Annotated in this window: 175 protein-coding genes, 2 tRNA genes, 7 pseudogenes and 2 riboswitches (1 of these 186 cut by a window edge); of the genes and pseudogenes, 74 read left to right on the top strand and 110 right to left on the bottom strand. The window is 70.5% G+C overall.

The features are described from left to right. Positions 1 to 118: 118 nt before the first annotated feature. The 3 genes from ACGFSA_RS09750 to ACGFSA_RS09740 form a co-directional block, all read right to left on the bottom strand. Positions 119 to 415, bottom strand: coding sequence for a hypothetical protein (locus ACGFSA_RS09750; protein WP_393302209.1), 297 nt, complete (start codon positions 413 to 415; stop codon positions 119 to 121). Between the two features lie 133 nt (positions 416 to 548). Next, positions 549 to 2,069, bottom strand: a complete 1,521-nt coding sequence (locus ACGFSA_RS09745) for a PLP-dependent aminotransferase family protein (protein WP_393302206.1) — start codon at positions 2,067 to 2,069, stop codon at positions 549 to 551. A 259-nt stretch (positions 2,070 to 2,328) separates the two neighbouring features. Then, positions 2,329 to 3,432, bottom strand: coding sequence for a ferritin-like domain-containing protein (locus ACGFSA_RS09740; protein ID WP_393302203.1), 1,104 nt, complete (start codon positions 3,430 to 3,432; stop codon positions 2,329 to 2,331). Positions 3,433 to 3,610: 178 nt separating this feature from the next. Between ACGFSA_RS09740 and ACGFSA_RS09735 the strand changes: the two genes are divergently transcribed. The 4 genes from ACGFSA_RS09735 to ACGFSA_RS09720 all read left to right on the top strand — a co-directional run bounded on the left by ACGFSA_RS09735 (position 3,611) and on the right by ACGFSA_RS09720 (position 9,155). After that, a complete protein-coding gene (locus tag ACGFSA_RS09735) occupies positions 3,611 to 4,546 on the top strand; it encodes a diiron oxygenase (protein ID WP_393302200.1) in 936 nt (311 codons plus the stop codon). A 148-nt stretch (positions 4,547 to 4,694) separates the two neighbouring features. Then, the gene (locus tag ACGFSA_RS09730) at positions 4,695 to 4,961 is read left to right on the top strand and encodes a hypothetical protein (protein ID WP_393302197.1); all 267 of its coding nucleotides are present in this window, start codon (positions 4,695 to 4,697) and stop codon (positions 4,959 to 4,961) included. Between the two features lie 100 nt (positions 4,962 to 5,061). Then, positions 5,062 to 7,677, top strand: a complete 2,616-nt coding sequence (locus ACGFSA_RS09725) for a PQQ-binding-like beta-propeller repeat protein (RefSeq protein ID WP_393302194.1) — start codon at positions 5,062 to 5,064, stop codon at positions 7,675 to 7,677. Between the two features lie 206 nt (positions 7,678 to 7,883). Continuing rightward, positions 7,884 to 9,155 carry an NlpC/P60 family protein gene (locus tag ACGFSA_RS09720; RefSeq protein WP_393302192.1) on the top strand — a complete coding sequence of 424 codons (1,272 nt, stop codon included), beginning with the start codon at positions 7,884 to 7,886 and terminating at the stop codon, positions 9,153 to 9,155. Positions 9,156 to 9,488: 333 nt separating this feature from the next. Here ACGFSA_RS09720 and ACGFSA_RS09715 read toward each other — a convergent pair whose 3' ends face one another. The 7 genes from ACGFSA_RS09715 to ACGFSA_RS09685 all read right to left on the bottom strand — a co-directional run bounded on the left by ACGFSA_RS09715 (position 9,489) and on the right by ACGFSA_RS09685 (position 21,181). Next, positions 9,489 to 10,487, bottom strand: a complete 999-nt coding sequence (locus ACGFSA_RS09715) for a helix-turn-helix domain-containing protein (protein ID WP_393302237.1) — start codon at positions 10,485 to 10,487, stop codon at positions 9,489 to 9,491. A gap of 154 nt (positions 10,488 to 10,641) precedes the next feature. Continuing rightward, the gene (locus ACGFSA_RS09710; RefSeq protein WP_393302189.1) at positions 10,642 to 14,463 is read right to left on the bottom strand and encodes a S8 family serine peptidase; all 3,822 of its coding nucleotides are present in this window, start codon (positions 14,461 to 14,463) and stop codon (positions 10,642 to 10,644) included. A 783-nt stretch (positions 14,464 to 15,246) separates the two neighbouring features. Further along, on the bottom strand, positions 15,247 to 16,485 hold the full coding sequence (locus ACGFSA_RS09705) for a styrene monooxygenase/indole monooxygenase family protein (protein WP_393302186.1): 1,239 nt from the start codon (positions 16,483 to 16,485) through the stop codon (positions 15,247 to 15,249). 245 nt (positions 16,486 to 16,730) lie between these two features. After that, positions 16,731 to 17,381 carry an ATP/GTP-binding protein gene (locus ACGFSA_RS09700; RefSeq protein ID WP_393302183.1) on the bottom strand — a complete coding sequence of 217 codons (651 nt, stop codon included), beginning with the start codon at positions 17,379 to 17,381 and terminating at the stop codon, positions 16,731 to 16,733. Further along, positions 17,362 to 17,775 (bottom strand): DUF742 domain-containing protein, encoded by a 414-nt coding sequence (locus tag ACGFSA_RS09695; protein ID WP_393302180.1) that lies wholly within the window; start codon positions 17,773 to 17,775, stop codon positions 17,362 to 17,364. Before ACGFSA_RS09695 ends, ACGFSA_RS09700 begins: the two co-directional genes overlap by 20 nt. Beyond that, entirely contained in the window at positions 17,772 to 18,254 is a 483-nt protein-coding gene (locus ACGFSA_RS09690; protein WP_393302177.1) for a roadblock/LC7 domain-containing protein, read from the bottom strand. Before ACGFSA_RS09690 ends, ACGFSA_RS09695 begins: the two co-directional genes overlap by 4 nt. Further along, positions 18,251 to 21,181 (bottom strand): nitrate- and nitrite sensing domain-containing protein, encoded by a 2,931-nt coding sequence (locus ACGFSA_RS09685; RefSeq protein ID WP_393302234.1) that lies wholly within the window; start codon positions 21,179 to 21,181, stop codon positions 18,251 to 18,253. Before ACGFSA_RS09685 ends, ACGFSA_RS09690 begins: the two co-directional genes overlap by 4 nt. Positions 21,182 to 21,546: 365 nt before the next feature. On the opposite strand from ACGFSA_RS09685, the gene ACGFSA_RS09680 reads away from it, so the two are divergent. Beyond that, positions 21,547 to 22,332 carry a protein phosphatase 2C domain-containing protein gene (locus ACGFSA_RS09680; RefSeq protein WP_393302174.1) on the top strand — a complete coding sequence of 262 codons (786 nt, stop codon included), beginning with the start codon at positions 21,547 to 21,549 and terminating at the stop codon, positions 22,330 to 22,332. A gap of 112 nt (positions 22,333 to 22,444) precedes the next feature. On the opposite strand, the gene ACGFSA_RS09675 is transcribed toward ACGFSA_RS09680, so the two are convergent. Then, the gene (locus ACGFSA_RS09675) at positions 22,445 to 22,942 is read right to left on the bottom strand and encodes a MarR family winged helix-turn-helix transcriptional regulator (protein WP_393302171.1); all 498 of its coding nucleotides are present in this window, start codon (positions 22,940 to 22,942) and stop codon (positions 22,445 to 22,447) included. A 226-nt stretch (positions 22,943 to 23,168) separates the two neighbouring features. On the opposite strand from ACGFSA_RS09675, the gene ACGFSA_RS09670 reads away from it, so the two are divergent. Then, positions 23,169 to 24,020, top strand: a complete 852-nt coding sequence (locus ACGFSA_RS09670) for a lysozyme (RefSeq protein WP_393302168.1) — start codon at positions 23,169 to 23,171, stop codon at positions 24,018 to 24,020. Positions 24,021 to 24,298: 278 nt separating this feature from the next. Here the strand turns inward: ACGFSA_RS09670 and lon are convergent, their stop codons facing one another. After that, on the bottom strand, positions 24,299 to 26,719 hold the full coding sequence (lon, locus tag ACGFSA_RS09665) for an endopeptidase La (protein ID WP_393302165.1): 2,421 nt from the start codon (positions 26,717 to 26,719) through the stop codon (positions 24,299 to 24,301). A gap of 160 nt (positions 26,720 to 26,879) precedes the next feature. Here lon and ACGFSA_RS09660 point away from each other — a divergent pair. From ACGFSA_RS09660 to ACGFSA_RS09640, 5 genes and pseudogenes are all read left to right on the top strand, one after another. Beyond that, positions 26,880 to 27,286: pseudogene (locus tag ACGFSA_RS09660) on the top strand (nucleotidyltransferase); the annotation flags it as partial. Between the two features lie 116 nt (positions 27,287 to 27,402). Then, entirely contained in the window at positions 27,403 to 28,095 is a 693-nt protein-coding gene (locus ACGFSA_RS09655; RefSeq protein ID WP_393302162.1) for a spermidine synthase, read from the top strand. A 236-nt stretch (positions 28,096 to 28,331) separates the two neighbouring features. Continuing rightward, complete coding sequence (locus ACGFSA_RS09650; RefSeq protein ID WP_393302159.1) at positions 28,332 to 29,069, top strand: response regulator transcription factor; 738 nt, start codon at positions 28,332 to 28,334, stop codon at positions 29,067 to 29,069. After that, entirely contained in the window at positions 29,066 to 30,142 is a 1,077-nt protein-coding gene (locus ACGFSA_RS09645; RefSeq protein ID WP_393302156.1) for an ATP-binding protein, read from the top strand. The genes ACGFSA_RS09650 and ACGFSA_RS09645 overlap by 4 nt, the downstream gene beginning before the upstream one ends. A 260-nt stretch (positions 30,143 to 30,402) precedes the next feature. After that, positions 30,403 to 34,224 carry a multifunctional oxoglutarate decarboxylase/oxoglutarate dehydrogenase thiamine pyrophosphate-binding subunit/dihydrolipoyllysine-residue succinyltransferase subunit gene (locus tag ACGFSA_RS09640; RefSeq protein ID WP_393302153.1) on the top strand — a complete coding sequence of 1,274 codons (3,822 nt, stop codon included), beginning with the start codon at positions 30,403 to 30,405 and terminating at the stop codon, positions 34,222 to 34,224. Between the two features lie 105 nt (positions 34,225 to 34,329). Here ACGFSA_RS09640 and ACGFSA_RS09635 read toward each other — a convergent pair whose 3' ends face one another. The 3 genes and pseudogenes from ACGFSA_RS09635 to ACGFSA_RS09625 all read right to left on the bottom strand — a co-directional run bounded on the left by ACGFSA_RS09635 (position 34,330) and on the right by ACGFSA_RS09625 (position 37,133). Further along, positions 34,330 to 36,000, bottom strand: a complete 1,671-nt coding sequence (locus ACGFSA_RS09635; RefSeq protein ID WP_393302231.1) for a tetratricopeptide repeat protein — start codon at positions 35,998 to 36,000, stop codon at positions 34,330 to 34,332. A gap of 39 nt (positions 36,001 to 36,039) precedes the next feature. Further along, positions 36,040 to 36,432: pseudogene (locus ACGFSA_RS09630) on the bottom strand (trypsin-like serine peptidase); the annotation flags it as partial. Between the two features lie 56 nt (positions 36,433 to 36,488). After that, positions 36,489 to 37,133, bottom strand: a complete 645-nt coding sequence (locus tag ACGFSA_RS09625) for a CU044_2847 family protein (RefSeq protein ID WP_393302150.1) — start codon at positions 37,131 to 37,133, stop codon at positions 36,489 to 36,491. Positions 37,134 to 37,327: 194 nt separating this feature from the next. On the opposite strand from ACGFSA_RS09625, the gene ACGFSA_RS09620 reads away from it, so the two are divergent. Continuing rightward, the gene (locus ACGFSA_RS09620; RefSeq protein WP_023586593.1) at positions 37,328 to 37,507 is read left to right on the top strand and encodes a DUF6104 family protein; all 180 of its coding nucleotides are present in this window, start codon (positions 37,328 to 37,330) and stop codon (positions 37,505 to 37,507) included. A gap of 61 nt (positions 37,508 to 37,568) precedes the next feature. On the opposite strand, the gene ACGFSA_RS09615 is transcribed toward ACGFSA_RS09620, so the two are convergent. Continuing rightward, positions 37,569 to 38,390 (bottom strand): hypothetical protein, encoded by an 822-nt coding sequence (locus ACGFSA_RS09615; RefSeq protein WP_393302147.1) that lies wholly within the window; start codon positions 38,388 to 38,390, stop codon positions 37,569 to 37,571. Between the two features lie 153 nt (positions 38,391 to 38,543). On the opposite strand from ACGFSA_RS09615, the gene ACGFSA_RS09610 reads away from it, so the two are divergent. Together ACGFSA_RS09610 and ACGFSA_RS09605 are read left to right on the top strand one after the other, a co-directional pair. Then, on the top strand, positions 38,544 to 39,401 hold the full coding sequence (locus tag ACGFSA_RS09610) for a DUF4097 domain-containing protein (protein WP_393302144.1): 858 nt from the start codon (positions 38,544 to 38,546) through the stop codon (positions 39,399 to 39,401). A 1-nt stretch (position 39,402) separates the two neighbouring features. Next, complete coding sequence (locus ACGFSA_RS09605; protein WP_393302141.1) at positions 39,403 to 40,398, top strand: helix-turn-helix transcriptional regulator; 996 nt, start codon at positions 39,403 to 39,405, stop codon at positions 40,396 to 40,398. A gap of 52 nt (positions 40,399 to 40,450) precedes the next feature. Here ACGFSA_RS09605 and ACGFSA_RS09600 read toward each other — a convergent pair whose 3' ends face one another. The 3 genes from ACGFSA_RS09600 to ACGFSA_RS09590 form a co-directional block, all read right to left on the bottom strand. After that, positions 40,451 to 40,603 carry a hypothetical protein gene (locus tag ACGFSA_RS09600; protein WP_393302138.1) on the bottom strand — a complete coding sequence of 51 codons (153 nt, stop codon included), beginning with the start codon at positions 40,601 to 40,603 and terminating at the stop codon, positions 40,451 to 40,453. A gap of 60 nt (positions 40,604 to 40,663) precedes the next feature. Beyond that, positions 40,664 to 41,629: a zinc-binding dehydrogenase gene (locus ACGFSA_RS09595; protein ID WP_393302135.1), complete on the bottom strand. Its 966-nt coding sequence runs from the start codon at positions 41,627 to 41,629 to the stop codon at positions 40,664 to 40,666. Positions 41,630 to 41,840: 211 nt separating this feature from the next. After that, positions 41,841 to 43,064, bottom strand: coding sequence for an NADP-dependent malic enzyme (locus ACGFSA_RS09590; RefSeq protein WP_393302132.1), 1,224 nt, complete (start codon positions 43,062 to 43,064; stop codon positions 41,841 to 41,843). Positions 43,065 to 43,588: 524 nt separating this feature from the next. Here ACGFSA_RS09590 and ACGFSA_RS09585 point away from each other — a divergent pair. From ACGFSA_RS09585 to ACGFSA_RS09575, 3 genes are read left to right on the top strand one after another with little or no spacing between them, the layout of a single operon-like run. Continuing rightward, positions 43,589 to 44,551, top strand: a complete 963-nt coding sequence (locus ACGFSA_RS09585; RefSeq protein ID WP_393302129.1) for an ABC transporter substrate-binding protein — start codon at positions 43,589 to 43,591, stop codon at positions 44,549 to 44,551. 28 nt (positions 44,552 to 44,579) lie between these two features. Then, entirely contained in the window at positions 44,580 to 45,530 is a 951-nt protein-coding gene (locus ACGFSA_RS09580; RefSeq protein ID WP_393302126.1) for an amino acid ABC transporter permease, read from the top strand. Beyond that, positions 45,527 to 46,288: an amino acid ABC transporter ATP-binding protein gene (locus ACGFSA_RS09575; protein WP_393302123.1), complete on the top strand. Its 762-nt coding sequence runs from the start codon at positions 45,527 to 45,529 to the stop codon at positions 46,286 to 46,288. Before ACGFSA_RS09580 ends, ACGFSA_RS09575 begins: the two co-directional genes overlap by 4 nt. 86 nt (positions 46,289 to 46,374) lie before the next feature. Here the strand turns inward: ACGFSA_RS09575 and ACGFSA_RS09570 are convergent, their stop codons facing one another. From ACGFSA_RS09570 to ACGFSA_RS09560, 3 genes are all read right to left on the bottom strand, one after another. Continuing rightward, a complete protein-coding gene (locus tag ACGFSA_RS09570) occupies positions 46,375 to 47,139 on the bottom strand; it encodes a hypothetical protein (RefSeq protein WP_393302120.1) in 765 nt (254 codons plus the stop codon). Continuing rightward, entirely contained in the window at positions 47,136 to 47,624 is a 489-nt protein-coding gene (locus tag ACGFSA_RS09565) for a SigE family RNA polymerase sigma factor (protein ID WP_393302117.1), read from the bottom strand. Before ACGFSA_RS09565 ends, ACGFSA_RS09570 begins: the two co-directional genes overlap by 4 nt. Before the next feature lie 194 nt (positions 47,625 to 47,818). After that, the gene (locus tag ACGFSA_RS09560; protein WP_393302114.1) at positions 47,819 to 49,492 is read right to left on the bottom strand and encodes a recombinase family protein; all 1,674 of its coding nucleotides are present in this window, start codon (positions 49,490 to 49,492) and stop codon (positions 47,819 to 47,821) included. 176 nt (positions 49,493 to 49,668) lie between these two features. On the opposite strand from ACGFSA_RS09560, the gene ACGFSA_RS09555 reads away from it, so the two are divergent. Beyond that, positions 49,669 to 50,298, top strand: a complete 630-nt coding sequence (locus tag ACGFSA_RS09555; RefSeq protein ID WP_393302111.1) for a CGNR zinc finger domain-containing protein — start codon at positions 49,669 to 49,671, stop codon at positions 50,296 to 50,298. On the opposite strand, the gene sodX is transcribed toward ACGFSA_RS09555, so the two are convergent. Continuing rightward, positions 50,202 to 50,648 carry a nickel-type superoxide dismutase maturation protease gene (gene sodX / locus ACGFSA_RS09550; protein ID WP_393302107.1) on the bottom strand — a complete coding sequence of 149 codons (447 nt, stop codon included), beginning with the start codon at positions 50,646 to 50,648 and terminating at the stop codon, positions 50,202 to 50,204. The two genes, ACGFSA_RS09555 and sodX, sit on opposite strands and share 97 nt — an antisense overlap. A 154-nt stretch (positions 50,649 to 50,802) precedes the next feature. Here sodX and sodN point away from each other — a divergent pair, with 154 nt between their 5' ends. Next, positions 50,803 to 51,198 carry a superoxide dismutase, Ni gene (sodN, locus tag ACGFSA_RS09545; RefSeq protein ID WP_266981604.1) on the top strand — a complete coding sequence of 132 codons (396 nt, stop codon included), beginning with the start codon at positions 50,803 to 50,805 and terminating at the stop codon, positions 51,196 to 51,198. A gap of 417 nt (positions 51,199 to 51,615) precedes the next feature. Here the strand turns inward: sodN and ACGFSA_RS09540 are convergent, their stop codons facing one another. Further along, positions 51,616 to 53,094 carry an MFS transporter gene (locus ACGFSA_RS09540; RefSeq protein WP_393302104.1) on the bottom strand — a complete coding sequence of 493 codons (1,479 nt, stop codon included), beginning with the start codon at positions 53,092 to 53,094 and terminating at the stop codon, positions 51,616 to 51,618. A gap of 100 nt (positions 53,095 to 53,194) precedes the next feature. Between ACGFSA_RS09540 and ACGFSA_RS09535 the strand changes: the two genes are divergently transcribed. Beyond that, a complete protein-coding gene (locus ACGFSA_RS09535; RefSeq protein WP_393302101.1) occupies positions 53,195 to 53,806 on the top strand; it encodes a TetR/AcrR family transcriptional regulator in 612 nt (203 codons plus the stop codon). An 87-nt stretch (positions 53,807 to 53,893) separates the two neighbouring features. Here ACGFSA_RS09535 and ACGFSA_RS09530 read toward each other — a convergent pair whose 3' ends face one another. The 9 genes from ACGFSA_RS09530 to ACGFSA_RS09490 form a co-directional block, all read right to left on the bottom strand. Continuing rightward, complete coding sequence (locus ACGFSA_RS09530) at positions 53,894 to 54,805, bottom strand: NAD(P)H-binding protein (RefSeq protein WP_393302098.1); 912 nt, start codon at positions 54,803 to 54,805, stop codon at positions 53,894 to 53,896. After that, entirely contained in the window at positions 54,802 to 55,164 is a 363-nt protein-coding gene (locus tag ACGFSA_RS09525) for a DUF952 domain-containing protein (RefSeq protein ID WP_393302095.1), read from the bottom strand. Before ACGFSA_RS09525 ends, ACGFSA_RS09530 begins: the two co-directional genes overlap by 4 nt. Before the next feature lie 105 nt (positions 55,165 to 55,269). Next, positions 55,270 to 56,286 carry an NAD-dependent epimerase/dehydratase family protein gene (locus tag ACGFSA_RS09520; RefSeq protein ID WP_393302092.1) on the bottom strand — a complete coding sequence of 339 codons (1,017 nt, stop codon included), beginning with the start codon at positions 56,284 to 56,286 and terminating at the stop codon, positions 55,270 to 55,272. A gap of 163 nt (positions 56,287 to 56,449) precedes the next feature. Next, on the bottom strand, positions 56,450 to 56,809 hold the full coding sequence (locus ACGFSA_RS09515) for a GntR family transcriptional regulator (protein WP_393302089.1): 360 nt from the start codon (positions 56,807 to 56,809) through the stop codon (positions 56,450 to 56,452). A 2-nt stretch (positions 56,810 to 56,811) separates the two neighbouring features. Then, on the bottom strand, positions 56,812 to 57,783 hold the full coding sequence (locus ACGFSA_RS09510; RefSeq protein WP_393302086.1) for a DUF1648 domain-containing protein: 972 nt from the start codon (positions 57,781 to 57,783) through the stop codon (positions 56,812 to 56,814). A gap of 128 nt (positions 57,784 to 57,911) precedes the next feature. Continuing rightward, positions 57,912 to 58,580, bottom strand: a complete 669-nt coding sequence (locus tag ACGFSA_RS09505; protein WP_393302082.1) for a DUF6304 family protein — start codon at positions 58,578 to 58,580, stop codon at positions 57,912 to 57,914. 67 nt (positions 58,581 to 58,647) lie between these two features. Further along, on the bottom strand, positions 58,648 to 59,244 hold the full coding sequence (locus tag ACGFSA_RS09500) for a GNAT family N-acetyltransferase (protein WP_393302079.1): 597 nt from the start codon (positions 59,242 to 59,244) through the stop codon (positions 58,648 to 58,650). Positions 59,245 to 59,369: 125 nt separating this feature from the next. Then, positions 59,370 to 60,413 carry a family 2 encapsulin nanocompartment cargo protein polyprenyl transferase gene (locus tag ACGFSA_RS09495; protein WP_393302076.1) on the bottom strand — a complete coding sequence of 348 codons (1,044 nt, stop codon included), beginning with the start codon at positions 60,411 to 60,413 and terminating at the stop codon, positions 59,370 to 59,372. Positions 60,414 to 60,681: 268 nt separating this feature from the next. After that, on the bottom strand, positions 60,682 to 62,088 hold the full coding sequence (locus ACGFSA_RS09490) for a family 2B encapsulin nanocompartment shell protein (RefSeq protein WP_393302073.1): 1,407 nt from the start codon (positions 62,086 to 62,088) through the stop codon (positions 60,682 to 60,684). Between the two features lie 177 nt (positions 62,089 to 62,265). Between ACGFSA_RS09490 and ACGFSA_RS09485 the strand changes: the two genes are divergently transcribed. From ACGFSA_RS09485 to ACGFSA_RS09470, 4 genes are all read left to right on the top strand, one after another. After that, complete coding sequence (locus ACGFSA_RS09485; RefSeq protein WP_393302071.1) at positions 62,266 to 62,712, top strand: RrF2 family transcriptional regulator; 447 nt, start codon at positions 62,266 to 62,268, stop codon at positions 62,710 to 62,712. A gap of 82 nt (positions 62,713 to 62,794) precedes the next feature. Beyond that, positions 62,795 to 63,991, top strand: a complete 1,197-nt coding sequence (locus tag ACGFSA_RS09480) for a globin domain-containing protein (RefSeq protein ID WP_393302067.1) — start codon at positions 62,795 to 62,797, stop codon at positions 63,989 to 63,991. Between the two features lie 137 nt (positions 63,992 to 64,128). Beyond that, entirely contained in the window at positions 64,129 to 64,365 is a 237-nt protein-coding gene (locus tag ACGFSA_RS09475) for a hypothetical protein (protein ID WP_393302064.1), read from the top strand. A gap of 157 nt (positions 64,366 to 64,522) precedes the next feature. Beyond that, positions 64,523 to 65,440 (top strand): 1-aminocyclopropane-1-carboxylate deaminase/D-cysteine desulfhydrase, encoded by a 918-nt coding sequence (locus ACGFSA_RS09470; RefSeq protein ID WP_393302061.1) that lies wholly within the window; start codon positions 64,523 to 64,525, stop codon positions 65,438 to 65,440. Here the strand turns inward: ACGFSA_RS09470 and ACGFSA_RS09465 are convergent. After that, positions 65,407 to 67,017, bottom strand: a complete 1,611-nt coding sequence (locus tag ACGFSA_RS09465) for a Na+/H+ antiporter (RefSeq protein WP_393302058.1) — start codon at positions 67,015 to 67,017, stop codon at positions 65,407 to 65,409. The genes ACGFSA_RS09470 and ACGFSA_RS09465 overlap by 34 nt on opposite strands. Before the next feature lie 35 nt (positions 67,018 to 67,052). Between ACGFSA_RS09465 and ACGFSA_RS09460 the strand changes: the two genes are divergently transcribed. The 3 genes from ACGFSA_RS09460 to ACGFSA_RS09450 all read left to right on the top strand — a co-directional run bounded on the left by ACGFSA_RS09460 (position 67,053) and on the right by ACGFSA_RS09450 (position 68,923). Then, positions 67,053 to 67,313 (top strand): UBP-type zinc finger domain-containing protein, encoded by a 261-nt coding sequence (locus ACGFSA_RS09460; protein ID WP_366693338.1) that lies wholly within the window; start codon positions 67,053 to 67,055, stop codon positions 67,311 to 67,313. Positions 67,314 to 67,544: 231 nt separating this feature from the next. Further along, a complete protein-coding gene (locus ACGFSA_RS09455; protein ID WP_030915678.1) occupies positions 67,545 to 67,958 on the top strand; it encodes an anti-sigma regulatory factor in 414 nt (137 codons plus the stop codon). Then, positions 67,955 to 68,923 (top strand): RNA polymerase sigma factor SigF, encoded by a 969-nt coding sequence (locus tag ACGFSA_RS09450; RefSeq protein WP_393302054.1) that lies wholly within the window; start codon positions 67,955 to 67,957, stop codon positions 68,921 to 68,923. Before ACGFSA_RS09455 ends, ACGFSA_RS09450 begins: the two co-directional genes overlap by 4 nt. Positions 68,924 to 68,995: 72 nt before the next feature. Here ACGFSA_RS09450 and ACGFSA_RS09445 read toward each other — a convergent pair whose 3' ends face one another. Next, positions 68,996 to 69,373 (bottom strand): hypothetical protein, encoded by a 378-nt coding sequence (locus ACGFSA_RS09445; protein ID WP_393302228.1) that lies wholly within the window; start codon positions 69,371 to 69,373, stop codon positions 68,996 to 68,998. A gap of 225 nt (positions 69,374 to 69,598) precedes the next feature. Here ACGFSA_RS09445 and ACGFSA_RS09440 point away from each other — a divergent pair, with 225 nt between their 5' ends. Both ACGFSA_RS09440 and ACGFSA_RS09435 read left to right on the top strand, forming a co-directional pair. Next, positions 69,599 to 70,567 carry a diacylglycerol/lipid kinase family protein gene (locus ACGFSA_RS09440; protein WP_393302051.1) on the top strand — a complete coding sequence of 323 codons (969 nt, stop codon included), beginning with the start codon at positions 69,599 to 69,601 and terminating at the stop codon, positions 70,565 to 70,567. 321 nt (positions 70,568 to 70,888) lie between these two features. Beyond that, the gene (locus ACGFSA_RS09435; protein ID WP_003953983.1) at positions 70,889 to 71,146 is read left to right on the top strand and encodes a WhiB family transcriptional regulator; all 258 of its coding nucleotides are present in this window, start codon (positions 70,889 to 70,891) and stop codon (positions 71,144 to 71,146) included. Between the two features lie 199 nt (positions 71,147 to 71,345). Here ACGFSA_RS09435 and ACGFSA_RS09430 read toward each other — a convergent pair whose 3' ends face one another. Both ACGFSA_RS09430 and ACGFSA_RS09425 read right to left on the bottom strand, forming a co-directional pair. Continuing rightward, on the bottom strand, positions 71,346 to 72,812 hold the full coding sequence (locus tag ACGFSA_RS09430) for a sensor histidine kinase (protein ID WP_393302225.1): 1,467 nt from the start codon (positions 72,810 to 72,812) through the stop codon (positions 71,346 to 71,348). 351 nt (positions 72,813 to 73,163) lie between these two features. Beyond that, positions 73,164 to 73,406: pseudogene (locus ACGFSA_RS09425) on the bottom strand (glucosamine-6-phosphate deaminase); the annotation flags it as partial. 120 nt (positions 73,407 to 73,526) lie between these two features. Here ACGFSA_RS09425 and nagB point away from each other — a divergent pair. Further along, positions 73,527 to 74,312, top strand: coding sequence for a glucosamine-6-phosphate deaminase (nagB, locus tag ACGFSA_RS09420; RefSeq protein ID WP_393302047.1), 786 nt, complete (start codon positions 73,527 to 73,529; stop codon positions 74,310 to 74,312). A gap of 148 nt (positions 74,313 to 74,460) precedes the next feature. Here the strand turns inward: nagB and ACGFSA_RS09415 are convergent, their stop codons facing one another. The 4 genes from ACGFSA_RS09415 to ACGFSA_RS09400 all read right to left on the bottom strand — a co-directional run bounded on the left by ACGFSA_RS09415 (position 74,461) and on the right by ACGFSA_RS09400 (position 79,189). Further along, positions 74,461 to 76,002 carry a glycoside hydrolase family 3 protein gene (locus ACGFSA_RS09415; protein WP_393302044.1) on the bottom strand — a complete coding sequence of 514 codons (1,542 nt, stop codon included), beginning with the start codon at positions 76,000 to 76,002 and terminating at the stop codon, positions 74,461 to 74,463. A gap of 9 nt (positions 76,003 to 76,011) precedes the next feature. Further along, positions 76,012 to 76,842, bottom strand: coding sequence for a carbohydrate ABC transporter permease (locus ACGFSA_RS09410; RefSeq protein ID WP_393302041.1), 831 nt, complete (start codon positions 76,840 to 76,842; stop codon positions 76,012 to 76,014). Then, on the bottom strand, positions 76,839 to 77,825 hold the full coding sequence (locus ACGFSA_RS09405; RefSeq protein ID WP_393302038.1) for a carbohydrate ABC transporter permease: 987 nt from the start codon (positions 77,823 to 77,825) through the stop codon (positions 76,839 to 76,841). Before ACGFSA_RS09405 ends, ACGFSA_RS09410 begins: the two co-directional genes overlap by 4 nt. Before the next feature lie 83 nt (positions 77,826 to 77,908). After that, positions 77,909 to 79,189 carry an extracellular solute-binding protein gene (locus tag ACGFSA_RS09400; protein ID WP_393302035.1) on the bottom strand — a complete coding sequence of 427 codons (1,281 nt, stop codon included), beginning with the start codon at positions 79,187 to 79,189 and terminating at the stop codon, positions 77,909 to 77,911. Positions 79,190 to 79,494: 305 nt separating this feature from the next. Here ACGFSA_RS09400 and ACGFSA_RS09395 point away from each other — a divergent pair, with 305 nt between their 5' ends. The 6 genes and pseudogenes from ACGFSA_RS09395 (at position 79,495) to ACGFSA_RS09370 (ending at position 86,465) form a co-directional block, all read left to right on the top strand. Continuing rightward, positions 79,495 to 80,265: a GntR family transcriptional regulator gene (locus ACGFSA_RS09395; protein ID WP_393302032.1), complete on the top strand. Its 771-nt coding sequence runs from the start codon at positions 79,495 to 79,497 to the stop codon at positions 80,263 to 80,265. Positions 80,266 to 80,455: 190 nt separating this feature from the next. Then, a complete protein-coding gene (locus ACGFSA_RS09390; RefSeq protein ID WP_393302029.1) occupies positions 80,456 to 80,710 on the top strand; it encodes a DUF3311 domain-containing protein in 255 nt (84 codons plus the stop codon). Beyond that, the gene (gene mctP / locus ACGFSA_RS09385; RefSeq protein ID WP_393302026.1) at positions 80,707 to 82,362 is read left to right on the top strand and encodes a monocarboxylate uptake permease MctP; all 1,656 of its coding nucleotides are present in this window, start codon (positions 80,707 to 80,709) and stop codon (positions 82,360 to 82,362) included. Before ACGFSA_RS09390 ends, mctP begins: the two co-directional genes overlap by 4 nt. A 126-nt stretch (positions 82,363 to 82,488) precedes the next feature. Next, positions 82,489 to 82,734 (top strand): annotated as a pseudogene (locus ACGFSA_RS09380) (GNAT family N-acetyltransferase); the annotation flags it as partial. Positions 82,735 to 82,773: 39 nt separating this feature from the next. Beyond that, a riboswitch (cobalamin riboswitch) is annotated at positions 82,774 to 82,912 on the top strand. 143 nt (positions 82,913 to 83,055) lie between these two features. Next, entirely contained in the window at positions 83,056 to 85,452 is a 2,397-nt protein-coding gene (locus ACGFSA_RS09375; protein WP_393302023.1) for a ribonucleoside-diphosphate reductase subunit alpha, read from the top strand. Next, complete coding sequence (locus ACGFSA_RS09370) at positions 85,452 to 86,465, top strand: ribonucleotide-diphosphate reductase subunit beta (protein ID WP_393302020.1); 1,014 nt, start codon at positions 85,452 to 85,454, stop codon at positions 86,463 to 86,465. The genes ACGFSA_RS09375 and ACGFSA_RS09370 overlap by 1 nt, the downstream gene beginning before the upstream one ends. Here the strand turns inward: ACGFSA_RS09370 and ACGFSA_RS09365 are convergent. The 8 genes and pseudogenes from ACGFSA_RS09365 to ACGFSA_RS09330 all read right to left on the bottom strand — a co-directional run bounded on the left by ACGFSA_RS09365 (position 86,462) and on the right by ACGFSA_RS09330 (position 92,333). Continuing rightward, positions 86,462 to 86,683, bottom strand: a complete 222-nt coding sequence (locus ACGFSA_RS09365) for a hypothetical protein (protein ID WP_393302017.1) — start codon at positions 86,681 to 86,683, stop codon at positions 86,462 to 86,464. The two genes, ACGFSA_RS09370 and ACGFSA_RS09365, sit on opposite strands and share 4 nt — an antisense overlap. Before the next feature lie 105 nt (positions 86,684 to 86,788). Continuing rightward, entirely contained in the window at positions 86,789 to 87,427 is a 639-nt protein-coding gene (def, locus tag ACGFSA_RS09360) for a peptide deformylase (RefSeq protein ID WP_393302014.1), read from the bottom strand. Between the two features lie 124 nt (positions 87,428 to 87,551). Further along, positions 87,552 to 88,544 carry a hypothetical protein gene (locus ACGFSA_RS09355; protein ID WP_366136898.1) on the bottom strand — a complete coding sequence of 331 codons (993 nt, stop codon included), beginning with the start codon at positions 88,542 to 88,544 and terminating at the stop codon, positions 87,552 to 87,554. Between the two features lie 92 nt (positions 88,545 to 88,636). After that, positions 88,637 to 88,837, bottom strand: a pseudogene (locus ACGFSA_RS09350) (metal-dependent phosphohydrolase); the annotation flags it as partial. Between the two features lie 702 nt (positions 88,838 to 89,539). After that, positions 89,540 to 89,851, bottom strand: a complete 312-nt coding sequence (gene rsrA / locus ACGFSA_RS09345; protein WP_366136882.1) for a mycothiol system anti-sigma-R factor — start codon at positions 89,849 to 89,851, stop codon at positions 89,540 to 89,542. Further along, positions 89,848 to 90,504 (bottom strand): sigma-70 family RNA polymerase sigma factor, encoded by a 657-nt coding sequence (locus tag ACGFSA_RS09340; RefSeq protein ID WP_266990480.1) that lies wholly within the window; start codon positions 90,502 to 90,504, stop codon positions 89,848 to 89,850. The genes rsrA and ACGFSA_RS09340 overlap by 4 nt, the downstream gene beginning before the upstream one ends. Before the next feature lie 344 nt (positions 90,505 to 90,848). Continuing rightward, on the bottom strand, positions 90,849 to 91,499 hold the full coding sequence (locus tag ACGFSA_RS09335) for an alpha/beta family hydrolase (RefSeq protein ID WP_393302011.1): 651 nt from the start codon (positions 91,497 to 91,499) through the stop codon (positions 90,849 to 90,851). 18 nt (positions 91,500 to 91,517) lie between these two features. After that, positions 91,518 to 92,333, bottom strand: a complete 816-nt coding sequence (locus tag ACGFSA_RS09330; protein ID WP_393302008.1) for an SOS response-associated peptidase — start codon at positions 92,331 to 92,333, stop codon at positions 91,518 to 91,520. Between the two features lie 52 nt (positions 92,334 to 92,385). On the opposite strand from ACGFSA_RS09330, the gene ACGFSA_RS09325 reads away from it, so the two are divergent. From ACGFSA_RS09325 to ACGFSA_RS09310, 4 genes are all read left to right on the top strand, one after another. Further along, positions 92,386 to 93,099 (top strand): M50 family metallopeptidase, encoded by a 714-nt coding sequence (locus ACGFSA_RS09325; RefSeq protein WP_393302005.1) that lies wholly within the window; start codon positions 92,386 to 92,388, stop codon positions 93,097 to 93,099. A gap of 103 nt (positions 93,100 to 93,202) precedes the next feature. Further along, complete coding sequence (aroA, locus tag ACGFSA_RS09320) at positions 93,203 to 94,519, top strand: 3-phosphoshikimate 1-carboxyvinyltransferase (protein WP_393302002.1); 1,317 nt, start codon at positions 93,203 to 93,205, stop codon at positions 94,517 to 94,519. 3 nt (positions 94,520 to 94,522) lie between these two features. After that, the gene (rsgA, locus tag ACGFSA_RS09315; RefSeq protein ID WP_266981705.1) at positions 94,523 to 95,539 is read left to right on the top strand and encodes a ribosome small subunit-dependent GTPase A; all 1,017 of its coding nucleotides are present in this window, start codon (positions 94,523 to 94,525) and stop codon (positions 95,537 to 95,539) included. 90 nt (positions 95,540 to 95,629) lie between these two features. Continuing rightward, entirely contained in the window at positions 95,630 to 95,953 is a 324-nt protein-coding gene (locus ACGFSA_RS09310; protein ID WP_030915586.1) for a multidrug efflux SMR transporter, read from the top strand. A gap of 208 nt (positions 95,954 to 96,161) precedes the next feature. Here the strand turns inward: ACGFSA_RS09310 and ACGFSA_RS09305 are convergent, their stop codons facing one another. Then, entirely contained in the window at positions 96,162 to 96,770 is a 609-nt protein-coding gene (locus ACGFSA_RS09305) for a TetR/AcrR family transcriptional regulator (RefSeq protein WP_393301998.1), read from the bottom strand. Between the two features lie 122 nt (positions 96,771 to 96,892). On the opposite strand from ACGFSA_RS09305, the gene hisN reads away from it, so the two are divergent. Both hisN and ACGFSA_RS09295 read left to right on the top strand, forming a co-directional pair. After that, on the top strand, positions 96,893 to 97,729 hold the full coding sequence (gene hisN / locus ACGFSA_RS09300) for a histidinol-phosphatase (RefSeq protein WP_366691398.1): 837 nt from the start codon (positions 96,893 to 96,895) through the stop codon (positions 97,727 to 97,729). Between the two features lie 182 nt (positions 97,730 to 97,911). Then, positions 97,912 to 98,313 (top strand): cyclic nucleotide-binding/CBS domain-containing protein, encoded by a 402-nt coding sequence (locus ACGFSA_RS09295; protein ID WP_266981710.1) that lies wholly within the window; start codon positions 97,912 to 97,914, stop codon positions 98,311 to 98,313. A 114-nt stretch (positions 98,314 to 98,427) separates the two neighbouring features. Here ACGFSA_RS09295 and ACGFSA_RS09290 read toward each other — a convergent pair whose 3' ends face one another. Beyond that, on the bottom strand, positions 98,428 to 99,897 hold the full coding sequence (locus ACGFSA_RS09290; protein ID WP_393302221.1) for a catalase: 1,470 nt from the start codon (positions 99,895 to 99,897) through the stop codon (positions 98,428 to 98,430). Positions 99,898 to 100,046: 149 nt separating this feature from the next. Here ACGFSA_RS09290 and ACGFSA_RS09285 point away from each other — a divergent pair, with 149 nt between their 5' ends. After that, positions 100,047 to 100,466: a Fur family transcriptional regulator gene (locus ACGFSA_RS09285; protein ID WP_393301993.1), complete on the top strand. Its 420-nt coding sequence runs from the start codon at positions 100,047 to 100,049 to the stop codon at positions 100,464 to 100,466. A 204-nt stretch (positions 100,467 to 100,670) separates the two neighbouring features. Here the strand turns inward: ACGFSA_RS09285 and ACGFSA_RS09280 are convergent. The 4 genes from ACGFSA_RS09280 to ACGFSA_RS09265 form a co-directional block, all read right to left on the bottom strand. After that, positions 100,671 to 100,744: transfer RNA gene (locus tag ACGFSA_RS09280), tRNA-Met, on the bottom strand. A gap of 272 nt (positions 100,745 to 101,016) precedes the next feature. Beyond that, on the bottom strand, positions 101,017 to 103,098 hold the full coding sequence (locus tag ACGFSA_RS09275) for a sel1 repeat family protein (RefSeq protein ID WP_393301990.1): 2,082 nt from the start codon (positions 103,096 to 103,098) through the stop codon (positions 101,017 to 101,019). Positions 103,099 to 103,310: 212 nt separating this feature from the next. Then, positions 103,311 to 103,384, bottom strand: a tRNA-Met gene (locus ACGFSA_RS09270). Positions 103,385 to 103,438: 54 nt separating this feature from the next. Continuing rightward, entirely contained in the window at positions 103,439 to 106,300 is a 2,862-nt protein-coding gene (locus tag ACGFSA_RS09265) for a UPF0182 family protein (protein ID WP_393302218.1), read from the bottom strand. A gap of 127 nt (positions 106,301 to 106,427) precedes the next feature. Between ACGFSA_RS09265 and ACGFSA_RS09260 the strand changes: the two genes are divergently transcribed. Further along, entirely contained in the window at positions 106,428 to 106,997 is a 570-nt protein-coding gene (locus ACGFSA_RS09260) for a PPA1309 family protein (RefSeq protein ID WP_393301987.1), read from the top strand. A gap of 53 nt (positions 106,998 to 107,050) precedes the next feature. On the opposite strand, the gene ACGFSA_RS09255 is transcribed toward ACGFSA_RS09260, so the two are convergent. The 4 genes from ACGFSA_RS09255 to ACGFSA_RS09240 all read right to left on the bottom strand — a co-directional run bounded on the left by ACGFSA_RS09255 (position 107,051) and on the right by ACGFSA_RS09240 (position 110,346). After that, positions 107,051 to 108,139 (bottom strand): PDZ domain-containing protein, encoded by a 1,089-nt coding sequence (locus ACGFSA_RS09255; RefSeq protein WP_393301984.1) that lies wholly within the window; start codon positions 108,137 to 108,139, stop codon positions 107,051 to 107,053. Between the two features lie 144 nt (positions 108,140 to 108,283). Continuing rightward, positions 108,284 to 108,454, bottom strand: a complete 171-nt coding sequence (locus tag ACGFSA_RS09250) for a hypothetical protein (RefSeq protein ID WP_366136868.1) — start codon at positions 108,452 to 108,454, stop codon at positions 108,284 to 108,286. Positions 108,455 to 108,581: 127 nt separating this feature from the next. Continuing rightward, positions 108,582 to 109,043, bottom strand: a complete 462-nt coding sequence (locus tag ACGFSA_RS09245) for a molybdenum cofactor biosynthesis protein MoaE (protein ID WP_393301980.1) — start codon at positions 109,041 to 109,043, stop codon at positions 108,582 to 108,584. Positions 109,044 to 109,203: 160 nt separating this feature from the next. Continuing rightward, on the bottom strand, positions 109,204 to 110,346 hold the full coding sequence (locus ACGFSA_RS09240) for an SDR family oxidoreductase (RefSeq protein WP_393301977.1): 1,143 nt from the start codon (positions 110,344 to 110,346) through the stop codon (positions 109,204 to 109,206). A 190-nt stretch (positions 110,347 to 110,536) separates the two neighbouring features. Here ACGFSA_RS09240 and ACGFSA_RS09235 point away from each other — a divergent pair, with 190 nt between their 5' ends. Further along, positions 110,537 to 111,979, top strand: coding sequence for a zinc-dependent metalloprotease (locus tag ACGFSA_RS09235; RefSeq protein WP_393301974.1), 1,443 nt, complete (start codon positions 110,537 to 110,539; stop codon positions 111,977 to 111,979). Continuing rightward, complete coding sequence (locus tag ACGFSA_RS09230) at positions 111,976 to 112,524, top strand: NUDIX hydrolase (RefSeq protein ID WP_393301971.1); 549 nt, start codon at positions 111,976 to 111,978, stop codon at positions 112,522 to 112,524. The genes ACGFSA_RS09235 and ACGFSA_RS09230 overlap by 4 nt, the downstream gene beginning before the upstream one ends. Before the next feature lie 85 nt (positions 112,525 to 112,609). Here ACGFSA_RS09230 and ACGFSA_RS09225 read toward each other — a convergent pair whose 3' ends face one another. The 4 genes from ACGFSA_RS09225 to ACGFSA_RS09210 form a co-directional block, all read right to left on the bottom strand. Beyond that, positions 112,610 to 113,365, bottom strand: coding sequence for an AIM24 family protein (locus ACGFSA_RS09225; protein ID WP_393301968.1), 756 nt, complete (start codon positions 113,363 to 113,365; stop codon positions 112,610 to 112,612). A 19-nt stretch (positions 113,366 to 113,384) separates the two neighbouring features. Beyond that, entirely contained in the window at positions 113,385 to 114,065 is a 681-nt protein-coding gene (locus tag ACGFSA_RS09220; RefSeq protein WP_037688983.1) for an AIM24 family protein, read from the bottom strand. An 11-nt stretch (positions 114,066 to 114,076) separates the two neighbouring features. Further along, complete coding sequence (locus ACGFSA_RS09215) at positions 114,077 to 115,681, bottom strand: TerD family protein (protein WP_393301964.1); 1,605 nt, start codon at positions 115,679 to 115,681, stop codon at positions 114,077 to 114,079. Positions 115,682 to 115,788: 107 nt separating this feature from the next. Continuing rightward, positions 115,789 to 116,412, bottom strand: coding sequence for a M48 family metallopeptidase (locus ACGFSA_RS09210; RefSeq protein WP_393301961.1), 624 nt, complete (start codon positions 116,410 to 116,412; stop codon positions 115,789 to 115,791). A gap of 286 nt (positions 116,413 to 116,698) precedes the next feature. Between ACGFSA_RS09210 and ACGFSA_RS09205 the strand changes: the two genes are divergently transcribed. Beyond that, positions 116,699 to 117,844, top strand: coding sequence for a ThiF family adenylyltransferase (locus tag ACGFSA_RS09205; protein ID WP_393301958.1), 1,146 nt, complete (start codon positions 116,699 to 116,701; stop codon positions 117,842 to 117,844). A gap of 41 nt (positions 117,845 to 117,885) precedes the next feature. Continuing rightward, positions 117,886 to 119,346 carry an ABC1 kinase family protein gene (locus tag ACGFSA_RS09200; RefSeq protein ID WP_393301955.1) on the top strand — a complete coding sequence of 487 codons (1,461 nt, stop codon included), beginning with the start codon at positions 117,886 to 117,888 and terminating at the stop codon, positions 119,344 to 119,346. A gap of 73 nt (positions 119,347 to 119,419) precedes the next feature. Here the strand turns inward: ACGFSA_RS09200 and ACGFSA_RS09195 are convergent, their stop codons facing one another. From ACGFSA_RS09195 to ACGFSA_RS09175, 5 genes are all read right to left on the bottom strand, one after another. Next, positions 119,420 to 119,617 carry a hypothetical protein gene (locus ACGFSA_RS09195; protein ID WP_393301953.1) on the bottom strand — a complete coding sequence of 66 codons (198 nt, stop codon included), beginning with the start codon at positions 119,615 to 119,617 and terminating at the stop codon, positions 119,420 to 119,422. Between the two features lie 166 nt (positions 119,618 to 119,783). Further along, positions 119,784 to 120,107, bottom strand: coding sequence for a hypothetical protein (locus ACGFSA_RS09190; RefSeq protein ID WP_266990483.1), 324 nt, complete (start codon positions 120,105 to 120,107; stop codon positions 119,784 to 119,786). Positions 120,108 to 120,139: 32 nt separating this feature from the next. After that, positions 120,140 to 120,508, bottom strand: coding sequence for a WhiB family transcriptional regulator (locus ACGFSA_RS09185; RefSeq protein WP_326738612.1), 369 nt, complete (start codon positions 120,506 to 120,508; stop codon positions 120,140 to 120,142). Between the two features lie 172 nt (positions 120,509 to 120,680). Then, a complete protein-coding gene (locus ACGFSA_RS09180) occupies positions 120,681 to 121,007 on the bottom strand; it encodes a hypothetical protein (RefSeq protein WP_393301950.1) in 327 nt (108 codons plus the stop codon). 164 nt (positions 121,008 to 121,171) lie between these two features. Beyond that, positions 121,172 to 123,418, bottom strand: coding sequence for an ATP-dependent DNA helicase UvrD2 (locus ACGFSA_RS09175; RefSeq protein WP_393301947.1), 2,247 nt, complete (start codon positions 123,416 to 123,418; stop codon positions 121,172 to 121,174). A gap of 132 nt (positions 123,419 to 123,550) precedes the next feature. On the opposite strand from ACGFSA_RS09175, the gene ACGFSA_RS09170 reads away from it, so the two are divergent. After that, complete coding sequence (locus ACGFSA_RS09170) at positions 123,551 to 123,808, top strand: glutaredoxin domain-containing protein (RefSeq protein WP_366693751.1); 258 nt, start codon at positions 123,551 to 123,553, stop codon at positions 123,806 to 123,808. Positions 123,809 to 124,097: 289 nt separating this feature from the next. On the opposite strand, the gene ACGFSA_RS09165 is transcribed toward ACGFSA_RS09170, so the two are convergent. The 4 genes from ACGFSA_RS09165 to ACGFSA_RS09150 all read right to left on the bottom strand — a co-directional run bounded on the left by ACGFSA_RS09165 (position 124,098) and on the right by ACGFSA_RS09150 (position 131,149). After that, a complete protein-coding gene (locus ACGFSA_RS09165; protein ID WP_393301943.1) occupies positions 124,098 to 124,961 on the bottom strand; it encodes a bifunctional 5,10-methylenetetrahydrofolate dehydrogenase/5,10-methenyltetrahydrofolate cyclohydrolase in 864 nt (287 codons plus the stop codon). Between the two features lie 39 nt (positions 124,962 to 125,000). Beyond that, positions 125,001 to 125,098: riboswitch (ZMP/ZTP riboswitch) on the bottom strand. 99 nt (positions 125,099 to 125,197) lie between these two features. Further along, the gene (gene nudC / locus ACGFSA_RS09160) at positions 125,198 to 126,145 is read right to left on the bottom strand and encodes an NAD(+) diphosphatase (RefSeq protein ID WP_393301940.1); all 948 of its coding nucleotides are present in this window, start codon (positions 126,143 to 126,145) and stop codon (positions 125,198 to 125,200) included. A gap of 44 nt (positions 126,146 to 126,189) precedes the next feature. Then, positions 126,190 to 127,584, bottom strand: a complete 1,395-nt coding sequence (locus ACGFSA_RS09155; protein ID WP_393301937.1) for a dipeptidase — start codon at positions 127,582 to 127,584, stop codon at positions 126,190 to 126,192. A gap of 10 nt (positions 127,585 to 127,594) precedes the next feature. Beyond that, entirely contained in the window at positions 127,595 to 131,149 is a 3,555-nt protein-coding gene (locus ACGFSA_RS09150) for an ATP-dependent DNA helicase (RefSeq protein ID WP_393301934.1), read from the bottom strand. 162 nt (positions 131,150 to 131,311) lie between these two features. On the opposite strand from ACGFSA_RS09150, the gene ACGFSA_RS09145 reads away from it, so the two are divergent. Further along, positions 131,312 to 132,220, top strand: a complete 909-nt coding sequence (locus ACGFSA_RS09145) for an SAM-dependent methyltransferase (RefSeq protein WP_393301931.1) — start codon at positions 131,312 to 131,314, stop codon at positions 132,218 to 132,220. Positions 132,221 to 132,352: 132 nt separating this feature from the next. Here ACGFSA_RS09145 and ACGFSA_RS09140 read toward each other — a convergent pair whose 3' ends face one another. Both ACGFSA_RS09140 and ACGFSA_RS09135 read right to left on the bottom strand, forming a co-directional pair. Further along, on the bottom strand, positions 132,353 to 135,754 hold the full coding sequence (locus tag ACGFSA_RS09140; protein WP_393301928.1) for an ATP-dependent helicase: 3,402 nt from the start codon (positions 135,752 to 135,754) through the stop codon (positions 132,353 to 132,355). Between the two features lie 208 nt (positions 135,755 to 135,962). Next, positions 135,963 to 136,415 carry an MGMT family protein gene (locus ACGFSA_RS09135; protein ID WP_393301925.1) on the bottom strand — a complete coding sequence of 151 codons (453 nt, stop codon included), beginning with the start codon at positions 136,413 to 136,415 and terminating at the stop codon, positions 135,963 to 135,965. A gap of 236 nt (positions 136,416 to 136,651) precedes the next feature. Between ACGFSA_RS09135 and ACGFSA_RS09130 the strand changes: the two genes are divergently transcribed. After that, positions 136,652 to 139,399, top strand: coding sequence for a lysylphosphatidylglycerol synthase domain-containing protein (locus ACGFSA_RS09130; RefSeq protein WP_393301922.1), 2,748 nt, complete (start codon positions 136,652 to 136,654; stop codon positions 139,397 to 139,399). Positions 139,400 to 139,517: 118 nt separating this feature from the next. Next, positions 139,518 to 141,128: an alpha/beta hydrolase gene (locus ACGFSA_RS09125; protein ID WP_393301919.1), complete on the top strand. Its 1,611-nt coding sequence runs from the start codon at positions 139,518 to 139,520 to the stop codon at positions 141,126 to 141,128. Between the two features lie 239 nt (positions 141,129 to 141,367). On the opposite strand, the gene moeZ is transcribed toward ACGFSA_RS09125, so the two are convergent. The 12 genes from moeZ to ACGFSA_RS09065 form a co-directional block, all read right to left on the bottom strand. Beyond that, positions 141,368 to 142,546: an adenylyltransferase/sulfurtransferase MoeZ gene (gene moeZ, locus ACGFSA_RS09120; RefSeq protein ID WP_393301916.1), complete on the bottom strand. Its 1,179-nt coding sequence runs from the start codon at positions 142,544 to 142,546 to the stop codon at positions 141,368 to 141,370. 85 nt (positions 142,547 to 142,631) lie between these two features. Next, the gene (locus tag ACGFSA_RS09115) at positions 142,632 to 143,444 is read right to left on the bottom strand and encodes a phage tail protein (protein ID WP_393301913.1); all 813 of its coding nucleotides are present in this window, start codon (positions 143,442 to 143,444) and stop codon (positions 142,632 to 142,634) included. Next, a complete protein-coding gene (locus ACGFSA_RS09110) occupies positions 143,432 to 144,397 on the bottom strand; it encodes an NAD-dependent epimerase/dehydratase family protein (protein WP_393301910.1) in 966 nt (321 codons plus the stop codon). Before ACGFSA_RS09110 ends, ACGFSA_RS09115 begins: the two co-directional genes overlap by 13 nt. A gap of 184 nt (positions 144,398 to 144,581) precedes the next feature. Further along, entirely contained in the window at positions 144,582 to 145,622 is a 1,041-nt protein-coding gene (locus ACGFSA_RS09105; RefSeq protein WP_393302215.1) for a hypothetical protein, read from the bottom strand. A 901-nt stretch (positions 145,623 to 146,523) separates the two neighbouring features. Then, positions 146,524 to 148,269: a DUF3492 domain-containing protein gene (locus tag ACGFSA_RS09100; RefSeq protein ID WP_393301907.1), complete on the bottom strand. Its 1,746-nt coding sequence runs from the start codon at positions 148,267 to 148,269 to the stop codon at positions 146,524 to 146,526. 191 nt (positions 148,270 to 148,460) lie between these two features. Continuing rightward, complete coding sequence (locus ACGFSA_RS09095; protein ID WP_393301904.1) at positions 148,461 to 150,137, bottom strand: dipeptide ABC transporter ATP-binding protein; 1,677 nt, start codon at positions 150,135 to 150,137, stop codon at positions 148,461 to 148,463. Beyond that, positions 150,134 to 151,123, bottom strand: coding sequence for an ABC transporter permease (locus ACGFSA_RS09090; protein ID WP_393301901.1), 990 nt, complete (start codon positions 151,121 to 151,123; stop codon positions 150,134 to 150,136). The genes ACGFSA_RS09095 and ACGFSA_RS09090 overlap by 4 nt, the downstream gene beginning before the upstream one ends. Beyond that, a complete protein-coding gene (locus ACGFSA_RS09085; protein WP_393301898.1) occupies positions 151,120 to 152,106 on the bottom strand; it encodes an ABC transporter permease in 987 nt (328 codons plus the stop codon). Before ACGFSA_RS09085 ends, ACGFSA_RS09090 begins: the two co-directional genes overlap by 4 nt. Positions 152,107 to 152,108: 2 nt before the next feature. Continuing rightward, entirely contained in the window at positions 152,109 to 153,833 is a 1,725-nt protein-coding gene (locus tag ACGFSA_RS09080; protein WP_393301895.1) for an ABC transporter substrate-binding protein, read from the bottom strand. Positions 153,834 to 154,062: 229 nt separating this feature from the next. Further along, positions 154,063 to 154,158, bottom strand: coding sequence for an Ms4533A family Cys-rich leader peptide (locus tag ACGFSA_RS09075; protein WP_358860501.1), 96 nt, complete (start codon positions 154,156 to 154,158; stop codon positions 154,063 to 154,065). 166 nt (positions 154,159 to 154,324) lie between these two features. Next, positions 154,325 to 155,695: a DUF3152 domain-containing protein gene (locus ACGFSA_RS09070; RefSeq protein WP_393301891.1), complete on the bottom strand. Its 1,371-nt coding sequence runs from the start codon at positions 155,693 to 155,695 to the stop codon at positions 154,325 to 154,327. Positions 155,696 to 155,703: 8 nt separating this feature from the next. Continuing rightward, positions 155,704 to 156,672, bottom strand: a complete 969-nt coding sequence (locus tag ACGFSA_RS09065) for an alpha/beta fold hydrolase (protein ID WP_393301888.1) — start codon at positions 156,670 to 156,672, stop codon at positions 155,704 to 155,706. Between the two features lie 110 nt (positions 156,673 to 156,782). On the opposite strand from ACGFSA_RS09065, the gene ACGFSA_RS09060 reads away from it, so the two are divergent. From ACGFSA_RS09060 to ACGFSA_RS09045, 4 genes are all read left to right on the top strand, one after another. Next, complete coding sequence (locus ACGFSA_RS09060; RefSeq protein WP_393301885.1) at positions 156,783 to 156,998, top strand: hypothetical protein; 216 nt, start codon at positions 156,783 to 156,785, stop codon at positions 156,996 to 156,998. 168 nt (positions 156,999 to 157,166) lie between these two features. Then, entirely contained in the window at positions 157,167 to 157,808 is a 642-nt protein-coding gene (locus tag ACGFSA_RS09055; protein ID WP_018105511.1) for a TetR/AcrR family transcriptional regulator, read from the top strand. Positions 157,809 to 157,957: 149 nt separating this feature from the next. Continuing rightward, entirely contained in the window at positions 157,958 to 158,185 is a 228-nt protein-coding gene (locus tag ACGFSA_RS09050) for a DUF3107 domain-containing protein (protein ID WP_277328233.1), read from the top strand. A 235-nt stretch (positions 158,186 to 158,420) separates the two neighbouring features. Then, positions 158,421 to 158,690, top strand: coding sequence for a hypothetical protein (locus ACGFSA_RS09045; protein ID WP_358860506.1), 270 nt, complete (start codon positions 158,421 to 158,423; stop codon positions 158,688 to 158,690). 19 nt (positions 158,691 to 158,709) lie between these two features. Here the strand turns inward: ACGFSA_RS09045 and ACGFSA_RS09040 are convergent, their stop codons facing one another. Then, positions 158,710 to 159,444 (bottom strand): ferritin-like fold-containing protein, encoded by a 735-nt coding sequence (locus tag ACGFSA_RS09040; protein WP_266981799.1) that lies wholly within the window; start codon positions 159,442 to 159,444, stop codon positions 158,710 to 158,712. A 475-nt stretch (positions 159,445 to 159,919) separates the two neighbouring features. Between ACGFSA_RS09040 and ACGFSA_RS09035 the strand changes: the two genes are divergently transcribed. Both ACGFSA_RS09035 and ACGFSA_RS09030 read left to right on the top strand, forming a co-directional pair. Continuing rightward, positions 159,920 to 161,758, top strand: a complete 1,839-nt coding sequence (locus ACGFSA_RS09035) for a DEAD/DEAH box helicase (protein WP_393301880.1) — start codon at positions 159,920 to 159,922, stop codon at positions 161,756 to 161,758. Positions 161,759 to 161,918: 160 nt separating this feature from the next. Then, positions 161,919 to 162,758 carry an alpha/beta fold hydrolase gene (locus ACGFSA_RS09030; protein ID WP_393301877.1) on the top strand — a complete coding sequence of 280 codons (840 nt, stop codon included), beginning with the start codon at positions 161,919 to 161,921 and terminating at the stop codon, positions 162,756 to 162,758. Positions 162,759 to 162,810: 52 nt separating this feature from the next. On the opposite strand, the gene ACGFSA_RS09025 is transcribed toward ACGFSA_RS09030, so the two are convergent. Further along, positions 162,811 to 163,698: an NYN domain-containing protein gene (locus ACGFSA_RS09025; protein ID WP_393301874.1), complete on the bottom strand. Its 888-nt coding sequence runs from the start codon at positions 163,696 to 163,698 to the stop codon at positions 162,811 to 162,813. Positions 163,699 to 163,908: 210 nt separating this feature from the next. Between ACGFSA_RS09025 and ACGFSA_RS09020 the strand changes: the two genes are divergently transcribed. Next, on the top strand, positions 163,909 to 164,061 hold the full coding sequence (locus tag ACGFSA_RS09020; protein ID WP_167747282.1) for a hypothetical protein: 153 nt from the start codon (positions 163,909 to 163,911) through the stop codon (positions 164,059 to 164,061). A 77-nt stretch (positions 164,062 to 164,138) separates the two neighbouring features. Here the strand turns inward: ACGFSA_RS09020 and ACGFSA_RS09015 are convergent, their stop codons facing one another. The 3 genes from ACGFSA_RS09015 to ACGFSA_RS09005 all read right to left on the bottom strand — a co-directional run bounded on the left by ACGFSA_RS09015 (position 164,139) and on the right by ACGFSA_RS09005 (position 166,477). Then, positions 164,139 to 164,744 (bottom strand): MarC family protein, encoded by a 606-nt coding sequence (locus tag ACGFSA_RS09015; RefSeq protein WP_393301871.1) that lies wholly within the window; start codon positions 164,742 to 164,744, stop codon positions 164,139 to 164,141. Between the two features lie 114 nt (positions 164,745 to 164,858). After that, a complete protein-coding gene (locus tag ACGFSA_RS09010; RefSeq protein ID WP_393301868.1) occupies positions 164,859 to 165,725 on the bottom strand; it encodes a PHP domain-containing protein in 867 nt (288 codons plus the stop codon). A 107-nt stretch (positions 165,726 to 165,832) separates the two neighbouring features. Then, positions 165,833 to 166,477 carry a DUF6758 family protein gene (locus ACGFSA_RS09005; protein WP_393301865.1) on the bottom strand — a complete coding sequence of 215 codons (645 nt, stop codon included), beginning with the start codon at positions 166,475 to 166,477 and terminating at the stop codon, positions 165,833 to 165,835. A gap of 157 nt (positions 166,478 to 166,634) precedes the next feature. Between ACGFSA_RS09005 and ACGFSA_RS09000 the strand changes: the two genes are divergently transcribed. Next, positions 166,635 to 167,867 (top strand): MFS transporter, encoded by a 1,233-nt coding sequence (locus ACGFSA_RS09000; RefSeq protein WP_393301862.1) that lies wholly within the window; start codon positions 166,635 to 166,637, stop codon positions 167,865 to 167,867. An 88-nt stretch (positions 167,868 to 167,955) separates the two neighbouring features. Here the strand turns inward: ACGFSA_RS09000 and ACGFSA_RS08995 are convergent, their stop codons facing one another. After that, positions 167,956 to 168,591, bottom strand: a complete 636-nt coding sequence (locus ACGFSA_RS08995) for a suppressor of fused domain protein (protein WP_393301860.1) — start codon at positions 168,589 to 168,591, stop codon at positions 167,956 to 167,958. Positions 168,592 to 169,000: 409 nt separating this feature from the next. On the opposite strand from ACGFSA_RS08995, the gene ACGFSA_RS08990 reads away from it, so the two are divergent. Both ACGFSA_RS08990 and ACGFSA_RS08985 read left to right on the top strand, forming a co-directional pair. Then, positions 169,001 to 170,116: a magnesium and cobalt transport protein CorA gene (locus tag ACGFSA_RS08990; protein WP_393301857.1), complete on the top strand. Its 1,116-nt coding sequence runs from the start codon at positions 169,001 to 169,003 to the stop codon at positions 170,114 to 170,116. Positions 170,117 to 170,129: 13 nt separating this feature from the next. Continuing rightward, complete coding sequence (locus ACGFSA_RS08985) at positions 170,130 to 170,651, top strand: hypothetical protein (RefSeq protein WP_393301854.1); 522 nt, start codon at positions 170,130 to 170,132, stop codon at positions 170,649 to 170,651. 46 nt (positions 170,652 to 170,697) lie between these two features. Here ACGFSA_RS08985 and ACGFSA_RS08980 read toward each other — a convergent pair whose 3' ends face one another. After that, positions 170,698 to 171,462, bottom strand: a complete 765-nt coding sequence (locus ACGFSA_RS08980; protein WP_393301851.1) for a hypothetical protein — start codon at positions 171,460 to 171,462, stop codon at positions 170,698 to 170,700. Positions 171,463 to 171,664: 202 nt separating this feature from the next. Here ACGFSA_RS08980 and ACGFSA_RS08975 point away from each other — a divergent pair, with 202 nt between their 5' ends. The 3 genes from ACGFSA_RS08975 to ACGFSA_RS08965 are packed head-to-tail and all read left to right on the top strand — an operon-like array spanning position 171,665 to position 174,664. Then, positions 171,665 to 172,939 carry a magnesium transporter MgtE N-terminal domain-containing protein gene (locus ACGFSA_RS08975; protein WP_393301848.1) on the top strand — a complete coding sequence of 425 codons (1,275 nt, stop codon included), beginning with the start codon at positions 171,665 to 171,667 and terminating at the stop codon, positions 172,937 to 172,939. Continuing rightward, the gene (locus ACGFSA_RS08970; RefSeq protein WP_393301845.1) at positions 172,929 to 173,486 is read left to right on the top strand and encodes a DUF1003 domain-containing protein; all 558 of its coding nucleotides are present in this window, start codon (positions 172,929 to 172,931) and stop codon (positions 173,484 to 173,486) included. The genes ACGFSA_RS08975 and ACGFSA_RS08970 overlap by 11 nt, the downstream gene beginning before the upstream one ends. A gap of 44 nt (positions 173,487 to 173,530) precedes the next feature. After that, complete coding sequence (locus ACGFSA_RS08965) at positions 173,531 to 174,664, top strand: Mrp/NBP35 family ATP-binding protein (protein WP_393301842.1); 1,134 nt, start codon at positions 173,531 to 173,533, stop codon at positions 174,662 to 174,664. A gap of 163 nt (positions 174,665 to 174,827) precedes the next feature. Here the strand turns inward: ACGFSA_RS08965 and ACGFSA_RS08960 are convergent, their stop codons facing one another. The 5 genes from ACGFSA_RS08960 to sigE form a co-directional block, all read right to left on the bottom strand. Continuing rightward, a complete protein-coding gene (locus ACGFSA_RS08960; RefSeq protein ID WP_393301839.1) occupies positions 174,828 to 175,487 on the bottom strand; it encodes a hypothetical protein in 660 nt (219 codons plus the stop codon). A 119-nt stretch (positions 175,488 to 175,606) separates the two neighbouring features. Beyond that, positions 175,607 to 176,083 (bottom strand): sec-independent translocase, encoded by a 477-nt coding sequence (locus ACGFSA_RS08955; RefSeq protein ID WP_393301837.1) that lies wholly within the window; start codon positions 176,081 to 176,083, stop codon positions 175,607 to 175,609. Positions 176,084 to 176,182: 99 nt separating this feature from the next. Beyond that, a complete protein-coding gene (locus tag ACGFSA_RS08950) occupies positions 176,183 to 177,895 on the bottom strand; it encodes a trypsin-like peptidase domain-containing protein (protein WP_393301834.1) in 1,713 nt (570 codons plus the stop codon). 110 nt (positions 177,896 to 178,005) lie between these two features. Beyond that, complete coding sequence (locus tag ACGFSA_RS08945; protein ID WP_393301831.1) at positions 178,006 to 179,001, bottom strand: zf-HC2 domain-containing protein; 996 nt, start codon at positions 178,999 to 179,001, stop codon at positions 178,006 to 178,008. Then, the gene (sigE, locus tag ACGFSA_RS08940; RefSeq protein WP_393301828.1) at positions 178,998 to 179,759 is read right to left on the bottom strand and encodes an RNA polymerase sigma factor SigE; all 762 of its coding nucleotides are present in this window, start codon (positions 179,757 to 179,759) and stop codon (positions 178,998 to 179,000) included. Before sigE ends, ACGFSA_RS08945 begins: the two co-directional genes overlap by 4 nt. Positions 179,760 to 179,942: 183 nt before the next feature. Between sigE and ACGFSA_RS08935 the strand changes: the two genes are divergently transcribed. Next, positions 179,943 to 180,608 (top strand): O-methyltransferase, encoded by a 666-nt coding sequence (locus ACGFSA_RS08935; protein WP_345510608.1) that lies wholly within the window; start codon positions 179,943 to 179,945, stop codon positions 180,606 to 180,608. Positions 180,609 to 180,779: 171 nt separating this feature from the next. Here the strand turns inward: ACGFSA_RS08935 and ACGFSA_RS08930 are convergent, their stop codons facing one another. Beyond that, positions 180,780 to 180,947 carry a DUF3117 domain-containing protein gene (locus ACGFSA_RS08930; RefSeq protein WP_003966491.1) on the bottom strand — a complete coding sequence of 56 codons (168 nt, stop codon included), beginning with the start codon at positions 180,945 to 180,947 and terminating at the stop codon, positions 180,780 to 180,782. A 312-nt stretch (positions 180,948 to 181,259) separates the two neighbouring features. Between ACGFSA_RS08930 and ACGFSA_RS08925 the strand changes: the two genes are divergently transcribed. Then, positions 181,260 to 182,075, top strand: a complete 816-nt coding sequence (locus tag ACGFSA_RS08925; RefSeq protein WP_393301824.1) for an enoyl-CoA hydratase/isomerase family protein — start codon at positions 181,260 to 181,262, stop codon at positions 182,073 to 182,075. Positions 182,076 to 182,167: 92 nt separating this feature from the next. On the opposite strand, the gene ACGFSA_RS08920 is transcribed toward ACGFSA_RS08925, so the two are convergent. Both ACGFSA_RS08920 and ACGFSA_RS08915 read right to left on the bottom strand, forming a co-directional pair. Further along, a complete protein-coding gene (locus tag ACGFSA_RS08920) occupies positions 182,168 to 182,755 on the bottom strand; it encodes a DNA-3-methyladenine glycosylase I (protein ID WP_393301821.1) in 588 nt (195 codons plus the stop codon). A 161-nt stretch (positions 182,756 to 182,916) separates the two neighbouring features. After that, positions 182,917 to 183,321: pseudogene (locus ACGFSA_RS08915) on the bottom strand (hypothetical protein); the annotation flags it as partial. A gap of 305 nt (positions 183,322 to 183,626) precedes the next feature. On the opposite strand from ACGFSA_RS08915, the gene folP reads away from it, so the two are divergent. After that, positions 183,627 to 184,499: a dihydropteroate synthase gene (folP, locus tag ACGFSA_RS08910; protein ID WP_393301818.1), complete on the top strand. Its 873-nt coding sequence runs from the start codon at positions 183,627 to 183,629 to the stop codon at positions 184,497 to 184,499. 367 nt (positions 184,500 to 184,866) lie between these two features. Here folP and ACGFSA_RS08905 read toward each other — a convergent pair whose 3' ends face one another. Further along, positions 184,867 to 185,625, bottom strand: a complete 759-nt coding sequence (locus ACGFSA_RS08905) for a TIGR00730 family Rossman fold protein (protein ID WP_366689967.1) — start codon at positions 185,623 to 185,625, stop codon at positions 184,867 to 184,869. 93 nt (positions 185,626 to 185,718) lie between these two features. Further along, positions 185,719 to 186,798: a succinyl-diaminopimelate desuccinylase gene (gene dapE / locus ACGFSA_RS08900; protein ID WP_393301815.1), complete on the bottom strand. Its 1,080-nt coding sequence runs from the start codon at positions 186,796 to 186,798 to the stop codon at positions 185,719 to 185,721. A gap of 167 nt (positions 186,799 to 186,965) precedes the next feature. Here dapE and ACGFSA_RS08895 point away from each other — a divergent pair, with 167 nt between their 5' ends. Both ACGFSA_RS08895 and ACGFSA_RS08890 read left to right on the top strand, forming a co-directional pair. Next, a complete protein-coding gene (locus ACGFSA_RS08895) occupies positions 186,966 to 187,928 on the top strand; it encodes a hypothetical protein (RefSeq protein WP_393301812.1) in 963 nt (320 codons plus the stop codon). 341 nt (positions 187,929 to 188,269) lie between these two features. Further along, on the top strand, positions 188,270 to 188,716 hold the full coding sequence (locus ACGFSA_RS08890; RefSeq protein ID WP_393301809.1) for an ATP-binding protein: 447 nt from the start codon (positions 188,270 to 188,272) through the stop codon (positions 188,714 to 188,716). A 70-nt stretch (positions 188,717 to 188,786) separates the two neighbouring features. Here the strand turns inward: ACGFSA_RS08890 and dapC are convergent, their stop codons facing one another. Then, a complete protein-coding gene (dapC, locus tag ACGFSA_RS08885) occupies positions 188,787 to 189,884 on the bottom strand; it encodes a succinyldiaminopimelate transaminase (RefSeq protein ID WP_393301806.1) in 1,098 nt (365 codons plus the stop codon). 150 nt (positions 189,885 to 190,034) lie between these two features. After that, positions 190,035 to 190,355 (bottom strand): ferredoxin, encoded by a 321-nt coding sequence (gene fdxA, locus ACGFSA_RS08880; protein WP_037688837.1) that lies wholly within the window; start codon positions 190,353 to 190,355, stop codon positions 190,035 to 190,037. A gap of 117 nt (positions 190,356 to 190,472) precedes the next feature. Here fdxA and ACGFSA_RS08875 point away from each other — a divergent pair, with 117 nt between their 5' ends. After that, positions 190,473 to 191,474 (top strand): GNAT family N-acetyltransferase, encoded by a 1,002-nt coding sequence (locus tag ACGFSA_RS08875; RefSeq protein ID WP_393301802.1) that lies wholly within the window; start codon positions 190,473 to 190,475, stop codon positions 191,472 to 191,474. 10 nt (positions 191,475 to 191,484) lie between these two features. Continuing rightward, positions 191,485 to 192,321, top strand: a complete 837-nt coding sequence (locus tag ACGFSA_RS08870) for a tetratricopeptide repeat protein (protein WP_393301799.1) — start codon at positions 191,485 to 191,487, stop codon at positions 192,319 to 192,321. A 22-nt stretch (positions 192,322 to 192,343) separates the two neighbouring features. Here the strand turns inward: ACGFSA_RS08870 and ACGFSA_RS08865 are convergent. Beyond that, a pseudogene (locus ACGFSA_RS08865) lies at positions 192,344 to 192,544 on the bottom strand (hypothetical protein); the annotation flags it as partial. Positions 192,545 to 192,549: 5 nt separating this feature from the next. After that, positions 192,550 to 193,314, bottom strand: coding sequence for an aminotransferase class III-fold pyridoxal phosphate-dependent enzyme (locus tag ACGFSA_RS08860; RefSeq protein WP_393301796.1), 765 nt, complete (start codon positions 193,312 to 193,314; stop codon positions 192,550 to 192,552). Positions 193,315 to 194,144: 830 nt separating this feature from the next. Here ACGFSA_RS08860 and ACGFSA_RS08855 point away from each other — a divergent pair. Both ACGFSA_RS08855 and ACGFSA_RS08850 read left to right on the top strand, forming a co-directional pair. After that, positions 194,145 to 195,284 carry a hypothetical protein gene (locus ACGFSA_RS08855; RefSeq protein WP_393301793.1) on the top strand — a complete coding sequence of 380 codons (1,140 nt, stop codon included), beginning with the start codon at positions 194,145 to 194,147 and terminating at the stop codon, positions 195,282 to 195,284. A gap of 151 nt (positions 195,285 to 195,435) precedes the next feature. After that, the gene (locus ACGFSA_RS08850; protein ID WP_393301790.1) at positions 195,436 to 196,185 is read left to right on the top strand and encodes a class F sortase; all 750 of its coding nucleotides are present in this window, start codon (positions 195,436 to 195,438) and stop codon (positions 196,183 to 196,185) included. Between the two features lie 16 nt (positions 196,186 to 196,201). On the opposite strand, the gene ACGFSA_RS08845 is transcribed toward ACGFSA_RS08850, so the two are convergent. The 3 genes in view from ACGFSA_RS08845 to ACGFSA_RS08835 are tightly spaced (at most 22 nt apart) and all read right to left on the bottom strand, a layout consistent with a single transcriptional unit that may run on beyond the window. Then, entirely contained in the window at positions 196,202 to 196,441 is a 240-nt protein-coding gene (locus tag ACGFSA_RS08845) for a GNAT family N-acetyltransferase (protein WP_393301787.1), read from the bottom strand. Positions 196,442 to 196,463: 22 nt separating this feature from the next. After that, positions 196,464 to 197,075 (bottom strand): response regulator transcription factor, encoded by a 612-nt coding sequence (locus ACGFSA_RS08840; RefSeq protein ID WP_393301784.1) that lies wholly within the window; start codon positions 197,073 to 197,075, stop codon positions 196,464 to 196,466. Next, positions 197,072 to 197,078, bottom strand: partial view of a sensor histidine kinase gene (locus ACGFSA_RS08835; protein WP_393301781.1) — the 3' end only. 1,172 nt of this gene lie beyond the right edge of the window; the window shows 7 of its 1,179 coding nt (coding positions 1,173-1,179); its start codon lies beyond the right edge, outside the window — the gene reads right to left on this strand; it ends in the stop codon at positions 197,072 to 197,074. Before ACGFSA_RS08835 ends, ACGFSA_RS08840 begins: the two co-directional genes overlap by 4 nt.

Raw genomic sequence — 197,078 nt, 5'->3', positions numbered from 1 at the left:
TCAGGCTGGACGGATAGCATGGGCCGCTGACGGCCTCGGAGTTTTCGCACTGGCACACACCACGTGATCATTCCGGGGCCGTCGCCATGCCCGGAGGGCAGATCGCGACTGTCACGCTTCACGCATGACCGGCCACCCGACAGGCTCTCAGGCTGCGCTCCTCGCCGTCGAGGACGTGGATGCAGACGCCGGCCAGATCGTGCTCTCGGGCGAAGTCGAGGACGTCGTCGGGGCCGTAGGCGCCGTAGGTGAGGTTGGTGAGCAGGGCGTACGCGTGGCCGAAGAGCCGGACCCGGTCGATCCGGTCGATCAGCACCCGCGCGCGCTCGGTCGTCAGGTCGGGGATCTGTTCGATTTCGGCTGCGGTGAGGTTCGGACTCAGGAGCGCTCGGAACTGCGCATCGAGGTGGGGCATCGTTGTCTCCTTAGAAAGCGGGTCGCGACCGTGCGTCGCCGCCACCCCTGCTTCCTATCAACGCAATGGATAGTGCGTTAGAGCCATTGACAGCCCGGTTCTGCGGACCAATTCGGCGGGCCCACCTCTCGGGCTACGCCTCGGCAGCTCCGCCGGGTTCGAGCCGTTCGAACGCCTCTGCCATCCGCGCCACGGCACGCGCCATGTGCTCCGCTGCGGTGCCGGCGAACCCGATCAGCAGTGCGGGCGGCAGCCGGCGCTGCACGCGATACTCCCCCAGGGGATACGTGAAGACGCCCTGCCGGGCGAGGCCGCGTGCGCAGTCGATGTCGTTGACGGATGCCTCGAGCCACCCCATCACGTGGAGCCCGGCGGCGACCGGCCTCGCCGTCAGCCGGTGCGCAAGCTGCGTGTCGAGCTGTTCGAGCAGGGCGTCCTGGCGGGCGGCGTACAGTCGGCGCGTGCGCCGGAGGTGGGTGTGCAGGTGCCCTTCGGCGAGGAAGTCGGCGAGCGCCGCCTGCATCACGGTCGCGGGGGTGCGACCGATCACCGAGCAGGCCGACGTGAACGGCTCGACGAGGTCGTGGGGCAGCACGACGTAGCCCAGTCGCAGCGACGGCGCCAGCACTTTGCTGAATGTGCCGACGTAGATGACGTGTCGCGCTTGGTCGAGTCCGAACAGCGGGGGCAGCAGCTTGCCGTGATAGCGAAGCTCGCTGTCGCAGTCGTCCTCGACGATCCAACTCCCGTGCGCCTGCGACCACGCGATCCACTCCCCGCGCCGCGCCGGACTCATGACCGTGCCCAGGGGATGCTGCCGGGACGGCGTGAGGTAGGCGAGGCGTGCCAATGGGTCGCCCCCTGCCGCCACCGCGCCTGCGTCGTCGACCGGCACGCCTTGGACGCGGCATCCCTGCGATTGGAACGCGAGCCTTCCGGAGATGTGGCCGGGGTCTTCGACGAGCACCGTGTCGGCGGGGTCGAGCAGCAGCACCGCGAGAACACTGAAGGCCTGTTGGGCACCGGAGGTCACCACGATCTGCTCGGCGCCGCAGCCGAGGCCCCGCACGTCGTTGAGGTAGTCGGCGATCGCCTGACGCAGTGGCTCGTACCCGTGCGGGTCGCCGTACCCGATGGCGGCTGCGTCGGTGCGCGCCGCGTGCCGCACCAGCAGCCGCCGCCACACGGCGGCAGGGAACGCGGATGCCGCGACCTGGCTGGGGACGAACGACTCGGTGTCTTTCGGATCCCACGAGTGCGGCACCTCGCTGAACAGGCTGGCACCGCGTGCCGACGTCGCCGCGCCGCGCTCGGACAGTTGCGGGCGCGCAACAGGCGCCGGTGCCGTCGCGGCCGTCCACAGTGCGTCCACATACGTGCCGTCCCCCTGGCGTGCACGCAGGAACCCCTCGGCCGTGAGCTGCTCGAACGCGGTCACCACGGTCAGCCGCGAGACGCCGAGCTCGGCGACGAGCGTCCGCGTCGAGGGCAATCGGGTTTCCGGCGGCAGGGTGCCGTCGAGGATGAGTCCCCGCAGCTGCCGATACAGCTGCAGGTGCAGCGGCAGGGTGCTACCGCGGTCGAGCTCGACCGCAGCCAGCATCCGGCCCCCGGCACCTTTCATGATGCGCGGGCGCGCCGGTGGGTCTGACATGCCCGCATCCTAGCCAGTACTGCAATGGCACTCCGTTATGCCCTCTGCTCCGGTAGTGACTGATACGGGCCCGGGCCTGGTTTGTTCTTCCGGGCGTCACCGCCGAGGGCATCGCGGCGACGCACACCATGCTGCTGGAGGCTCAGGTGCGGGTGGCGGAGCTGCTGCGCGGCTTCACGGCCGGCCTCTGATCGCCGGTCGTCGAAGACCCTCGCACCGGGCCGTCCGGCATCTTCTAGGAGGGTGCTTCAGTGCCCTCCTAGGCAGCGCCCTCCGCTATCGCCTCCTCGACCTCCGCGACCCGCGCCCGCTCCTCCGCCGCGAACCGGTCCCGGTCCAGCTGCTCGGCTATCTCCTCGTCCTGGGCCATGAGCAGGTCGAGGTTGGAGTCGCCGAGATCGAAGACGCCCATGTCGACGTACGCCTTCTGCAGCCGCTCGCCCCACAGACCGATGTCCTTGACGCACGGGACGATCCGGCTGAACAGCAGCTTGCGGAAGAGCTGCAGGTACTCCGAGTGCTCGGAGAGCTCCTTGGCCTCCTGCTTGCCCATGCCGAAGTTCTCCAGCACCTCGACGCCGCTGAGGCGGTCGCGCATCAGGTAGCAGCCCTCGATGACGAACTCCTCGCGCTCGCGCAGTTCGGCGTCGCTCAGCTGCTTGTAGTAGTCGCGCAGCGCCATCCGGCCGAAGGCGACGTGCCGGGCCTCGTCCTGCATGACGTAGGCGAGGATCTGCTTGGGCAGCGGCTTGTTCGTGGTGTCGCGGATCATGCCGAACGCGGCCAGCGCCAGGCCCTCGATCAGGACCTGCATGCCCAGGTAGGGCATGTCCCAGCGGGAGTCGCGCAGAGTGTCACCGAGCAGGCCCTGGAGGTTGTCGTTGATCGGGTAGAGCATCTGCACCTTCTCGTGCAGGAACCGGCCGTATATCTCCGCGTGCCGGGCCTCGTCCATGGTCTGGGTCGCGGAGTAGAGCTTCGCGTCCAGGTCGGGGACGGACTCGACGATCCGGGCGGCACAGACCATCGCGCCCTGTTCACCGTGGAGAAACTGGCTGAACTGCCACGAGGTGTAGTGCTTGCGCAGCTCGCCCCGGTCCTTCTCGGTCATCTTGGCCCAGTGCGGGGTGCCGTACAGCGTGAGGGCCTCGTCGGGGGTGCCCAGCGGGTCGGCCGGGTCGACCTCCAGGGACCAGTCGATGCGCTTGTTGCCGTCCCACTGCTTGTCCTTGCCCTTCTGGTAGAGGGCGAGAAGGCGTTCACGGCCGTCGTCGTAGTCCCAGTTGAAGCGGGCCGCGCCGGAGGCGGGCACCTGCCACAGGGGCGTGTCGGGGGCGGTGGTGTAGAGGTCGTGTGTCGACACGGACGGCTCCTTCGCCTCGCGTGCTCGGACAAGTTCCGCCGCGGTTGCGTCAGTTGGCAGGTTCACACGTTGCTGGACGCCGGGTCAACAAGTCGTGCGCGAGGGATTGACTGCCTTACTGACAAGCAGTCTCATAAGGAGTGACTCCCGGTAACCCACGTGTGAGGTGCCCTCAGCCATGACGACAGTGACCGAACGCGACGTGCAGCTGCTCCGCGACGCACTCGGCCCGCTACGGGACCGCGAGCAGATCGCCGAGCGCCTCCTGGAGTCCTCGGCCAAGCACTCCTTCGATCCGGACACCGAGCTCGACTGGGATGCGGCGGTCGAGGACGGCAAGTGGTTCTGGCCGCCCGAGCTCGTCTCCCTCTACGACACCCCGCTGTGGCGGAGGATGTCCGAGGAGCAGCGGATGGACCTGGCCCGGCACGAAGCGGCGTCGCTGGCCTCGCTCGGCATCTGGTTCGAGATCATCCTGATGCAGCTGCTGGTCCGGCACATCTACGACAAGCCGGTGACCAGCAATCATGTCCGTTACGCGCTGACCGAGATAGCCGACGAGTGCCGGCACTCGATGATGTTCGGCCGCATGATCCAGTGGGGGCGGGCGCCCAGCTATCCCGTACCGCGCGTCTACCACAACGTGGCTCGGGTGCTGAAGACCGTGTCCACGACGCCCGGTTCGTTCGCCGCGACCCTGCTCGGCGAGGAGATCCTCGACTGGATGCAGCGTCTGACGTTCCCGGACGAGCGCGTCCAGACGCTGGTGCGCGGCGTGACCCGGATCCATGTGGTCGAAGAGGCACGGCACGTCCGCTACGCCCGCGAGGAGCTGCGCCGCCAGATGGTCACGGCACCCCGCTGGGAGCGCGAGCTCACTCGGCTGAGCTGCGGGGAGGCCGCCCGCGTCTTCTCCGTCTGCTTCATCAACCCGCAGGTGTACGAGAACGTCGGTCTGAACCGCCGCGAGGCCGTCGCCCAGGTGAAGGCGAGCGGCCACCGGGCGGAGGTCATGCAGTCGGGTGCCAAGCGGCTGACGGACTTCCTCGACGACATCGGCGTGTTGAACGGGGTGGGGCGCAGGCTGTGGAAGAGCTCGGGTCTGCTGGCCTGAGCGGGCCCCCGGCGGAGGGGACGCCGCAGGGAGTGCCCGGCGGATCACGGCCGGGAACCGCGAGCTGTCCACCTCTGATACGCCAGGCACCGCCTGGGCGCGGGGGAGGCCGTGAGCCCCGGAGCACGCCCTGGGTCAGACTGGGGACGTGAGAAGCGAGAACACTACCTTCAGGGGCGGCCCGCTGGACGGGCGGGTCCTCCCCGTCCTCGTCGGCGCGACCGGCCACCCGCCCAAGTGGTACGAGGTCCCGGTGCCGGACGCCGACGGCGGACCGGCCACCGTGTACGCGTACCGCCGGGTCCCGGCCGGATACTCCAAGCGGCTGGGTGTGCAGCGCGGCTGGGTGTACGAGTACGCCCCCGAGGGCCGCGAGCGCCACACTCTCAAGTGGCCCTGGTCGAAACCGAGCTGACCCGCTGGTCCGGGCGGGGTGCGTCGGCCGCCTCTCGATTGCCGAACCCTCTAGGATCGACGGATCCATGGTCACGAGAACGGTCACAAGGGGGTGCGCCATGGAGGCGCTGCGTCAGGACGATCCACGCCGCCTCGGTCCGTACACCGTCCTGGCACGGTTCCGCGAGACGGCGAGCGCTGTCCAGTACCTCGCGTACGACGCGAGCGCGGCCGACACCACGGACGGCACCGCGGACCGGACCGTCGTGATCACCGCGGCCCGGCCCGAGCTTGCCGCACTGCCCGCCTTCCGCCGCCGCTTCGAGGCGGAGGCGCGCACCGCGGACCGGCTGGCGGGTGGCTGGGTCCAACCGCAGCTCGCCACCCGTACGGACGACGGGGAGCTGTGGACGGCCGTGGCGTACGTACCGGCGCTGACGCTCGCCGAGGCGATCGACGCTACGGGTCTCCTCCCCGAGCGTGCCGTGCGGATACTGGGCGCGGGCATCGCCGAGACGCTCTCCCGGGTGCACGCCACCGGGGCCGTACTGGAGGGGCTCGCCCCGAGGACCGTACTGCTGGCCGGGGACGGGCCGCGGCTCACCGCCTTCGGCCCGCTGGGCGCGGCGGCCGATGCCGAGGCCAGAGCGGGCGGGCAGCTCTCCGTACGGCTCGGATATCTCACCCCGGAGCAGGTCGAGGGCGAGACGGCGGGACCGGCCTCCGACCTCTTCGTGCTCGGCCTGCTGCTGGCGTACGCGGCGACCGGCACGACCCCGTTCGCGGACGGCCCGGCGGCGGAGGCAGCCGAGCGGATCGCGCATGCGGAGCCGGAACTGGGCGCGGTCCCGGAGGACTTGCGCGGGCTGATCGCGCGCTGCCTGGCCAAGGACCCGGCCGAGCGGCCGAGCTCCGGGACGGTGGCGGCGGAACTGGCACTGGAGGGCGCGGCGGGCCTCGCGAGGGGCGGCTGGCTGCCGGAGCAGCTGTCGAAGACGCTTGCGGAACAGGAGTCCCGTGTCAGGGAGCTGGTGTCCGCCGGCGCGCCCGACGAACCGGCGGACAGCCCCGTGGGCGCAGCCCCGAGCGGGTCTCTCACCGAACCTGCCGACGCCACACCCGACAGTCCCGCCACCGGCGCGCCCGGCGACGGCGGCCTCGGAGAGGACATCCGGACCACCCGGATCGGAAGCGTCGGCAGCCCCCGCGCCCCGGAGCCCGACCGGCCGACCACCCAGCTGTCCATCCCGCGTGAACGGACCGGTCCCCCGGACCGGCTGCCCGCCGTCCTGCCGCCCGTCGCACCGCTCGTGCCGCGCCCCCTCCCGGCCCCGGCAGCGGCGATTCCCGCCTCGCCCCCGCCGCCCGTGACGCCCACGCCCCCACCCGCACCCTCCTCCTCGTCCCCCTCCGCCGCCCTCGACCGCCGCACCCTGCTCTTCGGTGCGGTGGCCGGCGCGGCCGGGCTGATCGTCGGCGGTGGGGGTGTGCTCGCCCTCGGGGCCGACGGTTCCGACGCCCCGGACGACGGCAAGCCCGCCCCGTCCCCGAGCGGCCCCACCGTGGCCGGACTGCCGCCGCAGCCGCGCTGGGTGTACAGCCACCCCGAGGCCGAACCCGCGCCGCCCACCGCCGCGCTCTGGCGCAACCGGCTGCTCGTGCTGACCGGCGAGACGCAGGCCTCCGCCGTCGATCTGCGGACCGGCCACCGCCTCTGGGAGTGCCCGGACGCGGCGAAGGGGCAGGCGGCCCTGGCTGCCGGTGACGCGTTCTGCTTCGTCGCCGGGCCGTCCGAGTTCCTCTGGCTGTCGCCGAAGGACGGAACGGTCGCGCACCGGGTGGCGTACGAGAACCAGTTCGAGGGTGCACCGTTCCTGACGGTGTCCGACGTCATCGGCCAGTCCGGTCCGGCGATCTGGTTCACCGGCTCGCACAAGGTCACCGTGAAGGCCAAGAAGCCGAAGAAGGGCAAGAAGCCCGGGAAGGACACGCAGGTCGTCACGTCGTTCCTGTTCGCGTACGACATCGTGCGGCGCAAGGAGCTGTGGCGGACCCCCGTACCCACCGGCCGGGAATCGACGACCCCCGCCTACCAGCTGATCGCCGTCCGCCCCGACGACATCGTCGTACGCCAGAAGAGCGCGACGCTCACCCCCGGCGACGTCAAGGCGGCCAAGGGCAAGGCCGTCTTCCGCGGGTTCGACCGCAGGAGCGGGAAGCTGCTGTGGACCAAGTCGTTCGGCACGGTCATCCCCGACGGCGCAGCCGTCGGGGATGACCGGGGACTGCTCTACGTGGCGGCGGGCGACGCCCTCCAGTCGTTCGAGATGCCCGCGGGCAAACCGAAGTGGACGCTGAACGGCACGCCCGGGTCCGTGTTCGGAACACCGGTCCCGGCCGGGGACCTGCTGCACACCACCAGCCGCGACCAGGAGGTGGGCGCGGTCGAGCGGGAGTCCGGAAAGCTGCGCTGGCGGCGGTCCACCGAGGCGGTGCCCGGCGCATCGGCGCCGGTCGTCACCGTGAGCTCCAGCGGCAGGACCGTGCTGGCGGCCGGGGCCGCGCAGGTCACCGCGTTCGCCGCGGCGGACGGCCGGCGGCTGTGGAAGTTCCAGGACATCGGGGTGCAGGACCCGAAGGGCGCCACGGTCACCGCCCCGTACCGGGTGCTGGCCTTCGAGAAGTCCGCCGTCGTCCAGCGGGAACGGATGTTCTACGCGTTCCCGGTGAAGTGACCTCGGTGGTGTCCGGCGGATCAGGGCCCCGGCCCTGATCCGCCGGGCCCCTTGAGGGTCACCTCGCCGTCCGGGCGAATCCGGGCAAATCCGGGTGCCGCCACGCAGCACGGTTCTTGCATCGCCCGCCCCCGAGTGACCGTATGGACGCGTTGCGCTCACTCATGGGGCAGTCCCGCGATCGCCCCGTCATCGGAGGTGATCCCGTGTCGTCCAGGGTTCTGCGCACCGTCTGCGCGGCGGCACTCGCCGCGGTGGTCGCGGCCTCACCCGCCGTCGCCGCCGACGCGGACCCGAGCAGTCCCGGCCCCTCCGGCCCCTCCCGTGAGCCACGCGCCACGAAGAGCGTCGCCGAGCTGCTGACCGAGCTCAAGAAGCTGTACCAGCAGGCCGAGGAGGCCAGCGAGGCGTACAACGGAACCACGGCGAAGCTGGAGAAGCGGAAGGCGGAGGCGAAGAAGCTGGACACCGCTCTTGCCGTGGCGCGGACCGCGCTGGGCCGCAGCCGCAACGACGCGGGGCGGCTGGCCCGGGAGCAGTACCAGGGACAGTCCGATTTCTCCTCGTACGTCCAGCTGATGCTGTCCCGCGATCCCGAGCACGCCCTGGACCAGGAACACGTCATTCAGCGGGTGGCGGCCGGCCGGGCCGCGACCGTGAAGCGGCTCACCGGCGCCGAGAAGCGCGCCGACGGGCTGGCCTCCGCGTCCCGCAAGGAGCTCGGGAAACAGCGGGTGCTGGCCGCGCGGCAGAAGAAGCAGCGCGACACCGTGCAGTCGCGGCTGACGAAGCTGGAGGCGCTGCTGGCCAAGCTCTCCGCCGAGCAGATCGCCCAGGTGTCCCGGCTGGAGCAGCAGGCCACGGACAAGGCCCAGGGCACGCTGGTCACCTCGGGCGCCCTGTCCTCGGCCCGGCCGCCGTCCCAGGAGGGCGACGAGGCGGTGAAGTACGCGGTCAGGCAGCTCGGCAAGCCGTATGTGTGGGGCGCGGAGGGTCCGGGCTCGTTCGACTGCTCCGGGCTCACCTCGCAGGCCTGGGCGAACGCGGGGCACGCGATTCCGCGGACCTCCCAGGAGCAGTGGAAGCAGCTGCGGAAGGTACCGCTGAACGCGCTGCGCCCGGGTGACCTGGTGATCTACTTCCCGAAGGCCACGCACGTGGCCCTGTACGTCGGCAACGGCCTGGTCGTGCAGGCGCCCCGGCCCGGGTCGCAGGTGAAGGTCTCGCCACTGGCGTCGAATCCGCTGCTGGGCGCCGTGCGTCCGGATCCGGAGAGCCCGTCGCTGAGCACGTACAGCCTCCCGGAGCCGGCCCGGGACACGTCCGGCGGCTCGGACGCGGGGTACGACTCCTCGTCCGCGCCGCGGGACACGTCCGGCGGCTCGGACGCGGGGTACGACTCCTCGTCCGCGCCGCGGGACACGTCCGGCGGCTCGGATGCGGGGTACGACTCCTCGTCCGAGCCGGGCGACGAGTAGCCGCATGCGGTACCCCCCGTACACACGTCAGCCGGGCCGCGCACCGTCGCTCTCCCGACGGGAACCGGCCCGGCCGTCGTGTCTGTCCTGGCGGTACGGCGGTCAGGCCGCCGCCTCCGAGACCTGCGCGAGGTACGCGTTCGTCTTCTCCGGGTCGGGGAATGAGGCACACCCGGCCGCGAGCCCCTGCCTGCGAACCCTCGGCAGACAGCGGGCTCATGACATGCCGTGGACCATCTGCGGGCCGCCGGCCCCGAATCGACCGCCTGTGGCTGCTCCGTGCGCCTGCCTGCCCACCTGCCCGTGTGACGTACGTATGGGCGGGCGCTGCCGTCAGGCCCACCCCCTGCGGGCGGCAATCCAGCCGAGCTGGATGCGGCTTTCCGCGCCCGCCTTGAGCATGAGTTCGCCGATGCGGCGCTGGACGGTGCGGCGGGAGACGCCGAGCTGGCCGGCGGCGGCCTGGTCGGTGAGACCGGCCAGGACCAGGGTCAGCACCCGGGCGTCCATCTCGTCCAGGCCGTCGGGACGCACCTCTGTGACGCCGCCCACCGTGTTGGGGGAGAGCGGGTAGGCACGCTCCCAGGCCAGCTCGAAGTAGGCGATCAGGGTCTCCAGCAGCCCGCAGGCGTGCACCAGGATCGAGGCGGGGGCGGAGCGGCGCCCCGGCAGCAGGGGCACCATGGCCAGCTCCCGGTCGGCGATCATGAATTTCACCGGCACCGATTCCGCGACCCTGACCTGCTGACCGGCCGCGATCGCGCCCAGCACCTCGGCGACCATGCCGGGCTGACCCAGCGCCTCGCGCTGCACAATGGTGCGGTAGAGCACACCGCGACGCACCCCGGCGTGTTCGGCGGTGTTGTGCTCGCGCTGCACGACGGTGGACTCCGGCACCATCATCGCCCGGACCTCGTGCCGCGCGGACTCCTGGAGCTGCATGAAGCGGTGCCGTACCGCGCAGGGGTCGGTGATCACTTCGACGATGCTGCCGCCGGCCGCCGCGTTGCGGTACTCCTCGGCGAGTGCCAGCAGGGCTTCTTCGGCGGCCCGCAGGTCGTCGCGGCGTTGCCGCAGCGTTCCGCCGAGCGCTATGGCCGGGGGCGCGGCGGCGAAGACCGTCGACGCCCCCAGCCAGGCGCCGTCACCCTCGTCGCTCTCGCCGCCGTGGGTGCCGACCACGGCGAGGCCGCGCCGGGCCAGCGCGGTGAGCAGCGGCAGCACCTCGCAGGGCGGGCGGCCGGTCTCGGCCGCCAGCTGGTCGGCGTTGGCGCCGGCACGGGCCACCAGGAGGCGGTAGACCTCCTCCTCGGCCGGGCCGAGCCCGAGCATCGAGAGCACGGAACCTCCTCGTGATCGAGTGGTTCGATCGCATCGATCGAGCGAAGTCCCGATGACCATACGGAGGCTGTCGCTCCGCCAGTCACCCGGGGGTGGGTGACGTGACGGAAGGAGGGCCGACAGCCTCCGTATCGGGCCTTTTCGCCTACTTCAGACCGTAGGCGCGGATCACCTCCTGGCTGACGCGGTTGCCCGCGTCGTCCCAGCCCTCGGCCTTCAGTGAGACGAAGCCCTTGTGCGGGGCGTCGAAGCCGGCCGTCCAGCTACCGGACTCGCCGCTGAGCTCGACCGGCTGCCAGGTGGCGCCGTCGTCGTACGACACCGAGAGCGTGGCGCCCTGGATCTTGCCGGCACCGGCAGCGTTCTCAAGGTGATGCGGGGTCAGGCGCAGCGTCTGCCGGCCGCCCCCGGCGTTGCCCGCGAGATCGGTGGCGACGTCGTAGCCCATCTGCAGCACCGCCATCCGGTCCATCACCTTCGGGTCGGTGACCGGGTCGGACTTGACCTGCCACACCGTGTGGGTGTGCGGGGACAGCCCGTAGGTGGCCGCGTCGCGGTCGGCGGTCATGTCGAAGGTGTAGACCGACGGGGTGGTCGGGGGGTTGATGATGTTGACGGCCGACGAGTTGCTGGTCCTGAGCAGGGTGCCGCCCTGGTACGTCTTCAGGCTCACCTTGGTGTTGTCGAAGCCCTGCTGGATGACGCCGCCGTGGCCGTCACCGTTGTCGGACCAGGGCTGGACGTTGAACGCGATCTGGTTCTTGCCCCGCCACGACCACCAGTAGGTGCCCCCGTTGGCCGGGCGCGTCACCGGCTGGAACCAGTTGCGGACCTGCCTTGAGCCCGGCTTGTACGCGGTGCGCGGCCCCTGCGAGGACAGGATGAGGTTCGGCCCGGTGCCCATGGTCTCCACCCACCGCGTCCCTTCCTGCGCCGAGACGTAGTCGGTGCGGGTGCCGGGCATGTCGATGCGCTGCATGAACCCGGAGCCGAACCTGCGGTACGGGCGGAAGCCGGACCGCCACTCACCGCTGGCCCTGGTGGCGGTGGTGCTGTGGAACCGCATGTCCACCGTGGCCAGTTCGGACGAACGGGGACGGTAGGCCAGCCCGGTGGACGGGATCTGCCCCGGGTGCGGGTCGGACAGGTCGTACATGTACGGGGAGTCCGGCACGCCCTTGACGTCCAGCCGCAGCCGGCCGCGCTTGGCGTCGGCGATCAGCGGAGCCCCGTTCCGGGCGGTCACCGAGTGCACGGGCACGGCGCTGTAGCCGCCGGCGGGGCCGACGGACTCGATCAGCTTGCCCGGCCGGTCGTTGACGACGAGCAGCAGTGCGGCCCCGGCGTCGGCCGCCGCCTGCGCCCGCTGCGCGGCGGTGAGCGCGCCGGAGCGGGTCACCAGCGCGACCTTGCCCTTGACGCCCAGTCCGGCGTACTCGGCGGGGGTGCCGGTGCCGGCGTACACCGCGTCCAGGCGCTCTTTGCCGTCGTACCGCGCGGAATCCTGCTGGCTGATCACCTGGACCGGTCTGCCGTCATCGGTGACGGTGAGCAGCGGCAGGGCCTTGCGCCAGCGGGTCTCGTACTCGAAGGTGCCCTGGGTCACCTTGCGGGTGGGCAGCACGAACATGCTGTCGTACTTGGGGGCCAGCAGGTACTGGACGTCGACGACTCCTATTCCCCACGCGTTCTCCTTCGCGCCGTCCGCGCGGTACCAGTTCATGGACAGCGACCGGTCCTCGGTCCTGCGCGGGACCTCCGCGGTGGCCTCGTGGGTGCGGCTCGCGTCGAGCACGACGTCCCGGTCGCGGTCGAGGACGACTTCCGGGTCGCCCATCAGCGCCATGCCGACCGAGTCGGGGCCGTGGCTGCCGGGCACGTCCTGGTACGTCAGGATGCTGAAGGTGCCTTCGCGCAGCCGCAGGTCCGCCTTGCCGCTGTCGTCGATCACCTGCTTGTACGGGTCCTCGCTGCTGCCGAGGCGGTGCATCATGACCCAGCCCGAGGTCGGTTTGCCGGCACGGTCCTTCAGGCTGATGCTCAGGGTGTGGCGGGCGTCCTCCCGGTACACGCCGAGCCGGGTGCGGGCCAGCGCCGAGCCGGAGGAGTCCTTCGCGGTGATCTGGCCGAGGTAGCGGCGGCCGTCGGCGCCGAGGCTCGGCTTGGCGGTGGCGGTGACGCTCGCGGTGCCGTGCGCGGGCACGGTCACGGTGTCGGCGGAGAGGGTGAACAGACCCTCCGGCGCGGGCTTGCCCTGGTCGGCGCCCGGGTCGGTGTCGTACGGGCCGCCGCCGATGGTGGCTGTCAGGGCCAGGTCCAGCTCCACCGGCTCGTCACTGCTGTTGCGGTAGGTCACCGTGCGGTCCACGGACTGCGCGCCCTCGTGCGGCCAGGCGTCCATGCCGAAGTAGGCCGAACCGGTCGCGGTCACCGTCGCGGCGGTCGCCGCGGCGAGGTCGGCGCGGCCGCTGCCCACTTGGTAAGTGGTGTACGACGACAGTTCCTTGGAGCTGCTCATCAGCGCGTCCTTGAGCTCCCGCGCCTTCCAGTCCGGGTGCTCCTGCGCCAGGATCGCGGCGGCGCCGGCGACATGCGGGGTCGCCATGGAGGTGCCGCTCATCGACGTGTACCAGCCGGTGGCCGCGGTGCCGCCGGCCTTGGCGGCCAGCACGCCCACACCGGGTGCGGCGATGTCCGGCTTGAGGGCGTAGTCGCCGTAGCGCGGGCCCTGGGAGGAGAAGGACGCTCTCTTGTCGGCGGAGTCCACGGCCGCGACGGTCAGCGCCTCGTCGGCGGCGCCGGGGCTGCCGATCGTCGCCTCGGAGCCGGAGTTGCCGGCCGCGATGACGAACAGCGCTCCGCTCTCGTCGGTGAGGCGGTTCACCGCCTGGCTCATCGGGTCGGTGCCGTCGCTCGGGGCGCCGGAGCCGAGGCTCATGCTGACCACCTTGGCGCCGTGGTCGACGGCCCACTCCATGCCGGCGATGATCCAGGACTCGTCGCCGTACCCGCCGTTGGCGAGCACCTTGCCGACCAGCAGGTCCGCTCCGGGCGCCACGCCCTTCTCGGCGCCGTCGGAGGCGGCGCCGCTGCCGCCGACGGTGGAGGACACGTGGGTGCCGTGGCCGTGGCCGTCCTGGACGGCCTCGCCGGGCACGAAACTCTGCGACTCGGAGATCCGCGCGGACAGGTCGGGGTGGTTGAGGTCGGCGCCGGTGTCCAGCACGGCGACCTTGACGCCCTTGCCGTCGTACCCCTTGTCCCAGGCGGCGGGCGCGCCGATCTGGGCGGTGCTGTCCTTGAGGGTGGCCTTGACCCGGCCGTCCAGCCAGATCTTCGAGAGTCCGTCGCTCAGCTTGGGCGCGGCGGAGTTCGCGTCAGCCGCGGACGCGGCGGGGGCGACCGAGGTCCACAGTTCGCGGGCCTGCTTCTTCACCGCCCGGACGGACGTGCTGTTGATGGCCGGCAGCAACCGGACCTTCTTCGTCCCGGCGGGCGGCGCGGTCCGGGCGGACGGCGCCGCCGAGGGACGGTAGCCGAGGATCAGCGGGATGCCGTCGCTGTGCTTGTCGTCGTAGCCCTGCTCGATCAGGTCGGTGACGTTGAACAGCCGCCGGTCCAGCCGGTTCGCGGCCATGTAGGGCAGCGCCTCGTCCGGGAAGACGTACAGGTCGTCACCGATGGTCTCGGTGCGCACGCCTCCGGTGGCGCCGCGCGGGCGTGTCACGTCGACGCTCTGCTTGCCGCCGCCGGCATCGGCGACGCGCACGATGTCACCGGTGAGCAGAGTGACGGTGTGGTCCCCGGTGGTGCCGGCCGCGGAGGGGTGGGTCGCGGCGGCGGCTGACGGGGCGTTCGCCACCGCGGGGCCGGTCGGCCCCGCAAGTGGCGTCAGGACGGCGACGGTGCAGACCGCCGCCGCGAGTGCCCGCCGGCGATGCCGGCGGGGAGGTATGAGAGAAGTCATGCAGGGTTCCTATCGGCCCGGCACCTGCGGGGGGAACAGCAGCCCGGTGGCACCAAAGCGCCACGTCCCACATGTGCCAGCGCGGCCGATGTGCCGCCGGACCACAGCACTTGCCCGGACATCGGTACGCGGCGCCCCTTCCGGGGTGGCCTGATCCGTCGCCCGCCTCGCCTGTGTACGGGCTTCCGGTGGTGCCCAGCGCGAACCGGCCCCTCACCTCGCCGCCCCGCCGCGTCCCGCCCGTTGCGGGCGCCGACCGGACGTACCTGACGACGCGTCATGGTTGCGCACGGACGCATCCCCGTCGCATCGTCGTCACAACCCACGTCGAACAGCGGGGCTGCCAAGCCTCCGCTCGCTGATTCACATCCGGCTCCGGGGCGACCTTCCCGTCAGCGGCCCCTTGGGGCAACCAGCGGTGCCGCGCATTCGCCAACCGGGTGCACACCTCCGAGTCCATCGGCGGCCAAGGCCGGGTTTTCGCCCAGGGGAACGTCATTCACGGGATCGAGACTGCTCTCCTCCGGCACGGCACGGCGTCGGCACGTTGCCGTGGCGGCCCGAAGACGGCTGTGCGCCTGACTGCGCGCGGCCGAGGGGGCCGCGCGGCGCATCGGAAGGTCGCCCGGAGGGACCAACGGCGTTCTCGGCGGCCGGATCGGCAGAAGCACCCTGTCAGCGGTGGTCGGGCAGAGAGCGCCCGTCAATGGCCGGGCCGTCCGTGGGCCGTCCGAGGACGGCCCACAGACACCAACGCTGGCCGCTGCTTAGCAGGTCAGGCGCTTAAACAGCGGCAGATACCTCAGCAAGGTACGCGTTCGTCCGCTCCGGGTCGAAGAAGAAGTTGTCGAAGTCCGCCGGGTTGTTGAACCCGTTGGCGAACCGGTCGGCGACCGGCTGCAGCTGACCGGCGGCGCCGATCAGGTTCAGCACGTGCTCCGGCGGTACGCCGAGCATGGCGTTCGTCCACCTCACGACGTGCTGCGCGGTGTCCCAGTAGCGGTCGAACGTGGACTGCATCCAGTCCGCGTCAAAGGCCTGGTCGCCGTGCTCGGTGATCGACTTCAGGTACGCGTCGGCGCACTTGGAGGCGGAGTTGGAACCCTGGCCGGTGACCGGGTCGTTGGCGACGACGACATCCGCCACGCCGAGCACCAGGCCGCCGCCGGGCAGCCGGCCGATCGGCTTGCGCACGGTCGGGGCGTAACGGCCCGCCAGGGTGCCGTTGGCGTCGGTCAGTTCGACCTTGGTGGCGCGCGCGTACTCCCACGGCGTGAACTGCTTCATGAGCTCCAGCGTCTTCGCCAGGTGCTCAGAGGGGTCCTTGATGCCCTGGAAGACGTCCAGCGGGCCGCCCGGGACGCCCTCCCAGAACAGGATGTCGGCGCGGCCGGACGTGGTCAGGGTCGGCATCACGAAGAGCTCGCCGACACCGGGGACCAGGTTGCAGCGGACCGCGTCGAACTCGGGGTGCTCGGGGCGCGGGCCCATGCCGTGGACGTACGCGACGGCCAGGGCGCGCTGCGGGGCGTCGAACGGCGAACGGGACGCGTCCCGGCCGAACATGGAGACCAGTTCACCCTTGCCCGCGGAGACCATCACCAGGTCGTAGGTGCGGGAGAAGTAGTCGAGGTCGGAGACGGCCGCACCGTGGATGACGAGCTGTCCGCCGCGCTGGGCGAACGTCTCCATCCAGCCGGCCATCTTCACGCGCTGGTCGACGGACTGGGCGAAGCCGTCCAGCTTGCCGACCCAGTCGATGGCGCGCGAGGAGTCGGGGGCGGCGACCGAGACGCCGAGGCCCTCGATACGCGGGGCCTGGGACTCCCAGAAGTTGAGCTTGAGGTCGCGCTCGTGCTGCAGTGCGGTGTCGAACATGCACTGCGTCGACATGACCCGGCCGGACCGGACCTCGTCGGCGGTGCGGTTGGACATCAGGGTGACTTCGTACCCATGGGACTGCAGTCCGAGGGCGAGCTGCAGACCGGACTGGCCGGCTCCGACTATGAGTATCTTCCGCATTGCGGTTCTCCGTTACGTCTACGTGGTACGTGCGCGAGATGTGTCCAGTGCCGTGACCGGCAGTGTGTGCCCCGTGAGGAGCGTCGTCCGGTGCATGCGATCGCAAGGCGGCCGGACGTCCTTGGATGGGGGTCTCCCCTGGAACGAAGCCGAGAGCTTGGGGAAGGAGCTACCAGGGCTTTCGGCCAACGCAGCGAGCGGACGTGCCGGGCGGCGCGACGGGGCGAAGCCCGCCGGGAGTGGCATCAGGCGGGGGTCGCGTCAAGAGCGTGACCCACGAGGGCCAGCAGCGACTCGACGACGGTGATCCTGTGACGCGCGTCCATGATCACAACAGGCACGTCCGGGGGTATGGTCAGGGCCTCCCTGACGTCCTCCGCCTCGTAACCGGGCGTCCCCTCAAAGTGGTTGACGGCCACGATGTACGGCAGTCCGCAGCTCTCGAAGTAGTCGAGCGCGGGGAAGCAGTCGGAGAGCCGCCGGGTGTCGGCGAGCACCACCGCACCGATCGCGCCGCGCACCAGGTCGTCCCACATGAACCAGAAGCGCTGCTGTCCGGGCGTGCCGAACACGTACAGCACGAGGTCGTCGGCGAGCGTGAGACGGCCGAAGTCCATCGCCACGGTCGTGGTGACCTTGTCGGGCGTCGCGGTGAGATCGTCGGTCTCCTCGCTGGCCTGGGTCATCAGTGCTTCGGTCTGCAGCGGGGTTATCTCGGAGACCGATCCCACGAAGGTCGTCTTGCCGACCCCGAACCCGCCGGCGACCACTATCTTCGTGGCGGTGGGGGCCCTGGTGTGATCCAACTGCCAGGCCTGGATCGACTCCTCGGCCTGGTCCTCCGGTCCCGGCTGACGCGGGACGGACAGGAGTGGATCAGAGACGACGGAGTCCATTCAGCACCCTTTCGAGCAGTGCGCGGTCGGGCTGGCCGGTGCCGTGACCGGTCCCGTACACACGGATCTTTCCCTGGTCGGCCAAGTCGCTGAGCAGCACTCGGACCACGCCGAGCGGCATCTTCAACAGGGCCGAGATCTCCGCGACCGTACGCATGCGGCGGCAGATTTCGACAATGGCCTGGAGCTCCGGCATCACCCGCGTGGCGAGGTTGCCGTTGGTGAGCTCGCGGCGCTCCTCGGGCGCTTCCAGCGCGGCCACGAACGTCTCGACGAGAAGGACGTGACCGAAGCGGGTGCGGCCGCGGGTGAGCGAGTACGGGCGGACCCGGGCGGGCCGTCGGTCGGACCCGCGGACCGGGAGCCTGCGGGCGGGTTCAGCGGCGGGCGTCACTGGGCGCTCTCCATCGATTTGCGCAGTTCACTGCGGAGTTCGGGGGTGAGTACGTGTCCGGCACGGCCGACGAAGAGCGCCATGTGGTACGCGATGACGCTCATGTCGCAGTCGGGGGTGGCGTGCACGCCGAGCAGCGAACCGTCACTGATCGACATGACGAAGAGGCTGCCCTCGTCCATGGCGACCATGGTCTGCTTGACGCCGCCGCCGTCCATTAGTTTCGCGGCGCCGATGGTGAGGGAGCCGATGCCGGAGACGATGGTCGCCAGGTCGGCGCTGGAGCCTCGGGGGCCGTCCTGCAGGCCGCCGGTCGCTGCGGCTGTCCGGCGGCCGGGGTCGGAGGAGAGCAGCATCAGTCCGTCGGACGAGACAACGGTGACCGAATGGACCCCTGGCACCTCCTCCACGAGATTGCTCAGCAACCAGTGAAGGTTCCGGGCCTCGGTGCTCAGCCCGAATGTGCTGGGCGCAGTCAACTGCGTGCCTCCTCGACTGTGTCCCCCGTCTCATCGGTTCGACCGCCGAAACGGTCTGCCCGCTCGGTCTGTGCGGTGACGGCACCGTCGGCGATCTCCGCCTCGACGTCGCGGCGGCCGTCCTTCGCCCCTTGGTGGAAACCGCCGAGGCGGCGGCGCAGCTCGTTCTTGTCCAGGCTGCCCTTGCGCTCGGCGGTGGGGGCGTCGGCGGGCCTGACGACCTTGGGGGTGCGCTTGGGAAGGCCCTTGTCGGTGATGCGTTCGGCCTGCGGCTCCGGCTGCCGGGGGCCGGGAAGGGTCTCGGCGGCGGGCGCCGGGGAAGGAGCCGGGGCGGTGAAGGGCTCCGGGGTCTCGTCCGCGGTGCGCTCATGGCGGTCGGGGCCGATGGCGTACGGGTTGGGGGTCACCGGGGTCTCGTGGGCCGGTCCGGCCGACGGGACCGGCTGAGCCACGGGGACATCCCGGAGCTCCGGGAGCCGGACCCGCATCGTGGTCTCGGACTCGGACTCGTCGGGGGCGACCGGCTCGGGTTCCGCCGGAGTGGGCGCTTCCATCGAAGCGGGCGCCACCGTCGGAGCGGGCCCGTCCGCCGGAGCAAGCACCTCCGCCGGGGCGGGCGCCGCCGTCGGAGCGGGTGCCTCCGCCTGGGCCGGGTCCGGTGCCGACTCGCGGATCGCCCGCTCGGCGGCGGCGATCAGCGGGTCGCCGGGCAGCGTGAGCGTCCGGCCCGGCAGGGCATTGGAGTTGGCCTCGGCGACCGATCCGGGCAGGTTCAGCGCGGGCGCGTCCCCGGGCACGGTCACGGGCGGCGGCGTGGCGCCGGGCGGCGCCTTCGGCAGCAGCGACTGCGGCAGCACGACGACCGCCGTCACCCCGCTGCCCTCGTGCTCGCGCAGCTGGACCCGCACCCCGTGGCGCGCCGCGAGCAGCGACGTCACCTGGAGTCCGAGGCCCGCGCCGTCGGCGCTCTGCTCGCCCGCCTCGAACGAGGACGGGTCGGCCAGGCGGGCGTTGAGCTCACCCATCCGTACGGACGACATGCCGATGCCCTCGTCCTGCACGGAGAGCATCACCTCGCCGGTCTCCAGCAGCCAGCCGGAGAGCTCGACATGCGAGTCGGGCGGCGAGAAGGAGGTCGCGTTCTCCAGGAGTTCGGCGACCAGGTGGCTGAGGTCGTCGGCGGCGAAACCGGCGATCTGGGCGTGCGGCGGCAGGGACTGGATGGTGACCCGTTCGTACCGCTCGATCTCACTGACGGACGCACGCAACACATCGACCAGCGGGATCGGGCCGGAGTGCCCGTGGCCGTGCTCGGCGCCCGCGAGGACCAGCATGTTCTCGCTGTGGCGCCGCATGACCGTGGCCATGTGGTCGAGCTTGAAGAGGGTGGCGAGCCGCTCCGGGTCCTGCTCGCGATCCTCCAGGCTCTCGATGACGCCGAGCTGGCGCTCGACGAGGCCGAGGGTGCGCAGCGAGAGGTTGACGAAGGTGTGATGGACCGTGTTCCCCAGCCGCTCCAGCTGGGCGGTCAGATCGGCGGTGCGGACCTGGAGTTCGGCACACTGGAGCGTGAGGGCCTTGCGTCCGGCGATCAGTTCGCCGCGCTCGTTCTCCAGATTCTCGAACCGGCCGTTGAACTCGTGGAGCAGCCCGTGCAGCTTGCCGTGCAGGGCGTTGAGGGATCGAACGACCTGGGCGAACTCGTCGTTGCGGCCGGTGTAGCGGACCGGCTCGGCGGTGGCGGGCTCCGCGGCGAGGCGGGCGGCGCCGATCCGCAGGACGGCGAGCGGCTGGGTCAGCGTACGGGCCACGGCGGTGGAGACGCCGACGGCGACCAGCAGACAGCCGCCGAGGAGCGCGATGCGCAGTTCGAGAGCGGTGACATCGTCGTCGCGCAACTGCTCCAGGCGTCGCACCTGGTCGGTGCCGAGGGCGGACTCGACGCTGCGCATCCGGTCGACGCGGGCGGAGAGTGCCGCCTCGACCTTCTTCCGGTCGGCCTTCTGGTCGGTGTCCGACAGCTCGGGACGGTCGGTGAGGGCGGCGAGGTACTTCTCCGCGCGGTTGACCTCGGGCCCGGTGACAGTGGAGGAGAGCTTCTCGCGGGCGGTGCTGCCCGCGGCCTGGTCGAAGTCGGCGAGCGAGGAGAGCTCGCGGACCCTGGCCTGCTGGGCGGCGGCGCTCAGCGCGTCACGGTTGCGGTCGTCCTCGCTGCTGCCCTCGTCCTGGGTCTGGACGGGCAGCCCGGTGAACGGGTCGGTCTGCGGGAACGTGGCCTCTTTGCGGGGCACGGAGAGCGCGGCGATCAGCAGCCCGCGGGTGGCGGAGGCCTGATCGGCGGCCCGACCGAGGGCGAGGGGCGCACGGGTGGCCTCCGCGGCCCGCGGCGGGGTCTTCTCGGCGAGGTCGTCGGCGAGATCGTGGAGCTTGGCGATGACCTCGGAGTACGCCTCGTGGGCGGCGAGTGCCGAGCCCTTGCCGGTGAGGGCGGTGCGGCGCAGGGAGGGGATCGTGGAGAGATCGCGACGCAGCGCGGCGGGAGCCGTGTCGCGGATCTCGTCGATCTGCTGGTCGACGCGGGCGCTGGGGCCGTCGCTCTTCGCGTCGGACTTCCCGTCCCGGCCACCCGCGATATAGGCGGTGACTTCGTCGCGCTCGTCCGCGAGGGAGTGGGCGAGGGCCACCGCCTGCTGGTTCAGCTGGGCAAGGGTGACCAGCCGCTGGGACTCGGTCAGTTCGGTGGAGGCGCCGAGGGCCGCGGGCGCGCCCGCGGCGATGACGGTGATGCCGACGACCGCGACGCCGGCGACCAGCCGGCTGCGTACGCGGACGGTGCGCCGGGTCGGCTCACTTCCGCTCGGCTCCGGGAGTGTCGCCCCGGCACTGCTTTGCTCGCTGCCCTTGCTCCGAGGCCGCTTCTTCTGCACCGGTGCTCGCAATCTTGACTCGTCCACCCTTGAAGCAGAGGTGACGCACGGTCATATGTGGAAGGACACCCCGACCCTGGTACGGCTTCCGACCATTCCAGTGCTTTTGAGAGGGGGGCGCGCATCAACCGCTCCGCCACCTGAACGAGTGAACATCACTCCAGAGTTGACGAACAAGTCTCCCCCCGGGCGCCGCAGCCCACACCTGGGCCATCGGCTGGAACTTCCGCCCGGGCTTTGGCAGGATGCCCGCCCGCACCCGTCGCGGAGCCACTCCTTCCGCTCAAGCCTCCCCACTGACCTGCTGGTACGGCCCAACGCCACGATCGTGCAGGCCCCGTGAAGGCGTCGTGCAGACTGGCCGTATGCGCATCGAACTCGCCTCGGCCCCCGGTAGCCCCGAGCGCCCCAACGAGGACTGGACAGCCACCGCGCTTCCCGCTTCCGGCGGGGGCGGCACGTTGGTCCTGCTCGACGGAGTCACTCCGCCACGGGGGGACGACGGTTGTGCGCACTCCGTGCCCTGGTTCACCGCGCGGCTGGGCGGATCGCTGGTCGAACTGTCGGGTTCGCGGCGGGATCTGACGCTCACCGAGATCCTCGCCGAGTCCATCCGGCGCACCGCCGACACACATCGCACCCTGTGTGACCTTTCTCACGTACGCACTCCCCAGGCGACCGTCGTCGTGGTGCGCTGGGACGGGGAAGAGATCGAGCACCTGGTGCTCTCCGACTCCGTACTACTGTTCGAGTCGCCGGACGGAACGGTGCGCGCGCTGCTCGACGACCGGCTCGACCGGCTGCCGCCGGGCTCGCTGGCCACCGAGGCGATCGCCGATTCGCAGGTACGCAACAAGGAGGGCGGCTTCTTCACCGCCGCCGCCGACCCCGGGGTGGCGGTCCGCGCCGTGACCGGGCGGACGCCGCTCACCGAGGTGCGGGCGGTGGCCGCGCTGACGGACGGGGCGAGCCGCTGGACGGAGATGTTCCACGAGGGCGACTGGGCGGCCTGCCTCGCGGTGCTCCACAAGGAGGGCACACAGGGGCTGATCGACCGGGTCAGGGCCCTGGAGGACGCGGACACGGAGCGTGCGCATCTGCGGCGCGGCAAGACGCACGACGACGCGACGGCGGTCTACGTGGTGCTGTAGGCCACCCGGGTGCGGGGTCGGCCCGCGCCGGCGGCGTGGGCGGTTTCCGCGGGGCGGGGGCCGGAGGGCACCCGGGGATGCCCGGCCGGCCCGGGGTCGGGCCCGGCCGGCGTCAGTCCTCGGCCCGCGCGTTCAACTGGTGCAGCAGCCGTGCCAATTCCGCCACCTCGGTCCGGTCCCAGTCGGCGAGCTTGCTCACGTACCGGTCGCGGCGCGCGTCGCGGACGCTGCGGAAGCGCGCAAGCCCCTCGTCGGTGAGATGGACGAGGAAGGCCCGCCCGTCGGCCGGATCGGGCTCGCGCGCCACCAGTCCGAGCTCCTCCAGGGCGCGCAGCTGACGGCTCATGGTCGCCTTCCCGACGCCGAAGTACGCGGCGAGATCGGTGGCCCGCTGCTGCCCCACCGACTCCAGCCGTACGAAGAGTCCGTACGCCGCGGCCTCCAGCTCGGGATGGACCTCCCGGGCCATCTCACCGGAACTGGCCCGCGCGCGACGCAGAAAGACAGCCAATTCCCGCTCCAGTGCCAGGAATTCGTGGTCCACACCACTTCCTCCGGTCGCGCCGGGTTCACTACCGCTTTCGCTCCCGTGCACGTCAACACCCCTCATGAGCTTTCCTGCCGCTGAAAATTTCTCTCGCCGCCGGTCATCGCCGCAGCTCCGCCAGTATTTCGCAGGCGTAGACCAACGGCACCGCCCAGGCCCTCTTCCGCGCGCGGGTCTACGTGCGTAGCGTCATTACTGACATGTCCACACCATGACATGTCGCAGGGGGTGCGCCGAGCCGCCCCCCTGGGTCTGCAGATCCCCCCACCGAGGCCTCGGAGGCACGCACATGTCCGTGCACAGATCCGGATCCGGAACGACCCGCCGCTCACGCCTGGCGGCACTGGGAACCCTCCTCGCAGCACTTTCGCTTCTGCTCACCCTGCCCGGCGCGGCCATCGCGGCCGACTCCCCCACGGTCGCCGCCAAGAAGCCCGCGCGCGGGTCGGCCACGATGGGCATGGGCGTCATCGCCCACGACGGCCAGGGCGGCCTGCCGCACGAAACGCTTGTCGCCCAGACGGAAGGCGTGGACGTCAGCAGTCACCAGGGCAACGTCGACTGGGCGACTCTCTGGAACAGCGGCGTCCGGTGGGCCTACACCAAGGCCACCGAAGGCACGTACTACACGAATCCCTACTTCGCGCAGCAGTACAACGGCTCGTACAACGTCGGCATGATCCGCGGTGCGTACCACTTCGCCACCCCGGACACCACGAGCGGCGCCACCCAGGCCAACTACTTCGTGGACCACGGGGGCGGCTGGTCGAGGGACGGCAAGACGCTGCCCGGCGTGCTCGACATCGAGTGGAACCCGTACGGCGCGCAGTGCTACGGCAAGACGCAGGCCGGCATGGTCTCCTGGATCCGCGACTTCGTGAACACGTACAAGGCGCGCACCGGGCGTGACGCGGTCATCTACACCGCGACCAGCTGGTGGACGACCTGCACCGGGAACAACGCGGGCTTCGGCACCACCAACCCGCTGTGGGTGGCCCGTTACGACACCACGGCCGGCACGCTCCCGGCCGGCTGGGGCTACTACACGATCTGGCAGTACACGTCGTCCGGCCCCTACGTCGGCGACCACAACCACTTCAACGGCGCTCTCGACCGCGTACAGGCACTCGCCAACGGCTGAGCCTCCGCTCCCCGGAGCCCCGGTGACGCACCCCGTCACCGGGGCTCCCGCACGCCTCGCGAACCGCCCCTCGCCGACCGGCCGCACCACGGCGTCCACGGGAACGGCGGTCCGGCCTACGAACCGCGGCAGCAGCGTGGCTTTTCCGCGCCCCGCCCGGACGCGGAACAGCACGTTCCCGTATCCGGACAAGCGGAACGGCCCGCACCGCCCTTTCGGGTGGCGCGGGCCGTCCGACCGGCCGCGCACGTCATGCCACGCCCGTCACGCCATGGCGCTCACGCCGCGGCCGGGATCCTCTCCTCCGCCCTGGCCGTGGCCGGGGCGAGGGCGATCTCCAGCACCTGGCGGACATCCGTCACCGGGTGGACCTGCAGCTTCTCCAGGACCTCGGCCGGGACGTCGTCCAGATCGGCCTCGTTCCGCTTGGGGATCACCACGGTGGTGATACCGGCCCGGTGGGCGGCCAGCAACTTCTGCTTCAGCCCGCCGATCGGCAGCACCCGTCCCGTCAGCGACACCTCACCCGTCATCGCCACATCCGTACGGACCAGCCGTCCGGAGAGCAGCGAGGCCAGCGCCGTCGTCATCGTGATACCGGCACTCGGACCGTCCTTGGGCACCGCGCCCGCCGGGAAGTGGATATGCGCTCCCCGGTCCTTGAGGTCGGCGACGGGCAGTTCCAGCTCGGCGCCGTGCGAGCGCAGGAAGCTCAGCGCGATCTGCGCGGACTCCTTCATGACGTCGCCGAGCTGACCGGTGAGGGTCAGTCCGGCCGCGCCGGTCTCCGGGTCGGCCAGCGACGCCTCGACGAACAGCACGTCACCACCGGCCCCGGTCACCGCGAGTCCGGTCGCCACGCCCGGCACCGCGGTGCGGCGCTCGGCCGGGTCCTGGGCGGACTCGGGGACGTGGTGCGGCCGTCCGACGAGACCCCGCAGGTCCTCGTCGGTGACGGTGAACGGGAGATCCCGGTCGCCCAGTTCGTGCTGGGCCGCGACCTTGCGGAGCAGCCGGGCGACGGCCCGCTCCAGGTTGCGTACGCCCGCCTCACGGGTGTACTCGCCGGCCAGCTTGCGCAGGGCTGACTCGTCGAGCGTCACCTCGCCCTTCTCCAGACCGGCCCGCCCCAGCTGGCGCGGGAGCAGGTGGTCACGGGCGATGACGACCTTCTCGTCCTCGGTGTAGCCGTCGAGCCTCACCAGCTCCATACGGTCGAGCAGCGCCTCCGGGATGGCTTCCAGGACATTGGCGGTGGCCAGGAAGACGACGTCGCTGAGGTCGAGTTCGACCTCCAGGTAGTGGTCACGGAAGGTGTGGTTCTGCGCCGGGTCGAGGACTTCGAGGAGCGCCGCGGCCGGGTCGCCGCGGAAGTCGGAGCCGACCTTGTCGATCTCGTCGAGCAGGACGACCGGGTTCATGGAACCGGCCTCCTTGATGGCGCGGACGATGCGTCCGGGGAGCGCACCGACGTACGTACGCCGGTGGCCTCGGATCTCCGCCTCGTCCCGCACACCGCCGAGCGCGACACGGACGAACGTGCGGCCCATGGCGTGCGCGACGCTCTCACCGAGGGACGTCTTGCCGACGCCGGGCGGTCCGACGAGGGCCAGCACCGCACCGCCCCGACGCCCGCCCACGACCCCGAGGCCGCGTTCGGCACGGCGCTTGCGCACCGCGAGGTACTCGGTGATCCGTTCCTTCACGTCCTCCAGGCCCGCGTGCTCGGCGTCGAGGATCTCCTTGGCCGCTCGGATGTCGTACGCGTCCTCGGTCCTTTCGGTCCACGGCAGTTCGAGGACGGTGTCCAGCCAGGTTCGGATCCAGGAGCCCTCGGGGCTCTGGTCGGACGAGCGCTCCAGCTTGCCGACCTCCTTGAGCGCGGCCTCACGGACGCGCTCGGGAAGATCGGCGGACTCGACGCGCGCCCGGTAGTCGTCGGACTCGTCCTCCGCGTCGCCGTTGAGCTCGGACAGCTCCTTGCGTACGGCTTCCAGCTGGCGCCGCAGCAGGAACTCGCGCTGCTGCTTGTCGACGCCCTCCTGGACGTCCTTGGCGATGGACTCGGCGACGTCCTGTTCGGCGAGGTGTTCGCCGAGCCACTGGATGGCGAGTTTCAGCCGGGCGACCGCGTCGGCGGTCTCCAGGAGCTGCACCTTCTGGGTGGTGGTGAGGAACGGTGAGTATCCCGAGTTGTCGGCGAGTGCGGAGATGTCGTCGATCTGCTGGACCCGGTCCACGACCTGCCAGGCGCCGCGCTTCTTCAGCCAGCTGGTGGCGAGGGCCTTGTACTCCTTGACCAGCTCGGCGGCGGCGCCGGGGAGCAGCTCGGGAGCCGAGACGTCCACGCGGGTCCCCTCGACCCAGAGCGCGGCCCCGGGTCCGGTGGTTCCGGCACCGATCCTCACGCGGTCACGGCCGCGGATGAGGGCGCCCGGGTCTCCGTCGGAGAGCCGGCCGACCTGCTCGACGGTGCCGAGTACACCGGTCCCGGTGTAGGTCCCGTCGATCCGCGGCACCAGCAGCACCTCGGGCTTGCCGCCACCCGGACGGGCGGCGGCCTGAGCGGCCTCGACGGCGGCCCGGACATCGGTGTCGGACAGGTCCAGAGGAACCACCATTCCGGGCAGCACCACCTCGTCGTCGAGTGGCAGCACAGGCAAGGTGAGCGGCGTGACCGCGTTGGACTCAGTAGCCATGATCTCCCCTTCGGCACTCAAGTTGAGCTATGCAGACTCAATGCTCCTGAGCGACTGCATGTTCCCGGGGCTGTGTTCGCTCTCAGCGATCTTCTTCCACCCGTCCGTCACCTGCGAAAACCGCTCGCGGCCGCGCCGCACTCCGGGGAAGAGTGCCCGTATGGGTGACACAGAGCTCGACAGAGGCCTCGCCGAGGACGAGACGATCAGACGCGAGGGCTCACTGAGCCGCGTACCGGCAGCGTTGGCCCCCGCGGTCGAGGCGGCCCGCTCCCGGATCACCGATGCGTTCGACGCCACGCGGCTGCACAGCGCCTACCTCTACGGCAGCATTCCTCGGGGCACGGCCATTCCCGGCGTCTCGGACCTGGATCTGCTGCCGGCCCTGCGCGCCGAACCGACCGAGGCCGACCGGGCCGCCGCCCGCTCCGTCGAGGCCGCACTCGACGCCTCGTCCGACCTGATCGACGGGGTCGGCATCCTCCTCTTCGGCACCGGCACCCTGTCAGCGAACTCGAACGCAACGACATGGGCTTCTTCGTCGCCTGCCTCTGCACCCCTCTCCTGTGACCACGCCTTTCGCCTCCCCGCGCCCCGTACGGATCCGGCAATTCGCTGGTCCCGGCCGCGCGGCCGGGCGAGGATGGCAGGGACTCACCCACCCTCTACCGGAGACCGAGGACATGCCCACCGCCGACCGCCGCACCGCCCACAGCCCCGTCACGCTCGACCGCCGCGAAGGGCCGTACGGGGAGGTCGTCCTGCGGGAGCGGGGTGACGACTTCGAGATCATCGCCAACGGCTGCTTCCTGATGGACACCGCGGACGGTCGCTCCGAGCGGCTGCTGATCGACGCGGCGCTTGCCGCGCTGCCCGCCGGGCGGCCGGACCCGGCGGTGCTGATCGGCGGTCTCGGGGTCGGCTTCTCCCTCTCCCACGCGGCGGCCGAGCCGCGCTGGGGGCGGATCGCGGTCGTCGAGCGGGAGCAGGCGATCATCGACTGGCACCGGGGTGGCCCGCTGGCCCGGATCACCGGTGCCGCGCTCGCCGATCCGCGGGCCGAGATCCTGGCGAAGGATCTGATTGCGTACCTCCACACGACTACGGACCGTTACGACGCGCTGTGCCTGGACATCGACAACGGACCGGACTGGACCGTCACCGACGACAACGGCAGCCTGTACTCGCCCGCCGGTCTCGCCGACTGCCGGGAGCGGCTGAATCCGGGCGGAGTACTCGCGGTCTGGTCCGCGCAACCATCCACCCACTTCGAACAGGCCTTGCGGAATGCCGGATTCAGCGGCGTTAGGACGGAAGAGGTGCATGTTGCCCGAGGTGTGCCCGACGTGGTTCATCTCGCACTTCGGACCGCCTGAAGTCCCCCCACCGGGTATGCGTGGCCCCCGGACGCCCGGGGGCCACGCGCCACAAGGCAGACACTCCGCCTTCTCGTCGCGTCCAACCCGTTCCCGTGCCGTTGCACCGTGCGTAGCCGGGGGCCGTCCGGTGGCTTTACGCTGCTGAGCGGCAAACGGGATCACCCACGAAATTCACAAGCGAAGACCGTGCGTCCGGGGGAATGGCCCCCGCGAGAACGGGCAGGGGCGGGGCGATGGAACACACACACACCACCCACAACGGTGTCGCGGCGACCCCGGGCGCGCAGCGCCGGGTGCTGGTGGTCGAGGACGACGCGACGATCGTCGATGCCATCTCCGCCCGCCTGCGGGCCGAGGGCTTCCTGGTGCAGACCGCGCTCGACGGCCCCGCTGCCGTCGACGCGGCCGAGTCCTGGCAGCCCGACCTGATGGTGCTCGACATCATGCTGCCGGGCTTCGACGGCCTGGAGGTGTGCCGTCGGGTGCAGGCCACCCGGCCGGTGCCCGTGCTGATGCTGACCGCCCGGGACGACGAGACCGACATGCTGGTCGGCCTCGGTGTCGGCGCGGACGACTACATGACCAAGCCGTTCTCGATGCGTGAGCTGGCCGCCCGGGTGCATGTCCTGCTGCGCCGGGTGGAGCGTGCCGCACTGGCCGCGGTGACACCGCGCACTGGCATCCTGCGCCTCGGCGAGCTGGAGATCGACCACGCGCAGCGCCGGGTGCGGGTGCGTGCCGAGGACGTCCACCTCACACCGACCGAGTTCGATCTGCTGGTCTGCCTGGCCGGCACACCGCGCGCGGTGCTCTCCCGGGAGCAGTTGCTCGCGGAGGTCTGGGACTGGGCGGACGCCTCCGGCACCCGTACTGTCGACAGCCACATCAAGGCGCTGCGCCGGAAGATCGGTGCGGAGCGGATCCGCACCGTGCACGGTGTCGGTTACGCCCTGGAGACCCCGGCGCCATGACCCGGCCCGGCTCCCGGCTGCGTCCCTTCTCGGTCAAGGCCAAGCTCGGCACGCTCGTCGTGGTCTCGGTGTTCATCACGACCGGGCTTCTGATGGTGGCGGTGCGCACCAGGACCGAGCTGCGGTTCATCACCGTGTTCTCGGTGATCGCGACGCTGCTGATCACGCAGTTCGTGGCGCACGGTCTGACGGCGCCGCTGGACGAGATGACGAAGGTCGCCCGGTCGATCTCGCACGGCGACTACACCAGACGGGTGAGGGGCGCCGACCGGCGTGACGAGCTCGGCGACCTGGCGCAGACGATCAACCTCATGGCGGACGATCTGGAGGCTGTGGACCGGCACCGCAAGGAGCTGGTGGCCAACGTCTCGCACGAGCTGCGTACGCCGATCGCGGCGCTGAGAGCGGTGCTGGAGAACGTCGTGGACGGGGTCTCCGCGGCCGATCCGGAGACGATGCACACGGCGCTCAAACAGACGGAGCGACTCGGCAGGCTGGTGGAGACGCTGCTGGACCTCTCCCGGCTGGACCACGGGGTGGTCACCCTGAAGGCCCGCCGCTTCGAGGTGTGGCCGTATCTCTCGGGCGTGCTGAAGGAAGCGAACCTGGCCTCCTCGCACCGCCGGCTCTCCTCCGGCTCCGGGAACCACAGCCGCAAGGACGTACATCTGCATCTGGATGTGTCGCCGCCCGAGCTGACCACGCATGCGGACGCGGAGCGGCTCCACCAGGTGGTGGCCAATCTGATCGACAACGCTGTCAAGCACAGCCCGCCGCACGGCCGGGTCACGGTGCGGGCGCGGCGCGGCGCGCAGCCGGAGTCGCTGGATCTGGAGGTCCTGGACGAGGGTCCGGGCATCCCCGAGTCCGAGCGGCACCGGGTCTTCGAGCGTTTCAACCGGGGTGAGGTGCCGTCCCCGCACGGTCCGGGCAGCGACGGCGGTACGGGTCTGGGGCTCGCGATCGCCCGCTGGGCGGTGGATCTGCACGGCGGCCGCATCGGAGTGGCTGAATCAGCTCGCGGCTGCCGGATCCAAGTCACTCTTCCGGGGATCCCTCAGCCACGCGGTTGACATAGGGTTCGAACCGGAAGGGCGCGTTCTACGTGTCGTCCCACGAGGGGGATACGGTCCACGTGGCCGTAGCCACGGCCTCGCGTACCCGGACTGAAGCGGAACTATGCTTGTTTCCCGCCATTTCCTGCGTCGAAACCCGCTCTTTGATGTGACTTGCACGACGAAGACCGGCCCGGTCTGCATGGAACGGTCAGGGAGGCGTAGCCTTGATTTCCGCTGTCCATCACCTTGTGAAGCGGAAGAGGGCGGTTGCCGCCGTGTCGTCTCAGTCCCCCAGTAACTCAAGCATCTCGACCGACCAAGCCAGCCCGGGCACGAGCCCGGCTGCAGCTTTCGGCCCCAATGAGTGGCTCGTCGACGAGATCTACCAGCAGTACCTCCAGGATCCCAATTCGGTCGATCGCGCCTGGTGGGACTTCTTCGCCGACTACAAGCCGGGTACCTCCGGCACGGCGGACAAGCCCGTTCCCGGCGCCGCAGCCGCGGGGGCTGCGGTGGCCCCGGCCGCCATCGCACCGGCCCGGACCGATCACGCCGCGGCTGCCGCTCCGGCGGAGGCTCCGGCCGCCGCCCCGGCGAGGCCGGCGGCCGCTGCCCCGGTGACCCCGGCCGCACCCGCCGCACCGGCTGCACCGGCTGCTCCGGCCGCGCCCGCCGCTCCGGCCGCGAAGGCCGCCGCGCCCGCCAAGGCGGCCCCGGCCACGGCCGCCGAGGGCCCCGAGTACGTGACGCTGCGCGGCCCGTCCGCGGCCGTGGCGAAGAACATGAACGCCTCCCTGGAACTGCCGACGGCCACGTCCGTCCGCGCCGTTCCGGTGAAACTGCTCTTCGACAACCGCATCGTCATCAACAACCACCTCAAGCGCGCCCGCGGCGGGAAGATCTCCTTCACGCACCTCATCGGGTACGCGATGGTGCAGGCCCTCAAGGCCATGCCGTCGATGAACCACTCCTTCGCGGAGAAGGACGGCAAGCCGACCCTGGTCAAGCCGGAACACGTCAACCTCGGTCTGGCCATCGACCTGGTGAAGCCGAGCGGCGACCGCCAGCTGGTCGTCGCGGCCATCAAGAAGGCCGAGACGCTCAACTTCTTCGAGTTCTGGCAGGCGTACGAGGACATCGTCCGCCGCGCCCGCATCGGCAAGCTCGGCATGGACGACTTCACCGGAGTCACCGCCTCGCTGACCAACCCCGGCGGCATCGGCACCGTCCACTCGGTGCCCCGCCTGATGCCCGGACAGGGTCTCATCATGGGTGTCGGCGCGATGGACTACCCGGCGGAGTTCCAGGGCACCTCCCAGGACACGCTGAACAAGCTGGGCATCTCGAAGGTCATGACCCTGACCTCGACGTACGACCACCGCGTCATCCAGGGCGCCGCCTCCGGCGAGTTCCTGCGGATCGTGTCCCAGCTCCTGCTCGGCGAGAACGAGTTCTACGACGAGATCTTCAAGGCGCTGCGCATCCCCTACGAGCCGGTCCGCTGGCTCAAGGACATCGACGCCTCGCACGACGACGATGTCACCAAGGCCGCGCGGGTCTTCGAGCTGATCCACTCCTACCGGGTCCGCGGCCACGTCATGGCCGACACCGACCCGCTGGAGTACCGCCAGCGCAAGCACCCCGACCTGGACATCACCGAGCACGGCCTCACCCTGTGGGACCTGGAGCGGGACTTCGCGGTCGGCGGTTTCGCCGGCAAGACGCTGATGAAGCTCCGCGACATCCTCGGTGTGCTGCGTGAGTCGTACTGCCGCACCACCGGCATCGAGTTCATGCACATCCAGGACCCGAAGCAGCGCAAGTGGCTCCAGGACCGGGTGGAGCGTCCGCGCCCCAAGCCGGAGCGCGAGGAGCAGTTGCGGATCCTGCGCCGCCTCAACGCCGCCGAGGCGTTCGAGACGTTCCTGCAGACCAAGTACGTCGGCCAGAAGCGGTTCTCGCTGGAGGGCGGCGAGTCCGTCATCCCGCTGCTCGACGCGGTCATCGACTCCGCCGCCGAGGCCCGCCTCGACGAGGTCGTCATCGGCATGGCCCACCGCGGCCGTCTGAACGTCCTGGCGAACATCGTCGGCAAGTCGTACGCGCAGATCTTCCGGGAGTTCGAGGGCAACCTCGACCCGCGGTCGATGCACGGCTCCGGCGACGTCAAGTACCACCTGGGCGCCGAAGGCACCTTCACCGGTCTGGACGGCGAGCAGATCAAGGTCTCGCTGGCCGCCAACCCCTCCCACCTGGAGGCGGTCGACCCGGTCCTCGAGGGCATCGCCCGCGCCAAGCAGGACATCATCAACAAGGGCGGCACGGACTTCACGGTCCTGCCCGTCGCGCTCCACGGCGACGCGGCCTTCGCGGGCCAGGGCGTCGTCGCCGAGACGCTCAACATGTCGCAGCTGCGCGGCTACCGCACCGGCGGCACCGTGCACGTGGTGATCAACAACCAGGTCGGCTTCACCGCCGCCCCGGAGTCCTCCCGCTCCTCGATGTACGCCACCGACGTGGCGCGCATGATCGAGGCGCCGATCATCCACGTCAACGGTGACGACCCCGAGGCCGTCGTCCGGGTGGCCCGGCTGGCCTTCGAGTTCCGGCAGGCGTTCAACAAGGACGTCGTCATCGACCTCATCTGCTACCGCCGCCGCGGTCACAACGAGGGCGACAACCCGGAGTTCACCAACCCGCAGATGTACACCCTGATCGACAAGAAGCGCTCGGTGCGCAAGCTCTACACCGAGTCCCTCATCGGTCGAGGCGACATCACGCTGGAAGAGGCCGAGCAGGCGCTCCAGGACTTCCAGGGCCAGCTGGAGAAGGTCTTCGCGGAGGTCCGCGAAGCCACCTCGTCCCCGGCTCAGACCCATGTCCCGGAAGCGAAGCCCGAGTTCCCGGTCGCCGTCACCACCGCGGTCTCCGCGGAGGTCGTGAAGCGGATCGCCGAGTCCCAGGTCAACATTCCGGAGCGGATCACGGTCCACCCGCGCCTGATGCCGCAGATGCAGCGCCGTGCCGCCTCGGTGGAGACCGGCACGATCGACTGGGGCATGGGCGAGACCCTGGCCATCGGTTCGCTGCTGATGGAGGGCACCCCGGTCCGGCTCGCCGGCCAGGACACCCGCCGCGGCACCTTCGGCCAGCGCCACGCGGTCCTCGTCGACCAGGTGACCGGCGAGGACTACACCCCGCTGCTCTACCTCTCCGACGACCAGGCCCGCTACAACGTCTACGACTCGCTGCTCAGCGAGTACGCGGCGATGGGCTTCGAGTACGGCTACTCGCTGGCCCGCCCGGAGTCGCTGGTCATCTGGGAGGCCCAGTTCGGTGACTTCGTCAACGGCGCGCAGACCGTCGTCGACGAGTTCATCTCCTCGGCCGAGCAGAAGTGGGGCCAGACCTCGGGCGTCACGCTGCTCCTGCCGCACGGCTACGAGGGCCAGGGCCCGGACCACTCGTCCGCCCGCCCGGAGCGCTTCCTCCAGATGTGCGCGCAGAGCAACATGACGGTCGCCATGCCGACGCTCCCGTCGAACTACTTCCACCTCCTGCGGTGGCAGGTGCACAACCCGCACCACAAGCCGCTGGTCGTCTTCACCCCGAAGTCGATGCTCCGCCTCAAGGCGGCGGCGTCCAAGGCGGAGGAGTTCACCACCGGCGGCTTCCGCCCGGTGATCGGCGACGACTCGGTCGACCCGAAGGCGGTCCGCAAGGTCGTCTTCTGCGCCGGCAAGGTCTACTACGACCTGGATGCCGAGCGCGAGAAGCGCGGCGTCAAGGACACGGCCATCATCCGGCTGGAGCGTCTGTACCCGCTGGCGGGTGCCGAGCTGCAGGCCGAGATCGCCAAGTACCCGAACGCCGAGAAGTACCTCTGGGCCCAGGAGGAGCCGGCCAACCAGGGTGCCTGGCCGTTCATCGCCCTGAACCTGATCGACCACCTGGACCTGGCCGTCGGCGCCGACGTCCCGCACGGTGAGCGCCTGCGTCGCATCTCGCGGCCGCACGGCTCGTCCCCGGCGGTCGGCTCGGCCAAGCGCCACCAGGCCGAGCAGGCGCAGCTGGTCGCCGAGGTCTTCGAGGCCTGATCAGCGGCTGTACGTACGGAGGGCCCGGCCCCGCGAGGTGATCGCGGGGCCGGGCCCTCCGGCGTGTACGGGGTGCGGCGGCTTCCGGAGGTTTCCGGCAGGACGTCAGATCAGCTGCGGCTCGAAATCCCAGAAGGGCCGGTTGCGCGAACGCGCCGAGACCGTGTGCACGTGCTGTGCCCCCAGCGTCGAGACCAGGTCGCCCAGCGCTTCGCTCTCCACCTTGTCGGCCCGCTGCCGGTCCCGGGTGCCGCGCAGATCCGCCGCGTACGCGATCCGGGCGGACAGGCTGAGCGGATGGGTACGGCCGAGTGCCTCGGCGGCACGCGCGACGACCGATTCCGTCAGGGCCGCCGCGGACTCCGGATCACCCACGAGATTGCGCAGCGCCGAGGCATTGATGGCGACGCCGAGGGTCCACGGGTGGTTCTCACCGACGGCGCGCGTCGTGTCCAGGAGCGCGTTCTCGCCCAGGACGTGCGCCTGCTCCCGCTCTCCGACGTTGCGCAGGATCAGGGCATGGTTGGAACGGACCCCCGCTACGTACGGACGGGTCTCGCCGAGCATCCGTACGTACCCGTCGACGACGCGTTCGCTTATTGCCCTCGCCTGGTCGATGTCCGCGTGCTCGCGGGCGAAGCAGCTCTGTCCGGCCGCGAACATCATGGTGAGGGGGTCGTCCTCGCCGAGCACCCGTTCGCTGCGCTCGAGTACGCGGGTGAAGAGGGACGCCGCTGCGGTCCGGTCACCACCGCGGTAGCGGCACAGGGCCAGATTGTGTTCGGACAGGAGCGTCTTCGGGTTGTCCTCGCCCAGGACGGTGCGGTGCCTGCGGGTGCTCTGACTCTGGAGGGACTCGGCCTCGGCGTACCGGCCCAGGAGCTGCAGATCGGTCGAGTAGTTGATCTCGGAGCTCAGCGTAAAGGCGTGGCGGTGTCCCAGGCGGTCCCGGTGCTTGTCCAGGGTGCGCCGGTTGAGCTCCCGCGATTCCTCGTAGCGGCCGAGCAGTCGGAGCGAAATGGCCAGGTTGTTCTGGGCGGCCATGGTGCGGGAGTCCTCGCCGAGGATTTCGCGGTAGGAGTTCAACAGTCGCTGCGACATCTCCAGGGCGTCCTCGTACCTGCCGAGCCCCCGGAGATCCGCGGCGAGGCCGTTGGAGGCCCGCAGGAACTCCAGGTCCTTCTCACCCCGCTCCCTGCGCAGATGCTCGACCGCGGCCTGCTCCATGGCTGCGGTCTCCGCGACGGTGTTGAGGGCACGCCGATGGAATTCGGTGCAGACCTCGTCCGGTTCCCCGGTCCGCCGCCACAGGGCCACCCCGAAGCCGCCGTCGAGGATCCGCACCAGTCCGGCCGTGGTCTCGGGGTCCGGCCGGCCGCCGTACCGGCAGAGGACCGGCACGGTCTCGTACGCCAGGGTGTGCAGTCTCGCCACCTCCGGTACGCGTACCCCCATTCCGTCCTCGCAGTCGATGACTTCGGCCTGCGCCGAGGAGTTCCGGGTGCCGTTCCAGCGGGCCCTGCGCAGTCTTTCCACGTCGTCGTCCGGCGGCTGCTCCCGCGCCGAGCGTCGGACGACGACCGGGCGTACGGCTCCGAGCGGCAGCCCGTCGGGGGTCACTTTCCAGTTGTCGACGTCCAGGCCGAGCAGTGCCGGTGGGATCGCGACCTGAAGCATGGCGGGGCTGTCGGGTTCGTCGCACCGCCGGAACGCCTCGGCCTCGGCGAGCCGGATCTGCTGGTCGGCATCGGCCCAGCCGCCGAAGGTGCCCTTCACCTCGCAGTCGCCACTGAGCGTCGTCAGGCCGCCGCCCGGGGCGGGCGCCCAGCCCACGACGCGGACCCTGCGGCCGCGGAGCATGGCCTCCGAGCGCTCGGTGACGTACACACAGGGGTGTTCGACGGGCCGCCGCAGCTGGATGAGCGCGAGGTCGGGCGCGGGCCAGCCCTGGGCGCCGGCCGGCCGGGTCTCGGGCAGCGCGGCGACCACCACGCCGGGGACCTCGGTCAGTTCGGCGTCGTAGGGGTCGGTCCTGAACAGCACGTTCACCTCGCGCTTCGCCCCCTGCATGGCGACATGTGCGCACGTGAGGACCCAGCTCGGGGCAATGAAAAAGCCACTCCCCAGGAAGCCCGGGCCGGGTCCGTCAGTGGCATACCCGTCCCCCCGGCGATGGATGCGTACGGTGGCGTCCCGCACGAGGTCCATGAGCGCAGCCTCCTCCGGCCCCGGACCCCCTTCCGCGCCCCCGGCGGTCTCCTGCGTCATGACCCGCCGCCGTCGGTGGTCGCGGCACCGTCGGGGTGCGCCGGTGCGCCGGGGGACGCTGCGGCGGACGCATCGTCCGCGGATGCGGGGGCGTGCGACGGCGGGGACGCGGGGTCGGACCGCGCGGGCCCCGGCTGCGCGGACCCCGCGGGCGCCGGTCCCGGCGGCGCCGGTGGTGCGGGCGGGGCGACGGGCGCGGGCGGGGCGGACGGAATGGGTGGCGTGGGCGGCGCGGCGGCCTGCGCGGGCACCTGCGGCGTGATCGGCGGCTCGACGGCCGGACCGCCACCGCTCCAGGTGAGCGTCACCTTGATGGCGCCCTTGGCCTCCCCGTCCGCGAGGAGTCCGACCACCTTGCCGGCCTTGGCGGTGAGCTCGATGCCGAATTCGACGCTGACCTCGTCCGGCCGCACGGCCCGCAGCGGCTCGGCGAGCGACCGCGCGACGCTGGTCACCACCCCCTGCAGGCTCTCCACCCGGGCCTGCACCTGGTCGGCGAAGTCCGAGAAGCCGGTGTCCGTGTAGGACAGCCCGTTCCCGGCCGGCCGCCGCTCAAGTTCCTCGGCCCCTGAGATGCGCGCCCAGACCGGTGTGCCGTCCGGCATCTCAATGCGTGCAATACGGGCCCCGCTGTCACTCATGACACCCCCGTTCCCCGAACTCCCCGCAGGTTAACGGCAGTACGCGATCGATGCGATGCACATCCGTCAGGACGCCGGGGCCGGGCGCACCGGTTCTCGGACGTTTCCCGGCCGGATTCCGTCGCCCCCGCCGAGGGTCCCGGCGCCCGCGCTCCCGGCCCCTGAGGGCTGTCGCCAGGCATTAAACTTGCGCCATGTACTTCACCGACCGTGGCATCGAGGAGCTGGAGAAGCGGCGCGGCGAGGAGGAGGTCACTTTCGAGTGGCTCGCCGAGCAGCTGCGTACGTTCGTCGACCTCAATCCCGATTTCGAGGTGCCCGTCGAGCGCCTCGCCACCTGGCTGGCCCGACTGGACGACGAGGACGAGGAATAGGGCGACGCCCGGGGCGCGTCCGCCGGGCCCCGCCGGCCCGGATCAGCCCCCTCGTCCCGGATCAGTGACTCTCGGCCCGGATCCGGTCGTACGCAAGACTGAGTGCTCCGTGCACGATCAGCAGCGATCCCGCGAACGCCCACCCTCCGCTGCGGCGCCCGATCCCCCAGGTGACGAGCGGTACCCCCGCGGCGAGCTGGGCGGTGGCGAGCGCACGCGCCCTGGGGCCTCGCAGCCACGGGCCGAGTCTGCCGCTCTCGACCGCGTCGAGTTCGATCTTCACGGCGTCGCACCAGCCCGCCCAGGCGATCCGCTCCGTTCCGGGCCTGCTGTCGGCCGAGGCGTGCAGCCGATCGGCGGGTTCGCCGGGATCGAGGCCGGCCGGGAGGGTCAGTCCGATGCGGGTGAGTGCGGCGAGGAGGCCGCCCAGCCGGGTACGGGCGTCCGCGTCGGAATCCGGGCGGGTCAGCGTTTCGAGCCGCTGGATGTCCAGGACGGGGTCGAGCCCGAGTCGCGCGGCAAACGTACGCATCGCCTCGTCCTCACCCGCCGGAGTCCCGTCCGCCAGCCAGACGTATCCGACGGGCCGCCGGAAGTCGGACGCGAGCGTGCAGCCGGCCCGGTCGCCGTCCCACCACAGCGCGAGAACCGGCCAGGTGGAGCCGACCGCGAGCGCGGTGGCCCAGCCGCCCACCACACTGTCGACCGGCTGATCCCCTTCTCCCCCGTCCTGCCAGGGCTTTCCCTCCGGCACGAGGACGCTCCACCCGTCACCCGCGGGCGCGAGCAGCATGCGTTCGCGCAGCAGATGGGCCACCGGCCGTACGGAGTCGGGTTCGGCCCGGCAGAGCAGCAGCGCGCCCACGGGTGATGTCGCGTTCATGCCCCACACCGTAGGGCAATTTGCCCATATGTGGAGCCATTTGATCGCCCCGGGCCGCCCCATCCTCCCTTGACTTCCTCGATCCGCGATATATCGTGTTCTTCAAGAGACGCGATATGTTGCGTCATGGCGTGCTCCTGGGAGGTCAGATCCATGCCTGTGTCGACGTGGACCATCGTCGAGCCTCGGAAGCTCACCTTCGACGACCCGGTGACGGCGCTCAGCGTGCGCATCGTCAACGGCACCGTCAACGTCGTCGGCACCGAGGAGCCGACCGCGCGGCTGGAGGTCTCCGCGATCGAGGGCCCGCCGCTCAATGTGACGCAGGAGAACGGCATCCTCACGGTCGCCTACGAGGACCTGCCCTGGCACGGCTTCCTGAAGTGGTTCGACCACCAGGGGCGGCACCGCAGCACGGTGGTCTCGCTCACTGTGCCGGTCGGGTCGACGGTGGAGCTCGGCACGGTCGGTGCCGGAGCGCTGGTCTCGGGCATCCGGGGACGTACGGACGTGCGCGGCATCACCGGCGACACCACGCTCGTCGGCCTCGGCGGCACGGTCCGCGCGGACACGGTCTCCGGCAATGTGGAGGCCCAGTCCGTCACCGGGGAGCTCCGCTTCAAGTCGGTCTCCGGCGATCTGACGGTCGTCGAGGGCGCCGGGGCGGCGGTACGGGCCGAATCGGTCAGCGGCAACATGGTGCTGGACCTGGACCCGACGGGGAAGCCCACGGACATCCGGCTGACCACAATCTCCGGCGAGGTCGCCATCCGGCTGCCGCACCCGGCGGACGCGACGGTCGAGGCGAACACGGCCAGCGGCGCCGTCTCCAACGGCTTCGAGGATCTGCGGGTCGGCGGCCAGTGGGGTGCGAAGCGGATCACCGGGACGCTCGGCGCAGGCACCGGGACGCTGCGTGCCACGACCGTGTCGGGGTCGATAGCCCTGCTGCGCCGCCCGCCGGCCGAGGACGATCCGTACGACGCCGAGTCGACCGGAAAGGTGCTCTGACATGCCCTCCGTATTCGCCCATGGGCGGCTCCGCCTCTACCTGCTGAAACTCCTGGACGAGGCACCCCGTCACGGCTACGAGGTGATCCGGATCCTGGAGGAACGTTTCCAGGGCCTGTACGCGCCGTCGGCGGGCACCGTCTATCCACGCCTGGCCAAGCTGGAGGCCGAGGGTCTCGTCACGCATGCCACCGAGGGCGGCCGCAAGGTCTACTCGATCACCGACGCGGGCCGCGCCGAACTGGCGGACCGCGGCGGCGAACTGGCCGATCTGGAGCTGGAGATCCGCGAGTCGGTCTCCGAACTGGCCGCCGAGATGCGGGACGACGTGCGGGGCGCGGCGGGGAAACTGCGCAGCGAGATGCGCGCGGCAGCCGGCGAGACCCGGCACACCTCCGCCACCGGAACGGGCGCGAAGAGCGACCGGGGCTCCCCGTTCGGCGATTTCAGTGACTTCACGGACTTCGGCGACAGCGAGGCCTGGCGCACCGCCAAGGAGGAAGTGCGCAAGGCCAAGCAGGAGTGGAAGGAGCAGGCCCGCCGGGCGAAGGACGAGTCCCGCCGTGCCCGCGAGGACGCCCGGCAGGCGCGCCGCCAGGCCAAGGAGGCCCAGGAGAAGGCGCGCGAGCAGATGCAGAACGCGGCCCGGCAGGTCCAGGAGCACTTCGCCCGGGGTGACTGGCCCACCGGCGTACGGGAGGGGCTGGCCGAGATCACCGGCCGCCTGGCCGGCTACACCGGGACGACCGGCCGGCCCCCGTACACCAAGCCCGAACCGGCGGCCGCCGACCCCGACTGGGGCAAGGAGACGGGCACGACGGGCGACCCGGCCCGCGACCTGGACCGCCTGCTCGACCGCTTCCGGGACGACATCCGCGACGCGGCCCGCGACCGGGGCGTCACGGAGGACCAGCTGGTGGAGGCCCGCCGCCATCTGTCGACGGCGGCGGCCCACATCGGCGCGCTCCTGCGGAACGGCGCCGACGCCAAGGAGTGAGCAGGGCCGGGGGCATGCCACCTGGCTTGCCCCCGGCACGTCCACCACATCCCTACCCCGCCTTCGCCCGCCCCTCGGCTCCCCCGGCACCCTCCCCGTACAGCGCGCGCGTGACCGCCTCGTGCGTCGCCCCGTGCTCCGCCAGCACATCGGCGAGGCGCGGACGAAGCGACAACTGCCGCCATGAGGCTCCGACCGCACGCATGGCGGCAGACCTCAGCAGCAGAACTGACGCATCATCATCTCTGCGTCAGAGGGCAGTACTTCAGAACGTGGTGAGTACGATCTTTCCGAACTGGTCGCCCGAGGCGAGCCGCTCGAACCCCTCGCGGGCGCGGTCCAGCGGCAGCACCTCGTCGATGACGGGCCGCACTCCGGTCGTCGCGCAGAAGGCCAGCAGGTCCTCCAGCTCGTCCTTGGACCCCATCGTCGAACCGACGACCTTCAGCTCCAGGAAGAAGATCCGGGTCAGCTCGGCGTGCGAGGGCCGGTCGCCGCTGGTCGCGCCGGAGATGACCAGGGTGCCACCGGGGCGCAGCGACTTCACCGAGTGGGACCAGGTGGCCGCGCCGACCGTCTCGATGACGGCATCGACGCGCTGCGGCAGCCGCGCGCCGGGCTCGTACGCCTCGATCGCACCGAGCTCGACGGCCCTCTTGCGCTTGGCCTCGTCGCGGCTGGTGGCGTAGATCCGCAGCCCGGCAGCCTTGCCGAGGACGATCGCGGCGGTCGCGACACCACCGCCCGCGCCCTGGACGAGGACGGAGTCACCGGGCCGTACTCCGGCATTGGTGAAGAGCATCCGGTACGCGGTGAGCCAGGCGGTCGGCAGACAGGCCGCCTGCTCGAAGGTGAGTTCCTTCGGCTTGGGCAGCACATTCCAGCTGGGGACGATGACCTGCTCGGCGAAGGTGCCCTGGTAGCGCTCGGTGAGGATGGACCGGGGCTCGTTCGGGCCGACACCGTGCCCGGTCTGGCCGATGACGGAGTGCAGGACGACCTCGTTGCCGTCCTCGTCGATCCCGGCTGCGTCGCAGCCGAGGATCATCGGCAGCTTGTCCTCGGCGAGGCCGACGCCACGGAGCGACCAGAGGTCGTGATGGTTGAGGGAAGCGGCCCGGACATGGACGGTGGTCCAGCCGGGGCGCGCCTCGGGGGCGGGGCGCTCGCCCAGCTCAAGGCCGGTGAGGGGGTGGTCGCGGTCGATGCGGGCTGCGTAGGCGGCGAACATGGCCCTGACCCTAGGCGCGAGGCGGGTGCGGCGGAACCGGCGAGGCGTGTGACGTGGCCCGCGCGGCCGTACCCGGGGGCGCGTGGCATCGTTCACCCTCGCCGGCGTTCGAGGCGTGGGGTCCGGGGCCGGGCCCCGGTTCGGGAAGGGGCGGGGCGGGGCGACGGTCCGCCGCAGGCGTCCCGCACCCCCACCCCGCCCCGAGCTCACCTCAGCGGCGCGCCACACCCTCCGCGCGTGCCGCCGCGGCAACCGCGGCCGTCACCGCGGGAGCAACCCGCTCGTCGAACGGCGAGGGAATCACGTAGTCCGCCGCCAGCTCGTCCCCCACCACATCCGCCAGCGCATTCGCTGCGGCGATCTTCATGCCCTCGGTGATGCGGGACGCCCGCACCTGCAGCGCACCGGCGAAGATGCCGGGGAAGGCCAGCACGTTGTTGATCTGGTTCGGGTAGTCCGACCGGCCCGTCGCCACGACCGCCGCGTACTTGTGCGCGATGTCGGGGTGGACCTCCGGGTTCGGGTTGGCCATGGCGAAGACGAACGCACCGGGCGCCATCGACGCGACCGCCGCCTCCGGCACCGTGCCGCCGGAGACGCCGATGAAGACGTCCGCGCCGACCAGTGCCGTCTCCAGCGGACCGGAGATGCCGGCCTTGTTGGTGATCTCCGCGAGTTCACGCTTGACGTCCGTCAGGTCCTCGCGGTCCCGGCTGACGATCCCCTTGCGGTCGGCCACGGCGACGTCACCGAGCCCCGCCTCCAGCAGGAACTTGGCGATGGCCACCCCTGCCGCCCCCGCGCCGGAGATGACGCCGCGCAGGTCACCGAGGGTCCGCCCGGACAGCTTCGCGGCGTTGCGCAGCGCGGCCAGGGTCACCACGGCCGTACCGTGCTGGTCGTCGTGGAAGACCGGAATGTCGAGCCGCTCCTGCAGCCTGCGCTCGATCTCGAAGCAGCGGGGCGCCGAGATGTCCTCCAGATTCACCCCTCCGAAGGACGGTGCGAGCCGGACGACCGTCTCCACGATCTCGTCCACATCGGTCGTCGCGAGCGCGATCGGCACCGCGTCGACCCCGCCGAACTGCTTGAAGAGGATCGCCTTGCCCTCCATCACGGGCAAGGACGCCTCCGGGCCGATGTCTCCCAGCCCGAGCACCGCGGTGCCGTCCGTCACGACAGCGACGACCTGCGACTTCCAGGTGTAGTCGTGAACCAGCTCGGGATTCTCCGCGATGGCGCTGCACACCTTGGCAACACCTGGTGTGTACGCGAGGGACAAGTCGTCCTTGTCACGCAGCGGGACGGTGGCCTGCACGGCCATCTTCCCGCCGCGGTGGAGCGCGAAGGCCGCGTCGAACGGCTCATCGGTGGCGCTCCCGGTACTGCTGTCAGTCGTGCTGTCGCTGCGAGGATTGACGATCTCCGCTGCCATGGTGATGACCCCTTAAGTCTTCTTTGTCTGAGGGTGGCCACTCCTGGTTGAGGAGGGGTGGGCGGGCACCGCGTACGTCCCTGCACTGGGGCGGTTGGCCCGCTCCGACAGGGGGAGGTGCGTACGCGCGGGCGCGCCGCACACGCGCCCCGAGCCCCGGATGAGGGGTGTAAAGGTCTTTCTTACCGGACAGACCGCATCCCGGACGAGTTCAAACCGACGCGGTGACGTGCCTCATAGTCGAATATCTGGACAAGTCGACTAATCAACCAAATATCCGTCCACCATTCGAGACGCGCCGAAGATTCTCCGGCCGGAAGAAGAAAATCTCATAGAAGGTCCGGCCTTGATGTACCGGCCCACTGAGGTTCGGGGATCGCCCGTTACCCGATTTTGACATGACTGGCCCCCTGTTTGGGCTAGTCCGAATGGCAAGATGCCGTAACCATACGAGGCGGCGACATCCGACGATGTGTGCCATACCGCCTGGCAACTCCACCCTCACCCGCCGGAGGAACCCGATCATGACCGCACGCACCACCCGTCGTACGACCGCAACGTCCCGGATTGCTGCGGTCTGCGCCATCGCGGTCGCCGGCACCATGCTGCTGACCGCCTGTGGCGACCAGACCAAGGCCGGAACGAAGCCGTCCGAATCGACGAAGAGCTCCTCCGGGGCGTCCTCCCCCGCCGACCTCCTGCCGCAGGACATCAAGGCCAAGGGCGTCATCAAGGTCGGCTCGGACATCGCGTACCCGCCGGTCGAGTTCAAGGACAAGTCCGGCAACGTCGTCGGCATCGACCCCGACCTCGGTGCAGCGCTGGGCAAGGAGCTCGGCGTGAAGTTCGAGTTCGAGAACGGCACCTTCGACACGCTGATCTCGGGTCTGCGCGCCAAGCGCTACCAGCTGGCGATGTCGGCGATGACCGACACCAAGGACCGCCAGGAAGGCATCGACTCCGCGACGAAGAAGAAGGTCGGCGAGGGTGTCGACTTCGTCGACTACTTCACCGCCGGTGTCTCGATCTACACCAAGAAGGGTGACGACAAGGGCATCAAGACCTGGTCCGACCTCTGCGGCAAGAAGATCGCCGTGCAGCGCGGCACCGTCTCGCACGACCTCGCCAAGGCCGAGGCCAAGAAGTGCACGGGTGGCAAGACGATCTCGATCGAGTCGTACGACACGGACCTGGAGGCCCAGACCCGGCTGCGCAGCGGTGGCGTCGACGCCGGCTCCTCCGACTTCCCGGTGGCCGCGTACGCGGTGAAGACCTCGGGTGGCGGCAACGACTTCCAGATCGTCGGCGAGCAGGTCGAAGCCGCTCCGTACGGCATCGCCATCGCCAAGGGCAACGACCAGCTCACCAAGGCCGTCCAGGCGGCCCTGGACGCGCTGATCAAGAACGGCGAGTACGGAAAGATCATCGCGAAGTGGGGCGTGGAGGCCGGCGCGGTCACCGAGGCCAAGATCAACGGCGGATCCTGACCGGGACCTGTACGGAAAGGCTTCACCTGTGACTGACATCGAGAAGACGGGCCCGGCCGACAAGCCGCCCGTTCCCCCCACCCCGTCGGCCGGACCGGAGGCGATCAAGGCCATCCCGGTCCGGCACTACGGCCGGTACGTCTCGGCGGTCATCGCCATCGCCGCGCTCGTCGCGATCGTCTACGCCTTCTCGCAGGGCAAGATCAACTGGGGCGCCGTCCCCGACTACTTCTTCGACGACCGGATCATCAGGGGCGTCGGCCAGACCCTGCTGCTGACCGCGCTGTCGATGGTCATCGGCATCGTCGGGGGCATCCTGCTCGCGGTGATGCGGCTGTCCAAGAACCCGGTGACCTCGTCCATCGCGTGGTTCTACATCTGGTTCTTCCGCGGCACCCCGGTCCTGGTACAGCTGTTCGTCTGGTTCAACCTGGGTCTGGTCTTCGAGTACATCAACCTCGGGCCGATCTACAAGGACTACTGGTCGAGCTTCATGACGCCGCTGCTGACGGCGCTGCTCGGCCTGGGCCTCAACGAGGCCGCGTACATGGCCGAGATCTGCCGCGCCGGTCTGCTCTCGGTCGACGAGGGCCAGACGGAGGCGTCGCACGCGCTGGGCATGAGCCACGGCAAGACGCTGCGGCGCGTCGTGATCCCGCAGGCGATGCGGGTGATCGTGCCGCCGACGGGCAACGAAGTCATCAACATGCTGAAGACGACGTCGCTCGTGTCCGCGGTGCAGTTCACCGAACTGTTCCGGTACGCCCAGGACATCGGATCGTCGTCCGGAGCCCCGGTGGAGATGTACTTCCTCGCCGCGGCCTGGTACCTGATCATGACGTCGGTGCTGACCGTGGGCCAGTTCTACCTGGAGCGGTACTACGCGCGCGGTTCGAGCCGCAGCCTGCCGCCGACCCCCATACAGAAGATCCGGGCCAACCTGCTGTCCCTGGGACGCCCGTCGGGAGGCATGGCATGACCGCCATGGTGAAGGCCGAGGGCGTCCACAAGTCCTTCGGCGCCGCACACATTCTCAAGGGCATCGACCTGGAGGTCGCCCCGCGGGAGGTCTTCTGCCTGATCGGCCCGTCCGGTTCCGGCAAGTCGACGTTCCTGCGGTGCATCAACCACCTGGAGCAGATCAACGCCGGCCGGCTCTATGTCGACGGCGATCTGGTGGGCTACCGCCAGAAGGGCGACAAGCTCTACGAGCTCAAGGACACCGAGGTCGCCCTGAAGCGCCGGGACATCGGCATGGTCTTCCAGCGGTTCAACCTCTTCCCGCACATGACGGCCATCGAGAACATCATGGAGGCCCCGGTACAGGTCAAGGGCGAGGCGAAGGCCGTCGCCCGGGCCCGCGCGGAGCGGTTGCTGGACCGGGTCGGCCTGGCCGACAAGGCGAAGAACTACCCGTCGCAGCTCTCCGGCGGCCAGCAGCAGCGGGTGGCGATCGCCCGCGCACTGGCCATGGAGCCGAAGCTGATGCTCTTCGACGAGCCGACGTCGGCCCTCGACCCGGAGCTGGTGGGCGACGTCCTGGACGTCATGCGCGGGCTCGCGGAGGACGGCATGACGATGGTCGTCGTGACCCATGAGATGGGCTTCGCCCGGGAGGTCGGCGATGCGCTGGTCTTCATGGACGACGGGGTGGTGGTCGAGTCGGGCCACCCGCGCGACGTACTGACGAACCCGCAGCACGACCGGACGAAGTCGTTCCTGTCGAAGGTGCTGTAGCGGTACGGGAATGACACGAGGGCGGTACGGACTCCGGTCCGTACCGCCCTCTCCCATATCCCCGTATCCCCGTATCCCCCGCCGGGCTACTTCTTCGGCAGCAGCTCCGGGCTCAGCATCAGCGTGCGCAGCTGGGCGCGCGTGAGCGGGGTGTTCTTGAGCAGCGGCCCCTGCGAGGTGTCGGCCCGGAAGCCGGTGCTGTCCCGGACGGCCAGCAGCCCGCCGTCCTTCATGGTGAGCCGACCGACGAGTTCGAAGCCCCACTTCGGCGTACCGTCGTAGTTCATCGAGTCGCTCCAGATGGTCAGCACCCGGCCGTCCGGCAGTTCCTCGCGAACGCAGTCGGTCGGGCGCGGCCCGGTGGCCGGCTTGCAGATGTTGTCGGCGGGCTCGAATCCGCCGGACTTCTTGCGGACCTGCTCGCCGCTCATGGCGCCGATGACGAGGTAGCCGACGCCCCCGTCCCTGCGGACGGCGTACTGCCCGTCCAGCGGCCCCACCGGATGCTCCTTGGCCTGTTGCCGGGTCGCGTGCTTGATGATCACGGCGAGTGAGACCTGCTCGACCGAGCCGACCCCCTTGGGCAGCAGCTCGACGAGCTTCTTCGCCCGGCCGCTGTTGCCGGCCGGTTCGGCGGGCGCCGCCACCGAGGCCTGCTCCTCCTTCGGCTGCGCGGTCAGCCCCGGGACCGCGACCGCTCCGGCCGTGACCACGGCGAACGCGGCCGCCGCGACCGTGGCCCGGCGCCGCCACCGCACCCGGGCAGCCTTCGCGTACACCCCTTCGGTGCTGATGACCGGCTGCCCCGCGTGCTCGGCGGCCCGCCCCAGCAGCTCCCTGACGTCGCTCATACGTATTCCTCCGCCATCTCGGCGCGCAGCGCCGCCAACCCCCGAGCCGCGTGGCTCTTGACCGTGTTCTCCCGCATCCCGAGCATGTCGGCCGTTGCCTCGACGCTCAGGTCCTCCCAGTACCGCAGCACCAGAACGGCCCGCTGCTTGGCCGTGAGCCGGGCGAGGGCCGCCCGTACCGCAAGGCCGGTGTCCGGGTCGGGCGACCGGCCCGCGCGGTCGGGCAGTTCGCCGTACGCCTGCTCGCGCCGCCAGAACCGGCGGCGGGCGGCGATGAAGGTGTTGACCAGCGTCTTGCGCGCGTACGCCTCGATGTTGTCCAGCCGCCCGTGCCGCCGCCCGCCGAGCACGACCTTCACGAGGGTCGACTGGACCAGGTCCTCGGCCTCGTGCCGGTCACCACAGAGCAGATAGGCGCTGCGGAACAGTGCCGTACGTCTGCCCTCGACGAAGGCGTGCAGCGCGGCATCGTCATCGATCCGCATCGTCGGCGCCCCTTCCCGGGTCCGCGGGTGCGAACCGTCTCACCCTTCCAGTGCGCCAGGATGCGCGGCGGGTTGCAGCAGGGGCGGAAAAAGTTCGGGGCGGTACGGACCGGAGTCCGTGCCGCTCATCCCCCGCACCTGTTTCGCAGCGAGTACCACCGCATCCGAAGCGATGGCGAGCACAACCCCTTGCTTCATCGCAAGCCGTCCCAGGCAGTGATGAGCGCGATATCCAGCCAGCCCGCTGCCCAGGCATAGTGCGGCTCCAACCAGCCGGCCTTCTCCCGTTGTTCCCTCGTCCACTGCACGTTGCAGATGTCCCGGAGTTCCGGCGTCCAGACACAAGCACTCGTGTCGACCTCATCGCCGCGCAGCGGCTTGTCCGAGCCCTGCCACTGCACCGAAACATGGCGTGGGTCAAACCGGTTCTTCGTCTGCGGCTCAATGACAATGCTTGAGAAGACGGTCCTCAAGATGGCGCGTCGGCGTTCAATTCCGAGCTCAGGCCATGTGCGGGTGAGCTCCGGATCTAGCAGCACCGCGTACTCGGTCGACGGTGTGGCATTCGCGATCACACGCTCTGCTTGCACCCTCTGGTCGCTCCACTTCCTCGTGAAGCGGTTGTACTCCCCAGGTCCGATCTGCCCGTCCTCCGCCGCGCGCCGCCACTCCTCAATCTTGGACTCCGCCCGATCCCGTTCAGCAATGGCCTCCCGTATGTCAGTGCCACCATGAGTCAGGAGTTCGGCGAGGTCCGGCCGGGCCAGCCGGAGGAACAACAACATGGTGACGTACTTTTCGAGTTGCCACGCCGAACGGGACACGTGGTGGCTGTGGCAGACATAGACCTCTTGCGCGTAGTCTCCGCGCTTCCTGTGTACGTTTCGCGCCCCCCTCACAGGCTCACCGCACACGCCACACCTGGCGAATCGAGCGAGCACATACTTGACCGCCGCCACGCGCCCCGTCTGCCGAGAGAGCAGGCGTGCGCGCGCCGCGTAGAACGTCTCGTCGTCGATGAGACGGGGCCAACGAGCCCTCGCCGTGACTGTCTGTGTTTCTCCACGCGGAAGCTCGTAGCTGATCTTCCGCTCGACACGTCCGATGTACCCGACGTTGAAAGCCATGTCACGGATGGTCTGCCTGCTCCACTCGCCGGTGGCCTTCTGCCGGCCGCCGGGCGTAGGCACCTTCCGCCCATCCAGGTCGTCCTTGATTCGCTTGATGGACTCGCCCAGAGACATACGGGTGATTACCTCGCGGACAATCATCACAGGGGTATCGCCCGCGTCGGTCACAGCCGTGTCGTCAATGATCCAAGTAGGCCGGTTGCCTCCGTCCGGAGCCCCCTTCTTGAGCCCGTACGGCGGTCGGCCATGGGGGCGGCCCTCTTCCGCCGCACCGCTGATACCCCGCTGCGCCCGGTCGGAGACGAGCCCGGCCTCCATCTCCGCCCCAACCCCGTCGACAGTGGCCATCCAGCGGTCGTCGGAGTCGCGGGGATCGATGATCCTGCCGGAATACCAGAGGCGCACGCCGACCTCGGCGCAGGCGTCGATGAGTTCGAGCCAGTCACTCGTGACTCGCTCGAATCGGCTCACCTCCCAGGCGGCGATCAAAGTCGCCTGCCCCTCTCTGACGAGGCGCTTGAGCATCATGAACTCTTGACGGTCCTTGACTGCGAACCGGCTGGCTGAGCAGCCGGTGTCCTTCAACTCAGCTATGACGAACCAGCGTTGGGTGTTGGACACTGTTCGCAGGGACTTGAGCTGCTGATCGGTGGAGCGAGTGTCCAGCACCGTGGCGGACGGCCCCTGTTTGATGTGACTCACCCTGGCATAGAGGATGACCTTCTCCGCTGGCCGCACGCCTTACGCCCCCTAACGGATCAGGCGATGACAACACTCGGCAACGATGCCTTTCCCGCTGTCCCACCAGGGGTGCAGGTCGGGACAGTCACCTTTTCGAGTACAGAAACCTCTCGCTACGTAATACGCTCGATAGGGCCACGGCCATTACGGCATCAATACGATAAGGACTACAAGTGGAACTGGCCTATTACTCGGACTACGCCGTACGCCTGGTCAACACCGAGGAGCCGGCCCGCAACAAGGACTCCCTCACCGCGGTCGAGGCCGTCCGCGATCTCTTCGGCACCAATACGCAGGCCGCCCGGCGCGCCACCGACGCGGACGTGACCCGCTTCCGGTCGGTACGGGCACGGCTGCGCGCCGTTTTCGAGGCGGCCGACACCGGCGACGAGACGCTCGCCGTCGACCTGTTGAACTCGCTGCTGCTGGAGTTCCCGGTCAGCCCGCAGATCTCCGGCCACGACACCCGTGACGCGGACGGAAAACCGGACTGGCACATGCACCTGGCCGACCACCCCTCGAACGCGACGGCCGGCTACGCCGCCATCGCAACGATGGGTCTCGCCTTCCACCTCACGTCGTACGGGGTGGACCGGCTCGGGCTCTGCGAGGCCGCGCCCTGCCGCAACGCGTACCTCGACACCTCGACCAACCGGTCCCGCCGCTACTGCTCGGACCGCTGCGCGACCCGCGCCAATGTGGCCGCCTACCGGGCCCGCAAGCGCCTGGAGACGGAGCGCGCCGCCGACACCGGCCGCAGCGCGGAGACCGCCCAGGCCAGCACCGCGCGGACCGAACGCTGATCCTTCCTCAGCGGCCGGTAGCGGGCCCGGACCCGGGCCAGCACCAGCTCTTCGGGCACCGTCCCGTAGTCCGTGCTGTCCCCGCCCGCGAACGTGTTGTCGGCCAGCACCCACCAGCCGCCCGCGCGGCGCTCGGTGGCCCGCTTGACGACCAACAGGTCCTGTTGGAACGGGTGGCGCAGGACGACCACGTCACCGGGGCGCACCGGCGCCCCGTACTGCACGAGCAGCCAGTCCCCATGGTAGAGCGTGGGCACCATCGACGGCCCCGTCACCTCCACCACCTGGAACGGCAGCCGCCCCGCCATGCCCCGCACGGGCTCCTGCGCCACCTCCGGCACCTCCGGCATCTCCGGCACCTCCCCGGTCCGTTCCGTGCATTCGACGACTGGTCCCATACTCACCCTGGACTTTTGGCCTAAGCCCATGGGGGCACCCACGAAAACACGTCCCTCACGGAGTAATGTCCCACCTGAGAAGACGATCACGAGGAAGGACAGCTCAATGCTTTCCCGCCTGTTTGCCCCCAAGGTGAAGGTCAGCGCCCACTGCGACCTGCCCTGCGGCGTGTACGACCCGGCCCAGGCCCGCATCGAGGCGGAGTCCGTCAAGGCCGTCCAGGAGAAGTACCAGGCCAACGAGGACCCGCACTTCCGGGCCCGCGCGGTGGTCATCAAGGAGCAGCGCGCCGAGCTTGCGAAGCACCACATCTCGGTGCTGTGGAGCGACTACTTCAAGCCCCCGCACTTCGAGAAGTACCCGGAGCTGCACCAGCTGGTCAACGACGCCCTCAAGGCGCTGTCGGCCGCGAAGGCCTCCACGGACCCGGCGACGGGCCAGAAGGCGCTGGACTACATCGCCGAGATCGACAAGATCTTCTGGGAGACCAAGAAGGCCTGATCGCCGAGTTGGCACATGCGGCGGGTCCGGGCGGACCCGACTGCCGCAGCGCGGACGGCGTACACGGCCAGGAGGGCCCGGCAGCTTCGGCTGCCGGGCCCTCCTGGCGTTCGACGGTGCGCGAGTACGAGGTCTCGGGCCCCACCCCCGGATCTGCTCCGGCTCGGGCAGCCTGATCGGCGGGGAGCCGTCCGCTTCGAGGAACGCGTGCGGGCCGTGCTCGTGGACATACGCGGCGTGGGTCAGGCGGGCGCCCGGTCGCACCCACGGGTTTCCGGTGTTCTCTTCGAGCTGATCGGACATCAGCGCCCCTGCGTGCAGGGCGAATGTCCCGGGCCTGCCGTCCTGCTCGGCCGGGGCACCGTCGCCGGGCGCTCGGCCCGGCGGCTCCCCGATCAGGCGGGTCCGCCCGGGCGGTCACCGGCCGGTGGCTCCCGCGCGCCGCCTGGTTCCCAGGAACGCGCCGGCCAGCAGCGAACCCGTCAGGACCAGTGCGGAGTTGACCAGGATCGCGACCGTGACTCCGGACAGGACGCCGGTGGGTCCGGTGTCGCCGAGCGAGGCCATCCGGGCGGCGGCGACGGCGCTCATCACCGGGATGCCCATGGTGATGCCGACCTGCTGGGTCATCGTGGCGAGGCCGGTGGCCAGGCCCTGTTCGGTGTCGGGGAGGCCGGAGGTGGCGGTGACCATGAAGCCGACGATCATCAGCATGTTGCCGATGCCGCCGATGAAGGTGGCGGCGAGGAGGAGCCAGATCCAGGCGCCGGAGGTGCCGAGGGCGGCCAGGGTGAGCGTGGCGGCTGCCTGGACGATACCGCCGCTGACGATGGTGGTCCGGGTCCCGTGGCGGCCGACGGCGCGGCCACCTAGGGTGCCGCCGATGACGGTGCCCAGGCCCAGAACGCCGAAGGCGAATCCGGTGGCGAGGGGCGAGTAGCCGAGGACTTCCTGCAGGTAGAGGGTGAGGAGGAAGACGAGGGAGGTCTCGGTGACGAAGGCGATCAGTCCCGCCGTGTTGCCCCAGATGACGCTGCGTCGCTTCAGGATCTGTACGGGTACGAGGGGCGTCGTGGCCCGCTTCTCGACGAACCAGAAGGCGACGAGAAGGGCGACGCCCGCAAGGAGTGCGGCCAGGGTGGTGGGGGTGGTCCAGCCAATCTCACCGGCCTGGGTGAGTCCGTAGACGAGGGCGAGGAGTCCGCCGGTGACGGTCACGGCGCCGGGGATGTCGAGCCTGGGCCGCTCGGTGGGGCGCGAGTCGGTGATGACGGACGGAGCGAGGACGAGGACGACCAGGGCGACGGGGGCGTTGATGAAGAACGCCCAGCGCCAGGAGAGCAGGTCGGTGAGGAGCCCGCCGAGAATGGCTCCCGCGGTGAACCCGGCCGACATCAGGGCACCGTTGAGACCGAGGGCGCGTTCGCGCAGCGGGCCCTCCTTGAAGGCCGTCGTCAGCAGGGCGAGCCCGGCCGGAGTGACGGCCGCGGTGGCCAGACCCTGCAGCACGCGCGCGGAGAGCAGGACTTCGGGCGAGGTGGCGAGTCCGCCGAGGAGGGAGGAGGCGCCGAGGACGGCCATCCCGCCGAGGAACAGCCGCTTGCGCCCGACGATGTCTGCGACACGCCCGAAGAGGAGGGTGAAGCCAGCGGCGGCGAGCGCGAAGGCGGTCGCGATCCACTGGAGGCCGGCGAGGGAGAAGCCGAGCCCCTTGCCGACGACCGGCAGTGCGACGTTCAGGATCGAGAAGTCCACGGCGATCATGAACTGGGCGCCGAGAAGAAGGGTGAGGACGAGCTTCTGCCGCCCGGTCATGCGGATCCCGGACTGCGCGCAGGCGGCGGCGGTGGCGTCGGCTTCGACCGTCGGTGACGGGGTCGTGCTGGGTGCGGACATGAGTGTCTTCCTCAGGCAGGAGTTTTAACGGGTCCGTGGTTCCGTTAAGGTGAGGTCACCGTAGCAGGGGAAGCCTGTCTAATGGAACTGGAGACCCGTTATGACTTCTGAGGGTGTGGAACCCGGCACCGTCCGGCCCGGTGGGCGTACCGCCCGGGTCCGGGAATCCGTCCTGCGGGCGGCGGGCAACGCCCTGGTCGAGCACGGCTTCGACGGCCTCGACCTCGCCGATGTCGCCCGCCGTGCGGGAGTCGGCAAGACCACCGTCTACCGGCGCTGGTCCACCCCCACCGGCCTCATCGCCGATCTGCTCGACGACATGGCCGGGCAGTCCTCTCCCCGTACGGACACGGGTTCACTGATCGAGGACCTCAGGGCCAATGCGCTGCTCGTGGTAAAGACCCTGACCGACCCGCGCCAGGGCCCGCTCTTCACGTCGGTGATCGCCGCGGCGACCTGCGATCCGCGCACGGCCGAGTCCCTGCACCGCTTCTACACGATCCGCGTCAAGGAGTGGGCGGGCTGCGTCACCGCTGCCCTGGAACGCGGCGAGCTGCCCGCGGGCACGGACCCCGACGAGGTGATCCGCGCGGTCTCGGCCCCGCTCTACTACCGGCTGCTGGCCAGCGGCGCTCCCCTCGACGCGGCAGCCGCCGACCTCGCCGCCGAGGCTGCGGCAGCTGCGGCGCGGGCGGGCGTGTACGTGAGGTGACGCGGTGCGCGCCGGGCGGGGGCTGCGCCGGGCTTCCTCACCACACCGGTCCGGTCCGGCCGGTGTCCCCGCCGGACCGCCGGGAGTTCAGTCGGTCCTGAGCAGGTGCCGGTAGCTGTCCGGATGCTCCCGGAGATACGTGGCCAGGTTCTGCGCCGGACGGCCGGTCAGACGCGGTACGGCGTCCGAGACGGTGGCCATCTCGCCGGTCGCAATGGCCTCGTAGGACGTCACCCAGCCGGCGACCTCCCAGTCCGCCGCGCCGTACTGCGCCCGTGACGCGTATGCCTCCTCCCGGGTCTCCGGGTGGTAGGTGATGGTCCGTCCGGTGGCCCGGCTCAGTTCCTCGGCGGCTTCGGCGAGGGTGAATGCCTCCGGTCCGGTGAGGTCGTACGTCACCCCGTCGTGGCGGGTGTCCGCGCTTTCGGCGCCGGCCAGCAGGACGGCCGTCGCCGCGTCCGCGATGTCCTCGTGCGCCACCGCGGCAACCCGGCCGTCGCCGCCCGGGCCGCGCAGCACTCCGTCGGACCCGGTCATCGCCGGGATCCCGGCGAGGTACCAGCTGTCGCGGAGGAAGGTGTAGCGCACCTCGGAGACACGGATGTGCGCCTCGGTGTGCCAGTGGTCGCGGCCGAAGGTGAACGTGGCGTCGGGTGCGGCGCCGAGGAAGGACAGGTACACGATGCGTTCGACACCGGCGGCGACCGCCGCGTCCACGGCGGTGGTGTGTTCGCGTACCCGGTCGGGGCTCTCGTGCGCGGAGACGAGGAACAGGGTGTGCGCCCCGGCGAGCGCCCGGCGCATGGCCGCCCCGTCGCCGTAGGAGGCGGGTGGAGCGGCGACCGCGCCGGGCAGGTCCGGCAGCCGGGACGGGTCACGGCCCAGCAGCCGCACGGGGACGCCGGCGCGCACGAGCCGCTGGGCGACGCGGCCGCCGACTGCGCCGCTCGCTCCGGTGACCGCGATGATCGGGGCGCCGGTGGGGGCTGTGGTGTTCATGCGGGGCTGCCTTCCTTGCGCGGCCAGGGACGTACCTCCACGACCGCGTCCACCGGGACGGGGCCGTAGATATGCGGAAACTCCTCGCCGCCGGGCTCGAACGACTCGTACCGCACGGGCACGGAGAGCCGAGCCGGGTCGATGACGAGCACCACCAGGCCGGCCGGGGTCTCGGCGTCGGCCGGGGCCCCGGCGCCGTACAGCATCTCGGCCACGCCGGGGAGTTGGTGGGGCAGCGAGCAGTGGATGAAGCCCTCTTCGTGCAGGGTGCGGCCGCGGGTGGACATCTCATACGTCCCGATCCCGCGGGCCGCCTCCCACAGAGCGCTTTCGGTGAGGTGCAGCAGGAGTTCGGCCATGGGGCCAAACTAGCCGCGTCGGAGGGTTCTCCGGGCCATCAGCGTGGCCGGTGACCCGGCCGCGAGCAGCACCGTCGCGATCCGCCCGGCCGTGCCACCGGAGGCTCAGGCCGTCAGCAGCTTCGCCTCGGTCTCCGGGTCCAGACCCACGGCGGGCCGGTCCGGCCGCTGCGGCGCCGCGCCGCCCAGCCCGCGCAGCCAGTCCCAGGTGTCCGTGACCGTCTCCCCGACCGGCCGGCAGCGCAGCCCGGCCGCGTGTGCCCGGCTGACGTCGCCCTGGTGCAGGGTCTCGTACAGCTCGCCCGGCGGCAGCCAGATCGGCAGCTCGCTCCATGGCTCGACGCCCGCCGCGAGGATCTTCTCGGCGGCCGTCCAGCGCAGTTCGGCGCCGGAGCCGGTGGCACGGACGCAGGCGTCCAGCAGCTCACCCATGGTCGTGTGCCCCGGGCGGCTGACCACGTTGTACGGTCCGTGCAGTCCGCGTTCCGCCGCGTCCAGCAGCCAGTTGGCGAGGTCGCGGGCGTCGATGTACTGGAGCGGGGTGTCCGGTGTCCCCGGGGCCAGTACCGGTCCGCCGCGGGCGATCCGCCGCAGCCACCACGGCAGCCTGCCGACGTTCTCCCACGGCCCGAGGATCAGTCCCGCCCTGGCCAGCAGGGCGCGGTCGCCGAACGCGTCGAGTGCGGCCAGTTCACCGCCGCGTTTGGCCTGCGCGTACGGGACATCCGCCCCGGCGTCCGGCGAGGCCCCGTCCACCAGCGGGCCGTCCTCGGGGAGTCCGGCCGGGGAGGGGTAGTCGTACACCGAACGGCTGGAGACATAGGCGTACTGCCCGGCACGGCCGGCGAGCAGTCGGGCCGTGTCCCGCACGGCCGAGGGGGCGCCGCTCCAGGTGTCGACGACCAGGTCCCAGGTGTGCGTCCCTCCCTCGCTCTCCCCCGCGGCGGCGGCGAGCGCCGCGAGTCCGTCGGCGTCGGTGCGGTCGCCGAACAGCTCTGTGACGCCCTCCGGGGGTGCGTGACGGCCGCGATGGAACACGGTGACCTGCCAGTCGCGTGCGAGCGCCGCCTCGGTGACGGCGCGCCCGACGAATTCCGTACCGCCCAGGATCAAGAGCCTCATGGGGCCGACTTTGCCCGCAGCCGGGGCAGTTGGGAACAGCTCCTCGCTCTGGGCGGAATCGGCGACGTCTCGGCGTCCCCGGCCGGCGAAGACCTCGGCGATCCCGGGTCGGCACCGCGCTGGGGATGGAACGGCCTGCGCTGACCCCTGCCCGCAACGTCCCTTATGTGCGGTCGAGTTCGGTACGGATCAGGGCCAGCAGTTCGTCCTCCGTCATTCCCAGCTCGCGTGCGTCCGCGACCACGTCGCGTACGTGTTCGAGCAGCCGGGCGCGGTGCGGCGAGGCGCCACCGGTGACGACTGCGCCCCGGCCCCGGCGCAGTTCGATCAGCCCCTCCTCACGGAGCTGCTGGTAGCCGCGGAGCACCGTATGGACGTTGACGCCGAGGGACTCGGCAAGGACCCGGGCGGCGGGGAGCCGCTCGCCCGGGACCGCTGCCCCGTCGGCGACGGCCCGGCGGACGCAGGCCGCGATCTGGTCGCCGAGCGGCACGGTGGAGGCGGGATCGACCCGGAAGAGCATGGTCAGTGCCCCGCCCTGCGCCGGTCGATCAGGGTGTTGAGGAGCGCGGCACCGGTCGCGGAGTCGTCGACGGTCACCGCGAATTCCCGCCCGTCCACCAGCCTCGCCACGATCCCCTCGCCTGAGCGGATCATGACCCCGGTCCGTCCGGGCCGGATGCGGTAGCCCCAGCCGCCGTATTCCGCAAGGGCGTTGATGTCCCGGCTGGTCGCCGCCTCGATCCGGTCGAGTGGCACCCGGATGCGCGGCCAGGGCAGCATCCCGGAGACGGTGATGCCCCGCCGGTCCACACTCACGTACGGTCGGGCGAAGCTCGCCGGCACCACGCCGACGATCAGCAGCAGGACAGCGGCGGACCAGTTGCCGAGGAAGAAGAGGACGACTCCGAGGACGAGGAGTCCGAGCGCGACGAGCGGCAGCCACCAGCTGTCGGCGCTGCGTGCCCATCCGGCGACCTCCCCATCGGCGAGCGCAATGCGTTCTCCGTCCATGTCCTCCGCGGAGCGGTCGGGTTGCTGCGGTACGGGGCCCAGTGCGGCCAGCACGAATCCGAGCCCGGCGGCGAGCGCGCCGGCACCGAGGGCGGCGGCCAGTTGCCACATCGGGAACGACACACCCGGCGCGCCTTCACCGGCGTCCAGGTTCACGATCAGCACGGCGGCCATCAGATAGCCGAAGAATCCGGCGAAGGCGTATCCCCCGGCGACCAGCAGGCGGTAGGCCCGGCCGGAGAAGTTCTCCTTCACCATCGTGGTGGCCCACAAGGCGCCGGTCACCACGAACAGGACGACGGTGACGAGGACGTACGACGTCCGGCCCACATAGCCGTTCGCCTGCCCGCCGGCCTCGAAGTGGCTGGCCAACTGTCCGGGCAGCCGGTCACGGAACGCGGCCAAAAGGACCATGTCGACGATGAGCGCGAGCAGGAACGGCAGGGCGACAAGGGTCGCGCGGCCGACATTCTTACGGTTCATTAAAACCTCCTTGTTCGCATGTTAGTAGAACAATGAGGTTTCAGTAAAGCGCTGTGCCCCGCACCGGGAAGGTTCATCCGGTACGGGGCACAGCGCGTCGCCCGACATGTCGTCGGGCGAGAGAGCGGTCAGGCGTGTTCGAGGGGGAACGCGCCGCGGTGTCCGGTGCCCGTACCCTCCGCCGGGCGCGCCTCGAACTCACGGCAGCTCCAGATCTCCTGGACGAATCCGGACCGCCGGTCCCACAGGCCGATGACGTCGTCCTCGTCCGCCGCCCCCCGGTACGCGTCCTTCGCACCCCGGAAGCAGGCGAGGCCACCGGACAGTCCACGGCCGGGCGCCGGGAAGTAGTCCGAGAACGCGCAGGCGATGCAGGTCTGCAGACGGACTCCGGGCGGCAGGATGCGCTGGATCGTGGCGAGCGCGGTGGCGAAGTCGCACTCGGCCCGGCGCGAACCGTAGACCGCGCCGCCGAAGTGCAGCTCCAGATGGAGATCGGCGTCGGGGCGGCGCAGTGACAGCAGGCAGCTGAGGGTGGCCTGATGGACCGTGCCGTCCGAGATCACCGGCAGCGGCAGGTCCCACTCCAGCACGCAGTCGGTGAGCGCGCCGCCCGCCAGGGCGAACATGCCGCTCTCCGGCGGCATTCCGGAGACCGGTCCGAGGTTGTCGAAGCTCTCGCCCTCGAAATCGACACCCCGGATCCGGATGCGGAGTTGCTGTCCGTCGGTGGTGAGGATGATGGCGTCGGAACCCTGGCGGTCCCGGTACCAGCCTGCCCATGACTCGTCTGTCATGGGCAGGGACTGTAGCCCGTGCCCGCCTGCGTCCCCCTGCCGCCCTCCGCTTGCGTCCCGCGCGGACTCAGCCCGCCTGCGGTTCCCGCCACATGGGCCACATCGCCGGGCCGTCCGGAAGATCCACGGTCGTGCCCATGAAGGTGAACCCGAGCCGTTCGTAGAGCCGGCGGCTGCGCGCGCTGCTCGCCTCCAGATAGGCGGGAACGCCGTCGCGGTCGCAGCGCTCCAGCACCTCGGCCATCAGGGCCGCCCCGATCCCCTCCCCCTGGCGTTCCGGGGACACCCCGATCATGAGCAGGTACTCATGGGCCCGGTCGTGAGGGTGGATCGCACCCGTCAGCTTCCCGACCAGCTCGGTCCGCTCGTTGTCGGGGTCCGCGGTCGCCCGCATCAGCGCAGGGGTGGGGTCCTCCTCCGTGGGTGCACCGGCGGGCACCGGAAGCCACAACGCGACGGCCGTTCCGTCCTCCAGTAAATCGATACGGCCTTCGGCGAGCGTGACATCGACGAAAACGCCGAGGAACTTTCCATGAACGGCCCGGCGGTGCGTCTCGTCCGGGAAAACCCAGCTGCTGACCGGGTCGTCGTGGAACGACTCGCCGAGGAGCCGCACGACCTGCTCCCGGTCCGCCGCATCCGCCTGCCGTATCCGTACGCCCATGCCCGGCTCCCGCCCTCACTCGCCCATGAACTCGCGCGACCTCAACCTACGCACAGGATCTTAGAGTTGACGCCGTACGGGTCCGGTGGGAGCCCGGCCGGTCTCCGCTGCCCTCCTCTCTGCGGTCAGTGCGTCCGGCGGGTGACGAACTCCGCCAGGGCCAGCAGGTCACCCGCCGCGCTCAGGTCGGGAACCGCCCGGGACAGATGGTGGACGGCGCGGGCCATCCGGTCCCCCGCGCAGGCCTGCGCCCAGTCCCGGCCGCCGGCCCGGTCGACGGCATCGGCGGCACGGCTTACCTCGTCGGGCGTGTTCATGGAGCCCCGGTAGAGCCCGGCGAGTTCGGCCGCGGCCGAGGTGTGGGAGGTCAGTGCGGCGACCACCGGCAGGGACTTCTTGTGGGCGGCGAGATCCGCCCCGACCGGCTTCCCGGTCTGCATCGGGTCCCCCCAGATGCCGATCAGGTCGTCGATCAGCTGGAAGGCGAGGCCCGCCTCCCGGCCGAAGCCGTCCATCGCGCCGACCGCCCGTTCCCCCACTCCCGCGTACAGCGCGCCGAGCGCGCAGGCGCAGCCGAGCAGGGCGCCGGTCTTGGCTGTGGCCATGGCAAGGCACTCATCCAGCGAGACCTCGTCGGGGCCTCGTTTCTCGAAGGAGCAGTCCGCCTGCTGACCCGCACACAGTTCGATGACGCAGCCGGCGAGCCGGGCCGAGGCGCGCGCCGACACCGGGCGGGAGTCCTCGGCGAGCAGCCGGTGGGCGAGGGCGAGCATGGCGTCGCCCGCGATGACGGCGGCCGGGATACCGAAGACCGCCCAGGCCGTGGGACGGTGCCTGCGGGTCCGGTCCCCGTCGATGACATCGTCGTGCAGGAGGCTGAAGTTGTGGACCAGTTCCACGGCCACGGCTGCCCGCACTGCCCGCTCTGGGTCGCCGCCCACCGCCCTGGTCGCGGCGAGAACGAGCGCGGGTCTGATCGCCTTGCCGGCCTGCCCGCCGGCCGCGGAGCCGTCGGCGTGCTCCCAGCCGAAGTGGTACATCGCCACGCGCCGGATGGATCCGGGCAACGATTCGACTGCGGCCCGCAGTTGTGGGTCTACGAGGTTCCGGGCGCATTCCAGGAGCGCCGCAGCCTCGTTGCCCTCGGTGGCGGCGTCCGTACTGATCATGGTCACAGGCTCCCCCTGGGGCACCCCTGACCGGGGTGCGCCGGCTCGGGGCACCCCGGCCAGGCGCACCCCCCGGACCGGGGGCGTGGGTGGTTTCGGTGAGCACCCGGGTCCGGAGCAACCCGGACCCGGGGCATGGATGGACTCGGTGAGTGGGTGGTTTCCACGCGGTCATTGCGGTGGGGCACCCCGGCCGGGCGCGACCCGGACCGAGGCCGTCACAGGCCCGGACCCCGATCCTGGCAGTCCGGTCCGGGCCCCCTGACCGTCAGCGCCAGCGGCTGACCTCGACGTTCTCCAGGATGCCCAGGGCGTCCGGCACCAGGACGGCCGCCGAGTAGTACGCCGTCACCAGGTACGAGATGATCGCCTGCTCGTCGATGCCCATGAACCGGACCGAGAGGCTCGGCTCGATCTCGTCCGGGATGCCGGTCTGCTGCAGTCCGATGACCCCCTGCTCGGCCTCGCCCGTTCGCATGCAGATGATCGACGTGGTGCGGGCGTCAGTGACCGGGATCTTGTTGGACGGGAAGATGGGCACCCCGCGCCAGGCGGGCACATGATGTCCGCCGATCTCCACACTCTCCGGCACCAGTCCACGCTTGCTGCACTCGCGGCCGAAGGCGGCGATGGCCCGCGGATGCGCGAGGAAGAGCTTCGATCCGCGACGGCGCGACAGCAGTTCGTCCATGTCGTCGGGGCTGGGCACCCCGTCGTGCGGCTGGAGACGCTGCCCGTAGTCGCAGTTGTTGAGCAGTCCGAACTCGCGGTTGTTGATCAGCTCGTGCTCCTGGCGCTCGCGGAGCGCCTCGACCGTGAGCCGCAACTGCTGCTCGGTCTGGTTCATCGGCTGGTTGTAGAGGTCGGCGACCCGGCTGTGGACCTTCAGCACGGTCTGGGCGACGCTCAACTCGTACTCACGAGGCGCAGATTCGTAGTCCACGAACGTGTGCGGGACGACGGTCTCGCCGACATGGCCCGCGGAGAGGTCGATCTCCGCCTCGCCGTACTTGTTGGTGCGCTGGTGGGGGATGTTGAGCAGCCCGGCGAGATGCGCGCGGAGCGAGTCCGCCCGCTCGGCGAGGTTGAGCACGTCCGCCCGCCTGAGCGTGAGCACCGTGCACGCCGTGACGGCACGTGCGGTGTACTCCCAGACGGCGTCGCCCTCGATCAGCGAGTGGTCGCCGAAATACGCCCCGTCGGCGTGCACCCCGAGCACGGTCTCGTCGCCGTACGGGCCGGTGCCTACCTTCTCGACCTTGCCGTGCGCCAGCAGGAAGACCCGGTCCGCCGATTCCCCGGACGCGGCGATCACCTGCCCCGCGGCGATCTCGCGCTGTTCGCACCGGCGGGCCAGCTCGGCGAGCACCTCCTCGTCGGCGAAGTCCCGCAGGGCCGGCAGCTCGCCGAGTTCCGCGGGAATCACCGTGACCCGGTCACCGGTCTGCACGAAGGTCACCCGGCCGTCTCCGACCGAGTAGCTCAGCCGGCGGTTCACCCGGTATGTGCCGCCCTGTACCTGTACCCAGGGAAGCATGCGCAGCAGCCACCGTGAGGTGATCTCCTGCATCTGCGGAGCGGACTTGGTGGTCGTCGCGAGGTTCCGCGCGGCCGCCGTGCCCAGACTCTGCTGCGGCGATACCTGCGCGTTCTGAACCTCTTCACCAACGGACATCTGACGTCCTCTCGATCATCGGCTGACCTGCGTGAAAAGCCTTTCAGCATGGGCACTCGGCACGCCATTACACAAAAGAGTGCGACTAATCGGGCTTTGGGCTGGGCACGACGCTCCGCGATGTCTCCGGACGCGGATAACTTGCATCCTCGATGCAAGTTATCTAACGTGACGGTCATGCGGCTGACGAGATTCACCGACGTGGCGCTGCGCGTACTGATGCGCCTCGCCGTCGTGGAGAACGAGGATCCGCCGACCACCCGGGAGGTGGCGGCGACCATGCAGGTTCCGTACACCCACACCGCGAAGGTGGTCGCCCGGCTCCAGCACCTCGGCCTGGTCGAGGCGCGACGCGGCCGCGGCGGCGGGATCACCCTCACCGGAGCCGGCCGGTCCGCATCGATCGGCGGACTCGTCCGCCAGCTCGAAGGGCCCGGCGATGTCGTCGAGTGCGAGGGCAGCACCCCCTGCCCGCTGCGCTCGGCCTGCCGGCTGCGCGGCGCCCTGCGCCTGGCGGAGGAGGCCTTCTACGCCTCACTCGACCCGATCACCGTCGCCGAACTCGTCACCTCCCCCACCGGCCCCCTGCTGATCGGCATCAGCAGCCGCCGTCCCGCCGACTGAATCCCCCGCCCGGCACAGCCGGGCCTCACCCCTGCCAAAAATAAGTATCCAAAATACCAATTTAACCTGAGGAGTCCGCCCGATGCTCTCCGAGTCGTCGACCGCCACCGTCCGTGCCACCCTCCCCGCCGTCGGCGCAGCCATCGGGGACATCGCCGATCTCTTCTACCGGAAACTCTTCGACGCCCACCCCGAGCTGCTGCGCGACCTCTTCAACCGCGGCCACCAGGCTTCCGGCGCTCAGCGCCAGGCCCTCGCCGGGTCCATCGCCGCGTTCGCGACCCAGCTGGTCGAGCACCCGGACACCCGTCCCGACGTGATGCTCAGCCGCATCGCCCACAAGCACGCCTCGCTCGGCGTGACCGCCGCACAGTACGAGGTGGTGCACACCCATCTCTTCGCCGCCATCGCCGAGGTGCTCGGTGACGCGGTCACGCCGGAGGTCGCGGCCGCCTGGGACGAGGTCTACTGGCTGATGGCCAACGCCCTGATCGCCATCGAGGACCGGCTCTACGCCCAGCGGGGCCTCGCCGCCGGTGACGTCTGGCGTGAATGGGAGGTGGTCGCGAGGATCGAGGAGAACGACGACGTCGCCACCTTCCAGCTTCGCCCGGCCGACGACGCGCCCGCCCCCGCCTTCCGGCCCGGCCAGTACGTCTCCGTGCAGGTGGAACTGTCCGACGGAGCCCGGCAGATCCGGCAGTACAGCCTTACCTGCGGTCCCGGTTCCCAGCTGCACTCGATCACCGTCAAGCGGGTGCACGGCGACGGTTCGCCCGACGGCGAGGTCTCGGCGCACCTGCACGCCACCACCCGGGCCGGTGACCGGCTGCGCGTCTCCGCCCCGTACGGCGATCTGGTCATCGACGCCGTCGACGCCCCGCTGCTGCTCGCCTCCGCGGGCATCGGCTGCACCCCGATGCTGTCGATGCTGGAGCACCTCGCGGCGACCGGCCACCGGGCCCCGGTCACCGTCGTGCACGGCGACCGCTCCCCGGCCGACCACGCCCTGCGCACCGACCATGCGCAGCTCACCGCCAAGCTCCCGGACGGCGCGGCACACTTCTGGTACGAGAACCCGGAGCCCGGCCACCCGGCCGACCGCACCGGCCTGGTCGACCTGGGCAGCATCCCGGTCCTGCCCGGCACGCACGCATACCTCTGCGGTCCGCTGCCCTTCATGCGGGCCGTGCGCACCCAGCTGCTGGCCAAGGGTGTCCCGGCGGCCGACATCCACTACGAGGTGTTCGGCCCCGACCTGTGGCTCGCCCAGGACTGAACCGCCTTGGGTGCTCGCGGAATTGACCGGATCGGCTCGCACACCGCCTGAGCAGAGGGCCCGGGAATGGCCCGGGCCCCGGCGCTCCGGTACACGCGCTGCAAGGATTCGCTCCCCCCGCGCACAAGGAGTCGGCCATGTCCGCACCCATGTCCGCGAGCACCTTCCTCGAAGCCCTGATGAACGAAGGGCTCACCGTCGTCCGGGTCGGCGACTGGCGTACGCACAGCCGCAACCACAAGGGCCCCTGGGAACCCGTCAACGGCGTGATGATCCATCACGCCGTTGACGGGTTCCCAGGGGCGCCGAGGTCAGCGTCCGCATCCGCCCTGACGGCTATCCGGAGCTTCCCGGACCGCTCTGCCGCGGCGTGATCGCCAAGGACGGCCGGATCCATCCGGTCGGCCACGGCCGCACCAACCACGCCGGGTGCGGCGACGACGGGCTGAAGTAGCCGCACGCCCCCGTTTACGGCCTCCCCATCGCAGGGGAGGCCGTGAGGTCACCGGGGTGCCGGGCGACAATGGGCGCATGCCCTCCGACCCGCCCGCCCTCTCCCGGCTGCGGCCGGTACTCCCGTCACCCCTGCAACCGGCCGAGGACGAGCGCTTCGCCCGGCACGGCGTGCGGCTGCTGCTCAAGCGCGACGATCTGATCCACCCCGATCTGCCGGGCAACAAGTGGCGCAAACTCTCCCCCAACCTGGCGGCCGCCGCCGGGCGCACCGTGCTGACCTTCGGCGGTGCGTACTCCAACCATCTGCGTGCCACCGCCGCCGCAGGCCGGCTGCTCGGCTTCCCGACCGTCGGCGTCGTGCGCGGCGACGAGCTGGCCGGCCGCCCGCTCAACCCGTCGCTGGCGCAGTGCGCGGCGGACGGCATGCGTCTGCGCTTCGTGGACCGTGCGACGTATCGCGCGAAGACCGATCCAGTGGTCCTGGCGGGGCTGCTGAGCGACTGCGGGGAGTGCGTCGTCGTCCCGGAGGGCGGCAGCAACGCCCTGGCCGCACAGGGCTGCACAGCGCTGGGGCGGGAGCTGCACGGCTGGGCCGATGTGGTCGCGGTGGCGTGCGGCACCGGTGGCACCCTCGCCGGTCTCGCCGCGGGCCTCGCAACCGGTCAGCGGGCACTCGGCATCCCGGTGCTGCGCGGCGGCTTCCTGGGGGACGCGGTACGGGAGCTGCAGCGGGAGGCGTTCGGCGGCCAGGCCGGGGCGTGGTCGCTGGACGAGCGCTTCGCCTTCGGCGGCTACGCCCGGACGACACCGGAGCTGCACGCCTTCGCCGACGACTTCGAGGACCGGCACGGGCTGCCCGTCGAGCGGCTCTATGTCGCCAAATTGCTCTATGGACTGACAACCCTCGCCCAGGAGGGCGCGTTCGCTCCGGGCACCACGGTCGCCGCTGTCGTCACGGGTCAGCCCTGGGGGGCGTCGGACTCCTCCCGGTAGGCCGCCGCTTCCTCCAGGTCCAGCCGCCGCAGCAGGTTGCGCAGCATCTCGTCGTCGATCCGACGCTCGTCCCGCAGCCGGACGAAGACGGTGCGCTCGGCCTCGATCATTTCGCCGGCCAGCCTCCGGTAGGTGTCGTCCGCCGACTCCCCGGTCAGCGGATTGGAGGCGCCGAGCCTCTCCCACACGGCGTTGCGGCGGCGCTCCAGGACGGTGCGGAGCCGGTCGGTGAGTGGTCCGGGCAGGCAGTTGCGCGGGTCCTGGAGGAGCTCTTCCAGGCGCGCCTCGGCGGCCGCGGACGCCTCGCTCTGGGCCTGCGCCTCGGCGAGGGTCTCGGCCTGCGCGTCGCGCCCGGGGAGCTTCAGGACGCGCACCAGGAGCGGCAGGGTGAGCCCCTGGATGACCAGCGTGCCGATGACGGTCGTGAAGGTCAGGAACAGCACCAGGTTGCGGGCCGGGAAGGGGGCCCCTGCGGTCGTCACCACCGGAATGGAGAAGGCGATGGCGAGCGAGACGACGCCGCGCATCCCGGCCCAGCCGACGATCAGGGGCGAGGTCCAGTTGGTCCCGGGCTCGCGCTCCCTGATCCGCTTCGACAGCCACCGCGGCAGATACGTGGCCGGGTACACCCAGACGAAGCGGACCACCACGACGGCGAGGAACACGGCAACCGCGTACCAGAGCGCCTCCGCGACGGCGTACGTACCGAGCCCCTTCAGCACGAAGGGCAGCTGCAGTCCGATCAGCGCGAAAACCGCCGACTCCAGGATGAAGGCGACCATCTTCCACACGGCCGCCTCCTGGAGCCGGGTCGCGAAGTCGACCTGCCAGGAGCGGTGCCCCAGGAAGAGCGCGACGACCACCACGGCGAGCACTCCGGAGGCATGGACCCGTTCCGCCGCCGCGTACGCCACGAAGGGGATCAGCAGCGACAGGGTGTTCTGCAGCAGGGGTTCCCTGAGGTGGGTACGGAGCCAGTGCAGCGGCACCATCAGCGCCAGGCCGACCCCGACACCGCCGACCGCCGCCAGGAAGAACTCGCCGATCCCGGCTCCCCAGCTCATGCCCTCGCCGACGGCTGCGGCCAGCACCACCTTGAAGGCGGTGATCGCGGTCGCGTCGTTCACCAGGGACTCGCCCTGCAGGATCGTCGTGACCCGGGCGGGCAGCCCGACCCGACGGGCGATGGCGGCGGCCGTGACGGCGTCCGGCGGCGCGATGACGGCGCCCAGCACCAGTGCGGCGGTCAGCGGCAGGTCGGGCACGAGCCAGTACGCCAGCCAGCCGACCGCGAAGGTCGCGAAGAGGACGTAGCCGACGGAGAGCAGGGCGATCGGCCTGATATTGGCCCGCAGATCGAGATACGAGCTGTCGACCGCAGCCGTGTAGAGCAGCGGCGGCAGCAGCAGCGGCAGCACGATGTGCGCGTCCAGGGTGTACGTCGGCACCCCGGGCAGGTAGGAGGCGAGCAGCCCCGCGGTCACCAGCAGCAGCGGGGCCGGTACCGGGGTGCGCCTCGCCGCGCCCGCGATCGCGGCACTGGCCGCGACCAGTGCCACCAGCGGCAATGCGTCCATCTCACAGTCCTCGCATCCGTCGTAACCTGACAATCATGAGTGAGTGCCTGCACGTTCTCGAACTGCCGAGCCCCGAGCCAGTCCCGCTCGATGCCACATGTCCCGAGTGTCTTGCCGCAGGCACCCACCCCGTGCAACTGCGGCTCTGCCTGGTCTGCGGCCATGTCGGCTGCTGCGACTCGTCGCCCCTGCAGCACGCGACGGGACACTTCAAGGAGACCGGCCATCCGGTCATGCGGAGCTTCGAGGCGGGAGAGAGCTGGCGCTGGTGCTTCGAGGACGGTTCGATCGTCTGACGCCTGGGTACGTCAAACCGGCGCCGGTTCTTCGTAATTGACCGCCGCAGACCCCTAGCCACTGTGTGTGCTCATGGGTTTACCATGAGTGACAGTTACGGGATGGGGTCCCGGCGACACGGCATCATGGATCGCGATAGCGTCGCCGGACCAAGAACCGAAGACGTACCGCATGGCTCCGGGGCACCCTCCCGGAACCTCGAATGAGTTTGTGCCACCTTGGAGGTGAGGGTGTCCCAGATCGCAGGCGAGCCCGGGAATCAGGACTTCGTGGAAGTCCGACTGCCCGCTGCGGGTGCCTACCTGTCGGTGCTGCGTACGGCCACTGCCGGTCTCGCAGCGCGCTTGGACTTCACTCTCGACGAGATCGAGGATCTTCGCATCGCGGTCGACGAGGCCTGCGCGATCCTGCTTCAGCAGGCCGTGCCGGGCTCCGTCCTCAGCTGCGTGTTCCGGCTCGTCGACGATTCCCTTGAGGTGACGGTGGCCGCCCCGACGACGGACGGCCGGGCCCCGGAGCGCGACACCTTCGCCTGGACGGTGCTCTCCGCGCTGGCCGGCAAGGTCGACTCCACGGTCGCCGACGACCGTACGGTCAGCATCAGCCTGTACAAACAGCGCGGCGCGGGACCCGGGCCGGCGTGAGCAACGGGAACGGGGACGGTCCGGTGCGGGACGAGACGATCCGACCAGGGGTGGTGCGAGCAGCAGGCATCCCGGAGCAGCAGGCCCTGCCCCATCCGGTGGACGGGGCGGACGGGCCGGTGGTCCGTACGGTCGCGGTGGAGCAGTCGCAGGCGGAGCAGTCGCAGGCGGAGCGGGCAGGCCAGATGAGCGAGCACGGGCACCACGATCCACATGACCGCAGCGGGGCGCGGGCGCTCTTCTACGAGCTGCGGGAACTCCCCGACGGCTCGCCGGAGAAGGCCGAGCTGCGCAACCGGCTGGTGCGGATGCATCTGCCGCTCGTGGAGCATCTGGCCCGCCGGTTCCGCAACCGCGGCGAGCCGCTCGACGATCTGACCCAGGTCGCCACCATCGGCCTGATCAAGTCGGTGGACCGGTTCGACCCGGACCGGGGCGTCGAGTTCTCGACGTACGCCACGCCGACCGTCGTCGGCGAGATCAAGCGCCACTTCCGCGACAAGGGCTGGGCGGTCCGGGTGCCGCGCCGGCTGCAGGAGCTGCGCCTCTCGCTCACCACGGCCACCGCCGAGCTCTCCCAGCAGCACGGCCGGTCGCCCACGGTGCACGAGCTGGCGGAGCGGCTGGGCATCTCCGAGGAAGAGGTCCTGGAGGGCCTGGAATCGGCCAATGCGTACAGCACTCTGTCGCTCGACGTGCCGGACACGGACGACGAGTCCCCGGCGGTGGCGGACACGCTGGGCTCGGAGGACGAGGCGCTGGAGGGCGTCGAGTACCGGGAGTCACTGAAGCCACTGCTGGAGGACCTGCCGCCCCGGGAGAAGCGCATCCTGCTGCTCCGGTTCTTCGGCAACATGACCCAGTCGCAGATCGCGCAGGAGGTCGGCATCTCGCAGATGCATGTCTCGCGTCTGCTGGCGCGCACGCTGGCGCAGCTGCGCGAGCGGCTGCTCGTCGAGGAGTAGCCGGACGGGCTGCGGGCACTGTGGCTCAGCGGCCGTACGGTGCGCTTCCGTGCCCAGTGCCGCGCCGCGAGGTCACGCCTCCGGCGTCGCGCCCGGTCCCCGGATACCGAGCGCTTCCCGGGTCGTCGGCCTGGCCAGCTGGAAAAGCGCCGTCAGCGAAACCGCGGCGAGGACGATCCCGGCCGGGATCAGCGCGCCGTGCGACCGCAGCAGCGTCCAGGCCACCGGCAGCGCGATGATCTGTGTGATGAGCGCCGGGCCGCGGCTCCAGCTGCGCCGCCGCATCAGCCCGCGGGACGCGATCAGCGGGATCAGGCCCAGGGCGATCAGAGTGAGCCCGCCCATCTCCGCCTGCTGCGGGCTCTCGGGCCGGCCGAGCAGCCCCATGACCAGCATGTAGATCCCGCCGAGGGCGAGCGCCGCCCCTTCGAGGACATTGAGCCCGGCCACGAGAGTGATCCTGGCCGGCTTCGGCGGCTCGGTCATGGGCGACGAGGACGGCGTGTTCTGCTGAGTACTCACTCTTGCAGGTTGACATCCCGGCCCGGTGAAAGCGAAGCCGGGGTCCGGACCGGGGTGCCGCGCCCGAGCCGCTCGCAGCCGGGCCGTCACCGAACGTGAGGGGCAGGGGGCGGGACTTCAGACCAGTACCGCACGGTAGGTAGTCTGGCGGCCATGCGCGCACTCCTCGTGGTCAATCCAGCTGCTACCACCACCAGTGCGCGTACCCGTGACGTGCTCATTCACGCGCTCGCCAGCGAGATGAAGCTGGAGGCGGTGACCACGGAGTACCGGGGGCATGCCCGGGACCTGGGACGGCGGGCCGCGGACTCGGACGACATCGATCTTGTCGTCGCCCTCGGCGGCGACGGCACGGTCAACGAGGTCGTGAACGGTCTGCTGCACCGCGGTCCCGATATAGACAGCCTGCCGAGCCTGGCCGTGGTCCCCGGTGGCTCCACCAATGTCTTCGCGCGTGCCCTCGGCCTGCCGAACGACCCGGTGGAGGCGACCGGCGCCATCCTGGACGCGCTCGCCAACCGGACCGAACGCACGGTCGGCCTGGGACTTGCGGCCGGCACGCCGGGCACCGAGGACGAGTCAGTCCCCGAACGCTGGTTCACGTTCTGTGCCGGTCTCGGATTCGACGCGGGCGTGGTCGGCCGCGTCGAACAGCAGCGCGAACGCGGGAAGCGGTCCACGCATGCGCTGTACGTGCGCCAGGTGGTCCGGCAGTTCCTGGAGGAGCCGCACCGGCGGCACGGGGTGATCACGCTGGACGTCCCCGGCCAGGACCCGGTCACCGATCTCGCCCTCACCATAATTTCGAACACCGCCCCCTGGACCTACCTGGGGAACCGCCCGATGTACGCGTCCCCGAAGGCGTCGTTCGACACCGCCCTGGACGTCCTCGGGCTGAAGCGCCTCTCCACTCCGGCGGTCGCCCGGTACGGCACCCAGCTGCTCACCTCGACCCCCGAGAAGGGCCCGCACGGCAAGCACGCGGTTTCACTCCATGACCTCACGGACTTCACCTTGCATTCAAAGGCCCCACTGCCCTTCCAGATGGACGGCGACCACCTGGGCCTGCGTACGAGTGTGACGTTCACAGGCGTACGCCGTGCACTGCGTGTGATTGTGTGAGTGGAAGGACCTAAAGTCCTTTAACTCGAACGTTTGGACTGGCTTCCACCCCATGGAAGTACGGCTGTGACCTAGCCGACACCGAGGAATCAAAAAAAAGTTTCCAGAAGGGGTTGTATCCGCCGCCGAGGTTTGCGAATCTCTACATGGCGATCGGGACGGCCCGCAACAACGGCCTCCACTGAAAGCCAGAACCCCTCCTCACTTGCACAGGACCACAACCAGTTCATCTGGGCGTCGGCCCATCACCTGTGGGGGGATTCGTGAAAGCGTTCACATTCACAAGCAACGTGTATGTAATACCAAGGAGAGGTAGCAGCCATGGACTGGCGTCACAACGCCGTTTGTCGTGAGGAAGACCCCGAGCTGTTCTTCCCCATCGGCAACACCGGTCCTGCGCTGCTGCAGATCGAGGAAGCCAAGGCCGTCTGCCGTCGCTGCCCCGTCATGGAGCAGTGCCTGCAGTGGGCGCTCGAGTCCGGCCAGGACTCCGGCGTCTGGGGTGGCCTCAGCGAGGACGAGCGCCGCGCAATGAAGCGCCGTGCCGCTCGCAACCGGGCGCGTAACGCCAGCGCCTGATTCGACGCCACCGCTACGAGCCTCAGTCAGGCGGCGCGTACAGAGCGTACGCACGAACCCGCCTCCCGAGTCGCAGCGCGCAGCACCCCAAAAGCGCACGCATGAAGCAGTGGGCCCGGACCGTGATCAACGGTCCGGGCCCACTGCTTTGCGCATTCCCGTTCGTGCCGTCCGTCGGGTGCGCCCCGGCGGCGGCCGGTCACTTCTCCGCGCGGACCGGAATGTCGAGGACCACCTGGGTGCCGCGCTCGGGGGCCGGGACCATGTCGAACGATCCGCTCAACTCGCCCTCCACCAGCGTCCGTACGATCTGCAGCCCCAGGTTGCCGGTTCGCCGCGGGTCGAACCCCTCGGGCAGCCCGCACCCGTCGTCCTGGACGGTGATCAGCAATCGCGCCTCGGCCGACGAGCCACCGCGCACCGCCGAGACCTCGACCGTGCCGGTCTGGCCGACGGTGAACGCGTGTTCCAGGGCGTTCTGCAGCACCTCGGTGAGCACCATGGCGAGCGGAGTGGCCACTTCCGCATCGAGGATGCCGAAGCGCCCCGTACGCCGGCAGGTGACCCGGCCCGGGGAGATCTCGGCGACCATCGCGATGACCCGGTCGGCGATCTCGTCGAACTCGACCCGCTCGTCCAGATTCTGGGACAGCGTCTCATGGACGATCGCGATCGAACCGACGCGCCGTACCGCCTCGTTGAGGGCTTCACGGCCCTGCGCGGACTCCATCCGGCGGGCCTGCAGACGCAACAGGGCAGCCACCGTCTGGAGGTTGTTCTTCACCCGGTGGTGGATCTCCCGGATGGTGGCGTCCTTCGTGATCAACTCGCGCTCGCGGCGACGCAGTTCGGTGACGTCACGGAGGAGGACCAGGGATCCGATCCGGACTCCCTTGGGCTTGAGCGGGATCGCCCGGAGCTGGATCACGCCGCCCGCGCATTCGACCTCGAACTCGCGGGGCGCGTAACCGCTCGCAAGTTTGACCAGGGCCTCGTCCACCGGACCGCGGGAGGGGGCGAGTTCGGCGGTGGTCCGGCCGAGGTGGTGTCCGACAAGGTCGGAGGCGAGACCGAGGCGATGGTACGCGGAGAGGCCGTTGGGGCTGGCGTACTGGACGACACCGTCGGCATCGAGCCTGATCAGACCGTCACCGACGCGCGGCGAGGCATCCATGTCGACCTGCTGGCCCTGGAACGGGAAGGCCCCCGCGGCGATCATCTGGGCCAGGTCGGAGGCCGACTGCAGATAGGTGAGCTCCAGCCGGGACGGGGTACGGACGGTCAGGAGGTTCGTGTTGCGGGCGATGACGCCCAGAACCCGGCCCTCACGGCGTACGGGGATCGACTCGACCCGTACCGGCACCTCCTCGCGCCACTCCGGGTCGCCCTCGCGCACGATCCGGCCCTCGTCGAGCGCCGCGTCCAGAAGCGGGCGGCGGCCGCGCGGCACCAGATGGCCGACCATGTCGTCCTGGTACGAGGTGGGTCCCGTGTTGGGTCGCATCTGGGCGACGGACACATAGCGGGTCCCGTCGCGGGTGGGCACCCACAGGACGAGGTCGGCGAAGGACAGGTCGGAGAGCAGCTGCCACTCCGAGACCAGCAGATGCAGCCACTCGAGGTCGGTGTCGCCGAGGGCTGTGTGCTGGCGGACGAGGTCGTTCATGGAGGGCACGTGTGCGAGCGTACCTGTGGATACGCGATGGTTCCGAACCGAACGACCTGCCCGTACGTGCAAGGGGAGAGGGGCCGGAAATTGGCGCGCTCCGATGGATGGACAGACAAGAATGGTCTAGTCCACAATGCTCAAGACAGAACTTCCGCTCTTCCCGCACAGGAGAGTGGATCGAGGCACCGCGCTCTCTGCCCTGACTGCGCCGGCGCCTCCCCCGGCCGGGGGCACCGCACACCGTCGGTCGGTCTTACTCCGGGCTGCGGTGCCGGACGGGCTGAGGGTCCCGTCCGGCACCGCAGCCCGCGGGTGTTTCCGCGGGCCTCCCGCCGGAGACCGGCACGGTCAGCGACTCTCGGTGACCTTGGCCAGGGCGCGGGGCACGTCCGGGTCCTGGCCGCGGGCGATCGTCACCTCGTACGCCGGCCTCTGCGGCGGCAGGATCTCCAGGATCGGCTGGACCTCCTCGGCGACCCCGGCCGTCGGCAGCACGAATCCCGCGGACGCCGCCTCCACCTGGGCCTTGGGGCCGACGACGAAGAGGTCCGCGCCGCGGCCGCGCAGCCGGCCCAGGACCGGCTGGAGGGCGGCGGCCGGACAGCGCGCGAAGGGAACCCGGAGGTCGCCTGCGGGTTGCCACGCTCTGCTAGATTGGCCTTAGATTGGTCTATACCACGTATCGAGACTCTTCAGATCGGCAGGCCCCGCGTGGAAGTTGTCATCGTCCCGGACGCCAAGGCAGGTGGCGAACTCATCGCGGGAGCCATCGGCGCCCTGCTGAGCCGCAAGCCCGACGCCCTTCTCGGCGTTGCCACCGGCTCGACCCCGCTGCCCATCTACCAGGCGCTGGCGGCCAAGGTGCGCTCCGGCGAGGTGGACGCCTCGCGTGCGCGCATCTGTCAGCTCGACGAGTACGTCGGACTGCCGGCCGGCCACCCCGAGTCGTACCGTTCGGTGGTGCTGCGCGAGGTCGTCGAGCCGCTCGGACTGTCCGAGGAGTCCTTCATGGGTCCGGACGGCTCCGCCGAGGACGTCCAGGCCGCCTGCGAGGCCTACGACAAGGCGCTCGCCGCGGCGGGCGGGGTGGACCTTCAGCTGCTCGGGATCGGCACGGACGGGCACATCGGCTTCAACGAGCCGTGCTCCTCGCTGGCCTCCCGTACCCGGATCAAGACGCTGACCAAGCAGACCCGGGTCGACAACGCGCGCTTCTTCGACAACGACATCAGCCAGGTGCCGCACCACGTCATCACGCAGGGCATCGGCACGATCCTGGAGTCCCGCCACCCGATCCTGCTGGCGACGGGCGAGGGCAAGGCCGAGGCGGTGGCGCTGACGGTGGAGGGGCCGGTGGCGTCGTTCGTACCGGCGTCGGCCCTGCAGCTGCATCCGCACGCGACGGTGGTCGTGGACGAGGCCGCGGCGTCGAAGCTGAAGCTGGCGGACTACTTCCGGGCCACGTATGCGGCGAAGCCGCGGTGGCAGGGGATCTAACAGGAGCTCGAAAGGGCCGGGGCACCGTGTGGGGTGTCCCGGCCCTTTTCGTGTGCCGGAGTGTGCCGGATGCACGACCGGCTTGCGCGTCGTCCTCGAACGCCGGACCAGGATCCGAACCCACGACGGCGTGCGGACCGTTCCCGCGTCAGGCTCCGGACGGGCCGGATGATCCCGTGATGGCCTCTGCGGCTGCCTGGCCGCAGACTCGGGCTGCGCCGTGGGTGGCTACGTACAGGGCGCCTCTCGGGGACTCCTGGGGAACGCCCATTTCGACGACCACCGTGTCGGGGCGCTCGGCGATCAGGGCGTCCACGGCGTCCGTCATCCACGGGTGGCGGTGGGCGTCGCGGACGACCGCGACGATGCGGCGGTCCCTCGCGGCGTCCAGGACCGCTGTCACGGGCGCCTCGGTCTCGCTGTTGCAGGTGTCGGTGCCGGTGCCCGGCAGGATGCGGGCCAGTTCGGCCGCGATGCCCCACGGGGTCTCGTCGCCGACCGCGATGTTCGCGACCGGGGTGAACGCGGCGACGTACGCCGGCTCGGTCAGCGGTTCGGCCGTGCCGGTCACCCGCACCGCACGACGGGCGGCCACCAGGCCGACGTCGGAAGCGATACCGGTGCCGGGCGCGGTCCCTTCCTGCGCCGCCGCACCCGGCTCCGGGACGGCCCCCCGCGCCCGCTGCGTCCAGGACGCGAGGGCACGTACCCGTGCCGCCGCGTCGGCCAGCCGCTCCTCGGGCAGTTCGCCGGTCCGTACCGCCGCGACCAGCGCGTCGCGCAGCCGCAGCACGGTGTCCTCGTCGTCCAGCCCGCCGCCGACACAGATCGCGTCGGCGCCCGCGACGATCGCGAGGACGGAACCGCGCTCGATCCCGTACGTCGAGGAGATGGCCTGCATCTCCATGCCGTCGGTGACGATCAGCCCGTCGTAACCCAGTTCCTCGCGCAGCAGACCGGTGAGGATCTGCGGGCTCAGCGTCGCCGGGCGGTCGGGGTCGAGCGCGGGAAGCAGAATATGCGCGCTCATCACCGATTTGGAACCCGCTGCGATCGCCGCCCGGAAAGGCACCAGCTCACGGGCGTGCAGGGTGTCGAGGTCCACGTCGATGCGGGGCAGCGCGTGGTGCGAGTCGACCGCGGTGTCGCCGTGCCCCGGGAAGTGCTTGGTGCAGGCGGCGACCCCGGCGGCCTGGAGTCCCTCGACGTACGCGGCGGTGTGCCGGGCGACCAGGTGCGGGTCGGCTCCGAAGGACCGTACGCCGATGACCGGGTTGCCCGGGTTCGAGTTGACGTCGGCGGACGGCGCCCAGTTGAGGTTGACGCCGCACGCGGCGAGCCGGCGGCCGAGCTCCTGGGCGACCGCGCGGGTCAGTCCCAGGTCGTCGACGGCGCCGAGTGCGAGGTTTCCGGGGAAGGACGAGCCGTGACGCACCTCGAGCCGGGTGACGTCACCGCCCTCCTCGTCGATCGCGACGAGTACGTCGTCCCGCTCGGCCCGGAGTTGGGCGGTGAGCGCGGAGAGCTGCTCCGGCGTCTCGATGTTGCGGCCGAACAGGCCGACGGAGGAGAGTCCCTCGCCGACTCGGCGCAGCAGCCAGTCCGGCGCGGTGGTGCCGGCGAACCCCGGCTGCAGGACTGCGAGGGCGTCGCGCGTGACGGTGTCCGTGGTGGAGGTGAGTGTGGTCATGACGCGGCGTTATCCCTTCACGGCGCCGTCGGTAAGACCGCTGACGGCCTTGCGCTGCAAGTAGACGAAGAGGATCAGGATCGGGATCGCGAAGAGCGAGGAGGCAGCCATGGTCGCCCCCCAGTCGTCACCGAACGCGGTCTGGAACTGCGAGAGCCAGAGCGGCAGGGTCTGGGACTCGATGTCCTTGTTGAGGATGAGGACAAGCGGGAACTCGTTCCAGGCGGTGATGAATCCGAAGAGCGAGGTCGCCATCAGGCCGGGGCCGAGCAGCGGCAGGATCACCTTCCTGAACGCCTGCGGGCGGGTGCAGCCGTCGACCATGGCGGACTCCTCCAGCTCCTTGGGCACCGCGGCGACATAGCCGCGCAGCGTCAGGACGGTGAAGGGCAGGACCATCATCATGTAGAAGACCGTCAGCGGGACCAGGCTGTTCAGCATGTCCGCGTCGCGGACCAGCATGTAGATCGCGATGACCATGACTTCCCACGGCGCCATCTGCGCGATCATGAATGTCAGCAGGATGCCGCGGCGTCCCTTGAAGCGCATGCGCGCCATCGCGAAGGACGCCAGCAGCGCGATCACCAGCGAGGCGGCCACGGAGAGGATCGTCACCGTGAACGAGTTGCCGACCAGGGTCCAGAAGTGGTCGGCCGCGATGGCCTTCCTGAAGTGCCCGAGGGTGATGTCGGTGGGGAACCACACCGGGGTGTCGGTGATGATGTCGCCGGTCGGCTTGAACGCCGTGCTGAACATCCAGTAGACGGGGAAGGCGAAGCCTATGAAGAGGACGACAGCCGTCAGGTTGGGCCAGATCCGGCCGAACAGTGAGCGCCTCACAGCTCGTCCTCCTCTTGCTTGAGTACGGTGCGCAGGTAGTAACCGGTCATCGCCAGCAGGACGATGATCGTCAGGAACGAGATGGCCGCACCCATGCCGAAGTGCTGGTTGCCGACGCCTTCGACGAACGCGTAGACGGGCAGGGTCTCGGTGAGCCGGTCCGGGCCGCCGCCGCTGATCGCGAAGAGCTGGGCGAAGGACTTGAAGACCCAGATGACCTCGAGGAACGTCGTGGCCAGCAGGAACGGCTTGAGGAACGGGAGCGTCACCGAGGTGAAGCTCTTCCAGGTTCCGGCGCCGTCGAGCGAGGCGGCCTCGTACAGCTCCTTGGGGATCGTCGTCGACGCGGCGTACAGGTTGATCGCCACGAACGGGATGGACTGCCAGACGATCACCAGGGTGACCAGCGAGAAGGTGGAGAACTGACTGCTCGTCCAGTTGAAGTCGGCCATCGAGTGCCAGCCGAGGCTGTCGAGGACGTAGTTGACGACACCGAACCGCTGGGCGAACAGCCACTGGTAGACCGTGGTCGCCGCGATCATCGGCATGGCCCAGGCGAGCACCAGGCCCAGCATGAGCAGCAGTCGCATCTTCTTGCCCAGCCGCGCGAGCAGCAGGCCGACCAGCATCCCGAGCAGCATGATCAGGACGACGTTGGCGGCGGTGAAGAGGACCGACCGCTCGACGACCTTCCAGAAGTCCGAGCTGCCGAGGACTTCCTTGTAGTTGTCGACGCCGTTCCACTCGGTCAGGTGGAGGATCAGCTGGCGCGGGTTGAGGTTCTGGAACGACAGCATGCCGTTCTTGACCAGTGGGTAGCCCAGAAGCACCGCTGTGGCGAGCAGTGCGGGCAGGAGGAGGAGGTAGGGGGCGAATCCGCCGGCCCGCTCCATGCTCGATGCGGCAGGGCCGCCCGGAGGGGCGTCATCCTTGCGGACGCCGGCTGCCGGGACCGAGTCCACTGTTTCGGTCTGCACTGACATGCTCGCCATCTCTTCTGGGGCCGTACGGTCGAGTCACGCGCGAGCGCCGGGGGGCGGCAGATGCCGCCCCCCGCCGCGTGCGGTCAGCTCTTCTGCGAGAGACGCTTGTTGATCTCCGCCTCGACCGCCTTGGCGGCGTCGGCCGGGGACTTACCGTTCAGCACCGCGGTCATGTAGCTCTTGATCGGGTTGGGTGCGTTCTCGACAGCGGCCCACTCGGGGATGAGCGGGGTGGTGCCACCACCGGCGGCGGCCGGGGCCGCGGCCTCGGCGGCGCCGTTGCCGGTCAGGTTGGAGTTGAGCGACTCCTTGTTCGGGATGACGCCGTTCTCCTTGGCCAGCTGGCCCTCGAACTGGTCGGACAGGGCGAGCTTCAGGAACTCCTTGGCGAGGTCCTGCTTCTTGCTGCCCGCGGCGACCGCGAAGTTGGAGCCACCGAGGAAGACGCCCTCGGGCTTGTCGGCGGTCTCACCCGGGATGGTGAAGTAGCCGATGTCGCCCTCGATCGTCTTGTTGGCCGCGATGGCCGTGCCGGCCTCCCAGCCCATGCCGATGAAGGCACCGACCTTGCCCTTGGCGAACACCTCGGCCTGCTGCGGGGTGGCCTCGTCCTTGTCCTTGGGGGCCTTGGAGTAGGACTGGTACTTCTTGTAGAGCTCCATGGCCGCGGTGACCTTGGGGTCGGAGAGGTTGGAGACGTACGTGTCGCCTTCCTTCTTCACGAGGTCCGCGCCCTGGCCGATGGTCAGGCCGTCGAAGAAGTACCAGTTCTGGCCGGGCATGTAGATCGGCTCGGCCTTGCCCTTCTTCTTGATGGCGTCGAGGTCCTTGAAGAACTCGTCGCGCGTCTTCGGGGTGTCCGTGATGCCGGCGTCGGCCCAGACCTTCTTGTTGTAGATGACGACGCGGTTGGCGAAGTACCACGGGGCGGCGTACTGCTTGCCGTCGAAGACGGAGGACGTGTTGAGCGCGTCGACCCAGTCGCCGCCGATCTCCTGCTTGAGGTCGCTCAGGTCGGCGAGGCCACCGGTGGCCGCGTAGGCCGGGGTCTGGGTGTTGCCGACCTCGATGACGTCCGGCGGGGTCGACTCGGAGAGAGCCGTCGTGATCTTCTGCTGAATGCCGTCCCACTTCTGGGTCTGGAACTTCAGCGTGGCGCCGGTCTTCTTCTTGAAGGCGGCGGTGAGGTCCTTGGTCCAGCCGGGAGGCGTGGAGCCGTCCATGGCCCAGACGGTCAGCGTCTGGCCCTTGTAGCTGTCGGGCCCGGTCTTCTTGCTGCTGTCGGTCTTGTCGTCCGAGCCACAGGCAGTGGCACCGGCCAAGAGAGCCACGACACCAATGGCCGCGATGAGTCCGCGCTTCACGACACCCTCCTCAGGGATGCAAGAGAATTCCCCCCACCACCCGAGATCGCCGTCCGTCGCACAATTGCGTACGACGGGTACTGCCCGTGGGGCTGGGACCTGGTCTTTAATGGTTTAGACCAGTACTCGGAGCTTGGCCTAGACCTTTAGGGGTGTCAAGGGTGTATAAGAAGCGCACTCGCGTCCGTTATAGGACCGACACCTGAGGGAGGGCGACGAGCCGTGACCGGACCGTGCCACCATGTGAGCCGCGACAGACGGAGGAGCAGGTGACGGCAGCAACGCAGCAGTCGGGAAGGCGGGCCATGAGTGCCGACGGGGGCAGTACCGAGAACGAGACGGGCGCGGGCGTGGGCACGCGCACCGCGCGGGTCCCGAAGTACTACCGGCTGAAGCGCCACCTCCTCGACATGACGGACACCATGCCGCCCGGCACCCCGGTGCCACCGGAGCGGACCCTGGCCGCCGAGTTCGACACCTCGCGCACCACCGTGCGCCAGGCGCTCCAGGAGCTGGTCGTCGAAGGCCGGCTGGAGCGCATCCAGGGCAAGGGCACGTTCGTGGCCAAACCGAAGGTCTCGCAGGCCCTGCAGCTCACCTCGTACACCGAGGACATGCGCGCCCAGGGTCTGGAACCGACATCGCAGCTCCTGGACATCGGATATGTCACGGCCGACGACACCCTCGCGGGGCTGCTGGACATCACCACCGGCGGCCGGGTGCTGCGGATCGAGCGACTCCGCCTGGCCAGCGGTGAACCGATGGCCATCGAGACCACGCACCTTTCGGCCAAACGCTTTCCCGCGTTGCGTCGTTCGCTGGTGAAGTACGCCTCGCTCTACACGGCGCTGGCCGAGGTGTACGACGTACGGCTCGCCGAGGCCGAGGAGACGATCGAGACCTCGCTCGCCACCCCACGCGAAGCCGGCCTGCTCGGTACGGACGTGGGCCTGCCGATGCTCATGCTGTCCCGTCACTCCCTGGACGGACGCGGCGAACCGGTCGAATGGGTGCGGTCGGTGTACCGCGGCGACCGTTACAAGTTCGTGGCGCGTCTGAAGCGGCCGACCGAATGAGACCGCGGACCGGCTCCTGACCGGACAACTGTCCGGCCCCGGACAGAGCATCAGGAGCCGGTCCCCCGGGCAGAATCCCTCCAGCGGCTCCGTCACACTTTTGCCGGGCAGGGGGTGACGGCGGCCGGAACACTCCCCTAGATTGCCTGCGCATTACAACAGGTGATCAGCGAGGGGACGGAGTCGCCACATGCCCGAGGAAACAGACGCGAAACCACCGACAGTCACACCGGTGAGAGTGCTCATCGCCCTCTGTCTCGCCGCCCCGTTCGTGGCGATGCTCTGGGTGGGTTCGTACGCGAAGGTGGACCCCACCTTCATCGGCATCCCGTTCTTCTACTGGTACCAGATGGTATGGGTGCTGATCTCCACGGCGCTCACGATGGTCGCGTACAAGCTCTGGCAGCGTGACCAGCGCGCCCGCAAGGGGGGTACGTCGGCGTGAAGGACGGTGTGAACGGCGTCGCGCTCGGCGTCTTCATCTTCTTCTTCCTGGCCGTCACGGTCATCGGCTTCATGGCCGCGCGCTGGCGCAAGGCCGAGAACGAGGCCAGTCTGGACGAATGGGGCCTGGGCGGCAGGTCGTTCGGCACCTGGGTCACCTGGTTCCTCCTCGGCGGCGACCTGTACACCGCGTACACCTTCGTCGCCGTACCCGCCGCGATCTACGCAGCAGGAGCGGCCGGCTTCTTCGCGGTCCCGTACACCATCCTGGTGTACCCGCTGATCTTCACCTTCCTGCCGCGCCTGTGGTCGGTCTCGCACAAGCACGGGTACGTCACCACCTCGGACTTCGTCCGAGGTCGCTTCGGATCGAAGGGTCTGTCGCTGGCGGTCGCCGTCACCGGCATCCTCGCCACGATGCCGTACATCGCGCTCCAGCTCGTCGGCATCCAGGCGGTGCTGGACGTGATGGGCGTCGGCGGCGGCGAGAACACCAACTGGTTCGTCAAGGACCTGCCGTTGCTGATCGCGTTCGCGGTGCTCGCCGCGTACACGTACTCCTCCGGGCTGCGCGCCCCCGCGCTGATCGCGTTCGTCAAGGACGGGCTGATCTACCTGGTCATCGCGGTGGCGATCATCTACATCCCGATCAAGCTGGGCGGCTTCGACGACATCTTCGCCGCCGCGCAGGAGAAGTTCGCGGGCCCGCCCGGAGGGAAACCGACCGGCGCGCTGGCTCCCGCCGAGGCCAACCAATGGACCTACGCCACTCTGGCGTTGGGCTCGGCACTGGCACTGTTCATGTATCCGCACTCGATCACGGCGACGCTCTCCAGCCGCAGCCGCAATGTGATCCGGCGCAACACCACGATCCTGCCGCTGTACTCGCTGATGCTGGGCCTGCTGGCGCTGCTCGGCTTCATGGCGATCGCCGCCGGAGTCAAGGTGGAGAACGGACAGTTGGCGATCCCGCAGCTGTTCGAGAACATGTTCCCCGACTGGTTCGCCGGCGTGGCGTTCGCCGCGATCGGCATCGGCGCGCTGGTTCCCGCCGCGATCATGTCGATCGCCGCGGCGAACCTGTTCACCCGGAACATCTACAAGGACTTCCTGAAGCCCGACGCGACCCCGGCCCAGGAGACGAAGGTCTCCAAGCTGGTGTCGCTGCTGGTGAAGGTCGGTGCACTCGTCTTCGTCCTCACCATGGACAAGACGGTCGCGATCAACTTCCAGCTGCTCGGCGGGATCTGGATCCTGCAGACGTTCCCGGCGCTGGTCGGCGGCCTGTTCACCCGGTGGTTCCACCGCTGGGCGCTGCTCGCGGGCTGGGCGGTCGGCATGGCGTACGGCACGCTCGCCGCGTACGGAGTGGCGAGCCCGACCCACACCCAGGCGCACTTCGGCGGCTCCTCGAAGGAGATCCCGGGGATCGGCGAGATCGGCTACATCGGTCTGACGGCGTTCGTGCTTAACGCCGTGGTGACGGTGGTGCTGACCTTCGTCCTGAACGCGGTGAAGGCCCCGGCGGGCGTCGACGAGACCTCCCCGGCGGACTACACGGCGGACACGGGCGACCCGGGCGTCCAGGTGGAACTCCCCTCGGCCAGGCCCGAGTCGAGCCCGTCACCCGACGCGAGCCCGTCCGCCGGCTAGTGCCCTTCGTCCGGATCGGGCCCGATCCGGACGAAGGGCCCTGGTTCCCTCGCCGGACGGGCTGCACCCAGCCCGTCCGGCGTCACCCACCGGTACGGCACACTCCCGGCATGGACCTGTCGATCCGCCGAATTCCGGATGCTCGCCGTCGCACGGGCGGCGCGCGGCCCCGGGGCGGGCGAGGCGCTCGTGCGGGCCTGTATCGACCGGGCACGGGCCACGAAGGGCGTCGCGCGGCTCGTCCTGTCCACCCAGCCGACCATGTCCGGCGCCCACCGGATCTACCATCGGCTCGACTTCGTACGCACGCCGGAACGCGACCGGGATCCCCTTGCGGGCCTCGCGCTGCTCACGTACAGCCTGGGCCTCTGAACCGATTCGACACAACATGTGGGGGCCACCTCATCGGACGGCCCCCACATGTATGCTCGTGCTCGCTGTCGCCGCAGGGAAATCCGGTGCGAATCCGGAACTGTCCCGCAACGGTATGTTCAGGGCCCTTTTGCGCACCCTGAAAGTCCGAGGACCTGCCGACAGCGCGTCCGGCTCGACCGATCCGGACGCCCAGACGTCCGGGCCTCGCGGATGGGCCGGTGGACGCCGCACACAGTGCTGCCCTCCTTCTTCGGGCATGCCTCCACGCGGCTGCCCCGCTCCCCCGCCGGCCCCGAGCCGAGCGAGGGAGAGCACCACGTGACCATCGCGCCAGCCGATCCGGCTTCAGTCGCCGAGTCCGCGGGAACCACGAATGACGGACCCGGGACCGCACTGCTGCGGACCCTGACCGACCTCACTGCCGATCTGCCCGACACCGACCCCGGCCGCGTCGCCGCCGCCGCGCTGCGCGGCCGCAACGCCGCGTCGGACGAGGCGGAGTTGCGCGCGCTGGCCACCGAGGCCGCCGCGGGTCTGATCGCCGAGGACCCCGCGTACTCCCGGCTCGCCGCCCGCCTCCTGACTCGCACCATCGCGGACGAGGCGGCCGGTCAGGGCGCGCTGTCGTTCTCCGCGTCGGTCGCCGTCGGCCACCGCGAGGGTCTGATCGCGGACCGTACGGCCGCGTTCGTGGCGCTCCACGCGGCCCGGCTCGACGCGCTGGTCGAGCAGTCCCTCGCCGACGGCGCCGACGACCGGTTCGGCTACTTCGGGCTGCGGACACTGCACAGCCGCTATCTGCTGCGTCACCCGCTCACCCGCCAGGTCATCGAGACGCCGCAGCACTTCATGCTGCGCGTCGCCGCCGGTCTCGCCGAGGACGAGTCGGTGCGCGCACTGGACGAGGTCGCCGCACTGTACGGCCTGATGAGCCGCCTCGACTACCTCCCCTCCTCCCCCACACTCTTCAACTCCGGCACCCGGCACCCGCAGATGTCCTCCTGCTATCTGCTGGACTCGCCGTTGGACGAGCTCGACTCCATCTACGACCGCTACCACCAGGTGGCGCGACTCTCCAAGCACGCGGGCGGCATCGGCCTCTCGTACTCCCGGATCCGCGCCCGCGGTTCGCTGATCCGCGGCACCAACGGGCACTCCAACGGCATCGTGCCGTTCCTGAAGACGCTCGACGCCTCGGTCGCCGCAGTGAACCAGGGCGGCCGCCGCAAGGGCGCCGCCGCCGTCTACCTGGAGACGTGGCACGCGGACATCGAGGAATTCCTGGAGCTGCGCGACAACACGGGCGAGGACCAGCGGCGTACGCACAACCTCAACCTGGCGCACTGGATCCCGGACGAATTCATGCGCCGGGTCGACGCGGACGGCGACTGGTCGCTGTTCTCCCCCGCCGACGTGCCGGAACTGGTCGACCTGTGGGGCGACGAGTTCGACGCCGTGTACCGGGCCGCCGAGGCCAAGGGCCTGGCCCGCAAGTCGATGCCCGCGCGTGAGCTGTACGGCCGGATGATGCGGACGCTCGCGCAGACCGGTCAGGGCTGGATGACGTTCAAGGACGCCTCCAACCGGACGGCCAACCAGACCGCCGAGCCGGGTCGCGTCGTCCACTCGTCGAACCTGTGCACCGAGATCCTCGAAGTCACCGACGACGGCGAGACCGCCGTCTGCAACCTCGGTTCGGTCAACCTCGGTTCGTTCGTGGCCGACGGCGACATCGACTGGGAGCGGCTGGACTCCACCGTCCGTACCGCCGTGACGTTCCTCGACCGGGTCGTCGACATCAACTTCTACCCGACCGAGCAGGCCGGCCGCTCCAACGCCCGCTGGCGTCCGGTGGGGCTGGGCGCGATGGGGCTCCAGGACGTCTTCTTCCGGCTGCGGCTGCCGTTCGACTCCCCCGAGGCCCGCGTGCTCTCCACGAAGATCTCCGAGCGGATCATGCTCGCCGCGTACGAGGCGTCCTGCGACCTCGCCGAGCGGTCCGGTCCGCTGCCCGCCTGGTCCGAGACGCGTGCCGCCCGCGGCGTGCTGCACCCCGACCACTACGACACCGAGCTGAGCTGGCCGGAGCGCTGGGACGCGCTGCGCGCCCGGATCGCGAAGACCGGCATGCGCAACTCGCTGCTGCTGGCCATCGCTCCGACCGCCACGATCGCCTCGATCGCCGGGGTGTACGAATGCATCGAGCCGCAGGTCTCCAACCTCTTCAAGCGCGAAACGCTCAGCGGTGAGTTCCTCCAGGTCAACGCCTATCTGGTGAACGAGCTGAAGCAGCTGGGCGTGTGGGACGCGCGGACCCGCGAGGCGCTGCGCGAGGCGAGCGGCTCGGTGCAGGGCTTCGCCTGGATCCCGGAGGACGTACGGGCGCTGTACCGCACGGCATGGGAGATCCCGCAGCGCGGTCTGATCGACATGGCGGCGGCGCGTACGCCGTTCCTGGACCAGAGCCAGTCGCTGAACCTGTTCCTGGAGACGCCGACGATCGGCAAGCTCTCCTCGATGTACGCGTACGCCTGGAAGCAGGGGCTGAAGACGACGTACTACCTGCGCTCGCGCCCGGCCACCCGGATCGCCCGTGCGGCGTCCGGCCGCGCCGCGGCCGCCGCTTCCCTTCCCGTGCAGCAGGCCTCGGCTCCCGACGCGGACGCGATCGCCTGTTCTCTCGAAAACCCCGAGTCCTGCGAGGCCTGTCAGTAATGAGCTCAACCGACAAGAATCTGCTCGACCCGGGCTTCGAGCTGACCCTGCGCCCCATGCGCTACCCGGACTTCTACGAGCGCTACCGCGACGCGATCAAGAACACCTGGACGGTGGAGGAGGTCGACCTCCACTCCGACGTCGCCGACCTCGCCAAGCTTTCCCCCGGCGAGCAGCACATGATCGGCCGGCTCGTCGCGTTCTTCGCGACGGGCGACTCGATCGTCTCCAACAATCTCGTGCTGACGCTGTACAAGCACATCAACTCCCCCGAGGCGCGGCTGTATCTGTCGCGGCAGCTCTTCGAGGAGGCCGTGCATGTTCAGTTCTATCTGACGCTGCTCGACACGTATCTGCCCGATCCGGACGACCGTGCCGCCGCGTTCGACGCGGTCGAGGAGATTCCGTCGATCCGTGAGAAGGCGCAGTTCTGCTTCAAGTGGATGGATTCGGTCGAGAAGATCGAGCGTCTGGAGACACAGGCCGACCGCCGTCGCTTCCTGCTGAACCTGATCTGCTTCGCGGCGTGCATCGAGGGGCTCTTCTTCTACGGCGCGTTCGCATACGTCTACTGGTTCCGCTCGCGCGGTCTGCTGCACGGCCTCGCCACGGGGACCAACTGGGTCTTCCGTGACGAAACGATGCATATGAACTTCGCGTTCGAGGTCGTGGACACCGTCCGCAAGGAAGAGCCCGAGCTCTTCGACGACGCCCTCCAGCAGCAGGTCACCGACATGCTGAAGGAGGCCGTCGACGCGGAGCTGCAGTTCGGCCGCGACCTGTGCGGCGACGGTCTGCCGGGCATGAACACCGAGTCGATGCGCGAGTACCTGCAGTGCGTCGCCGACCAGCGGCTCACCCGGCTCGGCTTCCCGGCTGTGTACGGCTCCGAGAACCCGTTCTCGTTCATGGAGCTGCAGGGTGTTCAGGAGCTGACGAACTTCTTCGAGCGCCGGCCGTCCGCGTACCAGGTGGCGGTGGAGGGCTCGGTCGCCTTCGACGACGACTTCTAGACGCTCTGGGCTCGCGCCCTGATCCGGAGGTCCGGACGCCGCACAGCCTTCACCGGCTGTGCGGCGTCCGCCGTTTCCGGTAGTTCGGCCCGCCGATCACGTTCCGCCTCGCGCAACTGGCGGTCGATGCGGCGGTCATGCGCGATGCCGACCAGCACCGGCGCCAGGAGGAGCGCGAAAACAACTGCTGTGCCCCGGTAGTTCAGGAATGCGTTCATGCCTGGCCGCGGCCGCGACCCGGCCGACGCGACCCGGCCGACGGTGCTGTCCGCCTGAGAGCCTGTCGGATCACCTGATCGCCGGCGCGGGGCCCTGTCACGGCACTAGTCGTTCGGCACGATCTCGTAGCGCGGCGTGTTCTCCGCCATCTGCCGCAGCGCGTCCTTGCGGTCCCGCTTCGAGAGCCGGTCGATGTACAGGTAGCCGTACAGATGGTCCGTCTCGTGCTGGAGGCAGCGCGCGAAGTAGCCGTTGCCACGGATCTTGACCGGGTTGCCCTTGGCGTCCTGGCCGCGCACCACCGCGTAGTCCGGGCGGGCCAGCGAGGCGTACGCGGTCGGGACGGAGAGACAGCCCTCGTTGGAGTCGTCGAGGATGCGCTCCTCCGGCGGCAGCTCTTCGAGCACCGGGTTGCAGACGGCGCCCACGTGCCGCACGCCGTCGTCGTCCTGGCAGTCGTAGACGAAGACCTTGAGGTCCACGCCGATCTGGTTGGCGGCCAGGCCCACGCCCTCCGCCGTCCGCTGGCTGGCGAACATGTCGTCGATCAGCCGGCCCAGCTCGTCACCGAACTCGGTGACGTCCCTGCACTCCTTGTGCAGCACCGGGTTGCCCACGACCGTGATCGGACGGGAGGTCCCGCGCTCGCGGTACGCCACCTCGCGCGCCTCACAGTCCTCGGTGTCCACGACGAAGCCTTCGTCGTCGACGCTGATCTGCTCGTCCGTCTCCTGCTGCGCCATGTCCGCCGTACGCCTTCCTCAAAACCCGAATCGATGCCCGTACAGCGTAACGGCCTCCCCCGCGGCGGGGAGCGGGCTCCCGATCGTGGGGGAGGCCGTTACGGCCGGGCCGCGGACGCGCGGCTCAGCAGACTTCTTCGAGATCCCGCCACTCACGGCTGTCCGGGCTGTCCGCCACCCAGCCGTCCAGCAGTCCCCGCACCAGCCCGGCAGGTGCCGCTATCCCGCACTCGCGCTCCGGCACCCACAGACCTCCGGCCGTGCGGTGGCCGAGCGGACCCGGATGGCCGGGCTCGCTGTGGTCGTGCGGGTCGAGATGCTCACCGTCACCCTCGTCGCTCTCCATCCGGCTCTCGGAACAGGCCCGGCAGAGCAGCCGTACGGATGACGACCAGTCCTCGGCGGCGAACCCGGCATCGGACGCCAGCTGCTCCAGAGCGTCCCGGTCCGCCTCCGTGGCAGCTTCGAGGAGCACCACCCAGGTGGGTACGGGGGACGGCGCCCAGAGTTCGATCTCGTCGAACACGGGGTACGAGGGGCCGGCCGCGGTGACCCGCTCGCCGTGCGGCACCCCGTCGTGCAGGACGACCTCGCCCCAGCGCCGCCCGGAGGAGGGCAGCGGGATCGACAGCACTTCCATCCGGGCCGGATCGAGCCTGCGACCCCAGACGACCTCGGCCTCGCCCTCGGGCGACAGCCGCACGGCCGCGCTGCCCAGCTCCATACCGACCGGCTCGCTGTTGGCCGCCGCGGTGTGCTGGCCGGCGCCGGGCACCTTCAGGCCGTACGCCTGCCAGGCGCGGCGGGCCAGGGGCCAGTCCTGCAGGGCGGTGGCGGCGATGCCGACGTTCCACCAGTCGGGGGCGCCGGACTCCTTGTCGAGGAGCGCGACGGCGCGCAGCCCGGCCGCTCTCGCCTGCTCCCAGTCATGCCGGAATTTGTGCAGCAGCGCCAGGTTGAACCATGACTCGGAGAGCCAGGGTTCCAGGTCCGCCGCCCGTGTCAGCAGTGCGCCCGCGTCCTCGTACCGGCCGTCGCCGATCAGCGTGAACGCGCGGTCCGTGGCCTGCCGCCAAGAGGCGGAGGGCCGATGCCGTACCTTCCCGAAGATCCTCACGATTCCCGCCTGTCCCGACTGGACACCCTCGTTCTTGCGCTCTCCTTCGCATCCAACCATGCCCGGCAGGACGCCCGCTCATTACCCATGGGTTACCCAGGCGGGACGGGGGTCAGACCGCCCCGGGCCAGGACCCTCGCAAGCGATTCGACCACCTCCGGCTGGTAGTCGTGGGCGGTGCCGAGCCGGAGCCGTTCCAGGGCGCGGAGCGGGCCGCTGAGACCTTCCCCGCACAGGTCGTCGTATGCGTTGACCGCGCGGACGATCCGGGCGGGCAGCGGCTGCTCGCGGTACGCGGTACGCGGTCAGGACGAGGCTGAAGGCCAGCGCGGCGACGCAGGCGGGCAGGACTGCGTACGGGAAGTCGGGCAGCAGGCCGGGGCCGGGCCCGCCGAGCGTGGCACCGCCGCCGAGCAGGCCGTGGACGGTCGACGCCACCCAGACAGTGATCACCAGCTGGGCCGTGCGCCAGAAGCGGCGGGCCGCGACGGGCGGGTTCTCCACCCGGCCGGCGAGTGAGCCGGGGATCACGACCAGCGCCGCGGCGGCGGGCGGCAACAGGAACGCCGCCGCGAGCAGCAGCGGAAAGAACGATCCGGCACTGATCGGCACGGAGCTGCCGAAGAACGGGCGGCGTGCGGGCAGTTCACAGGCCAGATAGAGCCCGGTGAGCAGACCGACGGTGCCCCAGGGCACCCCCGTACCGCCGGGCGGCAGCGCGGACCGCACACAGAGGACGGCGCAGACCGCGGCGGCCAGAATCACCGCGCGCGCCGCAGCCCCGGTGCCTCTCACCCGCCCTGCCCGCCTCCCAACCAGGTCAATGGAGGCGCCACGCTGGCGAGTTGGGCACTCGGTCGAGCATGGTTGAGCCCGATTAGCACGTTCGGGTGAAGTGCGTGCGTTGGCAGTGGTACGGGTGAGGGCGTGCCGCGACAGTCACGGCACGCCCTCATCGTGCAGAAAAGGCCCCACTGGTCAGGGGTGCCCGCCGGTCACTCCGTGGCGGCGCTCGGCAGCTCGGCCACCACGTCCTGGTCCGGCACGGCCTGCCCGGAGCGGATCAGATCGATCCGGCCCATCACCTTGGAGCGCAGGTCGGCCGGCACGTCGTCGTGACCGCAGCAGCGCTTGACCAGCTTCTTCACCGCCTGCTCCAGCCCGTACTTCTCCAGGCACGGGGAGCACTCCTCGAAGTGCACCTCGAACTTGCTGCAGTCGCTGTCGGGCATCTCATGGTCGAGAAACTCGTAGAGATGATCGAGGACCTCTGAGCAGTCTGTCTCGTGCGGCTCTCCGCAGCTCATGAGCCCGAGCCTTTCCGATCGTCCGACTCTCCGGCACCGGCCGGGACGAGCCCGCGTTCACGGGCGTAGTCCTCCAGCATGCCGCGCAGTTGGCGGCGGCCCCGGTGCAGTCGGGACATCACCGTACCGATGGGAGTCCCCATGATGTCCGCGATCTCCTTGTAGGCAAAGCCCTCTACATCGGCGAGATATACCGCGATGCGGAACTCTTCGGGAATCGCCTGCAGCGCGGACTTCACGTCCGAGTCCGGCAGGTGATCGAGCGCCTGCGACTCGGCGGAGCGCAGACCTGTGGACATGTGCGACTCGGCGCGCGCCAGCTGCCAGTCCTCGATCTCCTCGGCGGCACTGCGCTGGGGTTCGCGCTGCTTCTTGCGGTACGAGTTGATGAACGTATTGGTGAGGATGCGGTACATCCACGCCTTGAGGTTCGTCCCCTCGCGGAACTGGTGGAAGGAGCCGTACGCCTTCGCATACGTCTCCTGAACCAGGTCCTCGGCGTCTGCGGGATTGCGCGTCATGCGCAACGCGGCCGAGTACATCTGGTCGAGGAAACCGAGGGCGTCCCGCTCGAAACGCGCATTGCGCTCGGCGGTCGTCTCCTCCGCGCGGCCGTCGTCGGTCCCTGTGTCGGTACCGGTGACCGGACCCACCTCCTCCAACGCTGTGGCGGTTCCGAGACCGGACCCGCTCGAATCGGAGAATAGTCGACCTTGCTTCGACGCGGGCTGTCGTTCCGATCCGCTCCGTGCCCGCCCGGGTGTGGTCTTCGCCGCGTGCAGCACCGTCCACTCCAGGTCAGCGGCGTTCGAGCGGCGCGGGCAGATGGTCGAACCCATGCGACGGACTCCCTCTCCACGTACGACGTTGATGTACCGATGTCCCGAACAACAGTGGTCCCCGACACAACATTCCCGCGGATGCGCCGGGTCGTCCGCGGGTGTGATCCGATCCACGTGGGAATGTGCGGGCCTCAGTTACGGGAGTCGGTCCGGAGTCACGGAAGTCGGTCCAGCCATTCCGTCACGGCGGCGGTGAGGAGTTCCATCGCCCGGTCCTCGGTCAGTCCGGACTTCTTCGGTACGGCGAAGCCGTGGTCCCCGTACGGCACCTCGGCGATCTCGTACTCCCCCGGAGGGAACTCGGCCGGCCGCCCGAACGGGTCGTGGCCGCCCTGCACGACGAGCATGGGCACGCCCGCGCCGAGCAGTTCGTCCTTGCGGGACTTCTCCGGCCTGCCCGGCGGGTGCAGCGGGAAGCTGAGCGCGAGGACGGCGTGCGCGCCGAGCCCGGCCGCCGTGCGGCAGGCCACCCGCGCGCCTGCGCTGCGTCCGCCGGCGACGACGGGCAGCCCGGGTGCGGTGACAGCGGGCCACAGACGGCGCCAGCCGGTGTCCAGGGTCTTCGGGGCGGGCGCGAGCTTCTTCCCGGCGACCCGCCACGGTTGCTCCACCAGGGCGACGGTCACGCCGCGTGCGGGCAGTGCGGCGGCCAGTGCCTGGAGGTCGCGGGCCTCGATGCCGCCGCCGGCGCCGTGGCTGAGGGCGAGCACCAGGCGGGGTCTGCTCGCGGGCAGCCAGGTGATCCGGGCGGGCCCGGTGGCGGTGTCGACCGTCTCGGCCGTCAGCGCTGTCTCTCTACGACTCACAGCGCTCATCCTGCCCGGTCAGAAGAGCGTGCCGACCTCCGGCGCGGTCAGTTCCTCCAGGAGCTCGGGCCCGTTGTTGCGGACGTTGCTGACCGCCGTGGCCACCGGGTACGCCCGCATCAGTCCGCCGGGCGGCGGTGCCAGCAGCGCCCGCAGCTCCCCGATGTCGGTGCGCGAGGGGTCCAGCCAGGCGTCCCAGCGGTCCGGGGTCAGCATCAGCGGCATCCGGGGGTGGATGTCGGCGAGCGCGCCCAGGCCCTCGGCAGGGGCGACGGCGAGCGGGGTGGTCTCCGCCTCGGTGGTGATCACGGAGCAGGTCACCCACCAGGCCTGCGGGTGGTCGTCCGGCAGCGTCCGGTCACGCCAGAACTCGTACAGTCCGGCCATCGCGAAGACCGATCCGTCGGCGGGCGTCACGAAGTACGGCTGCTTCCGCGGCCGCTTCTTCCTCCCCTTCTCCTCCAGCTGCCGCTCGTCGGCGCCGGTGACCCACTCGTAGTAGCCGTCGGCGGGCAGGATGCAGCGGCGCGAGACGAAGGGGCGGCGGAAGGACGGCTTCTCGTGGACGGTCTCCGCCCGGGCGTTGATCATCCGGGCTCCGCCCTCGGGCGACTTGGCCCACGAGGGGACGAGTCCCCACTTCAGCGCGCGCAACTGGCGAACCGGGCGTTGATCATCCGCGTCTTTCACGGGACGTTCCAGTACGGCGTAGACCTCTTTGGTCGGCGCCACGTTGTAGTCGGGCTCCAGTGTCTGGGCCGGTTCCCATTTCTCGACGCCGAAGAGTCCGGTCAGATCCTCGGGCCGCCGACTCGCTGCATACCGTCCGCACATAAGTGCCAGACTGCCACGATCCACCGCCATGACCGCAAGGAGCCGCCCGCACATGGACAGCACCGAACTGGGCAATCTGTGGGATCGCGTCTTCGGTACCCAGCCCGCACCCGAGCAGTGGCTGGTGGTCGTGACGGCCACGGTCGCGCTCTTCGCCGTCGTACCGAACGTCCTGTGGCGCCTCTCGCGCAACGCGATCACCATCGCCCACGAGGGCGGGCACGGGCTGATCGCCCTGGTCAGCGGGCGCAGGCTGGAAGGCATCCGGCTGCACTCGGACACCAGCGGGCTGACCGTCAGCCGCGGCAGGCCCACCGGCGCAGGCATGATCCTCACCGCGGTGGCGGGCTACACCGCGCCGCCGCTGCTGGGGCTCGGCGGCGCCTGGCTGCTCACCGACGGCCGGATCACGCTGCTGCTGTGGGTGTCGACCGCGCTGCTCGCGGTGATGCTGGTGGTGATCCGCAATCTGTACGGGGCGCTTACGGTGATCTTCACCGGCACGGCGTTCCTTCTGGTGTCCTGGCTGGCTTCACCCGCGGTGCAGTCGCTGTTCGGGTACACCGTGGTCTGGTTCCTGCTCCTCGGGGGCGTACGTCCGGCGTTCGAGCTGCAGTCGAAGCGGCGGCGCGGCGGGGCACCGGACTCGGACGCGGACCAACTGTCCCGGCTCACGGATGTGCCGGCCGTGCTGTGGCTGGGCTTTTTCCATGCGGTGTCGATCTGCTCGCTGATCGGCGGCGGCCGCTGGATGCTCGGCCGGTGAGGGACGACAGCCCGCGGCGACGTCTACCATGCTTCTCTTACGCCCCGGTTTCGGCCTGTTTGAGCAGGATCTGGGATTGCGGCGAGCCACTAAAGTGAGGTCCATGACCGAAAGTTCCGTGCACCCCGCCCTCTGGCCCGCCCCCTATGCGAGCGGGGCCGTCGACGCGACCGTCACCGTGCCCGGATCGAAGTCGGTCACCAACCGGGCGCTGGTCCTGGCCGCCCTCGCCGCCGAGCCGGGCTGGCTGCGCCGCCCGCTGCGCTCCCGCGACACCTTGCTGATGGCGCAGGCGCTGCGTGCGATGGGCGTCGGCATCGAGGAGGGTGTCGGCCCGGACGGCTCCGGCGAGGCCTGGCGGGTGATTCCGGCCGGGCTGCACGGCCCCACCACGGTCGACGTCGGCAACGCCGGAACGGTGATGCGATTCCTGCCGCCGGTCGCCGCCCTCGCCGACGGTCCGATCCGCTTCGACGGCGATCCGCGTGCGTACGAGCGGCCGCTGACCGGCGTGATCGACGCGCTGCGGGTGCTCGGCGCCCGGATCGACGACGACGGGCGCGGTTCGCTGCCGATGACCCTGCACGGCGGCGGGGCGCTGGACGGCGGCCCGGTGGCGATCGACGCGTCCTCGTCGTCCCAGTTCGTCTCGGCCCTGCTGCTGTCGGCACCGCGTTTCAACCAGGGCGTGGAGGTACGCCACACCGGTTCCCGGCTGCCTTCGATGCCTCACATCCGGATGACGGTCGACATGCTGCGGGCCGTCGGCGCCCAGGTCGACGAGCCGGAGACAGGCGGCGAGCCGAATGTCTGGCGGGTGTCCCCGTCGGCGCTGCTCGGCCGCGACCTGACGGTCGAGCCGGATCTCTCCAACGCCCAGCCCTTCCTCGCGGCGGCGCTGGTCACCGGTGGCCGGGTGACGATCCCGGACTGGCCGGAGCACACCACCCAGCCGGGTGACACGCTGCGCGAGATCTTCACCACTATGGGCGGCAGCTGTGAACTGACCGAACGCGGTCTGACGTTCACCGGATCGGGGCGTATCCACGGCATCGACGTGGACCTCGGCGAGGTCGGCGAACTGACCCCCGGCATCGCCGCGGTCGCGGCCCTCGCCGACTCCCCCTCCACACTGAGCGGTGTCGCACATCTGCGGCTGCACGAGACGGACCGGCTGGCCGCGCTCACCAAGGAGATCAACGAGCTCGGCGGCAACGTCACCGAGACCGCCGACGGGCTGCACATCGAGCCGCGCCCGCTGCACGGCGGTACCTTCCATACGTACGACGACCACCGGATGGCAACCGCTGGGTCGATCATCGGCCTTGCCGTCCCCGGAGTGGAGATCGAGAACGTGGCGACAACCGCCAAGACCCTGCCGGATTTCCCGCAGATGTGGACCCGAATGCTCGGGGCCTGAATCATGCGTCGCTACGGCAAGAACCCCGACGAGGACGACATCCGGTTCCGCCCCAACCCGAAGGGCAACCGGCCTCGTACACATACCCGCCCGAAGCACGAGGACGCCGAGGAAGGCATGGTCCTCACCGTGGACCGCGGCCGCCTGACGTGCCTCGTCGACGGCCGTACGGTCATGGCGATGAAGGCCCGGGAGCTGGGCCGGAAGGCCGCGGTGGTCGGCGACACCGTCTCGATCGTCGGCGATCTGTCCGGCGACAAGGACACCCTCGCGCGCATCGTCCGGATCGGTGAGCGCCGCTCGGTGCTGCGGCGGACGGCGGACGACGACGATCCGTACGAGCGGGTGGTCGTCGCCAATGCCGACCAGCTGGCGATCGTCACCGCGCTGGCGGATCCGGAGCCCCGCCCGCGGATGATCGACCGCTGTCTGGTGGCGGCGTACGACGGCGGACTCTCCCCGCTCCTGGTCCTGACCAAGTCCGACCTCGCATCGCCGGACAAGCTCCTGGAGGCGTACACCCCCCTGGGGGTCCCGTACATCGTCACCAGCCGCGAGGAGCTGGAGAACGGCGACGCGGCGGACCGGGTGCGCGAGCAGCTGAACGACCGGGTGACCGCCTTTGTCGGGCATTCCGGCGTCGGGAAGACCACCCTGGTCAACGCCCTCGTGCCGAAGGACCGGCGGCGTACGACGGGCGTCGTCAACGCGGTCACGGGCCGCGGCCGTCACACCACCACCTCGGCGCTCGCGCTGCCGCTGCCGGACGGGCGCGGCTGGGTGGTCGACACCCCCGGGGTGCGCTCCTTCGGGCTGAACCACATCGACCCGTCGCGGGTCATCCACGCGTTCCCCGACCTGGAGCCGGGCACCGAGGACTGTCCCCGCGGTTGCACCCATGACGCCACCCAGCCGGAATGCGCGCTGGGCGCCTGGGTCGCCGCCGGGCACGCCGATCCGGCACGGCTGGACTCCCTGCACCGACTGCTGGCCACCCGGGAGCGCCGCGAAGGCGACTGATCCGGGTACGTTTGCGGCCTGCTGCTGACGGTAAGTGCATAATCGCGCTCAGCGGGACGGCGCAGTCACTGACGTGGGAGGGCACTGACGATGGCGTGGCTGCTGGTCGTGGTCGCAGGACTTCTGGAGACCGGCTTCGCCGTCTGCCTGAAGCTGTCCCACGGCTTCACCCGGCTCTGGCCGACCATCGCGTTCTGCATCTTCGCGCTCGGCAGCTTCGGTCTGCTGACGCTCTCCTTGAAGAAGCTCGACGTGGGGCCCGCCTACGCCGTCTGGACGGGCATCGGTGCGGCGGGCACCGCGATCTACGGCATGGTCTTCCTCGACGATGTGGTCTCGACCCTCAAGCTGGTGTCGATCTCGCTGGTGATCCTGGGTGTGATCGGACTGCAGCTGTCGGGCTCGTCCCACTGAGGCCGGTGCGGGAAAAGCGACAGGCGGCGCCATGCCCGACCGTTTCGGCGACCGGCACTTCGCGCGCGCAGCGCTCCCCCTCGCCCGAATCCGCGTACACCGCGCAGCGTGACCCGGACCGCTCGTACCGCCGCGTCGCGCCCGGCGGATCACGGCCGGTACCTCGCGCCTGCGGCGCTCGCGCTCCGGGGCGCCGGTGGCCCGCGCGTCACGCCGCGGGCCACCGCTCCACCGCCTCGCGCACCAGCGGCGCCGCGTCCGTGGGGAGGGCGGACGTGGCGACCGCGTACGAGAGCGCGAGCCGCATCGCGACCTCGCAGGTCGTGGCCAGTGCCGCCGAGTCGCGCGGCGGGCGCCCCTCGTCCAGCACGGCCACCGCGCGATCGCACACCAGACCGAGCAGTTCGACGGGGGTCGGCGGTCCGGCATCGGCCCGCCGCTGCGCGGGTACGGAAGAACGGGCCGACGCCGCCAGGCGCACGGGACGGGGTAATCGCCCGCTCCAGCAACCCGTGAGCAACGCCCTGACCAGGGCGTTCGTACGGGCCGCCCGCACCGTCCAGGCGGCGGTCGCGGCCAGCCTGTCCCCCGTGCCGCCGGGCGATCCCAGCGCCCGTTCGACACCTGCGAGATAGCCGTCGGCAGCGCGCCGGACCAGGGCCCGGGCCAGGCCGTCCTTGCTGCCGAACTCGTTGTAGAGGGTCTGCCGGGAGACTCCGGCGGCGGAGGCGACATCGACCATCCGCACGGTCGGCCAGGGCCGGGTGGTGAGCGCCGAGAGGGCGGCGTCCAGCAATGCTTCGCGCGCTGTCGGCATCGTCGCCTCCCACGCCAGGGACTCTGCGGTTCAGAGTTGACGCGCCACTGGGCACTGTCAAGACCTCGAGCAGCGTCCGGGGTCGTGTAGCCCCGTTCACCTGCGGTCGATACTGTGACGACATGCCCGACTACCACGATGATCTGCGCCTCGCCCACGTGCTGGCGGACGCCGCCGACGCGGCGACGATGGACCGGTTCAAGGCTCTGGACCTCAAGGTCGAGACCAAGCCGGACATGACGCCGGTGAGCGAGGCCGACAAGGCCGCCGAGGAACTGATCCGCGGCCACCTCCATCGGGCACGTCCGCGCGATGCAATCCTCGGCGAGGAGTACGGGCTCGAGGGCACCGGTCCGCGCCGCTGGGTCGTCGACCCGATCGACGGCACCAAGAACTACGTCCGCGGTGTCCCGGTCTGGGCGACCCTGATCTCGCTGATGGAGGCGGGCGGAGGGGGCACCTCCCGCTCGAGCGGAGCCGAGAGTGGGGGAGGGTTCCAGCCCGTGGTCGGTGTCGTGTCGGCGCCCGCGCTGGGCCGCCGCTGGTGGGCGGCGAAGGGCGCGGGGGCGTACTCCGGCCGCAGCCTCACCTCCGCAACCCGGCTGCACGTCTCGAAGGTCGAGCGGATCGCGGACGCCTCGTTCGCGTACGCCTCGATGACCGGCTGGGAGGAGCAGGGCCGGCTCGACGGCTTCATGGACCTGACGCGGGCCTGCTGGCGTACGCGTGGGTACGGCGACTTCTGGCCGTACATGATGGTCGCCGAGGGTTCCGTCGACATCTGCGCGGAGCCGGAGCTCTCGCTCTGGGACATGGCGGCGAACGCGATCATCGTCCAGGAGGCGGGGGGCCGGTTCACCAGCCTGGACGGAGTCTCCGGTCCGGGCGGCGGAAACGCGGCGGCCTCGAACGGCCTGCTCCACCACGAGCTGCTGGGGTATCTCAACCAGCGCTACTGATCCCGGGCCGTCATGAGGCGCGCGGACTTTGAGGGGCGTGTGGTGCACTTCCGCGCGCCCCTCGAATGATCTCGACACACCCCTTGTTGGACTCCCTCAAGGATGCAACGCTGAGAGTCCCCCCACTTGTGAACTTGTGAATCGACTCACGCAGTCGCTTCACGAAGGAGGTGGCTCCCTTCATGCTCGTCCGTGACGCCATGAGCACGATGGTCCTCACTATCGGCCCCACCCATACGCTCCGCCAGGCGGCCCAACTGATGTCGGCACGCCGCATCGGGGCGGCAGTTGTCCTCGACCGGGACACCAGCGGGATCGGCATCCTCACCGAGCGCGACATCCTGAACTCGGTCGGCTCCGGCCAGAACCCCGATACCGAGACCGCGTCCACCCACACCACCAACGATGTGGTCTTCGCCGCGCCCAGCTGGACCCTGGAAGAGGCCGCGGAGGCCATGACACACGGCGGATTCCGCCATCTGATCGTGCTGGACGACCACGGGCCCGTCGGCATCGTCTCGGTCCGCGACATCATCCGCTGCTGGGCACCGGCCCGGCGCCACCCGGTGGAGCTGGTCGGCTGAGCGCCCCCACGTACGTACGGCCGATGGGCCTGTCCCCCTCGGTGAAGAGGGACAGGCCCGTCGTCCGCCGGAGAGCCGGTACATGGCGGATACGCTCTGGCGCCGGGAGGGGCGCTATGCGCGCAGGGCCTGGACCGCCGCTTCGAGTCGCTTGCCGAAGTCGCCGTCGGCCTGACGGAAGTTGTTGATCGCGCGCTCGGCGATGTCGTCGCGCGAGACCTTGGCGATGAACCCGGCGAGATTGTCGATCAAGCGCGCCTTCTCGTCCTCGGAGTAGAGCCGGTAGAGGTTTCCGGCCTGCACGAAGTCGTTGTCCTCGGCGTGGCCCGGGGCTTCGTGCGTACCGATCTCGCCGGTGACCGTGGTGGGCTCCCACAGCGGACGGTCGGTCTGGACCGGACCGCCAAAGCTGTTGGGCTCGTAGTTCTTCGCACCCTTGTGACGGCCGTCGTACAGGTAGCCGTCCCGGCTGTTCGTCCGCGCCTCGGTGGCGTGCGGACGGTTCACCGGCAGGTGGTCGGCGTTGATGCCGACGCGGTACCGGTGGGCGTCGCCGTACGCGAAGAGGCGGCCCTGGAGCATCTTGTCCGGGGACGGACCAATGCCCGGCACGAAGTGCGCGGGGCTGAAGATCGACTGCTCGGTCTCCGCAAAGATGTTCTCCGGGTTGCGGTTGAGCTCCAGCTTCCCGATCTCGATCGGCGGGTAGTCCGCGTGCGGCCACACCTTGGTGAGGTCGAACGGATTGAAGCGGTAGGTGGCCGCCTCGGACGCGGGCATGATCTGGACCTGCACGGTCCAGGACGGGAAGTCGCCGCGCTCGATCGCCTCGCGGAGATCGCGCTGGTGACTGTCCGGGTCCTCGCCGGCGAGCTTGTTCGCCTCGGCCTGGGTGAGATTCTTGATGCCCTGGTCGGTCTTGAAGTGGTACTTGACCCAGAAGACCTCGCCGGCCTCGTTGTTCCACTGGTAGGTGTGCGAGCCGTACCCATTCATGTGACGCAGCGTGGCCGGGATGCCGCGGTCACCGAAGAGCCAGGTCACCTGATGGGTGGACTCGGGCGACAGACCCCAGAAGTCCCAGACGTTGTCCGCCTCCTGCGAGCCGGTGTACGGGTCGCGCTTCTGGGTGTGGATGAAGTCCGGGAACTTGATGGCGTCCTTGATGAAGAACACCGGAGTGTTGTTGCCGACGAGGTCGTAGTTGCCCTCTTCGGTGTAGAACTTCAGCGCGAAGCCGCGAGGGTCACGCACCGCATCGGCGGAGCCGAGGTTGCCCGCGACGGTGGAGAAGCGCAGGAACGTCTCGGTCTGCTTGCCGACCTCGGAGAGGAACTTCGCCCGCGTCCACTGCGAGACGTCGCGGGTCAGCGTGAACGTGCCGTACGCACCGGCGCCGCGGGCGTGCACGATGCGCTCCGGAATGCGCTCGCGGTTGAAATGCGCGAGCTTCTCCAGCAGCGACTGGTCCTGCACCAGGACCGGACCGCCGACGCCCGCGGTCTGACTGTTCTGGTTGTCGGCGACCGGCGCACCGGCCTCCGTGGTAAGCGGTCCCTGCGTCACGTGCGCCTCCTGCGTCATTCCTGCATCCGTCATGTCCTGATGTCCGCACAGCCTGTCCCTTGGCGTATGCCGGTCCCGATCCTACAATGGACTAAGTCCAGGTCAAGTGAATATCTAAAGTCACACCCGTTCGGGACCAGGGTCCCCTCGCTGTTAGGCTTGTTTCCATGAGTGACCTGTTGGAACGGCTCCGCGGACGCGGCTGGCGCATGACTGCGCAGCGGCGCGTCGTGGCCGAAGTCCTCGACGGGGACCATGTGCACCTGACGGCCGACGAGGTCCACGCCCGGGCCGTCGCCAAGCTGCCGGAGATCTCCCGCGCCACCGTCTACAACACGCTCGGCGAGATGGTGACCCTCGGCGAGGTCATCGAGGTCTCCACGGATCGCCGAGCGAAGCGGTACGACCCGAACGCGCACCGCCCCCACCACCACCTGGTCTGCGCCCGGTGCGGCACCATCCGTGACGTGCACCCGGCGGGCGATCCGCTGGCGGACCTGCCGGCCGACGAGCGCTTCGGCTTCACGGTCTCCGATGTCGAGGTGACGTACCGCGGCATCTGCCCGAACTGCGCGGCAACGGCCTGAGACGCCGCGGAAGGCCCGGTGCGAGCGAGACCCCGGGTTCCAGTGCCGCCGGCGAAGAAGCGGAAGATCACCGTCGCGAGATGGGCACCATGATCGGCAAGGGCGACGCACGGGGAGACGGTGGGCCACACGCTCCGAGGAGATGACCTCGGACATGAACAGAGGGCCGGATCCCTGTAAAAGGATCCGGCCCTCTGCCTTCAGTAGCGGGGACAGGATTTGAACCTGCGACCTCTGGGTTATGAGCCCAGCGAGCTACCGAGCTGCTCCACCCCGCGTCGGTGAACACAACATTACGTGACGCCCACGACCAGCGCAAATCCGTTTCTGCGGGGTGGGGCGGCGGCCCGCGGAGACTCGGCGTACCGCCCGCACAGGGGGCCCGGGGGCTCGGGGAGGGATCACGGGTGACGGGACTGACCGTGGCACGGCGCCGGACCCGCCGGCACATCCCCGTGCCGTGCAGCATGCCCGGCGACCCTGCACCGGCTCGGACGGGTGGGACGCCAGGGCCGGGCGCCACGTCCCGTGCCGCGCCCGTGGTGCTCCCCTACGCGGTCAGCTCCTGGTGCAGCGCCTCGCGCAGCCGTGCTGCGCGCTCGGCGACCTCCGCCGGGCCCAGCTCGACCGCCCGTGCGCACCAGCGCTGCCCCTCGGTGAGTTCGCCGCGGCGGGCGGCGAGCAGGGCGAGGCGCAGCGCGGCCCGCCCGTGCCCGTCGTTCGCGGCGCGGCTCCACCACAACGCGGCCTCGCGCTCGCTGCCCTCGCGGGCGAGGAGCAGCCCGAGGTTGAAGGCCCCGTTGCGGCTGCCCGCCTCGGCCGCCTCGCGGTACCAGCGGGCGGCGCTGTCCACATCGCCGCGAGCGGCGGCGAGCATGCCGACGCGCACCTGGGCACGGCGGTGCCCCTGCTCGGCGGCCCGCTCGTACCACTCCTCGCACTCGGTCTTCTCCGGCATCGGCTCGCCGAGCGCGGGCGGTCCCGGCGGTGGCTGCCGTGAGTCCAGCACCCCGGCCAGCCGGAAGGCCGCCTCGGCGCTGCCGCCGCCCGCGGCGCAGCGAAGATGACGCTCGGCCTCCTGCTCCTCGCCGTGGTGCAGCAGCGCCATGCCGACCTGGAGCGCCGCCTCCGTGTGCCCGGCGGCGGCGGCCCGCTCGTACCAGCTGAGCGCTGCGCGGTCCTCGTCGCGCCCTGCGTGCAGGATGCCGAGGTTGAAGGCGGCGTCGACGCTGCCCGCCTCGGCGGCTTTGGAGAACCAGGGCTCCGCACCGGTCGCGTCCCCCGCCTGGAGCAGGAGTACGGCCAGTGCGTTGGCGGCCTCGCGGTGACCGGCGTATGCGGCACGGCGGTACCACTGCTCGGCCTGCGGCGTACGGTCCTGGGCGGCGCACAGCAGTCCGAGGTTGTACGCGCCGTTGACGTCGCCCGCGTCCATGGCGGCGCGGTACCAGCGCTCGGCGGTCTGCTGCTCGCCGCGGGCGGCGTGCAGGGCGCCCAGGGCGTTGGCGGCGTTGCCGTCACCGTCCTGGGCGGCGCGCAGCCACCACACGGCGGCGCTCTCCTCGTCGCCCGCATCGCGCAGCAGGAATCCGAGCGCGCAGGCGGCACGTGCCTCGCCGTCCTTGGCGGAGGTGAGGTACCAGCGACCGGCCTCCTTGAGCTCGCCGCGCCGTTCGAGGATGGCGCCGAGATGCAGGGCGGCGCGACGGTGTCCGCGCGCGGCGGCCTGCCGGTACCACTGCTCGGCCTCACCGACCCGCCCGGTGGCGGAACCGGCCACGGGTCCGTCGTCCTTGCGCGCGGCAGTCCCGCCCGCGTTACGTGTACCGGTCACGGGACCACCGGCCGCACCCGGACCGGGCCCCATGCTCATCCCGAGCCCCGCGTCCGCTCCGGGACGGCCGAACGCGTCGTGCGGGTCGGTGGCGGCCCTGCGCTCCAGGGCGCGTGCCAGGCGGTAAGCGGCCTCCCGGTGGCCCTGCTCGGCGGCGGCGCGCAACCAACGCTCGGCGCCGACGTCGCTGCGGTGCTCCAGCAGGTCGGCAAGGGCGTACGCGCCCAGCGCATGGCCTTGCTCGGCGGACTGGCGCAGCCAGTACTCGGCGCCGGGCTCGTCGCCGCGCTCGCGGTAGTGGCGGCCCAGGGCGTGCGCGGCGGCGGCGGAACCGGCGACGGCGGCGATACGCCACCAGCCGGCCGCCTCGTCGGCATAGCCGCGCTGGTGGAGGAGAACACCCAGGTTGTTGGCGGCGGCCCGGTCGCCGTCGGCCGTGGCTGCCCGTAGATAGGGCTCGGCGCCGTTCAGATCACCACGGCGCAGCAGCAGGGCGCCGAGGACGCTCATGGACGCGGTGTCCCCGGCGTCGGCGGAGCGGCGGTGCCGCGCTTCGGTCTCGGCGCTCTCCGTGCTCTCGGCGTCGCCGGAAGCCGCCAACGTCCCGGCGACTCCCGTGGTCCCGGCCGCCCCCGCGGCCTCGACGCCTTCCACTGTCTCAGCGTTCTCAACAGTCACGGCGTTACTCGCAGCGTCAGCGGCAAAAGCCGCGTCCGTCACGTTTTCCATCCCATGGACGTGCAGCTGCACAAACCGCCCTGTCTCCAACAGAGTTGCCCTGTCCCCCATAAATACCATCGTCCCACCACCTGCAACCCGCGTACACCTGGTATACCGCGGCCAGTGAGGTCACTTCAGCGTTTTGTCGACATGCCCACAGAGAGATAAGTCAAACACGTCCTGACCCAACTCGTGCCCTGCGAACCGCACTTCACGCCCACCACATGGGAAGGTTTCACGGCACGACGAAGGCCCGGATCCTCGAAAGAATCCGGGCCTTCGTCTTTCAGTAGCGGGGACAGGATTTGAACCTGCGACCTCTGGGTTATGAGCCCAGCGAGCTACCGAGCTGCTCCACCCCGCGTCGTTGTGTTCAAACCGTACCACGACACGGAGGTGGGGCTTTACCGGCAGCTGCTCAGCTGCCCTTGTCCGCCTTGGGCGCGGCCGCCGCCGCACGCTTCAGCGCGTCCTGCAGATCGGCCTGAGCCTTGCCGTAGGCGCTCCAGTCCTGCTTCTTCAGGGCCGCCTCGCCCTCCGCATAGGCCTTCTGCGCATCCGCGATCGCCTGCTTGAGCGCGGCGTCGCCGGTGGTCGCAGGTGGCTTCGTGGTCTCGCCCGGTGGCTGCGTGGTTTCGGTGCCGTCCACCCCGAAGACCGCGTTGAGCGCGTCCCCGAGGCTGTTCTCGAAGACGGTCTTCGAACCGTACGAGGCAGCCACCTTGCGCAGCAGCGGGTAGTTCTGCGTGCCACCGCGCGTGTAGACCGGCTCGATGTAGAGGAAGCCCCCGTCGAGCGGCACCGTCAGCAGGTTGCCGTACTCGATGTCGGAGTCGGTTCCCTTGAGGTTTCTCACGAACTCGGCGACATCGTCGTTGCCGTTGAGCTCGCTCTGCACCTGCCCGGGGCCCTTCACCGTCGTGGTGACTCTGAGCAGCCGTATAGTGCCGTAGTCCTTGCTGGCCGCATCCGCGTCCACCGCCATGAATGCCCCGAGGTCGGGCCGCCCCTTCGGGGTGAACGTGGTGGTCAGCGAGAACTTCTGGGCCGGCTGGTCCGGCATTTTTATGCTCAGGTAGTACGGCGGGACGGCGCCGGACTCCTTTTTCGTCGGGTCGTCCGGGACCTGCCACGCGTCACTGCCGCTGTAGAACTGTGCGGGGTTGGTGACGTGGTAGCGGGTGAGCAGCTCACGCTGCACCTTGAACAGGTCCTGCGGGTACCGCAGGTGGGCCATCAGGTCCTGGGGGATGTCACCCCGTGGCTTCACCGTCCCGGGGAACGCCTTGCGCCAGGTCTTGAGGACCGGGTCCTTGGTGTCCCACTCGTACAGCGTGACCTTGCCGTCGTACGCGTCGACGGTGGCCTTCACCGAGTTACGGATGTAGTTGACCTGGTTCTGCTGGGCGACGACCGCGCGCTGATTGGTGGTCAGCGAGTCCGCCGTGGTGTCACCGAGCGTCGTGCGCGAGGCGTACGGATACCCGTTGGTGGTGGTGTACGCGTCGACGACCCACTGGATGCGGTGGTTCACCACCGCGGGGTACGCGTCGCCGTCGATGGTCAACCACGGGGCGACCGCCTCGACGCGCTCCTTGGGCGTGCGGTTGTAGAGGATCCGCGAGCCCTCGCCGATGGCCCCCGAGTAGAGGATCTGCGGCTCGCTGAACGAGACCGCGTACGCGGCGCGGTTGAACGCGTTGGAGAGGCTGACTCCGCTGTTGCCCTTGTAGCTGGTGGTCTTCTCGCCGTCCTCCTCGTAGTCGAGCTCCTTCTGGGGCCCGCCGACGATGGAGTACTGCTCGGTCTTTTCGCCGTAGTAGATCTGCTGCTGGTACGTGCCGAGCTCGCCGGTGGTCGGCAGACCCGACTCGGTGAAGTCCGGGGACCCCTTCGGGTTCTTGCCCGTCGTGGTGCCCCGCGCGGCGATGGCGCCGTAGCCGTGGGTGTACGTGAAGTGGTCGTTGATCCAGTTGCGCTTGGGGATGCCGTCCAGGTTGAGCTCGCGCAGACCGATGACCGTGTCCTGGTCCTTGCCGGTGGCGTCCTTGTAGCGGTCGACGTCCAGTGTCTTGGGGAACTGGTAATAGTTCCGCTTCTGCTGGAGCTGCTGGAAGGCCGGGGAGACGACGTTGGGGTCCATCACCCGGTAGCTCGCCGCGTCGTCCGCGCTCGCGCGCAGCTTCGCGTCGTCCGTCGTGGTGCTCTTGCCCGAGTAGTCGGTCACCCGGGCGTTGTCGATGTCGTACGCGTCACGCGTCGCCTGGATGTTCTTCCGGATGAACGGGGCTTCCTTGGCCTGCTCGTTCGGCTGGACCTGGAACTTCTGCACGATCGCCGGGTACAGCCCGCCGATCAGGATCGCGGAGAGCACCATCAGACCGAAGCCGATCATCGGGAGCTGCCAGGTGCGGCGCCACAGCGTCGCGAAGAACAGCACGGCACAGATCGCGGCGATGCAGAACAGGATCGTCTTCGCCGGCAGATAGGCGTTGGCGTCGACGTACCGCAGGCCCGTCCAGTTGTCCGTCGCCTTGAAGTCGCTGGACTTCACCGCCAGCCCGTACCGGTCGAGCCAGTACGCCACGGCCTTCAGCGAGACGAAGACGCCGAGCAGCACCGACAGGTGGCCGGTGGCCGCGCCGGTCGCCCGCGCGCCAGGGCTGGTGATGCGGAGCCCGCCGTACAGGTAGTGGGTCACCGCGGCGGCGATCAGCGAGAGCACCGTGGCCGCGAAGCCGAAGCCCAGCAGGAAGCGGTACCACGGAAGGTCGAAGGCGTAGAAGGAGACGTCCAGATGGAACTGGGGGTCCTTCTGCCCGAACGCCACGCCGTTCACGTACATCAACCACGTGCGCCACTGGCCCGATGCGGACGCTCCGGCGATCAGCCCGACGAGCGCGGTGACCGCGAGCAGTACCCACCTCTTGTGCGGGGCGACGCTCATCCGGTAGCGGTCCAGGCTCTGCTGCTCCAGGGACATCGCGCTCAGCGGCGGCCGGAGCCGGTGCGCGAGCCAGATGTTCAGGCCGACAGCGATCGCCATCAGCAGTCCGAAGACGAGGAACAGCCCGATCTTGGTCCACAGGGTGGTGGTGAAGACGGACGAATATGCGACCGACCGGTACCAGAGCCAGTCCGTCCAGAACCCGGCGAACATGACGAACGCCATGGCGAGAATCGCCAGGACGCCGAGTGTCATGAGCAGGGTACGGGCGCGCCGGGACGGGCGGCCGACTCTGATCCGTGGCCCGGTCGGGCCTCCGCCGCGGTCCGGCATCTGGAAAGCCAACGTGCGCCCCTCGAAGTTCGCGGTCGTGTGAAGCAGGCCCAGCGATCGTAGAGCCCACCTATGCAACTTACTGATGCTTTACCTAGTTCCCGTTCCCGGGGTGGAAGGAGGCAGGATGTTGGGCATGCCCAACGTTTCCCCCTCAGGCCCCCCGATGGCCGCAAGCCCCCTCACCGTCGCCGTGCTCGAAATCGACGAGTACGCCGCCGGCCTCGGCTGGGACCAGCCCGCCCGGCTCTTCGCTCTCGTCGACACCGCCAAGCTGCGCGCCCAGGAGCCGGGGCTCGCAGCCCAGCTCGGTCTCGACAGCCAGGAGTCGACGACCGCCGCACTCACCCCGATCGAGCAGGAGGAGATCCCCCGCGGAAAGGCTCTGGACGAGTTCCTCGCCACCATTGCCTGGCCCGACGCCGTGGCCGGATGCGCGATGACGGTGGAGCGCCTGATGCTGCCGCCGTCCGCCGAGGCCTCCGTACCGGACGGGCTCAGTGACGCCCAGCTGACGAAGTGGGTCGCCCGGCACCCCGACCGGCAGGAGGTGCGGATGACCGTGGCCGTCCTGCGCAACGGTGCGCGGGAGTCCGCCGTACGGCTCCGGGAGAAGGACTCCGCGAGCGAGGTCCTGACCGGCGCGGGTCTGGTACCGGGGCTGGCCGAGGCGCTGGCCGCCACGTTCGAGTCCTGAGAGTCCTACCACGGCGGGCGGTATCGCGCCCGCCGTCCCCGTGGGGGGCGCGGTCAGCCTGCCGAGCAGCTCGGCAGAGCGGCCGTGTCCCCCGTGCGGATCTTCTCCAGCGACTTCTTCGCGTCGTCGATCGTCTTGACCTTCACGAGCGTGAGCCCGCTGGGGGTGTCGGACGCGGCGGCCCTGCAGTTGTCGTCCGGCGTCAGGAAGTACCTGGCGCCCGCGTTGCGCGCGCCGACCAGCTTCATGTTGATGCCGCCGATCGGACCGACCTTGCCCTGGTCGTCGATGGTGCCGGTGCCCGCGATGAACTTGCCGCCGGTCAGATGGCCGGGCGTCAGCTTGTCGATGATGCCCAGGGAGAACATCAGACCGGCGCTCGGGCCGCCCACATCGGCGAGCTTGATGTCGATCCGGAACGGGAACGTGTGGTCCGTCCCGGCCTGGATGCCGACGATCGCCCGGTTCTCCTTGGGCGCCTTCGCCGTCGTGATGGTGATCTTCTCGGAACCCTGCGGCTCCTTGCCGGCCTTCTCGGCGGCGGCCGCCGTCCTGGCCGGGATCACCGTGAACGTGACGCTCTCACCGGGCTTGTGCTTGGTGACGAGCTTCGCGACGTCCTCGGGCTGTCTGACCGCCGTACCGTCGACCGCCTTGATCACATCGCCCGCGTGCAGCTTGCCCTGCGCGGGGCTGCCCTTGATCACCGTGGAGACCACGACGCGCGAGGTCACCGGGATGCCCAGCTCGGTCAGGGCGGCGACCTTGGCGCTCTCCTGGGACTGGCTGAACTCCTCGGCGTTCTCCTGCGTCGACTGCTGCTCGGTCTTACCGTTCGGATACAGCGTGTCGTGCGGGACGATGACGCTGTCGTGGGCGAGCCAGCCGTAGACGGCATAGACGAGGTTCATGTTGTAGTCGGCGCCCGTGACCCGGACCGTCGTCATATTGAGGTTGCCGGACGTCTTGTACGTCTTGTGCCCGGAGATCTGCAGGACCGGTTCTCCACCGACCTTGCCGAGCGTGTTCACCGTCGGACCGGGAGACATCTCCGAGTACGGCACTTTCATCGGCACGCCTGCGCAGAGCAGCGCGATGAGAATCAGTGTGGAGGCGAGCATCGTCGCGGTGCGGCGTGGCATGGAACGACAGTACGGGAAGGGTCTGTCAGTGCACCGCCGGGGCCGGTCCGTAAGAGGCGGAGGGCCAGGTGAGGTGCTGTGCCGATCGGCGTGGGCAGCCGGCGCCGCGATGCGGATCGGCGACTGCGTACCTGTGGTGCTGCCTCAGGCAGCGTCGGAACCGGAGTGAGATTTCTCCATCGCCTCACGGAACCGGGCATACCCGGCGAGTTCGGTGACATCGCCGGTCGTGCGATTTCTGGCGGCCCAGCTCCCCCATATCGCAGCGCCGAGAGCAGCGAAAAGCGGGATCAGCAACCAGGCAAGTGCTGCCATGACGACCTCCCTACCCCATGAGCGACCGCAACTGCCGATCAGCAGATTAGCCATCTGCAGAACCAACGCTCATGGCAGGGGTGCGGTTACGCAAATCGGGGCGGATGACCGCCGGTTAGGTTTGAGCTCAGCAGGCGCCGACCCACTCCTCCGTGCCGTCGGAGAACCGCTGGTGTTTCCAGATCGGAACCTCGTGCTTGAGGTCGTCGATGAGCTTGCGACACGCGGCGAACGCCTCCCCGCGGTGCGGGCAGGAGACTGCGACGACGACGGCCAGATCTCCCACCTCCAGTTCACCCACACGGTGCACTGCCGCCAGCGCCCTGACCGGGAACTCGGCCACGACCTTCTCGGCCACCCGGCGCATCTCGTCCTGCGCCGACGGATGGCAGGAGTAGCCCAGCGCGCCGACGTCCTGTCCGCCGTCGTGATTGCGCACAGTGCCGACGAAGAGCGCGGTGCCGCCCGCGGCGTCGTCCCCGACGGCGCGGAAGATCTCGTCGACCGACAACGGTGTCTCACGGATCTCCAGCAGCCGGATCGGGTCCTGCGCTGCCTGCTCACCGGGGTGGTCGTGGGTGGGTGCCATGCCGCCCATCGTGCCGTACCGCGCCGACATCGCGGAATAGCCCCTTCCACCGGCGGACCATCGGCAGCCTTCGAGCCTTCTGCAGACCCGCCCGGCATGATCCGAACGAAAAACGGGCGTGCTGGGCGGCGCGACGGGGCAAAGCTTGCCGGGAGGGGCACTAGATGCGACGGCGCGCCTTGCGGGCGCGACGGACCAGGGCGGCGGTGCCGAGCAGCGCGACGGTCGCACCGGCGGCACCGGCAGCGGTGGCGTCCTTGCGGCCGAGCCGGCGTCCGGCGACAGTGTGGCGGCCCTCGACCTCTTCGAGGAGCGCGGCGAGCACCTCCTCGTTGGTCCACCGGGGACGCCAGCCGGCGTCGTGCAGTCGGCTCACGCTGACCACCCAGGGGTGCATCGTGTATGCGAGGTCGCCCGCGGGGGACGGGGTGAGACCGATCCGGTGCAGCCGGGCTGCGGCGCCGAGGGCGACGGCGGAGGGCAGCTCCATCCGGCGTACACCACTGAGCTCCTCGACCTCCTCCTGCTCCAGCCAGCCGTCGCAGCCGACTGCGAACTCCCCGTCGATCTTCTCCAGCGCGGCGTACTCGAGGGCAGCGACCAGGTCGTCGACGTGGCAGAACTGCCAGGCGGGGCGCGATCCCGCGACGACGAGGAGTCGCGGCGACTCGAAGTAGCGGGTCAGCGCCGTGTCCGTACCGCCGACCAGAACGGTGGGGCGGACCACGGTGACGTTGAGCCCGGGGTGGGCACGAGGTGCGCGGCGGCCGAGCCGTTCGATCTCCAGGAGGTCACCGACACCGGTGGCCTCGGCCGTGGCGCGCAGCTCTGCGTCCTCGGCGAGCGGGATGTCGTTGTCGGGCAGCGCCCCGTAGACCATCGCCGAGGTGCAGAGCACGGCCCGGTGGACTCCGGCGGCCGCGGCGGCCGTCAGCACGGTCTGGGTGCCGCGGACGTTGTACGCGGTACGGGCGGCGGGGTCGGTCTCCAGGTCGAGATCGAGTGCCAGATGGACGACGACGTCTGCGCCGCGCAGTTTCTCGGCGATGGCGGGGTCTCGCACGTCGAGAATATGCCAGGTCGCATCGGAGACCTCGCCCCGGCGCTCGTCGATGGCGATGACCTGCTTGATCTCCTCGGATGCCGCGAGGCGCGCGGTGAGCAGCTCACCGACGCCGGTCGCGGCACCGGTGACCGCGACGACGGGGCCGCGGCTCTTGGAGCGGCTTTTCGAGGGCGTGCTCTCGTGCGAAGGGTCGGCCAGGTTTCGCGCTGCGCGAACCTGAGGATCTGGGGAACTCACCGGGCGTCTCCAGCGGTTGTCTTCAGTACGTACCCGAATGACGCGTACGTACCAGGTGGCGTCCATCCTGCCGCAGGCCGGGACCCGGCGGAGCACTGAGGCCCTGAGCGGACATGGTGTCTACGCTGGATGGTGATGTCGGGCAGTCGCCGTCGGTTCGAGCCGGCGGCCCTACGAGCCGAGGAAACCCGTGAGTGACACCCCATTCGGATTCGGCCTTCCGCCGGAGGAGCCGGAGAACGGCGACGAGGGCAAGAAGAAGGACCCCACCGGAGGTGGGCAGGGTTCGGGCGGGCCGGCGAACCCGTTCGGCTTCGGGCCGGGCGCGGGCGGGGACAACCCGTTCGCGGCGATGTTCGGCACGATGAACCCGAACGACCTGGGAGCCGCCTTCCAGCAGCTCGGCCAGATGCTGAGCTACGAGGGCGGTCCCGTGAACTGGGACATGGCCAAGCAGATCGCCCGCCAGACGGTTTCGCAGGGCACGCCGGACGGAACGAAGGACGCGAGCGTCGGCCCGTCCGAGCGGTCGGCGGTCGACGAGGCGCTGCGCCTGGCGGATCACTGGCTGGACGGCGTGACGTCGCTGCCCTCCGGTGCGGTCTCGACCGTGGCATGGAGCCGTGCGGAGTGGGTCGAGGCGTCCCTTCCCGCCTGGCAGAAGCTGGTCGACCCGGTGGCGGAGCGTGTCGGCATGGCCATGGGCGATGTGCTGCCCGAGGAGATGCAGGCCATGGCCGGCCCGCTGATCGGCATGATGAGGTCGATGGGCGGTGCGATGTTCGGTCAGCAGATCGGGCAGGCCGTGGGTGTGCTGGCGGGTGAGGTGGTTGGTTCGACCGATATCGGACTGCCGCTCGGCCCGGCGGGCAAGGCCGCGCTCCTTCCGTTGAACGTCGAGATGTTCGGCAAGGACCTGAGCGTGCCGCAGGACGAGGTGCGGCTCTATCTCGCCCTGCGCGAGGCTGCCCACCAGCGGCTCTTCGCCCATGTGCCGTGGCTGCGCTCGCACCTGTTCGGCGCTGTCGAGGGGTACGCGCGCGGCATCAAGGTCGACACCAGCAAGCTGGAGGACGTGGTCGGCCAGTTCGACCCGTCGCAGCCCGAGCAGCTACAGGACGCCCTTCAGCAGGGCATGTTCCAGCCGGAGGACACACCGGAGCAGAAGGCGGCGCTGGCCCGGCTGGAGACGGCGCTCGCGCTGGTCGAGGGCTGGGTGGACGCGGTGGTCCACGAGGCCGCGAAGTCCCGGCTGACGTCGGCGGACGCACTGCGCGAGACGATGCGCAGGCGCCGTGCCTCCGGCGGCCCGGCCGAGCAGACGTTCGCCACGCTGATCGGGCTGCAGCTGCGGCCGCGGCGGCTGCGGGACGCCTCTCGGCTGTGGGCGTCGCTCACGGACGCGCGCGGTTTCGACGGGCGCGACGCGCTCTGGGAGCACCCGGACATGCTGCCGACCGCACATGACCTGGACGACCCGGACGGGTTCGTGCACCACGAGCAGCTGGACTTCTCCGAGCTGGACAAGATGCTCGGCGAGGCCGCGAAGGGTCCCCGGAAGCCCGCGGACGACAAGGGCGAGGAAACCGGCGCCACCGGCGACAGCGACGGCAAGGACGACACCGACCAGTGAGCCTGTACGACGACGCCGTTCTCGTACTGAAGAGGTACGAGGACCGGGCCGACGCTGATCAGGAGCAGCTGCGGCAGACCTATCTCGATCATCTGGCACAGCATCCGGACGGCATGTGGAAGGCGTGCCGGGCCGGGCATCTGACGGCCAGCGCGCTGGTCGTCGATCCGGAGCGCGGACGGGTGCTGCTGACACTGCACCGGAAGCTGCAGATGTGGCTGCAGCTGGGCGGCCACTGCGAACCCGAGGACGCCACGCTGGCGGCCACGGCGCTGCGTGAGGCCACTGAGGAGTCCGGCATCAGCGGTCTGACGCTGCTGGCGGGCGGCCCGGTGGTGCTGGACCGGCATGCGATCCCGGCGCCCTGCCACTGGCATCTGGATGTGCAGTACGCGGCGCTGGCGCCGTCGGGCGCGACGGAAAAGATCAGCGACGAGTCGCTGGATCTGCGCTGGTTCGCATACGACGAGGTGGCCGAGGTCGCCGACACCTCGGTGGTTCGGCTGGTGGCACGTACGCGCGCGGCGCTGGAAGGCAGCCGGTAGCCGTACCGACGGCCCTCGGCACCGGCACATCAACGGGTGAGGGGCGCCCTCTCACGAGGTCGCCCCTTACGGTCTCCCCCGCGGTTCAGTTCCAGGCGTTGTTCTGGTTCTGTCCGTGCGCTCCCTGCTGGCCCATGCCGTACTGCGCGCGCAGCCCCTGGCCGATCTGGGCGCTCTGCGGGGGCAGCACCTCGCTCGGCTGGACCAGGGCGAAGCCCTGTCCGAGGAAGCTGAGCTCCCAGCCCTCGCCGGTGTTGCCACGCCGCCGCCAGACGCCCGAGGAGTGCGTCTGTGCCTGCATCTGCACGCGCAGCGAGCTGGACCAGGCGACGATCGCGTCGGCGTCGATGTTGACGTACTTGTCAGGCGTGACCTGCATCATCAGCGGCTGGCCGGACGTCATCAGGGCAACCTTGCCGGTGCCGGAGATGTTGAGCTGGTACTTGCCCGTGCCCGAGATGCCGTACTGGCTGTCCACAGCGATGACCTCGGTGTGCAACGACGAGTCGAGCGCCAGGACATAGGCGCTGTCCACCGTCATGCCGTCCCGGTCGACGTCCACGACATGGACGTACTGCGCGAGGTTGGCGAGGTAGACGGTGCCCTGCCCCGAGCAGCGCATCAGGTCGAGGCCCTCACCGGTGTTCGCGCGGGCGCGGCGCTGCCCGTGCGACTGGTACTCACCGTCGAACTCCATCAGCCCCTGGTACGCGACCATGGCTCCCTTGCGGGCGAGGACGTCGTCGTGGCCGGTCAGCGAGACCCGCAGGAGCTGCGGGTTCTGCAGGGTGTACCGGTCCTGGGACTGCTGTTCCGTGTAGTTGAAAAGCGGACTCTGCATGGTGTGTTCTCGCTCCCCCTCAGTTCCGGACCCGCAAGCGGTCCGTACTGTCCTCGCTCGGCTGGACGACGACGATGCCCTGGCCGGAGAACGCCATCTGGAACGCCTCGCCGCTTCCCCGCCCGATCAGCGAGGAGGCCTTGAAGCTGCGCTTGCCCTTCACCTTGAGGTTCGGGGACCACGCCACAAGGGCGTCCGGGTCGACATAGGTCTCGTCCTCGCCGCGTCCGCAGTCGACGACGATCGGCGTGCCGCGCGAGGTGATCGCGACCCAGCCGGTGCCGGAGATGCAGACGTTCCACAGGCCCTGGCCGGCGAACTTCGCCAGCCCCTTGACCCGTTCCACGCCCCAGGTGAGGTGGCCGTCGAAGGCCAGGACGTTGGTGCCGTTGACCGAGAGGGAGTCGTTGTTGAGATTGATGACGACCACATCGGCGCCGTAGTCGGCGAGGTAGAGCAGACCGTCACCGGAGCACTTCATCAGGGGTGCGCCCTCGCCGGTGATCCACTGGGAGGCGATCTGCCGGACGGCCGGCGGGTTGGGCTCGTACTGGATGAAGCCCTCGTAGGACACCATCGAGCCGGTACGTGCGTAGAGGTCCTGGCCCGTGGCCATGGCGACCTTGAGCATCGTATGGCCGTGGTTCTCCATACGGGCCGTGACGGGGGTCGGGGCGAAGCCCGCGAGTTGCTGGTTCATGACGGGCTCCCTCAGACCTCGTAGGGCTGGACGACGATGAAATTGCCGGGGGCGCCCCGGAACTGGAGGTTCACGGTCTCTCCGCTGTGCCCCGGGTACGCGTTGCGGCGCAGCCGGACCTGGCTGGAGATGATCACCTGGGACGCGGACGACCACGCCACGACGGCGTTGCAGTCGGCGAACGTGGTCGGCGTGACCGGCAGGACGACGGGGACGCCGTGGGTCTTGACGACGACCGTGCCGCTGCCCTGGAACTGCATGGTGAACAGGGCGCCGCCGGGGATGCCGTGACCCTCGATCCTGCGGACCTCGTACTGCAGCGACTCGTCGAAGGCGAGGACGCTCTCCGCGGAGACGCAGATGCCGTCGCCCTGTAGCTCGATGGAGTGCAGATGGGCGCCGTCTTCGGCGAGGAAGACCTGGCCGCGACCGGTACAGCGCATCAGCTGCATTTCCTGGCCGGTCGCATTCCCGACCATGCGACCCGCGAAACCGGCACCCTTGTAGCTGAAGTCGACCTTGCCCTGATACATCACCATGGAGCCCTGACGGGCGAGCACCGGTGTACCGCCCATGGTGAGGTCGACCCGCATGAGCTGCTGGTTCTGCGGCGTCCAACGCTGGCCGGTGGCCGTCTCCTTGTACGGCTGGAGCGCGGCCTGCAGACCGGCGCCGGCCTGCGGCACACCCTGGGGCATGCCCGGCTGCATTCCGGGGGGCTGCTGCCCGTAGGGAGCCGGGGCCTGCTGACCGTAAGGGGCGGCCGGCATGGCCTGGCCGGGGAACTGCCCGAACTGGGGCTGCTGGGGTGGCTGTCCCGGCTGACCGTAGGGAGCGGGGGCGGGCGCGGGCGGCGGGACGATGCCACCCTGCGGTGCCATCGGCGCCGCGATCGTCGGCGCGGCATGCATCTGCTGCTGCGGAGTGGGTACCTGCGCGGCCGGGACACCGAAGGACGGAGCCGGCTGCGGGACTTGAGGGACCTGGGGGGCGGCCGGGACACCGAAGGACGGAGCGGGCGCCGGGGCCTGCGCGGGCGGGGCGAACGAGGGGGCCGCCGCCTGCGGCTGCGGTGCGGCGGGCGCCTCCTCGGCGACCTCGCCGCCGAAGTTCTTCAGCAGCGCGTCGAGGCCGCCGTCGAAGCCCTGTCCGACAGCGGCGAACCGCCAGACGTCCTTCAGGTAGAAGTCGCCCAGCATCACCGCGCGCTCGGTGGTGAACTCGGAGCCGGTGAAGGCGTACCTGACGACTTCCTCGCCACCCGCGACGATCCGGATGTATCCCGGACCGATCTGCGACATCTGCCCCGCGCCGTCGACGGTCGCAGTGAACGACAGCTTGTGGATGTTCGCCGGAATGCGCTCCAGAGTGACGCGGAACGACTCGGTGTCACCGGACTGGGCACCGAGGAGCTGAATGGACTCCTCGGGCGATTTCGGCTGATTGAAGAAGATGAAATACCGGTCGTCGGAGAGCTGCTCATGAGCATCGAGGCCGAAGCAGCTGATGTCGAAGGTCAGTCCAGGACCGGCGATCTGCACACCTACGTACAGATCCGTCCCCGGCGTGAGATCACTGATCTTGGCCTTGTGGCCGCGTTGGAATTCCCTGGCCATGCGTAACGACCGTCCCCCATCCCGAATGTGAATGCGTCGCGCCAGGCTAACCGCAAACTCCGGCATCGAGCTAAGTCGGTACACACCCGGTGCAGAATCGCTGAACGTCACTCACCACGCGCGGCAGGCAGATGAGGCAGCCGGTCCGCCGCCACCACTCCTTCGAGGTAACCGCGGGCCCGCTCGGTACGCGGATACGCCTCCAGCAGCCGCCAGAACCGCGGACCGTGACCGGGAACCAGCAGATGCGCCAGCTCGTGGACGAGCACGTAGTCGACGACGTACTCCGGCATACCCTGCAGACGGTGCGACAGACGGATGCTGCCCTCCGCCGGGGTGCAGGACCCCCATCGGGTGTTCTGGTTGGTCACCCACCGCACCGAGGCGGGCCTGGCCCGGCCCGCGAAATACTGGGCGGACAACCGCTCGGCCCGCTCGGCGAGTTCGCTGTCGCCGAGGATGCGCTTGCGCTCCTGGGCCGCGAGTTTGTCAAGCATCACGGTCACCCAGCGCTGCTCCTCCGCCTCCGACATCCTGGCGGGGATCAGCACGATGGTGCGGTCGCCCTCCCGGTACGCGGAGACCGTTCTGCTACGGCGGGTGCTCCTGCGGACCTCGACCGCGCTCGTCACCGAGGCGCGGGGCGGATGGCTGGCCGCGCTGCGCTGATGGTCTTTGGCGCTGCGCGCGGGGGTCTCCCCGGCGAAGCCGGGTGACGGGTCGGCGGGCACGCCCCGACGGTACCCGCTGTCAGTGCGGGAAGTCCCGCCTCCGGGAGGGTTCGTGCATGATCCGTTCCATGGCATGCACCATTTGAACGACTAATACCCCATGCCTGTGGATAACTTTCTGCACGCTTCGGCGCCAGCCTGCATTCTGGCAACGGATCTCGCGATGCTCCGGTCCGCGGCCGGCGCACGCAGATCACTCCGGACCGCACGGAGATCTCACAGAGATCGCACAGAGATCGCACGGAACAGCGACAGCAGCAGAACGAACACGGGCCAGGGGGAAGCCATGCATCCGATGTTGAAACCCGCACTGCGCCGAGCGTGGCGTGGAACGAACACCGTGCAATTCGGGGTGACGCCCGCTCATGCGGTGAAGGTGGGGCCGATGGATATCGCCACGCGCAGTTTCCTGGAACTGCTCGACGGGACGCGCGGCCTGCCGCTGCTGCGCGAGGAAGCCAGGGCACTGGACCTGTCGGACCATCAAGTGGACGTCCTGATGGCGCGATTGGCGGAAGCTGGACTGATCGACGATGTCCGGGCGGGCGGGCCGGAAGCCGATGCGTTACGGAACCGGGCCGACGTACTGGAGCGGCAGCGCCCCGACCTCGCGTCGCTCTCGGTCGTGCACTCCGAACCCGGGGGCGGACTGCGGCGGCTGGCGGCCCGCCGCGCGATGCGGGTCCAGGTGCGGGGCTCCGGCCGGGTCGGGGCGGCAATCGCGGCGGTGCTGTCCGGGTCCGGTGTGGGCCTGATCGAAGTCCTGGACGGTGGGATCACCGAGCAGTCGGACGTCGCACCCGGCGGGCTTCCGGCCACTGCGGTCGGTGAGCGCAGGGACACCGCCGCCCGGCAGTTGGTGCGACGATCCGCGGTCGGTCCCGCCCCCCGGTCGACGGGTCCGGACCGCTCCCCGTCGCGTGGTGGTCCTGGGCTGTCCCTGGTCGTGGTCGCTCCGCGGGACGGTCTCGCGGCGTACGCCCCCGATCCGCGTGCAGCCGAGCCATGGATCGCTTCGGGCACTCCTCATCTCTATGCCGGGGTGATCGAGGCCACCGGCGTGGTCGGTCCGCTGGTACTGCCCGGCGGTACGGCCTGCGCGGGATGCCTGGACCTGCACCGCACGGATCGGGATCCGCAGTGGCCGCGGATGCTTGCGCAGTGGCGGTCCGGGCGGCGCGCCGCCGTGCAGGCGTGCGACCTGGGGCTGGCGACAGCGGTGGCCGGCCTCGCGGCGGCCCAGGCGCTGGCGTTTCTCGATGGAGAACTGCCCGCCGGCACGGGAGCCAGATGCGAGGCCGCCCTGCCGCTGTTGGACTGGCGGTCGGAGCGGATCGGGCCACACCTCGACTGTTCCTGCGGGGCGAGTGGGCACACTGGGAGGGAGCGCATCTCCGGGCTCGGCGCGGCGCAGGACACAATGGCCGGGTAGCCGCCGCATGCGGCACGGCAGTCTGGGATTTGGAGGGGCGTATGTCTGATCTTCCCCGGAAAGCGGTCACCCGTACAGCCAAGTTGGCCGCACTGCCACTCGGCTTCGCCGGCCGTGCCACGTGGGGGCTGGGCAAGCGGATCGGCGGCAGGTCCGCGGAGATAGTGGCCCGTGAGCTCCAGCAGCGCACGGCGGACCAACTGTTCCGCACGCTGGGCGAGCTGAAGGGGGGTGCCATGAAGCTCGGTCAGGCCCTGTCCGTCTTGGAGTCGGCGCTGCCCGAGGACGTCGCCGGGCCGTATCGGGCGGCGCTCACCAAACTGCAGGAAGCCGCTCCCCCCATGCCGACCCGCACCGTCCACGCGGTGCTCACGGAGCGGCTCGGTGAGGACTGGCGGGAGCTGTTCCTCGAATTCGACGACAAGCCGTCGGCCGCCGCGTCGATCGGGCAGGTACACCGGGCGGTCTGGCACGACGGGCGGGCCGTCGCCGTGAAGGTGCAGTATCCGGGCGCCGGGGAGGCCCTGCTCTCGGACCTGACCCAACTCAGCCGCTTCGCCCGGCTGCTCGGCCCGCTGATCCCCGGAATGGATATCAAGCCGCTCATCGCGGAGCTGCGTGACCGGGTGTCGGAGGAGCTGGACTACGAACTGGAGGCGCAGTCGCAGCGGGAACACGCCGAGGAGTTCGCGAACGACCCCGATGTGGTGGTTCCCGGTGTGGTGCACCAGTCCGACCAGGTGCTGGTGACGGAGTGGATCGACGGCGTCCCGCTGTCCGAGGTGATCGCGGAGGGCACCCAGGAACAGCGGGACCGGGCAGGTCAGCTGCTGGCGCGATTCCTCTTCTCGGGTCCGGCGCGCACGAATCTGCTGCACGCCGACCCGCACCCCGGCAACTTCCGGCTCCTGCCCGGGGGCGGGGAAGTGGACGGGGAGGCGGAAGGTGGTGGGAGCGGGCCATGGCGGCTCGGGGTGCTGGACTTCGGCACGGTGGACCGGCTGCCGGGCGGCCTGCCTCAGCCCATCGGGGACTCGTTGCGGCTGACTCTGGAGGGTGACGCGGAGGCAGTGTACGAACTGTTGCGCGAGGAGGGCTTCGTCAAGGAATCCATCGACCTCGACCCGGATGAGGTACTCAACTACCTCCTGCCCATCATCGAGCCGGCGCAGATGGAGGAGTTCACCTTCACCCGGAGCTGGATGCGCAATCAGGCGGCCCGGATAGCGGATCCCCGCTCCCCCGCCCACCAGCTGGGCAAGCAGCTGAATCTGCCGCCCGCCTATCTGCTGATACACCGGGTGACGCTGAGCACGATCGGGGTGCTGTGCCAGCTGGGTGCGACGGTGCGGCTGCGGGACGAACTGGAGTCCTGGGTCCCGGGGTTCCTACCCATCGAGGACCTGCCCGATCAGCAGAGCCGGGATCTGGAGTTCCCGGATCAGGAACTGACCGGCCAGGAGCTGACCGAGGACGAGCTGCTCGACGACCGGCCGGCCTAGGATCCGGCACAGTGTCAAGGACCGTCTCCGCCGGCCCCGGCCCCGGCACGGGCCGCGGCGCCCAGGGGGCAGGTCACCACCAGGCCGAATCGAGGCGGCCCTCGATCGCCCTGATGTGAGTGCGGGCGCAGTCGTCGCAGAAGTACTGGCGTCTGCCGTTCTCCACGGAGCAGATCCAGGTCGACGGAGCGTACGCGCTGTCGGCGGTGGTGCCGCACAGGGCACACACCACGATCTCGGCACCCGGCTGGGCGGGGTGATGAGTCTCCACCCCGTGACGATAACTCCGTCCCCGCTGCGCGGCACGGCACCACACAGCACGACCGCGGGGCCGGTCCGTTCGGACCGGCCCCGCGGAAGGGGTACTGACAAGGGGGGTATTGGCTGCTGCCGGGCGGAGCGGCGCCCGGCAGCGGGTGCTGCGGTTTCCGGCCTGGCTAGTGCATGACCGCCATGGCCAGCGCACGGCGGGCGCGCATCGAAGCGCGCTCCGCCCGGCGCTGCATCCGCCGAGCGGTGACCAGGCGCACGGCCCGGCGCTCCGCGTCGGCTTCCCTCAGGCGGTCGTGCATATGCGCACGTGCCAGGGCTTCTGGGATGAGTTGCATCTCTCGGGTCCTGTTCTGGCGCGAGTCGTTCGCGCCGATGATCGTGACGTTCGGTGTCGCGGAGCCGATGGGCTCATTCGTGGGGACGGTCATTGGTGCCTGATTTCGAGGGTCGTGGGTCCGGGGACGGTCGATGGTTCCGATGCGCTTCATGGGTTTGGGAGCCGTGGCTCCCAGGCCGGCGGTCACGCCGCGACCGGGTTCTTGCGCGGACGGCCACGCGGCCGCTTGCGAGCGACGACGACGCCCTGGATGAAGAGCTCGCCACCCCAGACACCCCACGGCTCGCGGCGCTCCTTGGCGCCGGCGAGGCAGGCCTCGACGAGCGGGCAGGTGCGGCAGAGCGACTTGGCGTACTCGACATCGGCCGGCGACTCGGCGAAGAAGACCTCCGGGTCGTAGGAACGGCAGGGGACGGGCACGCCGAGGTTCTCGATGGCGTCGTCGAGCGCGGTGAGCGCAGTGAGGGGGATCAAGGTGGAGTCCTCCGTGAGGCCGGGCGGGGAGATCGTTTCGGAAGGCGGTACGGACGGGGCGTGCGCTTCGAGTTGCACGGTGGTGGTGTCCTCGTCTGGTTGTTCCGGCCGGTCGGCCGGGTGGCTGCTGGTACCGGGTACTGCTTGTCCCGAGGCGCCTTCTCGCTGTGTCGTCCGTTGGGACAAAACAAAAGGGCCGCGGATCCCGAGTGGGGTTCCGCGGCCCTGAAGGCGCCGGCCTGATGATGGATCAGGCTGGATCACTCCAGGGTTCAGGCCCACGGAAGGCCCACATCATGTGGTGGTGCGTCGTCTGCTGTTCGGCTCCGGCACCGACTGCCGCAAAGGCATAGGCCGCCTTGGCCTGTCCCTTCGCTACTGCTGCCGTCGATGCCTGGGTCGGTCGCTCATTGCGCTCCCGCACGGGGAGGCTCGCCAGGGACAGCGGGCTGACGGCGGAAACGCCGGACAGACCGGTGCCACGAAGCGAAAATTCCGAAGAGCAGGCGAGGCCGAGCGAGCAGGCGGAGACGACCGACAGATCGGTCATTTTGTTGGTCTCGATAATGCTGATCACGACAATCGCCTCCTCTCGGCGTCTCGGTGGACCGGCGGGCCGGTCCTGCGTATTCGGATAAGTACAGCACAGGACCAGGGCTTCAGAGAAGTCGCTGTTCCCGTGGTTAAGAACCTATGGTGATGACTGGGGCGGGCGCAAACTATTTTTTCGACGAGTTTTTCTCACACCTCGCCATCGTCTCCTCCAAGCCTCTCGACCGGGTCCTCACCTGCACAGATGGCCAGCACGGCGGCTCCGAACCGGTCCATCTTGCGGACACCGACCCCGGCGATTCCCGCCAGTTCGCCCTCGCTGTCCGGCACCGCCTCCGCGATCGCCATCAGCGTCTTGTCGGTGAACACGCAGTAGGCGGGCTGGCCGATCTCCTTCGCCCGGTCCGCCCGCCAGTCGCGCAGCCGCTCGTACAGCGCCTCGTCCATGTCTGAGGGGCAGTCCTCACAGCGCATCAGCTTCATCTCGCCGGCGTCGGTGAGTGTCTTGCCGCAGACCCGGCACAGCGCGGGGCCACGACGCCTGCGCTTGATCACCGCGGGGCGCTCGATGCCTCCGCCGCCGACCGTGCCACGCCCGCCGAGCGCCGCCGAGCCGGGACGCACTCCGTTCAGGAAGCGGCTCGGGTGCCGCCCGCCGCGGCTGCCCGGCGACCGGGACAGCGACCATGACAGCGAGAGATGGAAGCGCGCCCGGGTGACACCGACGTACAGCAGGCGGCGCTCCTCCTCGATCTGCTCATCCGTCCTGGCGTACGTGATCGGCATCATGCCCTCGGTCAGCCCGACCAGGAACACGGCGTCCCACTCCAGGCCCTTCGCCGAGTGCAGCGAGGCCAGCGTGACTCCCTGAACCGCCGGAGCGTGCTGGGCGGCAGCCCGCTCGTCCAGCTCCGCCACCAGATCGGAGAGCGTCGCACCCGGCTTGGCCTGTTCGAGGTCCTCGGCCAGCCGGACCAGCGCGGCGAGGGACTCCCAGCGGTCGCGCATCGCGCCGGAGCCCGCGGGCGGCTCCGTGGTCCACCCCTTGGTGGAGAGCACGGCCCGCACCTGGGAGGGCAGCCCCTCCGCGTCGTCGAGCAAGGAGTCGTTCCCCCCGGCGCGCGCCGCGCCGCGCAGGGCGACGCCCGCTTCCCGCACCTCCGCGCGCTCGAAGAAGCGCTCCGCGCCGCGCAGCTGGTAGGGCACGCCCGCGCCGGAGAGGGCCTGCTCGTAGACCTCGGACTGGGAGTTGACCCGGTAGAGCACGGCGATCTCCCCGGCCGGGACGCCGACGGCGATCAGCTCGCGGATCCGGCGGGCGGTGCCCTCCGCCTCCGCGAGCTCGTCCCCGTACTCCGTGTAGGCCGGCTCGGGACCCTTCTCCCGCTGCGAGACGAGTTCGAGCCGGTGCTCGGCGGCGCGGCCACGGGCCTGGCCGAGCAGGCCGTTGGCCAGGTGGACCACCTGGGGCGTGGAGCGGTAGTCCCTGACCAGCTTGACCACGGTCGCGTTCGGGTGGCGGGTGCGGAAGTTCAGCAGGTGCTCGGGGGTGGCCCCGGTGAAGGAGTAGATCGTCTGGCTCGCGTCCCCGACGACGCACAGGTTGTCCCGGTCGCCCAGCCAGAGGTCGAGCAGGCGCTGCTGGAGCGGGCTGACGTCCTGGTACTCGTCGACCACGAAGTGCTGGTACTGGCGGCGGACATGGTCGGCGATGTCGTGACGGTCCTGGAGGATGGCGACGGTGAGGAGCAGCACGTCCTCGAAGTCGATCACCGAGCGGTCGCGCTTCAGCTGCTCGTACATCGCATAGATCTGGGAGATCTCGGCGGTGTCGCGCGGGGCGTCGCGCTGGGACTTGGCGACCACGGCCGGATAGTCGGCGGGCACGGTCTGGGTGACCTTCGCCCACTCGATCTCGCTGGTGACGTCCCGCAGCTCGTTGCGGTCGAGCCGGATGCGGCAGCGGGCGGCGGCCTCGGCGACCAGCTGGACCTTGCGCTCAACCAGCCTCGGCAGCTCGCCACCGACTGCTTTCGGCCAGAAGTACTGGAGCTGGCGCAGGGCGGCGGAGTGGAAGGTCCGCGCCTGCACCCCGGCTGCGCCGAGCTGGCGGAGCCGGCCCCGCATCTCGCCCGCGGCCCGGTTGGTGAACGTGACGGCCAGCACACTGGTCGGCTGGAGTATTCCGGCGCGCACCCCGTACGCGATGCGGTGCGTGATCGCTCGCGTCTTGCCCGTACCGGCTCCGGCCAGCACGCACACCGGGCCGTGCAGGGCCAGGGCGACCTCGCGCTGCTCGGGGTCCAGCCCGTCGAGCACGGCGTCCGCCGACTCGGGGACCTGCGGGAAAAGAGAGGAATGCGTTGCTGCTGTCACCCCGCCATGCTGCCAGGTCGGGAGAGGCGGACGCGGAAGTTGTCCACAGGGGAGCGGCATCCGTCGTACTAATGCGGAGTCGGCGGTGGGAATGGTGACCAGGTCACGTACGTTCCACTCCCTGCGGGGATGCGCATGGCGGCTTTTCCGCGAGTCGTGAGTGAGACGAACAAGACAGAGGAGCGCGAAAACATGCCGGGCACTGTGACGATGTACAGCACCACGTGGTGCGGCTACTGCCGTCGGCTCAAGGGCCAGATGGACCGCGAGGGCATCACGTACAACGAGATCAACATCGAGCAGGACCCGGCGTCCGCGGCCTTCGTCGAGAAGGCCAACGGGGGCAACCAGACCGTCCCGACCGTGCTGGTGGTTCCCCCCAACGGTGGCGAGAACATCGTCATGACGAACCCGAGCCTGGCCCAGGTGAAGCAGGCCCTCGCGGTCTGACGGCAAGCCTGGCCGCTCGGCTGTCGTCGATCGTCGTGGTCGACTCCATGGGGGTCGGGCGCCCGATCTCTCCCAGCAGGGTCGATGCGAGCCACGGGTAGAGATCATCGGCCCAGAACGTCTGCTTCGGGCACACTGAGCGAGCGATTCCCACGCCTCGCGGCAGCGGAACGCCCGCACCGACGCGCCTGCAGACACGCCCGCCGCCTTCCGGTCCGCCGGAAGGCGGCGGGCGTTTCCGTGCCCGCGAGCCGTCAGGCGTTTCCGTGCCGGGCAAGCGGGCGTCAGCTCACGCCGCGGCCCCGAGCTGCAGGGCGGCCGCAGCCACTGTCTGTTCGAGAAGGACCGCGATGGTCATCGGTCCGACGCCGCCCGGGACCGGGGTGATCAGCCGTGCCCGCTCGGCCGCGGTCTCGAAGTCGACATCGCCGACGTTGCCGTCGTTGTATCCGGCGTCGAGCACCACCGCACCCGGCTTGATGTCCGCACCGGCGATGAAGCGCGGCTTGCCGACCGCGGCCAACAGCACGTCCGCCTGCTGCACGATCGACGGGAGGTCGGCCGTCCGTGAGTGACAGTACGTCACGGTGGCGTCCCGGCCGAGCAGCAGCATGCCGGCGGGCTTGCCGAGGATGGCGCTGCGGCCCACGACGACCGCGTGCTTTCCCGCGAGGTCGACCTCGTACTCGTCGAGCAGGCGCATGATGCCGCCGGGTGTGCAGGAGACGAAGCCGGGAAGGCCGAAACTCATCGCCGCGAACGAGTGCATGGTGACCCCGTCGACGTCCTTGGCCGGGTGGATGGCTTCGAAAGCGGCGCGCTCGTCGATGTGGGGACCCACGGGATGCTGCAGCAGGATGCCATGCACATCGGGGTCGTTCGACAGTGCGGTGACCGCGTCGACCACGTCCTGTGTGGTGGAGGTGGCGGGAAGGGCCACGTGCCGTGACGCGATGCCCGTGCTTTCGCAGCGGCGGCGCTTCATCCGGACGTAGGTCACGGACGCCGGGTCGTCGCCGACCAGAACGGTCGCCAGGCAGGGTGCCTTCCCGGTGCGCAGCCGGAGTTCCGCCGCCGTCGCGGCGCTGGTCTCGATGATGCGGCGGGCGAGGGCGGTGCCGTCCATCGGACGGGCTGTCTGTGTCTGGGCCACGCTTCACTCCTGAGCGTCACAAGGATCACGAGGATCACGATGAATCGCCCAGGCGCACGGCATCGACGGTTGTCGAGTGTTTCCGTCGGACCGCTCCCCGGTGGTGCTCCACCTCAGCGCCAGTCACGGCCCAGGGCCAGATTAACGGACAGAGCGCCCTGGGGGGAGGAACCGGGCGGCAGTGGTGGGCGGACGGCCCGGCCGTGCGTGCCCCGTCGCCCGCCCCGCACCGTGTGTCAGCCGACGCTGCCCGGCTTCGGGAGCGGCTTGCCGTACCAGAGCTCGATCAGACGGGCCGCGATCGAGATACCGAACGGGGGCAGGATCTCGCCCGATTCGAAGGCCGCCGTCAGGTCCTCGCGGGAGAACCAGCGCGCCTCCTCGATCTCCTCGCCGTCGACGTCGATCTCCGACGACGTGGCCCGCGCCATGAAGCCCAGCATCAGGCTGGACGGGAAGGGCCAGGGCTGGCTGGCGATGTACTCGACCTCACCGACCGTGACCCCCGCCTCCTCGAACACCTCGCGGGCGACGGACTGCTCGATCGACTCCCCGGGCTCGACGAAGCCCGCGAGCGTCGAGAACCTGCCCTCCGGCCAGTGCACCTGACGGCCCAGCAGGGCGCGGTCCTGGTCGTCCGTCACCAGCATGATCACCGCCGGGTCGGTGCGCGGGTAGTGCTCGGCGCCGCAGGCCTGGCAGCGGCGGATATGGCCGGCCGCCGCGATGACGGTGCGTTCGCCGCAGCGGGAGCAGAAGCGGTGCATCCGCTGCCAGTTCTCCAGCGCCACCGCGTGCGCCATCAGCCCCGCGTCGCGCGGGCCGAGGAGCAGTCCGGCCTCGCGCAGCCCGGCCGGGCGGGCCGGCTGGTCCATGCGGCCGGGCAGCGAGTCCTTCTGGAGCGCGAAGTAGCTGACGCCGTCCTCGTCGGTGCCGAGGAAGTAGCGGTGGGTCTCGGTGACCGGGGCCTCGAAGGCCGGGGTCATGACGATCTCCGTGCCGCCGTCTGCGGTGTCGTCGATCAGCACCTGCCCGCCGGAGACCACGAAGACCCGGGTGGTCGGGTGGCTCCAGGCGGCGGAGAGCCAGGCCTCGTCGAGGCGGTGGTGCGCGGCGCGGTCGATACCGCTGGGCGCGGTGAGACTGATGGGCCGGTCTGTGGTGGCGTTGTCGAAGGTGCTCACAGGTGCTTCCTACTCCCCCGGGACGGATCGGGTGTTCAGAGGATTCAGCCGAGTGCGGCGGACAGTTCACCCCAGAGGTGGGCGGTCGTCTGCACGCCCTTGAGCAGGAGGTCCAGCTCCACCTTCTCGTTGGGGGCGTGCCAGCCGTCGGACGGTACGGAGATGCCCAGGAAGAGGACGGGGGCGCCGAGCACGTCCTGCAGGTCGGCGGCGGGCCCCGAGCCTCCTTCGCGGGTGAAGAGGATCTTCTGGCCGAAGGCCCGTCCCATGGCGCGGGCCACGGCCTGCAGGGCGGGGTGGTCCAGCGGGGTCAGGCACGGGCGGGTGGCGGGGGCGAAGGTGATCCGGTGTCGGATACCGGCCGGCAACTGCGCCTGCGCCCAGGCCCGGACGGCCTGTTGGACGTGGTCGGGGTCCTGGCCCGCGACCAGCCGGAAGCTGATCTTCACGAGGGCGGAGGACGGAATGATGGTCTTGCTCCCGGCGCCCTGGTAGCCGCCACCGATGCCGTTGACCTCGGCGGTGGGGCGCGCCCAGATGCGCTCCAGCGTGGAGTAGTCGGCCTCGCCCGTCGCGGCCTGCGACTTGGCGGTACGCAGCCAGCCGGCCTCGTCGAAGGGGAGTTCGGCGAAGAGGGCGCGCTCGATGTCGGTGAGTTCCGTCACGCCGTCGTAGAAACCGGGGATCGCGACCCGGCCGTCCGCGTCGTGCAGCGCGGCGACGAGGCGGGCCACGGCGGTCGCGGGGTTGGGGACGCCGCCGCCGAACGATCCGGAGTGGATGTCCTGCTCGGGGCCGTGGAGCTCGATCTCGCACTCTGCGAGACCGCGCATGCCGGTGCAGACCGTCGGGGTCGTCTCGTCCCACATGCCGGTGTCGGAGACGATCACGGCGTCGGCGGCGAGGCGCGCGGCCTGCTGCTCGACCAGGGCGCGGAAGTGGGGGGAGCCGGACTCCTCCTCGCCCTCGACGAGGAGCTTGAGGTGGACGGCGGGGGTGGTGCGGCCGGTGGCGACGAGGTGGGCCCGGACGCCGAGGGTGTGGAAGAACACCTGGCCCTTGTCGTCGGCGGCGCCGCGTCCGTACATCCGGCCGTCCCGGATCACCGGTTCGAACGGGTCGGTGTCCCAGCCGTCCTCCGGGGCGGCGGGCTGCACGTCGTGGTGGCCGTAGACGAGGACGGTCGGGGCGTCCGGGTCCTCGGAGGGCCACTCGGCGAAGACGGCGGGCGCGCCCGGCGTCTCCCAGACCTCCGCGACCGGGAAGCCGGTCTCCTTGAGCTTGGCGGACAGCCACTCGGCGCTGCGCCGTACGTCTCCCTCGTGCTCCGGCTGGGCGGATACGGAGGGGATGCGCAGCCACTCGGCAAGGTCGTCGAGGAAGGCTGTGCGGTGCTGTTCGATATACGTACGGACGGCGCTGTCCGGGGTGTCGCTCATGGCCTTGAGCCTATCGGCCTGCGGGAGGTGGCTCGTCCCACAGGATTTGTTCGAGCTCGGCCCGGCCGGGGAGATCGGTGGGGTGGACGGCCTCTCCGGTGCGGACGAAAAGGAACGTGGTGGTGACGGAGTCGAGCGGTACGTCGTGCAGTTCGGCCCAGGCGAGGCGGTAGACGGCCAGCTGCAGCGGGTCGGCCGTGCGGACGGCCGAGGTGTCTTCGTGGCCGTGGGGGGTGTGGCGGGTCGTCTTCCAGTCGACGATCTCGTAGGTGACCCCGTCCGCACCTTCCGTGCGGTACACGGCGTCGATCCGGCCCCTGACCACGCGGCCCGCGAGCGTGATCTGGAACGGTGTCTCGACGCGGTACGGGGTGCGGTGGGCGTACGGGGTGCGCTCGAAGGCCTCCTTGAGCGCGGCGAGGTCGGCCTCGTCCGTGATGTCGGTGTCGCTCCCGTCGCCGCCGGGCAGCTCGTCGGGGCCGAGTATGGGCAGCGGCAGCTCCTCGAAGCGGGCCTCCACCCAGGCGTGGAACCTGGTGCCCCGGCGGGCCGCGGGCGCAGGCGGCCGCGGCATGGGTCGGGCCAGTTCCTGGGCGAAGCCGTCGGGGTCGTCTGCGAGCCTCAGCAGCTGCGTGGCGGAGAGCGAGGCGGGCACGAGGACCTCGCGCACGGTGGCGCGGGCGCGGCGCAGCTCACCGGCGAGCGCATCGAGGTCCCGGTCCCAGGAGGCGAGGGTGCGGGTCTCCTCCGGGGTGAGCCGTGAGGGGGTGCGGGCGGCGGGGACACGGGGGGCGGGGATCCGATGGGCCGATGACGTGGGGGCGGGGTCCGCGGGAGGTTCACCCGACAGGGAGTCCCAGTCCGCGGCCTCGTCGGGGTACGCCTCACCGTCCGGGTACGCCTCGCCGTGCGGGTACGCCTCGCCGTGCGGGTACGGCTCGCCATCCGGGTACGCCTCGCCATCCGGGTACGGCTCGTCATCGGCATACCGCCGGTCCTCCGGTGCCACGGGGTATGCCCCCGGCGCCGCACCCGCCGCCGACTCCCCCGTCAGTGTCTCCAGGTGGGCCAGCACCGTCTCCGCGGCCGCCCGGCGGCGGGCCAGCGCCGTGTCGTCCAGCGGGAGCGGCCAGGCGTGGTCGGCGGCCGCCTCCGCGAGGGCCGGGTTCTCCTCGTCCTCGGCCGGCTCGTCCGCCCATGCCTCGATCTCGCCGTGTCCGGCCGCGCAGTGCTCGTACAGCGCCCGCAGGAAGTCCGACGGGCCGCGTGGCTTCTTCTGGGACGGCCCCCACCAATGGCCGGAGCCGAGCAGCAGGCTGCGCGGCCGGGTGAAGGTGACGTAGCCGAGCCGGAGTTCCTCGGTGTGCTGGTGCTCCTTCATCTCCTCCTTGAAGCCCCCCAGCCCCTTGGCGTCCCAGGAGTGGATGACGGGCAGGGTGGGTGCGTCGCCGCGCAGGGCGTGCGGAAGGACCTTGGACTGGGAGGTCCAGGCGTCACGGGACCGGACGCTGGGGAACTGTCCGGTGACCAGGCCGGGCACGGCGACGACGTCCCACTCCAGGCCCTTGGACTTGTGGGCGGTGAGGACCTTGACGGTGTTCTCGCCGCCGGGCAGTGCGTTGTCCAGGCCCTTCTCGTACTGGACGGCCGTGCGCAGGAAGCCGAGGAAGGCCAGCAGCGTGGCCTCGCCGTCGACTGCGGCGAAGCGGGCCGCGACGTCCAGGAAGTTGGCGAGGGTCTCGCGGCGGCGGGCGGCCAGCGCGTGCGGCGACGCGGAGAGCTCGACTTCGAGACCGGTCGTGGAGAGGACCCGGTGCAGAACGTCCATGAGCGGGTCGGCCAGCGAGCGGCGCAGCTCGCGCAGTTCGGTGGCGAGGCGGGCGAAGCGGACGCGTGCCTCGGCGGAGAACGGCAGCCCGTCGTCCTGCGTACCGCTCGATTCGAGGAAGGTGTCGAGGGCATCGGCGAGCGAGATCACCTCGGCCGGGTCGATGCCTTCGACCGCCTCGGCGAGCCGGCGGTCGGGATCGAAGTCGTCGTCGTCCGCATGAGCCGCGCGGTGGACGAGGAGGCGGGCACGGCGGCCGAGGAGGGCCAGGTCGCGGGGGCCGATCCGCCAGCGGGGCCCGGTGAGCAGCCGGACCAGGGAGGCGTTGGCGCCGGGGTCCTGGAGGACTTCGCAGACTGCGACGAGGTCGGCGACCTCGGGCAGGTGCAGCAGCCCCGAGAGGCCGACGACCTCGACGGGGATGTCGCGGGCGACGAGCGCGGCCTGGATCTCCGGGAAGTCGCCCGCCGTGCGGCACAGCACGGCGATCTCGCCGGGTTCCTTCCCGGTCCGTACGAGATGGGCGATCGAGTCGGCGAGCCAGTCGATCTCTTCGGTGTGGGTGCGCAGCAGGGCGCAGCGGACGATGCCGTCGCGTTCGGCGCCCGGGGCGGGGCGCAGCGCTTCGACGCCCTCGTGCATGGCGCGCAGCGGCTCGGCGAGCCCGTTGGCGAGGTGCAGCAGGCGGCCGCCGCTGCGGCGGTTCTCGCTGAGGGAGTACCGGGTGGCGGGGGCGCCGTCGGCGTGCGGGAAGTGGTGCGGGAAGTCGTCGAGGTTGGCGACGGAGGCGCCGCGCCAGCCGTAGATCGCCTGGCAGGGGTCGCCGACGGCAGTGACGGCGTGCCCGGACGCGGTGCTGTCGGGGCCGCGGCCGAACAGGGCGGAGAGCAGCAGCCGCTGGGCGACGGAGGTGTCCTGGTACTCGTCGAGGAGCACGACCCGGAATTCGTCCCGCAGGATCGCGCCGACCTCGGGGCGGGTGAGGGCCAGCTCGGCGGAGAGCGCGATCTGGTCGCCGAAGTCGAGGAGGTCACGGCTCTTCTTGGCCTCGCGGTAGCGCCGGGTCAGCTGCAGCAGTTCCCGGCGGGCTTCGGCGGTCTCGGGGATCTTGCGCAGTTCGGCGTTGGTGAGCCGGGCGGATTCGAGCGTGCGCAGCAGGTCGGTGTCGTATGCCGCGAGCTGTTCGGGCTGTACGAGATGCTCGGCCAGCTCGGCGTCGAGGGCCAGCAGATCGCTGACCAGGGTGGGGAACGACCTGGTCAGGGCCGGATACGGGCCGGGTGCCTCGCGCAGCACGCGGGCGGCGAGCTGGTAGCGGGTGGCATCGGCGAGGAGGCGGGTGGTGGGTTCGAGTCCGATGCGCAGCCCGTGCTCGGTGAGGAGCCGGCCGGCGAACGCGTGGTACGTGGAGATGCTGGGCTCGCCCGGGGGGTTGTCCGGGTCGATGGCGTCCGGATCGGTGACACCGGCCGCGATCAGGGCCTTGCGAACGCGCTCGGCGAGCTCCCCCGCCGCCTTGTTGGTGAAGGTGAGTCCGAGGACTTGCTCGGGGGCTACCTGTCCCGTCCCCACCAGCCACACCACGCGCGCCGCCATCACCGTGGTCTTCCCCGAACCGGCTCCGGCAACGATCACCTGCGGGGCCGGCGGCGCGGTGATGCAGGCCGTCTGCTCCGGAGTGAAAGGGATCCCGAGGAGCTCCTTGAGCTGCTCGGGGTCGGTGATTCGTGAGGACACCCCAGAGAGGCTAACCGGGCACACCGACACCGGGCGGAGTCACAAGGAGGCCGGGAAGTGCCTCGCCCGCGCCCGGCCCCCCGGTCTAGGTTGAAGTCGATCACAGCCGATCACATCGGATGCGCATCCCATACGCTTCAACAGCCTTACGAGGACGGTCATATGAGCACCGACGCACCCGCCCCTGACTCCGCCGAGCTCAGGAAGCGCATCGATACGACGAAGGCGCATCCGTCCCGGGTGTATGACGTTTTTCTCGGAGGCAAGGACAACTACCCGGCCGACCGCGAGGCCGCCGCCATGGCGAGCAAGGCCAATCCGCGGGGCCATCTCGATGTCCGGCACAACCGGGACTTCATCCGTCGGGCCGTGACCGCGCTGGCCGTCGAGGCGGGCATCCGCCAGTTCCTGGACATCGGCACCGGGCTGCCGACCCAACAGAACGTGCACCAGATCGCCCAGGCCATCGCCCCGGAGTCACGGGTGGTCTACGTGGACAACGACCCGATCGTCCTCGTCCACGCACAGGCCCTGCTCACCAGCGGCGCCGCGGGCCGGACCGACTACGTCGAGGCCGATCTCCGCGACCCGGCCAAGATCCTCGAAGCCGCCCGGCGGACCCTCGACTTCGACCGGCCGGTGGCACTCGTCCTCGCCGCGATCCTGCACTTCATCGAGGACGACGAGGCATACGGAATCGTCGAGCGCCTTGTCGACGCCCTGCCGTCCGGCAGCTACCTCGTCCTGAGCCACCTCAGCGCTGACATGAACCCGGTGCCGATCAACAAGGTCGCGGAGACGTTCCGGAAGCGGGGGTTCTCCTTCGTGCTGCGCCCACGCACCGCGATCGAGCGGTTCCTGACGGACAACGGACTTGAGCAGCTGGAGCCCGGCATCGTCCCGTCCCGCCGCTGGCGTCCCGATCACGCGGCCGACGCGACCGAGGCCCCGCTGCCGGAGCCGGAGTATCTGGAGCGCCTCGACGACCTGGAGCGGATCCGGTACGTGAGCATCGGCGAGGCGACCGATGAGGACATCAACATCTACGTCGCGGTGGCGCGCAAGCCGTAACCCTGTCGTGGTCACGGCGACGCGCCACCCGTGAACCACTGTCGTAGTCACGGGTGGCGCGCAAGCCGTGCCCCACTGTCGTACAGACCCCGTGCCCGCCGCCGGCCCTCACCGCCGACCGCGCCGGAACACTCACTCCAGGATGTGGCGGCCCTCGGACTGAGCGCTGCACGAGGCCCGGAACGTGCAGTGGGTGCAGTGCTGGCCGGTCGTGGGTGTGAAGCGTTCGTCCAGGACCCGGCCCGCGGCCGTGGCCAGCAGGTCGGAGACCCACTCGGTGGTGGGCGGTTCCTGGGCCTGCACCTTGGGAAGGGCGTCGCCGCCCTCCTTCTTCGGGGCCGGCTGCCGCAGCTGGACGAGTTCGGCCCCACCGGGGGCGGGGCGGTGGCCGTCGAAGATCTCGTCGACCGCCCCCTCCCGGACGGCCAGCTGGTACACGGCGAGCTGGGGATGGCGGGCGACCTCGTCCTTCGTCGGGGACTGCTTGCCGGTCTTGAAGTCGACGACGTACGCACGGCCGTCGGCGTCCCGTTCGACGCGGTCCATGGAGCCGCGGATCCGTACCTCGTACTCCCCCGCTTCGAGCGTCACGTCGAAGTCGTGCTCGCTCGCGGCGGAGGTGCGGCCGGTGCGGTCCATGACATGCCAGCGCAGAAAGCGTTCGAGGGCGACCCTCGCCTGTCCCTTCTCCTGCTGCGACTTCCAGGGGGCGTCGAAGACCAGCCCGTCCCAGACCGAGTCGAGGCGCTCCATCAGGACCGCCAGGTCGGCGGGGGTACGGCCGGAGGCGACCTCGTCGGCGAGTACGTGCACGACGTTACCGAAGCCCTGCGCGGCCGTCGCCGGGGCGTCCGCCTTCACCTCGCGGCCGAGGAACCACTGCAGGGCGCAGGTGTTGGCCAGTTGGTCGAGTGCGCTGCCGGAGAGCGCCACGGGGTGGTCCCGGTCGCGGAGCGGGACGGCCGAGCGGGTCGGCTCGTACAGCCCCCACCAGCGGTACGGATGGGCCGACGGCACGAGCGGCTGCCCCTCGTCGTCCGTGAGCGCGGCCAGCCGGGCCAGCCGGTGGGCAGCCTCGTCGCGCAGGGCGTCGGAGGCATCGGGGTCGACGGTGGTGGCGCGCAACTCGGCGACGAGCGCGGCGACGGCGAGCGGGCGGCGCGGGCGTCCGGTGACGTCGCGCGGTTCGATGCCCAGCTCGGTGAGGAAGCGGGACGGCTGGTCGCCGTCGTCGGCGGGGGCCTTCACCGCGGTGACGATCAGCCGTTCCCGTGCGCGGGTCGCCGCCACGTAGAAGAGGCGTCGTTCCTCGGCGAGGAGGGCGCCCGGGGTGAGCGGTTCGGCGAGGCCGTCGCGGCCGATCCGGTCGGCTTCGAGCAGCGAGCCGCGGCGGCGCAGGTCCGGCCAGAGCCCCTCCTGCACTCCGGCGACGACGACCAGCCGCCACTCCAGGCCCTTCGAGCGGTGCGCGGTCATCAGCCGTACGGCGTCGGGGCGTCCGACCCGCTTGGAGAGGGTGTCGGCGGCGATGTCCTGGGCGTCGATCTCTTCGAGGAAGTTGAGCGCGCCGCGGCCGCCGGTGCGTTCCTCGGCGCGGGCCGCGGTGTCGAAGAGCGCGCAGACGGCGTCGAGATCGCGGTCGGCGTTGCGGCCGCCCGCGCCGCCGCGCAGCGCGGTGCGTTCGAGCCGCCCCGGCCAGGGGGTGCCCGCCCACAGCTCCCACAGGGCCTCTTCGGCGGTGCCGCCGCCTTCGAGGAGTTCGCGTGCCTTGCGCAGCAGCGCGCCGAGGCGCTGGGCACCGCGGGCGTACGCGGGGTCGTGTGCGACGAGGCGTTCGGGTTCGGCGAGCACGCGGGCCAGCAGCTCGCCGGAGGGCGGTGGTACCCGGTTCCCGGCGGCTCGCTCCTCGTCGCGCAGCGCCCGGCCGAGCCGGCGCAGATCGGCGGCGTCCATGGAGCCGAGGGGGGAGGTGAGGAGGGTGAGGGCGGTCTCGGTGTCGAGCCAGGAGGCGGTGGGCTCCTCGGACGCGGGGGCGGCGCCGTCGTCCGGGGCCGTCGGCTCTGCAGCCGTCGTGCGGTGCAGCGCGGCCGTGGCGACCGTGCGGAGGGCGGTGAGGAGCGGGGCCACAGCGGGTTCGTGGCGCAGCGGGAGGTCGTCGCCGTCGACCTCCAGGGGCACACCCGCCGATGTCAGGGCGCGGCGCACCGCGGGGATCGTGCGGCCCCCGGCACGTACCAGCACCGCCATCTCGTTCCATGGCACGCCGTCCTCCAAGTGGGCGCGGCGCAGCAGGTCGGCGATGTTGTCCAGCTCGGTGGAGGCGGTCGGGTAGGTGTACGTCTCGACGTGCCCGCCCTCGCGTACCGCGGCGAGTTCCCGGTGGGCGCGGACCTTCGCCGACGGCAGCCGGGTCAGCGGCATCCGGCGGGTGAGCAGCCGGGTGGCGGCCAGCAGCTGTGCGCCGGAGCGGCGCGACGTGGTGAGGACGCCGACCGGGGCCGGGCCGCCGTCCGCCCGCCGGAACGTCTCCGGGAAGTCGAGGATGCCGTTCACGTCGGCGCCCCGGAACGTGTAGATCGACTGGTCCGGGTCACCGAACGCGATCAGGTCCCGGCCGCCGCCGGCCCCCGGCGCTCTGCCGCGGTTGCCCGCCAACGCGTGCAGCAGCCGCACCTGCGCCGGGTCCGTGTCCTGGTACTCGTCGACGAACACCGCGTCGTACGCCCCGGCCAGCGCCGCCGAAACCTCGGGGCGCTCGGCGAGGAGCACCGCCCGGTGGACCAGCTCCGCGTAGTCCAGCACCCCCTGCGCGTCGAGCACGTCCAGGTACTCGGCGAGGAACGCGGCGGCCGCGCCCCAGTCCGGGCGGCCGGTGCGGCGCGCGAAGTCGGCGAGGGCATCCGGGCCGAGGCCCAGCTCGCGGCTGCGGGCGAGCACCGCGCGTACCTCGTCGGCGAAGCCACGCGTGGTCAGGCAGGCCCGCAGCTCGTCGGGCCAGCGGATGTGCGCGACGCCCTCCCGCTCCAGTTCGAGCTGGCCGGCCAGGAGATCGCGGACGGTGACGTCCTGCTCGGGTCCGGAGAGCAGCCGCAGCGGGTCGGCGAAGAGGTCGGCGTCCTGATGGGCGCGGACCAGTGCGTAGCAGAAGGAGTGGAACGTGGTGGCCTGCGGGCCGCGGGCGGCACCGAGCCGGGCGGCCATCCGGTCACGCAGCTCCACCGCCGCCTTGCGGCTGAACGTGAGGACCAGGATGCGGGCCGGGTCGCCGCCCCTGGCGACGCGGGCGGCGACCGCTTCGACGAGCGTGGTCGTCTTGCCGGTGCCCGGTCCGGCGAGGACCAGCAGCGGGCCGCCGGGATGGTCAACCACCGTCTGTTGCGCTGCGTCCAGAACAGGGGGGTCCACGGAACCCGGCCGGGTACGCACCAGTCGGTACGCGCCCGTGGTCCTCCCCCTACGCCCCTGCGGGCGTGGGGGGACCCCCTGCTGTGCCTGACGGTGCGGACTGTGCCGGGTGAAGGAGGAGGAGCTCACGTGGATCGCCGGTCCTGGGGGGTGTGCTGGTGGTGGGGAGCGAGGGTGCCTGCCGCGAACTGTCGACGCTACGCCAGCGGGGGCGTGGGATGCGGCGGGTTCACTGCGTCGAACGTCACGTTCCGCTTCGCACGGCAGGTCACGCAGGTTTTCTCACCCATCGAACGGGCCCGGCTGCGCCCGTCATGGGGCCGAATGGCGGAAGCTGTCAGGTGTGAGCTCTCCCGACCCCGTCCTGGTCCTCGTCCCGGTCGGTGCCCCCGTCCCCACCGGTCACGCCGTCCCACCGTGCGCGCTTCATGTCGAGGCGCGGCAGGTGGCCCTCAGCGCTGCGCGAGGCCTCGCGCAGCGGGGTGCTCTCCTCGCGGTAGTGGTCCAGCGCCCGCAGCTCGTGACCGGGCAGCAGCGCCCCGTCGGCCCGCACCACCCGCCACCACGGCGCCGCGGCGCCGTACAGCGCCATGACCCGGCCGACCTGGCGCGGGCCGCCCTCACCCAGCCACTCCGCGACATCGCCGTACGTCATGACGCGGCCGGACGGGATCAGGTCGGCGACGTCGAGCACGCGCTCCGCGTACTCCGGCAGTGCGTCGTACTCCGGCGACGCGTCGGGCGCCCGGTCGCCCCTCGCCCCGTCGCCGCTCGTCCGGTGTTGGCTCATCCGGCCCATGGTGCCGTATGCCACCGACAGTCCGGCCCGGTGCACGGCCGAGGGGCGCGTAGGCGTGCATTCACTGAGTGTGCACCCGAGAGCAAAGGGGCGTATCTTGCGCATCGCGCGACCGTGCAGTGCACCCTGATACCCCCCTCTGTCTCCAGGCCGTGCCACCATCATGCGGGCGGTGACCGGTGATACGAGACCACGAAGACCCATCAGAGGCGACGAAGGAGCAGGGCGTGCAGCCACCGAAGGCGGCCGACGCCTCTGACGCCGAGCGGCGCCCGGAAGAGCAGCGGGAGCAGCAGCGGCCGACGCAGAAGCGCGAGGAGCGGGAATCCGCCCCGCACCGTCTGGTCGGCTCCACCCTCTCGACCGTCGCCGAGGCCGAACAGGCCGACCGGGTCTCCGGTGACGAGCCGCTGCTCCCCGCCCGGGTGCACCGCCCCTCCGACCTGATGCGTCTCCTCGTCGGTGTCCTGGCGATCGTCGTCCTGTTCTCCTTCGCCGCGTTCGCCCACGGCACGACCACCGGTCTCGAAAACGACATCAACAAGGGCACGGACCAGGCACCCGACGTTCTGATCAAGCTCGCCGGCCTGGTCTCCAGCATCGCGGTGCTGCTGGTGCCCGTCGCCTTCGCCATCGAGCGGCTCATCAAACGCGACGGGCTGCGGATCGCGGACGGTGTCCTCGCCGCCGTCCTCGCGCACGGGGTGACGCTCGCCACCGACCTCTGGGTCGCCAAATCCGCCCCCGGCACCATTCAGGACGCCCTCACCCAGCCTCAGCCCGGTGCCGCGCTCACCGATCCCGTACACGGCTATCTCGCACCCGTGATCGCCTACATGACGGCGGTCGGGATGGCGAGACGGCCGCGCTGGCGGGTCGTGCTGTGGGTGGTGCTGCTGCTCGACGCCTTCGCCATGCTGGTGGGCGGCTACACGACCCCGTTCTCGATCATCCTCACCGTGCTGATCGGCTGGACCGTCGCGTACGGCACGCTGTACACGGTCGGCTCGCCGAACGTCCGGCCGACCGGTCAGCATCTGATGGCCGGTCTGCGTCACGTCGGCTTCCGCCCGGTCACCGCGATGCGCGCCGAGGACACCCCCGACTCAGGCGACCCGAGCGACCGGGGCCGCCGCTATCTGGTTTCCCTGGAGGACGGTCCACCGCTGGATGTGACGGTCGTCGACCGGGAACAGCAGGCGCAGGGCTTCTTCTACCGGGTGTGGCGCAGACTCACCCTGCGCGGCATCACCCAGCGCCGGTCCCTCCAGTCGCTGCGCCAGGCGCTGGAGCAGGAGGCGCTCCTCGCGTACGCGGCGATCGCCGCCGGAGCCAACGCCCCCAAGCTGATCGCCACCTCGGAGCTCGGTCCCGACGCCGTGATGCTGGTGTACGAGCACATCGGCGGGCGCTCCCTCGATGCGCTGGAGGACGTGGAGATCACCGACGACCTGGTGCGCGGCGCCTGGCGGCAGGTGAAGGCGCTCCAGTCCCGGCGGATCGCGCACCGCAGGCTCACCGGCGACGCGATCCTGGTGGATCGTTCCGGCACGGTGTTCGTGACCGATCTGCGCGGCGGTGAGATCGCGGCCGGTGATCTGGTGCTGCGGATGGACATCGCGCAGCTGCTCACCACCACCGGTCTGCGGGTGGGGGCCGAGCGGGCCGTCGCGGCGGCGCTCGAGGTCCTCGGCCCCGATGCCGTGGCAAACTGCCTGCCGCTGCTCCAGCCGATCGCCCTCAGCCGCTCCACCCGGGCGGCACTGCGCAGGCTGGCCCGTGAGCGGTCGCAGCGCGAGCGCGAGGCGGTGATCGCGGCGTCGGACGCGGCAAAGCTCGCCAAGGCCCAGGAGGCACAGGCGTCGGTCCCTGCCGACCGCAAGGCGCTCCGCAATGAGAAGCAGGCGGAGAAGCGCGCGAAGAAGCGGGCGATGGACGACGCCCTGGACGAGGCCCGGGAGGAGGATCTGCTGACCCAGATCCGCCGCCAGGTGCTGCTGATCCGGCCGCAGGCGCCCGTGGAGCCGGTCCGGCTGGAGCGGATCAAGCCGCGCACGCTGCTCAGCTTCATCGCCGGTGCGATCGCCGCGTACTTCCTGATCTCGCAGTTCACGGAGGCCGACTTCGGCGCGGTCGTCGATCAGGCGGAGTGGGGCTGGGTGGCGGCGGCGCTCGGGTTTTCGGCGCTCAGTTACATCGCGGCGGCGATGAGCCTGCTGGGGTTCGTACCGGAGCGGGTGCCGTTCGGCAGGACCGTGCTGGCGCAGGTGGCCGGTTCGTTCGTGAAGATCGTCGCGCCGCCCGCGGTCGGCGGTGTGGCGCTGAACACGCGGTTCCTGCAGCGTTCCGGGGTACGACCAGGGCTCGCCGTAGCGAGTGTCGGCGCCTCCCAGCTGTTCGGGCTCGGCTGCCACATCCTGCTGCTGGCCGCGTTCGGATACCTGACCGGGACCGAGAAGACCCCGTCGTCGCTCGCCCCGTCCAGGACGGTGATCGCCGGACTGCTGACGGTCGCGGTGCTGGTCCTGGTGGTGACCGCGATCCCGTTCCTGCGGAAGTTCGTGGTGACGCGCGTGCGGTCGCTGTTCGCCGGGGTCGTACCGCGCATGCTCGATGTCGTGCAGCGCCCGCAGAAGCTGTTCACCGGTATCGGAGGCATGCTGCTGCTGACCGGCCTGTTCGTGATGTGCCTGGACGCGTCGATCCGGGCGTTCAGCGGTCCCGACGTGCCGCACCTGAGCTACGCGAGCATCGCGGTGGTCTTCCTCGCCGGCAACGCACTGGGGTCGGCGGCGCCGACGCCGGGCGGTATGGGTGCGGTCGAGGGCGCGCTGACGCTGGGACTGATCGCAGTCGGCCTGCCGAAGGAGGTCGCGGCGCCCGCCGTGCTGCTGTTCCGGCTGATGACCCTGTGGCTGCCGGTCCTGCCCGGCTGGCTCTGCTTCAACCACCTCACCCGCAAGGGCGCCCTCTGACCCACCGCCGGGAGAACCCCCACGGCCCCTGCCCCGGGTCGACCCGGTACCCGGGTGCGGCCACCCACTTGGACCGGCGTCCCGCGCGCCGCCCCGCGCGCCGTCGCACGATGGGGCGATGAGCACCTCCCCTGCCCTGCGCGCCGCGGCCCTCGCGGCCACCGCCACCGTTCTGCTGCCCCTCACCGCCTGTTCGGACAACAGCGGCAACGAGGCCACCGGTACGGACCGTACGAAGAACTCTCCGCTCGCGGCGAACGCCGCCGACCCATCCGGATCGGCCGACCTGGCCTCCCAGAGGTTGACGTGGAAGACCTGCAAGGCCCCGTCCACGGCGCAGGGCGGCGGAACCGCCCCGACCCCCCTCCCCGGCGGCGCCGTCTGGGAGTGCTCCTTCATGAAGGTCCCGCTCGATTACGCGAAGCCGGGCGGCGACACGATCGCGCTGGCGCTGATCCGCGCCAGGGCCGTCAACCAGAACAAGCGAATCGGCTCGCTCATCTTCAACTTCGGCGGCCCCGGCGCCTCCGGCGTCGCCACGCTGCCCGCATTCGGCCCCACGTACGCCAACCTCCGTACCCGTTACGACCTGGTGAGCTTCGATCCGCGCGGGGTCGGCCGCAGCGAAGGGGTGAAGTGCGAGAACGACCAACAGCTCGACGCGCGCTTCCAGACCGACGCCACCCCGGAGACCGCCGCCGAGGAGCAGGTTCTCCTCAACCAGCAGAAGAAGTTCGCCGCGGCCTGCGAGAAGAACTCCGGCTCCGAACTCCCCCATGTCGGCACCACCAACGCCGCCCGCGACATGGATCTGATGCGCCAGGTGCTCGGCGACGACAAGCTGCACTATTTCGGCATCTCGTACGGCACCGAACTGGGCGGCGTCTACGCGCACTTGTTCCCGAAGAAGGTCGGCAGGGCGGTGCTCGACGGGGTCGTCGACCCGACCGAGGACTACAAGCAGTCCTCCCTCGGCCAGGCGAAGGGCTTCCAGCTGGCGCTGGACAACTTCACCCAGAACTGCGCGGATCGCGGCGCCGCCTGCAAGCTTCCCGGTACCACCGGGAAGGAGGTCGAGCAGGGGATCGCCGAACTTCTCGACCGGCTGGACAAGCAGCCGGTCCCGGGGCTCGGCTCCCGGCAGCTGACGCAGACCCAGGCCACCACCGGAATCGCGGCCTCGCTCTACTCCAAGGAGACCTGGTCGCTGCTGGAACAGGGGGTCGACGAGGCGGACGGCGGGAACGGCGCGCTGCTCCTGGCCCTCGCCGACTCGCTGAACGGCCGTTCCCGGACCGGCCGTTACGACAACTCGACGGCCGCCAACGCGGCCGTCAACTGCGCGGACTCGAAGCAGCGGTTCACCGTCGACGGGACGAGGGCGCTGATTCCGGAGTTCCGGAAGGCGTCGCCGGTCTTCGGCGACTATCTGGGCTGGGGTCTGCTGCAGTGCACCGGCTGGCCGGTCGCGGGTGCGTGGAAGACCCCGGACGTCAGCGCTCCCGGCGCGGCCCCCATCCTGGTCATCGGCAACACGGGCGACCCGGCGACCCCGTACAAGGGCGCACAGGCGATGGCGGCAGAGCTGGGCCCGGGCGTCGGGGTGCAGATGACCTACAAGGGCCAGGGGCACGGCGCGTACAACAGCGGCAACGCCTGTGTGAGGAAGACGGTGGTCAGCTACCTGCTGGACGGCACGGTCCCGGCAGCCGGTACCGTCTGCCGCTGAAGCTGTCGGCGGCGGCGCCCGGGGCCCCTTCCGGATCACGCCGGGCTCACGGGCCCTGGCCTGCCGCCGCACACCGTACTTCTGCTGCTGCAGCTGGCCGACCAGTACAACGGTCGTGACGAGCAGGGGCACTGCGACACCGAGAGAACGGAGAAGGGGCCGGCCGCATGACGCGGACCCGCCCCTTCGAAGCTTTTCGCCTCTGGTACCCCTCCCGGCAGGCTTTGCCGGTCACGGCACTAGTACACCGGCTTCTCGGGCTCGATCTGGTTGACCCAGCCGATCACGCCGCCACCGACGTGCACCGCGTCGGCGAAGCCCGCCGACTTGAGGACCGCGAGGACCTCGGCGCTGCGGACGCCGGTCTTGCAGTGCAGGACGATGCGCTTGTCCTGCGGGAGGTCCTGGAGGGCGTTGCCCATCAGGAACTCGTTCTTCGGAATCAGCTTCGCGCCGGGGATCGCGACGATCTCGAACTCGTTCGGCTCACGGACGTCGATGATCTCGATCTTCTCGTCCGTGTCGATCCACTCCTTGAGCTGCTTCGGAGTGATCGTGGAGCCGAGCGCCGCCTCCTGGGCCTCCTCGGACACGACGCCGCAGAAGGCCTCGTAGTCGATGAGTTCGGTGACGGTCGCGTTCTCGCCGCAGACCGCGCAGTCGGGGTCCTTGCGGACCTTGACCTGGCGGTACTGCATCTCCAGGGCGTCGTAGATCATCAGTCGGCCGACCAGCGGGTCGCCGACACCGGCGAGCAGCTTGATGGCCTCGGTGACCTGGATGGAACCGATGGACGCGCAGAGCACGCCCAGCACGCCGCCCTCGGCGCAGGACGGGACCATGCCGGGCGGCGGCGGCTCCGGGTAGAGGCAGCGGTAGCAGGGACCGTGCTCGGACCAGAAGACGGACGCCTGGCCGTCGAAGCGGTAGATCGAACCCCACACGTACGGCTTGTTCAGCAGTACCGCAGCGTCGTTGACGAGATAGCGGGTGGCGAAGTTGTCCGTGCCGTCCACGATCAGGTCGTACTGGGAGAAGATCTCCATCACGTTCTCGGCCTCGAGCCGCTCTTCGTGAAGGATCACGTTCACATACGGGTTGATGCCGAGGACCGAGTCCTTGGCGGACTCCGCCTTGGAACGGCCGATGTCGGACTGGCTGTGGATGATCTGGCGCTGCAGGTTCGACTCGTCGACCTCGTCGAACTCCACGATGCCGAGCGTGCCGACACCGGCCGCGGCCAGGTACATCAGGGCCGGCGAGCCGAGACCGCCGGCGCCCACACAGAGCACCTTCGCGTTCTTCAGCCGCTTCTGCCCGTCCATCCCGACATCCGGGATGATCAGGTGGCGGGAGTACCTGCGGACCTCGTCGACGGTGAGCTCAGCAGCTGGCTCGACCAGGGGTGGCAGCGACACAGGAACCTCAACAATGCAGGTGGTCGGTTTCTACGTACTTCATCTACGTACGGTTGTGCTTGCCGTAACACTGCCACGCCCCCTCTCATTCCGAGATACCAGGTCCGATCCGCGAGACAATGTCGTCCCAGTACCCGGGCAGCGCCGCGAATGGATTGGTTTGTCCTCTGCTGCCCCTCCGCACGGTGCGGTCGGTGAAGAAGATCGTGCCCGCGCCCTGCCAGCGGGCGACGCGCAGGGCCTCGTCGAGGTGGGTGATCGGAACACCGTGCACGAAGTGCGCGAAACGTCCCGGCGGGTAGGCGGCGGTCCACTCCGCCACCTGCGACCAGCGGTAGTCGGTCCACGCCCCGGAGAAGGTGACCAGCTGGTCGGCGGTCTCGGCGTAGCCGGGATACGGATGGGTCCCGTGCCCGAGCACCAGCAGCCCGTCCTCGAGGAGCGTGGCGAGCGTGCCGGTGAGTCGACGGACCGCCGGGAGGCCGGCTCGGTCGGCGGGACACCGGTCCAGGTAGAAGCCGTCGACGCGGTACCAGTCGAGGAAGGACCGCGCGTCGTTGATCAGCTCGTCGAACGGACGGTCGCCGTGGGCCAGATCGAGGTGGCCCAGCAGCCGGCCGCCGCCTGCCCGGACGGTGTCCTGCCCGGTCTCGCCGTGCAGGGCCCGTTCGCGGGCGTTGCGGAGCCGGCCCGCCGCTTCCAGACAGTGCGGGTCGGGCCGGGCGCCGGGACCGGTGTCGATGTTGAGGACCGCCCAGTGCAAGTGGGTGCCGGGGCGGGTCAGTTCGGCCCATTCGGTGGGCGCGAGCAGCGGATGCGCGCAGCCGGGGACGCCGAAGCCGAGCTGCTCGGCGCCGCCGGTCCTGTGTGCCGTTCCGGCGCTGGTCAGATGCGGCATGCGGCCTCCATCCAGATGTCGGCGAGGGACTCCTCCAGGTTGATCCGGGGCCGCCAGCCGAGCCGGTCGCGGGCGGTGCGGACGTCTGCCTGCTGCCAGGCGCCGCAGCCGTCGGGGTACGGGGACGGGGTCGCCGAGAGGTGTTCGATGACGGACTCGGACGAGGTGCGGGGGGCGCCGATGGGCATCCGGGCGGGGGGCGTGTCCAGCTCGTGGAGCGCACCCGGGTAGCCCGCGACCTTGGCAAGCACGGCGGCGGCGTCGCGAAGCCGCACGGCTCGGCCGGTGCCGATGTTGACGACTCCCTGCGCGGCGGAGAGCGAGGCGGCGTGCACGGCGCGGGCGACGTCCCGTACGTCGACGAAGTCGCGCTGCACCCCGAGGCCGCTGAGCTTCAGCTCGCCGTCGCCGGACTGCATGGCGCGGCGCATCGCCTCGGCGAGCCGGCCCAGCGGGGAGCCCGCCGGGGTGCCGGGGCCGACCGGCGAGAAGACCCGCAGTACGACCGCGTCGAGGCCGGAGCCGAGGACGAGTTCGGTGGCGGCGAGCTTGGAGACGCCGTACGGCCCACCCGGGCGCGGGATGGCGTCCTCCGCCGTCGAGGAGCCGGGCTGCGAGGGCCCGTACTCCGAGGAGCAGCCCACCTGGACGAGGCGGGCGCTGCAGCCGCTGCGCCGCATCGCCTCGCAGACGGTGGCGACGGCGACGGTGTTGTGCCGGGTCAGGTCCCGGGCGCCGCCGCGGGTGGCGCCCGCGCAGTTGACGACGACGCCGGGGTGGACGGCGTTCAGGAAGCGGGTGAGGGCTCCGGGGGAGCCGCCCGCGAGGTCGAACCGTACGTCGGCGTCGTCGCCGCGGCCGAGCGCCGTGAGGTGCACGGCGGGGTCGGCGAGCAGCCGGTCGGCCACGAAGCGGCCGAGGAACCCGTTGGCTCCGAGCAGCAGAACCCTCATCGGGTGCCCCCTTCGTGCCGACGGCGGGCTGCCGGTGCGGGGGATTGGGGGGTCATGTCCGGTGTCTCCTTGGGGAGGTGGTGAGCGGTAAGTGCCTGTCGGGTCCACAGGCAGGCGCCGAGGGGCAAGGGCCCGTGGCGTCGGCCCCGCGGGGTTCGTACAGGGAGTGGCTCTTCATCGCGGCTTACGCGGTGGTGTGGGCGGAAGCCCTGGAGAGAGCGACGGTGGCGTGGATCAGCAGCCCGAGCGCGGCCGCGCCGCAGGCGATGGCGGGTACGGCTCCGGTGCCGCCCGCCTCGATGACCGCGTCGACGGGGCGGGCGAGGACATGGAGGCCGGGCAGCCGCCCGGCCAGGATCAGCGCGGGGGCGACCGCCTCGACGGCGCAGGCGGCGGCGAGTCCGGTGTTGGCGGGCTCCGGGTAGCCGTGGACGGTCAGCAGCCGGGCGAGCAAAAGGAGTACGCCGAGCGCGGCGGCCGCGACGAGGGTGCCGCCGCCTCCGTACCCGAGCTCGGCGAGGCGGAGCAGCCCCGAGAGCACGCAGAGGAAGAGGGCGACGGTCCCGAAGAGGAGGGGGCGCACCCCTGCGGCGAACTCCTCCAGTGCGCGGCTGCCGGTGAGTCCGCGGTGTGCGTGTACGGAGAAGAGGTGCGCGCACCAGGCGGCGGGGGCGACGGCGAGCGCGAGTCCCAGCAGGGGTGCGGGGGTGAGCGCCCAGGGTCCTTCCGGGCCGCCGCTGAGGACCTGGTCGAGCAGCGCCTGGCCGTACAGGACGTAGCCGAGGAGCCAGCCCACGTACAGAGTGGCTGCCGCCGAGGAGCGGCCCTCCGGGGCGCGCAGGGGGCCACTCCGCAGGCAGAGGCCGAGCCCGAGGAACGCGACGAGTGCCCCGACGAGGGTCACGGTGAGCCGCACCCCACCGCCGAGTGCGCCTTCGGTGAGTTTCAGGACGACGGCGGTCGCGGTGCAGGCCGCACCGGGCAGCAGCGCGAGGAGCGACCAGACGGGGCGCGTCTCGGTGTCGCGCACCGGCGCGGGAGGCACCGCGCGCGCCGGCTCCCCTGTCACGGCGGGCACTCGCGCGTAGAGCTCCTCGGCGAGCGAGAAGACATCGCGGTGCCGGTAACGGGCGGCGGTGCGGTCGGTGACCCCGTGGGCTTCGAGCCCGGCGGCGATCTCCAGCGGGTCGACGGCGCGTTCGCAGAGGTCGCGGTGGCGGTGCATGAGGGTCTTCACGGGATCGACGGGCCCGCGCCGGGAGGCGCTGAGCTTGCGTGCGGGGGTGGCACGGGTGTGCGCGACCTCGGGGGCCCGGGGTGTGGGGGCGGGTGCGTCGTCACTGCCGGGGTGTGTCCGGGTCGGCGTCTGCGTCCGCACCTCGGCGGGCGTGTCGGTCCGTGTCCCGGTCTCGGCCGCCGCCGGGTCGCAGGCAGCGGGCCCGGCAGGGGTCCCGGCCTGCTCGAGAGCTCCGTCCTCGGGCGGTGTGCCGGCCTCGGCCGCCGCGAGGACACCGTCCTCGGACGCGCCTCCGCTCTCCGCCACGACACCGGCGCCCTGCGCAGCGCCGGCCGCACCGGCACCAGCACCAGCACCAGCACCAGCACCAGCACCAGCACCAGCACCAGGCTGTGCGGGCTCTGCGGGGTCCGCACGCACATCGGCGGTTCCGGCGCCGGTGAGCGCCCAGCCCGTGACGGCAGGGAACTCGTCGGCGGTCGCGGGGCGGTCGGGTGCCGGACTCCCGGTCACGTCCGGTTTCCGCGCCGGTTCCCGATCCGGCGCCGGGTCCCGCAGCGAATCCGCGTCCGGGTCCCGTTCCTGCGGGGAGTCCGGCCCCTCGGCCGCCCCCCTCGCCGGCGACTGCTCCATCAGCGCCACCGGCCGCACCGGCCCCACCCCCGCGAGGCCCGGCATCGCCCCCGTCCCGGGCCGCCCCCAGGCCGGGGCGGAAATCTCCGTGACCCGGGGTCCGGAGACCAGGACCTCCGAGCGCGGGTTCCAGCTTCTGTCGGTCGTCGGGGTGCCGGGGACGTCGAGCGCCTCGGTCGGGCGGCCGCCCATGGGAAATCCTCCGTGATCCATGCCGAGTCCGCCGGACCGGCTCGTCCTTCTGTGCGTCTGCTGCTCACACATCGCGGTCCGCCGTCCCACGCGCACCCGCGCACACGCCCTCGATGGCCCAGCTCGGGGTGTGCACGGGAACCGTCCAGCTGCCCAGGACCCGGGCCTCGGGCGGAGTCGCGAACGGGCGCGGAGCGCCGTCCGCCTCCCTGCGCACCGGGGAGCGGGAGATCAGCTCCAGGTAAATGCCGCGAAATGCCGCGAGGTTCTGTTCGACGGTGAAGAGTTCGAGCGCGCGGGCGCGCGCCGCCGCGCCCAGACGTGCACGGCGCTCGGGGTCGCGCAGCAGCGTGATGCACGCGTCGGCGAGCGCCCGGGGGTTGCGCGGGGGCACCACAAGACCCGTACCGCCGATGACTTCGACGACCGCGCCGACATCCGTCGACACCGTGGCCCGTCCGCAGAACATCGCCTCGACCAGACTGATCGGGAAGCCCTCGACGACGCTGGAGAGGACGACGATCCCACCCGCCGCGTACGCCTCGGCGAGGTCCGCGACCTCGGCACCGCCGATGTCCTCGAAGGAGACCGGGCTGTCGCCGACGGCATGTGCGTCGGCGGCCTCGTCCGGGAAGAGCTGGGCGGCGAGTGCCCGGCAGTGCGCGAGGTACGTGGCGCCTTCCGCGCCCGGCGCCGGCGCGCCGACGATCCGCAGCCGGGCGTCCGGTTCGGCCTTCCGTACGTCTGCGAAGGCGTGCAGCAGTGCGATCAGGTCCTTGGACGGCTCGATCCGGCCGACCCAGACCAGGGTGTCGGGACCGCCCTCGTCCTTGCTCTCCCCCAGGGCTGCGAAGCGGGCCGCCTCCATGCCGGGGTAGACCGTGCGCAGCTTGGCGCGGTCGGCGCCGCACCGTTCCTGCCAGCGGCGTGCCTGCGTATTGCCGGAGGTGATGAGCGCGGCCTGCCGGTACACCTCGGTGGCGAGCCGTCCGTGGAATGCGGCAAGCAGGGCGCGTACCGGTGCACCCAGGGGTGTGCCGGTCACTGCGAGGTAGTGGGCCCGCAACTGCACGCCGTGCTCGGTGACCAGCAGCGGGACGCCGAAGAAGCGTTTGGCCAACAGCCCGGGCAGGGCCGCTGCCCCGCCGGACGCCGCGTGGCAGAGGTCGACCGCACCGAGGCTCTCCTCGTCGTACCAGTCGGGGGAGAGCGGGCGCAGGACGCGGTCCAGTTCCGCGGCGAGGGCGAGGAGGTCGGGGACGGTCGCGGCCTGGACGGTCCGCCCGGTGCCCGGGGCGTGGCAGGCTGCTTCCAGTACGCGCACAGCGGTCTCGGAGCGGAGCGCCGCGGGAAGTCCGCCGTGTTCGCGGGCCAGTTCGGCGAGTCCGTACAGCCCGTCGGTGAACTGTGTGTCGGCGGCGCCGGCCGAGGATCCGCCACCGCCGGCCTCCGCGGTCGCTTCCGCCGTGCAGATCGACGTGGCGAGCGCCGTGAAGTGCGCCGTGAACCGGCGCCGTTCGCGCCGTCCGTACGACCGCCCACCCCCTCCGGTCACCAGTCGGGCGAGCAGCCCCTTGGGGGCATGGCCGCCCAGGACGTCCTCGTCGGTCATCCACAGCGGCGCCGTCCGTACCCGGCTGACCTGGGGCGGAAGCTGTACCCAGCCCTGCGCCTCCTGCTCGGCGGAGCGGCTGAGCGCGTAGAGGTCGAACTCGTGCTGCGTCAGCCCGCGCACCAGGCGGTCGCACCAGAGTCTGGACTCACCGGTCGCATACGGATAACCACCGTCGGTGAGGAGTCCGATCCGCACGAGCGCACCCCCGATCTTCCTGAGTGGGCGGTCGCCGTTGGTTTGGCGACTCGCAGCGGGACGACCGTAAGCGGATACGTCGGTGGCGCGACGGACGGTTGTCCATTGCGCCACCGAAAGGGGTGAACCGTCGTAACTTTCCCGCACCCACAGCGTTCTGTCGCGCTATGAGGATGATCGGTTACACAGGGTCAGGCTGCGGCCAGCTCCTTGCGGGCCGCCCGGCGCACCGTCGCGAGCGCCGGATCAAGCGCGGGTACGGCGGCGAGAAGCTGCTTGGTGTACGGATCCCGCGGCGCCCCGTAGACCTCGTCGACGCTGCCCTGTTCGACGATCCGGCCCTGCCGCATCACCGCGACCCGGTCGCTGACCTGCCGGACGACGGCGAGGTCATGGGCGATGAAGACCAGCCCGAGCCCCAGTTCCCGCTGGACTTCGGCGAGGAGTGCGGTGACCTGCGCCTGGGTGGTGACATCGAGCGCGGAGACCGGTTCGTCGCAGACGATCACCTTGGGGTCGGCGGCGAGTGCGCGGGCGATACCGACGCGCTGGCGCTGTCCGCCGCTGAATTCGTGCGGGTAGCGGTCGTACCGGTCGGGGTCGAGCCCGACGCGTTCCAGCAGTTCCCGGACACGACTCCGGATCCTGGTGTCGTCGCGGACGCCCGCGGCGCGCAGCGGATCGGCGACGGATTCGCCGATCGAGCGGCGCGGGTTGAGCGAGGCGACGGGGTCCTGGAAGACCATCTGGAGCTCGCGCCGGTACGGCCGCAGTGCTTTGTCGGACAGGGAGCCGATCTCCGCGCCCCCGTAGTGGAGCCCGCCCCCGGTCGGGTCGAGGAGGCGTACGAGCATCCGGCCGAGCGTCGTCTTGCCGCTGCCGCTCTCACCGACGATGCCGAGTGTCTCGCCGCGGTGGACGGTGAGGGAGACGCCGTCCACGGCGATGACCCGGCCGCTGCCGCGCCCGAATTCGCGCCGCAGGCCGACGGCTTCGAGCAGCGGCTCGCCGGCGCCCGCGCCCCGCGGCGCCGGGATGGGCACCGCGCCCTTCACGTCCGGCGCCGCGGCCGGCGCCACCCGCTTCGCGTCCACCCGCGGGACCGCGGAGAGGAGTTCGCGCGTGTACGGCCGACGGGGCGCACCGAGCACGTCGGCGACGGGCCCGCTCTCCACCTCCCGGCCCGACTGCATGACCAGCACGTCGTCGACGCTCTCCGCCGCGACGCCCACGTCATGGGTGACCAGCAGCAGTCCCATGCCCGTTTCATGGCGCAGGTGGTGCAGCAGGTCGAGGATCTGGGCCTGGACAGTGACGTCCAGCGCGGTCGTCGGTTCGTCGGCGATCAGCAGCTGCGGCTCGCAGGCGAGCGCCATCGCGAGGAGGGCGCGCTGCCGCATCCCGCCGGAGAACTCGTGCGGCCGGGACCGGGAACGCCGTGCCGCGTCGGGGATGCCGACCCGGTCGAGGACCTCCACGGCCCGCGCCCGCGCAGCCCGCCGGGAGGCACGCGTGTGGACCCGGTACACCTCGGCTATCTGGTCGCCGACCGCGTAGTACGGGTCCAGGGACGACAGCGGGTCCTGGAAGACCATCGCGGCCTTCGCCCCGCGCAGCGCCCGCAGTTCCGCGTCGTCCGCCGTCTGAACATCCACGCCCGCGACCCGGATCGAGCCGCCGACGGTGGCGCCTGTCCCCCGGTGCAGTCCGAGCAGGGCGTACGCCGACGCGCTCTTGCCGGAGCCGGACTCACCGACGACACCGAGCGCGGCACCCGCCTCCAGCGTGAAGGAGACTCCGTCCACGGCCCGGACACCTGCCGCGCCGTCGAAGGAGATCGTCAGATCGGAGACCTCGACGAGGCTCATGACAGCACCACCCGACGGTCGGCCATCGCCTGCAGGATGTCCGCGACGGCATTGGCAAGGACGACGAAGAAGCCGGTGACGAGCACCAGGCCGACGACGACCGGAAGGTCGACGTTCTTCACGGCGTCGACGAGTTCACGTCCGACGCCGGGGATGTTGAACAGCGATTCGGTGAGGACGGCGCCGCCGAACATCGAGCCGATGTCCAGTGCGCCGAGCGCGATCACGGGGCCGAGTGCGCCGCGCAGCGCATGCCGCCCGACGAGTCCCCGCTCGCTCACCCCGTACGCGCGGAAGGTGCGCACATGGTCCTCGGCGAGGGTCTCCAGCATGGACGACCGGGTCATCCGGGCGTACGGAGCGGCGGAGACCAGCGCCAGCGAGACCCAGGGCAGCAGCAGGTTCCAGGCCCACTGCTCCGGGTTCTCGGTGAGCGGTACGTAGTCGGGGAACGGCAGCAGTTGCAGCGCCGAGCAGAACACGATGATCAGCAGCAGGCCGATGACGAAGACCGGCGTGGCCATGCCGGCCAGGGTCAGTCCGGTGAGAATCCGCTCGGTCGCGCGGCCGCGCCGCCACACCGAGAGCAGTCCGGTGCCGACGCCGAGCAGGATCCACAGCACGAAGGCGCCGATGGCGAGCGAGGCGGTGGCCGGGAGCTTGGTGAGGATCAGCTGGGTGACCTGCTGGTCGTCCTGGTAGGAGCGGCCGAGGCAGGGGGCCTGGCAGTGCAGGATCCCGGTGCCGGTCGAGTAGTCGCGGCCGACGAGGATCCCCTGGAGGAAGTGCGCGTACTGCATGTACAGCGGGTCGCCCAGCCGGAGCTGGTCGCTGACCTGCGCCACCTGGGCAGGTGAACAGCGCGGCCCGCAGGCGATCTGTGCGACGTTGCCCGGGGCGACGTAGAACGCGGCGTAGACGACGACGCTGAGGGCGAGGAGCACGAACAGCACCCCGCCGAGGCGCCGCAGCAGGAACCGGGTCATGCTCCGGTCTCCTTCCTGCGTCCGGTGCCGATCCGCAGCCGCGAGGCGACGCGCGGGTCGAGTGCGTTGCGTACGCCCTCGCCGAGGACGGTCAGCGCCAGCACGGTGATGAAGATGAGCAGGGCGGGGATCAGCAGATAGGTGGGCGCCGCCTGGTACCAGGTGTCGGCGTCGCTGAGCATCTGCCCCCAGGACGGCGTGGGCGGCTTGATGCCGACGCCGAGGAAGGACAGCGCCGCTTCGACGACGATGTTGCCGGGGAAGAGCAGCACGGCATACGTGATGACGGGTGCGGCGAGCGCGGGCAGCAGTTCGCGCCGGGCGATCCGCCGGCCGCCCCAGCCGCTGAGCCGGGCGGCGGCAACATGGTCGAGCGACTTCAGCGCGAGGGTCTGGGCGCGCACGATCTTGGAGATGCCGGACCAGCCGACCAGCCCGACGATCGCGGCGATCAGCACCGGGCGCGGGAAGTCTGCGGGGACGACGGCGAGCGCGCCGAGCGCGATCACCATGACGGGCAGGGCGACGACGATGTCGGTGACGCGGCTGAGCGCCTGGTCGACGAACCGGTTGCCGAGTCCGGCGGCGAGACCGACGAGCACGCCGATGATCACCTGGAGCAGGGTCGCGGCCAAGGCGACGCCGAGCGAGACCCGCGCTCCGTACACGACGCGGGCGAACAGGTCGCGGCCGGTGAGCGGTTCGACGCCGAGCCAGTGCTCGGCGCTGATGCCGCCGAACGATCCCAGCGGTACGCCGCCGGTGGCGGAGTCGACGAGGTTCGCGTGGTACGTGGTGGGGTCCTGGCCCTCGATGCCCGCCAGCAGCGGCGCGGCGAGCGCGACCAGGACCAGCAGGGCGATGACGACGGCCGCCACGACGGCGGAGCGCCGAGCGCGCAGCCGCCCGCTGAACGAGGAGGCCCCGGAGGCGAGGGCCGCCGCAGCGGCCCCCGTCTCCTTGACCAGCAGTGCTTCGGCCATGGTTACTTGACCGCGACCTGCGAGATGTCGAGCACGCCGGTCCAGTCGCTGATGACGACGTTCTTGACGGCCTCGCCGTACAGGCGCTTGTAGACCGGGTGGAACAGCGGGACGGTCACCGCCTGCTCACCGATCTTCTTGTCGAGTGCGCCCCAGCGCTTCGCGGCCGCGCTCAGGTCGGTCAGCTTGTTGATCTCGTCGACCTCCTTGTTGACGGAGGCGTCGTCGAGCTGGGAGGCGTTGAAGTTGTAGCCGTTCCTGACGATCTGGCGTCCGTCGAAGATCGGCGCGAGGAACGGACCGCCGGACGGCCAGTCGGCGCCCCAGCCGGTGAGGAAGAAGCCGGGCTCGCTCTTCACGTTGTAGATCTTGTCCGAGTAGGCGTTGCCCTCCAGGCCCTCCAGCTCGACGGTGATCCCGGCCTTCTTCAGCGCCTCCTGGACGGCGGTGGCGATCTCCGGGCTGGTGGCGAAGTTCTTCTCGTTGGAGTGCGTGAGCGTGATGGTCAGGCCCTTGGCGTAACCGGCCTCCTTCAGCAGCTCCTTGGCCTTGGCCGCGTTGCCGGTCCTGCCCGCCGGGAAGGCGTCGTACGCGCTGTAGCCGAAGGACGGCTGCTCCGGAAGGAAGGTGGTGGCGGGCTCGGCGAGCGAGGAGCCACCGGCCGCGTTGACGACCGAGGTGCGGTCGACGGCGTACGAGATCGCCTGGCGCACCTTCGGGTTGTCGAACGGCTTCACCTTCGGGTTGAAGGCGATGTAGTTCGTGTAGCCGAAGTGGCCGGTGCCGACACGGGCGGCGAGCTTCTTGTCGCCGGTGACCTTGGCGAGCTCGGCCGGCCCGAGGTTGGTGTCGGTGGTGACGGCGGCGGCGTCCGCGCCGCGGGAGGCGGAGAGCCGCTGGTTGATGACGGCGGAGTCGAGTCCGGAGCGGACGTCGATCCGGTCCGGGTACGCCTTGCGCTCCTCGTCGGTGGCGGCCGACCAGAACGTGTTGCGCTCCAGGACGAGGCGCTCGCCGTCGCCCTCGTTCTTGACGACCTTGTACGGACCCGAGGAGATCGGGTGGTTCTCGTACTTCGTGCCGGTGTCCTTGGCCTTCGGCACCGGGGTCGTCTGGGTCTGCGTCGCCAGGTAGGGGAACTCGCCCTCCGGCTTGTTGAGGTGGAAGACGATCGTCTTCGCGTCGGGCGTCTCGATCGAGGCGAGGCCCTTCTTGTCCTTGTACGGGCCCTGGTAGTCGGCGCCGCCGATCAGCCAGTCGCGCAGGTAGGGCGCACCGCCGGAGAGTTCGGCGGCGAAGGAGCGCTCGATGCCGTACTTGATGTCGGCGCTCGTGATCGCGGTGCCGTCCTCGTACTTCAGGCCGTCCTTGAGCGTGTACGTCCAGACGGTGGCGTTCTTGCTGGGCGTGCCCAGGTCGGTCGCCAGGTCGGGCACGACCTTCGCGCCGGCCGCGCCGTCCTCCCGGTTGCGGGTGGTCAGCGTACGGAAGACCAGGGACGGGACGTTGCCGCCACCGGAGGTGTAGAGCCGCGCGGGGTCGAAGTCCTCCTGCGGGTTGCTGTTGAGGACGGTGAGCGTACCGCCCTTGGCGGGCTTGCCCGCCGCGCCGGATGTGCCGTCGCTGTCCTTGCTGTCCTGGGGCCCGCACGCGGCGGCGCCCGAACCCACGACAAGAACCACGACGGCCGCTGCCACGCGGCGCGATATGACGGACGGTTGACGCATCGGAAGATGACCTCTCGGAGTACTGCTGACGGAAGAAGACTGAACGAGCATCCGTGCAGGCAGCAGCGAGGGCGTGGGGGATAAACGGTCAAGGATCAGGATGAACCGGACCTGGACACCAGAACTGCCGCGCCTGCGGACGGAGTACGCCCGGCGCGGCAGTCGGGAAGAGCCGTTCCCTGCGAGACAGGGCTCGGGGAAAGGAAGTCGACGCGCGCTCAGGCAGGCGTCAGCAACAGTGAATGTCGGCGACGCTGTGCCCGGTCACACCGATGAGCGCCAGCTCTATGGCGGCGCGTTCGAAGGTGACGGGCTTGCGTGACATGCCGAGAAATATGCGCGACGGCACCCTTGATGTCAACGCGGAATGAGACAGTCGTCTCACATGCCGGACACCCTCTCCCAGGGCCGGACACTCGACCCGATCGCGGGCATCGGCCGGGAGGCAGCCGGCAACAGCCGGGCGGGGCCGACGGGCGGTCCGGCCGGACTCAACTGCTCGGATACGCCCAGGCGTTGGGGCGGCACTTGATGCCGTCGATATCGAGGGACTTGGTCTGCTGCTGCATCACGGGAGCCAGGGCGCCCGGCGTGCGGCAGCTCACATGATTGTGACCCAGACGGTGGCCGACCTCGTGATTGATCAGCATCTGACGGTAGGAGAAGAGCTTCTTCGGGCCGAACGTCGACGATCCCTGCGCCCAGCGATAGGCGTTGATCATCACGCGCTCGGTCGCCGCCGAATCGCACGAGACGTTGTCCTCGGTCGTATCGAGACCCGACTTCCCGCACCAGTCACCGGTGGTTCCCGGGCTGGCCAGAGTGATCACGAAATCCGGATCGCCCGAGGAGATCCGCTCAAAAGTCATGGCGCCGTCGTGCGCCCAACTACGGTCGTCATTAAGGGTTCTCTGGACCGCCTCGGCAAAGAGTCCGGCGTCGAGACCGAGACCTTTCTCGACATCGATCCGATAGCGATACTTATGCCCCCGGCCCGGCGCCTTCGCCGTTCCCGGGACCGTCTCGAAGTGTCCGGAACCCTTGAGTTCCGGAGCGAGCGGATAGGCGATGGCCATCTTCTGCTCGTACGAAAGAGGCGCGACCACCGCCGCTTGCGGCGTCTGCCGGCCGTCCGAGCGGGAGGAGGTGTCCTCGCCACTGTCCCGGTCGACGCCCGTCCCGGGTGCGGCCATGCCGACCCGCGCGCTGCTGTCGTGCGCGACCTGGCCGGCCACGACCACCGCCAGCACGGTGGTCACGGCGGCGGCCGCGACGCCGGTGAGGGTGCGCCCCTTGCTGCTCCTGGTGACCAGCGGGGCATCGGCGTCGCCGGGAGGCGGCTGCTCGTCCCCGTCGCCGACCGAGGTGAACGGGTCGACCGGCGGGGCCGGTGAGGCGGACGGGGAACGAGGGGCGGGTGGCGCGGGCGGTGCGGGCGGTGCGTCGAAGGCGTCGACGAACTCCCGTCGCGGACCCGGTATCAGCGACCGCGTACCGGCCGCGGGCTGCCGGTCCGCCGCCCCCTGCGGCCTCGGCCGGGCCATGGGCCGAGGTGTCTGCGTCCCGGGACGCAGACCCGGGCCGCCCGGCTGCCCCGGAGCCTGCCGGTCGCCGAACACCGGCTGCGGTCCGGTCCCCCGGTCACCGCCCGGCTCGCGCTGCTCGGGATGGCCGCCACGCACCTGCGGGACCCCCTCGAACGGAGTGTGCCCGTCCGTGCCGGGCGGCGCTCCGGCCACCCTCCTGCGCCGTCCGCTGCCGGGCTCCGCCCGGATCGCCTCACGAGCGCCGCCCCGGTCCGCCGCGGCGGCATCGATATCTCGCTCGCGGGCTGGGGGCCCTTTTCGACTGTGTCGTCCCACGCCCCGGATCAGCTCCCGCCGCGTTCGTCGAGCAGTTCCCGGAACGCCTGGGCGACCGCTTCCGGGTACTCCATCATCGCCACGTGCCCGGCATCGGGCAGTGTCAGCAGCCGCGAATCGCGGAAGGCCGCGGACGCTCTGCGTGCCATCCGGTACGAGACGAGCTGGTCCCGTCCGCCGTACACGAGCTGGGTCGGCGCGAGCACACGCTCGGCCTGGCGCCACAGTCCGTGCTGCCCGCCCAGCGTGTACGCGTCGACGATGCCACGCGCCGAGCGCGCCATCGCATCCCAGAAGTACGGCAGTTCCAGCCGTCGCTCCATTTCCGCCACCGCTTCGCGGAAGCCGGCTTCGGAGACGCGTGCCGGATCGCCGTAACAGAGTGCCATGACTCCGAGCGTCCGTTGTTCCGCCGTCATGTCCTTGGTCATCCGGGAGAACAGGGATGCGACCCCCGGAAGGGCGAGCAGTCCGGTCGGCACGGCGGGCCACTGCACCCGGATCTCGGGCAGCGCCGGTGAGATGAGGGTGAGCGTCCGCACCAGGTCGGGGCGGACGGCCGCGACCCGGGTGGCCACCGCGCCGCCGAGCGAATTGCCGAAGAGATGGACGGGGCCGCGTTCCCCCGCGTCCAGGAGCCGGATCACCGCGCGGGCGTGCCCGGTGACCGAATAGTTGCCGTCGTCCGGCGGCGGGGAGTCCCCGAAGCCGGGCAGGTCGACCGCCTCGCCGTCCACCACGTCCTGCAGCAGCCGCATCAGCGCCGACCAGTTCTGCGAGGAACCGCCGAGCCCGTGCACGTAGAGCGCGGGCGGCAGCCCGGTCCGCTCCGGCGGCCGGGTGCGGACGTTCAGCGTCAGGCCGGGGAGCGCGACGGAGCGCAGCTCCTCCCCCTCGGCGACCCGGACGGTGCTCACCGTGGGGGCCGCCGCTGCAGCGGCGGCGGCTCGGACTCCCGGCAGCTCGGTCGAAGACATGCGGCAATGTTACGAGACGATCACACTGTGGTTCATGTGTTCGCCGTCACAGATCGCATAGCGCCGTGCCGGGGTAACTCCTACGCTCGAAGCTGAGGAAGGGAGTCACCATGACGGTTGACCCCAGCGACCCGGAGACCTTCGAGAGAATTCAGCCGGACGAGCCGGACCCGGAGGCACCCGAGGCTGACGCGGCCGAGCAGCAGGCCGATCTCCAGCCGAAGAGCGACGATCCGCTCACGGACATCGACCGGGACACCGCAAACGAGGCGGATGCGGCGGAGCAGGCGCGCGTCGTCGCGGAGGACGAGGACGATTACCGCTGATACGCCCCGCTTTGCCGTGCAGGTCGACGAATCTGTGGCTACCGCAGCCGTCCGGTCCGTGAAATTCTGCGTCCGCGCCGCGCGCACCCGGGTTACTCAAAAGTACGATGGCTGTACGGCGCAGCGTGCAGAAAAAGGCTGTGTTCGATCACAATTTTGGGAGGCGGCGTGACAGCCATCGAGCAGACAGAGGCGGCGCGCCCGCGGGGCACTCGCCTGCCTCGCCGCGCCCGACGCAACCAGCTGCTGGGCGCCGCGCAGGAGGTCTTCGTCGCGCAGGGTTACCACTCCGCCGCGATGGACGACATCGCCGAGCGGGCCGGTGTCAGCAAGCCGGTGCTCTACCAGCACTTCCCGGGCAAGCTGGAGCTCTATCTGGCTCTGCTCGACCAGCACTGCGAATCGCTGCTGCAGGCGGTCCGTACCGCGCTGGCGTCGACGACGGACAACAAGCTCCGTGTCGCCGCGACGATGGACGCCTATTTCGCGTACGTCGAGGACGAGGGCGGCGCCTTCCGGCTGGTCTTCGAGTCGGACCTGACGAACGAGCCGGCGGTACGGGAACGGGTCGACCGGGTCTCGCTGCAGTGCGCGGAGGCGATCTCCGACGTCATCGCGGGGGACACGGGGCTCTCCAAGGACGAGTCGATGCTGCTCGCGGTCGGTCTGGGCGGCGTGTCCCAGGTCGTCGCCCGGTACTGGCTGTCCAGCCGGTCGGCGATCCCGCGCGACACGGCGGTACAGCTCCTCACCTCGCTGGCCTGGCGTGGCATCGCCGGGTTCCCCCTGCACGGCATCGATCAGCACTGACGTCCGGCCGGTGCTCCTCACGTATCCGCGATACGTGTTCGCTGCGGGCGTTGCCTGCCGACCGCTGACGGCTCCGCTCACCGGGCTAATGTGTGGTGCGTACGGCGCGGCTCACGCGCAAGAGGACTGACCGTCGGAGGGACATAGCCGTGGAGGTCAAGATCGGCGTGCAGCACGCACCCCGGGAGATCGTTCTGGAGAGCGGGCTTTCCGCCGAGGAGGTCGAGAGCGCGGTCGCCGAGGCTCTGACCGGCAAGACGCAGCTGCTCAGCCTCACGGACGACAAGGGCCGCAAGGTCCTGGTGCCGGCCGACCGGGTCGCCTATGTGGAGATCGGCGAGCCGAGCACACGGCGGGTGGGGTTCGGCGCGCTGTAGGGACAGAGGCGCAGCAGTTCGAAGCGGCCCGGAGGGGTGTATCCCCTCCGGGCCGCTTCTGCGTTCCGCCGGCTGCTCCGTACCGGTTGCCGCCGTGCGGCACCTGTGCGGAACCTGTGCCAGGAGGGTTGCGTTCCGCAGCCCACGGGTAGTACGGCCTACGACCGGTTTGCCCTCCCCCATCGCCCTGGAAGCATGGGAGACACCCCCTCCGCAACCCGCGAGGTGATCGTCTGTGATCTGGGAATCCCTCGGCTCCGTCGCGCTCGGACTCGCCCTCTCCTGGGCGGCGCTCCGCTCGCTGTCCGGTCGGCTCCCGTCCCGCCGTGCCGTCTACGCCACCGGTGCTCTGGGTGCCCTGTTCGGCGCGTATCTGATGCACTCGGTGCTGGGACCGGGGCACGTCCTGCCCACCCTGATCGGCGCGGTGCTGATCGGCGCGGTGACGCTGTCGCTGCTGATCCGCCCGCGCGGCCGCCGCCTGAGCCGATCAGCGGCGGCCTGAGGGGGCCGTCGGCGGTCTGTCAGGCAGCCAGTCCGAGCGCGGCCATCCGCTTGGTGTGCGCCTCGGTGATCCGCGAGAACATCCGGCCGACCTCGGCCAGGTCGAACCCGTCCGCCACCCCGCCCACCAGCATCGTCGACAGCGCGTCGCGGTCGGCGACCACCCGCTGGGCCTGGGAGAGCGCCTCACCCATCAGCCGCCGGGCCCACAGCGCGAGCCGTCCGCCGACCCGCGGGTCGGCCTCGATCGCGGCGCGCACCTTCTCGACGGCGAAGTTGCCGTGGCCCGTGTCGTCCAGCACGGCGAGGACGAGCGAGCGGGTGTCCGAGTCGAGGCGGGCGGCGACCTCACGGTAGAAGTCACTGGCGATCGAGTCGCCGACGTACGCCTTGACCAGACCCTCCAGCCAGTCCGACGGGGCGGTCTGGCGGTGGAAGTCGTCGAGCGCCTTGGCGAACGGCTCCATGGCCCCGGTCGGCTCGGTCTCGATCGCGGTCAGCCGGTCCGTCAACCGCTCGAAGTGATGGAATTCGGCGGACGCCATCTTTGCCAGCTCCGCCTTGTCGGCCAGCGTCGGTGCGAGTTTTGCGTCCTCGGCTAGCCGCTCGAAGGCCGCCAGCTCCCCGTACGCGAGTGCTCCCAGCAGATCCACGACCGCGGCACGGTATTGCGGCTCGGCGGATGCGGTGGCCCAGTCCTGGGCGGCGATTCCGGTGGGTGCGGGGGCTTCAGTGGCGTTGTCAGGCGTCTCCATGAACCGCAGAATAGCCCGCCCGCCGAAGGATGGAAGGGCCTGGTCAGCCGGTGACATCACACCGTTCCGATGAATTTGCCCAACACAGATGCGCGAATCCGGGGTACAGTGGTATTGCGGCTACTGAGTATTTTGGATGTACCGGTGGCGCGAAATTGAATGAGGATGCCCGGTCGGTGGCCCGATCGGCTCCGACCCGACAGCCCTCCACGCGGGGCGTACGCCACGTACGACCGCAGATGAGGGGCCCCCTCAGCGGCACGAGCGCTCGAGCGACGGCAGTGGTCCCGCGCCACCCGGCCCATCCACGGCCGGATGACCAACCCCGGCACGGTACGACCCCCAGCGTTCGCCTCGGACCGCGTCTCACAGAAGAGGCAGCACCCTGACTACGTTCCGAGACCTCGGGATTCTTCCCGAGACGGCCGAGGCCCTTGAGGCCGTCGGCATTGTGTCCCCCTTTCCCATCCAGGAGATGACGCTCCCCGTCGCACTCTCCGGCTCCGACGTGATCGGACAGGCCAAGACCGGTACCGGCAAGACGCTCGGTTTCGGTCTTCCGCTGCTGGAGCGCGTCACCGTCCCCGCGGACGTCGAGGCGGGCCGGGCCAAGCCCGAGCAGCTGACCGATGCGCCGCAGGCGCTGGTCGTCGTCCCCACGCGTGAGCTCTGCCAGCAGGTCACCAATGACCTGCTGACCGCCGGCAAGGTGCGTAACGTCCGCGTTCTCGCGATCTACGGCGGCCGTGCGTACGAGCCGCAGGTCGAGGCCCTGAAGAAGGGCGTCGACGTGATCGTCGGCACCCCGGGCCGCCTGCTCGACCTGGCCGGCCAGCGCAAGCTCGACCTGTCGCACGTGCGTGCCCTCGTCCTCGACGAGGCCGACGAGATGCTCGACCTGGGCTTCCTGCCCGACGTCGAGCGGATCATCACCATGCTGCCGCCGACCCGCCAGACGATGCTGTTCTCGGCGACCATGCCGGGTGCGGTCATCGGCCTCGCGCGGCGCTACATGTCGCAGCCGACGCACATCCGCGCCACCTCGCCCGACGACGAGGGCGCGACCGTCGCCAACATCTCGCAGCACGTCTTCCGTGCCCACTCCATGGACAAGCCGGAGATGGTCTCGCGGATACTGCAGGCCAACGGCCGTGGCCTGGCGATGATCTTCTGCCGCACCAAGCGGACGGCCGCCGACATCGCCGAGCAGCTGGAGAAGCGCGGTTTCGCGTCCGGCGCGGTCCATGGCGACCTCGGCCAGGGCGCCCGTGAGCAGGCGCTGCGCGCCTTCCGCAACGGCAAGGTGGACGTGCTCGTCTGCACCGATGTCGCGGCCCGCGGTATCGACGTCGAGGGCGTCACGCACGTCATCAACTACCAGTCGCCGGAGGACGAGAAGACCTACCTCCACCGCATCGGCCGGACCGGTCGTGCGGGCGCCAAGGGCATCGCGATCACGCTGGTCGACTGGGACGACATCCCGCGCTGGCAGCTGATCAACAAGGCCCTGGACCTGAAGTTCAACGACCCGGTCGAGACGTACTCCACGTCGCCGCACCTGTTCGAGGAGCTCGACATCCCGGCCGGCACCAAGGGTGTGCTGCCGCGCGCCGAGCGGACCCGTGCGGGTCTGCGGGCCGAGGAGATCGAGGACCTGGGCGAGACGGGCGGCCGCGGCCGCAAGTCGTCCGCGCCGTCGGCTCCTGCCGCGGAGGAGCGGGCGCCGCGTACGCCGCGTCAGCGTCGTCGTACGCGGGGCGGATCCGCGCTCGCGGAGGGCACCGCTGCCGCGGTACCGGCGCCGGCCACGGAGCCCGTGCAGGCTGCGGTGGCAGCTCCCGCCGCTGACGCCCCGGTGGAGCCGCGTACGCCGCGCCGCCGTCGCCGTACGCGGGTCGCGGTCCCGGATGTCACGGCCGAGGCCGCGGTGGCCCTGGCGGAGGCTCCGGCCGTCGTCGGGACACCGGCCGGGGCGGAGGCCGAGGCCAAGCCGCGTCGCCGTCGGGCCCGCACCGTCACCAAGCCTGCGGACGAGGTCGACTTCCAGATCGCGCCCATGGCCGAGCCGGTGGTGGAGGCGAAGACGGTGACGAAGCCGCGGCGCCGCGCCCGGATCGTCGCCAAGCCGGCCGAGGACGAGGTCGACTTCCAGATCGCGCCGATCGCCGAGCCCGAGCCGGACAGGACGCGTCGGCGGACGCGGGCCGCGGCGAAGCCGAAGGCGGAGACCGTGGTGGAGGTTCCGGTCGCGGAGGGCGAGGCCAAGCCGCGGAGGCGGCGCGCGCCGCGTACTGCGGCCAGGACCGAGGCCTGAGCACACGCCGATGGTCGTTCGGGGCTCTGCCCCGGACTCCGCTCCCTGTCGCGGGGGAGGCCGTTGATCGTGCCGGACGGGCCTGAGGGCATCCTCAGGCCCGTCCGGCGTTCGAGGACGCAGTCGGCCCGTCCGGTGGGTGAGGACATAGCCTCGTGCCATGAGTCGGCCGCCCACCTTCACCCCGCCCCCCTGCACCCGCGCCCACGCGCTGCCCACCGCGCGAGGGGCCTTCGCCGTGCTGGATGCCTCGCCGCCCGCCGAACCGCGCGGCACCGCCCTTCTGCTGCCCGGATACACGGGCAGCAAGGAGGACTTCATCGCGCTCCTCGAACCGCTCTCCGCCGCCGGCTACCGCATCGTCGCCGCCGACGGGCGCGGGCAGTACGAGACCGACGGAACGGACCGTCAGGAAGACTACGAACAAAGCGAGTTGGCCCGCGATGTGCTCGCGCAGGCCGACGCGCTCGGCGGCTCCGTGCATCTTCTCGGGCACTCGCTCGGCGGGCAGATCGCCCGCGCCGCCGTGCTGCTCGACGCCTCGCCGTTCCGTTCGCTGACGCTGATGTCCTCCGGCCCCGCCCAGGTGGTCGAGGCCCAGCAGCTCAAGGTGAAGATGCTCAGCGACGCGCTCGCGACGCTGAGCATGGCCGAGGTGTGGGACGCGATGCGCGCCCTCGACCCGCCCGAGGACGCGGCGGCAGCGAACGGCGAGGGGCTGCGCCGGCGTTGGCTGCGCCACCGTCCCGCCCAGCTGATCGCCACCGGGCGGCAGCTGGCGACCGAGCCGGACCGGGTGGCCGAACTCGCCGCCGTACCGCTGCCCGTCCATGTCCTCTCCGGCGAGCGCGACGACACCTGGCCGGTCCCGTTGCTCGACGAGATGGCGCAGCGGCTCGGCGCGCACCGCAGCCGGATCGCGGGCGCCGAGCACTCCCCCAACACGGACCGCCCGGAGCAGACCGCTGCCGCGCTGGCCGCCTTCTGGGACGGCGTGTAGCTCACGGCCTCCCCCGCGGCAGGGAGTGGGCTCCCTGCCGCGGGGGAGGCCGTCAGTACTGCGCCTGCAGGTGCTGCCAGAAGCCGTCGCGCAGCGCCCGGCGCAGATGGGCGTGGCCGCGCAGTGAGTGCTGGAGCAGCCGTTCGGCCTCGACCAGCAGGTCCTGGTCCACGGAGCCCGGCAGGTAGGGGTGTCCGGGCAGCAGGTCGGCGAGGGCGTCGCGGCCGCGGGCGGAGAGCCAGGCGGCGGCGATCTGCGCGCCGACGAAGCGGACATCCTCGCGGGAGGGCGCCGGAGTGTCGTCCTCGTACGTGGTGACGGGGCGTCTGGTGACGTACGGGCGGCAGAAGTCCAGGTCGAAGGTGCGCTGGCTGTCGACCTCCCAGAGCAGCGGTTCGGCCTGGTTGCGCCCTTCGCCCGCCTCGATGCCCCAGAGGTGGACCCGGGCCCCGTACCCCTGCGCCGCCTCGACCGCGGACACCAGGTCCTCGTCGCCGCCGACGAGCGCCGCGTCGCTGATCGCGCGATGCCGGGCGAGGGATTCGAGGTCGGTGCGGATGAGTGAGTCGACGCCCTTCTGCTGGTTGTTGGCGTTGAGGTTGCCGAGTCTGACCTTGACGTCGGGAAGTTCGGCGATGGACTGCTGCTCGACCGTATGGATCCGGCGCCTGGCCCCGTCGTACCAGTACACGCGTAGGAGTCTGCTGTCCGCGAAGATGGTGCGGGCCTTGTCGATGAAGGCCTCGATCAGCCCTTCCGCGTCGAGATCGAAGGAGCGCCGGTCCTCCGTGCCGGTGACGAGCAGTCCGGCCGCGGCGTACACATAGCCCGCGTCCACGAAGATCGCGTGGGTCGAGGGGGTTTTGGACACCTCGGCGAGCATGCGCTGGAGCAGCTCGTTGGTGTGGTCCAGGCGTTCGCCGATCTCCGCCTCGTTCATGCGGACCTCATTGCCCGCACACGGCCGATTTCCCTCTGGTACTTAGACATCCAAAAAATTTCCTTAGCGTAGGGAATGTTTGCCGGGGGCAAGCCGTTGTACATCTTGTGGAGCGCGGGACGCCGATGTCCGACGCTCCACATCCTTGCGGACGGGTCACCCGTCCTCCCAGTAGTTCTCCAGCAGGAGGATCGGACGAAGGGAAGCCATATGCGCTTCGAGATCATGCGACTCGACGATGTCGACGGTACCGCCGTGGACAGCACCGTCGTGGACGCCGCCTCCGTCAACCGGATCGTGCAGCAGGCCGCCTCGATAGGCCAGCGCATCTACATCCGCCCGGCCGAGAACTCGGCTTCGTAACGCCTCACCGACGTACAAAGACGAAGCGCCCCCGCACGGACGGTCCGTGCGGGGGCGCTGTGGTGTCCGGGGCCGCGTCAGGAGTTCTGGATGACCTGGGTGACCCCGTTGATGATCTGCTGAACGGCGATGGCCGAGAGCATCATTCCCGCGAGCCTCGTCACCAGGACGACGCCGCCGTCCTTGATCACGCGGATGATCAGCAGCGAGTAGCGCATGGTCAGCCAGAGCACGAGGTGCATGGCGACGATCGCCGTCCAGACCGAGAGCTGACTCCCGAAGCTGTCGGCGTGCTGCACCGCAAGGATCACCGAGACGATCGCGCCGGGGCCGGCGAGCAGCGGCATGCCCAGCGGTACGAGCGCGACGTTGACGTCCTTCGTCTGCGTCGGTTCGTCGGTCTTGCCGGTCAGCAGATCGAGTGCGATCAGCAGCAGGAGCAGCCCGCCCGCGATCATCAGAGCGGGGACGGAGACATGCAGATAGTCGAGGATCTGCTGGCCGAGCACACCGAAGACGGCAATCACGCCGAAGGCGACGGCAACCGCCTGGAGCGCCATCCTGCGCTGCATCTTGGCGGGCCGGCCGGCGGTGAGGGCGAGGAAGATCGGGGTGATTCCGGGTGGATCCATAATCACAAAAAGCGTGAGAAATAGGGATCCGAAGACAGCAACGTCGAACACAGTGAGGCCTTGCGAGAAGAGAGCGGGTCGAGACGGGACGTTCACAGTCCGCAGCCGTGAGCGGCCGGGCGTGCGAGAAAAGGGTGGGAAGGGACGAGATGCGCGGACAGGCGGCTACGCGTTGCGGGGCCCGCCGGCGCCCGGCACCGGGAAGGCTCCCGTGGCGCGCCGGGTGATCTCGCCGTAGATCTCCGGGTCGGTGGTGAATTCGCCGAGCTGTACGGTCTTCCGGCTGCCGTGGTAGTCGCTGGAGCCGGTGGCCAGCAGCCCCAGTTCCTTGGCGAGCCCGCGCAGCCGGGACCTGGTCGGCTCGTCGTGGTCCATGTGGTCGACCTCGATGCCGTCGAGGCCCGCGGCGGCGAGCCGCGCGATGGCCGCCTCGGGCACCACTTCGCCGCGCTTGACGGCGAGCGGGTGGGCGAAGACGGTGACGCCACCCGCAGCCTTGACCAGCCGGATCGCGTCGAACGGGTCGAGCTCGTGCTTCCGTGCGTACGCGCGTCCGCCGTCCGCGAGCCACTCGGGCGTGAAGGCGTCGGAGACCGTCTCGACGACGCCGAGTTCGACGAGCGCGGTGGCGATGTGCGGCCTGCCGACCGAGCCGTGCCCCGCGATCCGGGCGACCTGCTGCCACTCGACCGGGACGCCGAGCTCCTGGAGCTTGCGGACCATCGTCTGCGCGCGCGGCACCCGGTCGTCCCGTACCAGCTCGCGTTCGCGTGCCAGTTCCGGCTCGGCGGGGTCGAAGAGGTACGCGAGCATGTGCAGCCCCACACCGTCGACCCGGCAGGAGAGCTCGGCGCCGGTGACGAGGGTGAGGCCCTCGGGGAGCGCGGCGATCGCCTCGGCGTGGCCGCGGGCGGTGTCGTGGTCGGTGAGGGCGACGACATCGAGGCCCGCGGCGGCGGCGTTCCGCACCAGTTCCGCGGGGCTGTCCGTGCCGTCCGAGGCGGTGGAGTGGGTGTGCAGGTCGATGCGCACGACGCGTACTCCAGTGCTCGCAGCCGGACAGGGGGACTGCCCCAGGATAACCGGCATTCGAACAGCGCCCGGCCGGTCACGGCAGCGCCCGGGCGCGCGTCCGGCGGTCAGGGCCGGTCGAGCAGCCGTGGTGTGAGCGCCCCGCACGGCACGAGCTCGGCCTCCGCCCCGGCCTCGCGCAGATCGGCCAGTATCAGTTCGTCGTACATCAGCAGCCCGGACTGCTCGGGCCAGACGATCGCCCAGAGCCAGAGCCCGCGCGCCTCACCGGCGAAGACCGCCCGGTCCTCGGGGGCGCCCTTGACGTGCCAGAGCGAGGTGGGGCGTCCGCCGGCGAGCACCTTGGCGTCGGGAGGTCCGTCGACATTGAGGTACGGGCCGGGGTCGGGGCCGTCGATCCCGGCGTAGTGCGCACCGAGTCCGACCCCCAGCTCCTCGGCGACGAGCAGCAGCTCGCCCATACCGCCGAGTGGACCAGGGCCCGAGCAGGCGACGACGGTCGCGCGGCCGCCGCTGCGGTCGTCGCCCGCGTACGAGACACCGGTGAACAGCCAGCCGACGGGCAGCGGCCAGGGCATCCACACCGGCACCTGGGCGCGGGCCACCACCACCCCGAGCGCCTCGACGCTGGGCGGGATCACCGGCTGCAGCGGATACACGGCGCCATGCACGGCGCACTGCCAGGTGTCGGCGAAAAGACCGGGCGCCCTGACCCGGCCTCCGCACTTCGGGCAACTGGGTTCGCCCCTCATAGCGACCAACGGTCCTCCCCGGCTGTCGCCGCGTCAAGGACGATCACCCGTCCGCAGCGTGGCTCCGACCAGGGAAATTAGATGTAATTTGCACTTATTAGCTTCTCTAACTTATTCTGTGTATGACGCATCGATCCAGTGGAGAGTGAGAAGGCCCATGCAGGGAGAGGATCCCTCCGATCAAGGAGCGGGCAGCATCCTGCGCCAGCCGAAGGCCGTCTGGGCCACCGCGGGCGCCTCTGTTGTCGCGTTCATGGGAATCGGGCTGGTGGACCCGATTCTGCCGTCCATCGCCAAGGGGCTCGAGGCGACGCCCAGCCAGGTGTCCCTGCTCTTCACCTCGTACTTCCTGATCACCGCGTTCGCGATGCTCGTCACCGGCTTCGTCTCCAGCCGGATCGGCGGCCGCAAGACCCTCCTGACCGGTCTCGCGCTCGTCGTCGTCTTCGCCGCACTCTCCGGCACCTCGTCGTCCGTCGCGGAACTCGTCGGGTTCCGGGCCGGCTGGGGACTCGGCAACGCGCTCTTCGTCTCGACCGCGCTCGCCGTGATCGTCGGCGCGGCGGCCGGCGGCAGCTCGGCGGCGATCCTGCTGTACGAGTCGGCGCTCGGCCTCGGCATGGCGTGCGGGCCGCTGCTCGGCGCGCTGCTCGGCGACGCCAGCTGGCGCTACCCGTTCTTCGGCACCGCGGCCCTGATGGCGATCGGCTTCATCTGCATCACGGCGTTCCTGAAGGAACAGCCGAAGCCCGCCCGCAGGACCTCACTGCTCGACCCGGTCAAGGCGCTCGGGCACGGCGGCCTCGCCTCCGTCGCGACCTCGGCGTTCTTCTACAACTACGCGTTCTTCACGATCCTGGCGTTCACGCCGTTCGTGCTGAACATGACGCCGTACAAGTCCGGAGCGGTCTTCTTCGCCTGGGGTCTGCTGCTCGCCGTCTTCTCGGTGCTCGTCGCACCCCGGCTGCAGAAGCGCCTCGGCTCGCTCAAGGTGCTCGGCGCCTCACTGCTGCTGCTCGCCGCCGACCTGCTGATCCTCGGCTACGGCAACCACACCACGGCCGTCGTCTGCACGGTCGTCTCCGGCGCCTTCATCGGCATGAACAACACCGTCTACACGGAGCTGGCGCTCGGCGTCTCGGACGCGCCGCGCCCGGTGGCGAGCGCGGGTTACAACTTCGTCCGCTGGTTCGCCGCGGCCGCCGCCCCGTACCTCGCCCCGAAGATCGAGGAATGGAGCAACATCCACATCCCGTTCGTGGTCGCCGCGGTCGCGGCCGTCGTCGGCGCCGCCGTCGTCCGGGTCCGGCGCACGGCACTGACCCACGAGGCGGAGGAGCTGGAGCCGAAGCACGCCACCGAGGACGGCGTCACGGCCTTCGCCAACTGACCCCTGCGCGAACCCCGTTCCGCCCCGCCCGCGGCTCCCCCTCCTGGCCGCGCGGCGGGGCTTCCCCCATGCCCGTATGGCGTTCGTCTCAGTCCAGGGTCACGGAGGTACGCAGCGGGTCCCGCAGATCCGTTCCGTGCGACAACCACCGCTCCTGGAGTTCCTGCGCCCCTCGGACCCGCTTCCACGCCGCCTCGTTGGGTGTCATCGGCAGCAGCGGCAGGAACCGCACCGGCTCCATCGGCCCGCCCGTCTCCCGGCCGCCGCCCCCCACGGAGCCGCTGCGCGGCGCAGGCTCGTTCAGTTCCAGGTCCTCGACCAGCCCGCCCGGCTCGGCGACCAGTACGGAGCTGAACGGCGCCCCGGGCCACAGCGGTTCTCCCAGGTCCAGCGAGGCGCCAGGAGCCACGATCAACCCCTCGACCTGCGGGGAAGCCGCCAGTACAGCCAGTCCACGGAGCACCTTGTCGGTGTCGGCGAGCCCGGCCCGCACGGAGAGGATGAGCTCGGCGCGCGGCCCCTTCACGGGGTCCGCGAGGGCCGCGGTCGGATCGGACATCGGCTGGGCGGACATGCCGAGCGTGGCGTAGCGCACCACATCGCCGTCGACGAAACGGAGTACCTCGATCCGGTCCGTACCGAGAAACGTCACCGCGGCGCGCGCGTCCGGTTCACCGAGAGCTGTACGGAGCCGGGCCTCGACCAGAGCGAGAATTTCTTCCATGCCGCGAGCATAGGACGCGTATGGAACGGGCAAAGTAAGGGATTGGCCCGGAGTCGGCTGATAGTCTTGGCCGCTGGTCGGGACAGCACGCAGAAGCGTCGCTCTCAGTCCCGACAACACGTCATCCCCCACGGGGGACCGGCTGGAGGAGGTGGGGCTGCAATGGATCGAAGTCGATCGTGCAGTACCAACCGCTCTTCCGCCCCACACCCTTCTTCGGTGATCTGACGCCTCCCCCGTCAGGACCCAGGGCGTCGCGCACGACGGAAGAGCACTCCTTTTTTGCCTGTCTGTAGCGAACGCCGTCATCGCGCCGCCGCGGTGCCGCCCGCTTTGCGGATGTGAGCACACGTCCCCATTCCGGGCTGTTCCACGCGCCCGACGACGGCCCTCCGTGAAGGAGCCAGCCATGTCGATGATCCGTGACCTGCGCGCCGCCGTGCGCCCGTCCCTGCGCAAGACCAACACCCTGCACAGCAGTTACGACACCACCCGTGACCCGTCCGCCTCCAGCGCGGTCGTCGACTGCGCGGTCTACCGCGACGGACGCCGCGTGGAGAGCGCCGGCTGCTTGACCCCGCACGAGGCGATGCTTCGGGTGCGCGAGGACGGCGGCTTCGCCTGGATCGGCCTGCACGAGCCGACCGAGGAGGAATTCGCCGGGATCGCCCGGGAGTTCGGCCTCCACCCGCTCGCCGTCGAGGACGCCGTCCACGCCCACCAGCGGCCCAAGCTGGAGCGGTACGACGACACGCTCTTCACCGTCTTCAAGACCATCCACTACGTCGAGCACGCCGAGCTCACCGCGACCAGTGAGGTCGTCGAGACCGGTGAGGTGATGTGCTTCACCGGCCGGGACTTCGTCATCACCGTCCGGCACGGCGGACACGGCTCGCTGCGGGCGCTGCGCCACCGGCTGCAGGACGACCCGGAGCTGCTCGCCAAGGGGCCTTCGGCGGTCCTGCACTCCATCGCCGACCATGTCGTCGACGGCTACATCGCCGTGGCCGGGGCCGTCCAGGAGGACATCGACGAGGTGGAGATCGAGGTCTTCTCCACCCCCGCGAAGGGCAGCCCGCGCGGCGCCGAAGCAAGCCGGATCTACCAGCTGAAGCGTGAGGTTCTGGAGTTCAAGCGGGCCGTCTCCCCGCTGCTGCGGCCGATGCAGCTGCTCAGCGAGCGGCCGATGCGGCTGGTCGATCCGGACATCCAGAAGTACTTCCGGGACGTCGCCGACCACCTGGCACGGGTGCACGAAGAAGTCATCGGCTTCGACGAACTGCTGAACTCGATCCTGCAGGCCAACCTGGCGCAGGCGACCGTCGCGCAGAACGAGGACATGCGCAAGATCACGTCCTGGGCGGCCATCGTCGCCGTACCGACGATGATCTGCGGCGTCTACGGCATGAACTTCAAGCACATGCCGGAGCTGCGGTGGACGTACGGCTATCCGATGGTGTTGGGCGTCATCGGGGTCGTCTGCTTCTCCATCCACCGCTCGCTCAAGCGCAACGGCTGGCTCTAATAGAGTTGAGGGTATGACTGCTGCTGCCGCTGACTCGCTGCTCGGACCGGCCCTCGTCGAGGAGGCCACCAAGAAGTCCGGTCTGATCTGGGTACGCGGCACCGGGCCCGCGCGGGCGCTGTGGCACGTATGGCACGAAGGCGCGGCCCATCTCGTCGGGGACGGCCCCGGCGAGCAGCCGCTCCCGGCCGGTCTCGCCGACGGGTCCGCCGCAGAGGTGACCGTGCGCAGCAAGGACAAGGGCGGCCGGCTGATCGCCTGGACCGCCGCCGTGACGGAGCTCGCACCGCACTCCGAGGAGTGGGAGGCGGCGGTCGCCGAACTCAAGGGCAAGCGGCTGAACGCGCCGGACGCCGAGCAGATGACCGAGCGCTGGGCGCGCGAGTGCCGGGTGCTGCGCCTGACGCCCGGCGAGTTCCGTACGGAGCTGCCGGACAGCTCGCACGCGGCGGCGCCGCTGCCGACCCCGGCGACCACCCGCCGCCCCGTCCCCGACGCCCTCCCGCGGTTGCTGCGGAAGCGCCGCCGCCTTTAACGGCCTCCCCCACGATGGGGAGTCCGCAAGGGCTGTCGCCGCGGCGTCACGAGGTCGACTTGGGGAGCTGCTGCCCGTAGTCGACGGTGTCGTCCTTGGCCGGGGCTTCCAGCGTGAAGTCCTTGCCCCAGTCGGCGAGCGTGAGGGTGCCCCCGCCGCCGCCACGGGCGAACCGCAGCGGATACGGCGTGCCCTTCAGTGCGACGTCGACCGCCCCGCCCTCACCCTTGCCGCCCAGGATCTGGATGGTGCGGACGGAGCCGACCTTGCCGCGGTCGCCCTTGTTGACCTCGCCGTGCAGCGTGAGCATGCCGTCGAGCAGGGACTTCATGTCCGTGAAGCCGCGCAGCTGCTTGTACGTCGGGTCGTCCTGCGGGACCTTCACATACTTGTCCTGGAGCTTGTCCCCCGCCGCCGCACCGGAATCGCTGCTGTGCTGGTCCTTCTCCTCATGGCTCCAGAAGCCGGAGCCGGCCTTCAGATAGACCTCGTCACCGATCCGCAGCAGCTCGAACGTGCTGGTCTTCGAGGTGACGGAGCCCGTGCCGCCGTCCTCCTTGAGCCGCATGTCGATCTTGTACGTGCCGCCCTTGCCGACCAGGGTCCCGGCCAGCCGCACCGCGTCTGCGGAGTCGGCTGCCGCCTGCGCCTTCTTCTCGATCAGGGCCGCCGAGAGTCTGCCGATGCCGTTGGTCCCCTTGTCCGGATCCTCGCCGCCGCACCCCGTCAGGGCTGCGGTCAGCCCCGCACAGAGCACGCCGGCAAGAGCGGTCCGGCGGCGGGTCCGGACGGGCGGGACAAAAGAGGTCACTGGCGCACTGCCTCTCATCTGCATGTCGGGGGCTGGCAGACCGCAGCGTACCCGTGTCGCCTACGCCGTCCGGCGCAGAGCCGTACGGACTGCTCACCGGGCCGACCTGGAGCGGTACGGGCTAGCCTGATCCCGTCATAGCGGTGCAATTCATCCCTGAATGGACCACCCCCTCTCCACGGGACGGACGGAGGCGCAGAGCATGGCGGCAGGCGCACCCCGGGTCTTCGTCTCGCACCTTTCCGGCGTGCCGGTCTTCGACCCCAACGGGGACCAGGTGGGCCGGGTCCGTGATCTGGTCGCGATGCTGCGGGTCGGCGGCCGGCCGCCCCGGCTGCTCGGCCTGGTCGTCGAGGTGCTCAGCCGCCGCCGCATCTTTCTCCCGATGACCCGGGTGACGGGGATCGAGTCCGGTCAGGTCATCACCACCGGCGTGGTCAACATGCGGCGCTTCGAACAGCGGCCCACCGAACGCCTGGTGCTCGGCGAGTTCCTCGACCGTCGGGTCCGCCTCGTGGAGACCGGCGAGGAGGTCACCATCCTCGATGTCTCCGTGTCGCAGCTCCCGGCCCGCCGCGACTGGGAAATCGACAAGTACTTCGTACGCAAGGGCAAGGGCGGGGCGCTGCGGCGCAAGGGCGAGACCCTGACGGTCGAATGGTCGGCGGTCAGCGGATTCTCACTGGAGGAGGACGGGCAGGGCGCCGAATCACTGGTCGCCACGTTCGAGCAGCTCCGGCCGACCGACGTGGCCAACGCGCTGCATCATCTGTCGCCGAAGCGTCGGGCCGAGGTCGCGGCCGCGCTCGACGACGACCGGCTCGCCGACGTCCTGGAGGAGCTGCCCGAGGACGACCAGGTGGAGATCATCGGCAAGCTCCAGGAGGAGCGCGCCGCCGATGTCCTGGAGGCCATGGACCCGGACGACGCGGCCGACCTGCTCTCCGAACTGCCCGAGGCGGACAAGGAGCGGCTGCTGACCCTGATGCGGCCGGACGACGCGGCGGATGTGCGGCGCCTCATGTCGTACGAGGAGCGGACCGCGGGCGGTCTGATGACCACCGAGCCGATCATTCTGCGGCCGGACGCGACGGTCGCCGACGCACTCGCGCGGGTTCGGCAGGCGGATCTGTCGCCGGCGCTCGCCGCCCAGGTGTACGTGTGCCGCTCCCCCGACGAGACACCGACCGGCAAGTACCTGGGCACCGTGCACTTTCAGCGGCTGCTGCGGGATCCGCCGTACGCCCTGGTCAGCTCGATCGTCGACAGCGATCTCGTCCCCCTCGCACCCGACACTCCGCTGCCGGACGTGACGAGCTATCTGGCCGCGTACAACCTGGTCTCCGTGCCGGTCGTGGACGAGAGTGGATCACTGCTCGGCGCGGTGACCGTCGACGACGTCCTCGACCACCTGCTGCCCGAGGACTGGCGGGAGACCGACTTCCACGGTGAGGGGGAGATCGCGCGTGGCCGGTGAGGAGCGCTCGAAAGGAGCGCCGGCGGGGGCCTCGGGCATCGCGCGCCCGTCCCGTTCGCGGCTGGACCAGCCGAAGGCCCCGCGTCGTCGGCTGCTGCCCCATTACGACCCCGAGTCGTTCGGCCGGCTCTCCGAACGGATCGCCCGATTCCTGGGCACCTGGCGCTTCATCGCCTGGATGACACTGGTCATCATCGTCTGGGTGCTGTGGAACGCCTTCGCGCCCGTGGGGTGGCGGTTCGACGGGTACCCGTTCATCTTCCTGACTCTGGTCCTGTCGCTCCAGGCCTCGTACGCGGCCCCGCTGATCCTTCTCGCGCAGAACCGGCAGGCCGACCGCGACCGGGTCACCTACGAGCAGGACCGCAAGCAGAACGAGCGCTCCATCGCGGATACCGAGTACCTCACGCGGGAGATCGCGTCGCTGCGGATGGGTCTCGGCGAGGTGGCCACGCGCGACTGGATCCGCTCCGAACTGGACGACCTCGCGAGGGACCTGCACGACCGGCAGGCCCTGTACCCGGCCGAGAGTGACGAAGACCGCTGACAGGGCTACTCGCGCGTAGCGACAGGCGCCGTAACATCGTCGGTATGGCTACCGAAGACGCGGTGCGCGAAGCACTGGCGACAGTGAACGACCCGGAGATCCACCGACCGATCACCGAACTCGGCATGGTCAAGTCGGTCGAGATCGCAGCTGACGGCGCGGTCGCTGTCACGGTGTATCTCACTGTCTCCGGCTGCCCGATGCGCGAGACCATCACCAAGCGCGTGACCGATGCGGTGGCGAAGGTCGAAGGCGTCACACGGGTCGACGTCACGCTCGACGTGATGAGCGACGAACAGCGCAAGGAGCTCACGTCCTCGCTGCGCGGCGGTACGGCGGAGCGCGAGGTGCCGTTCGCCAAGCCCGGCTCGCTGACCCGGGTGTACGCGGTGGCGTCCGGCAAGGGCGGCGTCGGCAAGTCGTCGGTGACGGTGAACCTGGCGGCCGCGATGGCGGCCGACGGCCTCAAGGTCGGCGTCGTGGACGCGGACATCTACGGGCACAGCGTGCCGCGGATGCTCGGCGCGGACGGCAGGCCGACCCAGGTCGAGAACATGATCATGCCGCCGTCGGCGCACGGCGTGAAGGTCATCTCCATCGGCATGTTCACCCCGGGCAACGCCCCGGTGGTGTGGCGCGGACCGATGCTGCACCGCGCACTGCAGCAGTTCCTCGCGGACGTCTACTGGGGCGACCTGGACGTCCTGCTGCTCGACCTGCCGCCGGGCACCGGTGACATCGCGATCTCCGTGGCCCAGCTCGTCCCGAACGCCGAAATCCTCGTCGTCACGACCCCGCAGCAGGCCGCGGCCGAAGTGGCCGAGCGGGCCGGCGCGATCGCCGTGCAGACCCACCAGAAGATCGTCGGCGTCGTCGAGAACATGTCGGGCATGCCGTGCCCGCACTGCGACGAGATGGTCGACGTGTTCGGCACCGGTGGCGGCCAGAGGGTGGCCGAGGGCCTGACGAAGACGGTCGGCGCGGAGGTCCCGGTGCTCGGCTCCATTCCGATCGATGTACGCCTGCGCGAAGGCGGCGACGAGGGCAAGCCGGTGGTCCTCTCGGACCCGGACTCCCCGGCCGGCAAGGCCCTGCGCACGATCGCCGACAGGCTGGGTGGCCGCCAGCGCGGTCTGTCGGGCATGTCGCTGGGCATCACCCCCCGCAACAAGTTCTGAAACGCGGCCCCCTGACGGGGCCACAGCACAACCGCCGGGCAGGGCACAGGCCCCGCCCGGCGGCACTGTCGATCCCGTCCGGCGAGCGATCCCACGGCGCGCGGTGGCGCCATCGAGCCCGTCCGGCGATCGAGGACGGAGCGGCAGCCGGGCACCGCGCCCGCTACGCGTACGTCGCGATGTCCTCGACCACGGAGAACCCCAGCCCGTACGCGCTCATCCCCCGCCCGTACGCCCCGATGTGCACCCCGCCCGGCGCCGACCCCGCCAGCACCCACCCGAACTCGGACTCCCGGTAGTGGAACGGCACCGGAACACCGTCCACCGGCAGGGACAGCACCGACCACGCGGGCCCGTCCAGATCATCGGCGAGTTCGAACGCCGTCTCCGTCTGCTGGTCCAGCCAGTCGTCGCGCAGCGTGTGGTCCAGCTGCGGGGGCCACGTGTACGCCAGCAGACCCGAGCCCGCCAGCCACGCCGCCGACGACACCGTGGTCGCCTCCAGCACCCCCGTACCGTCGCCACTGCGCCGTACGGGGCTGCTCGCCACCGTCACCACGACCGCGAACCGCTGCTTCTCGCCGCCGGAATCACCCCGTACCACGGGCTCCTCACCGTGCCCGGTCGAACCGTGCTGCACCGTGCCGTCCGCCGCCGTCCCGACCTGCATCAGCCAGCGCGGCCCGGTGAAGGCCTCGTCCAGTCCGTACCAGGGGAACGACGCCTGCAGATAGCCGTCGACCGTACGCCGGGTCGCCGGCACTCCTTCTGCGGTGACTGTGCTGGGCGCATCTTCCGCGCCTGCCCGACTCGTCGTCTCCATCTGCCCGGCCGCCTCCTCGATCCCTAGGGGTCCGCAGCGGCCCGCCCCCCTCGGGCGTCCTCGCAACCGGACAGATGGAGAATAGCGATACCGTCCGGACGAGGCGGGATTGACCGGTGTCAGGTGGCGTCTGCGTCGAAGGGCGGACGATCGTCCTTCGCGGGCTGCTCGCGCTTCTTGAGCAGGTCGGGGGCGCCCGGGGAGCCGTTCGCCGCAGTGACCGCCGCGCTGCCCGACACACCGCCCGCGGAGTCCTTGGACGTGCTCTCGCGACCGTTGACCGCGTCGGTGACCTCGGCCATCTCCTTACGGAGGTCGAAGCTCTCGCGGATCTCCTTCAGCCCGAGATCGTCGTTTCCGTCCATGAGCTGCTTGCGGACGAACGTCTTCGGGTTGAGGTCCTCGAACTCGAAGTCCTTGAACTCCGGGCCGAGCTCCGTACGGATGTCTTCCTTGGCGCTCTCGGAGAACTCACGGATCTTGCGGATGAAGCGCGAGGCGTCCTGGATGACCTTGGGCAGCTTGTCCGGGCCGAAGATCAGCACGCCGAGGACCACGAGCGTCACCAGCTCTAGTGCGCCTATGTCATTGAACACCTTGTTGCTCCTCGTGTTCCCCGAGCCCAGGTCGGATGAGGTCCGGACCCGGCCAACGGTACCCGGCCGAACTGTCCGCACGGTAGCGTCCCATGGCCGTCAGGTGCCGGTTGCCGACCCCAGGACCAAAGTCATGGACAGGTCTTTACCACCGCGGGTCAGACCGACGTCCAGGCGGTCACCCGGACGGTGCGCGCGGATCTTCACGATCAGCTCCTCGCCGCTGTGCACCCGCTGCCCGTCCACCTCGGTGATGATGTCGCCCGGCTTGATGCCGGCCTTCGCCCCGGGACCGCCGGGTGTCACCGCGGGCTTGCCCGCGGCGCCCTTCGCACCGACCTTGGCGCCGTCACCGGTGTACTTCATGTCCAAGGTCACACCGATCACCGGATGCGTGGCTCTACCGGTGTTGATCAGCTCCTCGGCGACCCGCTTGCCCTGGTTGATCGGGATGGCGAAGCCGAGGCCGATGGAACCGGCCTGGCCGCCCTCGGTCGACGAACCGTTACCGGCGGCGCGGATGGCGCTGTTGATGCCTATGACATGGGCATCGGTGTCGACGAGCGGGCCCCCGGAGTTGCCCGGGTTGATCGGGGCGTCGGTCTGCAGCGCGTCGACGTAGCTGATGTCGCTGCCGTCGCCCTTCTCGCCACCCGCGGTGATCGGCCGGTCCTTGGCGCTGATGATGCCGGAGGTGACGGTGTTGGACAGGTCGAAGGGGGCGCCGATGGCCACCACCGGGTCGCCGACCTGCACATTGTCGGAATTGCCCAGCGGCAGTGGCTTGAGGCCGGAGACGCCGGTGACCTTGACCACAGCCAGGTCGTAGCCGCTGTCCTTGCCGACGACCTCGGCGCGCGCGGTCTCGCCGCCGCTGAACGTCACCGTGATGGAACCGGAGGAGCCGGCCGGGGCGACGACATGGTTGTTGGTGAGGATGTGGCCCGACTTGTCGAGGACGAAGCCGGTGCCGGTGCCGGATTCGGTGGTGCCGCTGACATGGAGGGTGACCACGCTGGGCAGGGCGCTGGCGGCGATGCCCGCGACGCTGTCGGGGGCGCGGCCGCCGCTGTTCCTCGCGGCCTGCGGAAGCTCGACCGTGGTCAGACCGCCGTTGCGCTCGACGTAGGCACCGATGCCGCCGCCGATGCCGCCCGCCACCAGGGCGAGCAGCAGCGCGCCGACGAGCAGGGAACCGCGTCGGCTCTTCCTGCGCCCGCCGTCCGACCCGGGCGGGGGGCCGGGGTGGGTCAGCGGCTGCCGGGGCGCACCCCAGGGGTCGTACTGCAACCACTGCGAGGACTGTGGCGGCTGGGGCGGGGGTGTGAAGGCCGGGGCAGGGGCCGGGAGGGGCGCGGAGGCCGCGGGGATGCCTGCGTACGGCGGCGGTACGGGAGTGCCGTGCGCCGGTGTCGGCACCGGGCGCTGTACAGGTGGTGCGGGCGCCCAGGGGCCGGGGCCGCCGTACGGCGGGGTGCTGTACTGATCGGGCTCGTGCAGCGGCTTCACCGCAGGCACCGGCGCTTGGGCCGTCGCCCCGGGTGCATGCGCCCCGGGCTCGGGCGTCACCGGCGCGGGTGCCACCAGCGGTGCGGGCGCCACGGGCTCGGCCGGTGCGGGCTGGGCGGGGAGTACGGGCGCCGGGCTCACGTCTGCGACGACCATGGCGTCCGGGTCACCGGCCGGTGCGCCCACGGGCCGCACGTCCTCCGCCGGGGCGGGAGCCTCCTGCGGCGCTGATGGGGTGGCGCGCCCCGCCGCGGGGCGGCTCCACCACTTCGCCTTCGGCCCGGTGGGCTTCCCGTCGTCCATGCTCTCCCCGCAACCGCCACAACTGGCCTCTGCACACGCCCGAAAGGACGTTCCTCCCGGAATTCCTCCGGGGATTCAACCAGGTTTACGAATCGCTGCGCAGACCCCCGTCAGCGCCGGGCGGAAAGCGGCAGACGGTGATCGGCGGAGGTGGGCAGGGCGGCCGCCGACGTGGGTGTCCAGGACGCGGTCGGCGAGGGCGTGGGGGAAACGGGGTTCAGGCCGCTTCCGAGCGCGTGCGTGAACAGCGGGCCGGTGGCGGTCGGTCGTATCAGGGGAGACGCGGACACATCCGTCAGTACCGCCGCGGCGAAGGGGTTGGCCGTGAGCCGGCCGGTGCCGAACAGGGCGGGGACGGGTGCCGCGGTATGCGGCGGCTGAGCCGCGGGACCGGTCGTGGAACCGCCACCGGACACGCCGGACGTGCCGAGACTGCTGCCACCGCGACGGCTGGTCACGCTGCCGCTCTCGGCCCGCGCGGCGGCATCGAGCGGGGTCACGTTGTTTCCGGCGCCCTCGGCGCGGGTCACGGCGTCGGGACCTGATCCTGTCGGCAGGGCGCCACTCAGCGCGATGGCCGCCAGCGAGACTGCGCTGGCCGCCGCGAAGGCGAACCTGCGGCCGCGCCACGGCGACCGGTCCCCCTCCCGGCCCACCTCATGGATCCGCAACGCCGAACGCGATCCGTCGACCGGAAGCACGGCCGTCGAGCCGTGCGGCGTCCCGAGGTAGCCGAAACGGTCCAGCGGCGACTTTCCCGAAGGCGAATCGGTGCGGCTGCCGGGGGGCTGCATCACCGGGAAAAGTCCGTCGGCGAACCGCCCGGAGCCGCCAAATGGTCTTCCTTGGCGGTCGTCGTCACCGCCCGGTCCCCCGGGAAGGCCCTGCAGCCGGGCGAGGAACCCCTCGGACGGCGACGGCGGGGCGGACTGTGCGAAGACACTCTTCAGCCGCCGTTGGGCAGCAGCCTCGGCCTTGCACTTCGCGCAGGTCGCGAGGTGGGCGAGCACCCGCTCGCGGGCGTCATGTTTGAGCTCACCGTCGACAAGCGCCGCAAGGCGGTCCCCCAAGTGCTGTTCCGCAGGGGTCGGACCTGTGCCACTCACGCCGGCCCGCCCTCCCCTGCCACCACGGCTCCCGCCAGCGAGCGCTGCTCGGCGCGGGCCTCGGGAGAGCGGTGCCGCAGAGCCTTGCGCAGGTGCGAGCGGCCGCGGTGAATACGGCTGCGCACGGTACCGAGCTTCACGCCGAGGGTCGCGGCGATCTCCTCGTACGAAAGTCCCTCGATGTCGCAGAGCACGACCGCGGCACGGAATTCGGGCGCAAGGGTGTCCAGCGCCTGCTGTACGTCCGCGTCGAAGTGGGTGTCGTTGAAGGCCTGCTGCGGGGACGGCTCACGGCTCGGCAGCCGCTCGGCGGCGTCGTCACCGAGGGAGTCGAAACGGATCCGCTGCTTACGACGGACCATGTCCAGGAACAGGTTGGTCGTGATGCGGTGCAGCCAGCCCTCGAAGGTGCCGGGTGTGTAGGTCGACAGCGAACGGAACACCCGGACGAAGACCTCCTGAGTGAGGTCCTCGGCATCGTGCTGGTTTCCCGTCAGACGGTAGGCAAGGCGGTAGACACGACCGCTGTGCGTGCTGACGATCTCTTCCCATGAGGGCGGCAACCACGCCTGGGAGTCCGCATCTGAGGCGAAGGTCGCGGTCGGTGCGGAGTCGTTGGAAGAACGGTCAGCAATGTTGGTCACGGATTTCGGCTCACCCGCCGACCTGAGAAAGCGCCGTAGCACTCGTCCCCGATCCACAGGCGCAGCCGCACCTCCCCTGTCGGCTCTGGTGGTGTCCAGTGGAGCCCCTACCATAGCCACCTCGCCCGTTAGCTCCGGATAAACCTTTTTTTCTACTGAGGTCCGGGATCATCCCCGGGAACCCGCCGGCCCGTGATCCCGGCCCGATCTGCGGGCCGGATCCATGAGCTTTCCCCTGCCCCTTCCTAACGCCCGGTCCCATCTGCGGGTTCCCGGGTGCAGCGGATACAGTCACCGTTGCGCCAACTACGGGGACAGGAGAGGGTCATTACCGCCAACCGGCAGACGAGCTGGGCGTTCGCCGACGCCTTTGTCGCCGAGGACGAAGCACTGCGCTGGGCCAGAGACCGGGCCCGGGAGGCAGGGCTCCGCTCGGTGTCACCGGGCACCGGCGCCGCGCTGCGCTTGCTCGCTGCCACGACCGACGCCAAGGCGGTGGCCGAAATCGGCACCGGAACCGGCGTGTCCGGCATCTATCTGCTGCACGGGATGCGGCCGGACGGGGTGCTGACCACGGTCGATCCGGAGCCGGAGCGGCAGCAGTTCGCCCGCCAGGCCTTCCGGGCTTCGGGGTTCGCGGCCAATCGGGCCCGTTTCATCCCCGGCCGCGCCCTTGACGTACTTCCACGGCTCGCGGACGGCGGATACGACCTCGTGTTCTGCGACGGCGACCGGCTGGAGAGCCTGGACTGCCTCGCTGAATCGTTGCGCCTGCTGCGACCTGGCGGTCTGGTCTGCTTCGAGGGCGTCTTCGCGGACGGCCGTACGGTCGACTCCGCGGCGCAGCCGGCGGAGGTACTGCGGCTGCGGGAGCTGTTGCGGGCGGTGCGGGAGAGCCAGGAGCTGATGGCTACGTTGTTGCCGGTGGGCGACGGGTTGCTCTGCGCCGTCCGGCGTGGGTGACCGTTCGTCGTTCCGTGCCCCTCGTCGGGACGGCCGGGCGTCGTCGGTCTCCCCCGGCCTCCCCCACGGCCCCGAAGGGCCGGGAACCCCTTCGACGGGCTTGTTCCGCATGCATCACTGCCCCGGCACGGGTCCGTGCCGGGGCAGTGATGAAGTGTGGGCGCCTCTGCGTCAGCCGACGACCTTCTTGAGGGCGTCGCCGAGTGCATCGGCCTCGTCCGGAGTCAGCTCCACAACAAGCCGACCGCCGCCTTCGAGCGGAACGCGCATGACGATGCCCCGCCCCTCCTTTGTCACCTCGAGCGGGCCGTCGCCCGTCCGCGGCTTCATGGCCGCCATGCTCGTTCCCCTTCCTGAAACCAGCTCATAACAACCGGCGGCCCCATGACAGGCGCTGTCTCACCGGCATCGAACACATTGCTTCCAGGCCATTATCCCGCATCACAGACCCCCATGACCAACATCGGTCTGCATCGCTTGCGCAACGCGCTCTCGCAAAACCACCCAATTCGGCGATCCGACTGCGATACTCCGTCGCCTTCCCCCCTCCATCGGGGCGCAATCGTTAGACGCAGGTCACATGTTCCCCCTCGGTGATGTCCGCCATGCTTGCCTGGACAGGCATTGCCCGAGGCGCAAAGGGGACAGCAAATGGCGGACCACGTGGCCGACACCGTGCTCTACGAAGTGACGGACGGACTCGCGACGATCACGATCAACCGTCCCGACGCGATGAACGCCATGAACACAGCCGCCAAGGTGGCCCTCCGTGACGCGCTGCAGTCGGCCGCGGCCGATACCGCTGTCCGGGCGGTTCTGCTCACGGCGGCCGGCTCGCGCGCCTTCTGTGTCGGCCAGGACCTCAAGGAACACGTCGCCACGCTGACCGCCACCCGCGAGTCGGGTTCCGGCAATGCGCTGAGCACCGTGCGAGAGCACTACAACCCCGTCGTGCGGGCGATCACCGAGATGGAGAAGCCGGTCGTCGCCGGGGTGAACGGGGTCGCCGCCGGTGCGGGCTTCGGCTTCGCGCTCGCCTGCGACTACCGGGTGGTCGCCGACAGCGCGTCGTTCAACACCTCGTTCGCCGGGGTCGCCCTCACCGCTGACTCGGGTGTCTCGTGGACGCTACCCCGGCTGATCGGCCAGAGCCGCGCAGCCGACCTGCTGCTCTTCCCGCGTTCGATCTCGGCGCAGGATGCGTACGGGCTGGGCATCGTGAACAGACTGGTGCCCGCGGCCGATCTCGCCGCGGAGGCCCTGGCAGTGGCCCGCAAGCTGGCGGACGGCCCGACGGTGGCGTACGCCGCGCTCAAGGCGTCGCTGGCCTACGGCGCCGGCCACACGCTGAGCGAGACGCTGGAGAAGGAGGACGAACTCCAGACGAAGGCGGGCGCCTCCGAGGACCACACCATCGCGGTACAGGCGTTCCTGGACAAGGCGAAGCCGAAGTATCTGGGCCGGTAGGGCCTCGCAGGGGTCGGTCCGGGCCAGGGGGCGTCGACGGTTGCTCACCGGTGGGTGGCTTCCTCCATGGCACCGCCGACCCCGCTGCGCGGCTACGCCCCCGTGCCGCGGGCCACACAGTCTGCCAGGTGATCATCGACCAGGCCGCACGCCTGCATCAGGGCGTAGGCCGTGGTGGGGCCGATGAAGCGCAGGCCGCGCTTCTTGAGGTCCTTGGCGAGTGCGGTGGACTCCGGCGTGACCGCCGGGACGTCGCCGAGGGTGCGCGGGGCCGGCCGGGTGGCGGGGTCCGGGGCGTACGACCAGATCAGTTCGTCCAACTCGCCGTCCGGCCATGCGGCCAGCACCTTGGCATTGGCGAGCGTCGCCTCGATCTTCGCGCGGTTGCGGATGATCCCGGCGTCGGCAAGGAGGCGTTCCCTGTCGGCGTCGGTGAACTCCGCCACCGCACGGATCTTGAACCCGGCGAAGGCGCTGCGGAATCCTTCCCGGCGGCGCAGGATCGTCAGCCAGGACAGCCCGGACTGGAACGCCTCCAGGCAGAGCCGCTCGAACAGGGCGTCGTCGCCATGGACGGGGCGGCCCCATTCCGTGTCGTGGTAGGCGAGGTAGTCATCGGTGGACAGTCCCCACGGACAGCGCAGCCGGCCGTCCGCCCCCGCTTCGGCGCCGCCGCTCATCGCTGCCGCTCCTCGCCGGACCGGGGCCCGGACTCCGGACCGGGCGGCGGCTCCTCGCCGGACCGCGGCATGGACTCCGGACCGGGCGGCGGTTCCTGCTGGGATCCGGACCGGGGCCCGTACCGGGGGCCGGACGGGGGCCAGGAACGCGGCTCCGACTGCCGGTCGGGCTGCTCCCCGGACTGTGGCGCTGACCGGGGTGCCCGCTCGGGCCGTGGCCGGTCCTGCGGCTCCTTGAGGAGCCCGACACCGCCCACCGCCGTCGCCTGCGCTCCGGCGAGCGCCGACTCCAGTTCGGCGATCCGCGCGTCCCGCTCGGCGAGCTCGGCGCCCAGCCGGCCGAGCGCGTCGTCGACGTCGGCCGTCCGGTATCCGCGTGCCGTCACCGGCAGCCGCAGCGCCTCGACGTCCGCGCGGCCGACCGGACGGGTCGCGGGCAACGGGTCGGTCAGCAGCTCGGGCGCCACGTCCTGCAGGACAGCGCTCTTCCCTCCGCCGACCACCGCGAGGGTGACCGCGGCCACGACCACCACCATCGCCAGCAGCAAGAACCAGAACACACGCATCTCCCCTGGGGCGGAAACCTGTCCGGCTCCGATCGTGCCATGCGGTACTGACAGTCACGGCATCCCCCGCGACAGGGAGTGGGCTCCCGACGCCCTGCGACCCCTCCCCCAAGCTCTCGGCTTCGCTCGAGCAGGGAGGGGCCCCCTTCGGCGTTGTCGTCAGTCACCGACGCTCCACGTCGACTCCCTCCTCCGCCTCGCCGTCGAAGCCGCACGACGCCGCTCGCCGATCCACTCCCTATCGTGGGGGTGGCCGTTAGGGTCGCAGGCGGCGGCGGGGGATCTATCCAGAGGAGAAACACAGGATGCGAAGCGGTGCGCTCAGACTGGGGCGGCGCGAATTCGGGGCGCACGAGCCAGTGATCATGGCGATCGTGAACCGTACTCCGGACTCCTTCTACGACCAGGGCGCGACCTTCCGCGACGAGCCCGCGCTCGCCCGGGTCGAGCAGGCTGTCGCCGACGGCGCCGCGATCATCGACATCGGCGGAGTGAAGGCCGGTCCCGGCGAGGAGGTGACCGCCGCGGAGGAGGCCCGCCGCACCGTCGGGTTCGTCGCCGAGGTGCGGCGGCGTCACCCCGATGTGGTGATCAGCGTCGACACCTGGCGCCACGAGGTCGGTGAGGCGGTCTGCGAGGCCGGTGCCGATGTGCTGAACGACGCGTGGGGCGGTGTCGACCCGAAGCTCGCGGAGGTGGCCGCGCGGTACGGAGCGGGGCTGGTGTGTACGCACGCGGGCGGAGCCGAACCGCGGACCCGGCCGCACCGGATCGCGTACGACGACGTGATGGCGGACATCCTGCGGGTGACAGTGGGGCTGGCCGAGCGGGCCGTGGAGCTCGGGGTCAGGCCGGACGGCATCATGATCGACCCTGGTCATGACTTCGGGAAGAACACCCGGCACTCGCTGGAGGCGACGCGTCGCCTCGGTGAGATGACGGAGACCGGCTGGCCCGTCCTCGTGTCGCTGTCCAACAAGGACTTCGTCGGGGAGACGCTCGACCGGCCCGTGAAGGAACGGGTGATCGGGACGCTGGCGACGACCGCGGTCTCGGCGTGGCTGGGCGCGCAGGTCTACCGGGTGCACGAGGTGGCGGAGACGCGACAGGTACTGGACATGGTGGCGTCGATCGCGGGGCACCGGGCGCCGGCGGTGGCCCGGCGCGGGCTGGTGTAGCGGCGGCGAGGCAGCGGGGCGGGCGCGAGCCGGGCCCGGGGCGGCGGGGCCGCTGCGCGGGACGTGTCCCCTGCTCGCCCCTTCCCGATCCGGGGCGCTGCCCCGGATCGGGCTCCTGACGGCCTCCCCCGCGACAGGAGTGGATCAGCGAGCGGCGTCATGCGGCTTCGACGGCAAGGCGGAGGACGGAGTCGACGCGGAGGGGGTACCTCCCACGCCCTTAAGGCTGTGGGCGAGTCGGTGACTGACGACAACGCCGAAGGGGGCCCCTCCCTGCTCGAGCGAAGCCGAGAGCTCGGGGGAGGAGTCGCATGACGCCGGGAGCCCACTCCTTGTCGCGGGGGAGGCCGTCAGTCGCCGGAGGGGCTCACCGTGGCCAGTGGCCGACTTCCTTCGTGACCAGGTCGACCGCCTCGTGCACGTCGTCCGTGACGTGGAACAGCAGCAGATCCCTCTCGGACGCCTTTCCCTGCGCCACCACCGTGTTCCGCAGCCAGTCCACCAGGCCGCCCCAGTACGCGGTGCCGAAGAGCACGATCGGGAAGCGGGTCACCTTGCCCGTCTGGACGAGGGTGAGCGCCTCGAAGAGCTCGTCGAGTGTGCCGAGGCCGCCGGGCAGGACGACGAAGCCCTGCGCGTACTTCACGAACATCGTCTTGCGGACGAAGAAGTAGCGGAAGTTCACGCCGATGTCGACGTGCGGATTGAGCCCGGACTCGAAGGGCAGCTCGATACCGAGGCCGACCGAGATGCCCTTCGCCTCCCGCGCCCCCTTGTTCGCCGCCTCCATCGCTCCGGGACCGCCCCCGGTGATCACCGCGAAACCGGCCTCGACCAGCGCCTTGCCGATCTGTACGCCCGCCTCGTAGTCCGGGCCGTCGGCCGGGCTGCGGGCCGAGCCGAAGACACTGATCGCGCTCGGCAGCTCAGCCAGCGCGCCGAAGCCCTCGACGAACTCCGACTGGATGCGCATCACCCGCCAGGGATCGGTGTGCACCCACTCGGAATCGCCCTCGGAGTCCAGCAGCCGCTGATCGGTGGTGCCGGGCTGTACCTGTTCTCTGCGGCGCAGTACCGGACCGAGCCGCTGCTCCTCGGGGACGTGAGCTTCTTCGGGGTTGCCCATGACCTGCTCCCTCCGACGACGTGACGCCATGACGACGTGCTGTGTCAGGTCAGGGTAGATCCATCGAGGTTACGGGCAGGGGAATGCCGTGGGTCAGCTGGTGAGCCAGGAGCGGAGCCGGTCCTCGCAGTGGGTGATCCGGTCGACCGCCACGTGCTCGTTGCGCTTGTGCGCGAGGACCGGGTCACCGGGCCCGTAGTTCACGGCGGGGACGCCCAGCGCGCCGAAGCGGGAGACGTCCGTCCAGCCGAACTTCGGCTTCGCGGTACCGCCGACGGCCTCCACGAACGCCTTGGCCGCCGGGTGGGAGAGGCCGGGCATCGCCGCGCCGGAGTGGTCGTCGACGGTGAACTCGACGACGCCGCAGTCCGCGAAGACCTCGTGGACGTGGGCGAGGGCGTCCTCGGGGCTGCGGTCGGGGGCGTACCGGTAGTTGACGACGACGGTGCAGGCGTCCGGGATGACGTTGTTGGCGACGCCGGCCTCGATGCGGACGGCGTTCAGGCCCTCGCGGTACTCCAGCCCGTCGATGACCGGCCGGCGCGGTTCGTAGGCGGCGAGACGGGTGAGGATCGGAGCGGCGCCGTGGATGGCGTTGGACCCCATCCAGCTGCGCGCGGAGTGCGCCCGCTCCCCTTCCGTACGGAGGAAGACCCGCAGGGTGCCCTGGCAGCCGCCCTCGACCTGGGCGTCGGACCCTTCGAGGAGGACGGCAAAGTCGCCCGCCAGCCAGTCGGGGTGGGCGTCTGCGACATGGCCGAGCCCGTTGAGATGCGCGGCGACCTCTTCGTTGTCGTAGAAGACGAAGGTGAGGTCGCGGTTGGGCTCGGGTACGGTCGCGGCGATCCGCAGCTGGACGGCGACGCCCGACTTCATGTCGGAGGTGCCACAGCCCCAGAGCACGCCGTTCTCGTCGAGCCGGGACGGGACGTTGTCGGCGATCGGCACGGTGTCGATGTGTCCGGCGAGTACGACGCGCTCGTCGCGGCCGAGGTTCGTCCGGGCCACGACGTTGTTGCCGTGCCGGTCGACGGTCAGGTGCGGGAGCGTGCGCAGGGCCGTCTCGATCGCGTCGGCCAGCTCCTTCTCGTCCCCGCTGACCGACGGGAAGTCGACGAGGCGGGCGGTGAGGGCCGGGCCGTCCAGGGTGAGGTCAAGGGTGCTTTCGGGCATGGCCCCGACCCTAAGGCCTGTCCGGCCCTGATCCGCCGGGCGGGCCCGGGGCTTTCCTTTCGGACCGGACCGGATCGGGGACCCCGCGAGCCCGGCGTGATCCGACAGGAAAGCCCTTGAGGGACTTCGCCCTCGGCCCCGGCCGGGCCCTCCAGTACGGTGGGCGCGTGCCCCGGACCCCCTCCTCCGCCCGCCGACACACCGGCCGCAGCCGCCTCTTGCGTATCGCAGCGGCCTTCGTCGTGCTCGTGGCCCTGGCCGGCTATCTGACCATTCAGTACATCTCGGGCAACAAGGGCGCCGAGCGGTGCACCGTGCAGTCCGCCGACGGCTCGGCGGGCCGGGGACGTACGTACCGGCTGAGCCCGGAGCAGGCCGCGAACGCCGCGACGATCTCCGCGGTGGGCACCACGCGCGGGATGCCCGAGCGTGCGGTGACGATCGCACTGGCGACGGCGTTGCAGGAGTCCGGGCTGCGCAATATCTCGCATGGCGACCGGGACTCGCTGGGACTGTTCCAGCAGCGCCCCTCGCAGGGCTGGGGCACCGAGGAGCAGATCCTGGACCCGGTCTACTCGGCCGGGATGTTCTACCAGCATCTGGCCGAGGTCCCCGGTTACTCGCGGCTGCCGCTGACGGTCGCCGCGCAGCGGGTGCAGCGCAGTGGTTTCCCGCAGGCGTACGCGAAGCACGAGCCGGATGCCGCGCTGCTGTCCGCCGCGCTGACCGGCCGTACGCCCGCCGCGCTGACCTGCACGCCGACGCAGACGGCAGCGGGGCCCGCCGATGCGGGACAGGTGCGGTCGGCGCTGGTACGGGCCTTCGGCAAGGGTGTGCTGCCCCCCTCGGGGCAGGCGGGCGGCGGGGCGTCGGGCGGGGCGGCGGCTGCGGCTGCGGCTGCGGCGGCGGCGGGCACGGTCTCGGTGCCGGTGAAGGCGGCGCGGACCACCGGGGACGGCGGCAGGGCGCAGCGCGGCTGGGAGCTCGCGCACTGGGCGGTGGCGCAGGCCGAATCGCTGGGCATCGACGAGGTCGCGTACGCGGGCCGGGTGTGGAGAAGCGGGTCGGGCTGGCGGACGGACCGCGAGGAATCAGGCACCACGCAGGTCCGCATACAGCTCGTTCGCTAGTGCCGTGACCGGCGATGTCTACGACGGGGCAAAGCTTGCCGCGAGGGACACCAGTACGAAGGATCCCTCGTAGGGGCCATCCAGCCCGTCCGGAAACTGCCGTCACCACACGCCTCCGAAGCTCTCCACTTCATGCGCCGATTCCCTTGCAGCAAAAGGGAAGTGGTGGCCCGTCCGGCGTTTGGGGAATGCAATGTTTGCCTGGGTTCCTCCGTTGTGGATTATGTGACGCGTTACCGACTCTTTACTTCGGTCCACCGCAACCTCCCCCGCCCCCACGACGGTTGTCACTGCGTCCGATCAACGGACAGACAGATTCCACATCCCGTCGAAGGAGCATCATGTCCCTCCCCCTGACCCGTCGGATCGCCCGTGCCGCGCTGCTGATCGCGGCGGGTGCAGCCCCCGTGGTCGGTGCGGCCGGCGCCGCAGGTGCCGCGGAGCTCCCGCAGGCCCCGGAGCTCGGCGGCCTGACGACCGTCGACGGTGCCGGCCTCGGCAAGACCCTCGGCGGCGCGTCCGAGCAGGGCACCAAGGTCGCGGGGGCCACCGGCGGCAAGATCGTCGGGACGGCCGTCCCGGCCGCGCGCAAGACCGTCGGCAGCACGGGCAGCAAGGCCGCCCCCGCCGCGCAGAAGGTCACCGGTGAGGCTGCGGGCAACACCGGTGAGCTGGTCGGCGGGGCCACCGGTGCGGCGACCAAGGGCAGTCTGCCGACCGGCGGTCTCGCCGGTGGCGGTCTGCCGACGACGCAGGGCCTGCCCACCCAGGGCCTGCCGATCGGCTGACCCGTACCGGACACGCAAGAGGGCCTCGGGAGTGTGTACTCCCGAGGCCCTCGCGCCTGTCCGGTACGGGTCAGGACAGCCGCTTGACCGCGGCTGCCACACGTTCGTCCGTCGCCGTGAACGCCACCCGCACGAAGTGGTCGCCCGCCGGTCCGTAGAAATCGCCCGGCGCCACCAGGATGCCGAGCTCGGCAAGGTACGCCACGGTGTCCCAGCAGGGTTCGTCGCGGGTCGCCCACAGGTAGAGGCTCGCCTCGCTGTGCTCGACCCGGAAGCCGTGGGCCTCCAGCGCCGCCCGCAGCGCGGTACGCCGGTCCGCGTACCGGGTCCGCTGCTCGGCCACGTGCGTGTCGTCTCCGAGCGCCGCGACGGTGGCGGCCTGGACCGGGGCGGGCGTCATCATCCCGCTGTGCTTGCGGATCAGCAGCAGTTCGCCGAGGACGGCCGCGTCGCCCGCGATGAACGCCGCGCGGTATCCGGCGAGGTTGGAGCGCTTGGAGAGCGAGTGGACGGCGACGATGCCCTCGTACGTGCCGCCGCAGACATCGGGGTGGAGCACGGAGACCGGTTCGGCCTCCCAGCCGAGCTCCAGGTAGCACTCGTCGCTGAAGACCAGCACGTCGTGCTCGCGCGCCCAGGCCACGATCCGGATCAGCTCGTCCTTGGACAGGACCCGGCCGGTGGGGTTGGACGGCGAGTTCAGCCAGAGCAGCTCGAGTCCGGCCGGGTCGAGCTCGGTGGGGTCGTCGTAGACGACCGGCTCGGCGCCACAGAGCCGGGCGCCCACCTCGTACGTCGGGTAGGCGAGCCGCGGGTACGCCACCTTGTCGCCTGCGCCGAGGCCGAGCTGGGTCGGCAGCCAGGCGACGAGTTCCTTGGAGCCGACGACCGGCAGCACGTTCTCGTGCGCCACGGAGACCGCGCCGAGCCTCCGCTCCACCCAGCCGGTAAGGGCGTCGCGGAGTTCGGTCGTCCCCCACACCGTCGGATAGCCGGGGCTGTCCGCGGCGGCGACGAGCGCCTGCTGGATCAGCTCCGGAACCGGGTCGACGGGCGTGCCGACGGAAAGATCGACGATGCCGTCCGGGTGGGCCGCAGCGGTCGACTTGTAGGGCGCGAGCTTGTCCCAGGGGAAGACCGGGAGGCGGGAGGAGACTGCTGCGGACACGGCTCTCTGCTTTCTCGTACGAGGGTGACGAGGATGGTTCGGGTGGTTCGTGCGGCGCCGGGTCTGGCTGCGGCCCGGACCGGAAAACACCTCGGTCCCGCACGGTGACGAGCCGTACGGGACCGGGGCGGCGCACGTGCTGGCCGCTGGTTACTGGTTCTGCGGCGGCAACGCTGCGATGAACGGGTGGTCGCGCTCGATCAGACCCAGCTTGGAGGCACCACCCGGCGAACCGAGGTCGTCGAAGAACTCGACGTTCGCCTTGTAGTAGTCCTTCCACTCCTCCGGGGTGTCGTCCTCGTAGAAGATCGCCTCGACCGGGCAGACCGGCTCACAGGCTCCACAGTCGACGCATTCGTCCGGGTGGATGTACAAGGACCGCTGGCCCTCGTAGATGCAGTCGACGGGGCACTCTTCGATGCAGGCCTTGTCCTTTACGTCGACACAAGGCTGCGCGATGACGTAGGTCACGCTGTCGTTCCTCCTCGGTAGGGCGTTGGCTCTCGCGCGGGAGCGCGGCGTCGTCGATGCCCACGCCTAGTATCTCCGTTCCGGGGCACGAACCGAACAGGAGGGGCGGAGAGAGCTGTGGAATTCACCATCGGCGGACAGGCTGAGGTCCGGATTACCCCGGCTGACGTGGGCAAACGGGTATCAGTCCGACGTCGTTCGGAGGACGGCGCGGCGGGCTGGAGGTTCACCGACACCGTCGGGGTTCTCACATCCTGGAAGAATCATGTGCTGTCGATCACACCGAAGAGCGGTGAATCCGTCCACATCGCGGAATCCTCGCTGGTGGCGGGCAAGGTCGTCCCCTCCGCGCCGGCCCGACGCCGGGGTCCGTCGGCCACGTTCGCCGAACTCGCCCACGTCTGTGCCCGCGCCTGGCAGCCGGTGGAGAGCGAACCGCTCGGCAACTGGCAGCTACGCGCGGCGGAGGGGTTCACCCGGCGCGCCAACTCCGTACTGCCGCTCGGCGACCCGGGGGTGCCGCTCGACGAGGCGCTCGCGCGGGTGGAGCGCTGGTACGAGGCCCGCGGGCTGCCCGCGTACATCCAGACCGCGACGGGCGCGGAGGGCACACAGGAGAGTCTGTGCGCGGAGCTGGAGGAGCACGGGTGGCGGCGCGAGGTCACGGCGCAGGTGCGGATCGCGGCTCTGGCACCGATCGGCGATCTGGACGCGGACGTTGCGCGGGTGCGGCTGAGCCGGGAGATCGACGAGGCGTGGCTCTCCCGGTACCAGCGCTTCGACACTCCGGGCCCGCATGTACTGAAGGTGCTGGGCAGCGGGCCCTCGGTGTGGTTCGCGACCGTGCCGGGTGACGCGGAGGGCGAGGCGCCTGCCGCGATCGGGCGATGTGTCGTGGACGGGCGCTGGGCGGGCTTCATGGCCGTCGAAGTCGACGCCGCGTACCGGCGGCGGGGCCTGGCCTCCGCCGTCATGACCGCACTGGCCCGGCAGGCGCTGGACGAGGGCGCGTCGGCGGCGTGGCTGCAGGTGGAGGCGGACAATGAGGAGGCACATGCGCTGTACGACGGCATGGGTTTCGTGACCCATCACCTGTACCACCACTTCCGGTCCGCGTAGGGGCAGGAGCATGTCCCCCATGAACCCAGGGCTCAACCCACGCCGGCAGTTCGCCGAGGAGGCCCGCGCCGAACGCCCTGACCTCGCGCTGCTCTGCCTGCTGCTGGCCGCGGAGGCCGACCCGGCACTGGACGCGAACGGGATCGACGCTGCGCAGATCGAACTGGACCGGCTGGCGGGACTGCTTCCGTACGGGGTACGGGGCGGGCGCGCCTGGGCCTCGGCGCTGGCCGAACTGCTCGGCGAACGGTGCGGGTTCGAGGGCTCATCGACGGACTACCAGCGGCTGCAGTCCTCGCTGCTGCACGAGGTGCTGCGGCGCCGGCGCGGGCTGCCGATCCTGCTCTCGGTGGTGTGGATCGAGGTGGCGCGGCGGGCGGGCGCTCCGGTGTACGGGGTGGCGCTGCCGGGTCATTTCGTCGTCGGGTTCGGTGATCCGGCGGAACAGGTGCTGGCCGACCCGTTCGCCGGCGGCAGGCCGATGACCGGCCAGGACGCGCAGCTTCTGGTGACGGGGGCGACCGGGGCACCACTCGAGCCGTCGATGCTGGTGCCGGCCCGGCCGCTGGAGATCGTGCTGCGGATCCTGAACAACATCAGGGCGTGGGCGGCGGTCCGCCCGGAGTGCACGCGAGTGGCGCTGTGGGCGGTGGACCTGTCACTGCTGCTGCCCTCGCATCCGGCGCGGCTGCGCTACGAGCGGGCGCAGTTGCTCGTACAGAGCGGGGAGTTCCTTCGCGGGGCGGAGGAGATGGAGGAGTACGCGGAACTGGTGGAAGCGGTGGAGCCGACGGCGGCGGAGATGGTTCGGGGGCGGGCCCGGGCAGCGCGGGCCTTGCTGAATTAGACCGACCGGCAGTAGGGGAATGGGGGAAGGAGCGGGGGCCGGCGAAGGGGGTGGCCCAGGCCGTCAGGTCGTCGGCGCCGTAGCCGAGGCCGATGGGCACACCCGCGTACAGCGCGAGCGTCACGAGCCCTGGCAGCAGTCCGAAGCCGGACCACCGCCCGTGCCCGCCCACCCACTTCTGACCGCGCATCAGGTAACCGAAACCCGCCCCGAAATCACGCATGTGGATCACCCTGTCGGGTGCCCGGCCACGGAGAAGAACGTGCCGGTGCGGCCGCAGCCGACCTGGATGTCGTCGACGATCAGCAGCACCCCATGGGTGTCGCACCAGTTCCGCAGGCCGACGAGGAACTCGGTCGGGGCGACGTACACCCCGCCCTCGCACTGCACGGTCTCCACGATGACGGCGGCCGGCTTCTCCACGCCGGAACTGGTGTCCTGGACCAGCCGGTCGAGCAGATCGAGGGAGTCGAAGGGCCCCATCGGGGAGTCGGGGAAGGGGATGTGGGTCGTCCTGGGCAGGGTGGCGTAGAGCCCCTGCTTGTAGAAGTCCGAGCCCACGGCGGCGAGCGCGCCCGTGCTGACCCCGTGGAAGCCGCCGCCGAAGGCGACAATGTTGGTCCGCCCGGTGACGAGCCGGGCGACCTTCAGCGCCGCTTCCACCGCGTTGGTACCGGAGGGGCTGCAGAACTGCACTCGGTGGTCGAGCCCGCGCGGCGCCAGGATGTGCGTCTGGAAGGCCTCCAGGAAGTCCTGTTTGGCGGTGGTCGCCAGGTCGAGGGCGTGGGTCAGCCCGTCGCGCTCGATGTAGTCGACCAGGGCGCGCTTGGCGAACTCGGGGTTGTGGCCGTAGTTCAGCGCGCCCGCCCCGGCCAGGAAGTCGAGATACCTGGCGCCCTCGGCGCCGACCAGGAACTCCCGGTGCGCGGTCTCGAAGGTGGCGGGGAAGGACCGCGCGTACGAGCGGACGGCCGACTCCCGGCTGTCGAACACGGCGGCCACAGCGCGTCGAGCGCGGCCCGCACGTCGGCGTCACCGGCGAGCATGCGCTGTACGTCGGCGACGTCCTGCGCCTCGGTGCGTTCCTGCGCGGCGGCCGAATCGACCTCGCCGAGCAGCCCCGGCAGTGCGTCCAGGTCGGCACGTACGGCACAGTCGGGACCGGTCCCCGCCAGCACCTCGGCGATGTCCGCCCAGCCGTTCGGCGAGGTGACGGGTGGCCTCGCCGGACCGCCGGGCGAGCGCAGCGAGATCTCGCGCCGGAAGACAGGGGCGGCCCTGTTGTGCGGCAGCCTCGTCGCACGGGCGACGTCCGCGGCGCGTACGCACTCCCCGTGGTCGAGCCCGGCGAGTGCACCACATCGGGTCGGAACGGGAGCCGCGCAGGTCCGGAGGTCTCCCGATCTCTCCTGCCTGCCACGCGCGCCGCTTCTCGCACTGGCCCCGCAGGGCCTCTTGAGTGACGCGGAGGGCACCCCCCGGGCGATCACCTGCGTACAGGACATCGCCAACCAGCCGTCGCTGCAAGCAGGTTGGAGCCGACCGCGAGGGTCTCGCCGCCCCGATCGCACGGCGCGTCACCATGAGGAAGTGTCAGCAAACGGGTGTGCCTGCGGCGCCAAACCTGATTACGCCACGATATGCAGTCCGATGGGTGATTATCGGTAATTCGCCACCCGAAGGGCTCACGGCGTAGCTCCAATGCACAGTTTCCCGATGGCGCCAAGTCGCATTCCGGTTAACGGTGGATCACGTCGCAACTGCGTCACTTTGAGTCGACAGCCCGTCACTCATCGCAGTCGCGTCGAAAGGAATGTGTTCAGATGCGCTCTGCCCGCACACTGTTCGCTTCGGCCGCGATCACCGCGGTCCTCGCCATCACGAGTCCCGCTGCCCATGCCATCACCTTGACCGATGGCTGGGACGGCGGTTCCTCCTCCAGCAGCGATGAGCACGGCGACCGCGGCGACGACCGCGGCGATGAGCACGGCGACCGCGGCGACGACCGCGGCGAAAAGGGCCACCACGGCCACAAGGGTGGCCACGGCGAGAAGGGCGAGAAGGGCGACCACGACGACGAGGGCGAGAAGGGCGACAAGGGCGACGACGACGAGGGCGAAAAGGGTCACCACGGCGACAAGGGCGAGAAGGGCGGCTGGGGCGACAAGGGCGACAAGGGCCACCACGGCAGCAAGGGCGAAAAGGGCGGCTGGGGCCAAGGCGACAAGCCCCGCGGCGGCGTCCACACCGGAGGTGGCGCCATGGCCATGACGGTGGCCAAGGAGTGGCAGCCCGGCAACGACTCCGGCGGCGACGAGGGCGGCAGCGACGAAGGTGGCGACGAGGCCGCCTGGGGCGACGGCGACTGGACCGACGGCGACAAGGGCGACCACGGCGACGAGGGCGAAAAGGGCGACCACGGCGAGAAGGGCGGCAAGGGCGAGAAGGGCGACCACGGCGAGAAGGGCGGCAAGGGCGAGAAGGGCGAGAAGGGCGGCTGGGGCGGCAAGGGCGAGAAGGGCGAGAAGGGCGACCACGGCGAGAAGGGCGGCTGGGGCGAGAAGGGCAACCACGGCGGCAAGGGCGACAAGCCCCGCGGCGGCGTCCACACCGGTGGCGGCGCCATGGCCATGACGGTGGCCAAGGAGTGGCAGCCCGGCAACGACTCCGGCGGCGACGAGGGCGGCAGCGACGAAGGAGGCTCCGTCGGCGACGAGGGCAGCTCCGGCGGCGACGAGGGCGGCTCGGGCGGCAAGGGCGAGCAAGGCGGCCACGGCGACAAGGGCGGCTGGGGCCACGGCAGCAAGGGCGACAAGCCCCGCGGTGGCGTCCACACCGGTGGCGGCGGGACCGCGGTGACCGGTGGCGGTCTGGCTGCCGGTTCGGCGTTGCTCATCGGTGGGCTCGGCGTCGGTGCGTACAAGGTGCGCCGCCGTCAGACCACGGGCGGCGCGGTGGCCTGAACGAACTGAACCGCTGATCTCGCGCAGCTGTCGCGGTCGCCGTCCCCCGGGGCGGCGGTCGCGGCGGCTGCGTTTCCCCGGTTCCGCCGGCTGACCGAGCACCAACTGACTGATGCCACACAGAAGAAGGACAGAAGAAAGGCACGCTCCCATGGCCGCCCCGCAGTCGCCCGATTCCACCCCCTCCCGGCCTGGCTCCCCCGCCATCGGCCGCGCCCTGCTCTGGCCCGCAGCAGCGACAGGGCTGGGCCTGCTCCTGATCTACAACTCCCTCGGCATCTCGGACGACAACAAGCCGTTGACCACCCCGGCGGTGCTCGCACCCGCCGTCCCCGGGCCCGGCGTTCCCGGAGCCCCGGCAGCCGCCCCCCCGGCAGCCGCCCCCTCGACCCCCGGCGCCCCCTCGGCCTCCGCTTCCCGCCAGGGGCTGTCCATGCCCCGCTCCGAGCCGAAGCGGCTCCGGATCCCGACGATCGCCGTCGACGCCCCCTTCACCCGCCTGTCCATCGGCCCGACCGGACAGCTCAACGCCCCGCCCCCCAACGACAAGAACCTGGTGGGCTGGTTCAAGGACGGCGCGACGCCGGGTGAGCCCGGCGCGTCCATCGTCGCAGGTCACGTCGATACGACGACCGGCCCTGCGGTGTTCCTGCAGCTCCGGTTCCTGAAACCGGGCGCCACGGTCGACATCACGCGGGCGGACGGCGGCGTCGCCTCGTTCAAGGTCGACTCGGTGGAGACCTTCAGCAAGGCGAACTTCCCCGACAAACGGGTGTACGCCGACACCCCGTCCGCCCAGCTCCGCCTGATCACGTGCGGCGGCAACTACGACAGGAAGGCCAAGGACTACAAGGACAACGTGGTGGTGTTCGCCCATCTCGACAAGGAGACGCGCGCCTGAAACACCGGGACAGGACCTAGCCGGCGTTCTCCGTCCGTTCCAACTCCTTGAAGAAGTGATGGCGGGTGTGGCTGCCCGGGAGCCCACCGCCGCTCCCGGTCTCCAGGTAGCCCTGTCGGCGGTAGAAACCGGGCGCCTGGAAGGACATCGACGAGACGATCACGGAGGTGCAGCCACGCGCCAGAGCCTCGTCCTCGGCGGCGCGCACCAGTCCGGCGCCCCACCCCTCGTGACGCCGGTCGGCCCGCACCCACACCTCGGAGATCCCGGGGCGGACGCTACAGCCAGCCCTTCTCGCTCGCGATGCGCACCGCTTCCGCCCGGTTGCGTGCCGCCGTCTTCTGGATCGCCGTGGACAGGTAGTTGCGGACCGTGCCCTGCGAGAGATGGAGGGCTGTGGCGATCTCCGCATTGGTGGAACCGTCGGCCGCCGTGCACAGCACGTCGCGTTCGCGCTCGGTCAGTGGGCTCGCGCCGTCGGCAAGCGCGGCGGCCGCCAGGGTCGGATCGATGACGCGTTCGCCGGCGAGCACCTTCCGTACGGCTTCCGCGAGTTGGGACGCCGGGGCGTCCTTCACCAGGAACGCGTCCGCGCCCGACTCCATCGCCCGGCGCAGATAGCCGGGGCGGCCGAAGGTCGTGACGACGACGACCTTCACGGCCGGGAGCTCCCGGCGCAGCACGCCCGCCGCTTCGATGCCGGTCATGCCCGGCATCTCGATGTCGAGGAGGGCGACATCGACGGCATTCTCCCGGGCCGCCGCGAGGACCTCGTCACCGCGGGCGACCTGGGCCACCACCTCGATGTCGGGTTCCAGGCCGAGCAGCGCCGCGAGGGCCTCGCGCACCATGGACTGGTCCTCGGCAAGGAGGAGTCTGATCATGCTCATTCA

It is taken from the genome of Streptomyces sp. NPDC048496 (assembly GCF_043200055.1).
In the GTDB taxonomy this organism is placed as follows: Bacteria; Actinomycetota; Actinomycetes; order Streptomycetales; family Streptomycetaceae; genus Streptomyces.
This window is presented reverse-complemented; position numbering and strand designations above follow the sequence as displayed.

Excerpts from the sequence above, each read along its gene's own strand:
- ACGFSA_RS09115 (WP_393301913.1), bottom strand. The coding sequence starts at position 143,444 with ATGCCGCATCTGACCAGCGCCGGAACGGCACACAGGACCGGCGGCGCC.
- ACGFSA_RS09645 (WP_393302156.1), top strand. The coding sequence starts at position 29,066 with ATGACCCGGCCCGGCTCCCGGCTGCGTCCCTTCTCGGTCAAGGCCAAG.
- ACGFSA_RS09510 (WP_393302086.1), bottom strand. The coding sequence starts at position 57,783 with ATGAACCGTAAGAATGTCGGCCGCGCGACCCTTGTCGCCCTGCCGTTC.
- ACGFSA_RS09745 (WP_393302206.1), bottom strand. The coding sequence starts at position 2,069 with ATGTCAGACCCACCGGCGCGCCCGCGCATCATGAAAGGTGCCGGGGGC.
- ACGFSA_RS09225 (WP_393301968.1), bottom strand. The coding sequence starts at position 113,365 with ATGCAGAGTCCGCTTTTCAACTACACGGAACAGCAGTCCCAGGACCGG.
- ACGFSA_RS09575 (WP_393302123.1), top strand. The coding sequence starts at position 45,527 with ATGACCGCCATGGTGAAGGCCGAGGGCGTCCACAAGTCCTTCGGCGCC.
- ACGFSA_RS08870 (WP_393301799.1), top strand. The coding sequence starts at position 191,485 with ATGTCCCCCATGAACCCAGGGCTCAACCCACGCCGGCAGTTCGCCGAG.
- ACGFSA_RS09405 (WP_393302038.1), bottom strand. The coding sequence starts at position 77,825 with ATGTCAGTGCAGACCGAAACAGTGGACTCGGTCCCGGCAGCCGGCGTC.
- ACGFSA_RS09515 (WP_393302089.1), bottom strand. The coding sequence starts at position 56,809 with ATGCTCTTCCGGGTCGATCCCGCCTCCACCGTGCCGCTCGGCGACCAG.
- ACGFSA_RS09610 (WP_393302144.1), top strand. The coding sequence starts at position 38,544 with ATGCCTGTGTCGACGTGGACCATCGTCGAGCCTCGGAAGCTCACCTTC.
- ACGFSA_RS09565 (WP_393302117.1), bottom strand. The coding sequence starts at position 47,624 with ATGCGGATCGATGACGATGCCGCGCTGCACGCCTTCGTCGAGGGCAGA.
- ACGFSA_RS09170 (WP_366693751.1), top strand. The coding sequence starts at position 123,551 with ATGCCGGGCACTGTGACGATGTACAGCACCACGTGGTGCGGCTACTGC.
- ACGFSA_RS09135 (WP_393301925.1), bottom strand. The coding sequence starts at position 136,415 with ATGAGCCAACACCGGACGAGCGGCGACGGGGCGAGGGGCGACCGGGCG.
- ACGFSA_RS09290 (WP_393302221.1), bottom strand. The coding sequence starts at position 99,897 with ATGACGCAGGAGGCGCACGTGACGCAGGGACCGCTTACCACGGAGGCC.
- ACGFSA_RS08920 (WP_393301821.1), bottom strand. The coding sequence starts at position 182,755 with ATGAGCGGCGGCGCCGAAGCGGGGGCGGACGGCCGGCTGCGCTGTCCG.
- ACGFSA_RS09415 (WP_393302044.1), bottom strand. The coding sequence starts at position 76,002 with ATGACCACACTCACCTCCACCACGGACACCGTCACGCGCGACGCCCTC.
- ACGFSA_RS09145 (WP_393301931.1), top strand. The coding sequence starts at position 131,312 with ATGAGCACCGACGCACCCGCCCCTGACTCCGCCGAGCTCAGGAAGCGC.
- ACGFSA_RS09540 (WP_393302104.1), bottom strand. The coding sequence starts at position 53,094 with ATGTCCGCACCCAGCACGACCCCGTCACCGACGGTCGAAGCCGACGCC.
- ACGFSA_RS09370 (WP_393302020.1), top strand. The coding sequence starts at position 85,452 with ATGAGCTCAACCGACAAGAATCTGCTCGACCCGGGCTTCGAGCTGACC.
- dapE (WP_393301815.1), bottom strand. The coding sequence starts at position 186,798 with ATGCCCGAAAGCACCCTTGACCTCACCCTGGACGGCCCGGCCCTCACC.
- ACGFSA_RS09735 (WP_393302200.1), top strand. The coding sequence starts at position 3,611 with ATGACGACAGTGACCGAACGCGACGTGCAGCTGCTCCGCGACGCACTC.
- sodN (WP_266981604.1), top strand. The coding sequence starts at position 50,803 with ATGCTTTCCCGCCTGTTTGCCCCCAAGGTGAAGGTCAGCGCCCACTGC.
- ACGFSA_RS09020 (WP_167747282.1), top strand. The coding sequence starts at position 163,909 with ATGCGCTTCGAGATCATGCGACTCGACGATGTCGACGGTACCGCCGTG.
- ACGFSA_RS08855 (WP_393301793.1), top strand. The coding sequence starts at position 194,145 with ATGCGCTCTGCCCGCACACTGTTCGCTTCGGCCGCGATCACCGCGGTC.
- ACGFSA_RS09675 (WP_393302171.1), bottom strand. The coding sequence starts at position 22,942 with ATGAGGGGTGTTGACGTGCACGGGAGCGAAAGCGGTAGTGAACCCGGC.
- ACGFSA_RS09330 (WP_393302008.1), bottom strand. The coding sequence starts at position 92,333 with ATGTGCGGACGGTATGCAGCGAGTCGGCGGCCCGAGGATCTGACCGGA.
- ACGFSA_RS09265 (WP_393302218.1), bottom strand. The coding sequence starts at position 106,300 with ATGCCGGACCGCGGCGGAGGCCCGACCGGGCCACGGATCAGAGTCGGC.
- ACGFSA_RS09190 (WP_266990483.1), bottom strand. The coding sequence starts at position 120,107 with ATGAAGCGCATCGGAACCATCGACCGTCCCCGGACCCACGACCCTCGA.
- ACGFSA_RS08890 (WP_393301809.1), top strand. The coding sequence starts at position 188,270 with ATGTCCCTCCCCCTGACCCGTCGGATCGCCCGTGCCGCGCTGCTGATC.
- ACGFSA_RS09005 (WP_393301865.1), bottom strand. The coding sequence starts at position 166,477 with ATGAGGGGCGAACCCAGTTGCCCGAAGTGCGGAGGCCGGGTCAGGGCG.
- ACGFSA_RS08925 (WP_393301824.1), top strand. The coding sequence starts at position 181,260 with ATGGCGGACCACGTGGCCGACACCGTGCTCTACGAAGTGACGGACGGA.
- ACGFSA_RS09600 (WP_393302138.1), bottom strand. The coding sequence starts at position 40,603 with ATGCGTGCGGTCGGAGCCTCATGGCGGCAGTTGTCGCTTCGTCCGCGC.
- def (WP_393302014.1), bottom strand. The coding sequence starts at position 87,427 with ATGGCGCAGCAGGAGACGGACGAGCAGATCAGCGTCGACGACGAAGGC.
- sigE (WP_393301828.1), bottom strand. The coding sequence starts at position 179,759 with ATGGTAGGGGCTCCACTGGACACCACCAGAGCCGACAGGGGAGGTGCG.
- aroA (WP_393302002.1), top strand. The coding sequence starts at position 93,203 with ATGACCGAAAGTTCCGTGCACCCCGCCCTCTGGCCCGCCCCCTATGCG.
- ACGFSA_RS09295 (WP_266981710.1), top strand. The coding sequence starts at position 97,912 with ATGCTCGTCCGTGACGCCATGAGCACGATGGTCCTCACTATCGGCCCC.
- ACGFSA_RS08930 (WP_003966491.1), bottom strand. The coding sequence starts at position 180,947 with ATGGCGGCCATGAAGCCGCGGACGGGCGACGGCCCGCTCGAGGTGACA.
- ACGFSA_RS09705 (WP_393302186.1), bottom strand. The coding sequence starts at position 16,485 with ATGCGGAAGATACTCATAGTCGGAGCCGGCCAGTCCGGTCTGCAGCTC.
- ACGFSA_RS09535 (WP_393302101.1), top strand. The coding sequence starts at position 53,195 with ATGACTTCTGAGGGTGTGGAACCCGGCACCGTCCGGCCCGGTGGGCGT.
- ACGFSA_RS09365 (WP_393302017.1), bottom strand. The coding sequence starts at position 86,683 with ATGAACGCATTCCTGAACTACCGGGGCACAGCAGTTGTTTTCGCGCTC.
- lon (WP_393302165.1), bottom strand. The coding sequence starts at position 26,719 with ATGGCTACTGAGTCCAACGCGGTCACGCCGCTCACCTTGCCTGTGCTG.
- ACGFSA_RS09595 (WP_393302135.1), bottom strand. The coding sequence starts at position 41,629 with ATGTTCGCCGCCTACGCAGCCCGCATCGACCGCGACCACCCCCTCACC.
- ACGFSA_RS09590 (WP_393302132.1), bottom strand. The coding sequence starts at position 43,064 with ATGGCAGCGGAGATCGTCAATCCTCGCAGCGACAGCACGACTGACAGC.
- ACGFSA_RS09075 (WP_358860501.1), bottom strand. The coding sequence starts at position 154,158 with ATGTCACGCAAGCCCGTCACCTTCGAACGCGCCGCCATAGAGCTGGCG.
- ACGFSA_RS08965 (WP_393301842.1), top strand. The coding sequence starts at position 173,531 with ATGGCTACCGAAGACGCGGTGCGCGAAGCACTGGCGACAGTGAACGAC.
- ACGFSA_RS09725 (WP_393302194.1), top strand. The coding sequence starts at position 5,062 with ATGGAGGCGCTGCGTCAGGACGATCCACGCCGCCTCGGTCCGTACACC.
- ACGFSA_RS09305 (WP_393301998.1), bottom strand. The coding sequence starts at position 96,770 with ATGCCGACAGCGCGCGAAGCATTGCTGGACGCCGCCCTCTCGGCGCTC.
- ACGFSA_RS09200 (WP_393301955.1), top strand. The coding sequence starts at position 117,886 with ATGTCTGATCTTCCCCGGAAAGCGGTCACCCGTACAGCCAAGTTGGCC.
- ACGFSA_RS09460 (WP_366693338.1), top strand. The coding sequence starts at position 67,053 with ATGAGTGAGTGCCTGCACGTTCTCGAACTGCCGAGCCCCGAGCCAGTC.
- ACGFSA_RS09570 (WP_393302120.1), bottom strand. The coding sequence starts at position 47,139 with ATGAGCGACGTCAGGGAGCTGCTGGGGCGGGCCGCCGAGCACGCGGGG.
- ACGFSA_RS09175 (WP_393301947.1), bottom strand. The coding sequence starts at position 123,418 with ATGCCGCTCCCCTGTGGACAACTTCCGCGTCCGCCTCTCCCGACCTGG.
- ACGFSA_RS08985 (WP_393301854.1), top strand. The coding sequence starts at position 170,130 with ATGACTGCTGCTGCCGCTGACTCGCTGCTCGGACCGGCCCTCGTCGAG.
- ACGFSA_RS09065 (WP_393301888.1), bottom strand. The coding sequence starts at position 156,672 with ATGTCTTCGACCGAGCTGCCGGGAGTCCGAGCCGCCGCCGCTGCAGCG.
- ACGFSA_RS08950 (WP_393301834.1), bottom strand. The coding sequence starts at position 177,895 with ATGGACGACGGGAAGCCCACCGGGCCGAAGGCGAAGTGGTGGAGCCGC.
- ACGFSA_RS09715 (WP_393302237.1), bottom strand. The coding sequence starts at position 10,487 with ATGCTCGGGCTCGGCCCGGCCGAGGAGGAGGTCTACCGCCTCCTGGTG.
- ACGFSA_RS09275 (WP_393301990.1), bottom strand. The coding sequence starts at position 103,098 with ATGGTATTTATGGGGGACAGGGCAACTCTGTTGGAGACAGGGCGGTTT.
- ACGFSA_RS09080 (WP_393301895.1), bottom strand. The coding sequence starts at position 153,833 with ATGCGTCAACCGTCCGTCATATCGCGCCGCGTGGCAGCGGCCGTCGTG.
- hisN (WP_366691398.1), top strand. The coding sequence starts at position 96,893 with ATGCCCGACTACCACGATGATCTGCGCCTCGCCCACGTGCTGGCGGAC.
- ACGFSA_RS09220 (WP_037688983.1), bottom strand. The coding sequence starts at position 114,065 with ATGAACCAGCAACTCGCGGGCTTCGCCCCGACCCCCGTCACGGCCCGT.
- ACGFSA_RS08850 (WP_393301790.1), top strand. The coding sequence starts at position 195,436 with ATGGCCGCCCCGCAGTCGCCCGATTCCACCCCCTCCCGGCCTGGCTCC.
- ACGFSA_RS09255 (WP_393301984.1), bottom strand. The coding sequence starts at position 108,139 with ATGCCACGCCGCACCGCGACGATGCTCGCCTCCACACTGATTCTCATC.
- ACGFSA_RS08840 (WP_393301784.1), bottom strand. The coding sequence starts at position 197,075 with ATGAGCATGATCAGACTCCTCCTTGCCGAGGACCAGTCCATGGTGCGC.
- ACGFSA_RS09465 (WP_393302058.1), bottom strand. The coding sequence starts at position 67,017 with ATGGACGCATTGCCGCTGGTGGCACTGGTCGCGGCCAGTGCCGCGATC.
- ACGFSA_RS09035 (WP_393301880.1), top strand. The coding sequence starts at position 159,920 with ATGACGCTCCCCGTCGCACTCTCCGGCTCCGACGTGATCGGACAGGCC.
- ACGFSA_RS09205 (WP_393301958.1), top strand. The coding sequence starts at position 116,699 with ATGCATCCGATGTTGAAACCCGCACTGCGCCGAGCGTGGCGTGGAACG.
- ACGFSA_RS09625 (WP_393302150.1), bottom strand. The coding sequence starts at position 37,133 with ATGAGTGACAGCGGGGCCCGTATTGCACGCATTGAGATGCCGGACGGC.
- ACGFSA_RS09285 (WP_393301993.1), top strand. The coding sequence starts at position 100,047 with ATGAGTGACCTGTTGGAACGGCTCCGCGGACGCGGCTGGCGCATGACT.
- rsgA (WP_266981705.1), top strand. The coding sequence starts at position 94,523 with ATGCGTCGCTACGGCAAGAACCCCGACGAGGACGACATCCGGTTCCGC.
- ACGFSA_RS09500 (WP_393302079.1), bottom strand. The coding sequence starts at position 59,244 with ATGGGCGTACGGATACGGCAGGCGGATGCGGCGGACCGGGAGCAGGTC.
- ACGFSA_RS09525 (WP_393302095.1), bottom strand. The coding sequence starts at position 55,164 with ATGGCCGAACTCCTGCTGCACCTCACCGAAAGCGCTCTGTGGGAGGCG.
- ACGFSA_RS09025 (WP_393301874.1), bottom strand. The coding sequence starts at position 163,698 with ATGAACGAGGCGGAGATCGGCGAACGCCTGGACCACACCAACGAGCTG.
- ACGFSA_RS09125 (WP_393301919.1), top strand. The coding sequence starts at position 139,518 with ATGAGCACCTCCCCTGCCCTGCGCGCCGCGGCCCTCGCGGCCACCGCC.
- ACGFSA_RS09475 (WP_393302064.1), top strand. The coding sequence starts at position 64,129 with ATGTCCGCACCCATGTCCGCGAGCACCTTCCTCGAAGCCCTGATGAAC.
- ACGFSA_RS09710 (WP_393302189.1), bottom strand. The coding sequence starts at position 14,463 with ATGACTTCTCTCATACCTCCCCGCCGGCATCGCCGGCGGGCACTCGCG.
- folP (WP_393301818.1), top strand. The coding sequence starts at position 183,627 with ATGCGAAGCGGTGCGCTCAGACTGGGGCGGCGCGAATTCGGGGCGCAC.
- ACGFSA_RS09095 (WP_393301904.1), bottom strand. The coding sequence starts at position 150,137 with ATGAGCCTCGTCGAGGTCTCCGATCTGACGATCTCCTTCGACGGCGCG.
- ACGFSA_RS09605 (WP_393302141.1), top strand. The coding sequence starts at position 39,403 with ATGCCCTCCGTATTCGCCCATGGGCGGCTCCGCCTCTACCTGCTGAAA.
- ACGFSA_RS09090 (WP_393301901.1), bottom strand. The coding sequence starts at position 151,123 with ATGACCCGGTTCCTGCTGCGGCGCCTCGGCGGGGTGCTGTTCGTGCTC.
- ACGFSA_RS09060 (WP_393301885.1), top strand. The coding sequence starts at position 156,783 with ATGACGGTTGACCCCAGCGACCCGGAGACCTTCGAGAGAATTCAGCCG.
- ACGFSA_RS09750 (WP_393302209.1), bottom strand. The coding sequence starts at position 415 with ATGCCCCACCTCGATGCGCAGTTCCGAGCGCTCCTGAGTCCGAACCTC.
- ACGFSA_RS08995 (WP_393301860.1), bottom strand. The coding sequence starts at position 168,591 with ATGGAAGAAATTCTCGCTCTGGTCGAGGCCCGGCTCCGTACAGCTCTC.
- ACGFSA_RS09680 (WP_393302174.1), top strand. The coding sequence starts at position 21,547 with ATGCGCATCGAACTCGCCTCGGCCCCCGGTAGCCCCGAGCGCCCCAAC.
- ACGFSA_RS09480 (WP_393302067.1), top strand. The coding sequence starts at position 62,795 with ATGCTCTCCGAGTCGTCGACCGCCACCGTCCGTGCCACCCTCCCCGCC.
- ACGFSA_RS09260 (WP_393301987.1), top strand. The coding sequence starts at position 106,428 with ATGTTGGGCATGCCCAACGTTTCCCCCTCAGGCCCCCCGATGGCCGCA.
- ACGFSA_RS09655 (WP_393302162.1), top strand. The coding sequence starts at position 27,403 with ATGCCCACCGCCGACCGCCGCACCGCCCACAGCCCCGTCACGCTCGAC.
- ACGFSA_RS09700 (WP_393302183.1), bottom strand. The coding sequence starts at position 17,381 with ATGGACTCCGTCGTCTCTGATCCACTCCTGTCCGTCCCGCGTCAGCCG.
- ACGFSA_RS09310 (WP_030915586.1), top strand. The coding sequence starts at position 95,630 with ATGGCGTGGCTGCTGGTCGTGGTCGCAGGACTTCTGGAGACCGGCTTC.
- ACGFSA_RS09670 (WP_393302168.1), top strand. The coding sequence starts at position 23,169 with ATGTCCGTGCACAGATCCGGATCCGGAACGACCCGCCGCTCACGCCTG.
- ACGFSA_RS08975 (WP_393301848.1), top strand. The coding sequence starts at position 171,665 with ATGGCGGCAGGCGCACCCCGGGTCTTCGTCTCGCACCTTTCCGGCGTG.
- ACGFSA_RS09505 (WP_393302082.1), bottom strand. The coding sequence starts at position 58,580 with ATGACAGACGAGTCATGGGCAGGCTGGTACCGGGACCGCCAGGGTTCC.
- sodX (WP_393302107.1), bottom strand. The coding sequence starts at position 50,648 with ATGCCGGAGGTGCCGGAGGTGGCGCAGGAGCCCGTGCGGGGCATGGCG.
- ACGFSA_RS09110 (WP_393301910.1), bottom strand. The coding sequence starts at position 144,397 with ATGAGGGTTCTGCTGCTCGGAGCCAACGGGTTCCTCGGCCGCTTCGTG.
- ACGFSA_RS09155 (WP_393301937.1), bottom strand. The coding sequence starts at position 127,584 with ATGAGCGACACCCCGGACAGCGCCGTCCGTACGTATATCGAACAGCAC.
- ACGFSA_RS09105 (WP_393302215.1), bottom strand. The coding sequence starts at position 145,622 with ATGCACCGCCACCGCGACCTCTGCGAACGCGCCGTCGACCCGCTGGAG.
- ACGFSA_RS09215 (WP_393301964.1), bottom strand. The coding sequence starts at position 115,681 with ATGGCCAGGGAATTCCAACGCGGCCACAAGGCCAAGATCAGTGATCTC.
- ACGFSA_RS09085 (WP_393301898.1), bottom strand. The coding sequence starts at position 152,106 with ATGGCCGAAGCACTGCTGGTCAAGGAGACGGGGGCCGCTGCGGCGGCC.
- ACGFSA_RS09495 (WP_393302076.1), bottom strand. The coding sequence starts at position 60,413 with ATGATCAGTACGGACGCCGCCACCGAGGGCAACGAGGCTGCGGCGCTC.
- ACGFSA_RS09530 (WP_393302098.1), bottom strand. The coding sequence starts at position 54,805 with ATGAACACCACAGCCCCCACCGGCGCCCCGATCATCGCGGTCACCGGA.
- ACGFSA_RS09490 (WP_393302073.1), bottom strand. The coding sequence starts at position 62,088 with ATGTCCGTTGGTGAAGAGGTTCAGAACGCGCAGGTATCGCCGCAGCAG.
- ACGFSA_RS09440 (WP_393302051.1), top strand. The coding sequence starts at position 69,599 with ATGCGCGCACTCCTCGTGGTCAATCCAGCTGCTACCACCACCAGTGCG.
- ACGFSA_RS09620 (WP_023586593.1), top strand. The coding sequence starts at position 37,328 with ATGTACTTCACCGACCGTGGCATCGAGGAGCTGGAGAAGCGGCGCGGC.
- ACGFSA_RS09000 (WP_393301862.1), top strand. The coding sequence starts at position 166,635 with ATGCAGGGAGAGGATCCCTCCGATCAAGGAGCGGGCAGCATCCTGCGC.
- ACGFSA_RS09040 (WP_266981799.1), bottom strand. The coding sequence starts at position 159,444 with ATGGAGACGCCTGACAACGCCACTGAAGCCCCCGCACCCACCGGAATC.
- rsrA (WP_366136882.1), bottom strand. The coding sequence starts at position 89,851 with ATGAGCTGCGGAGAGCCGCACGAGACAGACTGCTCAGAGGTCCTCGAT.
- ACGFSA_RS09030 (WP_393301877.1), top strand. The coding sequence starts at position 161,919 with ATGAGTCGGCCGCCCACCTTCACCCCGCCCCCCTGCACCCGCGCCCAC.
- ACGFSA_RS09470 (WP_393302061.1), top strand. The coding sequence starts at position 64,523 with ATGCCCTCCGACCCGCCCGCCCTCTCCCGGCTGCGGCCGGTACTCCCG.
- ACGFSA_RS09485 (WP_393302071.1), top strand. The coding sequence starts at position 62,266 with ATGCGGCTGACGAGATTCACCGACGTGGCGCTGCGCGTACTGATGCGC.
- ACGFSA_RS09430 (WP_393302225.1), bottom strand. The coding sequence starts at position 72,812 with ATGAACGACCTCGTCCGCCAGCACACAGCCCTCGGCGACACCGACCTC.
- ACGFSA_RS09615 (WP_393302147.1), bottom strand. The coding sequence starts at position 38,390 with ATGAACGCGACATCACCCGTGGGCGCGCTGCTGCTCTGCCGGGCCGAA.
- ACGFSA_RS09650 (WP_393302159.1), top strand. The coding sequence starts at position 28,332 with ATGGAACACACACACACCACCCACAACGGTGTCGCGGCGACCCCGGGC.
- ACGFSA_RS09435 (WP_003953983.1), top strand. The coding sequence starts at position 70,889 with ATGGACTGGCGTCACAACGCCGTTTGTCGTGAGGAAGACCCCGAGCTG.
- ACGFSA_RS09390 (WP_393302029.1), top strand. The coding sequence starts at position 80,456 with ATGCCCGAGGAAACAGACGCGAAACCACCGACAGTCACACCGGTGAGA.
- ACGFSA_RS09395 (WP_393302032.1), top strand. The coding sequence starts at position 79,495 with ATGAGTGCCGACGGGGGCAGTACCGAGAACGAGACGGGCGCGGGCGTG.
- ACGFSA_RS09585 (WP_393302129.1), top strand. The coding sequence starts at position 43,589 with ATGACCGCACGCACCACCCGTCGTACGACCGCAACGTCCCGGATTGCT.
- ACGFSA_RS09325 (WP_393302005.1), top strand. The coding sequence starts at position 92,386 with ATGGACAGCACCGAACTGGGCAATCTGTGGGATCGCGTCTTCGGTACC.
- ACGFSA_RS09245 (WP_393301980.1), bottom strand. The coding sequence starts at position 109,043 with ATGGCACCCACCCACGACCACCCCGGTGAGCAGGCAGCGCAGGACCCG.
- ACGFSA_RS08990 (WP_393301857.1), top strand. The coding sequence starts at position 169,001 with ATGTCGATGATCCGTGACCTGCGCGCCGCCGTGCGCCCGTCCCTGCGC.
- ACGFSA_RS08905 (WP_366689967.1), bottom strand. The coding sequence starts at position 185,625 with ATGGGCAACCCCGAAGAAGCTCACGTCCCCGAGGAGCAGCGGCTCGGT.
- ACGFSA_RS08960 (WP_393301839.1), bottom strand. The coding sequence starts at position 175,487 with ATGGAGACGACGAGTCGGGCAGGCGCGGAAGATGCGCCCAGCACAGTC.
- ACGFSA_RS09520 (WP_393302092.1), bottom strand. The coding sequence starts at position 56,286 with ATGAGGCTCTTGATCCTGGGCGGTACGGAATTCGTCGGGCGCGCCGTC.
- ACGFSA_RS09250 (WP_366136868.1), bottom strand. The coding sequence starts at position 108,454 with ATGGCAGCACTTGCCTGGTTGCTGATCCCGCTTTTCGCTGCTCTCGGC.